Source organism: Aestuariibaculum sp. YM273, from assembly GCF_030908365.1.
GTDB lineage: Bacteria > Bacteroidota > Bacteroidia > Flavobacteriales > Flavobacteriaceae > Aestuariibaculum > Aestuariibaculum marinum.
The window spans coordinates 2,784,388-3,015,073 of sequence record NZ_CP133090.1 but is presented as its reverse complement, the minus strand read 5'-3'; the positions used below and the strand labels follow the sequence as shown (position 1 = coordinate 3,015,073).

193 protein-coding genes and 3 tRNA genes (2 of these 196 running past the window's edge) are annotated in these 230,686 nt (G+C 34.9%); 104 read left to right on the top strand and 92 right to left on the bottom strand.

What is annotated here, in order from left to right; translation table 11 throughout:
• The 6 genes from RBH94_RS12975 to dnaK form a co-directional block, all read right to left on the bottom strand.
• Positions 1–10,843, bottom strand: the 5' portion of a protein-coding gene (locus tag RBH94_RS12975; RefSeq protein ID WP_307881287.1) for a T9SS type B sorting domain-containing protein. The gene continues 2,969 nt to the left of window position 1, outside the view; the window shows 10,843 of its 13,812 coding nt (coding positions 1–10,843); its start codon is at positions 10,841–10,843; its stop codon lies off the left edge, out of view.
• Between the two features lie 73 nt (positions 10,844–10,916).
• Positions 10,917–13,520 (bottom strand): PorP/SprF family type IX secretion system membrane protein, encoded by a 2,604-nt coding sequence (locus RBH94_RS12970; RefSeq protein WP_307881286.1) that lies wholly within the window; start codon positions 13,518–13,520, stop codon positions 10,917–10,919.
• A gap of 1 nt (position 13,521) precedes the next feature.
• The gene (locus tag RBH94_RS12965) at positions 13,522–14,961 is read right to left on the bottom strand and encodes a gliding motility-associated C-terminal domain-containing protein (protein WP_307881285.1); all 1,440 of its coding nucleotides are present in this window, start codon (positions 14,959–14,961) and stop codon (positions 13,522–13,524) included.
• A 203-nt stretch (positions 14,962–15,164) separates the two neighbouring features.
• On the bottom strand, positions 15,165–16,475 hold the full coding sequence (locus RBH94_RS12960) for a hypothetical protein (protein WP_307881284.1): 1,311 nt from the start codon (positions 16,473–16,475) through the stop codon (positions 15,165–15,167).
• Between the two features lie 343 nt (positions 16,476–16,818).
• Positions 16,819–17,268 (bottom strand): hypothetical protein, encoded by a 450-nt coding sequence (locus RBH94_RS12955; RefSeq protein ID WP_307881283.1) that lies wholly within the window; start codon positions 17,266–17,268, stop codon positions 16,819–16,821.
• A 273-nt stretch (positions 17,269–17,541) separates the two neighbouring features.
• On the bottom strand, positions 17,542–19,449 hold the full coding sequence (gene dnaK, locus RBH94_RS12950; RefSeq protein ID WP_307881282.1) for a molecular chaperone DnaK: 1,908 nt from the start codon (positions 19,447–19,449) through the stop codon (positions 17,542–17,544).
• Between the two features lie 298 nt (positions 19,450–19,747).
• On the opposite strand from dnaK, the gene RBH94_RS12945 reads away from it, so the two are divergent.
• The 3 genes from RBH94_RS12945 (at position 19,748) to RBH94_RS12935 (ending at position 22,829) form a co-directional block, all read left to right on the top strand.
• Positions 19,748–20,740 carry a BamA/TamA family outer membrane protein gene (locus RBH94_RS12945; RefSeq protein ID WP_307881281.1) on the top strand — a complete coding sequence of 331 codons (993 nt, stop codon included), beginning with the start codon at positions 19,748–19,750 and terminating at the stop codon, positions 20,738–20,740.
• A gap of 44 nt (positions 20,741–20,784) precedes the next feature.
• Positions 20,785–21,282, top strand: coding sequence for a hypothetical protein (locus RBH94_RS12940; RefSeq protein ID WP_307881280.1), 498 nt, complete (start codon positions 20,785–20,787; stop codon positions 21,280–21,282).
• 125 nt (positions 21,283–21,407) lie between these two features.
• Positions 21,408–22,829, top strand: coding sequence for an L-serine ammonia-lyase (locus RBH94_RS12935; RefSeq protein ID WP_307881279.1), 1,422 nt, complete (start codon positions 21,408–21,410; stop codon positions 22,827–22,829).
• Position 22,830: 1 nt separating this feature from the next.
• Here the strand turns inward: RBH94_RS12935 and RBH94_RS12930 are convergent, their stop codons facing one another.
• A complete protein-coding gene (locus tag RBH94_RS12930) occupies positions 22,831–23,292 on the bottom strand; it encodes a nuclear transport factor 2 family protein (protein WP_307881278.1) in 462 nt (153 codons plus the stop codon).
• 154 nt (positions 23,293–23,446) lie between these two features.
• Between RBH94_RS12930 and RBH94_RS12925 the strand changes: the two genes are divergently transcribed.
• Genes RBH94_RS12925 through RBH94_RS12910 form a run of 4 tightly spaced genes read left to right on the top strand, consistent with a single transcriptional unit; the run spans position 23,447 to position 27,684 of the window.
• Positions 23,447–24,802 (top strand): glycoside hydrolase family 28 protein, encoded by a 1,356-nt coding sequence (locus RBH94_RS12925; RefSeq protein WP_307881277.1) that lies wholly within the window; start codon positions 23,447–23,449, stop codon positions 24,800–24,802.
• A 6-nt stretch (positions 24,803–24,808) separates the two neighbouring features.
• Entirely contained in the window at positions 24,809–26,107 is a 1,299-nt protein-coding gene (locus RBH94_RS12920) for an acetylxylan esterase (protein ID WP_307881276.1), read from the top strand.
• A gap of 41 nt (positions 26,108–26,148) precedes the next feature.
• Positions 26,149–26,967 (top strand): 3-methyl-2-oxobutanoate hydroxymethyltransferase, encoded by an 819-nt coding sequence (gene panB, locus RBH94_RS12915; RefSeq protein ID WP_188221854.1) that lies wholly within the window; start codon positions 26,149–26,151, stop codon positions 26,965–26,967.
• Between the two features lie 21 nt (positions 26,968–26,988).
• Complete coding sequence (locus tag RBH94_RS12910; RefSeq protein WP_307881275.1) at positions 26,989–27,684, top strand: RluA family pseudouridine synthase; 696 nt, start codon at positions 26,989–26,991, stop codon at positions 27,682–27,684.
• Here the strand turns inward: RBH94_RS12910 and RBH94_RS12905 are convergent.
• The 5 genes from RBH94_RS12905 to RBH94_RS12885 form a co-directional block, all read right to left on the bottom strand.
• Positions 27,681–28,481 (bottom strand): sensor histidine kinase, encoded by an 801-nt coding sequence (locus tag RBH94_RS12905; RefSeq protein WP_307881274.1) that lies wholly within the window; start codon positions 28,479–28,481, stop codon positions 27,681–27,683. The genes RBH94_RS12910 and RBH94_RS12905 overlap by 4 nt on opposite strands.
• 24 nt (positions 28,482–28,505) lie before the next feature.
• Positions 28,506–29,219, bottom strand: coding sequence for a hypothetical protein (locus tag RBH94_RS12900; RefSeq protein WP_307881273.1), 714 nt, complete (start codon positions 29,217–29,219; stop codon positions 28,506–28,508).
• A 13-nt stretch (positions 29,220–29,232) separates the two neighbouring features.
• Positions 29,233–29,955 (bottom strand): hypothetical protein, encoded by a 723-nt coding sequence (locus RBH94_RS12895; protein WP_307881272.1) that lies wholly within the window; start codon positions 29,953–29,955, stop codon positions 29,233–29,235.
• Between the two features lie 13 nt (positions 29,956–29,968).
• The gene (locus RBH94_RS12890) at positions 29,969–30,475 is read right to left on the bottom strand and encodes a hypothetical protein (RefSeq protein WP_307881271.1); all 507 of its coding nucleotides are present in this window, start codon (positions 30,473–30,475) and stop codon (positions 29,969–29,971) included.
• A 95-nt stretch (positions 30,476–30,570) separates the two neighbouring features.
• Positions 30,571–31,032: an Lrp/AsnC family transcriptional regulator gene (locus RBH94_RS12885; protein WP_307881270.1), complete on the bottom strand. Its 462-nt coding sequence runs from the start codon at positions 31,030–31,032 to the stop codon at positions 30,571–30,573.
• A 159-nt stretch (positions 31,033–31,191) separates the two neighbouring features.
• Between RBH94_RS12885 and RBH94_RS12880 the strand changes: the two genes are divergently transcribed.
• The 12 genes from RBH94_RS12880 to RBH94_RS12825 all read left to right on the top strand — a co-directional run bounded on the left by RBH94_RS12880 (position 31,192) and on the right by RBH94_RS12825 (position 42,676).
• The gene (locus RBH94_RS12880; protein ID WP_307881269.1) at positions 31,192–32,406 is read left to right on the top strand and encodes an aminotransferase class I/II-fold pyridoxal phosphate-dependent enzyme; all 1,215 of its coding nucleotides are present in this window, start codon (positions 31,192–31,194) and stop codon (positions 32,404–32,406) included.
• 225 nt (positions 32,407–32,631) lie between these two features.
• Positions 32,632–34,101 carry a Na+/H+ antiporter NhaC gene (nhaC, locus tag RBH94_RS12875; protein WP_374047669.1) on the top strand — a complete coding sequence of 490 codons (1,470 nt, stop codon included), beginning with the start codon at positions 32,632–32,634 and terminating at the stop codon, positions 34,099–34,101.
• A gap of 139 nt (positions 34,102–34,240) precedes the next feature.
• Positions 34,241–34,882 (top strand): peroxiredoxin, encoded by a 642-nt coding sequence (locus tag RBH94_RS12870; protein WP_188221846.1) that lies wholly within the window; start codon positions 34,241–34,243, stop codon positions 34,880–34,882.
• A gap of 7 nt (positions 34,883–34,889) precedes the next feature.
• On the top strand, positions 34,890–35,204 hold the full coding sequence (locus RBH94_RS12865) for a co-chaperone YbbN (protein ID WP_188221845.1): 315 nt from the start codon (positions 34,890–34,892) through the stop codon (positions 35,202–35,204).
• Positions 35,185–35,442, top strand: a complete 258-nt coding sequence (locus RBH94_RS12860) for a hypothetical protein (RefSeq protein WP_188221844.1) — start codon at positions 35,185–35,187, stop codon at positions 35,440–35,442. The genes RBH94_RS12865 and RBH94_RS12860 overlap by 20 nt, the downstream gene beginning before the upstream one ends.
• Before the next feature lie 196 nt (positions 35,443–35,638).
• Positions 35,639–36,457: an AraC family transcriptional regulator gene (locus tag RBH94_RS12855; RefSeq protein WP_307881267.1), complete on the top strand. Its 819-nt coding sequence runs from the start codon at positions 35,639–35,641 to the stop codon at positions 36,455–36,457.
• 82 nt (positions 36,458–36,539) lie between these two features.
• Entirely contained in the window at positions 36,540–39,014 is a 2,475-nt protein-coding gene (locus RBH94_RS12850; protein ID WP_307881266.1) for a TonB-dependent receptor domain-containing protein, read from the top strand.
• Between the two features lie 262 nt (positions 39,015–39,276).
• Positions 39,277–39,723 (top strand): SRPBCC family protein, encoded by a 447-nt coding sequence (locus RBH94_RS12845; protein ID WP_307881265.1) that lies wholly within the window; start codon positions 39,277–39,279, stop codon positions 39,721–39,723.
• 64 nt (positions 39,724–39,787) lie between these two features.
• Positions 39,788–40,162 (top strand): hypothetical protein, encoded by a 375-nt coding sequence (locus RBH94_RS12840; protein ID WP_307881264.1) that lies wholly within the window; start codon positions 39,788–39,790, stop codon positions 40,160–40,162.
• 175 nt (positions 40,163–40,337) lie between these two features.
• Positions 40,338–40,760, top strand: a complete 423-nt coding sequence (locus tag RBH94_RS12835) for a sulfur reduction protein DsrE (RefSeq protein WP_307881263.1) — start codon at positions 40,338–40,340, stop codon at positions 40,758–40,760.
• 14 nt (positions 40,761–40,774) lie between these two features.
• Entirely contained in the window at positions 40,775–41,794 is a 1,020-nt protein-coding gene (locus RBH94_RS12830; protein WP_307881262.1) for a TQO small subunit DoxD, read from the top strand.
• Between the two features lie 87 nt (positions 41,795–41,881).
• Positions 41,882–42,676 (top strand): cation transporter, encoded by a 795-nt coding sequence (locus tag RBH94_RS12825; protein ID WP_307881261.1) that lies wholly within the window; start codon positions 41,882–41,884, stop codon positions 42,674–42,676.
• 5 nt (positions 42,677–42,681) lie between these two features.
• On the opposite strand, the gene RBH94_RS12820 is transcribed toward RBH94_RS12825, so the two are convergent.
• Positions 42,682–43,134: an Lrp/AsnC family transcriptional regulator gene (locus tag RBH94_RS12820; protein WP_307881260.1), complete on the bottom strand. Its 453-nt coding sequence runs from the start codon at positions 43,132–43,134 to the stop codon at positions 42,682–42,684.
• A gap of 182 nt (positions 43,135–43,316) precedes the next feature.
• On the opposite strand from RBH94_RS12820, the gene RBH94_RS12815 reads away from it, so the two are divergent.
• Both RBH94_RS12815 and RBH94_RS12810 read left to right on the top strand, forming a co-directional pair.
• On the top strand, positions 43,317–44,438 hold the full coding sequence (locus RBH94_RS12815) for a histidine decarboxylase (protein ID WP_307881259.1): 1,122 nt from the start codon (positions 43,317–43,319) through the stop codon (positions 44,436–44,438).
• Between the two features lie 63 nt (positions 44,439–44,501).
• A complete protein-coding gene (locus RBH94_RS12810) occupies positions 44,502–44,957 on the top strand; it encodes a hypothetical protein (protein WP_307881258.1) in 456 nt (151 codons plus the stop codon).
• A 58-nt stretch (positions 44,958–45,015) separates the two neighbouring features.
• Here the strand turns inward: RBH94_RS12810 and katG are convergent, their stop codons facing one another.
• A complete protein-coding gene (katG, locus tag RBH94_RS12805; protein ID WP_307881257.1) occupies positions 45,016–47,190 on the bottom strand; it encodes a catalase/peroxidase HPI in 2,175 nt (724 codons plus the stop codon).
• 281 nt (positions 47,191–47,471) lie between these two features.
• Here katG and tpx point away from each other — a divergent pair, with 281 nt between their 5' ends.
• The 6 genes from tpx (at position 47,472) to ribB (ending at position 54,658) form a co-directional block, all read left to right on the top strand.
• Positions 47,472–47,972, top strand: coding sequence for a thiol peroxidase (gene tpx / locus RBH94_RS12800; RefSeq protein ID WP_307881256.1), 501 nt, complete (start codon positions 47,472–47,474; stop codon positions 47,970–47,972).
• 16 nt (positions 47,973–47,988) lie between these two features.
• On the top strand, positions 47,989–48,357 hold the full coding sequence (locus RBH94_RS12795; RefSeq protein ID WP_307881255.1) for a diacylglycerol kinase family protein: 369 nt from the start codon (positions 47,989–47,991) through the stop codon (positions 48,355–48,357).
• Between the two features lie 64 nt (positions 48,358–48,421).
• On the top strand, positions 48,422–50,854 hold the full coding sequence (locus RBH94_RS12790; RefSeq protein ID WP_307881254.1) for a DNA translocase FtsK: 2,433 nt from the start codon (positions 48,422–48,424) through the stop codon (positions 50,852–50,854).
• 13 nt (positions 50,855–50,867) lie between these two features.
• Complete coding sequence (locus tag RBH94_RS12785) at positions 50,868–51,503, top strand: outer membrane lipoprotein carrier protein LolA (RefSeq protein WP_307881253.1); 636 nt, start codon at positions 50,868–50,870, stop codon at positions 51,501–51,503.
• A gap of 11 nt (positions 51,504–51,514) precedes the next feature.
• Positions 51,515–53,482, top strand: coding sequence for an LptF/LptG family permease (locus RBH94_RS12780; protein WP_307881252.1), 1,968 nt, complete (start codon positions 51,515–51,517; stop codon positions 53,480–53,482).
• Positions 53,483–53,512: 30 nt separating this feature from the next.
• A complete protein-coding gene (ribB, locus tag RBH94_RS12775; protein ID WP_307881251.1) occupies positions 53,513–54,658 on the top strand; it encodes a 3,4-dihydroxy-2-butanone-4-phosphate synthase in 1,146 nt (381 codons plus the stop codon).
• Here the strand turns inward: ribB and RBH94_RS12770 are convergent.
• The 3 genes from RBH94_RS12770 to RBH94_RS12760 form a co-directional block, all read right to left on the bottom strand.
• On the bottom strand, positions 54,655–55,620 hold the full coding sequence (locus RBH94_RS12770) for a hypothetical protein (protein WP_307881250.1): 966 nt from the start codon (positions 55,618–55,620) through the stop codon (positions 54,655–54,657). The genes ribB and RBH94_RS12770 overlap by 4 nt on opposite strands.
• A gap of 123 nt (positions 55,621–55,743) precedes the next feature.
• Complete coding sequence (locus RBH94_RS12765) at positions 55,744–56,940, bottom strand: DegT/DnrJ/EryC1/StrS aminotransferase family protein (RefSeq protein WP_307881249.1); 1,197 nt, start codon at positions 56,938–56,940, stop codon at positions 55,744–55,746.
• Positions 56,941–57,054: 114 nt separating this feature from the next.
• On the bottom strand, positions 57,055–57,684 hold the full coding sequence (locus RBH94_RS12760; protein ID WP_307881248.1) for an NAD(P)H-dependent oxidoreductase: 630 nt from the start codon (positions 57,682–57,684) through the stop codon (positions 57,055–57,057).
• Between the two features lie 194 nt (positions 57,685–57,878).
• Between RBH94_RS12760 and RBH94_RS12755 the strand changes: the two genes are divergently transcribed.
• The 5 genes from RBH94_RS12755 (at position 57,879) to RBH94_RS12735 (ending at position 63,584) form a co-directional block, all read left to right on the top strand.
• Positions 57,879–57,963, top strand: a tRNA-Ser gene (locus RBH94_RS12755).
• 465 nt (positions 57,964–58,428) lie between these two features.
• Positions 58,429–59,109, top strand: coding sequence for a TetR/AcrR family transcriptional regulator (locus RBH94_RS12750; protein ID WP_307881247.1), 681 nt, complete (start codon positions 58,429–58,431; stop codon positions 59,107–59,109).
• Positions 59,099–60,763, top strand: coding sequence for a peptidase domain-containing ABC transporter (locus tag RBH94_RS12745; protein ID WP_307881246.1), 1,665 nt, complete (start codon positions 59,099–59,101; stop codon positions 60,761–60,763). Before RBH94_RS12750 ends, RBH94_RS12745 begins: the two co-directional genes overlap by 11 nt.
• Positions 60,764–60,768: 5 nt before the next feature.
• Positions 60,769–62,127 (top strand): HlyD family secretion protein, encoded by a 1,359-nt coding sequence (locus tag RBH94_RS12740; protein ID WP_307881245.1) that lies wholly within the window; start codon positions 60,769–60,771, stop codon positions 62,125–62,127.
• Between the two features lie 41 nt (positions 62,128–62,168).
• Complete coding sequence (locus RBH94_RS12735) at positions 62,169–63,584, top strand: TolC family protein (RefSeq protein ID WP_307881244.1); 1,416 nt, start codon at positions 62,169–62,171, stop codon at positions 63,582–63,584.
• 63 nt (positions 63,585–63,647) lie between these two features.
• Here RBH94_RS12735 and bglX read toward each other — a convergent pair whose 3' ends face one another.
• The 13 genes from bglX to RBH94_RS12670 all read right to left on the bottom strand — a co-directional run bounded on the left by bglX (position 63,648) and on the right by RBH94_RS12670 (position 84,037).
• Positions 63,648–65,927 carry a beta-glucosidase BglX gene (gene bglX, locus RBH94_RS12730; RefSeq protein ID WP_307881243.1) on the bottom strand — a complete coding sequence of 760 codons (2,280 nt, stop codon included), beginning with the start codon at positions 65,925–65,927 and terminating at the stop codon, positions 63,648–63,650.
• A gap of 1 nt (position 65,928) precedes the next feature.
• Complete coding sequence (locus RBH94_RS12725) at positions 65,929–67,038, bottom strand: glycoside hydrolase family 16 protein (protein WP_307881242.1); 1,110 nt, start codon at positions 67,036–67,038, stop codon at positions 65,929–65,931.
• 68 nt (positions 67,039–67,106) lie between these two features.
• A complete protein-coding gene (locus RBH94_RS12720) occupies positions 67,107–68,063 on the bottom strand; it encodes a hypothetical protein (RefSeq protein WP_307881241.1) in 957 nt (318 codons plus the stop codon).
• Between the two features lie 18 nt (positions 68,064–68,081).
• Positions 68,082–70,217: a hypothetical protein gene (locus tag RBH94_RS12715; protein ID WP_307881240.1), complete on the bottom strand. Its 2,136-nt coding sequence runs from the start codon at positions 70,215–70,217 to the stop codon at positions 68,082–68,084.
• A gap of 11 nt (positions 70,218–70,228) precedes the next feature.
• Entirely contained in the window at positions 70,229–71,689 is a 1,461-nt protein-coding gene (locus RBH94_RS12710) for a RagB/SusD family nutrient uptake outer membrane protein (RefSeq protein WP_307881239.1), read from the bottom strand.
• 7 nt (positions 71,690–71,696) lie between these two features.
• Complete coding sequence (locus tag RBH94_RS12705) at positions 71,697–74,705, bottom strand: TonB-dependent receptor (RefSeq protein WP_307881238.1); 3,009 nt, start codon at positions 74,703–74,705, stop codon at positions 71,697–71,699.
• Positions 74,706–74,936: 231 nt separating this feature from the next.
• Complete coding sequence (locus RBH94_RS12700; protein WP_307881237.1) at positions 74,937–77,708, bottom strand: triple tyrosine motif-containing protein; 2,772 nt, start codon at positions 77,706–77,708, stop codon at positions 74,937–74,939.
• A gap of 160 nt (positions 77,709–77,868) precedes the next feature.
• A complete protein-coding gene (mnmE, locus tag RBH94_RS12695) occupies positions 77,869–79,266 on the bottom strand; it encodes a tRNA uridine-5-carboxymethylaminomethyl(34) synthesis GTPase MnmE (RefSeq protein ID WP_258227286.1) in 1,398 nt (465 codons plus the stop codon).
• A gap of 5 nt (positions 79,267–79,271) precedes the next feature.
• Positions 79,272–80,102 carry a S1 RNA-binding domain-containing protein gene (locus RBH94_RS12690; protein ID WP_307881236.1) on the bottom strand — a complete coding sequence of 277 codons (831 nt, stop codon included), beginning with the start codon at positions 80,100–80,102 and terminating at the stop codon, positions 79,272–79,274.
• A gap of 108 nt (positions 80,103–80,210) precedes the next feature.
• A complete protein-coding gene (locus RBH94_RS12685; protein ID WP_307881235.1) occupies positions 80,211–80,549 on the bottom strand; it encodes a DUF2853 family protein in 339 nt (112 codons plus the stop codon).
• A gap of 129 nt (positions 80,550–80,678) precedes the next feature.
• Positions 80,679–82,439 (bottom strand): 2-succinyl-5-enolpyruvyl-6-hydroxy-3-cyclohexene-1-carboxylate synthase, encoded by a 1,761-nt coding sequence (menD, locus tag RBH94_RS12680; protein WP_307881234.1) that lies wholly within the window; start codon positions 82,437–82,439, stop codon positions 80,679–80,681.
• Positions 82,440–82,489: 50 nt separating this feature from the next.
• Positions 82,490–83,608 (bottom strand): chorismate-binding protein, encoded by a 1,119-nt coding sequence (locus RBH94_RS12675; RefSeq protein WP_307881233.1) that lies wholly within the window; start codon positions 83,606–83,608, stop codon positions 82,490–82,492.
• Positions 83,609–83,611: 3 nt separating this feature from the next.
• Positions 83,612–84,037, bottom strand: coding sequence for a PaaI family thioesterase (locus RBH94_RS12670; protein ID WP_188221809.1), 426 nt, complete (start codon positions 84,035–84,037; stop codon positions 83,612–83,614).
• Between the two features lie 99 nt (positions 84,038–84,136).
• Here RBH94_RS12670 and RBH94_RS12665 point away from each other — a divergent pair, with 99 nt between their 5' ends.
• The gene (locus RBH94_RS12665; RefSeq protein WP_307881232.1) at positions 84,137–84,709 is read left to right on the top strand and encodes a GNAT family N-acetyltransferase; all 573 of its coding nucleotides are present in this window, start codon (positions 84,137–84,139) and stop codon (positions 84,707–84,709) included.
• Here RBH94_RS12665 and RBH94_RS12660 read toward each other — a convergent pair.
• From RBH94_RS12660 to RBH94_RS12625, 8 genes are all read right to left on the bottom strand, one after another.
• A complete protein-coding gene (locus tag RBH94_RS12660) occupies positions 84,686–85,294 on the bottom strand; it encodes a Pr6Pr family membrane protein (RefSeq protein ID WP_307881231.1) in 609 nt (202 codons plus the stop codon). The genes RBH94_RS12665 and RBH94_RS12660 overlap by 24 nt on opposite strands.
• 17 nt (positions 85,295–85,311) lie before the next feature.
• Positions 85,312–85,755 (bottom strand): hypothetical protein, encoded by a 444-nt coding sequence (locus RBH94_RS12655; RefSeq protein WP_307881230.1) that lies wholly within the window; start codon positions 85,753–85,755, stop codon positions 85,312–85,314.
• 12 nt (positions 85,756–85,767) lie between these two features.
• On the bottom strand, positions 85,768–86,118 hold the full coding sequence (locus RBH94_RS12650) for a hypothetical protein (protein WP_307881229.1): 351 nt from the start codon (positions 86,116–86,118) through the stop codon (positions 85,768–85,770).
• A 2-nt stretch (positions 86,119–86,120) separates the two neighbouring features.
• Complete coding sequence (locus tag RBH94_RS12645) at positions 86,121–86,549, bottom strand: META domain-containing protein (RefSeq protein ID WP_307881228.1); 429 nt, start codon at positions 86,547–86,549, stop codon at positions 86,121–86,123.
• Between the two features lie 149 nt (positions 86,550–86,698).
• Complete coding sequence (locus tag RBH94_RS12640) at positions 86,699–87,700, bottom strand: aldo/keto reductase (protein ID WP_307881227.1); 1,002 nt, start codon at positions 87,698–87,700, stop codon at positions 86,699–86,701.
• A 61-nt stretch (positions 87,701–87,761) separates the two neighbouring features.
• Positions 87,762–88,709: a nitronate monooxygenase family protein gene (locus tag RBH94_RS12635; RefSeq protein WP_307881226.1), complete on the bottom strand. Its 948-nt coding sequence runs from the start codon at positions 88,707–88,709 to the stop codon at positions 87,762–87,764.
• A 69-nt stretch (positions 88,710–88,778) separates the two neighbouring features.
• On the bottom strand, positions 88,779–89,564 hold the full coding sequence (locus tag RBH94_RS12630; RefSeq protein ID WP_307881225.1) for an SDR family oxidoreductase: 786 nt from the start codon (positions 89,562–89,564) through the stop codon (positions 88,779–88,781).
• Between the two features lie 142 nt (positions 89,565–89,706).
• Positions 89,707–90,930 carry a class I SAM-dependent rRNA methyltransferase gene (locus RBH94_RS12625; protein ID WP_307881224.1) on the bottom strand — a complete coding sequence of 408 codons (1,224 nt, stop codon included), beginning with the start codon at positions 90,928–90,930 and terminating at the stop codon, positions 89,707–89,709.
• 168 nt (positions 90,931–91,098) lie between these two features.
• On the opposite strand from RBH94_RS12625, the gene RBH94_RS12620 reads away from it, so the two are divergent.
• Positions 91,099–91,794: a Crp/Fnr family transcriptional regulator gene (locus RBH94_RS12620; protein ID WP_307881223.1), complete on the top strand. Its 696-nt coding sequence runs from the start codon at positions 91,099–91,101 to the stop codon at positions 91,792–91,794.
• A 143-nt stretch (positions 91,795–91,937) separates the two neighbouring features.
• Positions 91,938–92,675 (top strand): hypothetical protein, encoded by a 738-nt coding sequence (locus tag RBH94_RS12615; protein ID WP_307881222.1) that lies wholly within the window; start codon positions 91,938–91,940, stop codon positions 92,673–92,675.
• Between the two features lie 67 nt (positions 92,676–92,742).
• Here the strand turns inward: RBH94_RS12615 and RBH94_RS12610 are convergent, their stop codons facing one another.
• Positions 92,743–94,776 carry an adenylate/guanylate cyclase domain-containing protein gene (locus tag RBH94_RS12610; RefSeq protein WP_307881221.1) on the bottom strand — a complete coding sequence of 678 codons (2,034 nt, stop codon included), beginning with the start codon at positions 94,774–94,776 and terminating at the stop codon, positions 92,743–92,745.
• Positions 94,777–94,916: 140 nt separating this feature from the next.
• Between RBH94_RS12610 and RBH94_RS12605 the strand changes: the two genes are divergently transcribed.
• The 8 genes from RBH94_RS12605 to RBH94_RS12570 all read left to right on the top strand — a co-directional run bounded on the left by RBH94_RS12605 (position 94,917) and on the right by RBH94_RS12570 (position 105,053).
• Complete coding sequence (locus tag RBH94_RS12605; RefSeq protein ID WP_307881220.1) at positions 94,917–96,761, top strand: sigma 54-interacting transcriptional regulator; 1,845 nt, start codon at positions 94,917–94,919, stop codon at positions 96,759–96,761.
• 186 nt (positions 96,762–96,947) lie between these two features.
• Positions 96,948–97,502 (top strand): OsmC family protein, encoded by a 555-nt coding sequence (locus tag RBH94_RS12600; RefSeq protein ID WP_188221797.1) that lies wholly within the window; start codon positions 96,948–96,950, stop codon positions 97,500–97,502.
• 70 nt (positions 97,503–97,572) lie between these two features.
• Complete coding sequence (locus tag RBH94_RS12595) at positions 97,573–101,022, top strand: 4Fe-4S binding protein (protein ID WP_307881219.1); 3,450 nt, start codon at positions 97,573–97,575, stop codon at positions 101,020–101,022.
• Positions 101,023–101,180: 158 nt separating this feature from the next.
• On the top strand, positions 101,181–102,209 hold the full coding sequence (locus RBH94_RS12590) for a c-type cytochrome (RefSeq protein WP_307881218.1): 1,029 nt from the start codon (positions 101,181–101,183) through the stop codon (positions 102,207–102,209).
• 2 nt (positions 102,210–102,211) lie between these two features.
• The gene (locus RBH94_RS12585; RefSeq protein ID WP_307881217.1) at positions 102,212–102,886 is read left to right on the top strand and encodes a twin-arginine translocation signal domain-containing protein; all 675 of its coding nucleotides are present in this window, start codon (positions 102,212–102,214) and stop codon (positions 102,884–102,886) included.
• Positions 102,887–102,904: 18 nt separating this feature from the next.
• Entirely contained in the window at positions 102,905–103,318 is a 414-nt protein-coding gene (locus RBH94_RS12580; RefSeq protein WP_307881216.1) for a DsrE family protein, read from the top strand.
• Positions 103,319–103,436: 118 nt separating this feature from the next.
• On the top strand, positions 103,437–103,928 hold the full coding sequence (locus tag RBH94_RS12575; RefSeq protein WP_307881215.1) for a DUF4395 family protein: 492 nt from the start codon (positions 103,437–103,439) through the stop codon (positions 103,926–103,928).
• A 159-nt stretch (positions 103,929–104,087) separates the two neighbouring features.
• The gene (locus tag RBH94_RS12570; RefSeq protein ID WP_307881214.1) at positions 104,088–105,053 is read left to right on the top strand and encodes a hypothetical protein; all 966 of its coding nucleotides are present in this window, start codon (positions 104,088–104,090) and stop codon (positions 105,051–105,053) included.
• Positions 105,054–105,074: 21 nt separating this feature from the next.
• Here RBH94_RS12570 and RBH94_RS12565 read toward each other — a convergent pair whose 3' ends face one another.
• The 7 genes from RBH94_RS12565 to RBH94_RS12535 all read right to left on the bottom strand — a co-directional run bounded on the left by RBH94_RS12565 (position 105,075) and on the right by RBH94_RS12535 (position 115,901).
• Positions 105,075–108,488 carry a tetratricopeptide repeat protein gene (locus tag RBH94_RS12565; RefSeq protein ID WP_307881213.1) on the bottom strand — a complete coding sequence of 1,138 codons (3,414 nt, stop codon included), beginning with the start codon at positions 108,486–108,488 and terminating at the stop codon, positions 105,075–105,077.
• A gap of 155 nt (positions 108,489–108,643) precedes the next feature.
• Complete coding sequence (locus tag RBH94_RS12560; RefSeq protein ID WP_188221788.1) at positions 108,644–108,829, bottom strand: DUF2892 domain-containing protein; 186 nt, start codon at positions 108,827–108,829, stop codon at positions 108,644–108,646.
• A gap of 18 nt (positions 108,830–108,847) precedes the next feature.
• Positions 108,848–109,153 (bottom strand): hypothetical protein, encoded by a 306-nt coding sequence (locus tag RBH94_RS12555; protein WP_188221787.1) that lies wholly within the window; start codon positions 109,151–109,153, stop codon positions 108,848–108,850.
• A 36-nt stretch (positions 109,154–109,189) separates the two neighbouring features.
• On the bottom strand, positions 109,190–112,384 hold the full coding sequence (locus tag RBH94_RS12550) for an efflux RND transporter permease subunit (protein WP_307881212.1): 3,195 nt from the start codon (positions 112,382–112,384) through the stop codon (positions 109,190–109,192).
• Positions 112,385–112,520: 136 nt separating this feature from the next.
• On the bottom strand, positions 112,521–113,597 hold the full coding sequence (locus RBH94_RS12545; RefSeq protein WP_307881211.1) for an efflux RND transporter periplasmic adaptor subunit: 1,077 nt from the start codon (positions 113,595–113,597) through the stop codon (positions 112,521–112,523).
• Between the two features lie 9 nt (positions 113,598–113,606).
• On the bottom strand, positions 113,607–114,917 hold the full coding sequence (locus RBH94_RS12540) for a TolC family protein (protein ID WP_307881210.1): 1,311 nt from the start codon (positions 114,915–114,917) through the stop codon (positions 113,607–113,609).
• Positions 114,918–115,058: 141 nt separating this feature from the next.
• Positions 115,059–115,901 (bottom strand): universal stress protein, encoded by an 843-nt coding sequence (locus tag RBH94_RS12535; protein WP_307881209.1) that lies wholly within the window; start codon positions 115,899–115,901, stop codon positions 115,059–115,061.
• 225 nt (positions 115,902–116,126) lie between these two features.
• On the opposite strand from RBH94_RS12535, the gene RBH94_RS12530 reads away from it, so the two are divergent.
• The 6 genes from RBH94_RS12530 to RBH94_RS12505 all read left to right on the top strand — a co-directional run bounded on the left by RBH94_RS12530 (position 116,127) and on the right by RBH94_RS12505 (position 120,289).
• On the top strand, positions 116,127–116,894 hold the full coding sequence (locus tag RBH94_RS12530) for a DUF3108 domain-containing protein (protein ID WP_307881208.1): 768 nt from the start codon (positions 116,127–116,129) through the stop codon (positions 116,892–116,894).
• 6 nt (positions 116,895–116,900) lie between these two features.
• Positions 116,901–117,413: an FUSC family protein gene (locus RBH94_RS12525; RefSeq protein WP_307881207.1), complete on the top strand. Its 513-nt coding sequence runs from the start codon at positions 116,901–116,903 to the stop codon at positions 117,411–117,413.
• Positions 117,414–117,533: 120 nt separating this feature from the next.
• The gene (locus tag RBH94_RS12520; protein WP_307881206.1) at positions 117,534–118,589 is read left to right on the top strand and encodes a M28 family peptidase; all 1,056 of its coding nucleotides are present in this window, start codon (positions 117,534–117,536) and stop codon (positions 118,587–118,589) included.
• A 64-nt stretch (positions 118,590–118,653) separates the two neighbouring features.
• On the top strand, positions 118,654–119,664 hold the full coding sequence (locus RBH94_RS12515; protein ID WP_307881205.1) for a M28 family metallopeptidase: 1,011 nt from the start codon (positions 118,654–118,656) through the stop codon (positions 119,662–119,664).
• Positions 119,665–119,831: 167 nt separating this feature from the next.
• Positions 119,832–120,014: a hypothetical protein gene (locus tag RBH94_RS12510; RefSeq protein WP_307881204.1), complete on the top strand. Its 183-nt coding sequence runs from the start codon at positions 119,832–119,834 to the stop codon at positions 120,012–120,014.
• 190 nt (positions 120,015–120,204) lie between these two features.
• Positions 120,205–120,289: transfer RNA gene (locus tag RBH94_RS12505), tRNA-Ser, on the top strand.
• A gap of 613 nt (positions 120,290–120,902) precedes the next feature.
• On the opposite strand, the gene RBH94_RS12500 is transcribed toward RBH94_RS12505, so the two are convergent.
• Positions 120,903–120,978: transfer RNA gene (locus RBH94_RS12500), tRNA-His, on the bottom strand.
• Between the two features lie 153 nt (positions 120,979–121,131).
• On the bottom strand, positions 121,132–121,851 hold the full coding sequence (bshB1, locus tag RBH94_RS12495; protein WP_307881203.1) for a bacillithiol biosynthesis deacetylase BshB1: 720 nt from the start codon (positions 121,849–121,851) through the stop codon (positions 121,132–121,134).
• A 366-nt stretch (positions 121,852–122,217) separates the two neighbouring features.
• On the opposite strand from bshB1, the gene RBH94_RS12490 reads away from it, so the two are divergent.
• Entirely contained in the window at positions 122,218–124,047 is a 1,830-nt protein-coding gene (locus RBH94_RS12490; protein ID WP_188221775.1) for an SLC13 family permease, read from the top strand.
• Positions 124,048–124,072: 25 nt separating this feature from the next.
• The gene (gene pckA, locus RBH94_RS12485; protein ID WP_307881202.1) at positions 124,073–125,704 is read left to right on the top strand and encodes a phosphoenolpyruvate carboxykinase (ATP); all 1,632 of its coding nucleotides are present in this window, start codon (positions 124,073–124,075) and stop codon (positions 125,702–125,704) included.
• A 59-nt stretch (positions 125,705–125,763) separates the two neighbouring features.
• On the opposite strand, the gene RBH94_RS12480 is transcribed toward pckA, so the two are convergent.
• Genes RBH94_RS12480 through RBH94_RS12465 form a run of 4 tightly spaced genes read right to left on the bottom strand, consistent with a single transcriptional unit; the run spans position 125,764 to position 130,382 of the window.
• Positions 125,764–127,044, bottom strand: coding sequence for a bile acid:sodium symporter family protein (locus RBH94_RS12480; RefSeq protein WP_307881201.1), 1,281 nt, complete (start codon positions 127,042–127,044; stop codon positions 125,764–125,766).
• Complete coding sequence (locus RBH94_RS12475; RefSeq protein WP_307881200.1) at positions 127,044–127,706, bottom strand: aspartate/glutamate racemase family protein; 663 nt, start codon at positions 127,704–127,706, stop codon at positions 127,044–127,046. The genes RBH94_RS12480 and RBH94_RS12475 overlap by 1 nt, the downstream gene beginning before the upstream one ends.
• A 26-nt stretch (positions 127,707–127,732) precedes the next feature.
• Positions 127,733–129,130: a four-carbon acid sugar kinase family protein gene (locus RBH94_RS12470; protein ID WP_307881199.1), complete on the bottom strand. Its 1,398-nt coding sequence runs from the start codon at positions 129,128–129,130 to the stop codon at positions 127,733–127,735.
• Positions 129,120–130,382: a ribulose-bisphosphate carboxylase large subunit family protein gene (locus RBH94_RS12465; protein WP_307881198.1), complete on the bottom strand. Its 1,263-nt coding sequence runs from the start codon at positions 130,380–130,382 to the stop codon at positions 129,120–129,122. Before RBH94_RS12465 ends, RBH94_RS12470 begins: the two co-directional genes overlap by 11 nt.
• A gap of 175 nt (positions 130,383–130,557) precedes the next feature.
• On the opposite strand from RBH94_RS12465, the gene RBH94_RS12460 reads away from it, so the two are divergent.
• Positions 130,558–131,214 carry an HAD family phosphatase gene (locus tag RBH94_RS12460; protein WP_307881197.1) on the top strand — a complete coding sequence of 219 codons (657 nt, stop codon included), beginning with the start codon at positions 130,558–130,560 and terminating at the stop codon, positions 131,212–131,214.
• On the opposite strand, the gene RBH94_RS12455 is transcribed toward RBH94_RS12460, so the two are convergent.
• The 5 genes from RBH94_RS12455 to RBH94_RS12435 form a co-directional block, all read right to left on the bottom strand.
• Entirely contained in the window at positions 131,206–131,628 is a 423-nt protein-coding gene (locus RBH94_RS12455) for a DM13 domain-containing protein (protein WP_307881196.1), read from the bottom strand. The two genes, RBH94_RS12460 and RBH94_RS12455, sit on opposite strands and share 9 nt — an antisense overlap.
• Before the next feature lie 60 nt (positions 131,629–131,688).
• The gene (locus RBH94_RS12450) at positions 131,689–131,850 is read right to left on the bottom strand and encodes a hypothetical protein (protein ID WP_307881195.1); all 162 of its coding nucleotides are present in this window, start codon (positions 131,848–131,850) and stop codon (positions 131,689–131,691) included.
• 2 nt (positions 131,851–131,852) lie between these two features.
• Positions 131,853–132,299, bottom strand: coding sequence for a large conductance mechanosensitive channel protein MscL (mscL, locus tag RBH94_RS12445; protein ID WP_307881194.1), 447 nt, complete (start codon positions 132,297–132,299; stop codon positions 131,853–131,855).
• Positions 132,300–132,403: 104 nt separating this feature from the next.
• Positions 132,404–135,583, bottom strand: coding sequence for a cytochrome c biogenesis protein CcsA (gene ccsA, locus RBH94_RS12440; protein WP_307881193.1), 3,180 nt, complete (start codon positions 135,581–135,583; stop codon positions 132,404–132,406).
• Between the two features lie 130 nt (positions 135,584–135,713).
• Positions 135,714–136,106 (bottom strand): group III truncated hemoglobin, encoded by a 393-nt coding sequence (locus RBH94_RS12435; RefSeq protein ID WP_307881192.1) that lies wholly within the window; start codon positions 136,104–136,106, stop codon positions 135,714–135,716.
• A gap of 154 nt (positions 136,107–136,260) precedes the next feature.
• On the opposite strand from RBH94_RS12435, the gene RBH94_RS12430 reads away from it, so the two are divergent.
• The 10 genes from RBH94_RS12430 to RBH94_RS12385 all read left to right on the top strand — a co-directional run bounded on the left by RBH94_RS12430 (position 136,261) and on the right by RBH94_RS12385 (position 146,538).
• Positions 136,261–137,028, top strand: coding sequence for a Rossmann-like and DUF2520 domain-containing protein (locus RBH94_RS12430; protein WP_307881191.1), 768 nt, complete (start codon positions 136,261–136,263; stop codon positions 137,026–137,028).
• Positions 137,009–137,518, top strand: coding sequence for an HAD family hydrolase (locus tag RBH94_RS12425; protein ID WP_188221765.1), 510 nt, complete (start codon positions 137,009–137,011; stop codon positions 137,516–137,518). Before RBH94_RS12430 ends, RBH94_RS12425 begins: the two co-directional genes overlap by 20 nt.
• Positions 137,519–137,538: 20 nt before the next feature.
• Positions 137,539–137,856 carry a hypothetical protein gene (locus tag RBH94_RS12420; RefSeq protein ID WP_307881190.1) on the top strand — a complete coding sequence of 106 codons (318 nt, stop codon included), beginning with the start codon at positions 137,539–137,541 and terminating at the stop codon, positions 137,854–137,856.
• 14 nt (positions 137,857–137,870) lie between these two features.
• Positions 137,871–138,785: a geranylgeranylglycerol-phosphate geranylgeranyltransferase gene (locus RBH94_RS12415; RefSeq protein WP_307881189.1), complete on the top strand. Its 915-nt coding sequence runs from the start codon at positions 137,871–137,873 to the stop codon at positions 138,783–138,785.
• Positions 138,785–139,378, top strand: a complete 594-nt coding sequence (locus tag RBH94_RS12410) for a Maf-like protein (RefSeq protein ID WP_307881188.1) — start codon at positions 138,785–138,787, stop codon at positions 139,376–139,378. Before RBH94_RS12415 ends, RBH94_RS12410 begins: the two co-directional genes overlap by 1 nt.
• A 49-nt stretch (positions 139,379–139,427) precedes the next feature.
• Positions 139,428–139,967, top strand: coding sequence for a mechanosensitive ion channel domain-containing protein (locus tag RBH94_RS12405; protein WP_188221761.1), 540 nt, complete (start codon positions 139,428–139,430; stop codon positions 139,965–139,967).
• Positions 139,968–139,987: 20 nt separating this feature from the next.
• Complete coding sequence (gene corA / locus RBH94_RS12400) at positions 139,988–141,055, top strand: magnesium/cobalt transporter CorA (protein ID WP_307881187.1); 1,068 nt, start codon at positions 139,988–139,990, stop codon at positions 141,053–141,055.
• 89 nt (positions 141,056–141,144) lie between these two features.
• Positions 141,145–143,670: a PIG-L family deacetylase gene (locus RBH94_RS12395; protein ID WP_307881186.1), complete on the top strand. Its 2,526-nt coding sequence runs from the start codon at positions 141,145–141,147 to the stop codon at positions 143,668–143,670.
• Positions 143,671–143,785: 115 nt separating this feature from the next.
• Positions 143,786–145,546, top strand: coding sequence for a sodium:solute symporter (locus RBH94_RS12390; protein WP_307881185.1), 1,761 nt, complete (start codon positions 143,786–143,788; stop codon positions 145,544–145,546).
• Positions 145,547–145,551: 5 nt separating this feature from the next.
• Positions 145,552–146,538 (top strand): Gfo/Idh/MocA family protein, encoded by a 987-nt coding sequence (locus RBH94_RS12385; protein ID WP_307881184.1) that lies wholly within the window; start codon positions 145,552–145,554, stop codon positions 146,536–146,538.
• Positions 146,539–146,592: 54 nt separating this feature from the next.
• On the opposite strand, the gene RBH94_RS12380 is transcribed toward RBH94_RS12385, so the two are convergent.
• Complete coding sequence (locus RBH94_RS12380) at positions 146,593–147,027, bottom strand: hypothetical protein (RefSeq protein WP_307881183.1); 435 nt, start codon at positions 147,025–147,027, stop codon at positions 146,593–146,595.
• A 378-nt stretch (positions 147,028–147,405) separates the two neighbouring features.
• Here RBH94_RS12380 and RBH94_RS12375 point away from each other — a divergent pair, with 378 nt between their 5' ends.
• From RBH94_RS12375 to RBH94_RS12365, 3 genes are read left to right on the top strand one after another with little or no spacing between them, the layout of a single operon-like run.
• Complete coding sequence (locus RBH94_RS12375; RefSeq protein ID WP_307881182.1) at positions 147,406–147,882, top strand: hypothetical protein; 477 nt, start codon at positions 147,406–147,408, stop codon at positions 147,880–147,882.
• Positions 147,872–148,072 carry a helix-turn-helix transcriptional regulator gene (locus RBH94_RS12370; protein ID WP_307881181.1) on the top strand — a complete coding sequence of 67 codons (201 nt, stop codon included), beginning with the start codon at positions 147,872–147,874 and terminating at the stop codon, positions 148,070–148,072. The genes RBH94_RS12375 and RBH94_RS12370 overlap by 11 nt, the downstream gene beginning before the upstream one ends.
• 55 nt (positions 148,073–148,127) lie before the next feature.
• On the top strand, positions 148,128–148,823 hold the full coding sequence (locus tag RBH94_RS12365) for a DsbA family protein (RefSeq protein ID WP_307881180.1): 696 nt from the start codon (positions 148,128–148,130) through the stop codon (positions 148,821–148,823).
• A 49-nt stretch (positions 148,824–148,872) separates the two neighbouring features.
• Here RBH94_RS12365 and RBH94_RS12360 read toward each other — a convergent pair whose 3' ends face one another.
• Positions 148,873–149,721, bottom strand: a complete 849-nt coding sequence (locus RBH94_RS12360) for a DUF2911 domain-containing protein (RefSeq protein ID WP_307881179.1) — start codon at positions 149,719–149,721, stop codon at positions 148,873–148,875.
• Positions 149,722–149,936: 215 nt separating this feature from the next.
• On the opposite strand from RBH94_RS12360, the gene RBH94_RS12355 reads away from it, so the two are divergent.
• The 18 genes from RBH94_RS12355 to RBH94_RS12270 all read left to right on the top strand — a co-directional run bounded on the left by RBH94_RS12355 (position 149,937) and on the right by RBH94_RS12270 (position 166,308).
• Positions 149,937–150,593, top strand: coding sequence for a TetR family transcriptional regulator C-terminal domain-containing protein (locus tag RBH94_RS12355; protein WP_307881178.1), 657 nt, complete (start codon positions 149,937–149,939; stop codon positions 150,591–150,593).
• Positions 150,594–150,602: 9 nt separating this feature from the next.
• On the top strand, positions 150,603–151,916 hold the full coding sequence (locus RBH94_RS12350; RefSeq protein ID WP_307881177.1) for an AarF/ABC1/UbiB kinase family protein: 1,314 nt from the start codon (positions 150,603–150,605) through the stop codon (positions 151,914–151,916).
• Positions 151,916–152,542 (top strand): flavin reductase family protein, encoded by a 627-nt coding sequence (locus RBH94_RS12345; protein ID WP_307881176.1) that lies wholly within the window; start codon positions 151,916–151,918, stop codon positions 152,540–152,542. Before RBH94_RS12350 ends, RBH94_RS12345 begins: the two co-directional genes overlap by 1 nt.
• A gap of 8 nt (positions 152,543–152,550) precedes the next feature.
• Positions 152,551–153,975 carry an SDR family oxidoreductase gene (locus RBH94_RS12340; RefSeq protein ID WP_307881175.1) on the top strand — a complete coding sequence of 475 codons (1,425 nt, stop codon included), beginning with the start codon at positions 152,551–152,553 and terminating at the stop codon, positions 153,973–153,975.
• Positions 153,976–153,991: 16 nt separating this feature from the next.
• Positions 153,992–154,126 (top strand): DUF2256 domain-containing protein, encoded by a 135-nt coding sequence (locus RBH94_RS12335; RefSeq protein ID WP_307883165.1) that lies wholly within the window; start codon positions 153,992–153,994, stop codon positions 154,124–154,126.
• Entirely contained in the window at positions 154,102–155,415 is a 1,314-nt protein-coding gene (locus tag RBH94_RS12330; protein ID WP_307881174.1) for a DASH family cryptochrome, read from the top strand. Before RBH94_RS12335 ends, RBH94_RS12330 begins: the two co-directional genes overlap by 25 nt.
• Before the next feature lie 4 nt (positions 155,416–155,419).
• The gene (locus RBH94_RS12325; protein WP_307881173.1) at positions 155,420–156,952 is read left to right on the top strand and encodes a cryptochrome/photolyase family protein; all 1,533 of its coding nucleotides are present in this window, start codon (positions 155,420–155,422) and stop codon (positions 156,950–156,952) included.
• Between the two features lie 5 nt (positions 156,953–156,957).
• Positions 156,958–158,442, top strand: a complete 1,485-nt coding sequence (locus RBH94_RS12320) for a cryptochrome/deoxyribodipyrimidine photo-lyase family protein (protein ID WP_307881172.1) — start codon at positions 156,958–156,960, stop codon at positions 158,440–158,442.
• A gap of 84 nt (positions 158,443–158,526) precedes the next feature.
• Positions 158,527–158,955 carry a hypothetical protein gene (locus tag RBH94_RS12315; protein WP_307881171.1) on the top strand — a complete coding sequence of 143 codons (429 nt, stop codon included), beginning with the start codon at positions 158,527–158,529 and terminating at the stop codon, positions 158,953–158,955.
• Positions 158,952–159,233: a TIGR03643 family protein gene (locus RBH94_RS12310; RefSeq protein ID WP_374047668.1), complete on the top strand. Its 282-nt coding sequence runs from the start codon at positions 158,952–158,954 to the stop codon at positions 159,231–159,233. The genes RBH94_RS12315 and RBH94_RS12310 overlap by 4 nt, the downstream gene beginning before the upstream one ends.
• Positions 159,234–159,272: 39 nt before the next feature.
• Positions 159,273–159,482: a hypothetical protein gene (locus tag RBH94_RS12305; RefSeq protein WP_307881170.1), complete on the top strand. Its 210-nt coding sequence runs from the start codon at positions 159,273–159,275 to the stop codon at positions 159,480–159,482.
• Between the two features lie 30 nt (positions 159,483–159,512).
• Positions 159,513–160,196: an SDR family NAD(P)-dependent oxidoreductase gene (locus tag RBH94_RS12300; RefSeq protein WP_307881169.1), complete on the top strand. Its 684-nt coding sequence runs from the start codon at positions 159,513–159,515 to the stop codon at positions 160,194–160,196.
• A 48-nt stretch (positions 160,197–160,244) separates the two neighbouring features.
• Positions 160,245–160,760: a glutathione peroxidase gene (locus tag RBH94_RS12295; protein WP_307883163.1), complete on the top strand. Its 516-nt coding sequence runs from the start codon at positions 160,245–160,247 to the stop codon at positions 160,758–160,760.
• Complete coding sequence (locus tag RBH94_RS12290; RefSeq protein ID WP_307881168.1) at positions 160,757–161,218, top strand: TspO/MBR family protein; 462 nt, start codon at positions 160,757–160,759, stop codon at positions 161,216–161,218. Before RBH94_RS12295 ends, RBH94_RS12290 begins: the two co-directional genes overlap by 4 nt.
• Positions 161,219–161,221: 3 nt before the next feature.
• Positions 161,222–161,683: an SRPBCC family protein gene (locus RBH94_RS12285; protein WP_307881167.1), complete on the top strand. Its 462-nt coding sequence runs from the start codon at positions 161,222–161,224 to the stop codon at positions 161,681–161,683.
• Entirely contained in the window at positions 161,684–162,991 is a 1,308-nt protein-coding gene (locus tag RBH94_RS12280) for a deoxyribodipyrimidine photo-lyase (RefSeq protein ID WP_307881166.1), read from the top strand.
• 81 nt (positions 162,992–163,072) lie between these two features.
• Positions 163,073–164,740: a formate--tetrahydrofolate ligase gene (locus RBH94_RS12275; protein ID WP_307881165.1), complete on the top strand. Its 1,668-nt coding sequence runs from the start codon at positions 163,073–163,075 to the stop codon at positions 164,738–164,740.
• Positions 164,741–164,889: 149 nt separating this feature from the next.
• A complete protein-coding gene (locus tag RBH94_RS12270) occupies positions 164,890–166,308 on the top strand; it encodes a hypothetical protein (RefSeq protein WP_307881164.1) in 1,419 nt (472 codons plus the stop codon).
• 236 nt (positions 166,309–166,544) lie between these two features.
• Here RBH94_RS12270 and RBH94_RS12265 read toward each other — a convergent pair whose 3' ends face one another.
• Positions 166,545–167,411 carry a hypothetical protein gene (locus RBH94_RS12265; protein ID WP_307881163.1) on the bottom strand — a complete coding sequence of 289 codons (867 nt, stop codon included), beginning with the start codon at positions 167,409–167,411 and terminating at the stop codon, positions 166,545–166,547.
• A gap of 308 nt (positions 167,412–167,719) precedes the next feature.
• Here RBH94_RS12265 and RBH94_RS12260 point away from each other — a divergent pair, with 308 nt between their 5' ends.
• Positions 167,720–170,356 carry a glycoside hydrolase family 3 C-terminal domain-containing protein gene (locus tag RBH94_RS12260; RefSeq protein ID WP_307881162.1) on the top strand — a complete coding sequence of 879 codons (2,637 nt, stop codon included), beginning with the start codon at positions 167,720–167,722 and terminating at the stop codon, positions 170,354–170,356.
• Positions 170,357–170,365: 9 nt separating this feature from the next.
• Complete coding sequence (locus RBH94_RS12255; RefSeq protein ID WP_307881161.1) at positions 170,366–171,457, top strand: hypothetical protein; 1,092 nt, start codon at positions 170,366–170,368, stop codon at positions 171,455–171,457.
• A 61-nt stretch (positions 171,458–171,518) separates the two neighbouring features.
• Here RBH94_RS12255 and RBH94_RS12250 read toward each other — a convergent pair whose 3' ends face one another.
• The 13 genes from RBH94_RS12250 to RBH94_RS12190 form a co-directional block, all read right to left on the bottom strand.
• On the bottom strand, positions 171,519–172,562 hold the full coding sequence (locus RBH94_RS12250; protein ID WP_307881160.1) for an NAD(P)-dependent alcohol dehydrogenase: 1,044 nt from the start codon (positions 172,560–172,562) through the stop codon (positions 171,519–171,521).
• A gap of 24 nt (positions 172,563–172,586) precedes the next feature.
• Positions 172,587–173,516, bottom strand: a complete 930-nt coding sequence (locus RBH94_RS12245) for a DMT family transporter (RefSeq protein ID WP_307881159.1) — start codon at positions 173,514–173,516, stop codon at positions 172,587–172,589.
• A gap of 3 nt (positions 173,517–173,519) precedes the next feature.
• Entirely contained in the window at positions 173,520–173,891 is a 372-nt protein-coding gene (locus tag RBH94_RS12240) for a DUF2255 family protein (protein ID WP_307881158.1), read from the bottom strand.
• A gap of 229 nt (positions 173,892–174,120) precedes the next feature.
• Positions 174,121–174,519: a cupin domain-containing protein gene (locus RBH94_RS12235; RefSeq protein ID WP_307881157.1), complete on the bottom strand. Its 399-nt coding sequence runs from the start codon at positions 174,517–174,519 to the stop codon at positions 174,121–174,123.
• A 22-nt stretch (positions 174,520–174,541) separates the two neighbouring features.
• Complete coding sequence (locus RBH94_RS12230) at positions 174,542–175,762, bottom strand: NAD(P)-dependent alcohol dehydrogenase (protein ID WP_307881156.1); 1,221 nt, start codon at positions 175,760–175,762, stop codon at positions 174,542–174,544.
• Between the two features lie 11 nt (positions 175,763–175,773).
• Positions 175,774–176,295: a cupin domain-containing protein gene (locus tag RBH94_RS12225; RefSeq protein ID WP_307881155.1), complete on the bottom strand. Its 522-nt coding sequence runs from the start codon at positions 176,293–176,295 to the stop codon at positions 175,774–175,776.
• A 170-nt stretch (positions 176,296–176,465) separates the two neighbouring features.
• Entirely contained in the window at positions 176,466–176,918 is a 453-nt protein-coding gene (locus tag RBH94_RS12220; protein ID WP_307881154.1) for a cyclophilin-like fold protein, read from the bottom strand.
• Between the two features lie 85 nt (positions 176,919–177,003).
• Positions 177,004–177,963 carry an alpha/beta hydrolase gene (locus RBH94_RS12215; protein ID WP_307881153.1) on the bottom strand — a complete coding sequence of 320 codons (960 nt, stop codon included), beginning with the start codon at positions 177,961–177,963 and terminating at the stop codon, positions 177,004–177,006.
• A gap of 95 nt (positions 177,964–178,058) precedes the next feature.
• Entirely contained in the window at positions 178,059–178,640 is a 582-nt protein-coding gene (locus tag RBH94_RS12210) for a sugar O-acetyltransferase (protein ID WP_307881152.1), read from the bottom strand.
• An 84-nt stretch (positions 178,641–178,724) separates the two neighbouring features.
• Positions 178,725–179,603 carry an AraC family transcriptional regulator gene (locus RBH94_RS12205; protein WP_307881151.1) on the bottom strand — a complete coding sequence of 293 codons (879 nt, stop codon included), beginning with the start codon at positions 179,601–179,603 and terminating at the stop codon, positions 178,725–178,727.
• Positions 179,604–179,644: 41 nt separating this feature from the next.
• Positions 179,645–180,691, bottom strand: coding sequence for an MBL fold metallo-hydrolase (locus tag RBH94_RS12200; RefSeq protein WP_307881150.1), 1,047 nt, complete (start codon positions 180,689–180,691; stop codon positions 179,645–179,647).
• Between the two features lie 165 nt (positions 180,692–180,856).
• Positions 180,857–181,363, bottom strand: a complete 507-nt coding sequence (locus RBH94_RS12195) for a DUF2480 family protein (protein ID WP_307881149.1) — start codon at positions 181,361–181,363, stop codon at positions 180,857–180,859.
• Between the two features lie 59 nt (positions 181,364–181,422).
• Entirely contained in the window at positions 181,423–182,046 is a 624-nt protein-coding gene (locus tag RBH94_RS12190) for a superoxide dismutase (RefSeq protein WP_374047667.1), read from the bottom strand.
• Positions 182,047–182,208: 162 nt separating this feature from the next.
• Here RBH94_RS12190 and RBH94_RS12185 point away from each other — a divergent pair, with 162 nt between their 5' ends.
• Positions 182,209–182,841, top strand: coding sequence for a metalloregulator ArsR/SmtB family transcription factor (locus RBH94_RS12185; RefSeq protein WP_307881148.1), 633 nt, complete (start codon positions 182,209–182,211; stop codon positions 182,839–182,841).
• 57 nt (positions 182,842–182,898) lie between these two features.
• Here the strand turns inward: RBH94_RS12185 and RBH94_RS12180 are convergent, their stop codons facing one another.
• The 12 genes from RBH94_RS12180 to RBH94_RS12125 all read right to left on the bottom strand — a co-directional run bounded on the left by RBH94_RS12180 (position 182,899) and on the right by RBH94_RS12125 (position 198,036).
• The gene (locus RBH94_RS12180) at positions 182,899–183,756 is read right to left on the bottom strand and encodes an HAEPLYID family protein (protein ID WP_307881147.1); all 858 of its coding nucleotides are present in this window, start codon (positions 183,754–183,756) and stop codon (positions 182,899–182,901) included.
• Between the two features lie 75 nt (positions 183,757–183,831).
• Positions 183,832–184,218: a hypothetical protein gene (locus RBH94_RS12175; RefSeq protein WP_307881146.1), complete on the bottom strand. Its 387-nt coding sequence runs from the start codon at positions 184,216–184,218 to the stop codon at positions 183,832–183,834.
• A 167-nt stretch (positions 184,219–184,385) separates the two neighbouring features.
• Positions 184,386–185,537: an iron-containing alcohol dehydrogenase gene (locus RBH94_RS12170; RefSeq protein ID WP_307881145.1), complete on the bottom strand. Its 1,152-nt coding sequence runs from the start codon at positions 185,535–185,537 to the stop codon at positions 184,386–184,388.
• Positions 185,538–185,603: 66 nt separating this feature from the next.
• A complete protein-coding gene (locus RBH94_RS12165) occupies positions 185,604–186,479 on the bottom strand; it encodes a helix-turn-helix domain-containing protein (protein WP_307881144.1) in 876 nt (291 codons plus the stop codon).
• 504 nt (positions 186,480–186,983) lie between these two features.
• Complete coding sequence (locus RBH94_RS12160; RefSeq protein ID WP_307881143.1) at positions 186,984–188,411, bottom strand: T9SS type A sorting domain-containing protein; 1,428 nt, start codon at positions 188,409–188,411, stop codon at positions 186,984–186,986.
• Positions 188,412–188,444: 33 nt separating this feature from the next.
• Positions 188,445–189,593 (bottom strand): cytochrome-c peroxidase, encoded by a 1,149-nt coding sequence (locus RBH94_RS12155; RefSeq protein WP_307881142.1) that lies wholly within the window; start codon positions 189,591–189,593, stop codon positions 188,445–188,447.
• Positions 189,594–189,597: 4 nt separating this feature from the next.
• Complete coding sequence (locus RBH94_RS12150; protein ID WP_307881141.1) at positions 189,598–191,073, bottom strand: hypothetical protein; 1,476 nt, start codon at positions 191,071–191,073, stop codon at positions 189,598–189,600.
• Complete coding sequence (locus RBH94_RS12145; protein WP_307881140.1) at positions 191,060–192,505, bottom strand: RagB/SusD family nutrient uptake outer membrane protein; 1,446 nt, start codon at positions 192,503–192,505, stop codon at positions 191,060–191,062. The genes RBH94_RS12150 and RBH94_RS12145 overlap by 14 nt, the downstream gene beginning before the upstream one ends.
• Before the next feature lie 2 nt (positions 192,506–192,507).
• Positions 192,508–195,786, bottom strand: a complete 3,279-nt coding sequence (locus tag RBH94_RS12140; RefSeq protein ID WP_307881139.1) for a SusC/RagA family TonB-linked outer membrane protein — start codon at positions 195,784–195,786, stop codon at positions 192,508–192,510.
• A gap of 18 nt (positions 195,787–195,804) precedes the next feature.
• The gene (locus RBH94_RS12135) at positions 195,805–196,905 is read right to left on the bottom strand and encodes a FecR family protein (RefSeq protein WP_307881138.1); all 1,101 of its coding nucleotides are present in this window, start codon (positions 196,903–196,905) and stop codon (positions 195,805–195,807) included.
• On the bottom strand, positions 196,898–197,335 hold the full coding sequence (locus tag RBH94_RS12130) for a doxx family protein (RefSeq protein ID WP_307881137.1): 438 nt from the start codon (positions 197,333–197,335) through the stop codon (positions 196,898–196,900). Before RBH94_RS12130 ends, RBH94_RS12135 begins: the two co-directional genes overlap by 8 nt.
• A 92-nt stretch (positions 197,336–197,427) precedes the next feature.
• On the bottom strand, positions 197,428–198,036 hold the full coding sequence (locus RBH94_RS12125; protein WP_307881136.1) for an RNA polymerase sigma-70 factor: 609 nt from the start codon (positions 198,034–198,036) through the stop codon (positions 197,428–197,430).
• A gap of 159 nt (positions 198,037–198,195) precedes the next feature.
• Between RBH94_RS12125 and RBH94_RS12120 the strand changes: the two genes are divergently transcribed.
• The 7 genes from RBH94_RS12120 (at position 198,196) to RBH94_RS12090 (ending at position 212,319) form a co-directional block, all read left to right on the top strand.
• Positions 198,196–200,949: a substrate-binding domain-containing protein gene (locus tag RBH94_RS12120; RefSeq protein ID WP_307881135.1), complete on the top strand. Its 2,754-nt coding sequence runs from the start codon at positions 198,196–198,198 to the stop codon at positions 200,947–200,949.
• Between the two features lie 317 nt (positions 200,950–201,266).
• Positions 201,267–202,583, top strand: coding sequence for a sugar porter family MFS transporter (locus tag RBH94_RS12115; RefSeq protein ID WP_307881134.1), 1,317 nt, complete (start codon positions 201,267–201,269; stop codon positions 202,581–202,583).
• An 8-nt stretch (positions 202,584–202,591) separates the two neighbouring features.
• Positions 202,592–204,202, top strand: coding sequence for a glycoside hydrolase family 32 protein (locus tag RBH94_RS12110; RefSeq protein WP_307881133.1), 1,611 nt, complete (start codon positions 202,592–202,594; stop codon positions 204,200–204,202).
• Between the two features lie 11 nt (positions 204,203–204,213).
• Positions 204,214–207,369, top strand: coding sequence for a TonB-dependent receptor (locus RBH94_RS12105; RefSeq protein WP_307881132.1), 3,156 nt, complete (start codon positions 204,214–204,216; stop codon positions 207,367–207,369).
• Positions 207,370–207,380: 11 nt separating this feature from the next.
• A complete protein-coding gene (locus tag RBH94_RS12100; protein WP_307881131.1) occupies positions 207,381–209,129 on the top strand; it encodes a RagB/SusD family nutrient uptake outer membrane protein in 1,749 nt (582 codons plus the stop codon).
• 108 nt (positions 209,130–209,237) lie between these two features.
• The gene (locus RBH94_RS12095) at positions 209,238–211,430 is read left to right on the top strand and encodes an alpha-galactosidase (RefSeq protein WP_307881130.1); all 2,193 of its coding nucleotides are present in this window, start codon (positions 209,238–209,240) and stop codon (positions 211,428–211,430) included.
• Between the two features lie 7 nt (positions 211,431–211,437).
• Positions 211,438–212,319 (top strand): carbohydrate kinase, encoded by an 882-nt coding sequence (locus RBH94_RS12090; protein ID WP_307881129.1) that lies wholly within the window; start codon positions 211,438–211,440, stop codon positions 212,317–212,319.
• Between the two features lie 488 nt (positions 212,320–212,807).
• Here RBH94_RS12090 and RBH94_RS12085 read toward each other — a convergent pair whose 3' ends face one another.
• Positions 212,808–213,182 carry a hypothetical protein gene (locus tag RBH94_RS12085; protein ID WP_188231537.1) on the bottom strand — a complete coding sequence of 125 codons (375 nt, stop codon included), beginning with the start codon at positions 213,180–213,182 and terminating at the stop codon, positions 212,808–212,810.
• 89 nt (positions 213,183–213,271) lie between these two features.
• On the opposite strand from RBH94_RS12085, the gene xerA reads away from it, so the two are divergent.
• From xerA to RBH94_RS12030, 11 genes are all read left to right on the top strand, one after another.
• Positions 213,272–214,402, top strand: coding sequence for a site-specific tyrosine recombinase/integron integrase (xerA, locus tag RBH94_RS12080; RefSeq protein ID WP_307881128.1), 1,131 nt, complete (start codon positions 213,272–213,274; stop codon positions 214,400–214,402).
• A 96-nt stretch (positions 214,403–214,498) separates the two neighbouring features.
• The gene (locus tag RBH94_RS12075) at positions 214,499–214,918 is read left to right on the top strand and encodes a DUF3592 domain-containing protein (protein WP_307881127.1); all 420 of its coding nucleotides are present in this window, start codon (positions 214,499–214,501) and stop codon (positions 214,916–214,918) included.
• Positions 214,919–216,139: 1,221 nt separating this feature from the next.
• Entirely contained in the window at positions 216,140–216,793 is a 654-nt protein-coding gene (locus RBH94_RS12070; protein ID WP_307881126.1) for a hypothetical protein, read from the top strand.
• Positions 216,794–216,977: 184 nt separating this feature from the next.
• Positions 216,978–217,745 (top strand): DUF4304 domain-containing protein, encoded by a 768-nt coding sequence (locus RBH94_RS12065; RefSeq protein ID WP_307881125.1) that lies wholly within the window; start codon positions 216,978–216,980, stop codon positions 217,743–217,745.
• 125 nt (positions 217,746–217,870) lie between these two features.
• Positions 217,871–218,335, top strand: coding sequence for a hypothetical protein (locus tag RBH94_RS12060; protein WP_307881124.1), 465 nt, complete (start codon positions 217,871–217,873; stop codon positions 218,333–218,335).
• A 219-nt stretch (positions 218,336–218,554) separates the two neighbouring features.
• Complete coding sequence (locus RBH94_RS12055; protein WP_307881123.1) at positions 218,555–219,007, top strand: hypothetical protein; 453 nt, start codon at positions 218,555–218,557, stop codon at positions 219,005–219,007.
• Between the two features lie 153 nt (positions 219,008–219,160).
• On the top strand, positions 219,161–219,451 hold the full coding sequence (locus tag RBH94_RS12050; RefSeq protein WP_307881122.1) for a hypothetical protein: 291 nt from the start codon (positions 219,161–219,163) through the stop codon (positions 219,449–219,451).
• Between the two features lie 9 nt (positions 219,452–219,460).
• A complete protein-coding gene (locus RBH94_RS12045) occupies positions 219,461–219,892 on the top strand; it encodes a hypothetical protein (protein ID WP_307881121.1) in 432 nt (143 codons plus the stop codon).
• 206 nt (positions 219,893–220,098) lie between these two features.
• The gene (locus RBH94_RS12040; protein WP_307881120.1) at positions 220,099–220,596 is read left to right on the top strand and encodes a hypothetical protein; all 498 of its coding nucleotides are present in this window, start codon (positions 220,099–220,101) and stop codon (positions 220,594–220,596) included.
• A 150-nt stretch (positions 220,597–220,746) separates the two neighbouring features.
• Entirely contained in the window at positions 220,747–221,478 is a 732-nt protein-coding gene (locus RBH94_RS12035) for a hypothetical protein (protein WP_307881119.1), read from the top strand.
• 157 nt (positions 221,479–221,635) lie between these two features.
• Positions 221,636–222,349, top strand: coding sequence for a hypothetical protein (locus RBH94_RS12030; RefSeq protein ID WP_307881118.1), 714 nt, complete (start codon positions 221,636–221,638; stop codon positions 222,347–222,349).
• Between the two features lie 350 nt (positions 222,350–222,699).
• Here the strand turns inward: RBH94_RS12030 and RBH94_RS12025 are convergent, their stop codons facing one another.
• From RBH94_RS12025 to RBH94_RS12000, 6 genes are all read right to left on the bottom strand, one after another.
• Positions 222,700–223,254 (bottom strand): hypothetical protein, encoded by a 555-nt coding sequence (locus tag RBH94_RS12025; protein ID WP_307881117.1) that lies wholly within the window; start codon positions 223,252–223,254, stop codon positions 222,700–222,702.
• 69 nt (positions 223,255–223,323) lie between these two features.
• Positions 223,324–224,046, bottom strand: coding sequence for a hypothetical protein (locus RBH94_RS12020; RefSeq protein WP_307881116.1), 723 nt, complete (start codon positions 224,044–224,046; stop codon positions 223,324–223,326).
• A 6-nt stretch (positions 224,047–224,052) separates the two neighbouring features.
• Positions 224,053–225,384 carry a tyrosine-type recombinase/integrase gene (locus RBH94_RS12015; RefSeq protein WP_307881115.1) on the bottom strand — a complete coding sequence of 444 codons (1,332 nt, stop codon included), beginning with the start codon at positions 225,382–225,384 and terminating at the stop codon, positions 224,053–224,055.
• Between the two features lie 245 nt (positions 225,385–225,629).
• Entirely contained in the window at positions 225,630–226,715 is a 1,086-nt protein-coding gene (locus tag RBH94_RS12010; protein WP_307881114.1) for a S9 family peptidase, read from the bottom strand.
• A 23-nt stretch (positions 226,716–226,738) separates the two neighbouring features.
• Complete coding sequence (locus RBH94_RS12005) at positions 226,739–229,909, bottom strand: M1 family aminopeptidase (RefSeq protein WP_307881113.1); 3,171 nt, start codon at positions 229,907–229,909, stop codon at positions 226,739–226,741.
• A 2-nt stretch (positions 229,910–229,911) separates the two neighbouring features.
• Positions 229,912–230,686, bottom strand: partial view of an ABC transporter ATP-binding protein gene (locus tag RBH94_RS12000; RefSeq protein ID WP_307881112.1) — the 3' portion only. It continues 98 nt past the right edge of the window; only the last 775 of its 873 coding nucleotides appear in the window; its start codon lies off the right edge, out of view — the gene reads right to left on this strand; it ends in the stop codon at positions 229,912–229,914.

Here is a 230,686-nt window from a genome sequence, read left to right as displayed (position 1 = left end):
CTGTAACACCCGAAACTGTAATTGAAGCAAAGTTTGCTGCATTTGTATCTGGAGCACAAGTATACTCTACAACTGTAGGATTTGGTACTACAATAGCATCTGGTTCACCAATAACGACATCTTGTTCAGCAATACAATTTCTTCCTGAAGTTACACGAACAGTATAAGTTTCTGGTGCCAATCCTGTAAATACATTTGAAGTTTGAGGTGCAACCGTAATCGGAGCTATAATCTCGTATGTATAGATCGGGTTATCGTTAGTTGATGGTAAATCAACTGTAATCATTCCATCACTACCTCCGTTACAGGTTACATCGGTTGGTATTGGTGTAAAGGTTACTGGTGTCGGCGCATCTAACGTAATAGGTGCTGTATTAGTACATCCCGTATCAATATCAGTTATTGTCACGGTATACGAACCTGAAGGAATACCTGAAATTTCATTTCCAGAAACAGTCGCTCCTGCATAATCGATAGCATAGCTATAGTTTCCTGAACCACCTGTTCCTGTTACAGTAATCACTCCATCTGCAGTATCACAACTTGGTAATGTCGTTACAGCGACATTTAAATCTAAAGTTGGATAAATTTCAATTGGTGTTGTTTCTGTATACGTACATCCGTTTCCATCTTTAATAGTTACATAGTACGTACCCGGTGTAGATACGGTAAACGTTGGACTGGTTTGGAATCCGGCTCCGATAGAATAACTAAATGGCGCTATTCCTGTTGGATTAGTTACAGTAAATGTAAACGGATCTCCATTTAAATTACACTGATTATCTGAAATAGTTGGCACTGTCACTGTTGGTAGCGGGTCGGTTGTAATGGTTACATCAATCATATCTGTACACCCATTCGCATCTCTTACCCATACATCCCAATCTGCACTTGCTGTAGAATCTAAAACTGCAAACGCACTATTGCTATAGTTTGCATCAATTGGAGCAGAACCATTAATAATAAATGCATACTCGTAAGGAGCTGTTCCTCCAGTTGCTTCAACCGTTACTTGCGCACCGAAATTACAATTTGCATTAATATTATCTATTTCAGCTAAGGTCACAGGTGTTGGGTCGCTGACTACAATAGTAGCTTCGTCTGTACACCCTGTTACTGTATCGGTAACTTCAAGAGTATAAGTGCCAGCTGCCAGATTAGTTAAAGCTACTGTATCCCCCGACTGATTAATTGTTCCTGTTCCAGATAACAAGGCTACTGTATACCCTGCAGAATAATTTGCTATTGTAAACTCAACGGTTCCATTAGAGTCTCCAGAACATAACGCATCATTTATTAACTGACCTGAAACTGTAATATTCGTTACAGGGTTAATTGTATAAGCTTCGGTGTAATAACATCCGTTTTCATCTGTTACAGTAAACGTATAGGTTCCTGGTGCTAAGCCAGTAAATACATTTGAAGCCTGAGGACCAACCGCTACCGGAGAAATAATCTCATAAGATAAAGTTCCCACACCATCTGTTGCTGTTAAAGTCACATCTGTTGTTGGATTATCACAGGTTACCGGATTGGCAGTAAAATCTAAATCTGACGGCACACTTAAATCTGGAATAACAACATCTATCGCTGCATCAATGATACATCCGTTAGCATCTTTAACCCAAGCCTGAACGGTTCCCGCATTATAAGTTGCATAGGTATTAGTTGAAGTGTAATTAATTCCATCAAAACTATAAGTATATGGTGCTGTACCTCCACTTCCTGTAATAGTTACAAGAGCAGGTTGCATTGCATTTCCAGCTCCACAGGTTAAACCTTGAGTAAGTTCTCCTGTACCACCTACCAATGTCGGTTCACCAACATCTGTTAGAGTAACATTAGATAAACACCCTTTACTGTCTCTTACTATAATATCGTAAGTTCCTAAAGCTAGTCCATCAAATACATTTGACGATTGCCAAGTTGTTCCTCCATCATGACTGTACTCATAAGGCGCAATACCGTCAGCCGCGGTTACTATAATACTTCCATCAGCCCCACCATTACACGTCACATCAATTACCTGGGTGGTTAATGTTGGTGTTGTATTAGGTGTTACCTCTACTGGATTTGACGCTGGCGATTCACAAACCTGATCATCTGAAACTTTAAATATATACGTACCGGCAGTGGTTACTGTAAACACATCACTTGCCATTGGGTTCCAAAGCATTCCTCCATCAGTACTATACTGGTATGTATAGTTTCCTGTACCTCCAGAAGCTGTTAATGTAATTTGAGCATCGTTAGTTAAACAGGTTAAGTCGTAGTCTAAATTGGCATCCAATAAAATTGGAGGATTAACAATATATGTTGTAGAATCTATACATCCGTTTGCATCTCTAATACTTACTGTATAGGTTCCAGCAGAACTTATGCTGAACGTATCACTTGTTTGATATACTCCACCAATACTGTAAGTTGCTGTTCCATCGAATGTAGTGCCTGATACCGTAATATTAAATGCCGTTCCATCGAAACACTCTTGAGTAACAGGATTTATTATTGGTGCCGCATCTAAAACAACCGAAGCATCTGCTTCTTTTATACATCCATAAGCATCTTTTACATAAACCGTATAATCACCAGCTGCTGCAGTAAATGTATTGTTTGTAACCCATCCTGAATCTGTTGCTACAGGTGCTAAAGCCGACTCTAACAATAACATATACTCGTAAGGAGCTGTTCCATTACTTGCTATTGCTGTAATTAGTCCTAACTCATTACAATTTTCATTTCTTGTTGAAGAAGCCGTTAACTCTAATTCTATTGCCGACTCAGTAATATTAAATGGTTCTGAAACCATGCTACATCCTGCGTTAGTTGCACCAGCCTGTTCCGTGATTACTATAACATAATTACCAAAATCAAGGGTTCCTAAATTCGTTATAGATAATGTTCCGTTTGCCGGAATAGTTCCCGAACCTGTAATTCCGGTTGTAGCTAAAGTTTGAGAATTATATATTTCATAATCAACATCTGTAGTTGTGCCATAAGTACTATTAATATCAAAACTTACACTACCATCTGCACTTCCTACACAAGTAATATTATTAGGTATTAACGAACTTACCGTTAAAGTAGAGTTTGTAGGGATTGCAGTTTCAGCTGTTTCATAATAATAACAACCTGTTGACTCATCATGAACGATAAACGTATATGTTGCACCTGGTATTAAATTTGTAAACGTTGTCTTTTTACTTCCAGAAGCATCTTCATCCTGCCAAGGAGCTGTTGTTGGTGACGTATAAGTCATTCCCGGCCCGGTATAAATAGCAAAATGGAAAGGCCCTGTACTTGACAAACTAGTTCCTATAGAAACTTCAGCCGAACCACCCGTAGAACAATCTGCTGGTGGAGAAGTTACTGTAATATCTAAATCATCTGGTGGTGATGCTACCAAAATATTTTGCTCTAAATATCTACACCCATTGGCATCGGTTATCAATACTTCATATAAACCGAAATCAACGACTTCAAAATGCACAGTTGAACCATCCTGATTGGTTACTTCCTGATCATATCCATTAACACCTGTTACATGATAGGTGTAATTAGGCGTACCTCCACTAACAGAGTTAATAATTATTTCTCCTAAAGATGTGCCACTACTAGTATCGCAAGTAATAGGTGTCACATCATAATCTAATACTATAACATTAGGCTCATCAATAGTAATTGTTTCTGTATCACTACACCCTCTTGAATCAGTAACAGTAACGGTATAATCACCAGCAGGTAATCCAGAAGTCTGTGTTCCATAATCTGTTCCTGTCGTATCATTAAATACATTGATAACAAATGGAGGGAAACCATAACTCATGTCAATATTAACATCGATAGCTGCAGTTGATTCTCCGTTACAAGAGATATCCTGAGTTGGTGTTACATTTAAAATTACTGGATCTACAGTATCAGTTACTGTAATTATTGCTGTTTGTTCTGTACACCCATTTGCATCTGTGATTTCAAACTGGTAATCTCCTGCTGTAGCTGTAGAGAATGTAAATGTATTTCCTGAAACTACAGGCACTGTTCCTGTTCCTTGAATCAACACCACAGTATATGGCGCATTTCCACCTAAAATAGTTCCTTCTATTGTGGCTTCCACTGGAGCCGAACAGGTTAAATCTTTAGTTAATAACGCATCAACCGTAATTGGCTCAAAAACATCTGTAGTTGTACTAGCTGTTGCGGTACATCCGTTAGCATCTCTAACCATAACCGTATAACTTCCAGCTGTATTAACCGTGAAAATCGGACTCGATTGATATGAAGCTCCTCCGTTAATGCTATATGATAAAGGTGCTATTCCTGTTGCATTAACTTCAAAAGTAAATCCAGAACTTGCTGTACATTGATTGTCTACTGTTGGCGCTGTTACCGTTGGTAATGGATCTTCATCAATAGTTACTGAGGTTTGCGCAATACAACCATTAGCGTCTTTTACATAAACATCCCATACTAAATTTGCTCCACTGTTCGTATCAACAGTTATAACATTACTACTTCCATAATCAAAATCTGTTGGAGCAGGTGAACCTGCTATCACAGCCGCATATGTATAACCTGGCGTTCCGCCTGTAACTGAAACCGTTATCTGAGATTCAAAATTATTACAATGTACATTTGTTGCTGTAGCTGTTGCACTAACAGCAGCTGTTGGTTCATTAATAGTTACACTTTCGGTAGCTGTACATCCCGTGTCGGTGTCTGTCACTGTAACAGTATACGTTCCTGCTGTTAAATCTGCCAAATTAATTACAGACCCTGTAACGGTATCCGTTCCACCAGTTACTGTATACGTGAAATTCGTCGCATTAAATATTTCAAATTGTGCTGCTCCGTCATTGCCTCCAAAACATAAGACATCACTTAATTTCAGAGCAGTCATAGCTATCGGCGTTACCGGATCGATATCAAACGATTCTGTATAATAACATCCGTTTTCATCGGTTACTCTAAATACATAAGTATCTGGCGCTAACCCTGAGAAAACATTTGATGTTTGAGGAGCAACCACCACCGGAGAAATAATTTCATAATTTAAAGTACCTACCCCACCAGTCGCTATTACTGTTACAGTAGATGTGGTATTATCACAAGTTACTACTGTCGCTGAAAAATCTAAATCTGTTGGTGGATTTAACGCTGAAATGGTTAATGAACCATCAGCGGTACATCCGTTTGCATCCTGAACAGAATATGTTATGGTTTGGTCTGAACCATTATCATTCACTTCTAATGTATTTGAAGCACTATATCCTGAACCGTTAAAACTATACGTATAAGGTGCCGTTCCTGTTGTTGGCACATCAATTGTCACTGTTGAAGATTGTGCGGTATTATCTGCCGCACAACTAAGAGCCGTTGCCGAAGCAGTTACCTCCAAAGTTGTAGGTTCTATAATCGTTACTGTTCCATCAAAAATACATTCGTTAGCATCCTGAACCTGATAATTGTATGTTCCTGCTGCTAATCCTGTATATAAAGACGTTGATGAAAAACTACTTCCGTTGAAACTATATAAATATGGTCCTACACCGCCTGAAGGTACAATTTGGACTGAACCATCACTACTACCATTACATAAGGCATTAACTACTGTTGCTGTGGCTGTTGGATTTTCAATAGGGTTTACTGTAATCACATTCGATACGGCAGTACATCCGTTAGCATCAGTAACCTGGAATTGGTAAGTACCATCAACATCTGTAGTTAAAGTAAAGGTATCTCCTGTTAAGTTTACAGTACCAGAACCTTGAATTAAAGTTACTATATATGGAGCATAACCCTCAGAAATAGTTCCTGAGATTACCGCGTCTGGTGACGCTGTACAATCTAATTCTTTAGTTAAAGTCACATCAATAGTAACCTGATCTGCAATTGTTTCAGCTGGTAATTCAAATTCACAACCGTAAGCATCTCTTACCGTAATTATATAATCTCCAGGAGTTAAATTGCTGAAAACTGGACTTGACTGAAAAGCACCGCCATTAACACTATACTCATATGGTGTTTGACCTCCTGAAGCAGACACTTCTAAAGTCGCTCCATTAGCGGCATCGTAACAATAATCAGTATTAACAATTGACGCTGTTGGTGCAGTTGGTGCCGTTAAACTAATTGTTGTAGTCGCCGTACATCCGTTAGCATCTGTTGCTCTAATCGTATAATCGCCTGCAGCAATATTGGTTAAAATACCATTCGCCGGGAAGGTATTTACAACAGTTGAACTCGCATCTAATAATTCATAAGTATATGCCGGAGTTCCTCCTATTGCTGTCGCTGTTACTGTTGAACCATCTAAACAAGTTACCGGTGTAGTTGTAGCGGATACGCTTAATGGTGATGGCGCTGTTATTAAAGCTTGTAATGTTGCATCACAAAGTCCATCTGAAGCTGCATCATAACGCACTACAATATCGTAAGTACCTTCAGATAAGTTAGAAATAGTTAAAGGAGATGTTGTGGTGGTGTTCCAAGTGGATCCGCCATCAATAGAATACTGAAAGCCATTAGTTGTGTCGAAATTTTGAGCCGCAATAGTAATACTTCCATCGGCTGCACTTGAACAGGTTACATCGCTTGTTGAAACAATATCAGCAGAGAATGCCTGTCCTGATTCAATAATGAATGGGAAATCCTCCTGAGTGATACAGGTTACTGGTAACTGATATACCTCTATATCATCTACTGCAAAATCGATTCCATTAACCTGAGCAATTTCTAATCGTAATACAAAATCTAAAGCTGTATTATTTCCTGGATCTATAGTTTCGTTGAACTCTACCCAACCGTTTGTTTTAGGTATACCTCCTATTGATTGCGACGATAGAGCCACACCATTGCTATCCTGTAATTCCACAGTAAGAGAGGCATCTGGTTGTGTATTTCCAACCTTTAATAAGTTAGTCGCAAAGAAACGTACCTGAATTGGTTGATTCGGAATGATATCTGTAATCGGTTTTCTATATACCACCGCATTATCTGGAATAGCAAAACCAGCATCTACTGCTAAGAATCTTCCTGGAATACTTCCCGTAGTATGGTCTCTTGGACTCCACCATCCGCTATACGGATTGTTTCTTAATTCGTTTGTAACCGTATATTCCCCATTACCAAATAGTCTGTCACCATTACATTTTGTTGCTTCAACCTGTCTCTCAAAACAGAAATTCGTATTAATACCCGGTGAAGTTACATCGCCACCTGAACCAAAGCTTTCAAACAATAAGTTACTATATGTTGGTACAGTTTCCAATTTATAAGTCACACTAATGGTATGACTACCTTCGGATACATTTAAGAAGGTTTGAGGATCTGCTAAATTCGGATTTTCAACTCCATCCAATAAATAGCCGTATGAATACGAATCTGATCCTGTATTGTTAACTACAACGGTTGTATTACCCGTTCCATCACAGTTATAATCCACATCTGAAATACTAATTGACGGTGGTACTGGTTCCGGATCGATAATAATACCAGGCATTGCATAAATACAGCCATTAGCATCACGCATATAAATGGTATAGGTTCCCGGAGCTACCCAGGCTTCATTATCTGAAGTCCAAGATGCTTGGTTATCGAAACTATACTCGTAAGGCGGTGTTCCTCCTGTTGGATTTGTAACACGCACACGGCCTTCACCATTTGGTCCACAACCTGCTAATTGAGACACCCCTGCCGAAGCACTTAAAGGATAATCTGTTTCTGTAATGACAATATCTTCAGCCACACTAAAACACTCTTCTCCATCTAAGGTATACTCGATAAGCGTTTGATAGGTCCCAGCTGTAAGGTTGTAAAATTCCGGATTTGATGTAAAAGTATTTCCATTATCAATGCTATAACTAATACTGTAACCATTCGCATTAGTCACGCTAAAGGTTATACTTCCTGAATTTTCGCCATTACATAAAATATTGGTTTGTTCCACTGTAAATTCAGGTGGTAATATACCTTCTATAGTTTGCGTTGTTGAAGCCGAACACCCATTAAAATCAATTACTGTAATATCGTATGTTCCTGGTGTTGGTGCAGCAATCACTGGAGAATCCTGAGAAATGGTATTACCATTTACATAATACTGATAAGGCGGTGTTCCTCCAACTGGATATACTGTAATTTCACCATCAGTACAAGTTAAAGCCTTAGTTATGGCAGAAGTAACTGTTAATACTGGTGGATTTATTATTTCAATATCACCGGTAAAAGTACATCCATCATCTGTTGTAATATTATAGGTATAAGTTCCTGAATTAAGATTATCGAAGGTATAATCACTATCCATAATCGGACCTACGCTATTAATCACTGTTCCATTTAAGGATAAGCTATATGAATATTGAGGCAACGCATCGTTAACCGCAAGCTTTATGGTTCCTTTATCTCCGTTACAGGTAGGTTGCGTGACAAATTCAGTTACATCTGCCTCTCGGTTACGTACATAAATACTTGGTGTCTGGAAAATACAAGGATTAGTTTCTACTTCCACCTGACGGATATAAACTGTATAATAATCTGGTGTATTTATTTCAAAAACATTAGACGATTGCCATGGCCCGTTTGGATCTAAACTGTACTCATATCCAGACGGTACACCGCCAACAGTCACCTCTCCGGGAGTTGTACAAATAATATCTTTGGCCGTAATAGTTGGATCTAATAGGTTCTGATACACATTGAAATAAAAAATACTAAAACATCCACCTGGGTAGTTAATCACAATTCTGAATTGACCAGCATCGTCTACAAGGAAATCAGGTCCAGAGCCTACTTCATTCCAGGTACAAGATTCATTTTCATTAGCACAGTCATCTACTAACATTTCATCACAACTGGATTCATCTAACTGTTGCCAGCTAATTGATACCGCATCACTAATTCCTGTTTGAATATTACGGACATCGTTAGCCCCACATAAGAAAATATACGGTAGTACCTTACCATCATTAGGACAGATAGGTAATAAATCTGCATAAGGGATAATTGGGTTTGTTATGGTGTTTCCGTAAGGAATAACATTAATGGTTTCCTGAATTGAAATACAGGTAGAAGATGTTGTATTTTGTACATAATATGTACCTGTTCCAGTAGCAGTATATGTTTGTCCTGTACCTACAACCGGAGTTCCTGATGGATCTGTAGACCATGAATAGCTATCATAACCATCGGCTGCTGTTAATACAACACTTTCACCACATAAAATCTCTGTTTTTTCAAAGGTACAATTAGAAATATCAACTAAAAAGTTGGTTGAACCAGGTACACCTAAACATTCCTCGGTAGCAAAACTACCTTCATTTTGGATAAAAATACCACTAATTTCACCTGTATAAGTACCAAAAGCCTGATTCTGAATTTCATTAGAACACGCCTGACTTAAATCGTAACAATTAGGTACAATTTGTACGGGTATACGAATGGTAAATACAGGATCATCAACTTCTACAGAACTATTAGGAATTGCAAAAATAATAGTTCTTGTATCCGGGTCGTACGATTGAATAGTCGCACCACCTGCATTTGTTAAATCTACATCATTAGGATCGAAAACAATATTATCTGGTAGTACATCTTTAATTGTAAAGTCTATAACATTATCATTCCCTGTACTTTGGTATGTAATTTCGTAAAACAACTGCTGACCTAAATACACATCGGCACCATCAATATCCTCACCACTAGTATCTTCAACTGTTTTAATTAATTCTATATCAGGAGAGATTACATCAACGGCAAAGGCACTAAAAAATGCAAATACCGGATCGGCTTGCCCCCTTGCTACCTGTAATCTAAAATCTGCTGAAGTATCATTGTTTTTAATAAACTCAGGTTCGGCATTTAAAATTTCTAAAAATCCGGTATCATACCCTAGCGTGTTTTCACTATTTGGAACTCTTGGATTTAATACACTCGGAGGATTTGGCGTATGTCCATATCCAATATTTTCAATTACAGAACCGAAGAATTTATTCGCACTACGTTCGTCTGTTGTAACTTCCTTACCATTAATTTCTAATTTGGTTGCACGCTTTGTTCTGTCTCCATCTAAAGCACCATATGCAAACTGTAAATCTACATTACCTACCGGCGGCGTTCTAAACCCTGTAACAGGAATGGTTTCCTGATGTCCATCGAAAATATGACTAAATCCATCAAAAAGCGTAAAGGATTTGGTGTGTAATTCTGGGTCTTCATAGATAATGATCAAAGACCAACCGGCACTTAAACCTGTTGAGTTATTAAACCCTTCGCTCGACACAACGTTAGCCATAGTATAGGTTCCTTCGATATCTGTTAAAGAAGATACAATATCAGTTACATCTGCATAACAGGCATAAGGTGTATTTCCAGGCTCATTAGTTTCTGATATAATGGGTGTCGAAATAGCATCGTATATTAATTCTCCTGAAATATCTGTATAAGTTGAACTGCCAGGAATTTTAAATTTGACATTTTCAATATTAGATCTATCCTCCTCACTTTTAAGTACTGCACTCCAATATAGTCCTGCGAAAGCCACACGGTAACAATCGGTCGTACTCCCATCTTCATGAATTGGCATAACAATATCAGCACTACTCGAACTAAAGGTAGAGGCATCACCATCGATATCAATATATTGCATATCGATATCCTGATTATCTTTAGAATTATCGTTAAAATCTAGATTATCCTGTCCTAAAATACTATTACCTATTACAAGCATACTACCTCTAACATCGACCTTTTCCCTAACGGAAAACTCCTTGTATGTTTGGGCTATACCGCAATAGGACAGCAATAAGAATAAAACAACCAAGGTTGTTTTTAAATAAGTAGTTTTTTTCATGGCGGTTAGTTTTTTATCATCTATAACACCTAATTGGGGCACAGTGTTATATATGTTGGGCTTATTTTATTTACTAATTATTTTCAATTTTTACCATTGACATTTTACTGTTTAATGGTTCAGGTCCTTTGTTATCTAATGCTCTTTTTGCCATTTCAACGCTATCAAATTTATCATAATAAATATAATATTTACTTGTATTCACATCGAAGAAAAAGTCAATATTAGTTTCTCCTGCTTCTATGGCTCTTTGTAAGAACTGGTCTCTTTTTGCAACATCAGTATGAACTGCGACAACAAGATAATAACCACTCTCAACATGTTTAACATCTTTAACAATTCTAATATTACCAGTTAACTCTTCGCCATAATCAAAATCTTTTTCTGATAAAGGTAACTGACTTGGCTTAGTAAACTTCTTGATAGAACTTAATGCTGTACGATCTTTATTATACCTGTCTTCCTCATTATCATACAACGCGCGTTTAATTCTACGCTTACGTTCTATTTCTGTTGCTACTCTCACACTTTCAAACTTATCAAGTACATTTTCTCTAGCTCGAATCGTTTGAAATTGATTTTCTTTTAAAGCCTTAATTGTTCTTGAATAGAACATATTTGTTTCGTCACGCTGATCTCTAACCTCTTTAAGTCTCGTACTGTAAAGGGCTTCAAGCTCAACAATTTTTTCATCTTGAGATTTAATCTCATTATCTAATTGTAATTTGATAGATTCTAATCTTGCATTTTCAGCGCTTAAACTTTTAAACGGTTTTGGTGCACTAACAATACCCTGCTCGCTTAAATCGTTTTCTTTCTTTAAATCTTTTAAATCTTTTTCCTTAATAATTAAAACTTCATTTAACTGAATCATTAATTGCTTTTGAACATTTTGATTCTCTAAAGCCAATTTTGTAACCGTTAATAACTCATCTGTATTAGAATCTTCCGGTTCCGGGAAAACAATACCTGTTTCTGTTACTTCTGAAACTTTTTCTGCAGCGACTCTTTGCTGTTCTTCCTGCTCTGCTTTCAATCTTGCTGCTTCAGCTAATCTCGCTTGCTCTTCCTGCTCTGCTTTCAACCTTGCTGCTTCAGCTAATATTGCTTGTTCTTCTTGTTCTGCTTTCAACCTTGCTGCTTCAGCTAATCGCGCTTGCTCTTCTTGCTCTGCTTTCAACCTTGCTGCTTCAGCTAATCGCGCTTGCTCTTCTTGCTCTGCTTTCAACCTTGCTGCTTCAGCTAATCGCGCTTGCTCTTCTTGCTCTGCTTTCAACCTTGCTGCTTCAGCTAATCGCGCTTGCTCTTCTTGCTCTGCTTTCAACCTTGCTGCTTCAGCTAATCGCGCTTGCTCTTCCTTTTCTGCTTTCAACCTTGCTGCTTCAGCTAATCGCGCTTGCTCTTCTTGCTCTGCTTTCAACCTTGCTGCTTCTTCAGCCTCCTTATCTTCCTTATTTGCTATAACTTCAGTTGCTATTACAGCTTGTGCTATATTAGCTCCGTTAGTAGCGTTATTAGCTCGTTTTCTTTCCTCTATTCGCTCTGCTGCAGCAGCTTTTTGTTTTGCTCGTAATTCTATTTTTGCCTGTGCAATAGAATCTAATCTGGCCTGAGCCAATGCTCTTTCCTCTGCACGTTTTGCTGCCAATGCTTCTCGATCTACTTTAGTTGTAGCTGCATTAGCTTTACGTCTTGCCGCGATTTGTCTGGTACGCTTGTCTTGAATTAAAAGCGCCTCTTCCTGCTCTTCATCACTATAATTATATCGGTATCGCTTTTTAAACTTGTAAGCAATAGTGAACTCGTGAGAATTTCCGAAAGTGGACAAATCGCCCGTAGCTTTTTCATAATTATATTCAATTGCGATCTGATTGCTAATATTAATCCCTAGTCCAACCGACATACCATATAATGTATTATAACCGGCCTGAGCCCAAATTCCTTTAGGAACCGCAATCATAACTAAACCTGATAAAATGGTTTTGTCTTTTTTAAACTCAGATCGTATTAACGTACTGAACTTACTTTCATCAAAAAAACCGCGACTATCCATAAAACCAGTATACATCACATGCGCTTGCAAACCTTGTTCAGGGTTTTCTTCTAAAAGACTAGATGATTTTAAGTTGTAGGCAACAATATTATTGATGGCTAATCCGAAATCTAAAAATGTTGTTCCGTAGTTAATTCCTGGGTTTAAGGTTAAAATAGAATTATTTGGGATGTTTTGTAAGGCAGGATCGGAATAGTTTGAAACCACACGACCTTCATTAATACCACTTTGGTAAAATCCTAAATTAGCCCCAAAGGTTAAGTTACTATCGCGATCTAAAACCACATTGTAAGCATAGTTTACAATACCTCCAAAAGTTGTTAAAACTCCATAGTCTTGCTGAAACAAACCGATTCCCATTCCTCTATTTTCGGCAAATCTTCCAGAATAACTGAATAAATAGGTTTGAGGAGCATCATTAAACTGCACCCATTCTCTTTTATTAGTAAACGTAATGTATTTATTCTGCTCGCGAACAAAACTAAACGTAGGGTTTATTGCATATTTATTAAACTTTAAAGATGTCCTTACTGGTAATACCAAGGCAACAACTCCATTTTCCTGAGCATAGAAAAATTGTGTTGTCGCTAAAAATAAAATGATATGTAATAAATATTTACTCATATTACTTTACTACCGTAATGGAACCTTTTTTTACAGCGTTACTTGCTGTAGTTATAATGTAATAGTACACTGGATTTATTTCGTTAAAATCTATCTGGCTTTCAGGCCAATTGTTTAAATAATTATTGCTTTGATGAACTATTTTTCCTTGAGCGCTCATAATCACCACTTCGGTATCTGAGCCACTGGTATACTCTACAGGGATTACCCAGGTATCATTAATACCATCTCCATTTGGACTGATGATATTTGGAATATTAGACACATCTGGGAATGGTTCTGTCACAACAAGAGAAAACAAAAATTCTTCAGAAGCCGCACAGCCACTGGTTTGTGTAACAACCACCTTATAATCTCCGGTTTCGGAAGCAGCATAGCTACTTCCTGAAGCTCCTGAGATTAAAACATCATTTAAATACCACTGAAATGTTGGGCTATTTGCCGTGGTCGTTACAGTAGCCATTAAAGTTTCGCCTTCCTGAATAGAGTTCGTTTCATCGACATCAATACTACTTGTAAAACCTGAAGTTTCCAGTGTAATAGATGCGGTTGTAGAGCATTGTCCTAAATCGATACTCACAGAATAGGTACCCGATTCATCTGTTACATAAGTCTGACTTGTAGCTCCATCAATTTTTTTATCATCCTTATACCATTGGTATGCATCTGCATTTATGGTACTTAAAGTTGTTGCTCCTTCAGCAGAACAATATGGGTTTCCTAAACTTGAACTGATTTCTGAAGTTGTTCCTGAAGAAGCTTCGGAAATAGTAACACGATTAGAATATGAATCTGAAGTACACGATCCATAATTGGTTTCACAGAAATAAGTACCCGCCGATGTTACAGCGAAAGTTTCTCCTGTTCCCACTAATTCTGATGTTGTTGCACTTGTTTCTCTATACCAGTTAAAGGTTAAAGAAGGATACTGTAAAGGTGAATCATTATCGCCAGATCCGGGATTGTCAATGGTTAACAAATAACTACCTCCAGAACAAAACGCAGCTGAACCAATTAAGTTATTAATAGTAAAGGGGCTATCCTGAATTTTATAATATGCAGGAAATGAATTTGAACCAACACTTGTTGCTGATGGAGCACTACTTTTTATTCTAATTTTATAGGATTCTCCCGCTGTATTTGTTGGTAAGGAAAACTGAACAGTAGCAGGTGACGATGTGTATTCTCCAGCATTTGTTGTTAAAATAACTTGTCCGTTAGCAAAACTACCGGAAGCATCGGAGAGCTCGATAGTAAATTGGTTACTTGAGCTTGCCGCTATATCGGCTGAAAAACTAAATGTTGTATAATATGTATTGAATGAGGGACTGGCACAAGCCTGGGTAAACCCTAAACTTGGCGTACTAATCGTTTGAGCGTTTGAAGACAAAACAACCCCAACAAGAAAAACGATAAAGCCTATAAAAGTAAAGTTCCTCATTACTATTCGTTTTTAAATAAAACTCCAAGAAAGAATATCACCTTATTTTATAAGCTATTACCAAAAAATTCTTTGCTCTTTGGATTTATATAAAACCGCTGAGCAAAAGAATTTTTTATTTATATTAATAGTAAAATGGGGATTAAAAGACCTAGAGCTATAATATTCTTATTAAATTTTAATCAAATTACACCTAACTATTTCTAGTCATTTTCGTTTGACGCTATAATTTTATTAATTCGCAATCTAAAATCTGGACGTCTTTCGTTTTTCAAGTCAATAAATGTTTCAGAATTCTGACTTTTCGAGTAAACATTAAAAAACGCACTGTTTCCGTACCAGTTTTCAAGATCTTCATTATTTGAATTATTCTCTACAAATATGTTTCCGTTACAGTTATTGAAGTACATATCTGTAAACTTAATTTTTTCTAAATTTTCCTGGTTGATTACAATTTTATCTTCGAAAATTACAGCAGGATTAAATCCGGAAATTACACTTTTATTCATATCTAACGAAGCACTTTGCGCGACATATACAGCCTCTTTCACTAAACCTTTTTCTATGTCTGCTTTCAAATCATCACTATTATTTAGTAGCGTTAGATTTTTAGCAACCACACTTGTTTGAGGTTTTGTAAAGTCTACGTCTTCAATATCATCAAAAGAAGAAACATATAAACATCTCGTACCTGCACTACTTGAAGAAATATAAGGCGATCTTACTGCTAATGAATTATTTAACTGCGATTGAGTTCCGAAATTAAACTTAAAATCATTGTTATTTGCTCGATAAGACACCATTTTAGTCATATTAACTTGTCCTCCCCATACTTCAAAAGAATTTCCAGCTGCATGAGATATCATAATACTCTCTAAAACGGTTTCACTACCTACGTTAGCTAATAACAAACCATTTAGGTGATTACCGTTTCTTAATTTTTTTCCAGCATATTCAATTCTAACATACTTTAAAATACCAGAATTGCTATTTGGATTTTCACCTCCATAATTAATGTAAGGATAAGACGAAGAATTTAAATTATGATAGTAAGACACCACAGATCCTTTACCAAACTTGTTTGAAGATGCATCTCCTAAAATCATAATACCCCCCCAGTCTCCTGCTCTTTTTAAACTTCTGTTTGAAGTAAAAATAATAGGATCGGTTTCTGTGCCTTCTGCTATTATAGCAGAACCTTTAGAAACGGTTAAGGTCGCTTTGGAGTCGTAGTCTCCTAAAATAACGGTACCTGGTTCGATAGTTAAGGTTGCATTATTAGTAACGAACACATTACCTAATAACAAATAAACATCGCGTTTACTTAACTTAGTATCTTCTGAAATGTTTCCTGCTAATATTTGGGTAGGTTCTCCGTAATCAGCTGTGTTGGATTTAAAATCTGTCCATCCATACAACCAATTATCTGTACCTATAATTCCTTTTTCCTGCTGAGCAAATAAGCTCCCAAATGCAAGAAGGAATATCCATATTGAGTGAGTAAAGTTTTTCATAGTTACGGTTTTATGATTAAAACTAATAAGATTTTACTTCAAATATAATATCAAAAATATAAAAATATCCCATGAAATACCTTTTTTTTCGTTAAAATACACTTTTTAACAAAATTTTAAGATAATTCATATCGTTAAACAGCATAGTTTTGTAATATATTTTTGATTTTATTAACTTTTTCTATTCTTGTCTGCCTTTAAAACATTAAAAAACGATTCAAATCCCTTCCCTAAACTTCCTTTAATTCTTCTATTTTTCTTAAAAAAACATAAATCGTTTTCAAAAAAAATCTCCAAGCTTGTAAACAAACTCGAAGACCTTATTTATATAAATATGCAAATATTAATTATACTCGCTATACTCGTGTAACGATTTCATTATATCTTCATAAAAAATGATTGCCGAAATTAATCTATTCGTATCTGAATATGGCAAAAACCTTTTGTTAAATTCCTCTGTATTTTCTAAATACTCATCAGTAGATTTAAATTGATCCTCTAATGCGTGCTTATTATCTTTATCATTAGGTATTCCTAAAGATTCGATAGTAACTCCTGGTTTTGTTGCGAAAGCGATATACGGTAACATTTTTACCAAACTTTCGATACGCTCTGTATAAAGTCCCAGTAATTCACCTTTCGGCATTCTATCTAACTCGTCTTTACTGTGATACTTTTTAATCGCCACGTTTGCACTGATAATATTTTGTGCTTCATCTTTCTTTTTTTGGGCATGACCTATGCCTACTGCTAAGAAAAAACTAAAACTGAATAAAATAATTTTAACTTTCATGGTTAACATTTAGGGATTGAATATCACAAAAATATGCAATTAATCGTTAAAAACAAGCTTTTTATCGATATTTTTAAAATTAACAGCAAAATATCACAAATAATCGACTCCTCCAAAAGCTAAGAATCCATTTACACTAGAGAAAGACAATTGCTCACGACTGAATATTAAATATTTATTAATTATCTCGTTTCTTACCACCACTCCAAAAATTACAAATAAAAAAAGGCAGGTAAATACCTGCCTTTAAAATATAAATGATAACTAATGCTGTTATTTCACTTCTTCGAAATCTACATCTTCCACATCACTAGACTCATCACCTGCTTGTCCGTTTTGACTAGCATCTGGTCCTGGTTGAGCACCACCTTGAGCTTCTGCTTGTGCTTTGTACATTTCTTCACTTGCTGCTTTCCATGCTTCATTAATTTTTTCTAAAGCTGGATCGATTACTGCGATATCTTTAGTTTCGAAAGCTTTTTTCAATTCTTCTAAAGCATCTTCGATTGGTTTCTTCTTATCATCAGATAATTTATCACCAAATTCTTTAAGTTGACTTTCAGTTTGGAAAATCATAGCATCAGCTGCGTTTAATTTTTCAGCTTTTTCTTTTGCTTCTTTATCAGCTTCAGCATTTGCTTCAGCTTCTTGCTTCATTTTTTGAATTTCTTCTTCTGTTAATCCAGAAGATGCCTCGATACGGATATCTTGAGTTTTGTTTGTTGCTTTATCTGTAGCAGTAACGTGAATAATACCGTTAGCATCGATATCGAAAGTTACTTCAATTTGAGGTGTTCCTCTTTTTGCTGGTGGAATACCATCTAAGTGGAAACGCCCAATCGTTTTATTATCTGCTGCCATTGCACGCTCACCTTGCAACACATGGATTTCTACTGATGGCTGATTATCTGCCGCTGTAGAGAACACTTGTGATTTTTTAGTAGGTATAGTCGTGTTAGCTTCGATAAGCTTAGTCATAACATTACCCATAGTTTCGATACCTAATGATAATGGCGTTACGTCTAATAATAATACGTCTTTAACATCTCCTGTTAATACACCACCTTGGATACCTGCTCCTAATGATACTACCTCGTCTGGGTTAACACCTTTACTTGGCGCTTTACCAAAGAATTTCTCAACAGCCGCTTGAACTGCAGGAATACGCGTAGAACCACCTACTAAGATAACTTCGTCAATATCATTTTTACTTAAACCAGCCGCTTTTAATGCAGACTCACACGGTGCAATAGTACGTTTTACTAAATCGTCGATTAATTGCTCGAATTTAGAGCGTGTTAATGTACGTACTAAGTGTTTTGGTCCTGAAGCTGTAGCTGTAATATATGGTAAGTTGATTTCTGTTTGAGCAGAAGATGATAATTCAATCTTAGCTTTTTCAGCTGCTTCTTTCAAACGTTGTAAAGACATAGCATCTTTACGTAAATCCATACCTTCTTCAGCATTAAACTCATCTGCTAACCAGTTGATGATTTTCTCATCTACATCATCACCACCTAGGTGCGTATCTCCATCTGTAGATAATACTTCAAATACACCGTCTCCTAACTCTAAAATAGAAACGTCATGTGTACCTCCACCAAAATCGAATACTACGATTTTTTGGTCTGTACCTTTTTTATCTAAGCCGTAAGCTAATGCTGCTGCCGTAGGTTCGTTAATAATACGACGTACTTTTAAACCTGCAATCTCACCTGCTTCTTTTGTAGCCTGACGTTGTGAATCGTTAAAGTAAGCTGGCACAGTAATTACTGCTTCACTTACATCCTGACCTAAGTAATCTTCAGCAGTTTTCTTCATTTTTTGAAGAATCATAGCTGATAATTCTTGTGGTGTATATAAACGACCGTCAATATCTACACGTGGTGTATCGTTATCTCCTTTTACTACTTTATATGGTACGCGTTCTGCTTCTTTTTGTGATTCAGAATATTTATTCCCCATAAAACGCTTAATAGAATAAACAGTTTTATTTGGGTTAGTTACTGCTTGACGTTTTGCAGGATCTCCAACTTTAATTTCTCCTCCTTCAACAAAAGCGATAACCGATGGTGTAGTACGCTTTCCTTCTGCGTTTGGGATTACAACAGGTTCGTTACCTTCCATTACAGAAACGCAAGAGTTAGTTGTACCTAAATCGATTCCAATAATTTTACTCATAATATTTTTTATTAATTGTGTTGAATGTTCATTTTTAAATTCGATAAATAAAAGTCAATGATTATGCCATTTCAAAAAAACTGACATGATGTCACTATGGCAAATTAACACCTGAAAACTTTATTCTTTTATTAAAGACTATTATGTTGTTGTACTTTTTTAATTACAAAATTGGTAGTATATTAGAACTAAACTTATTGACTATCTTATAATGATTAAGAAACTACTCCTTTTATCTATTTTATCCCTGAGCTTCACTATTGTTAATGCCCAAAGTGACAGCTCTAATTCTAAAAAAATGAAAGACTCAACGAAAGAAAAAAAAGTTGAGTTAAAAATTATGCCCTACTTAAGCTACAACCGAAACCTAAAAGTTATGCTTGGCGTCATTCCTATGGCAAACTATCGGTTAAATGCTAATGACAGTATATCTCCTAAGTCAATGTCTGGAATTGCCGGAGTGTATACAACTAACGGTTCTTACTTTGCAGCTGTATTTAACAGGTGGTTTTTTAACGAGAATAAATGGCGTTTTGCTTTTTTTGCAGCTACAGGTAATCATATGTCGCAATTTTTTATGGAAGATGTTGATGTTAGTGGTTTTTATGATTACGACACAAATACCACAATGGTGAGCGCTGCTGTAAAAAGAAAAATCACAGAATCTTTTTATGGCGGAATAACCTATACGTATTCATTTTTTGATACGGTTTATGAAGACGATGTTCAACCGGCGTCTAAAACAAAAACCAATGCTGTAGAATTAAATATGCTTTACGACTCGAGAAATTCTCAATATTATCCAACCAAAGGAATCAACACACAAATTCGATTAATAACCTATCCGGAATGGTTTGGTAACGAAAATAGCGCCAATAAATTCATTTCTAACTATAATACCTACTTCCCTATGCGTCAAAATAACGATGTGCTTGCTGCGCGATTCTCAGGTCAGTTTGGTTTAGGTGATGTACCATTTGAACAACAGGAAACCATTGGTGGTAAAGACATTCGTGGCTATTCAGAAGGGAAATACCGCGGTGATGGCTTAATTTCTCTTCAAGGAGAATATCGCTATAACTTCAACAGAAAAATGGGACTGGTAGGTTTTGCCGGTATCGCTACCATTTACGGCTCAACCAATGAGGATTTTGACTGGGATGCCTATCCAGGTTTTGGGGTGGGTTACCGCTACAATGTCTTCGACGGCATGAAATTTAATATAGGCTTAGATGCTGCAGTAGGTAAAGGTGATTGGGGCATTTATTTCAGAATTGGCGAGGCATTTTAATTGAAAAAGTATTTGTAATTTTAATACAACTTAAAAATTTTGCTATGAAAAAACTTATTTCACTATTCACGTTAATTTTATTTATATCCGCCTGTGAAGGTCCTCAAGGCCCTCCGGGACGCGATGGCTATGATGGCATAGATGGCGGATTAATTGTATCCAGCGCTTTCGAAATTGTAGTTAACTTTAACGCAAGTAATAATTATGAGTATATTGAAAACTACGGTTTCGATGTCTACCCTTCCGATGTCGTTATGGTTTATATTTCCTGGGAAACAGATAACGGTCAGGATATCTGGCGCGCCTTACCACAAACTACATACTTCAACGAAGGCTCCTTAATTTACAATTTCGATTTTACTCAAGATGATGTTCGCTTTTTCTTAGATGGAGATATCGACTTTAGTATACTCGGTAGCGAATGGACCCAAAACCAAGTTTTTAGAGTTGTAGTTATTCCTGCAGACAATGTAGATAGCGTTGATATTAACGATTATAATAATGTAATTGAAACGCTAAACATTCAATCTTTTAAGAAATAACAGAACAAAACATAAGTGTCGAAAAACCCCTTATTTAAAAGGGGTTTTTACATTTTTTTAAACTTTTTTTAACTAATAACCGACACCAAGTTCTTGTATATTTGCGAGGATTCAAATTTTACTACATGGAATGTATTTCGGTTTTTGATATGCTTAAAATTGGCATTGGCCCATCAAGTTCTCACACCCTTGGTCCATGGCGTGCCGCTGAGCAATGGATTAACGAATTAAAACAAAAAAAATGTTTTGATGCCGTTGAAAGCATATCAGTAGATCTTTATGGTTCGTTAAGTTTAACCGGTAAAGGGCATGCCACAGATTACGCAGTTATGCTTGGGTTAAGCGGTGCCGACCCAGAAACTATGCCAACTGAGAATATTCAAACCATTATTGACGATATCAAAGCTTCGAAAACCATTAAATTTAACAATGAAAAGATCTTAGCTTTTGATCCATCTATAAATATCAAATTCAACAAAAAGTTTTTACCATTCCATGCCAACGCTCTGGTATTTACTGCTAAAATAAACGGCAAAAACAAAAAATCGACCTTCTATTCCATTGGTGGTGGATTTGTGGTTAAAGAAGAACGTAAAAACGCGAAAAGAAACAAGGAAATATTAAAAACCTTTCCATATCCTGTAAGATTAGGCACAGAACTTTTAGAGTTTTGTAAAAACTTAAACTTACCTATTTCAGATATTGTTTTAGAAAATGAAAAATCATTACGAACAGAAACTGAAATTGATTACGAATTACATCGTATATGGAACACCATGCTGGAATGCATGTATATTGGTTGTCACACCGAAGGCAACTTACCTGGAGGTTTAAATGTAAGGCGTCGTGCCCACGATTCACATGAAAAATTAAAAGGCAATTTACCCTACAACACTCCTCAGGAATGGCTGGAAACTATTCGTAAAACAGAAGTAAAATTCCGTGCTATCCTCAAATGGGTAATCTGTTTTGCTTTAAGTGTAAATGAAGTCAACGCCTCGTTAGGCCGTGTCGTTACAGCACCTACTAATGGAAGCGCAGGCGTTATTCCTGCCGTATTAATGTACTATATGGTTATTGAAAACCATCAGGCTGATTTTAGTCATATTAAAAAGTTTTTACTTGTCGCAGGTGAAATTGGAAGCATCTTTAAAAAAGGAGCGACCATTTCTGCTGCTATGGGTGGATGTCAGGCTGAAATCGGTGTGTCCTCTGCTATGGCTGCCGGGGCTCTAACCGAATTGCTTGGCGGAACACCCGAACAGGTTTTAATTGCTGCCGAAATTGCCATGGAACATCACCTGGGACTAACTTGCGACCCAATTGGAGGTTTGGTACAGGTTCCTTGTATTGAGCGTAATTCAATGGGAGCTATAAAAGCCATCAATGCCGCCGAATTAGCATTAGATACCGATCCTGAAAACACCAAAGTACCTTTAGATAAAGTGGTTTCAACCATGTGGGAAACCGCAAAAGACATGAATTCTAAATACAAAGAAACGTCTGAAGGAGGTCTGGCTATTGGGGTGAATTTAGTAGATTGTTAATTTAATTTTCCTTACAGCCTTGACGACGACGCGTGTCAATTAAGTAAATGATTTTCCAATCACCATTATCTTTAAACAGTTGGAAATTATTAACCCCACAATGACTAAACGTGTCATTATACCAAAATTCATAGGGCGTCCAGACATTAGCCATGGTTCCGTCTACCTGAATATTATAATCTAACAAACGTTCATCCCATTTTTGATCACTCGTTCTTGTAGCAATCGCCTTTAGGAGTTTTTCCGGTTTATCGGTAACTAAAACAGCGTTTCCTTCCTTGTTGGTAAATGTGGTTTGCAAAATAACCTTGTCCATCATAACCGACTTCATTAAAGTCGTATCACCTTTATGAAAGCCTTTAAAAAATGTATCAACTGCATATTTCGCCTTCATTTTATCGTCTTCTTGCCCGTAGAGCATAGACGTAATCAATAAAACGAGATAAAAAATAAAGCGTGTCATAAGATTGGTTTTCACTAAAATTAAATCAAAACGCTCAGGTATTCATTCCTTTAAAGAAAAGTTTAACAGAACCTTCTAATTTTATTACATTTACGTTTTGCTTGAAAAGTTTAAAATCCAACTGAAAAACCTTACTAAATATAAAGACTTAAAAATGAAGAAAATTAGTTTACTAATTATTACATTATTACTGCTTTCATGTAATCAACAAACCAAAACAGCACATGCTGAAATTGCAGAAACAACAAACCAAGAAGACCTGTTTCCTGACGGTACTCCAATTCCTGATTGGTTTAAAGACCACTCTAAGATAAATCCTTCTGATTTAGGTCAATTTTATTCTATAACTGATTACGGTTGTGTAATCGATAGCACTAAACTCCAAACCGAGGCAATTCAACATACTATCGATGAAGCTTACCGTAATGGTGGCGGTGTTGTTGTTATTCCTAAAGGCACATTTTTAAGTGGCGCCCTGTTCTTTAAGCCTAACACCCATTTACACGTTGAAGAAGGCGGTTTTCTAAAAGGATCTGACAATATAGAGGACTATCCTTTTATAGCTTCCAGAATTGAAGGACAAAGTATTGAATATTTTGCTGCTTTAGTAAACGCTAAAGCAGTTGACGGTTTTACCATAACCGGAACTGGAACTATTGATGGTAACGGATTAAACTACTGGAAAGCCTTCTGGCAACGTCGAAAAGAAAATCCTAAATGCACCAATCTGGAAGTGTCCAGACCCCGTTTAGTGTTTATTTGGAAGTGTAATAATGTGCAACTGCAGGATGTTAAACTTCGCAACTCAGGATTTTGGTCCAGCCATTATTACCAGTGTAAAAATGTAAAGATTCTTGATTTACGCATTACATCGCCACATGAACCAATTAAAGCGCCAAGTACCGATGCCATTGATATTGATGTTTGTAACAATGTATTAGTAAAAGGCTGCTATATGGCTGTAAACGATGATGCCATTGCTTTAAAAGGCGGAAAGGGTCCTTGGGCTGATAAAGACGCTAGCAACGGAGAAAACACTAATATCATTATTGAAGATTGTGAATTTGGTTTCTGTCATGCAGCATTAACCAACGGAAGTGAAGCCATTCACAACAAAAATATTATCATGCGCAATTGTAAAGTTACCGACGCTAAACGTTTATTATGGCTTAAAATGCGCCCGGACACTGCCCAACATTACGAATATATTACCGTTGAAAACATTACCGGTCAGGCACATAGTTTCATTTACATTAAACCCTGGACGCAATTTTTCGACTTAAAAGGTCGTGAGGATGTACCATTGTCATATTCTGATCATATCACCATGAAAAACATCGATTTAGATTGTGACATCTTTTACGATATGAAGATTACCGAGTATGACAAACTTTCAAATTTCACTTTTGAAAACATCAAAGTAAATGCTAAAAATGGTAACTACGATAAATCGATCATTGAAAATGTAACCTTCAACAATGTTGAAATTAATGGCGAATTAATTCAGTAAAAATCTATGAAAATTTTAAAACTGCTATTACTAACATGCATCGTTTTTAATAGTAACTTTTCATTCACACAAAATTCACCTGCACCAATAAAATTGGTGCAGTTTGTTTTATCACCAAATCATAGCGATTGGAATTATAACTTGAAAGAAGAAGCCTTAGTTAAAATTACGGTTCTAAAATACGGTATACCCATCCCGAATACTGAAATTACTTATGAATTTGGAAACGACCAGATGGTTCCAGATAAAAGCGGAACTCTAACTTTAAAATCTGGCATCGGAGAAATTAATATCGGTAGCCTAAAACAACCTGGTTTCAAACAGCTTAAAGTAAAGACTACTATTGATGGTCATACATATAAAGATCAGGTAAAAGTTGGGTTTTCGCCCTTTAATATTAAACCTACAGTAAAAAATCCGAAAGATTTTGATGACTTTTGGAAACAGGCTATAGAAACAAATAAATCAATTCCTTCGGAGCCTGTAATTACTCATAAACCAGAATATTCCACACCAACGGTAGATGTGTATTTAGTACGATTACAGAATTACAAAAAGGGAAAGTATATTTATGGTTATTTAAGTAAACCCAAAGACCATAAAAAACACCCGGTCCTCTTCCATCCACCGGGAGCAGGCGTAAAAAAGATTCATCCTGTAACAGCGTTTGCCGATCAAGGTTTTATCAGTTTTACAACTGAAATTCATGGCATAAACCCAGAATTAACCGTGAAGGACTATAAAAACATAAGTAATGCCATTGGAGATTACTGGAGCATTAATCTAGATGATAAAGACCAGTATTACTACAAAAGTGTGTATTTGGGTTGTTTAAGAGCCATTGATTTCCTAACCAGTCTTCCTGAATTTGATGGTAAAAACGTGGTAGTTACCGGAGGTAGTCAAGGTGGTGCTTTAAGTATGGTTACTGCGGCATTAGACACGCGTGTAACTGCAGTTTCGGCTTTCTATCCGGCGTTATGTGATAATTCAGGATATGTAAACCATCGTGCCGGTGGATGGCCACATATGTTCAGTTCAAAATATCAACTAACAACTCCTAAAAAACTAAATACTATGCAGTATTACGATGTGGTAAACTTCGCTAAACGGATTCGTATCCCGGGTTTTTATTCTACTGGGTATAATGATAATACCTGTGCTCCTAGTTCGGTTCTATCGGCGTTTAATAGTATCAATGCTAAAAAAGAAATCGTTATCACACCCATTTCCGGACACTGGCGTTTTTCAGAAACCAACGAAAAGTCTATAAAATGGCTAAAACAAACCTGTGGTATCGACTAACATTTTAGTATTTTTGCACTCTATCTTAAAAAATTAATACAATGTCTACTGCAAAAAAAGAATATAAGCGCGTCACTGTCAAAACTTTAGTTGATATGAAAGCTAACGGTGAAAAAATATCCATGCTTACGGCATACGATTATACCATGGCTAAAATTGTTGACGGGGCCGGTACAGATGTCATTCTTGTAGGAGATTCTGCCAGTAATGTTATGGCAGGTCATGAAACCACTTTACCTATTACACTCGATCAAATGATTTATCATGCATCGTCTGTAATCCGTGCTGTAGAACGCGCCTTGGTTGTTGTAGATTTACCCTTTGGTTCTTACCAGAGTGACCCGAAAGAAGCGTTGCGTTCTGCTATTAGAATCATGAAAGAAAGTGGCGGACACGCTGTTAAACTTGAAGGTGGTAAAGAAATTAAAGAATCTATAAAACGTATATTGCATGCGGGTATTCCGGTTATGGGACACCTTGGTTTAACACCACAATCGATTTATAAATTCGGAACCTATACGGTTCGTGCTAAAGAGGAAGAAGAAGCAGCTCGCCTAATCTCTGATGCTAAAATGCTAGAAAAGATAGGTTGTTTTGCTATTGTTCTGGAAAAGATTCCTGCGGCATTAGCTAAGCAGGTTGCCGAAAGCGTTAGCATCCCGATTATTGGTATTGGTGCCGGAAATGGCGTTGACGGACAAGTATTGGTGGTACACGATATGTTAGGAATGACTCACGAATTCCACCCCCGTTTTTTACGTCGCTATATGAATTTATACGAAGGCATGACTTCAGCAATTTCTCAATATGTTGATGATGTAAAAGCTGAAGACTTCCCAAGCGACAAGGAGCAATATTAATATCTTATAGAGCTCTAGACAATGTCTAAAATACTATCTAATAAAGACAATCTTCAGGTTTTATATGAAGACAATCACATTATCGCAGTTAATAAACGTGCGGGTGATATTGTACAGGGTGATAAGACCGGTGACAAACCGCTTAGCGACGTTGTAAAAGCATACATAAAAGACAAGTATAACAAACCCGGCAATGTGTATTTAGGCGTGGTACATCGCTTAGACAGACCCACTACCGGGCTTGTGTTATTTGCAAAAACAAGTAAAGCATTGCCTCGATTAAATGCGTTGTTTGTGTCTAAAGACATTCATAAAACCTATTGGGCCATTGTTAAAAATCAGCCACCAAAACCGGCAGATACCTTAATAAACTGGTTAAGAAAAAACCCTAAAAACAATAAATCTACAGCTTTTCCGAAGGAAGTAAAAGATAGCAAAAAGGCCATTCTTCATTATGAAACTTTAAAGCAACTTGATAATTATTTCTTGCTTGAAGTGAACCTGGAAACAGGAAGACATCATCAGATTCGGTCGCAATTATCAAATATTGGTTGTCCGATTAAAGGGGATTTAAAATATGGTTTCGACCGCAGTAATAAAGACGCCAGTATTCATTTGCATGCCAGACATATTACCTTTGAACACCCTGTAAAAAAAGAGCCTATCAGCATTACCGCACCATTACCAAACGATCCTATCTGGAACGCCTGTAATTAATTAAGCGGATAATTTAAAACGAGCTGTACACCTTCACCTTGTTTAGATTGTAAATCTATCTCAGCATTAATTAAAGAAGCACGACTACGCATATTAATTAACCCGGAACCTTTTTCGGCTTCATCGACATCAAATCCCTTTCCATCATCTTGTAGGGTTACGACTAAATTTGTGGGTTGGTAATTAAGTTTAACCATTATGTTATCGGCTTCGGAATATTTTACGGAATTCGATAAAAACTCCTGAATAATCCTAAAAATAATAATTTCGTGCTTTCGGTTTTTAAACTCAGTTTTATTTCCAATGATCTCCAGTTCTGCCGATTTAAATTTCATTTTCTTCAGTCGACTTAACTCGTTGGTAATCGACTTTTCAAATCCTTGGTTAAGCACCACTTCATTATTCAAGGTTTTAGACAGCGCGCGGACTTCAGCCAAACTTTCCTTTAAAGCTTCGGTAGTATCTTTAAACTTTTCTTTGGTCTCATTATCTACCTGCATTTTTAAAATACTGAGCTGCATATTGGCAAACGACAGTAATTGCCCGATATTATCGTGCAGCTCCCACCCTACGTTTTTAAGGGTTTGTTCCTGCGTTTCGGTTTGCGCCTGAACAATCTCGGCTTCAAAAGCCTGTTCCTGCTCCAATTTCTCCAACATCAGTTTGTTTTTTCGTTTTAAAAACACGACAAAAAATATAACCACCAAAGCGGTAACGATAAATAATACCGACACGGAATAAATTAATAAATATCGTTCTGAAGCCGTACTGGCTAATCGTTCTGTGGTTTGTAGCATATTAAAAAACGTTTTAAACATAAATTAAACTTCTGTTTCACTCTCCGGTCTACACCAGATTAAAGCAAAAGTAATGGTTAAATACATAACCATATTCGCGATTAAATATATTAGGCTTTGTAAATTTCTAAATACTATGTCTCCGCCTCCAAAATAAATTCCATAAAACACAAAAGGCGTTGTAATAATCCACCAAATAAAAAACGAGAAACTGATGTAAAAATTTAATGACTTATAAAAGTTTAAAATTTTATCACTCAGCAACACTTCAATAAAATAAAACATGATACACATGAACACAATAAAAGCACCATTTACACTAATAGCAGGAAAAAACATTTTGAAGAATGCATCCCAATGGGTAAAAATCCATATAAACGACATTAACACAAAAATATAAGTCGCATATTTAATTGTTTTTTTAAATACGGTATGAATTAAAATTTTTCGAAAATAAAAAGACACAAAAAGAATAGCTCCAATATGCCAATACAAGGTCCCAAACCAATAATTGTTTATAAAAACAGTGCCTTCTAAAAAACTAAAAATCCCTTCGTTTTTAATACATCGCGTGTAATTACTGGCAAAATCGCAGATGGACAAATACCATAAAAACCATATAAAATATTTAGCAGCTGTATGTTTATACTTTTTATAAAGTATTAAACCAGTTACAGCTGCCGAATATTCCACAATAGTGGTTAATAAGAAATAATTTTTAAGTAAAAAATCTTGCAAAAGCTATTTAAATTTAAACTAATGAAACTTCTGTTTTTTTCTCCGGTCTACACCAGATTAAAGCAAACGTAAAGGTTAGATACATGGCGACATTAGCTGTTAAAAATATTAGTCTTTGCACGTCTATATACAATTGATCTTTACTTCCGTTATAAATATCAAAAAACACTATTGGCGTTATAATTATCCACCAAATAAAAAAAGCAAAACTGATGTAAAAATTTAATGACTTATAAAAATTTAAAATTTTATCATTTAATAAAACTTCAATAAAATAGAATATCACGCACATAAACACAATTGCCGCTCCAAAAATACTTATAGGAGGAAAAAACATTTTAAAATAAGCTTGAAAATGCGTTAATATGTAAATAATTGAAAATATAAAAAAAATGAAACCACTAATTTTTATTATTATTTTGAAAACAATATTTGATAAAATTTTGTGATAATAAAAAGCAACAAAAAGTACAGCTCCAATTTCCCAATATAAAGTAGTCCACCAAAAGTTACCAGTTAAAGGTGTGCCTTCTAAAAAATTAAAAACGCCTTCATTTTTTATATAATGCACATAATTACCCGCAAAATCGCCAAAAGATAGGTACACCAAAAACCATATAAAAAATTTGGCGGCTGTAGGTTTGTATCTATTATAAAGGATTAAACCGGTTACAGCTGCCGAAATCTCTACTGAATGTGTTATCAGTTCATAATTTTGTAACAAAACATCTTTCACAAAACTATTTTAATTATGGATAATCATTTTGTCCCCCTGTACCTCTATTTAATGGGTCTACAGGAAGGTCTTCATCATCATCAACTCTTAAATTAAGACTACTAGCTTGTGCTTTGTTCACTTTACCAATAGGTGCAATAAACATGGTCGTTAAGTCTTTTTTGGCTTGCCCCGCATTTTTGCCATACACCCCAAGGTATACGCGAATACCTGTCATCTTATAATTAAAAGTATCGGCTTCTTTTTTTGCCCAGGCTAAATAGTCTTCTATTTCCTTTAAAGACCACTCCACAGAACGCGTGTCATCTTTATCTGCTCCCTGCGCCTTTGCTGCCGAATCGACGACTTTTTTCCGGTACTTAGTCCAGTTGTCATTAAGCATCATTGCTTCTGCCTGAGTAATAACTCCTTTTGGCTTAATTACTACCGGTACCGCTTCCTTAACAGGTTTAGGGGTTAAAAAGAAGGTGAGCAACCCTCCTATAACGATACCAAGAAATACATAACTTAATTTTTTCATATTTAATTGGTTTGTGAGTTTTTAAGTGTAATAAAAGTATAAAAAAGATTTCACTAAATAGGTATTTATTGATTACTCGAGTAATCCTTTTCATATTATTCGAAGTTTATAGCGGTACTGTATTTTACTTCATTAATCACAAACATGCTGTGTGTGCTGCCTATATGATTAATGCTGGTGAGCTTTCTTACCATAAATTCTCTGAAGGCGGTCATGTCTTCAACCATTACTTTAAGCAGGTAATCGTACTCCCCACTAATATGATGACACTCCAGAACCTCGTTTAGTTTAGCTACTTCTTTTTCAAATTTAATAACCACATCCTGTGCATGCTTATCCAGTTTAATATGACAAAACGCCACAAAGGCTTTATTTACCTGATGCTTATTCACCAGTGCCACATACTTGCTAATAAAGCCTTCCTTTTCAAGTTTTTTAATGCGTTCGTAAACGGCAGTAACCGACAAGTTTAATTTATTAGCCAGTTCTTTATTGGTTTGCTTGCTGTCGGCTTGTAGAAACTCCAAAAGCTTTTTATCCGTATTATCAAAAATCATAATTGAAAATTTTTCGTTTAGAGTGGATCAAAATCCTTAGATACTAAAAATTAATCTATTAAATATACAATTTACAGATTTAAAATCTAATAAAAATACAAAGTGTTGTGATTCATTCTAAGTTATTGTAGTTTAAAGTCTACTTTAAAACAACACACTATGGCATTTAAACCAGCAAATAACATTCAGGATTTACAGTATTTTGGTGAGTTTGGAGGTGTAAACCCATCCATTTCCGATTCATCAACCTATACGTTTTTATCGGCAAAAACCATGTTCGACACTTTTGAAGGCAATGCCGATGGTTGCTATTTATATTCTCGCCATTCCTCACCTTCCAATTTATATTTGGGAGAAGCTCTGGCTGCCATGGAAGGCACCGAAACCGCCTGTGTAACGGCCTCTGGTATGGGCGCCATTACATCGGCACTATTACAATTATGCGAAAGCGGCGATCATGTAGTTTCCAGCCGCACCATCTACGGCGGAACCTATGCCTTTCTAAAAAACTTTATACCACGATTTAATATCCCCACATCGTTTGTAGACATTACTAATTTAGAAACCGTAGAACAGGCCATTACCGATAAAACCAAAGTTATTTATTGTGAGACGGTAAGTAATCCATTATTAGAAGTTGCGGATATTGAAGGGTTATCTAAAATTGCCAAAGCTCATAATTTAAAACTGGTGGCCGATAATACCTTTTCTCCACTATCCATTTCTCCTAAAACCTTAGGTGCCGATGTGGTCATTCATAGTTTAACAAAATTCATAAACGGTGCGAGCGATACCGTTGGCGGCGTGGTTTGTGGCACACAGGATTTTATTAATGATTTACGTAATGTAAATACCGGCGCGGCAATGTTATTAGGGCCTACCATCGATAGCCTTCGTGCGGCATCAATTTTAAAAAACTTAAGAACGCTGCATATCCGTATGCAGCAACATAGCAAAAACGCACTGTATTTAGCTGAAAAATTTGAAGCCGATGGTTTAAAAACCGTGTATCCAGGGTTAGCATCACACCCTTCGCATAATTTATTCAAAAGCATGATGAATGAAACTTACGGCTTTGGCGGCATGCTAACGATTGATGTTGGTAATTTGGATACAGCCAACGCCTTAATGGAACTCATGCAACATAAAAACCTTGGTTACTTAGCGGTTAGTTTAGGCTTTTATAAAACCTTATTTTCGGCTCCGGGAACCTCGACATCATCTGAAATTCCTTTGGAAGAACAACATGCTATGGGTCTAAGCGATGGATTAATTCGCTTCTCCATTGGTCTTGATGCCGATATAGAACGTACCTATAAAACCATGCGAAAATGCATGGAAGAATTAGGTATTCTTGAACCCACAATGGTTTAGGATTACTGAACTACGATAACTAGAAGTCTAAAACTCGTTATAATTTGGTTTGTCAAGTTGAGCCTATCGAAACTGATAATGATATAAGTACGATAAAAATATTTCGACAAGTTCAGTATGACATCGAACCTACTTTTTAACCCCTCTTCTTTTATAGTACCTTGTAAAAATTGGATTTGCGTAACTTCTTTCAAAATTGTAACATTACATTCTAATTTCTTTACAATGCAAGACAACAACAATATCTCTGAATTTGAAGCCGGTAACATACATGTCATTAAAAATAAAGAATTAAGTATCTGGGAAGCCTTAATCCCGGTGGTACTCTTAATTTGCTTGCTTGTTTATAACATAGGTTTTGTTGACGATCAGGAGTGGTTTGGCACCTATACCAATCAGATAATTTTATTGTTAGGTGGCGCTATTGCTGCTATTGTTGGTCTTTTGAATAAAGTTAGTATTCAAATTATGCTAAAAGAAATATGGGAAAACTTAAAGAGTGTATTTATTCCTATCATAATTTTATTTTTAGTAGGCGCTTTAGCCGGAACCTGGCTTATTAGCGGTGTGATTCCCGCCATGGTGTACTACGGATTACAAGTACTTAACCCTTCTATATTTTTACCTGCATCGGTTATTATTTGTGCCATCATCTCGATTGCAACGGGAAGCTCGTGGACTACCTCGGCGACCGTTGGTATAGCTTTAGTGGGTATAGGAACCGCTTTAGGCATCGACACTGGTATGATTGCCGGAGCTGTAATTTCCGGAGCATACTTTGGTGATAAAATGTCCCCTTTAAGCGATACAACTAACCTCGCCCCTGCTATGGCTGGAACCGACTTGTTTACACACATCCGTTATATGAGTATGACAACTGTACCGACGTTAGTGGTTACTCTTGTATTTTTTACGGTATTAAGTTTAAATGTAGAAACCTCAGGAAAAGCCGATTTAGGTGATTTGCTTAGCACGATTGCTTCTACTTTTAATATTACACCAACACTTTTTGTTGTACCTGTAGTCGTTATTGTTTTAATTCTATTTAAAACCAAACCCGTTCTTGCATTAACCATCGGTGTATTGTTAGCTGCTCTTTTTGCTTTTATTTTTCAAACGTCTGTATTAGACATTTTATCGGGCTCTGGGTATGAGGCTATAGTAAATGCGATTTTTACCGAAACTCAAATCACCACCGAAAATGAAACATTAAACGAATTATTTTCTTCAGGTGGTATGGAAGGTATGATCTGGACCATACTATTAATTATCTCTGCAATGGTATTTGGAGGTATTATGGACGGCATTGGAGCTCTAGCACGTATTACCAAATCCCTGCTTAAATTATTCCATACTACATTTGGTTTATTCGCCAGTACGGTGGCTAGCTGTTTAGCCATTAATTTCTCTGCCAGCGATCAATATTTAGCTATTGTGGTTCCCGGAAAAATGTATGCCAAAGCGTTTAGAGAAAAAGGACTTGCGCCTGAAAATTTAAGTCGTACCCTTGAAGATTCCGGAACCGTAACCTCTGTGTTAATCCCATGGAATACCTGTGGCGCCTATCAAAGTGGCGTTTTAGGGGTCGATACATTACACTATGCTGGTTATGCTATTTTCAATTGGCTGAGTCCGTTTACAACTTTATTATTTGCCGCATTATCTATTAAAATCAGGCAACTTACTGATAAATAAGAGTGTACTATACTTTAAATAAGTTTCCATAATTAAAACTTATCATCCAATAGATTTTTAAGATTTTATTAATCCAAATAATCGTGTCTCGTTTCTATATTTGCAGTGTTAAAATTAATAACCTATAAATAAAAAACACATGGCATTAGTAGGAAAAAAATTCCCAAATTTAAATGTTGACGCAATGAACGATTTAGGCGATACTTTTAAAGTAAACGTTCTAGAAGAAGCGATTAACAACAAGAAAAAAGTACTTTTATTCTGGTACCCAAAAGATTTTACTTTTGTATGTCCTACAGAATTACATGCTTTTCAAGCAGCTTTAGGTGAGTTCGAAAAACGTAACACGATTGTAATTGGTGCGTCTTGTGATACTCCTGAAGTACACTTTGCTTGGTTAAGCACAGCTAAAAACAACGGTGGTATCGAAGGTGTTACGTACCCGTTATTAGCAGATAGCAACAGAAACTTATCTAGCATTTTAGGTATTTTAGATATTACTAAAGAAACTTACGACGAAGAAACTGGTACAGTTCAAGTTGAAGGCGATAACGTAACTTACAGAGCTACTTACCTAATCGATGAAGACGGATTAGTACAACACGAGAGCATCAACAACATGCCATTAGGAAGAAACGTTAACGAATACTTACGTTTAATCGATGCTTTAACTCACGTACAAGAAAAAGGTGAAGTTTGTCCTGCAAACTGGGAAGAAGGTAAAGATGCAATGCAAGCTAACGCTAAAGGAACTGCAGAGTACTTAGCTCAATTAAACTAATCTACCCATGATTAAAGAATTAGAACAAGATAATTTAACAGAACTTGTATCGCAAAACGATACTGTAGTTGTGCAGTTTTCAGCAACATGGTGTGGTAACTGCCGCATTATGAAACCTAAATTCAAAAAATTAGCAACAGAAAACGAAAACGTTACGTTTGTAATGGCCGATGCCGAAAAGTTTCCTGAGTCTAGAAAATTAGCAACCGTAGATAACTTACCTACATTTGCGACTTTCAAAGGTGGAGCTTTTGTTAATCAAGTTCAAACAAACAAATTCGATGTTTTAAAAGATCTAGTAAATGAAGTTACCAGTAATTAAGCATTTAACGCAATTTATTGAGGAAAATGATGAAGATTTCGTAATCGAAACCATCGAGACCCTTGAAGCGTTAACCGAAGTTCCTTCGTTGAAAGATGAAGAATTAGATGTTATTGGAGAATTAATCTCTAATATGTACGGTGCTGTTGAGGTTAATAAAATGATTAAGGACGGTACACCTAAAAAAGAAGCCCTGAATAACTTTATGGGTCGCGTTTTAGGTTCAATTGATAAATAAACTTTATCACATTTCTAGCTCGATTATCGAGTAACGTAGAAATTATTTAGTACTAAAAAAGCCATGATTCTTTATTGAATTGTGGCTTTTTTATATGTTATATCCCCGAAAGACAATTATTAAACCATAATTGACAAAAAAATAACTCCATCCTACTCCTACTTCCTGTTAAATTTGCACTTCAAATACATGTGCTATGCAGACGACAGATATTCGCATAAAAGACAAAATACCAGCATCCGATTTTTTAAAGATTGAAGTTTTCGATGTCAATAAACGCTACACAAAACCTCACAAGCATAACAAATATTTAGAACTCGTATATTTTACTGAAGGTAGCGGGTTTCATTATCTCGACACGACGCCTTTCGAAATTCAACCACCAGTGGCCTTTCTAATCCATCAAAACCAGGTACACCATTGGCATATCAACACCATACCTAAAGGTTATGTTATTATCATAAAAGAACGGTTTTTAGAAACTGTTTTAGATGCCTCAATTCCTTTGTTGCTAAGCAAACTATCGTCTTTTGATGACATATCTCTACCTCAAAACCCTATTATTGATGCGTTATTTCAGGCCTTATGTTTAGAGATGAAAAACCAAATCCCTGAAAACGATGTGATTGAAGGCGGACTAAAAGCTTTGTTTTCGAAACTCCTGTCCTATACCAATCAACATGTAAAAACTGCTGCAGATGGTATTGAAACAAAATTCATTCAATTGCTTTCTGAAACCTTACGAAACAATGTAGGACACTATGCTGTAGCGCTTAATACTAGCGCGCAAAACCTTAATAACATCTGCCAAAAAGCTTTTCAAAAGTCTGCTTCAGATATTATTGCTGACCATTTAATTAAAGAGATTAAACGGCAATTATTATATACTTCAAAAAACATTAGTGATATTGCTTACAGTCTGGAGTTTAAAGACACATCTAACTTTACCAAATTTTTTAAAAGACATACAGGTTCAACACCGCTTCAATTCAGAAAACAAGAGGTTATTGTTTAATATGTACCATTAATTTTTCATTTAGACCAAAATCAATCCCTTTAATAATGTAGCTTGCACCGCTTAATTCAAACCTAAATTTATGCTTAAACCGAATACGTTTTTATTCCTATTCACCTTCTTTTTCGCTTACCAATTTGGATTTTCTCAAATAACTGGCCGTATCTTGGATGAAACCAACTCGCCTTTAGAATATGCTACAGCGGTGATCTATCGTCAAAACAACAATGAAATGGTTACTGGTGTGGTAACAGACTCCAATGGTTACTTCGAAATTAAAAACTTTAAAAAAGGAGAGTATTATTTAAAAGCTTCTTTTATTGGCTACCAAACAAAATCAATTAACGGTATCACGCTTCAGCATACAAACCAAACTATCGATTTAGGTAATATACAATTAGCTTTAGGAAACACCTTAAATGAAGTTGTTGTAAAGAGTAAACAAGCTACCGTAACCAATAAAATTGACCGACAAGTATTTAATGCAAACGAGTTTAAAAGCGCTCAAGGAGGTTCAGGAATTGATGTGATTCGTAACCTGCCATCAGTAAGTATAGATGCCCAGGGAGACATTAGCGTTCGTGGATCTTCAGGTTTTGTTGTTTTATTAAATGGTAAACCTGTACAGGGTAATGCCAATGCCTTAATTGCTCAACTACCTGCCAATGCTATAGAACGTGTAGAAGTTATTACGGCGCCTTCAGCAAAATATGATCCCGAAGGAAAAGCTGGTTTACTTAACATCATTACCAAAAAAGGTGCTGCCAATGGTGCTTTCGGACAAATTAATGTAAAAGGCGGACTTCCTTCTATTGAAACGTATGATAACGATAAAGTACACCAGCGTTACGCTGTAGATGCGACGTATAACCTTAGAAACGATTTTTGGAACGTCTCATTGGGGGCGAGCTATCAACGAAACGACTTAGGTGGTCGTCGTGAAGGTGATGTATATACGATTATTAATGATGAAAAAACACAGTTTCCTTCTACAGGAGAACGCAGTTTTGATGAAATTAATTACAGCGGACGTTTTACTGTGGAATACACGCCGGATACAACAAATACATTCTCGTTAGGTGTTTTTGCCGGTAAACGTGATAAAGACCGACTAGCCGATATTGTGTACTACGATAACCACGCGGTATCGCCTGCTGACAGTGATAACCGATTGTATACCTTCCAATATTACAATCACAATTTAAGAAATCGTACAAGTGATTTTGCTTTAGGAAGTTTTGACTACGATCATATCTTTAAAAACACCTCTAAATTATCGACTTCTGTTTTATACGAATACACACTTTTAGGAGGCCCAACCGCAAATCAGAATTTGGGATATCCTGATACTTCGGTACTATACCAAGATGAATACAACACCAACGACAACCCGTTACATGGTATTCGTGCGCAAATAGACTATAGTTTTAAACCTTTCGATTTCGGACAACTGGAGATTGGTTATCAATACCGTAATCTGGACCATACCGGAGATTTTATTTATGAACGACGTACAGATTTTAATGATGATTTCACCTTGGTACCAGAATTTTCAAGTGAGGTAAATTTAACCCGTAACATCAATTCATTTTATTCACAGATATCTGGTAAAAAAGGCAACTGGGATTATTCGGCAGGTGCTCGATTGGAAGTCATGGATCGTGTTTTAACTTTAAAAGATAAAGCCAACACCATTAATGACACCTACAATTACGACTTTACCAAGTTGTACCCTTCCGCATCACTTCAATACGCTATAAACGACAAAACCAACATAAAAGCAGCCTACAGTAAGCGTGTAGAACGTACCACGACTTTTAAAATGAATCCGTTTCCCGAACGCGAACACTCTGAAACTTTAGAACAGGGAGACCCGGAATTAAAACCAGAATTTATTGATTTAGTAGAATTAGGCGTTAACAAAAAAATGAAAGGTGGTAACACCATTTTTGCTACGGCTTATTACAGAAACACACAAAACCTTGTTAATCGCGTAAATACCATCTATAACGATACAATTTTAAACCGTATATACTCTAACGTAGGAAAAGCGAAAGCTATCGGAATTGAATTAGGCGCTGAACTAAAACCCAGTAAGAACTGGACTAATTTTATAGGTGCCAATATTTATAATTATGCTATTGATGGTCGTTTTGATAACAGACCTGTAGATTCTGAATCCACTCAGTACTCTGTAAACCTGAATTCCACTTATACGTTCTGGCAAAATGCGTCACTACAATTTACATTTAACTATCTGTCTGAGCGTGTTACAGCCCAAGGTGAAGACTCCAGGTTTTATTCTCCGAATTTAACCTTTCAAAAATCATTTTTTAATGATGCCCTAACTGCTACCCTGCAATGGCAGAATATCGATATGGGATTATTAAGCACTAACGAGCAGCGTATAACTACGTACAGACCAGGTGAATTTTATACCACAACCAACTACATTTACGAGGTAGACATGGTATTTATCAACTTATCATACACCTTTAAAAACGGAAAAAACAAATCGAAGTTTATAGAAAGTGAATTCGGTAAACGCGAGTTTTAACGGAGTATAATCCTCAAAAACTTTTATTAAAACGCCACGATTCTTTATTGAATTGTGGCGTTTTATTTTGGGTTTCATTCGATATTCCTTCGGGATTTGTTCGAGTTTTCTTCGTAAATACTGGCTTTTACCGAAGGATTCCCGAAGGAATATCGAACATGACTCGAAGGAAACCCCTAAAACCCCTAGCTAAACTAACTAATTATAAAACTAAAATTTTCACTATTTTTAATAAGAATACGTTTTTTAATTCTCTTTCATCATGGCAACAAACAAAGTCACACTACATCGGATTCTTAAAAGCACTCCCGAAAAAATTTTTAGAGCCTTTACCGACCCCAATGCTTTAGCAGCATGGAGTCCGCCGTATGTTTTTTTATGTACCGTACATGAGTTTGATGCTACTTTGGGTGGTAAATACAGAATGTCGTTTACAAATTTCTCGACAGGTAACAGTCATTCTTTTGGTGGTGAATTTCTTGAACTGGAACCTAATAGTTTTATAAAACATACCGATGGTTTTGATGATCCTAACCTGCCAAATGTCATGATTACCAGTGTTTGGATTAAAGAAGTGTCCTGTGGCACGGAATTAAAAATTGTACAGGAAAATATTCCTGAAGTCATTCCTGTAGACATGTGCTATCTGGGCTGGCAGGAATCTTTAGATAAACTTACCAAATTGGTGGAACCCAATATTCCCGATTAATTCTTAATATTTATTAAGAAAACTATAACATGGTAAGCCTAAAGCTTTTTATATATTTGTTTTTATGCTCGAAAAATCTAACCTAAAAACCGTATCTAAAGCACTTGCATTACTGGGGCTAACCCTGGCATTAGTGATTTCACCGTGCAAGGTTAGAAACTTCATTCAAGATGAATTAGGGGTTCCACAAACTGAAATCTCTAATAAGAATAAAACCACTTTCAGTGAAAGCTGTAGTGATTTCGAACTTTCATTAAAACACTTAGACCTTGAAAATAATACAGTTTCAAATGTTTTCGGTGTTCTAAATTATCTTGATTTTTCGTTTAATACTTTAGCGGTTAAGCGATCTTGTTTACTTCCTGAAAGCTATGACGCCCATACAGTTTCGTCAATACCCTTTTACATTCTATACCAGAATTTTAAAGACTACCTGTAATAACAGCACCGCTACTTCTTACATTTTGTTATTCATTCTCTGAAATAACATTATAACAATTTTTCAAAATACAACTCTAATGTCGTTTACAATTAAGTATAAATGGCAGTAAACTTCTGCGCGTATTACTTGATTAAAAGGCTTTGTTGTATTTAATATTTAACATTCAAACATTATGAAAACCCCAATACATTATATTTCAATTTTGGGCTTGGCGTTGTTGAGTACAATAACATTACATGCACAGCACGTTAACCCTGAAAAGCATAATTACTTCATTCTTTCTAAAAACATTCAACAACTTAAACCCATAACTATTACGGCTCATGCTTTAGCTGAAGAAGATTCAAAAAATCATGGTGAATTACATGTCGTATTCTGCGGAAAAACGGTTCGGGATATACCTGGCAGTGTTATGTTTAACAAACTTCTTGAGGATAGCAAATCAGCACCTATTAAAATATTTGTTTGTGGCCTGAGTCTGAAAAAATTTAACGTTACCCTTGATAATCTACCAGAAAACATCAAGGTTATTGACAATGGTATACTCTACGCTTTACAGATGAAAAAACAAGGATTTATAAGTCTAACCATTTAATAACCTCACTTAAAATGAATACATTTAAAATAAAAAACGATGCAAGACTTTTAACGCTTGCTTTAAGACTGGTTGTTGGTTGGACCTATTTTTCGGCTTTCTGGAGACGTACTATTTTAACTAATAAATTAGATCCGGACACCGCCAGTTATATCGGTGAAAAGTTTAATCACTTTCTCCCAAATGCCTTAGGTATAAAACCGCTAATTCAATATATGGTTGAAAACCCAGATATCCTTTGGTGGAACATGGTTTTATTTACCATTATTGAAGGGGTTGTCGGCCTTTTTATTATGTTGGGTTTTTTTACGCGCCTATCAAGTATTGGAGTTTTTGGCTTAGCCATGGGAATACTCTTAGGTTCTGGCTGGATTGGCACGACATGTTTAGATGAATGGCAAATTGGCGTACTTGGTATCGCTACCGGATTTGTTCTATTCTTAAGTGGTAGTAGTACGTATTCTCTAGATAATTATTTCTCCAAAAAACAATACTCCTTTACAACAAAGAATTGGTTTAAATGGTTAGGCTCCGGTGAATTACCAATCAACACCCATAGGTTTCCCAAATTAGTTTTGATTGGTTCTTTAGTTATTCTAGTAATTACATTATCAACCAATCAAATATTTCACGGTGGTATATGGGGTACACTTCATAACAAATCTGTAAAACCTAAACTAGAGATTACCAACGGAACAATACAAAACAACACACTTTCGTTTGATGTTTTTAGAACGGAAGGTGTCGATGTTTATGGTTCCTGGACCATTACAATTGAGTTGTTTAACGATAAAAATCAATATGTTTTGAAATACAATCAAGATGATTTGGCTGCGTTATCAAATGAAAACATTCTAAACTATTACATTACCAAAATTAAACCCGGAATGCATAGTTTGGTTATTCCTTTGGGAGCCAAAGCTAAATTAACGTTTAAAAGTCCGGAGTTAACACATCTGTCTAAAGGCAAATACACCCTTAAAATCACCGATATTAGTGGACATTTCTGGGAACATATCATCGTTATTCCTTAAATATTATAAGTTCAAAACGGTTTAGACAATACATCTAAACCGTTTTATTTAAATTTGTTACTAGTATTGAAAACCGAACTTTTTAAGATGAACAAAACCACTTTTGAAATTACCAAAATGGATTGCCCTTCTGAAGAAAACCTGATTCGAATGAAACTGGAAGGTCTTAGCAATATTAACCATTTAGATTTCGATATACCCAACCGAAAATTATTTGTTTTTCACTCAGAATCATCAGAAGCCATAGATTCAGCCTTAAAAGAGCTAAATTTAGGAAGTCAGAGATTGTCATCTGAAGTTACAGAGGTAGTCCATTTTGAAGAGCAAAGCAACCAAAAAAAGCTTCTATGGGCGGTTCTTGCCATTAATTTCGGATTCTTTGTTATTGAAATGATAACCGGCCTATTTTCAAAATCCATGGGCCTAGTTGCTGACAGTTTAGATATGCTCGCTGATAGTTTTGTTTACGGCATTAGTTTATTTGCTGTTGGAGGTACCATCATTAGAAAAAAACGCATTGCTAAAATTGCAGGTTATTTTCAGATTACCCTTGCCTTAATTGGCTTTACAGAAGTCCTTCGACGTTTTTTTGGAGCAGAACAACTCCCAAATTTCTCGACTATGATTACAGTGTCTATTTTTGCACTTATCGCAAATGGTATATGCCTTTATATTTTACAAAAATCAAAAAGTAAAGAAGAGGCACACATGAAAGCAAGTATGATTTTTACATCTAACGATGTTATCATTAACCTTGGTGTTATTATAGCGGGGCTTTTAGTGAATTGGTTGCATTCAAGTAAACCCGATTTAATTATTGGTACTATAGTGTTTGTTTTAGTAGTTCAAGGCGCCTTCAGAATTTTAAAACTGAGTAAATAACCCCTCTACAATTCATAAACTGTAGTATCTTTAACCGACTCCATAACAAACGAACTGTTAATGGTCGATATACTATCTAACAGCGACAACTTGTCTGTAATAAATTGTTGATATTGGGTGATATCATCAACAACAATCTTTAATAAAAAGTCGAAATTTCCCGAGATGTGATGGCATTCCATAATCTCAGGAAAATTTAGGGTGTATGCTTTAAAATCATCTATCAACCCCTTATGATGTCTAATCAACGTAATCTGACAATACGCTACAAACTTCTTCCCTATTACCTCTCTATCCAGTAAGGCGACATAAGATTTAATAATCTTAGCCTGCTCCAACTTCTTTACACGCTCGTAAGTAGGTGTTACACTTAGTCCAACCTTACCTGCAATTTCCTTAACATTTTGCTTCGCGTTAATCTGAAGTTGTTTCAGTATGCTTTTATCTATTTTATCCATTGTAGATTATATTTCTAAATTTCATCAACACTTTACACCATATCAGTATATAATATCTGCAAAAATAACATATAAAGATTTATTTTCTAAATAATTTATATTAACAAAAATACAGAATTATAAAACATAATTTTGAAGTGTTTAAATTCTTTAAAACAAACAAAACAAAGACATCATAACATATGAATATACAAGCCCAACTACAACACACTTTAAAAAACATTAAAAAAGCCAGCAACTTGTTTTTAGGATATCCCATTTCCAAAGATTTTGATTATGCACCATTATTCGAATTCTTAAAATACCCGATAAACAATGTGGGAGACCCCTTTATTAATAGCACTTATAAAGTACAAACCCATGAGATGGAACGTGAGGTTATCGAGTTTTTTGCTGATTTATTCAGAGCTAACGCTAATGATTATTGGGGGTATATTACCAATGGTGGATCGGAAAGTAACCTTTATGGATTATACATTGCTCGTGAATTATACCCAAAAGCTATGGTCTACTATTCTGAATCGACACATTACAGCGTTAAGAAAAATATCCATTTACTTAATATCCCAGGTATTGTGATTCGTTCGCAGGAAAATGGTGAAATAGATTATGAAGATTTACAGAATACGCTTCAGTATAATCGACATAAACCAGCTATCATCTTATCGAATTTCGGGACCACAATGAAAGAGGCTAAAGATGATATTTCCAAAATAAAAGGCATTTTAAGAAAATTAGCTATTCAAGATCATTACATTCATTGCGATGGCGCATTATCAGGAACTTACGGTGCATTTTTAAATGATAGAATTCCTTATGATATTACCGATGGCTCCGATAGCATTTCAATAAGCGGTCATAAATTTATAGGATCGCCAATACCTTGTGGTGTAATCATTACAAAACGTTCCTTGAGAGATCGTGTCTCAAAAGGCGTAAGTTATATCGGCTCTTTAGATACTACCATTACTGGCTCTAGAAACGGACATAGTGTTTTATTCTTGTGGTACGCTATTAAACATATGGGAGTCGACGGATTAAAAGCACGCTACAAGCATAGCTTAGAAGTCGCTGAATATTGTAAGGCCAGATTGTGCGAACACGGTATTAAAGCCTGGAGTAACAACGGGTCGATTACAGTGGTATTGCCAAAAACTTCAGAAGCCATAAAAAATAAATGGCAATTAGCAACCGAAGACGATGTAACCCATCTCATTTGCATGCCTAACGTTACCAAAAAACATATTGATGTATTTGTTGAAGATTTGATTAAAGAGAAAGAAGCTGAAACCGTGTTAGTATAAATATCCAGATAAAAGTATATTCTATTTTCCTACATTTGCGATTCAAATTTTCAAACATAACCAATGACAACTAAACACCTTTTAATCGTTTTACTTCTAATTATAGTTTCCTGTGGCCAGGAACAAAACCCTAAGCAACCTGAGCCTTTACCAATTGTAGGAACATGGAAACTAATTTCCGCGACAACCATCAAAGAAGACAGCACCATAGAAAGCGATTTATCTAATAAAAGCATGATTAAAATTATTAATAATTCACATTTTTCTTTTCTAAATCACGACATTCATAAAGGAAAGGACTCTTTAGCTTTTTTTGCTTCCGGTGGAGGAAAATATAAGCTAACAGGACATAAATACACTGAATTTTTAGAGTATTGCAATTTTAGAAATTGGGAAGACAACACGTTTGAATTTACGGTTGAAGTTCGTGGCGACACTTTAATACAAAGCGGAATAGAAAAAGTAGATGAAGCCGGTGTTGATCATAAAATTATTGAAACATACATACGCTTTAAGTAATTCAAAATAAAAAGCCACTTCAGACTGAAGTGGCTTTTTATTTATAAAGTTTCAATGATTAAGCTAAATCAAAACGATCGGCATTCATCACTTTTACCCATGCATTAACAAAGTCGGCAACAAACTTTTCTTTACTATCATCTTGTGCATATACTTCAGCATAAGATCTTAATATAGAATTCGAACCGAAAACTAGGTCAATGCGAGTTGCTGTCCATTTTACAGCACCTGACTTACGGTCTACAATTTCGTAAACTCCGTTACTAATTGGTTTCCATTTGTAGGCCATATCAGTTAGATTCACAAAGAAATCGTTCGTTAAAGCACCTACATTATTAGTGAATACTCCGTGTTTAGTTCCGCCATAGTTGGTTCCCATCGCACGCATACCTCCAATTAAAACAGTCATTTCAGGCGCCGTTAGTCCCATTAACTGAGCGCGATCTAACAACATTTCTTCTGGACTAACCACATAATCTTTCTTCTGCCAGTTTCTAAATCCATCTGCTAATGGTTCAAGCGGTGCAAAAGAATCGACATCAGTCATCTCTTGTGAAGCATCGCCACGACCTGGAGAGAAAGGTACAGAAACATCCATTCCTGCATTCTTTATTGCTTTTTCAACACCCACATTACCAGCTAAAACAATAGTATCGGCAATGCTAATACCAAATTCAGAAGCTATAGGCTCTAAAACAGAAAGTACTTTTGATAACTTTTCAGGTTCATTACCTGCCCAGTCTTTTTGTGGTGCCAAACGAATACGTGCGCCATTCGCGCCTCCTCTAAAATCTGACCCTCTGAACGTTCGGGCACTATCCCAAGCTGTAGAAACCAACTCTGAAATGGTTAATCCTGAATCTGCTATTTTAGCTTTTACAGCATCCACATCATAATCTGATGTTCCTTTTGGAACAGGGTCTTGCCAGATTAAATCTTCGCTAGGTACATCTGGACCAAACCAACGATCTTTTGGTCCCATATCACGGTGGGTTAGCTTAAACCATGCCCTTGCAAAAGCATCTGAAAAGGCATCGAAATCATCTTTAAATTTTAATGAAATTTCCTTGTAAATTGGATCTACACGCATGGCCATATCGGCATCAGTCATCATTGGGTTATGTCTGGTTGTCATATCTTCAACATCCACAGGCATATCTTCTTCCTTAATACTCACAGGCTCCCATTGGTGCGCTCCTGCAGGACTTTTTCTTAATTCCCATTCATGATTAAATAACATTTCAAAATAGCCGTTATCCCATTTGGTAGGGTAAGTTGTCCATGCTCCTTCAAGTCCACTGGTTACCGTGTCTTTCCCTACACCTGATCGCGTTGGGTTAGACCATCCGAAACCTTGTTCTTCAACTGCAGCTGATTCTGGATCCGGCCCCAAAATACTGGCATCACCATTACCGTGTGTTTTACCAACGGTATGTCCCCCGGCAGTTAGTGCTACTGTCTCTTCATCATTCATGGCCATACGCTTAAAGGTCTCACGCACCTGCGCACCAGTTTTTAATGGGTCTGGATTTCCGTTAACTCCTTCCGGGTTCACATAGATTAATCCCATTTGTACAGCAGCTAAGGGATTTTCCATGGTTTCTGGTTTAGAAACGTCATCATAACGGCCATCACTTGGTGCTAACCATTCCTTTTCTGCTCCCCAATAGGTATCTTTTTCAGGTGCCCAGATATCTTCGCGACCAAACGCAAATCCGTAGGTTTTTAATCCCATACTTTCATAAGCAATGGTTCCTGCCAAAATAATTAAATCGGCCCAACTAACTTTATTTCCATATTTTTTCTTGATTGGCCAAAGTAAACGTCTGGCTTTATCTAAACTCACATTATCAGGCCAGGAATTAAGCGGAGCGAAACGCTGATTACCCGTTCCTCCTCCTCCTCTACCATCAGAGATTCGGTAAGACCCGGCAGCATGCCATGCCATACGAATCATTAATCCACCATAGTGCCCCCAATCGGCAGGCCACCAATCTTGAGAATCGGTCATTAAATCGGTTACATCTTTCTTTAAAGCTTCAACATCTAATGATTTTAGGGCTTCCTGATAGTTAAATTGTTCTCCCAGAGGATTAACTTTAGTATCATGCTGACTTAAAATGTCTAAGTTTAAAGCATTAGGCCACCAATCCATTACCGATTGATTTGTTTCGGTGTTTGCGCCGTGCATAAACGGACATTTTCCGCCGGATGAATTTGAATTTCCTTCCATATTTTGAGATTTAAAATTTTATAGGTTATTTCTTTCCCTTAAAGTTAAGAAATAGTAATTAGAAAACCATAAATCTATATTTCTATTAACTATTTAATAATCGATAAAATTTATTGAAGTATTCACAACACTTAATAATATTAGGATTTGCTCTATTTTAGATAACAGCATCATAATTTAGTAACCGACAAAGACGTTAAAGATTTGTAAAACCGAAAGCCCTTTTCTTTATTATTCTTATTTAATTACTACTTTTAATGAAATTTAAAACAATAAAAAAAATGGCAACAGTAACGTTAAAAGGAAATGCAATACATACATCGGGTGAACTTCCAAAAACAGGAACAAAAGCACCAGACTTTAAATTAACTAATACCGATTTAGAAACCGTTAGCTTAAGTGATTTTTCTGGAAGCAAAGTGGTTTTAAATATTTTCCCTAGTGTAGATACAGGAACTTGTGCTGCCTCGGTAAGAGCATTTAACAAAGAAGCTAGTACTCTGGAGAACACTAAAGTGCTTTGTATTTCTCACGATTTACCTTTTGCTATGGCACGTTTTTGTGGAGCTGAAGGTTTAGATAATGTGGTTAACCTATCGGATTATAAAGATGGAAGCTTTGGTAAAACTTATGGTTTAGACTTTACCGATGGTCCTTTAGAAACTTTACACTCCAGATGTGTTGTGGTTTTAGACGAAACAGGAAATGTGGTCTACACAGAACAGGTACCTGAAATTGTTGATGAGCCTAACTATCAAGCTGCATTAGAAGCTTTAAAATAACATCCCGCATATATACGTGACAAAAAAAGAATCCTTCTTCATTAACCGGTTAAAAAGTGTGGGCTATGCTTTTAAAGGTGCTGTCCTACTTTTAAAGAAAGAGGCCAGTATAAAAATTCAGTTTGTAATCGCTTTATGTGTTTGTGCAGCAGGATTCTTTTTTAATATCTCTCCTACCGAATGGATTTTGCAATTGCTTGCTATTGGTTTAGTAATGAGTATTGAAGGTATTAATACCGCTATCGAAGAAATTGCAAACTTTGTTCACCCAGAACATCATCATAAAATAGGTTATATTAAAGATATAGCTGCCGGAGCTGTTTTTATAGCTTCCATTTTCGCCTCAATTATAGGATTCATAATATATCTCCCTAAGATTTTTTAAAATAATATATCGTTAGGATAAACGTTAGTAATTTGTATTTTTGTTTTAACCTAAACGTGCATGAATGGCGAAGAAAAAAACCAAAACTAAAACCTCTACCAAGAAAAAATTTAAACTACCTAGCTTTCAATTATCAAGCCAACAAAAACTGGTTTTCGGAAGCTTTTTGGTTATTTTCGGTATCGTGCTTTGTATTGCATTTGTATCCTTTCTATTTACTGGTGAAGCGGACCAGAGTACCCTTTCTGATTTTGCTTCCAGAGATGTAAAACCCAAAAACTGGTTGAGCAAAACCGGTGCGTGGTTAAGTGATTTATTCATTCAACGTGGTTTTGGTATTGCTTCATTTATTTTTTCGGGGCTTTGTTGCTTATCGGGTGTCTATATTTTAACCGAAAGTAATAAAACCAAATTGAGAAAGCATTGGTTTTGGGGCACCTTAATCATTATTTGGCTTTCGGTTTTTTTCGGTTTTTTTGGAGCTAAAACAGATATCCTTGGCGGTACTATTGGTTATGAAGTCAATTCGTATTTACAGGATTATATTGGTAAAATTGGCGTATCTCTTTTATTATTATTTGGCGTAATTACCTATTTAGCCATCCGATTCCGACTAACGTTCCAAAATTTTGCAAACGTATTTTATTCGGCAAAAAAGGATATTAAAGATGAATTTACAACCGCAAACGAAGATATTGTTGTTGGTGTGGACAATAACCTAACAGATGAAGCCGAGGCTTTTAAATCAGCTTTTGATATTGATGATGATAAATCTAAAGGAAACAGTAATCCTGATGACGACATTTTAGGTGAAAAAATTACGCTAAGCACAACCCAGCCAGAAGAAAAACCTATATCCAACATTACATCTCTTGAAGTCAATATAGCTGAGGAAGAAATTGAAGAAGATTTAGATATAGAAGTAGAACAAGTTGCAGAAGAACAATCTGAAACCGATAATCTTTCAGATAAACTGGTTGCCGATTTCGGACAGTTCGATCCAACTCTGGAATTAGCGAAATACCAATTTCCTACACTAGATTTACTTAAAAAATACGATTCCGAAGGTATCACCATTAATCAGGAGGAATTAGAAGAAAATAAAAATCGAATTGTAGACACCCTAAAAAACTACAATATTGGTATTTCGAATATTAAAGCCACCATTGGACCAACCGTTACGCTTTATGAAATTGTTCCTGAGGCTGGTATTCGTATTTCAAAAATTAAAAACTTAGAAGACGATATTGCCCTATCGCTTTCCGCATTAGGTATTCGTATAATCGCACCTATTCCAGGGAAAGGTACTATCGGTATCGAGGTACCAAACAAAAATTCAACTATCGTATCGATGCGTTCGGTAATTGCCTCTAAAAAGTTCCAGAGTTCCGATATGCAATTACCAATTGCTTTGGGTAAAACCATTAGCAATGAAACTTTTGTGGTCGATCTTGCTAAAATGCCTCACATGCTTATGGCTGGTGCTACGGGACAAGGTAAATCGGTTGGATTAAATGCAGTTTTAACATCCTTATTATACAAAAAACACCCTGCCGAAGTAAAATTCGTGTTGGTCGATCCGAAAAAAGTAGAGTTGACTTTATTCAATAAGATTGAGCGACACTATCTGGCAAAATTACCTGACAGTGAAGATGCCATTATTACAGACAATACTAAAGTGATTAATACTTTAAACTCTTTGTGTATTGAAATGGACAATCGCTATGAATTGCTTAAGTCGGCCATGTGTAGAAACATAGCCGAATATAATGCCAAATTTAAAGCGCGTAAATTAAACCCTAATGACGGACATCAGTTCTTACCATATATCGTTTTGGTCGTTGATGAGTTTGCTGATTTAATTATGACAGCTGGTAAGGAAGTAGAAACTCCTATTGCGCGTTTAGCCCAGTTGGCACGTGCTATTGGTATTCATTTAATTATCGCAACTCAACGTCCGTCGGTTAATGTTATTACTGGTATCATTAAAGCGAACTTCCCGGCACGTATTGCCTTTAGAGTAACCTCTAAAATTGACTCCAGAACTATTTTAGATGGTGCAGGTGCCGATCAGCTTATTGGTCGTGGAGATATGCTTTATACCCAAGGAAATGATTTAATTCGTGTACAATGTGCTTTTGTTGACACTCCTGAAGTAGAAAGAATAACCGACTTTATCGGCTCACAAAAAGCTTACCCTGAAGCTTATATGTTACCTGAATTTGTTGGTGAAGAAAGTGGCACAAGTCTTGATGTAGACATATCAGATCGAGATAAACTATTTAAAGATGCAGCAATTGTTATTGTTACAGCACAACAAGGGTCGGCATCTTTATTACAACGAAAATTAAAATTAGGTTACAACAGAGCGGGGCGTTTAATCGATCAATTGGAAGCCGCAGGTATTGTTGGTCCGTTTGAAGGTAGTAAAGCCAGACAAGTTTTAATACCGGATTTAACGGCTTTGGATAACCATTTAGAAAACGAAATACAATAATTAAAAAATGAAAATGAAGAAGATTATCACTGTTTTACTATTAACTTTATCTGTTAGTGCTTTTGCTCAAAATAATGCAAAAAGCCTTTTGAATGAGGTGTCTGCCAAAGTTAAAAGTTATAACAACATTTCTATTACCTTTAAATATGTATTAGAAAACACAGCTGAAAACATCAAGCAACAAACAAAAGGTGATGTGGTGATGGAAGGTGAAAAATACAGATTAAACATCTTAGGTGTAACCCGCCTTTTTGATGGTAAAAAACTATACAGTATAAGTTTAGAGGATGAAGAAGTAACCGTTTCTTCTGAAGGTGATAATGAAGAAGATTCTGTTACCCCTAGTAAAATGTTATCGTTTTACGAAGACGGCTACACCTATGCCATGGATATTGAACAAAACATTAACGGTAGAAAAATTCAATATGTGAAGTTAACACCTATCGATTCAAATTCAGAAATTAAGAATATTTTGTTAGGTATCGACAAACAGACCAAACACATTTATAACCTAATTCAGGTTGGCAAAAACGGTACGAAAACAACGCTTACTGTTAATTCTTTTAAAACAAACGAGCCTTTATCAAAAAGCTTATTTACCTTTGACGCCAATAAATACAAAGATTTTTACATCAACAATCTAGATTAAGCTACCTACACTTGAAAATACTAGACCGATATATCCTAACGTCTTACCTAAAGACTTTTTTGAGCGTGTTTATTATACTCATGCTCATTTTTGTATTACAAACCATTTGGTTATACATTAAAGAACTTGCAGGGAAAGACCTAGACATAGAAGTAATTTTTAAATTCCTATTTTATTTCACACCTAAGTTAATTCCGTTAGTATTACCCTTAACTATTCTACTAGCCTCTATTATGGTTTTTGGAAGTTTTGCTGAAAACTACGAGTTCGCGGCAATGAAATCCACAGGAATATCCTTACAACGCGCCATGTCGGGACTTAGTATTTTTATAGTTATTTTAGGAATCACCACCTTCTTCTTTTCGAACAATGTGATACCTTGGGCTGAATTAAAGTCGTATAACTTACGTCGAAATATAGCCAAGTTAAAACCTGCCATGGTATTGGCAGAAGGACAATTTAACCCTGTTGGAACTTATAATATTAAGTTTGATAAAAAGCATGGAGAGCGTGGTCAGTATTTAGATAGCGTTACCATTCATATAAAAGGAAACGATGGTCGTAAAAACGCGACGGTTATCCGCTCTAAAACGGGTGAACTTGCCAGTCGAGAAGATTCGAATGTTATAAAATTGATTTTAAAGGATGGGAACTATTACAGTGATATCTATTCAAAAGATCCTAAAAAACGTAACAAGAAACCTTTCGCTAAAAGTACATTCGAGACCTATACTATAAATATCGATATCTCTCAGATTAATGATGTAGATATGGATGAAGAATCGCAAACCGATAAGTACAGCATGCTGGATGTGGTCGATTTAAACAAAGCCATAGACTCGCTTGAAATCAAACGTAAAGATGACCACGAAACGTTTTCAAAAAGTATTTTTCAGCGTACAAGTATTATGGCTAATAACCATAGAATATCGAAAGTTAAAGAACGAGATTCAGTTAATTTAGGTCCTCTGTTAGATAGTCTTGATTTAAAACGCCAAGTTGAACTTGTTGATATGGCTCAGAAAACTATGGGAAGTGCTAAACAACTTATAGTTTCGAGGGAAACCCCAATTAAAGCAGCTGAATCTATGATTAACAGGCATTATATTTCGCTACACGAAAAATTTGCCTTAGGTCTGGCCTGTATTGTCTTGTTTTTCGTTGGTGCCCCCTTAGGAGCTTTAATTAGAAAAGGAGGTATTGGCTTACCAATGGTGGTTGCCATTTTATTATTCTTAACCTATCATTTTATTGGAATTTTCGCAACCAATAGTGCTAAAAACGGTGGTTTTAATCCTATACTGGCTAGTTGGTTTTCTACCCTTGTTATGTTGCCTCTTGGTGTCTTCTTAACGAAACGTGCTACAGCCGACAAAGGACTATTTGAATTCGATCATTTAATTGAACCTATCAAGAAAGCCCTTAAAATAAAGGATAAGGATACTGTAGATTATACGTTTATGCATTCTTATAAAAACGATAGAATCCTAGATGTTATTGCTAACTATGAAGCTTTGGGTCATGATGAAAACACACGTTACGAAGCTTTAAAACTTCTAAATTTCAGAGGCTATTCAACCCGATCTTTACGAAGTCAAGGTTTAGAAATTGATCCTGCATTTGATACTTCAGAAGACATCTATAAAGATTATAAAGATCATAGTACATTTGCGATTACCTTATACACGATTGGCGCCATTTTACTCATTTTACACTTTGTTTTTGCCAATAATAAGTTACCCTCTGTTGCAACAGCATCGATACAATTAAGTATCGTATCCTTTGCGATGTACATTATATACTACTTAAAAACTATTTTCAATATCAATCAGTTTTACAAGCATATTAATAAAACTGAAAAGAAACCCCATATTATACTAATCATTATAAGCTTACCACTTTATTTTATTGGATACGTTTTTCTGAATTCTAAAATGAAAGAAGACTTAAAGCAAAATTGTTTAAATTCCTTAAAATAGCAATATCTTTGCATCATGATAACTGAGACAATGACAAATAATACAACTTCTAAAATAAAACTTAACACAATACAAGAAGCCATTGAGGACATTAGACATGGTAAAGTAATTATTGTGGTAGATGATGAAAACCGTGAAAATGAAGGTGATTTCTTAGCTGCTGCAGACAAAGTTACACCTGAAATGATAAACTTTATGGCTACTGAAGGTCGAGGACTTATTTGTGCTCCACTTACAGAAAATCGCTGTAAAGAATTGGAGTTAAATATGATGGTTGCCAATAATACCGATCATATGGAAACTGCTTTCACCGTATCTGTAGATTTAAGAGGAAAAGGAGTCTCAACAGGTATTTCGGCTAGTGACAGAGCTAAAACAGTTAAATCGTTGGTGGACCCTTCTACCAAACCATTTGAATTAGCAAGGCCAGGACATATTTTCCCACTTGTTGCTAAAGAAGGCGGCGTTTTAAGGCGTACCGGGCATACCGAGGCTGCCATTGATTTTGCGCGTTTGGCAGGATTACAGCCTGCCGGAGTAATCGTTGAAATCATGAACGAAGACGGTACTATGGCGCGTTTACCACAACTTATGGAAGTAGCCAAAAGACTGGATGTCAAAATCGTTTCTATTGAAGATTTAGTGGCTTACAGAATGCAGCACGACTCTTTAATTGAAAAGAAAGAAGATTTTGAAATTGAAACGCGTTTTGGAAGTTTTAGATTAAGAGCTTACAAACAAACAACTAATAATCAAATACATTTAGCTCTAACTAAGGGCGTTTGGAACGAAAATGATGCTGTGCTTACCAGAATCAATTCTACTTTAATAAATAACGATATCCTGGGAACATTAACCAATAATGTTGATGAGCAATTAGAAAATATGTTTAAGGTAATCAACGATGAAGGTAAAGGTGCTATAATCTTTATCAATCAGGAAGTACAGTCTATGGATATTTTGAGTAGATTGAGTTTCTTGAAAGAGCATCAGCAACCTAATGCAGTATCTAAGGCTCCAAGAATTAATATGGATGCGAGAGACTTTGGTATTGGAGCCCAAATACTACACGACTTAGATATTCATAAAATGCGCTTAATTTCGAACAGTGCTCAAACTAAGCGCATTGGTATGGTTGGTTACGGTTTAGAAATCGTAGATTACGTAAATTATTAGTCTGATATATTAAATTCTTTAAGTAAGTTTTTGCTTTTCGTTGCAGGAACTTCTGAGATTAAAACATAACGACCAGGTCTCAAGTCAGCCGTAAAATATCCATGTTTTCCGGCTGGCATTTCCTGAACGCCTCCTAAAAATTTCACACCATCCGGTACTGGGGTTATTAAACCTTTAGGGTTCGCCCAATTCATCCAAGCTTCAAGTGAGTCTAGATTAGCTTCATTAGAAAGTTCTGCCAGATGGATATCGGTTTGCACAAAATTCTCATGTAATTTTTGATCTTTAAACGTCACTTTAAATACCGTTTGACCTTTCGGTAAACTATCTGCAATAACAATACCATCTTCATTAGAAATTGTTATTTCAACATCGTCTTCAGGTTCAGCTTCACCAGAAACTTTATCTGTTACAATAAGTTCTTTTACCATCCCCATAGCGTTATGGAATTTACCATTTGGCATTTTTACATAACATTCCATGACGTAATAACCGGGATCTAAATAAAGTGTGCTTATGCTCGTTTGTCCGCCAGCAATTAATCCTGAACCTCCTGTAAAGACAATTTGAGGAAACCATTCGGGAAGTTTTCCAAATTCGGCAAAACCGGCCTCTGCATTCCCTTCATTAATTAAATCCATGCCTTTATCAAAAACAGGGATAATCTCCTTTTCTCCATCTTCAATAGTTTTACCATCAGGGTATTTATCGAACAGTATAAAATGCGTTTCATTGGCCCTATTCATGTATTTAAATGTATTCCATCCAGATGAAATGGTATCCGGACCAATAAACTCCATAGACAAGGTTTTAAAAACTATAGCATCTTTATAAGTCTTATAAGGCTTAACCGGTGTTTTTTCTTCTACTGTAATTTCTGTTTCAGATTTGGTTTTTGATTTACAGGATTGAAAAAGGAAAATAAAAAGTAGTAAACTTGAATATGTAAAAAATCTCTTCATAACTGACACCTTAAAAGATTGTTGATTAATAGCTTAATCAAAGTTAAAGTTTCAACCATGAAGAGAATATAAAATATGTAACAAATGATAAAAGATATATAACACAAAATTGTGTTATCTCCTTTATTTCAGTATGTCTTGAATGATTTGAACCATTTTAGAAGCTCTGGCTTTCACCTCTTCTTCAGTCCACGATAATTTAATTAAACTGGAAATATTTCGCCCAATATAGTGGTCAGATTCAGCAAATTCAGCATCCTTTAAATAAGCCATTCCATTCTTAACTTCATCTGAAATCGGATACAAGGACTTTAATTCTTTTAAATGCTCCCACTTACGAACGTAGTGCCAGTTATTATCGTAGTAATGAAAACAGGCATCGACTCCATTTTCTTTGAAAGCTTCAGACACTTTACGAGCGGTTTCTAAATTTGGCAAAAAGAAATTTAAAAAGCCGTAACTTTCCTCACCTCCTTTAGGTACCGTTCTAAACGTCACTTCAGGAATAACTGATAAAGCTTCTCGTATTATGGTAAAATTCTTCTTTTGAACGGCTATAATCTCAGGTAAGCGTTTTAACTGCCCTAAACCAACCGCTGCATGCAACTCTGAAATTCTGAAATTATAACCTAAAAAAGGATGTGATTCTGCGCCTCTGTCGTTTCCAACATGGTCATGACCATGATCGCTGTAGTGATCGGAGTGTAAATAATAGTTTTCATTATTTGTAATTACCGCACCACCTTCACCACAGGTTATGGTTTTAACAAAGTCGAACGAAAAACAACCTAAATCACCAATACTCCCTAAAGCTTTTCCATTGTAAGTTCCGCCGATGGCCTGACAAGCATCTTCTAACAAGATTAAATTATGTTGATCACAAATAGATTGTAAAGCATTCATATCGCCCATACTTCCACACATATGAACCACCATCACGGCTTTAGTTTTAGAGGTAACTGCTGCTTCTACGGCATTTGGACTAAGCGTTAAAGTATCGTCTATATCCACTAAAACAGGCGTCGCCCCCAGCATCATTACGGCTTCAAAACTTGCTACAAAGGTAAATGTTGGTAAAATGACTTCGTCTCCTGCTCCGACTCCTGCAGCAGCCAAAGCCACAGAAATGGCGGCCGTTCCACTAGAAACCAACTGAGCATGACTTGCTTTAAATGTATTTTCTAATTCTTTTTCTAATTCTTTGGCTTTCCAGTGTCCGTTACGCATACCATCGAAACCGTAGCGCATAAGCACACCGCTATCTAAAACGTCGTTTACTTCTTTACGTTCTTTATCTCCAAATAATTCAAATCCAGGCATATTTTTATGTTTTGTTTTGCGTTAGGGATTAAGGTATTGTTGAAGCTCCTCGCAGAGAGCGACTACCGAAAGCCCGACCCAAAAGCCATTTTGGGTAACGCCATTAATTTTATTTTATAGTTCTATAATTGCTTCTTCTAAGGGTTTTCTAACCTTAGCGAAGTCTGAAAACATATCGTCTTCTGAACGGTAACCTACCGGAAGTAACAATACCGATTTTAAGCCCTTTTCCTGAAGATTTAAAATTCTGTCGTACTCTGACGCTTTAAATCCTTCCATAGGACAAGAATCGATATTCTCCACAGCACAAACAGTCATTAAATTACCCAAAGCAATGTAGGCTTGATGTTTTGACCATTGTTGACGCTCTTCGACAGACATCTTGTTCATCATTTTAATTAAGTCCTCACGATACGGCTTTAAAATATCTTCAGATGTTTTTCGTATGTCTTTAATGTTTTCGTAATAATTAACCACATCGTGTTCTAATACGTCTTCCTGTATACATATAACCAATAAATGAGAAGCATCGGTAACCTGGCGCTGATTATAGGCATGGGGCAACAACGACTGACGTATACTCTCTGTTTCTACAATAAGTAGTTTTATGGTTTGTAAACCGAATGAGGTTGCTGTAAGGTTAAACGCTTGCTTTAAAGTGTCAAGCTTTTTAGATGATAGTTTCTTATTTGAATCAAACTTTTTAGTTGCATAACGCCACTTGAGCTGTTTTATGATATCCATTTTTTAGTATTGCTTTACACAAAAGTAAGGTTTGCATTTTTAATTTTCATCACTAATTTTTAAAAACATTAGGAATGAGAGAGTTAAAAATTAAATTTAAAAAAGTCGAAAAAAAGCTCGAAAAACTTTGATAGAATTGAAAAAGGATTCTATATTTGCACCCGCATTCAGGGAATACCTGATGAGACACTCAAGGAGAAATGGCAGAGTGGTCGAATGCGGCGGTCTTGAAAACCGTTGAGGGTCACACCTCCGGGGGTTCGAATCCCTCTTTCTCCGCAACAAAAGCTCGTAACAGTAATGTTTACGGGCTTTTTTATTTTTGGCTGACAATATAGTTGACAATACTTTTTTTTGAAGTGATACAATTTCATCTCTAAAAGCATAATTCTATTCCATATAATCCTGCCACTGAATTAAAATATATTTCTCTGTATTATGTCGTTTCTTTTCCAAAAAATCATAATGATAATAAAAAAACAAACATGCATTTTCTGGTTTTTCTAATAGCACATAAATAATTTAGAATTAAATCCTTCTTCACTTGAAACAAAACTACCTGCTCCCAACAAACAAATTGGGAAATCTACTTCATTCAGTATCAATTTATTCTTAATTTAGGTATCTCATAGTTTTCTCTATTAGAATTATCAATATCTCAAAAACATTCACAAATTTTTAATATATAATAACACTATTTTAAAAGTATTACTATTAAATTTGTGAGGTACACATTTAAAAAGTATGATCAACCTTTTACAAAGCTTTAAAATAGAAGTCCCGAAAGGCATTTTTATTAAAGACCCGGAAACATCAGATTTAGGAAAGCGCATCATTAAGCATAGTATTTTATTAATTGATGAACTAGGCTTTGAGCAGTTTACTTTTAAAAAACTAGGACAAGCTATAAGCTCCAATGAAAGTTCTATTTACAGATATTTTGAGAGTAAACACCATTTATTAATGTACCTCACTTCCTGGTATTGGGTTTGGATAGAATATCAGCTGGTCTTAGAAACCTTTGCTTTAAAAAACACCGAAGAAAAGCTTAAAAGTGCTATTAAAGTCCTGACTAGAACTACCGAAGAGGATAGTAATTTCGAACATATTAACGAGGTTATTCTAAACAAAATAATCATAAGTGAAAATGCTAAAGCTTACCTCACTTGCGATGTGGACACAGAAAATGAAGAAGGATTCTTTAAGCCTTTCAAGCGAGTAGTAACGCGTTTTTCTGAAATAATTTTAGAATTCAGCAAAACCTATAAACACCCTTTAAGTTTAGCTAGTTCTACCATTGAAGGTGCTTTGCACCAACATTTTTTTCAACAGCACATAAAAAACATAACAAACTGCAATGAATATCATTCAGTTACCGAATTTTATACCAACTTAATCCTAAACACCCTGAAGCATGAAGAATAACAGCGTTTTATCACCTTGGAAACGTTTTTTAGGCCTCGTTCAACTTGAAAAGAAAGACATTTTTAGAGTTGCCTACTTTGCTATATTCGAAGGAATTTTAGCATTAACCCTCCCCTTGGGAATACAAGCCATCATAACGCTTTTACAAGGCGGACAGGTATCTACATCCTGGATTGTTTTGGTTGTTCTGGTTACTTCTGGTGTTGCTTTCACAGGTATTTTAAAATTGATACAAATTCGTATTATTGAAAGTATTCAGCAACGTATTTTTGCAAGAGCCTCGTTCGATTTAGCTTATAGGTTTCCTAAAATTAAAATGAACGAAATGCGTAATTATTATTTGCCGGAATTAGCCAACCGCTTTTTCGATACTCTAACTATCCAAAAAGGGTTATCAAAAATTTTAATTGATATTCCTTCGGCTTTCCTACAAGTTATTTTTGCACTCATCTTACTTTCATTCTATCACCCCTTCTTTATCTTTTTCGGACTCTTATTACTAGGTCTCATATTTGTTGTTTTTAAGTATACAGCTAAAAAAGGGTTAGATACCAGCTTAAAAGAATCAAAATATAAATACCGAATGGCCCATTGGCTTGAGGAAATAGCAAGAACGGTTATTAGTTTTAAACTATCTGGAAAAACCAGTTTAGCCATCGATAAAACCGATGATTTAGTACTGGACTATGTAAACGGAAGAGAAAAACATTTTAAAATTTTAATGCTCCAGTTTAAGCAAATGATCAGCTTTAAGGTTATTGTTACAGCAGGTCTGCTGCTTGTTGGGGGATATTTGGTACTGGAACAACAAATGAATATCGGACAATTTGTAGCGGCCGAAATCATTATCATCTTAATAATCGCTTCTGTTGAAAAACTAATTTTAAGTCTGGAATCATTTTACGATGTATTAACCTCTATCGAAAAGCTAGGACAGGTTGTAGACAAGTCTATTGAAAACCAATATGGCGAAGAAGTTTCTAAAGCAAGACCCTTTACTATAGAATTAAAAAATGCTGGGTATCGAGTTGCTAACAGAAAAAAACCAATTTTAGAGGATATCTCATTAAAAATTGAACCTACCGATCGTGTTTTAATTCAAGGAGAGAGTGGAGCTGGAAAATCAAGCCTGTTACAGCTTATTTCTGGTGTGGTTGCTCCTACCGACGGTTTCATTTACATAGATAATCTTTCTATTGAAAGTTTACAAATTAACAAATACCGATCGCTTTTAGGGATGGTCCTTTCTGAAGAATCTCCTTTTGAGGGTACGATAAGAGAGAATGTCACCTTTGGGAATAAAGATATTACCGACGAAGAAATCTTTGAAGTATTTGAAAAAGTTGGCTTAAGTACGTTCCTGAAACGTCAATCTGAAGGGCTTAATACCTTATTAAAACCTGAAGGAAAACAAATTCCATACTTTATTTCGGCTAAGCTATTGTTGTCAAGAGCCATTTTAAAGAAACCAAAGGTGCTCATTTTAGAAGAACCCTTGAAACAATTTAATGATAAAGAATCTGAAAAAATATTCGAGTACCTATGTGATAAATCTAACCCTTGGAGTGTTGTAGTGGTTAGCAATCTTAATTTCTGGAAACGTATGTGTAATAAGCACATCATTTTAGAGGAAGGTCACATAATTAATTCGTAAAAAACATGCTAAATATATCTAATAATAAAGTTTCAGAACTCCTGGATTTAAACAAGTTTAAATCAGGAAAAGCTACACAACATACCAATCAGCATAATTTATTTAGACGTGTGCTTTTAGTTAGTAGTATATTGGTAATCATTATCTTGTTTTTACCATGGACACAAAATGTAACTAGTAAAGGATTGGTAACCACTTTAAAACCAAACCAACGTCCGCAAACCTTGCAGTCTCCTATTCCGGGGCGCATTGATCGTTGGTTTGTTCAGGAAGGTGATTTTGTAAAAAAAGGCGATACCATTCTTAAAATTTCAGAAATTAAAAGCGAATATTTCGACGACTTACTTACCGAGCGCACTGGCGATCAAATAAAAGCGAAATCAGCTTCGGTTACAGCCTATCGCTCTAAAGTTCAAGCTTTAAAAAATCAATACGCTGCCTTACAACAGGAACAACAACTTAAAATAGAACAGGCAAAAAACAAGTACCTGCAATCTAAATTAAAAGTAGAATCGGATAGTATAGATTTAGAAGCAGCTAAAACGAAAGCTAAAATTGCCGAAACCCAGTTTGCTCGTACGGTATCATTACAAGAACAAGGGCTTAAAGCGGTTAAAGATGTTGAAGAATACCGAAACAAATTACAGGAAGCGAATGCTAAATATGTATCTCAGGAAAACAAATGGCTAGCCTCTAAAAATGAAGTGATAAATGCTAAATTAAACATTTCAACCATCAAGGCAACTTACGGTGATAAACTTTCGAAAGCGCAAAGCGATTTGTATTCAGCTGAATCTAGTGCATTAGATACAGAGGCACAAGTCTCTAAGCTAGAGAACAGTTTAGCAAACTATGAAAAGCGAAACAGCTTATTATACATCACTTCTCCGCAAGACGGATACATTAATAAGGCTATTAAATCCGGTATTGGAGAGACTTTTAAAGAAGGAGAACCTTTAGTAGGTATTATGCCGGCTAATTACGAATTGGCTGTTGAAATGTGGGTAAGACCTATTGATTTACCGCTTCTTCATAAAGGTGAACACGTTCAGGTAGAATTCGAAGGCTGGCCTGCTATTGTCTTTAGTGGATGGCCAAATGTATCGTATGGAACCTACGGTGCAATCATTGTAGCTATTGAAAATTTTGCCAGTAAAAATGGTCAGTATCGTGTTTTAATTACCAGAGATCCTGAGTACGGACCATGGCCTGAAGCCCTTCGTGTTGGCTCTGGAGCAAAAACCATAGCGCTTTTAGAAGATGTCCCTATTTGGTTTGAGATATGGAGGCAGATCAACAGCTTCCCTCCTAACTTCTATGTTCCGGATAACGCAGATACTTCTGAAAAAAGTAAAGAAAAGTAATAAGACAAATCATTCAATTATACATAATGGTTTTAAATCATATGCATTTTACAAAACTTAAATTAACAACACTATTACTGTTTATTTTGTGTTTCAATTTTAATACACAAGCACAATCGGTATCTGATAGTATTTTTACTCTTGAGGAATATTTAGGTTATGTAAAACAATATCACCCCATTGTAAAGCAAGCACGCCTTATTGCTTCAGAAGGAGAAATAAAACTTCTTAAAGCTCGTGGTGCCTTCGACCCTAAAATAGAAGTCGATTACAATAAAAAGAAGTTTACAGGAACTGAATATTACGATAAATTAAATGCCGCTTTTAAAATTCCAACATGGTACGGTATTGAACTAAAAGCAAATTATGAAAATAATGAAGGATATTATTTAAATCCTGAATCTACAGTTCCTGAAGATGGCTTGTATAGTGCAGGAGTTTCCATGTCTTTAGCAAAAGGCTTTTTAGCTAATGAGCGCATGGCTACTTTAAAACAAGCTAAACTTTATAAAGATATAAGTTTAAATAAGCAAAGTCTTGCGGTAAACGACGTCCTTTATAAAGCCATAGAGACCTATTTTAACTGGCTAAAAAGCTATCAAGAATACAAGGTTTATAACGATTATCAAAACAATGCCGATGTGCGTTTACGTCAGGTAAAATCTAGTTTTGAAGCTGGAGATAAACCTGCAGTAGATACTTTAGAAGCGAGCATTAATTACAAAAACAGAGCGTTAGATGTTGAGAAATCTAGAATAAAATACATTAAATCGCAATTGGAATTATCGAATTATTTATGGTTGGAAGATAATACCCCTGTGGAGTTGGATTATAGTTTAATTCCTGATGTGAATTCGTCTTTTGTTGCAGATCGGGTTTTAAATAGTAGCATTCTGGAAATTAATGATGAACTTTTAGAGAATCACCCAAAAATTCAATCGCTATCCTTACAAAGACAACAATTAGTTTTAGAAAAGCGATTAAACAACAATAACCTGTTACCTAAAATAGATGTTCAGTACAATTTTCTAACCAGTGATTATGAAAACCTGAACACACTAAACACGAAAAACTACAAAGCCGGATTAAATATTAGTATGCCCCTGTTTTTAAGAAAAGCTCGTGCAGATTTAAAATTAACTAAACTGAAATTACAAGATATTGATTTCAATTTATCGTCAACTAAAGTTAGTTTACTTAATAAAATAAATGCGGTTCAACAAGAAATCGACTCCTATGAAAAGCAAAGTGACATTGTACAAAATCTGGTAAACGACTACAAAAAACTGGTTGTAGCCGAGGAGAAAAAATTTGAACTTGGTGAAGGTTCTTTATTTTTAATTAATTACCGGGAAGCGAAGCTGATTGAAACCGAATTAAAAAACATAGAAGTCACCAACAAGGTTTTAACAACAAAAGCCAATTTTGCTCAAATATTAAACACGTTAGAAGATTAGTGTTTTTTAAAATAAAAAAGCCTTTCATTTAAACTGAAAGGCTTTTTACCAACTAAACTAGACTCAAAGTTTAACATTCTGCTCCAAAACAGTTTCAGAACTTCCACCAACAAAAACTTTAAAGTCACCTGACTCGAAAACAAATACTCCTGAATTATTAAAGAAACCTAATTCATTTTTAGTCAGAACAAAGCTTACCTTTTTTTTCTCATCAGGATTTAAAGCTATTAATTCGAATCCTTTTAACTCTTTTACCGGCCTTGTAATACTTCCCACTAAATCTCGGACATACAACTGAACCACTTCCTTACCTTGAACATCACCAATATTTTTCACATCCACCTTAACTTTAACCTCATCATTATTTAATTTACTTATCTGAAGATTAGAATACTCGAAGGACGTATAACTTAATCCATGCCCAAATGGATATAATGGTTTGTTGCTTTCATCTGTATAATGTGACCAAAACACTTCATTTGGAGCCGGAATAACTGGCCTTCCGGTATTTTTATAATTATAATAAATAGGTACCTGCCCTACGCTTCTTGGAAATGTCATCGGTAACTTTCCACTCGGATTATAATCCCCATACAAAACCTGCGCTATAGCATGACCGCTTTGCGTTCCTAATTGCCATGCTTCCACTATGGCTGGAATATGCTCATCGGCCCAGGTTATAGTTAATGGTCTGCCATTGTTTAACACCAAAACAATATTTTGGTTTACCGCAAAAACAGCTTCTAATAGCTCCTGTTGCACTCCTGGTAAATCCAAATTAACTCTACTTCTCGCCTCACCACTTTGAAAACCATGTTCTCCTAAAACCATGACCACAACATCTGCATTTTTAGCTATTGAAACAGCTTCTGAAAACTCACTTTTATCTGAAATATTAATATCTAACTCTTTAGCGAAAGTCGTTTCTCCGTAAGTTAAATCAGCTCCTTTAGCATAAGTCAACCTATTTTCTGAATACTGCTGCATCCCTTCTAAAACAGATACTGCAGTACTGTCTTTAGCTGCAATACGCCAACTACCTAATGGACTTGTTTTATCAGCTGCCAAAGCTCCTATTAAAGCTATATTCTGACCACTTTTCTTTAATGGTAATAACTGATTTTCATTCTTTAAAAGCACAATTGATTTCTTAGCCACATCTAAAACAGCATCATTAATTTCTTTACTACCGATCACTTTCTTCTCGGTTTCGCTGTCGCAATACTTAAAAGGATCTTCAAACAGTCCCAATTCAAACTTTACTCTTAAAATGCGCTTTACCGCATCGTCAATTAAAGCTTCATCTACATGTCCTTCTCTCACAAGGTTTGCTAATTCATCAACATAGGCGTACGATTCCATATCCATATCAGACCCAGCGGTTACTGCCAATTTTGCGGCAGCTTTTTTATCTTCTGCAAAACCATGCGCCATCATTTCGTTAATAGATCCCCAATCGGAAACGACAAAACCTTCATAATTCCATTGTCCTTTTAAAATATCCCTTTGTAAAAAGGTGTTTCCTGTTGCTGGAATACCGTTTAACTCGTTAAAGGAGTTCATGAAAGTCTTTACGCCCGCATCAGCAGCGGCTTTAAACGGTGGAAATATGCTATTATTTAAAGTAGAGGTCCCTACATCAACTGTATTATAATCTCTTCCTGATTCGGCAAAACCATAACCTGCCCAATGCTTAGCACAAGCAGCAATGGTTTCGGGCGACGATAGATCTTCACCTTGAAATCCTTCTACTCGAGCTACGGCTATTTTACTCCCCAAAAACGGATCTTCTCCTGCTCCTTCCATAACACGACCCCAACGGGCATCTCTGGAAATATCGACCATTGGTGCAAAGGTCCAGTTAATTCCTGCTGCGGCTGCCTCTTTAGCTGCTACCTCAGCAGATTTTTTAATGGCTTCTAAATCCCAACTGGCAGCTTCAGCCAATGGTATGGGGCTCAAGGTTTCGTAGCCATGAATAACATCGAACCCAATAATTAACGGAATACCTAAACGGGTTTCTTCGACCGCTATTTTTTGAACCGCTTTAACCTCTTCAACGCCTCGTACATTTAGCATTGAACCTACGTAACCTTTCTTTAAATGCTCGTACTTTTTGGCGGCATCTCCTGAAGATGGTGTAGGCCCTGTTACATCCCAAAATCCGTTGTATTGATTCATCTGACCGATTTTTTCTTCCAATGTCATTTTGGAAAGTAAATCGGATACGTTCTGTTCAATACTATTTGTATTATCTCTGGTATAACCTGTTTCATTTTCTTTACAAGAACTATTGAAAATGACAAGCAGAATCAAAATAATATATATGTGATTTGTCTTCATACTATTGGTATACTTTTACATAATCAATTTCCATTACAACTTCTGAAAAGTTCGGATCTATAGTAAACCAACTTCCGCCCAGTGCTACATTTAAAATCAAAAACTGTGGTTTATCATACGGCCAGGTAGTCACATTTTTAGTAGCAGGATTGTAAGTATATTTTAAATCACCATCAATTAAAAACTGTAGTTCATCTTCATTCCAAACCAATGAATACACATGAAATTCTAACGCATAATCGGTTACAACAGTCTCACCAACTTTGGTGTTTTCACAACCTCCAGAACAGGCCAACGTATGAGTAGCACTGGAAACAACGGTTGCATTATGCCCCCAGTGTTCCATAATATCTATTTCACCGCACTCAGGCCAACCAACCTCATCAATGTTGGCTCCTAGCATCCAGATGGCAGGCCATGTACCCTGTCCGCTAGGTAACTTAGCTCTTACGTCTACACGACCATAAGTGAATTCATATTTATCTTTAGTTAATAATCTAGCTGAAGTATACTCAGATCCTTGGTAGTTTTCTTTTTTAGCAATGATTTTCAACATTCCATTTTCTACCTTCACATTATCTGAACGATTGGTGTAATACTGTTTTTCGCCATTACCCCAGCCACAAATATCGGGACAACCATTACCTATATCGTACCCCCATTTTGAGCTATCAGGAGCACCATCGGTTTCAAATTCATCAGACCAAACCAACTGTAAATCGTTTGAAGCCACATAAACTGTTACCTTTTTAAAAGTACTAATCTCATTTCCTGTACTTGAATACGCAAAAGCCGTAATAACATACTCATGAGTACCATCCTCTGTAAACGTATATTCAAAAACACCAGTTGTGTTTTTAACTTCTGGTTCTGATTCTAGTTTATAACCATACGAATTAGCATTATCAGCATTAATTGTAACCGTTATATAACCAGAACCATCACCATTTGGGTTATTCGTATCAGCTCCCTGAAGGTCAACATCTAGAGTTATATTTGTAGGTAAAATATCTTCGGGGGTTTCTGGTGGACTTACATCGTCGCTACCACCTGAACAAGACAATAACAACCACAAGCCTATATTTAAAACATAAAGCATCTTCTTTATCATTATTTAAAGTTTGAAATTTTTATATGAGGAAGATTAATGGCTTAACCTCCCTCATTAGCTAAATCAGATTATGGTTGAACCGGTTTTTCTGTTTGAAATACACAATACCAAGCATAACCGGGTTCGGTTACTCGAACTTCTAAAGTACTATCTGTAATTTCTATAATTTCGAAACTACTGCTTCCTACATACCAACTCATAAAACCACCACCTGAAAAATTAATGGTCGTACCGCGATAAGGTTCATTATCAGGGTCATTCTGATCTATAGTTGCTATAGACGTTGAAGGCACCAACTGTACATTTTTAACGCCGACTAAGGATGGTACGACATCTGCCCCATGACACGTATCACCATCAACCCCTAAATTACCAGCATAAGTACCAGGAATGTAAGCATTGCCAACCGTTTGTTCATATGTTAAAGCTCCATCTGCAGACTGTGTAAACACCATCTCGGCATCGTACATACACAATTTATCTGAATGCCATGCGTTAGACTGGAACCAAGCCGGGAATCTGTGTTCTCCGCTACTTGATACTTCATCAGGACCTAACCCAATATTTACAGGTTTATCTGCTGCCCAATACCAAGTCTTGCTCGTTCCTGGACCACCGCTTAAGAAGTCTTTCGCTTCCTGATCTTCAAAGGAACTATAAACTTCAACAACCATAGACTTGGAGCTTTGAGCTCCTCCAGTCCCTGAGGCAATTACTGTAACAGTATACGAATTGACGCCTACCTGAGTGAAACGATGCATCGTCTCTCCTGTTGAAACTACATTGTCGGTATCATCGCCAAAATTGTAGATATAGGTAATCGCGTTATCGGCTTCAGCTGAAAATTTTACGAAGCCTGTACCGTCTCCGTTAGGATTATTAGCATCTACTCCAATAATCTCGACATTTATTTGAATGTTTGTTGGGGTCGTAATATCACCAATATCCAAATCTTCATCCTGACAGCTCACCATAAAGAATAAAACTGCACAAAATGGAATTAATATATATTTTAATGTTTTCATTGTTCTGTTTTTTTATTCTTAATTATGGAAATAAATATTGTCTACATACACTGTTGCACTGCCTCCTGATGTATCCCATATTAATTGGGTAATATTTGAAAAATCAAGATTATATTTTGATAACGGAATGGTTACACTAACCCATGTTCCGGTAATAATTTTAGGTAGAAATACAATGTCCTCCATAACCTGGTCTAAAGCTGTATTTACAATTTTAAACCCTAAAGTTGTGGCATCGGGTGTATAATAATCAAAATGCAGGTATTTTACCCCCGTTAAATCGGTAGGATTACCATAATCGGTTACAATTCCTGAGTAATTTAATGATTGATACAACCAGATATTATCTCCATTTACACTAAAATCTGACAAGCTCGTTGTTTGCCCCCAATCCGGGTTTACTTCATTTAAAGTTACGCCTGTATATGCATCGCTGTAAATTGAAATCACATCGGCCTGAGCAATTGTAGGCACAGGGGCTGTTACCTCCGGCTGCGTAGAACTATCTGAATAAAAATAAAGGTTATCTATATATACCTTAGCACTTCCACCTGCGGTATCAAATAACAGTTGTGTTACGGCCGAAGGATCTATATTAAATTCAGACATTGGAATAGTCACACTTACCCAGGTGCCACGTACAATTTCATCAACGAATACAATATCTTCCTGATTCACTACAGTATTTACTAATTTTAATCCTAAAGCTTCTGCATCAGGCGTAAAATAATCGAAATGCACATAATCCATGCTTGCCAGATTGGTTGGATTACCATAATCGGTAACGATGCCCGTATAATTTAATGCTTCATACAACCAAATATTATTTCCGTTAAGGTTCACTTCTGTTAAGGTCGTGGTTTGTCCCCAATTCGGATTTAACTCACTTATACCAACGCTAGTGTAGGCATCACTGTAGATAGACACCACATTTGAAGCATTTTGAGTTGGTGTTAGCGCATTATATTCCGGCGTTTCTGCTACCGTTGAGGGTTTATAGAAATAGATATTATCAATAAACACTGTGCCTGCTGCCCACGGTTCTCCAACAAACTTCATTTGGAAAATTTCAGTTACTGTAAGTCCTTGATCTGTGAATTCTGAAATTGGAATATCCAAACTAGTCCATTCTCCTGAGGTTAAATCGCGCCAAACTGGTTTTTCTGTTACTGTTCCGGAAGCATTATTGATTAAAGAGGTCTCTATTTTTAAGCCTTCTGAAGCCGTCCAAACATCAAGGTGTAAGTATTTCATTCCTGAAACATCAACCGTTGTTCCGTCGGCCAAGGCAATTCCCTGATAACTTAGATTAATGTATTGTAACATTTCATCGCCGTTTAAATCGAAAGTTGCCCAGCCACTTCCCTGACCAGCTTGTCCCCAATCTGGAAAATAATTAGTCCCTGCCACATCGTTATATTTAGCACTGTAAATAGAAATCACATCCTGCTCATCTCTATTTGGTGGTGAAGGAGCAGATTCTATAGGCTGTAAGATTTCGGTAACCTCAAAATCAAAAGTACATTCTGTTGTTTGTGATGACGCACTCATAACAACAATTTTAATACTATAAGTTCCGGGTTCCTGATAAATATAAGATACCGGGTCACCGATATTCGCCGCCATCGGCTCATCATTTCCGTCCTCTCCAAAATACACTTCATAACTCAATCCGTATTTTGCGCTCACCTGAACATCAACTTGTTTCGAAATGGCTTCATTATTTGAGATTTTAATATCTGAACCATTAACAATATCACAACTCAATTCAGGAGCTTTAAATACAACTTCCAGATTTTCGGTTGCCGTAGTTTTTAATCCTGATAACCCTACAGCTTCAATTGTTACTGTATAAAATTCACCTTCAGGTTTTTCAGCATATTTATGGACTACACTTTCCCCCTGCATCACCTTAGCTTTTTCTGAAGTACCATCACCAAAATCGATATTATAGGATGATGCTCCTACTGCATTTGGTGTAATAGTTATCAATCCTAGATCTCCGTTAGCTTCATCTAAGACCGGAAGAAAGGTTGCTGTAACACCCGAAGGCGCCACGATATCGTCTAAATACTCGAAGTTTTCGTCGTCGCTACAATTAAAAACTATTAGTAGCATTAGACATAAACTGTATATATATTTTACTGTTTTCATAATGTCGTTTTTTAGTATCCTGGGTTTTGGTTCCATCTGCCTCCAGATAATTCAATCTCTTCAACGGGTATTGGAAATAGCTCATGCTTACCAGAAACAAAACCATCAATTTCCTGAGCTGCTCGTCCTGTTCTTACTAAATCGAAGAAACGATGCCCTTCTCCCACCAATTCTACACGACGTTCTTTGTAAATGGCATTGGTTAAATTAGACCCTGATACATTTACAGGAGCCAATGTCGCTCTGGTTCTCACCATGTTTAAATATTCGGCTGCACGCGTATCACTAATGCTTCCTCTGTTTAAAGCTTCAGCAGCCATAAGTAAAACATCAGCAAAACGAATGGATCTGTAATTATTAGGATTGGTTAAAGCGGCATCAGGCTGATTTAAATCTCCCTTTCTGGCGATATATTTTAAATTGAAATATCCCGTATGCTCGTAACCTGTTGCGTAAGTTGCTCCTGTTTCTTCTGCCCAGGATTCGATATCTAAAATAGAATACCCTAATCGGATATCTCCTTCTTCGAAAGCATCGACAACCTCTTGAGTTGGCACATTAAAACTATATCCAAAGTCGTAAAGCGGTCCATCATAACTTCTTACACCATTAAATCCAACAGCATAATTTCCTTCCAAACATTGGAAACAATCATAACTACCACCATCGACATCTGAGTATTGAATTTCAAATACCGATTCAATGTTATTTTCATATTCATTTTCAAACATTAACGGCGCTTCTTCGGAAGATAGTAATCTATGCGGTCCGTTATTTATTAAATCTTCTAAAACCGTTGCTGCTTCAGAAAACTTATTTTGATACAAATATGCCTTACCTAATAATGCCTGAGCTGCGCCTTTCGTTACTCGCCCTGTTTGACTTTGTGTATATGGTAAATTACCAGCTGCAAAGATTAAATCCTGCTCAATTAATGCATAAACATCAGATGCCGGGGCACGATCAATATCAAATTGTTCTCCAAACTGAATACGTTTATCGATGGCTAAAGGCACATCTCCAAACCATTTTACGAGCTCGAAATAGTAATAGGCTCTTAAAAATCGAGTTTGAGCAATAACGCTGGTTTTACTTGGAAAATCATATTTATCCTGAAATTCCATTATATAATTGGCACGATTCACCCCGGTATACATCCAAGTCCAGATTTCTCTTAAATTGGCATTAATTGGCGTATGAATCATATCGTCTATTTCCTGAAAGCCGATAACATCTGTAGCACTTTCACCTCCACACAACGTATTATCTGAAGCTATTTCTCCTAACTGAACATTTCTAGCTGTAGCCTGCAAATAATCGTAAGCAGCAACCAAAGCATCCTGATAATCTTTTTCAGAATTAAAAAAGTCCTCCGAGTTTGTATCCTGCGAAGCCACATCCACAAAGTCATCACTACACGACCATGCTATTAGCGCCATCAACAAGATTATATTTAGTTTTATATTTTTCATGATGAGATTAGAATTTTAAGTTAACACCGAATAAATAGGTTCTCGCACTTGGATAGAACCCTTGATCGATTCCTCCGCCAATAGGAGCACCACTAGATGCCGTTGGGTCGTAACCCGAGTATTTAGTCAATGTAAATAAGTTATTTGCAGACACATACAAGCGAAGTTTATTTATTTCGGAACCGCCAAAAACTTTATCTCCAAAGGTGTAACCCAATTGTATATTTTGCAGTCTTACAAATGAACCGTCTTCCACATAAAAATCTGAAAATAATATATTTGATGTCGCTCCTGTAGTGACTCTCGGCGTTGAATTAGTAGAGCCTTCGCCTGTCCAGCGGTCCAGATAATACACCGTTTTATTGGTTAAAGCCTGATTACGCTCAAAATTTCTAACAATTTCATTTCCTAACGAAGCAAAAGCGTAAGCTGAAAAATCAAAGTTTTTGAAATCTATCGACAAATTAAGTCCCATATTTGCATCTGGAATCGGGTCGCCAATATTGGTCTTATCGGCATCATCAATAACACCATCATTATTAATATCTACAAATTTTAAATCACCCGGTTGTACACGATTATCGATTGTTGGATAATTGGCTACTTCTTCTGCGTTTTGGAAAATACCATCCGTTTTATAGCCTCTGAAATATCCAATTGGATACCCTGCTTCCATTCTTGAAGGAGTTGGCTGACCAATACCAAAGGAACCTCCTGTTAAGAAATCACCATCGGTATTTACAGATATCACTTCATTTTTTAGTGCCGTTAAATTATACTTAACACTTAATTTAAAATCATCGCTAAAGTTATCGGAATACCCTATGGCAAATTCAAATCCTGAATTTTCGATTATTCCACCATTAATAACTGGTGCTCCACCTGTTCCTAACAATCCTGACACCTGTGGGATGACGAGTAAATCTTCGGTACGTTTCTTAAAATAATCGGCTGTGATATCAATTTTATTATCTGCAAAGCGCATATCGACACCAATATCTAAGGTTTTTTGCTTTTCCCATTTAATTCCTGGGTTTGAAATAGCTCCACTAGCCACACCGAACACTTCCTGGTCGTTAAATATATAAGTTCCTTCCCCATTTAAAAGTGACACAAAGCGATAATCTGGAATTCTGTCGTTACCTAAAATACCGTATGAAGCTCTGAATTTTAGCAAATCGAAAAACTTACTATCTGAAAGAAATGGCTCATCTGAGGTCACCCAACCTATTGATCCTGAAGGGAAAAATCCGAATTTATTTTCGGGGCCAAATTTTGTTGAACCGTCACGGCGCAAAACTGCCGAAAACAAATACTTTCCTTTATAATCGTATTGTAACCTTGTAAAATAAGACAGTAGTCTAGAATCGAATCTTGGGTTTCTACCTTGCGCTTCGTAGCGATCTTCTATATCGGAAGCCACATCCAGAGAAGGGTTCGCAATCGTTACATCATACCCTGTAAGTCCTGAAAACTCACCAGTAGTTTTAAATACCGAAGTTCCTAACAGTACATTGATATTATGCGTTTCATTAATGTTATTCTGATACTTAACAAAAGCATCAAACGTATAATCTCTATAATGATCTAAAGTTGTTACAATGGAGCTTCTATCTACATTACTGTTTTTACCACTACCGAAATAAGCGACCGGATTAAAGATATTAGAACTTACTTCGGAATAATTCCACTGAATATTGGTTTGAGCCGTAAAATGGTCTAAAAAATTATATGATAAACCGGCATTACCACTAAGCTTTAATACTTTCCCTCTATCGAAAGTATCATCTATTTGAGCCAGCGGGTTTATAACTTCTCCTCCCAATCCTTCAGCCAAAGTATAATCACCGTCTTCATCTCTAACCGAAAATGTAGGCGCCATATTTAAGGCATTAAATAATACGGAAGAATTAGAATTCTCAGGTAGGTTCCGCTTATTAGTTCTTATAAGCATCAATCCTGAAGTAAATTTGAAATTCTTCAGAAAATCAACATTATAACTAATATTATTTGTAAAACGTGTAAAGTTTGATCTCGAACCTCCAACAATACCATCCTGCGTTAAAAACGATCCACTATAAGAATAATAAGAGTTTTTTGTTCCGCCTTTAAACAAAATGTTATGATTAGTTATAAAAGCATTTTTAAATACTTTGTCCTGCCAATCGGTTCCTGACCCCAAATTAGAAACATCCGGAAACGGAATTGCACTTCCACCAGCTGCATGCGCTTCATTAACTATTAATGCATACTCTGTAGCATTTAAAACAGGAATTTTTCTAGTGGTTTGTTGAAACCCTCCATAAGCATTATACTCAACCTGAAGCGGCATTTCCTTTCGTCCCGTTTTAGTTTTAATTAAAATAACACCGTTAGCCGCTCTAACCCCATAAATACCAGCAGTCGCGTCTTTAAGGATGTTTATACTTTCAATATCGTTCGGGTTAATAACACTAAGGTCTTCTATAACATTACCATCTACTAATATTAATGGTCTGCTATCTCCATTTGTAGAGACCCCACGAATGTTGATGGTCGCTCCGGCCCCTGGTGATCCCGACTGTGAAGTAATATTAACCCCGGCAACCTGACCTTGAAGTGCTTGTTCTATTCGAGTTGGCTTCAACTCTTCAATAGTTTCTGCTCCCAATACACTTACGGCACCAGTAATTTCCTTTTTAGTTTGTGTACCATATCCAATAACCACCACTTCGTCTAATTTGGCGAGGTCTTCCTGTAATTGAATTTCTAAAAAGGCATCATTTTCAACAACAACATCCTGAGTTATAAAACCTATATAACTTAAGGTTAGTGTTGATCCTATTTCAATATTAGAAATGGTAAAGTTTCCATCAAAATCAGAAACTGTTCCATTTGCTGTATTCTTTTGCAAGATGTTAACTCCGGGAATAGGCACACCGGAACCATCTTTCACATTACCTTTTATTTCAATGCTTTGAGCACTAGCATAGGAAACAAAGAATAATGTTAAAATCTTAAAGAGATAATGTCTCATGTGAATTTAGTTTATTTTAGTTTCCATAAAATTATATTTACATATTGATGTATTCTAATTTTTTACCACTACAAAAAACATACATCATAATAATGAACAATAAAAACTAACAAAACATCAATATTACTTGGTTTTATTAAGAATTTATAAAAGCTATAGAATTTACTTAATATCTATAAAATCAGCAAATGTTGTGGTGTTGTATAGGTGAAAAAGTTAAATGTTGTGTCGTTATATTTTCAAAATATAATCTGTTAAGCTCGCATCGTGAGGTAAATCAATTTTTTTTCGTAATCGGTAACGTTTAACTTCTACACTTCTTGGAGATATATTTAATAGAGGAGCTATTTCCTTTGAGGATAAATTCAACCTCAAATACGTACATAAACGTAAGTCGTTTGAGGTTAGCGACGGATGTAATGTTTTTATCTTTTTAAGAAAATCTTTATCTGCATTATTAAAGGCTTCTTCAAACGTTTGCCAGTCATCAGTATTATTAAGATTTTTATCAATGATTTTAACTACATTGTTTAAATTCTTGTCGTCCGGAATCTTTTTCAGCTCCTTTTTAAGATTATTTAAAAACTCATTCTTCTTAATTAAATTCATGGTAGACAAACTCAACTCCCTGTTTTTACTTTCTATATCCTGCTTAAGCTTTTCATTATTATGACGCATGATTTGCTCTTTGTTCTCTAATTCTTTGAGTTCTAATTCACGCTGTGTTTTATAAAGGAGTTTTTCACGTTGCCTTTTATAGTAACGCTTGTAGGCATGATGCATAAATATTGAAAATAACGCCACAGCAATCATATACCCTATAATAGCAGTATTCGACAAATACCAAGGTCTTGCAATAGAAAAACTATAACCTTCTATATTCTCTGAAATTTCGTTACCTAACCGCGACCTTACAGAAAATTTATAATCGCCGAATGGTAAGTTTTCAAAAAACACTTCCGATTTAGTGGACCATTGACTCCAATCATCATAAATACCTTCGAGCTTATATTGGTATTCTGGTGCTGAAAATTTTTCATATACAGGAACACTAAAATGAAACTCTAAATTATTATCGTTGTTTTTAAACTGCCCTACTTCATTTACCTTAACAAAAACATTCTCTTGACTGCCCTTAAGATTTCTATTAGATACTAAATTTAAATGAACTTTATGGGGTTTGTTTTGTAAGACATTTAAATCTATTACAATGTATCCAGTAGTGGTACCATACAGGTATTTATTATTTTCCAGATAAGTTATATTTTCATAGCCAGAAACATCATTTCTTACATAACCAGGTAACGCAATGGTATGCAAATCCAATGTATTACTTAGTTTTCCAGGAGATAAATAACTGAGCCCTTGTTGTGAAAACCCCCAAAGCTTATTAGTTTGCTTCGTATAAACCAGTTTTCCCGAGGTATAATCTTCAGCATGAAACAATTTACTCTTTATTGTGTCCTTTAAAAATTTCTCTGTTTTTAAATCATACTTAAAAACACCTTTACTTTGTGTATAAAGTATATCTCCTCCAAATTTTATAAGACTCGTCTTCACATCTTTATCCACCGAGCGATCTTGCTCCACATTTATTACCTTGTTGTAATCTTGATCTAACTTAACTTTAAAAACCCCCTTGTATTCATGGCTTACAAAAAGTTCTGATGTATTTATCATTTCAAAATACCGACTGGAAATATCAAAATTTTCAATAGTATTTCGCCATAACCATGAGTCATTCTTTTTCTCTAAAATATTTAAACCACTATAATTACCTTGAATAAGCAAGTTCTCATGATTTTTAACAGACTTAATATCCCAGGTTCCTAAAACATCGGCTATTAAAGTTGCTCTGTCGTCTTGAATAATGAATGTCCCTGAATTATGACCGCAAAACAAAGTGTTATCTATATTTTTTAAGCACCAAACGGCACCTTGCGTACCAGCAATAAACTGGAAGTTATGATTACTTTTAAATTCTTTATAAAACAAGCCTTGATTAGTCCCGATATACAACTTGTCTCCATAGACAATGGAAGTGTTTACCGAACCAATCTCACCTTTTTCGTCATTATAGATTCTAAAAGGTGATTTAATATTGACACAATTAATTCCGTTTTCAAGTCCCAACCAAATGTTATTGTCAACATCCTCAAAAACTGATAACACCGTATTATTACTTAAACCGTTATTCTGATTGATTTGATAATTAATCTCTCCAGAAGCTGTAATATGGATAATTCCGTTAGAAATACTACCCAAAATAAAACTATCATCCTCTAGCTTAATACTGCTATAAATTCTATCGTTTAAAAGCGTTTTATTAGCAGGAATTTCCCATTGAATTAAATCATTACCTTTCAGCTCAAAAAAGCCTTTATCCTCTGTTTGAAAGAGGGTTTTATTTTGATGGTTGAAAATATTAACCAAAAGATTATTTTTTAAAATATTGTCTGATGTGACTAGTTTTGCCTGGCCATTTACAATTTCGAAAACACCCTCTTTAGGCTTTTGAAAATAAACCCCTTCCTTAATCTTGAAAATTTTATAAATTCCTGAATTTGATTCGATAATGTTTACTGAATTCTTTGTTTTATTGAAAACATAAATTCTTTTTAACGTTTGAAATAAAATAAAATCTTCCACGTCCAGAATATTCCAAACCTCTTCGTCTTCTAAAAAATCAATTTTAAGCTGTGAAGCTAATGAGGTGTATTCTAATACACCCTTTTCAGACCTATTCCAATAACCAAACTCTCTGTAGCTCCCTGTATAGATATAATCATCAATTACCTTAACCGACCTTACAATAGTTTTATTTGGAGATTCGTAAACCGTCCATTTCGCACCGTTAAATTCAAGAAGCCCTTTATTATTGGCTACATAAATATATTTATCTTGAGATTGAGAAATAGACCAGTTTTGATTCTCTGCTCCATAATCGGTTGGCGTATAAATTTGAATAGGTGGATGCTCTTGTGCTGTTAATACAAAGCACATAAACATTATAAAAAATTGCGGTAGAGATTTAGTTGGTATCAAAATACAATGCTTTACTTACTAATGTAATAAAATTAATAGTAATCAAGCAACTATATAGAAAAACAACAGCCTCTTTGATACCAAAGAGGCTGTTGTTGAAATATTATGTTTTGTGTGGCTATTTGCCGATACAGAAATTAGCAAAAATATTACCCAGTAACTCATCGTTCGTAACCTGACCAGTAATTTCACCGAAGTAATACAAGGCCTGACGAATATCGATAGCCAATAAATCTCCAGACAAACCAGAATCTAAACCGTAGCGCACTTTTTCAATCTCTTCTAAAGCTTTTAATAACGAATCGTAGTGTCTTGTATTTGTTACAATGGTATCGTTATTTCTTAAAGCTCCGGTATTTACAAAACTTAGCAATTTATCCTTTAATTCTTCGACACCAAATCCAGTTTTTGCCGATAATAGATGTAAATCTGAAATCTGAATTTTAATGTTTTCTATCTCGGTTTCTGAAAGCTTATCGATTTTATTAGCAATTATTACGATTGGCTTTTGAGGATATTTGTTCTTAATTTTTTCAATTTCAATCTTAAACGATCTAATGAAACCGTCTTCTTTAAGATTGGTGCTATCTGCTAAGAAAATCACAACCTGAGCTTGCTCTATCTTCTCAAACGTCTTTTTAATACCGATGCTTTCAACCACATCCTGAGTTTCTCGAATACCTGCGGTATCTATAAACCGGAAACCAATTCCTCCTATTGAAATTTCGTCTTCAATGGTATCGCGAGTGGTTCCTGCAATATCTGAAACAATAGCGCGTTCCTCATTTAAAAGCGCATTTAACAAGGTAGATTTACCAACGTTTGGTTCTCCTACAATAGCTACAGGAATTCCGTTTTTAATAACGTTACCTACAGCAAACGAATCGATTAAACGCTTTAATACCACACTAATGCGATCTACTAAATCTTTAAACTGAGATCTGTCTGCAAACTCGACATCTTCTTCTGCGAAATCTAATTCTAGTTCAATTAAGGAAGCAAAATTCAATAACTCTTCACGAAGTTTAGCGATTTCAGATGAAAATCCACCGCGCATTTGTTGCATGGCGATTTGATGAGACGCCTCATTATCACTGGCAATTAAATCGGCTACAGCTTCCGCCTGACTTAAATCTAATTTTCCATTTAAAAACGCACGAAGCGTAAATTCACCCGGTGTTGCTGTTCTACAGCCTTTTCTAAGAAACAACTGAATAATTTCCTGTTGAATATAATTAGAACCATGACAAGACACCTCAACCACATCTTCACCGGTATAGGAGTTCGGGTTTTTAAAAACCGAAACTAAAACTTCATCAATAGTTTTTGGTCCATCGACAATATGTCCTAAATGTATGGTATGGGTTTTCTGTTTGGTAAGCGATTTATTATTTACAACCGACCTAAAACAACTATCGGCAATAGTAATAGCATCTTTACCTGATAAACGAATAACAGCAATGGCACCCGCTCCTGAAGGTGTTGCCAAGGCAACTATGGTATCTTGATTAATCATAAGGTTTAAACTAAATAAATGCCGTCTGGTTTAATCTCAATTTTCTTGTCTTTGTATAATGAACCTACTGCTTTTTTAAAGTTCTTTTTACTCATTTGAAGCAGATCCTTAATATCTTCAGGGTTCGATTTATCGGTTAAGTCTAAATAACCGCCATTATCTTCTAATTCCTTTAAAATACGCTCTGCATTGGGTTCAATATTTCTATAACCTATCTGTCCTAAAACAATATCCAGTTTATTACCAGGACGAATCTTCTTAACGATTCCTTTTAATTTATCACCTACGCTAAGTTCTGTAAAGATTTGATCGTTATAAATTAAACCGGTATGTTTTTTATTCACAATAACGTTCATACCAATTTCTGAAGGATGTGAGACAATTAAATCGACTTCATCAAACTGCTTAACGGTAAGTTCTTTATTACTTAAAAAACGATTGGTTTTACTTGAGGCCACCAATCTTTCGGTCTTCTCATCCATATAACAATGCACCAAGTACCACCCTTTAGGTTTCATTTTAAAAGCTTGCTCTTTAAACGGACAAAATAATTCCTTAACCAGTCCCCAGTCTAAAAAAGCACCATAATCGTTCACCTGACTACAACGTAATAAGGCAAATTCACCTAGTTTTATATAAGGCATATCGGTAGTGGCTACCGGACGTTCTTCGTTATCTAAATACACAAAAACATCTAGCTTATCCCAAATTCTAAAGCTTTCCGGAACATACCTGTTTGGTAGTAAAACCTCATTATTATCTTCATCTACCAAGTAAATACCATGATCGGTTTCACGTAGAATTTCTAATGTATTAATTTGCCCTATATTTATCATGCTGCAAAGGTAATAATATTAACAAGAGTTTTTCTAATAAATATATGACATAAAAAAGCGCTGCAATACATAATTACAACGCTTTTCATTTATATAATTAAGTGTATTCTAATAAACAGATTCTTTACCAAAATGCTTAGTTAGCAAATAATAAACTACAGCTCGGTATTTATTACGGTTAGATTTACCGTATTGTTCCATAACTGCTTCAATACCTGCATCTAAATCCGGACCATCGGTTAAACCTAATTTTTTAATTAAAAAGTTGTTTTTTACCGTTGCTACCTCGGTTTCATCAGATCCGGAAACTGTTGCTGCATCTGCATTATAAATTGCAGGTCCGCACCCAATAGTTACTTTCTTTAACAAATCCATATCTGCATCTACACCACATTTTTCTTTTAAATCGGCAGCATATTTTGCAATAAGCTCATCTCTTTTACTCATAATTAGGTCTTTTATAAATTAATAAATTAGTAGTTCTAAATATACTTAATTTTAAGACACTATAAAAATTGAAAAGTCACATATAACACAGACTTTACAATGAAAGTAATTGTTAACGGATGAGACGACTTATTTTAAAAACTCAAAATAGTTTAATAGAACTTTATCGTTAACCTGCTTTGGCGTAAACACTTCCAGTAATTTAGGCTTTTCACTTTTCTCATAAAACCCTTGTAAAGCATATTCTAAAGAGGTTTCTTCATTAGCTGTAACATAATCTAAACCATACATATCGCAAAGATGTTTTGCCGTAAGATTATGATTAGTCTCAAAATAGGTGTCGAAGTTTTCTGTATCCTTATGCCCTGGAAGAATTCTAAAAATACCACCACCCGTATTATTCACTACTATTATTCTGAAATTAGCGGGTATATAGTTATTCCAAAGCGCATTACTGTCGTAAAAAAAGCTTAAATCTCCCGTTATAAATGTAGTCTGTTTTTCATTAGCTACTGCACAACCCACCGCTGTAGAGGTACTGCCATCAATTCCACTGGTTCCTCGATTACAATACACTTCTAGTGTTTTATTTAACGTAAAGAGCTGCGCATAACGAATAGCAGAACTGTTCCCTATTTGCAATACCGTATGATTAGGAATGGCTTTAAATAAATAATTGAATGCTTTAAAATCACTGAACGGAATTTGTTCTAAGTATTGCTGATGTTTTTCCAAACGGAGTTCTCTTACCTTCATCCAATCGGAATGGTAATGACTCTTAACATAGTGCGTTAATTTTGGTAAAAACGTCTCAAAAAACTGATTTGGAGTTACCTCTAAATGATTGGTTAGACAGAAGAATGTATCATTTGCATCTTTCTTCCCTATGTGCCAATGCTCTCTTGGTTGATACTTGCGTAGAAAAGCTTTAATTTTTTTTGATACAATCAATCCTCCAAAAGTAACCAAAATATCCGGCTGCAATTCTTGCTCTTCTTCAGCTGTTAATGGCGCAATCATTTGATCGATACTCGGAAAAAAGCTATCGTGGTTCAAATTTGAAGTGGTTTCTGTAAACACTATAACGCTATCGTCTTCAGCCAGCTCATCAAGCCATTTTTTTTCAATGGCATTAGGCTGATTTACACCCACCAAAACCATCTTTTTGGTAGCAGCATTCCAGTCTTCCAAACACTTCTGCAGTGTATAACTTTCAATAGTTTTTTGCTTAATTGAAAATTCTGTTACTTTCGGCGCTACACTTAACTTATCTACCGTTTGATACAAGGGTTCATCAAAAGGAATATTAATGTGAACTGGCCCTTGTTTTATGATTGAATGATTTATTGCTACCTGAATTTCCTCTTCGTTGAACGATTGAATATCTTTTTGAAGTCCTAAAAAACGTTCTAATCGGTCTTCCAAATTTTTGAAAATCGGTAAATCTTCATTTCCCGGAAGGTTATTCTCATCCTTCAAATCCAGTTTCAAGTTTGCTGAATAGAGAATATGGTTATCAAAAACATTCTTCTGATTTATAGTTTGTCCGTCACCGATACCAATTAAATGTTTTGGACGATCGGCTGATAACACGACCAACGGAATATTACTGTAAAACGCTTCGGCTACCGCTGGATAATAATTTAAAAGTGCACTACCCGAGGTACATACTACTGCTGTTGGCTTTTGTATTTGTTGCGCAATACCCATAGCAAAAAAAGCAGCACAACGCTCATCTACAACACTGTAACATTTAAAGTATGGGTTATTGGAAAAACCAAGCGTTAAAGGTGCATTTCTACTTCCTGGAGATATTACAATATGTTGAATACCTTTAGCTTTACACAACTCGATTACAGTTTGAGCAAGAGGAATATTTGGGTAAATCATAGCTTTTTAATGAGTATGTAAAAGTAATAATAGCGTAGCAAATACCCTAATTACAGTACATTTTTCATCACCTTAGATTTTGAAACAGTTTCATCCCATTCACTTTCAGCATTTGAATGCGAAGTTATACCACCTCCAACATAGATTATTGCCGTATTATTCTTGATTTGCATACAACGCAAATTCACATACAACTGCGTACTTTTTTTAGGAATGGCATACGCTCTATTTTCTATATTTCTACGTCCAGAACGTGGTTTAACAACAGTTTCTAAATTAAGTTCACCTAAAAATCCTGTGTAGAATTCTCGATTATAGTTTTCGTTTTTTAAGATGAAATCCTTCGAAGCTTGTTTTGGTAAACCGCAAACCGCTGGTGTTGGATGAATAATAGAAATCACATCTTTTAATGCTGAATTTGAATCTAACCGGGCAGAAATTAAAGTACGTAAATGCACCAAGTTACCTGCTTTTACAGTTTCCGTATCAGAAACTTTTAAATAATCTACCGATGGTTTTATACTGTCTACAATAAAATCGGTAACAAACTTTTGTTCTTCTTTTTCTTTATCCTGCCAAGTTACATCAAGTGTTCCGTTGTATTCCTGAGTCCCTGCTAAAGACATGATAGAAAACTGATGCCCTTCAATTTTTATTAAGGTTTCCGGTGTGGCACCAAGCCATAAACCAACTTTAGGATGATACCAACAATACACAAAAGCTAAAGAATAATGATTTAGAAGACTTTTAAAAATTTCTATTGGATTTTGCTCGTGAATTTCTACGGCTTCCTGTCTTGATAAAACCACCTTTTTAAAAGCTGAATCCTTTATTGCTTCAACGCCCTTATTCACCAAATTAATGTGAAACACTTTTTGCTCATCGGTTACCACCGATAGCGGTTTACCGTTAAGTTGCGTTGGAATCACCTCATAATCTGAACATACAATTTTTGAGGCATAATCTATTGGTAATAAAACAGCATCTGAAGCATCATCAAAAGGCGCAAAAACAAAGCCTTTTTCGGTAAAATCTTTAGTTATATGTAAGGCATTGTCTTTTTGTAACAGTCCGGAAATGGAAGCTTCTCCGGGTTTCCGATAAGCAACAAAAGGCAACTTGTCGTTGTATTGGGTTTCAATACAGTTAAAAAAATTAAATAGGGTCATTAACTATCCTTGTTTTGGCAACGAAATGGTAGATAATTTGCAAACAGAAATTAAGTTGTTATCCTCGTCGGTTACTTTGATGTCGAGCAACTGTGTTGTTCTTCCTTTATGAACAAATGTCGCCTTGGCATAAACAAAGCCTTCTCGAATACTTTTTAAATGGTTTGCAGAAATTTCTATACCTCGTACAAAAAACGTTTCAGTATCTATAAATATATGCGAAGCAAAACTCCCTACACTTTCAGCTAAAGCAGCTGTAGCGCCACCATGCAAAACACCATCAGGCTGATGTACGCGAGAGTTTACTGGCATTCGCGCTACTAAAAAATCATCGCCAAAATCTACAACCTCTATTTCTAAGGTTTCCATTAAAGTATTTTTACAAGCCGCATTGGCTTGGGCTATTACATTTTCTTTAGATAATGGCATTTAATATTGTATTTTTATTAGCGCAGGTAAAAATACAAAATGCTAAGGAAAGGCATCAAAAATTAACCTTTAATTAAAATTTTGAATCCTAACACTATTATGAAAGCTCCTTCTCTCGAAAATCATCGTGTAAAACTCTCCTTGTTGGATTTGAGCAATTACAAACATCTTTTAGATATCGCGCAACAACCGAACCTTGTTCAATATTCGCCAAGTAAAATTGATACCCCTGAGGATTTAAAAGATTATGTGCAGACCGCGGTCGATGCCTATTACCATAAATCAGCATTACCCTTTATTATTTTTGACAAACAGACAAATACCTATGCCGGAAGCACGCGATTTGCACTAATAAACTGGCAAAACAAACTTTTACATATTGGCTGGACATGGATTGGAAAAGAATTTCAAGGCAGCGGACTCAATTTGCATATGAAATATTTAATGCTGGAATATGCTTTTGAAACCTTAAAGTTTGATAAAGTTTGTTTTACAGTAGACGAGCGCAACACAAGATCAAGAAAAGCCGTTGAAAAAATAGGTGCTTCGTTAGAAGGTATTTTAAGAAAAGATGTATTAATGCTCGACGGTTTTAAACGAAGTACTTGCTATTATGGAATTTTAAAAGAAGAGTGGCCAGAGATAAAATCAGTTATAATAGCCCAACTTTAAACGTTGTCCTAAACCAATAAACATCGAAAACAACATTAAAAACAACAAACACATTAAGGCGCTATTGATTAGTGTTTGTTGCCAGCCAATTTCCAGAACATTGATAAACGGATACGGGTAAAAACCAGAAAACATACCTCGAACTAAAATATAGATTAAATACACCAACGGATAAACTAACCATTTGGGAATTAACGACCAAACCACATGCTTAGCACCGTCATATAAAAACCAATATAACACCGTTAAAACAGGGATTATACTATGCAATAATTCATCTATTACAATTTGAAACCCTTCGGGTGACCAAACGGGCCTTAATAATATCTGATATACCAAAAAGACTACTGTAATATACACAGCTATAGGTGTTAACCAAGTTTTAAAATCTACCTTTTGTAAGTTTAAATTTTTAGTGGTAAAAAATAAAGCAACTATGGTATTGGTTAGAATCGTGAAATAACTAAAAAACCGAACTATCGTTTCGGTTGAAGACATAGTTTTATTCATCAGCATCAAAACAAACTGCATCAATACAGCAAACCAGCCTAATATCGCAATACTATAAGCTAACCTTGTTTTCATAAGAGGTTAAATAAATATTATTTACAATCCGTAGTTGCTAATGGGGTCTTAGATGTATACTGAATACTATCTCTAAACTTAAACGCAGTACCAGCCTCATTTAGTGCACCAACCCCTTCAATTAAGGTATCTTGCTTTACCAAAAAGGCCACTTCTCGAATACTTTCAATACCTTCTGACATAAATGTGAATGTTCCGAACAGCCTATCACGATACAATCTTCCTCTAAAATTACCGGTACTTTCATCCTTTTCATGATAGCTATATTTTAATCTGCCGAAAACCTCATCACTTACATCTGTAATTTTAAACATTACTGAATTGTCATTATCATTGTAAGCATAACAACCGGTTTTTAACGTTGTTGTATAGTAACCACACCCTTGAAAAGTATGTTCTGTTTCCAGTCCCGTAAATTTATAATTTATCGTTACAGAATAGGGAAACTCCTCTCCCGACATTGCATTAATACACTAACGCTTTGAAATCTGGATAGTTAAATTCACGGCTTCCGTTTCAACTCTATAACGCTTAACATTAGCATCCATCGCACGAACAGGGGCTACATGAGGTGTTGTTATCGTGTCACTCATCATTTTAAATTCAATTTTATTATCTGCTATAGACAATCCCCAAAATGGCTCCGTTCCTGCAGCTATAAAATACGAACCAGACTTAATCGCTTCTGAATTTTCTTCTTTTACTTGAATATCAGCAACATCTATTGCTTCAACCTCTAACGCTTCGGAAGGTTTTGTTTTTTGATTTTTACATGAAAAACATAAGATGACAAAAACTGGAAAATAACACATCAATCTACGCATAACTAAGGTGTTATTTTTTTAAAACGCATCATTGGTAAATCTCCCATCATTAAGTTCAATTTACCATCTGCATCTATGCTGTAGGCTTCAATTTTTTTCATGGTTTTTAAAAACACTGCTTCTCCTCCACCTTCACAAAACATTAAAGTCGATGGTCCGGGCTCTCCAAAAGATAATTTATTACCTTCTAAAGTATAATCGGCTGAATATCCATTACAACCGTTATTCCCCATGACTTTACCGTCTTCTTTATTGAATGTAATTTGAGGTTTTTTATTCGGATAAAGCGCCTCAAAAACTATTCTGGGTCCGGTAACATATTCTAATTCCCATTGTGTATCGAACAATGCTTCGCTGGTAGATTGTGATGTTTTACAAGAAAAAAATAACAGCAGTGAAGCTATACAGAAAGTTAAGGTTAAGTGTTTCATAAGAAAAATAAAATTAATACGTTTCTTACGAAATTAGTTTATTAAACTCTGAATATCAAACGTTTTAACGTATCAAAACATCTTTTAACATAAAAAAACATCGCAGAAATAAACTTGCTACGATGTTTTAGTGTGTTTGAATAGGGTTTTTAATATCCCCCACGAATATAATCGTGAACTTTTTCTTTATATAATTGAGTTAATGACTGATGTAATTCAGGAGATAAGGCATTTAAATTTGATACCTGAGCATTACCAATAACCTGTTGTTTTGAACTCGCTCCAGGAATAATTGTACTTACCGCTTTGTGATCTAAAATCCATCGTAAAGCCAGTTGTACCATAGTCAATTCATCTGGAAGGATATTATCTTTAATAGCATCAACTAATTCCAATCCTTTCTCATAAGGCAATCCTGCAAAAGTCTCCCCTACATTAAAGGCTTGTCCGTCGCGATTAAAATTTCTGTGATCGTCTTCAGCAAAAGTAGTGTTTGCATTAAATTTTCCGGTTAGCAAACCGCTTGCCAATGGTAATCTTACAATTATACCAACACCTTTTTCTTGTGCCTGGGGTAATAATTCGCTTACCAACTTTTGGCGAAATACATTAAAAATAACTTGTAGTGATAATAAACCTTCCTGTTCTAAACAAATCAATCCTTCTTCAACCGTTTCAACGCTTGCTCCAAAATGTTGTATTAAACCTTCTGCTTTTAATTCTCGTAACCATTCAAAAATTTCTCCTTCTTTTAAATATTCCGTTGGGATACAATGTAATTGAAGCAAATCTAAACTATCTACTCCTAATCGTTCCAGGGATTCTTGAACCGTTTTTCGCAATACATCTTTAGTATATTTATCTGGATAAGTATTGGCTGCTCTACCAAACTTAGTAGCTACTCTAATTGGTGTATTACAGGTTTTTAAAAACTCACCGATTAACGCTTCACTTTTTCCATTACCGTAAACATCGGCAGTATCAAAAAAAGTGATGCCGTTTTTTACGGCTTCGTTTAAAATTTCGAACGCAGTTTCTTTTGACAAATCTTGGCCCCAATCGGCTCCCAATTGCCAGCATCCTAATCCAACTTCGCTAACTTCAAAACCATTTTGGCCTAAATAATTTTGGCCTAAATATCTATGTTTCATTATTGTTTAATTTCTAAATTTCTACAAACAAAGTTATAATAAACAATTCAGAAAAAAGACCTTATTCAATTAAGCGTTTTATAATAGATGAAACCGGCAATATTTCATTAGTGTGTGCAATGCTTGGACCTGCAACCCAAACAGTCTTATACGTCGCTTTTGTAGCTGCATTTTTTGTAGCATTCATACCTATTGAAAACCGAATCATTTTCACCCATTTCTTAAGTTTTTTATGTCGATTTAAAACAGCCTCCAACCATGTTGTTTTAGTTCCAATTTTTTTAACATAAGGGGTGTTTATCACAGTACATGGTGTCCCAGAGATACGTTCGGTCATAACAATATCATCTGCCCCATAATCTACACAAGCCTGTTTATATTCGTCCGTAACGTTAGCTTCCTTAGAGGCTATAAACGGACTCCCTACAGATACTCCGGCTGCACCATAACTTAACATCCTGTCTACATCAGCTTTACAACCAACGCCTCCTGCTGAAATCACAGGGATTTTGCATTGCGCCGTTAATAATTTTATAAGGGTTTCAGGCGATAAATCGCCTCGATGGCCCCCTGCTTCGTTATTTACAGCAATAACGGCATCGGCTCCCAAGGCTTCAACTTTCCTGGCGTACTTTAAATCAACCACATCACAAAACACTTTAATTCCTGCTTTATGCGCTTCGGTAATCGTTTCTTCGGGATTACCGAGGGAGGTAATAATAAAGTCACACCCTTCTTCACAAAGCACCTGTAACTGATCTTTGTATTTAATATTCGATTTGTTAACGATTAAATTAAAACCAAAAGAACCTCCTTCTACCTTAGCTTCCTTTAATTCCTTAATAGCTAACCTTAATTCTTCTAAGGTTCGGTAATTAAGTGCAGGAATACATCCTGCAATCCCTTCTTTCATGGCAGCCTTAACCATTGCAGTATTCGACACCAAAAACATGGGTGCTAAAATAATAGGGTGTTTAATATTGAGAAGTTTAGTAAGTTTAGTTGACATTTACTGTTGGTTTTATACAAACATACGAAATATTATGCACGCATAATATTTCGTATGTTAAAACTATAATTATTCAGCGTTACCGTACATATTGGATTCTCCGCCATCAATAGCAATGGTTTGCCCACTTACATAACCATTATCCTCACTAATAAGAAAGGCTACCAACTTACCTACGTCTTGTGGATCACCAAGTGATCTTGTTGGATTACGTTTAGCATATTCTGTTTCGGCTGCCTTTGGGTCTTCTGGATTAACTTGTTTAAAAGCCTCTGCTACCATAGGTGTTAATATGGCACCAGGTGCAATGGCATTAGTTAAAATACCATATTTTCCATATTCTACAGCCGCCTGTTTAGACATTCCTGATACTGCATGTTTACTGGCTACATAAGGCGTTTGATTTAAAACACCACGAATACCTCCAACAGATGCCACATTAACAATACGCCCATAATTTTGTTTTTTCATTACAGGTATTACATAACGTAAGCCATAATAAACTCCCATTAAATTAATATCGATAACTTTTTTAAATACATTTAAATCGTATTCTGTCAATGGTGCTTGTCTTCCCTCGATACCTGCATTATTATACAATCCATCAATTCGTCCAAACTCTTTAACTGCAACATCTACATAGTTTTTAACCTGCTCCTCTTTAGAAACATCGGCTATGACAGATAGAATTTTAATATCGGGGTGTTGATTTTTTAAGCTTTCTACAGTTTCATTTAACTGATTTTCATTAAAATCAACCAAAACCAGATTTGCTTTTCTTTCTGCTAATACTTTTGCAGCAGCTAATCCGAGTCCCATAGCTGCTCCGGTAATAATAATAACTTTGTCTTTCATAATATATTTTTTTCTTCTATAAAATTAGAAAAACAAAGACAAGACTTAAGTTAACATAATACTAAATCCCACCATAAAAAACACTAATTTTAATGCATTTTTTAACGCTACTTTAGTATAGTTTCTGTTTTTAAATTATTATTTAGAATTGATAATATCCACATTTTAAATAAGCGCCTTCTTCAAATCCAATAGGGTGATCGGTATCGTGGTAGGTTTTTAATTTTAAATTATACGGACGATTTACTTTGCTTAAAACTTGCTGATTGATATCGAAAAAAGCTTGCGACGTTACTCGTGATGAACAAGACGCCAAAACCAAAAGCCCTTGTTTTGCAGTCAGTTGTTCTCCTAACTGAGCCAACTGGGCATACTTTTTCTTTGCTAAGTCTATTTCTGAGGCTTGTTTCGCAAAACTCGGTGGATCGATAACCACGACATCAAATGTTACCTTGTTGTCTATAAGTTTTTGAAGTTCCTCAAAAGCATCGCCTGCTATAATTTTATGCTCTCCAGGATAATCGTTAAGCTTTCCGTTTTCGACTGCTATATCTAAAGCCTGCCTACTAATATCTAAACTCGTTACTGAGGTTGCTCCATTGTACAATGCATGAACCGAGAATCCGCCTGCATAACTAAAGACATCTAAAACTGTTTTGCCCTTACTACACTCTCCCACTTGCTTTCTATTAGCACGATGATCTAAGAAATAACCCGTTTTATGTCCTTTAATAACGTTAGCTGAAAACTTTACATTATGTTCTACAAATTCAACCACTTCATTTTCGAGCTTCCCAAAAACTACTTCTCCATTTTCTAAATCATGCAGCTTAGATTGTTCTAAACTTCGGCTTAAACGAATAACAACCGTTTTGGCTTCCGATATTTTTTGAAGACTTGGCACAATACTTTCTAAATAAGGTAACCAGATTTCTGAATAGATCTTCACCACTAAAACTGTATTGTACACATCAGCAATTAGTCCTGGAAAACCATCATTTTCTCCAAACAATAAACGATAACTATTGGTGTTGGTTTGAAGTAATTCGTAACGTTTAGCGAACGCTTCGTTAATTCTATTCTGAAAAAATTCAGCATTTATTTCAGCCTTTTCAAACCCGCTATGCAGCATTTTTATACGTATTGGCGAGTTGCCATCGTAAAGCCCTAAACCAATAACTCTATTTTTACTTTTATCAAAAACAATAGCTAAATCACCCGACTTAGCATCGTCTTTTATCTTTGTTATGTTGTTTGAAAACACCCAAGGGTGCCCTTTTAAAACAAACTGCTCACCTTTTGTATTAAGTTTTACGGCTAATCTGTTTGGCGAATAAGTTGATTTTATTTTTTTTGAAAAGGACATTTGTGTAGTGTATAATTTTCAGACTTCAAAAGTATTTCTTTTAACAATGGGAATAAAACAATTCTAATTAAAAATTGAGATTACTAACCTAAAATTGATTAAATTTGGAATACCCTGAGGTTTTAGCACCTCCCTGATAATCTTTATTAGCATTAACTGTTCACTAACATGGCAAAAGAAAATAAAGATTATATCATCCCTATCCTGAAAGAAAACTCTTTATTCAATGAGATTTCTGATGAACAATTACATGCCTACACGAAAATTTCCACAGTAAAACAATGGCCTAAAAACACCTGTCTGTTAGATGGAGATGGTACGCTATATAACTTTTACATTATTATATCGGGGAAACTAAAACTTTACTATTACAACAAATCTAAAGATCGTAAAATCACTCTTTTTTTATTAGTTAAACATGATGCTTTTGATGTATCGCAACTGTTGAATTTTTCTCACCACAAAGTATACTATGAGACTTTAACAAATGCGAACATACTAACAACAAACTCACTCTTACTAAAACGGTGGATGGCTGATAATCCTGAATTTTATAAATCCTTACTGCAATATACACTTTGTAAACTTAAAGATTTAGAAGCCTATGTTTCCAGTGCTTCTATTGACGATACGTCTACAAAATTGGCAAGGCTTCTTATAAATAACGTCAACCATTCTTCAAATCAAATTGAAAACATAAACAATCTACCTCATAAAGAACTCGCTCAACTTATAGGTACAACCAGAGCCGTTTTAAACCGTCAGATTCAAGTCTTTAAAAAAGAAGGTATCATTGATATTAAAAAGAAAACGATAGAAATAACGAATATGAATCTTCTCCTAGACAAGCTAAACAACCACTGATTTTCAAAACGTTAAACATTTCTTAAATTATGTTAAAATGCTACTTAGGTAGCAAACGACATTGCATAATCGGACTAGTTTTACAGTATAAAATTTTTCTCCCTGAATAATAGTAATAGCAAATTGTTTAATTAAAATCTATTATGATGAAAAATTTTTTACTGGCTTTAACCCTCTTAGGATTAGCCAACCTAAGTTATTCGCAAATCGAGGATCAACGACATACGCTCTATCAAGAGACTAACATGGAAACGCTTTTAATAGGATCTTCTGAGGTTGTATGGAATGAAGCAAATGTTCCAAATACAGGAAGAGAAAGAGAGCCTAATTTTGCAACATCTAGTAAAATTTCAAGTTTTAAAGATAACCTATTAGCTATTTTAAATGATGACTTTATGGTTGATGACAACTATATTGTGGAATCAATAAAAGGGAAATCTTCAATTGCAGAAACAACAAAAAATCATTTAAACGATGAATACCATGAAGCCGTTTCATTATCATCGGATTGTGACCGCATTAGTGTATTAGAAACAATGGTTGCTAATTTTGATATTACGCAACATGAATCTTACAGCGAAAAACCAGATACATTTGAAATAGCCTTTAAAGAAGGTGACGATAAAAACGGTCAAATTAATGCGGTATTTGATTCGGAGGGAAACCTTCTAAGATCGTATGAACGCTTTAAAGATATCAGACTTCCTCGTATTGTGTTAGATGCTATTAATGATGAATATCCTGGTGCTGTTATTAAAACCAACACCTATATAGTTACATACAATGAACAAGCTGGAACAAACAAAATTTACAAGGTAAAAATAGATGCAAACGGTAATAAAAAATCTTTGAAGTTAGATAGTAATGGTAAGTTTATTTAATATTTTATTTGAATTAGTCACCTAAAAGCGTAATCGATATTGTAAATTGCGCTTTTAATTTTTAAAACTATTTTACTTTACTCAACAAAGCCTGAAATCTTGGTTCTTCCCTTAAAGGTTTAAACCTTATATCCTGCTTCAATCCCCAAAAGAAAAGTCCTTGTCCTCCTACTTCATAATCTTTTTCTAACCAGGTTAAAGCATTCTCAACATCTCCTAACCCCATATAAATGGTTGCAATCATAAAAGGTGGCACATAAACCATTTTGTTTTTGTTCAGCTGGTATTCTAAAATGTCTTGGGCTTTTTTGCGTTCGCCAATCATACCATAAGCGTATCCTAACATCCAATTGGTATTAGAAGCAACACTTCTGGATGTATAAAGCTCTATAGCTTCATGATATTTTCCTAAACCGGTTAAATTTGTGGCCTTCATCCATACCAGCATATTATTATTTGGAAACATTTTTAAGGATTCATCCATTTTATCAATCGCTTTTTGATATTCACCAAGATAATAATAGTGCTGTCCCATATCGCCTATATATTTGGAGGACAAAGGGTCTAATTTAATTACCTTATTAAAGTTCTCCTCCATCAATTTCAGATTTCCTTCAAACGCATAAATCCATGCCAATTTATCATAAGCGTTTACATAACTTGGGTTAATTTCAATCGCCTTTTTCAAGTAAAGTATCGCTGTTTCTCTTTGGTATTTGTAATAACTAATGGCTCCCAAGGCCCCGAAAGTCCCTCCATCATTTGAATTAATTGCTAAAGCCTTTAACGCAGGTATAGATGCCTGTTCCAACATTTTTTTTGGAGATTCTCTTCCCCAGAAAATATATTCAAGATAGGTTTCTGCCAAACCAACATAGGCTCGACAAAAATTAGGATCAATCTCTGTGGCACGCTTAAATAGTTGCTCTGCTTTTTTAAGCTCCTCGACTTTCCCTCCTCCTCTGTGTAAATACATTTGACCTTCTTTAAACACACTGTAGGCTTCGGGATTATTTGTGGGTAAACTATTTAAACGAGATTCCTCAGTTTCACTCAATCTAATTTTAAGCGCATTAGCTATATCTTTTGAAACATCAGTCTGCAACTTAAATATTTGCACCATCGTATTATCGTAATTATTGGCCCATAAATTTTTATTACTGGCGGCATCTACCAAATTGGCATTGATACGGACCTGATTATCATTAACACGTACACTTCCTTCGAGAATATAATTTACATCTAATTCCTTTGCTATTTGTTGAATAGACTTTTCGGTTCCTTTGTAGTGCATAGCCGATGCTCTAGAAATAACTTGTAAATGCTGGATTTTAGAAAGGTGGGTTATTATATCATCGGTAACACCATCGGTAAAAGACTCGGAATTATTATCTAAATTCACACTGTTAAATGGTAGTACAGCAATTGTTAATTCATTTAATTGATGACCGTTACTGGTTTGCTGTCTGGTTATTAATAATGTGGCAATAAAAGCCAACAACACAAAAAGTAAAACAGCTGCTTTTCTCTTAAAACTTTTGAAGGATTTCCCTATACGCTCTTCGGTTTTTCCATTTATTTCAGATAAATTCGGCACAACAATCCCTTCATTTGCTATTGCAAAAACCGGCATGGTTTGATTCACATTTTTAAATTCGAAAACATCAAGATATTTAGTTTCAAATTCACTTTGGTTTCTTAAATCATCGTTAATCTTACCTGAAACCAAGATGCTTCCTGCAACAGCCAAAGATTCAATTCTTGACGCCACATTTACGGCATCTCCAATAATATCAGTTTCCGTTTTAATAATATCTCCAAGATGAATTCCTATACGAACCGGAATAACAGGGCTTTGCTGAAAATACTGCTGCATTTTAATAGCACAGTTAACTGCCGCTATCGAACTTTTAAAAACACTTAATGTGCCATCTCCGTAATACTGAATTAATTCACCTTCACACTCTTTGGTCGACATATTAAACACTTCACGGTGCTTTTGACGTATGTGCACAGCTTGTTTTTCATCCTTCTGCATTAAGGCTGTATACCCTTCAATATCGGTAAACATTATTGCTACAAGTTGTCTTGACTGTGCCATTTTATCGTAATAGATAAAAGTTTAATACACTAATTTAAAACTTTATCTTTTAAAATAATACATTTCACATAATTAACTCATAAACAGAATTGTATATTGATAATTATTTATATTTATAGTTATAGAACAATATCATCTTAATGCCGGACACTTTTAAAAATAACGTTTCTGAATTCCTAACCGGTGTTCCTTTTTTTACAGAGGTTTCCAGACCTTCACTAGACAACCTCTGCAAATCATCAAAAACAGAAACCTATTTAAAAAATGAAAGCATTTTAACCAAAGGGGATGTTGGTGACTCTATGTATGTTATTCTTGAAGGACATGTTAAAGTACATGAAGGCAGCCATATTTATTGTTTTCTTAAAGCTGGAGAATGTTTTGGTGAATATGCTTTAATAGACGACCAAAGGCGTTCTGCTTCGGTTACCACGGTTGAAAAAACAAACGTTTTAATAATAGACCGAAAAAACTTCGTTAACCTAATAAAAATAGACACCGGTTTTGCCAACGGTATTTTATCGGTTTTAATTAAACGCCATCGTGAATTAGACATCATCCAAGAACGTTTAGCCAGCTCTAAAAAAGACATTGAAATCGCTCATTCTAAAATGAGTGGCCTTATTAATGGTGCTATGGATGCCATTATTATGTTTAATCAGAATTTTAAAATCATTTTAACCAATCCCTCAGCTAACAAAATGCTGGAAAACGACGATGTATTACAACGAAATGTCCTGTTTTTTTTCGACGACGATAGCGCCGATTTAATTGAAACCATAGTTAGCAATGAAATTGATAATAATACCATAAACCAATTCCTGCCACAGATTATTAAAGTCATTGGATCAAATGATACCGAAACTTTAAATGAAGGCACCATAAGTAAGTATGGTGTTGAAAACGAGTATTATTACACTTTAATTTTAAGAAATACCGAAGACCGCATTCGAGCTGAAAACAAAATCAATCAGCTCACTAATCAAACGCAATATTTAGAAGAAGAAATACAAGAACTTACCAGTGGTTATGGCATTATAGCCGAAGACCAAAGTATGAAAACAGTTTTAAACCTTATTCATCAGGTTGCAAAAACTAATGCCACAGTATTAATTCATGGTGAAACAGGAACAGGAAAAGAACTTGTTGCCAGGGCGATACATAAAGAAAGTGACCGAAGCGATAAACCACTCATTAAAATTAATTGCGGTGCTATTCCTGCTAATCTTATAGAAAGTGAATTGTTTGGTCATGAAAAAGGTGCTTTTACGGGAGCAACAGCCAGTAGGAAAGGACGTTTCTTATTGGCTGACAAAGGCACTATATTTTTAGATGAAATAGGAGAAATGCCTTTAGAACTTCAACCCAAACTTTTAAGGGTTATACAAGAAGGAGAATTTGATCCGGTTGGCAGCTCTGAAACCATTAAAGTTGACGTACGCATAATTGCGGCAACTCATCGAAACCTGAAAACTTTTGCCAAAGAAGGTAAGTTTAGAGAAGATTTATATTATCGCCTAAATGTTTTTCCTATTGAAGTTCCAGCTTTAAGAAGCCGTGGCGCGGATGTTGTGTTAATAGCACAGGAGATGGCTAACCAGTTTTCAAAAAAAATGGGAAAACTACCTATGACCTTATCTGAAGCCGATAAATCCTTACTTATTAGTTACAATTGGCCCGGGAATGTTCGTGAACTTCAAAACCTGATAGAACGTGCGGTTATTGTGTCTAAAAACAAAATCCTTAATCTACAGAGTATTATTCCTCTTCAAATTAATGAAGAAACTAAAGCAACAAAAACCATTCAGGATAAAATTTATACCGCTGAGGAATTATCAGCATTGGAAAAATCAAATATTCTTAAAGCCCTTAAACAAACCAGATGGAAAATATCTGGTGAAAACGGTGCTGCATCTCTTTTAAAAATCCCTCCTACCACTCTGGCATCAAAAATTAAAGCTTTTGGCATAGAACGACCTGTGTAAATTAACGAAATATCGTAAATATACTAACGAAATATCGTAAATACACGATTTTCAGTTAGTTAACCTCGAATCACAAAAGTATATAAATCATTGATTTTCAATATTTTAAATAGTTTGGCACGCCAAATGCATTTACTATGGCAACGAAACAATTATTCAAATTAATCAATTTAAAATTTAGAAAACATGATTACAACAGCAAATGTAAAAAACGGAGTAAACGTAGATCAATTAGTAGAAACTATTGGAGCAGTTCAACAAAATCCGGAATTAGCAAAATTCCAGTTCCGATCTAAAAACAACTGGATTGATGGCGGGCACTGTGTGTCAAGCATCAAAGAATTTTATGGTGTCGGACAAGAAGATACCACGCGTCAAGAAACTTTCACTATGGAATGTGATCACCCTAATGTCTTATTAGGTAACGATACAGCGGCTACCCCACCAGAAGTTGTATTACACGCTTTAGGATCGTGTTTAACAGGCGCTATGGTTTACCATGCTGCTGCAAATGGTATTACCATTGAAGGAGCCGAATCGTCTTTAAAAGGAGATATTGATTTACACGGGTTTTTAGGATTAGATCCTGAAGTTAGAACTGGATTCGACGGCATCACCTTTACTTTAAAAGTAAAGTCTGATGCTACGGCTGAACAATTAGAAAACCTTGCCAAATTCTCTCCAGTATTCGACATGATTACTAACCCTACGCCTGTTAAAATAGAAATTGTAAAACAATAGTCTATTAAAAAAATGGCTACTAAAAACTAACCGGTAGCCATTTTTTATCACTTAATTTTTTAACAACACCATGACCACTTCAAAATTTAATATTGTAAATGCCAATCAAGCTGTGGCAAGGATCGCGTTTAAAACCAACTACGTAATGCCCATTTATCCAATTACTCCTGCATCAGAAATGAGCGAATTGGTTGAACAGTGGGCAGCCGAAGGCCAAACAAATTATCACGACATTACTCCAAGTGTATATCAAATGCAAAGTGAGGCCGGAGTTGCCGGAGCCATGCATGGTGCCTTAATAACCGGAGCTATATCATCAACCTTTACTGCCTCACAAGGTTTACTATTAATGCTTCCAAATCTTTATAAAATTGCCGGAGAACTTACCTCAAATGTTATTCATGTTGCTACCCGAAGTATCGCCACCCATGCGTTATCAGTCTTTGGCGATCATAGCGATGTTATGGCCGTTAGACAATCTGGATATGCTATGTTGGCTAGTGCTTCTGTTCAGGAAGCTCAGGACTTTGCTCTTATTGCTCAGGTAGCTAGTCTGAAAAGCAGAATTCCTTTTATTCACTTTTTTGATGGTTTCAGAACGTCTCATGAAATTTCAAAAATTGAAACGATTACTGATGAAGCCATTCAATTATTGATGCCTTCCCAGGAAATTGAAAACCACAGCAATCGTGCTTTAAACCCTAACCAACCGACCATTAAAGGCACTTCACAGAGAGCAGATGTCTTTTTTCAAAGTCGAGAAGCCACAAACTCAATTTATAATAATTGCCCGGATATTGTTCAATCTACTATGGATTCTTTTCAAAAATTAACCGGGAGACATTACAAACTTTTCGATTATATAGGACACCCTGAGGCTGAATCTATAATCATATCCATGGCCTCTTCAACTGAAACCATTGAAGAAACTATTCAGCATTTAAACCTGAAAGGCGAAAAACTTGGCTTGATTAAAGTGAAATTGTACAGACCATTTAGCAGCAAACATCTCCTTGAAGCCTTACCCAAAACTTGCAAATCCGTAGCCGTATTAGACCGAACCAAAGAACCTGGCACCAACGGCGAACCTTTATATTTAGATGTATTACAAACATTAACAGAAGCCTATCAAACTAACCAAATAACACATTTACCTAAAATATATGGCGGACGTTACGGCTTATCTTCAAAAGAATTTACTCCCAGAATGGTTCTGGCTATTTTCGAAAACCTTAAAACAGACAACCCTAAAAATCATTTCACTGTGGGTATCGAAGATGATATAACTCGCTTAAGCTTAGATGTAAATAACAATTTAGACATCAATCAATCCTATCAAGCGGTATTCTACGAAACAAAACACAAATTACTTACTGAACAATTTAAACACACCTTAGAGCTCATCGGCTCTAAAAAACAGACTTTCATACAAGGGTATATCGAGTGTGATTATAAAAAATCGAATTCCAGAAGCGTATCACATTTACGAATAGACAACAAACCTATAAAAGCTCCATACTTAATTAACAAGGCTGATTTTACCCTTACAGACCATGTAAACTTCATCGAAAACGATTCAGTTTTAGAAAGCATGAAACCTGGAGGCATATTACTAGTTCACACAAATTTGACAACTCATAGCTTTTGGAATACATTATCAGAAAGAGTACAAGCACTAATAATAAAAAAATCAATTACTCTAAAAATCGTAAATACTTTAGCTCTTAAAAACATAAATACCCTAAGTAAACTTAAAATTTCAGCCTTACAAGCTTGCTTTTTAACCCAAACTAATCAGTGCTTGGATGAAAAGGTCAAACAACAGATAAATCAATATATCCATGTAGTAGATACTTCAAAGGTGACATCTGATACCGAAAGCACCAATCCCTTCCCAAATACATTATTAGGTAAATTACTAAATAACCGGGGGCATTCAATTCCCGTTAGTGCTATTCCTGTAGATGGTACCTACCCTACTAATACCTCACAACACAACCAAACTGAAGCTACATCTTTTATTCCTGATTGGGACACTACTTTATGCACACAGTGTGGTATTTGCAGCATGGCTTGCCCTCAAGGGGCATTACGCATTAAAGTTTTTGATGATGATTACTTAAATAAAGCTCCTGAGAGTTTTAAAACCCTAAAAGCAACCGATCCGGAATGGGAAATTGACCTTTTAAATTACTCCATTCAAATCAATCCAAATCAATGTAATGGATGTAATAACTGTGTGGATGCCTGTGATACCAAAGCTTTAAAGCTTGTAGATAAAAAGGGAAGAAACAATAACGAGCACTGGGATTTTTTCAAATCTATACCCGAAATTGAACGAAATCAAATCGATGTAACAAAGGTATCCCAACAGCAATTACAAGAACCTTTATTTAAATACCCCATGGGAGTTAAAGGATGTGGCGAAACGCCTTACCTAAAACTATTATCTCAACTTTATGGAAACCGATTATTAATTGCGAATGCCACTGGAGCCAGCTCTATCTTTGGAGGCGCTTTACCAACTACTCCATGGAGCACCAATAACAAAGGGCAAGGTCCTGCCTGGGCTAACTCTTTATTTGAAGATAATGCTGAATTTGGTTTAGGTTATCGGTTAACTATAGATCAACAAGAACGACAAGCGAGACAACTTTTAAAGCAATTGTCTCCAGAATTACCATTAACATTGGTTTATGATGTTCTAAACAACAAACAATCCTCTGAAAGTGAGATTCATTTTCAACAAACTAAAATTAATCAACTAAAAACACTAATAAAACCATTTAAAACAAACAAACACGAGCTTCTCTATAATCTTGCAGATGCATTAGTCAAAAAAAGTATTTGGATTGTTGGAGGCGATGGTTGGGCTTACGACATTGGTTTTGGAGGTATCGACCATGTGCTGGCTTCGGGTAAAAATGTTAATATTTTAGTTCTCGACAATGAGGTTTATGACAACACAGGAGGTCAAGCTTCTAAAGCAACACCTTTCGGTGCTCAGGCGAAATTCACCCATAACGGTAATAAAAAGCAGAAAAAGGATTTAGGACTTATGGCTATGAATTACAACAATGTTTATGTCGCTTCAGTTGCCATGGGAGCAAATCCATCACAAACTTTAAAAGCGTTTAACGACGCCGAAAGTTTTAATGGTCCTTCAATAATTATAGCCTACTGCCACAGTGAATCTCACGGTATTGATATGACCCAACCTAGTCAATATCATAAAGCCGCCGTAAATTCCGGACAATGGATATTGTATCGTCATGATCCAAGACGCATCAGAAAAGGCCAATCAGCTTTACAATTAGATTCTGATGCACCAAGTATTGAGGTATCAGAGTATTTAAAATTAGAACAACGGTTTTCAAAACTTTTTCAAAATCATAATGATTCAGTTAAAAATACGATCGACACCTATCAATATCAAATAAATAATAAATTTAAAACATACCTAAACCTAACCAACCACAACAATTTGATTAACAACAAACTAACTCATATTAACAACTAATATTATTTTTTCGTAATTTTAAGTAAGATTTTACCCTAACCCCTAATTTACAAATCACAAAAAGCAATTACTTTCAATTTTTTGTGTGCTTTTTTCCTTACTTATTTAATTGCCCAGGCTACCTGTAACCTCACCTATTATCAATTAAAAACCTAACAATGCGTAACCAACCAAATAACATATTAGGAAAGATGGGGCTATTAATTATCATCTGTTTTAGCGCCATTGTAATGCTATCTGTTGTACTTATACTGGTGGTTTTCGATATCATCACCCTGAATCCCACCAAAAGAATGCCGAATATTTATTATATGAATTATGATGTTGCTACGCTTGATGATTCAGAAAACAATAAAATTATCAAATATGGCTACGAGCTCTTTAACGAAACACCAAAATACATTGGCCCGGATAATGGAAGGCCAGAAATGAATTATCAGGGTAATCGCTTGGCTTGTAAAAATTGTCACCTCAATTCAGGCACCAAACCTTATTCAGCACCTTTAATAGGTATCATTCAACGGTTCCCCCAGTTTAGAGGACGGGAAAATAAAATTGGTACTATTGAAGAACGCATCAACGGTTGCATGGAGCGCAGTATGAATGGTAATATGTTACCTGCTGATAGTAAAGAAATGAAAGCGATTGTAAAATATCTTGAATATCTCAGTCGATATGCTCCAAAAGATGGCAACATTGAAGGTCAGGGCTTTGTTAAACTGAATATACCAGAACGGCCGGTAAATTTATCACACGGAAAGATTGTTTTTGAAAACAACTGTACCGTATGCCACACCAGTAGCGGTTTAGGTGTGAAAGACAATAACGGCTATACTTACGAATATCCACCACTTTGGGGTGACGATTCCTTTAATCATGGTGCCGGTATGGCCAGAGTTATTACCTCTGCTCAATTTATAAAAGCCAATATGCCTTTCGGAACCACTTATGATGCGCCTGTTCTGACCGATGAGGAAGCATACGATGTAGCAGGCTATATTAATCAGCAGCAACGCCCATTAAAACCAAATCCCGAAAAAGATTTCCCTGATTTAAAAAAGAAACCTGTTTCTACGCCTTACCCTCCTTATGCAGATGATTTTTCAACAGAACAGCACCAGATAGGTCCGTTTCAACCTATTATGGAATACTACAAAAAAACATACAACATTACCAAAACCAAATAATTATGAAAACAACAAACAACACCAGAAGACAATTTTTAGGAGCACTAGCATTAGGAGCAACCGCAAGTACCATTTCGGTATTAACGAACCCTATGTATGCGAATACAACCGTATTTGACGATTCAAAAATGGATGAAACCTATGATTGGTTTGACCAAATTAAAGGAACACATCGTGTAGTTTATGATGGATCTACACCGCATTACGGACTTCCTATTCTATGGAATTGGGCATTTTATTTAACCAATAATGAAACCGGCTCACCTGACACCGATATTACAGCCATGAGCGTTTTACGCCATAGTGGTCTTTGTTTAGCACTAAACGATGACATCTGGAAAAAATATAAACTAGGTGAAGTATTTAATGTTAAAGATCACACAAAAGAATTTGCTCTTAGAAATCCATTTTACGAGCCACAAGATGGCGATTACCCAATAAACGGACCCGGTGGATTAAAAAGTTTAGATGAGCGCGGTGCCATGTTTTGCGCCTGCGATTTAGCAACTAAAGTTTATAGTAACAAAGTTGCCGAGAAAATGGGCTTAGACCCAACAAAAGTATATCAGGAATGGGTGAATGGTATGCTTCCGAATGTTAAACTGGTTCCTTCTGGTGTATGGGCTTTGGAGAGAGCTCAAGCACATAAGTGTGCCTATATTTTTGCAGGTGAATAAAATTAAAACCGAATTAAAATGAAAACAGTAATTAACTGTATATGGGCATGCTTATTTTCTATAATTGTCATGGCTCAGGAACAACCAGTAAAAATAGTATTTGATGTAACTAGCGCCAATACCAAAGTACATCAATCTACTGTTAGACATGTAAAAGCAATGTCTGAAGCCTATCCGAATTCACAATTTGAGGTCGTTATGTATAGCGGTGCAATGGATATGGTTTTAAAAGACAAATCGGTAGTTGCTGAGGATATTAGTAAGCTGGTTCAAAAAGACAACATAGATTTTGTGATTTGTCAGGGCACTATGAAACGTCATAAAACAAAAGACAGCGACCTCATTAAGGGGGTAAAACAGGTACCCGACGGTATTCTGGAAATTGTATCGAAGCAAAACCAGGGATGGGGTTATATAAAAGAAGGACAATAATCTTCTAGGTACTCCATAATTTAAAAAACCGCTTTGAATGAGCGGTTTTTTAAAATTCCAATGAGAAAATTTTCTCAAGAGTACATAAATCCATTTAAACGTTACTAAAATAATTTTTATGACTACAAATTCAAACAATCTTTCAAAAACAAGGATAAACCGTCTAAAAGCTCAAGGATATTTAAATCAATCCGACCAAGAAATTTGTGAATTAGCCTTTGGTAATAGATTTGCCTTTATTACTTGCAGTATTTTAGTTGGTTTAGGAGTTGCTACAGCTAATATTCTTATTTTGTCTACCATGACTTTAATAGCATTTTTAGGAATTGTTCTCCCCTACCATCCCTTTGATTATATTTATAATTATTGGATTAGAAATCTACTTAACAAACCTAGATTACCTCAACGTTCCCAACAATTAAAATTCGCTTGCATTATTGCTACGATTTGGCTTTCGACTACTGTATTTTTGTTTTACTCACAGCTATACATTGCAGGTTATATTGCTGGAACATTATTATTTCTAGTAGCCTTAATAGTTAGCACAACGGATTTTTGTATTCCTTCTTCAATATATAACTACATTTTTAAAATTAAAATCAATAAATAAAACTAGCTCTTTACTCATCAAACAAATAATACAACCTTATACCATTACTAAATGAAAAAATCGTACATTTAAAATGTAGTTCTTCCTAGCAAGAATATCAATATTTCCCTGATTTATAATAGCGTAACTGTTTTTTCTAACCAATAACAACACACTATTATGATTTTTAATGTCAATTTCTCAAATCATTTCATTTTAATTTTCCTTGCTGCTATTTTTATTACATCCTGCAAAAATGACAAGGATAAGAATACAATCCCGACTAAGGATACTGACTTAGAATCTTTGGATAACAACATTGTAGAAGTCACTACAAACCTAATGGATTTTGTTATGCCTGATACTTTACGTTCTGGATGGAACACCTTTAGGTACGTTAATAAATCTAGTGAAACACATTTTTTTATTCTTGAAAAGCTACCTGACGGAGTTACCCTGGAAACTTATAAAAATGAATTAGTACCTCCCTTTAAAGCTGCTTTTACATATTTAAATAAAGGAGACTTTGAAGCAGCCATGAAAGAACTTGAAAAAACACCTAAATGGTGGTATGACGTCACCATTGCTGGCGGCGTTGGTTTAATATCACCAAAAAGTCAAGCAGAAACAACAATACACCTAAAACCAGGAACCTATGCTATGGAATGCTATGTTAGAATGCCAGATGGTATGCCACATGCCTTTTATGGTATGCTTAAAGAAATAACAGTTACTGAAGAAGAAAGTAAAGCTTCAATGCCGGAAGCTGATTATAATATCACTGTATCAGCCGAAACAGGAATAACTTTTAAAGATTCCCTGAAAGCCGGAAATTATCAATTTGGTGTTCATTTTAAAGATCAAAAAAAGTACGAGAGCTTTCTTGGCCATGATGTAAATCTGGTTAAAATTGATAATGATACACTAATAACCACTCTTAGTAAATGGGTTAACAGTGCAGATATAACATCTTTAAGATCTCCTGCACCGTCCGGATTAACTTTTCTAGGTGGTGTTGAAGATTTAGAGGCTGGAGAAACAGGATTTTTTAAAGTGTTTTTAGACCAAGGAAACTATGTGTTAATTTCCGAAATACCTAAAGCTATGGAGCGCGGTATGATTAAACAATTCAAAGTATACAATTAGTATAAACAAAAAGTATAAAATCTATTTCATTGGAATTGTATTAACCTGATCCCAATCATCGGGAGCACCTGAAATGGTATATTCCGCCGACTTGGTTAAGAAATATTTTGCAACTAAGTCGGAGGGATTTAAAGACAGAATAGCATCAAAAGCTACAGAGGCTTTTGGAAATTCTTTAGCAAAAAAGTGAGTCATTCCTTTCTCAAACTGATTCAAGGTCTGTTGTTTTAGTGTTATATTTTCACTATCATCTCCATCAAAACATTCATATATACCCATGGTTTTATATTTCCCTTTTACTCTTACCTTACCTAAATACCTAAAATTAAAATCTTCTTTATTATCTATAGTTGCCAGACTACTATCACTAATAATAATTTTTGCTCCATAATATTTAGTTACACCTTCCATTCTAGAAGCCGTATTCACTGTATCTGCAATAATAGCTGTATCATTTCGGTAAACATCACCTATAATTCCCATAACCAACTCTCCGGTATGTAACCCCATCCCTACTGAAATGGGTCTAAATCCTTCAGAAACTCTTCGATTATTGTATTCTATGATTACCTTTTGCATATCGATGGTTGCTTGTAAAGCATGAGATGCTTTTTCGGGAAAAAGCGCCATGATACCATCTCCCAAATACTGATTTACAAAACCTTTATTCTTTTTTATTAAAGGTCCCATGCGCCCTACATAAGCATTTACAAATTTAAAGTTTTGTTCGGGTGTCATGCTCTCTGATAAACTAGTATAGTCTCGAATATCGGTAAATAAAACAGTAACGTGCTTTTCTATATGATCGCCCAAAACGACATCGGTAATTGCTTCTCGACCAACAGATTTTAAAAACTCGGCTGGTACAAATCGGCTGGTCGCTTTATGAATGCCGTTTAAATTAACATGGGTTTTTATTCGGCTAAGCAATTCATTTTTAGAAAATGGTTTCGTTAAATAATCGTTAGCCCCGACATTAAAACCAGCAACCAAATCACTTACCCTGTTTTTTGCCGTAAGCAAAACAATAGGTAATTCGCTAGCTGAATAATCTTTTCTAATCATTTCACAAACCTCATACCCGGAAAGATTTGGCATCATGATATCTAGAAGAATCAAATTAAAATTTTCAGTTTTCATTAAATTTAAAGTTTCTTGACCACTACCTGCTTCTACAACCGAGTACCCTGCAACCGTTAAATGATTTTCCAAAACCCGACGATTTATAGGTTCATCATCTACCACTAAAATCTTAATATCTTTATTTTCTGAATTAACAACTTCTATTTTATCATCTTCAGAATCTACTTTAATTTTCTGAACCTCATCCTTTGTCGCTATTATTTTAATTCTTGCTATATCCTTTCTATTTGTTTCACTTAAAGGTAAAGTAAACATAAACGTTGACCCTTCCCTAACTTTAGATTCCACATGAATAGTTCCACCATGCAACTCTACCAACTGCTTTGTCACCGACAAGCCTAAGCCCGTGCCTCCATAGGCACGCTCTACCGATCCATCAACCTGCTCGAATGACTTAAAAATGCTTTCAAACTTATCTACTGGAATACCAATACCGGTATCGGAAACAGAAATCCTTATTTTGTTTTCTTCGAGTTGAGCCTTTACCTGAACAGTGCCTTTTTCGGTAAATTTGATGGCATTCCCTATTAAATTGTAAAGTATTTGCTGAAGTCGGTTTTCGTCTGCTTCAACTAAATGAATGTCCTTTGGAACAGAATTAATAAGCTGAAGGGATTTTCCTTTTATTAAACTTTCGGACACCTTCAAAACCAAATCTGTAATAGCATATAAATCAACAGGATGAATGGACAATTGAAGATCATTGTTCTTTAACTTTGAAAAATCTAAAATATCGTTTACCAGATTCGATAGACGTTTACCACTATTAACAATCATATCGAGATTCTCGATAGCTTTTAACGACAACGGACCGGCAGCACCATCTTTTAAAGATTCTGATAAACCGATAATCCCATTCAAAGGCGTACGCAGTTCGTGTGAGGTATTGGCTAAAAACTGATCTTTTAAATGATCTATTTTTTCAAGCTGTGCTACACGTTGTTTTTCAAACTCTGTTTTTTGCTGTTCCTCTTCTATTTGTCTACGCCGTTCAATAAGCTCCAATCTTACGCGTTGTTTATATTTATAGCGTCTTATCAGTAAAAAAGTTAACAAGGCTCCCACTAGAATTATGGCTATAAATATATTTCGGAAAACCGTTTGACGCTTCAGCTTTAAATTTTGAATCTCTGCATCCTGCTCTAAAGCCAGAATAGCAGCTTCCTTTTTTTCGGTATTAAATCGTTCCTGAAGTTCTTCGATTTGTTTAGACTTCGTTTCGTTAAACAAACTATCTTTTACTGCTATTAGTTTTTCTTTAAAGTTTAATGCCTTTTGGTAGTCTTCAGTTTCACCATATAACTCTGACAAACCTGAATAAACATTCACTAATTCGGTTGTAGCTCCAACTTCTTCAGCCAGATCCAAGGCTTTTAAAAAGTATTCTTCTGCCTGTTTGTTTTGTTTAAGTTTTATATAGTCCTGCCCTATTTGCACATAAATTGCGGATAGTTCTCTTTTTTGATTTAATCCCTGCCTAATTTCCAGTGTTTTTAAATGTACATCTAAAGCCTTTCGATAATCTCCTTGAAGCTTATACACCTCTCCTATAGCTTCATAATCATAAGCCATTCCCCAAAGACTTCCTATGTCTTCATCTAATAGTAACGCTTTGTTAAGGTAGGCTAAAGCTTTTGAATAATTCTTTTGAAGTTGGTACGTCGTACCTATGTTATACAAACAATTAGCAATATCAGCCTTTGCTTGTAAACGTGTAAAAATAGATAACGCCTGATTATAATTCTCTAAAGCTTCTTCAATACGATTTGAACGCTTTAAAATCTCCCCAAGGCTATTTAAAATATTTGCAGCACTGTATTCATCACCAGCGTTTTGGTATATCTCATAAATTTTATGATAGATTTCGAGACTTTTATCGTACTGACCTCGATAGTCGTGAATTATGGCCTGTTGATATTGTGTGTTTGCTATTTGAATACTATCATTATTTTTTTTAGCAAACTCTAAATAAACATTAAAATGATTTAAAGCGATATCATAATTACCCTTCTGACGTTCTAAAACACCATATTGATACCTGGCCAGATATTGCCCCCATTCAATACCTGATTGGCTACTTAACCTTGCAAAACTGTCAATATATTTTTTTGCCAAAGGAATATTTGAACGATTATTTAAATACTCCCACGAAATGTCTTTTAATATTTTTACCCGTACAGAATCTTTAGTTACAAGTTGTAAAGCCTGTTTTAAGCTATCTAGTTTTGTCGATTGACCAAAAGAAACAGCAAAATAAAGAAATAATACAATTCTAAAAAACTTGCATATCATTGAAATTTAAGGTTTGGCTGATCACCCTATAAAGTTAACAGTTAATCACTTACAATAAAAATATTATCAATAAGAAATAACCTTAACACATTAATAACTTAAACAACATCAATTTTGAGTGTCAACCAAACCCTGTAAATTTCAATTTAAAAACCTTAATCTTTAACCCCTAATTTTTCTAAAATGGTATCCATTAAACACCATTTAGTTAAAGAAGATTGTAATAAATTAGCGCCTACAAAAGCAGTAAACCATAACCAGTTTTGGTTTACATAAATGGCTAATATTAAACTTACCAGAATAAAAGTTCCGGCAATACCGCGTACTATTCTATTTTTCATTTCTATTAATTTTTAATTTTATATAAATCGTTCTATAGGGAGTACAATCGCCTTTACTGGATTGTTGGTTTCCAAATGTGTATTAAACTCTTTAATCAGTTTAAATAAATCATCAATGCGATCTTCCTCTGTAAAAGAGAAAAACATATTAGACTCGTTTCCTCTAGATTCTCCAGCAAACCAGTTTGAAGCTACTATTAAAGGATTTGATGTTTTATAGCCATCAATATCTGACTCACTAAAATTTTCTATTTGTGCTTTTCTGAACAGTTTTATAATCTCGTTATGATACTCTTCAACCGCTGTTACTATTACTAATTTCATGATCCTTAATTTTTAAATTAACTATCCTTTAATAGACTATTTATGATTTTTACGTTCAATCATGTAATACACCAACGGCACTACTAATAGAGTTAATACGGTAGATACGATGGTACCTCCCATGAGTGAAATCGCTAATCCTTGGAAAATAGGATCGAATAGAATAACGAAGGCCCCGATAACCACCGTTCCAGCAGTTAGTAAAATAGGTGTTGTTCTTACCGCTCCTGCCTCGATTGCTGCTTGTTTTAATGGTACACCTTCTTCTAATCGTAGATTTATAAAATCAATTAATAATACCGAATTCCTAACCATGATACCTGCTAAAGCAATCATTCCAATAAATGAGGTTGCAGTAAAAAAGGCTCCCATCATCCAGTGTCCTAAAATAATACCGATTAACGATAATGGAATAGCCACCATCATAACTACTGGTGCTTTAAAGTTCTGGAACCAGCCAACAATTAAAATATAAATCAAGATGATAGCACCCAGGAAGGCTATTCCTAAATCACGGAACACCTCTAAGGTAATCTGCCATTCACCATCCCATTTTACAGTATAATCGTCTTCATAATCTGGTTGTCCCAAATACATTTCGTTCATCTCGTAGCCTTGAGGTAAATCAATCGCTTTAAGTTTTTCTTCCATACCTAAAATCGCATACGCCGGACTTTCCAGTTCACCAGCCATATCGGCCATCACGTAAACAACACGTTTCTGATTTTTTCTATAGATACTTTTAGCGCTTGTCGTTTCAACAATATCAACTAAATCTGCGATTGGCACTAAATTCCCTTGTTGTGATTTCACTTTTAATTGCGAAATATCCTGAATGGTCGATTTTTCCTTTTCATCTAAACTCAACACCACACCAACCTGATTCACTGCATCTTCGTCGTATAAGGTTGTTATAGGACGATTCGCCAGAGCCATATTCATCGTGTACGCAATCTGTTTTGGAGCCACACCGTAAAGCATTGCTTTTTCTTTATCGATTGTAAACTGATACTCGGTTTGATCGGCTTCTACCATCCAGTCGATATCTACAACATCTTCGGTGTTATGTAATATACTTTGAATGCTATCGGCAATCTGCATTTGCTTATCGTAATCTGGGCCATAAACCTCAGCAACAATCGTTGATAATACCGGAGGTCCTGGCGGAACTTCTACAATCTTCACATTGGCATTGTATTTTGAAGCAATCTTTTGAATATCTGGCCTTAATAACTTGGCAATATCATGACTTTGTGCCGAACGCGCTTCTTTATCTAAAAGATTCACCTGAATATCAGCCATATTACTACCGCCACGTAAATCGTAATGACGTACCAATCCGTTAAAGGTAATTGGTGCCGATGTTCCGATATAATTCTGATAGTTCACTACCTCTGGACGTGTCGACAGATATTGTGAAATCTCCTGAGCCACCAACGCTGTGCGTTCTAAAGTGGTGCCTTCCGGCATATCAATTACCACCTGAAATTCATTCTTATTATCGAATGGCAACATTTTTACCGCAACCGATTTGGTAAAGAACATCGTCATCGTACCTAGCAATAAGGCAAACGTTCCTCCTAAAAAGATCCAGCGTTTTGTTTTGTTTTCCATTAACGGACGCTCGAACTTATTGTAGAACTTATAAATTACCGTTTCCTCTAACGGTTTTTTCGGTTTCTCTTCAACGCCTTTCTTATCTTTTTCTCTTAAGAAAATATACCCCAAATACGGTGTAATGGTTAAGGCTACGAATAACGATAAAATCATCGCGATAGATGCCCCGATTGGCATTGGCGCCATATATGGCCCCATTAACCCCGATACAAACGCCATTGGTAATACTGAAGCAATTACGGTGAACGTGGCTAAAATAGTTGGATTCCCTACTTCGTTAATGGCGTATAAAGCGGCTTGTTTAAATGGCAGACGCTTCATCTTAAAGTGCCTGTGCATATTCTCGGCGATAATAATGGAATCGTCGACCACAATACCTGTAACAAATACTAACGCAAATAAGGTAATACGGTTAAGCGTATAATCTAACATATAATAACTTAACAGCGTTAAAGCGAAGGTAATGGGTACCGATAAAAATACCACTAAACCACCGCGCCAACCCATGGCTAACATTACCACAAACGTTACGGCAATAATCGATCCGATAAGGTGTAATAATAATTCCGACACTTTATGCGATGCGGTTTCACCATAGTTTCTGGTAATTTCAACATGCACATCGTCCGGAATTAAATTTTGCCTTAAATGCTCTACTTTATCAATAATCACATCAGCGATTTTCATCGCATCGGCCCCTTTACGTTTCGCTACCGAAATAGTCACTGCCGGATACTCCGAATGAAATTCTGATGCCTTTTCACTACCCTGACCAAAACCTAAACTCACGTAATTTTGTGGCACTTCTGGCCCGTCGATAATCGATGCTACTTGTTTTAAGTAAATCGGCTGATTTTGTTGCACGCCAACCACTAAATTCTCCACATCGGTAACGCTTTCTAAAAACTTTCCAGTGTTGACAACAAACTCGGTATCATTCTTATCGAACGTTCCCGAATTTAACTGCGTGTTATTGGCTTTAATCATTTCAGAAACCGATAAGAAATCCAGACCACTAGCGGCTAACTTATCTTTATCTAAAACCACACCAAGCTGGCGACTTCTTCCACCTATTTTATGAGTTATGGCAACATCATTCACCTTTTTAATTTCGGCTTCCAACTCCTGGGCCATTAACCCTAACTGATAATCGTCGTAATTCTCACTCCATAGTGTTAAACCTAACATCGGCACATCATCAATAGCACGGGTTTTTACCAACGGAAAGGTAACCCCTTCTGGCATTTGATCCATGTGCTTATTAATTTCATTGTACAGTTTTACAAACGAGCGCTCGATATCTTCACCCACATAAAACTGAACAATCACCATGGCTTGTTCTTTCATCGACGTAGAATACACATATTCTACCCCTTTTATATTCGAAATTAATTGCTCTAACGGCTTTACCACACGCGACTCTACCTCTGTCGGGCTGGCTCCCGGATACCCCACAAAAATATCGGCCATAGGCACATCAATTTGCGGTTCTTCCTCACGCGGAATTAAAAACGAACTATACACTCCAATAACCATAAAAACGATCATTAAAAGCACAGTAAGCTTAGAGCCTATAAAAAGCTTGGCTATTTTTCCTGCTAAACCTTCTTTCATTGTTTTAATTTTTTGGGCGTTTTAACGGGCTGTTCGCTGTATCTTTTTACGTGTTCTCGACACAAATTTGCTCTTGCAAATTCACTCGAACTGACGTAAAAAGGATGCCGCTGCCATCCCTAACGCAGATTTATAGTTATTGAATTGAAATTTTTACTCCGTTATATAATTTACCTTCAGCCGAAACGATATACGATTCATCTGCCGATAAACCCGATAATACTTCCACCTGGTCGCCATACGTTCTTCCTAAACGCAACCAACGTAAAATTGCCGTATTACTTTGGCTCACGGTATACACTCCAGACAACTGACCATTAGTAATCACCGCTTCTGTTGGTATTAAAACCATTGCGGTTTTAGCTTTGCGTTCCACCGGAAATTGTACGGTTGTAAACATACCTGATAAGATATTTGCATCGGTTTTCTCTAAAACCACTTTCACTAAAAATTGTCCGCCAGTCTGACTCGCCGATGTACTTACTTCAGTCACTTTACCTTTCAAACTCTGGTTGATGGATTTCACTAAAACCGTCGCTTCTGTTCCTTTTTTAATCGCTGAAATCTCAGTTTCCGGAACCATAGCAATCACTTCGTAACTTCCTGGAGCTTCAACGGTAATAAGTGGCTGACCTGGATTGGCCATATCCCCTTTTTCTGCCATTTTACTCGTTACAACACCACTAAACGGTGCTGTAATATTAGTATAAGCAAATTGCGCATTCACTTCATTTTCCATTTGCTTAGCAGCCTCTAAACGGGCTTTAGCCATTTGGTAACGCGCGGTCATATCGTCGAATTCTTTTTGTGAAGCACTGTTATTATCGTATAAACTTTTAAAACGATTATAATCTTTTTCGGCGTTATTAAAAGCTGCGGTTGCTTCGGTAATACCGGCATTAACCTGCGCTTTTTTAGCTTGTAAATCGGTATTATTAATGGCAACTAATAGCTGTCCTTTTTTAACGTTGTCGCCAACATTTACCAATACATTATTAATGTACCCCATCGTTCTGGTGCTTAAGGTAGCGCTGTTCTCCGCTTTAATTTTTCCACTTACGGCCAAAAATGGTGAGTTTCCATTCTCTGAAACCTGATTTACGGTAACCGCAATTGCAGGTCTGTTATCTGCAACGGTCTTCTTGTCCTCACTTCCACAACTAGCGAATAAAACAGCTAGTGATAGTATTGTTAATGTGTATATTTTTTTCATGTCTTGCTCTTATTCTTTAGTTAAAAATTCTAAGTATGCCTGCGCATAATTATATTCAAAAATGGTTTGATAATATTCTAATTGTTTTTGTGAAAACTGGGTTTCAGCCATCAATAAGTCTGAAGTTTTTTCTAAGCCTTCTTTAAACCGGTTTGTTCTTATTCTTAAAGATTCTTCAGATTGATCTAAGGCCAATTTTGTTAAATTCAGTTTGTTTTCTGCATCTTGTAACATACGTTTGGCTTTGTTAAGCTCCAGTTTACTCTGCGATACATACTGATTGTATTCTAACTTCGATTTTTCGTATTCCGCTTTACTTTTCTGTGCTTTACCAAAACGTTTTGAACCTTGAAAAATATCCCAGCTTAATTGCGCTCCTACCACATAGCCACTGGCATCAGCTCTGAAAATTTTATCGTCATACAATTCATAACTTCCAAAAGCATTTAATCGAGGTAGGAAAGTCATTTTATCCGCTTTACTCATATCTTTATAAGCCTCACTTGCCAATTCCATGGCTTTGATATCACTACGGTTTTCTGAAATTCCTGAATTTTGAAAATCTAAGGTTTCAACCACCAAATCCTCACTTGGTTTATAAACCACGTAAGTCTCGTCATTCATTAAAAATGATAAGTAATTTGACGCATTCTGAACGTTACTTTTTGCGTTTTGCAACTGTGCCTGAACTTCACTTACACGTACTTCAACGTTAAGCACATCGGCACGTTGTAAATACCCTTGCTTAAAACTATTTTCAGCTAAAGTTTTATTGGCATTGGCGGCTTCAAGAGCTTTGTCTAAAACATCAACCGCTTTGTAGGCCAACTGTAGTTGCATATACGCTTTATCGACTTCCAATGCAAGATAATCTGAAGTACGCTGTATTTGTAACGACATCGCCTCCATTTTTGTTTTAGCAGCTTTACGCTGATAAATACCATCGGCATTTATTAAAGGTTGCTGCACCTCAATTTTAGTTGCGAAGTTTTGAGTTTTTGACGGATCGTTTAACAAGGCCGGATCGAAATCTGAAGCCGTTAAAATCTCCTGGTTTAATTTAGAACCAAAAGCCATAAGCGGATTTGTTGTAGAAATTCCGGTATGGCTTGCGGTTATATTTGGTAAGAATACAGCATTGGTCTGCCTGAAATCGGCTTTTGCTGAATTATATTCTTCCTCCGATATTTTTATCGATGTGTTTTCTTCCTGAACTCTGCTTAACGCTTCTGCCTTAGATAACAGAACGGTTTCCTGTGCCTGAGACGCAAAAGCAAGACTAAGAAAACTAAATATTAATACACCTATTTTATCTTTCATAATTATTTAAATTAATAATTCAAAAGTAGGCTGATAGATATTTATTTTCAGTAACTTATGTTACTTCAATGTGTAACAAAGGTTACATTCTTCTATTATCTGGAAGAGACATCAATCTAATTTTTAAAATGTGTTATATTTCTATTCTCGTTTTGGTAAAACTAATAAAGGGATGTTTACATTATATGCGAATGTTTCGGCTTGATGATGCACAAATAAACTTTCAAAAAACGAATGTTTCTTATTAATCATAGCTATTAATTTCACGTCGTTATTTGTTATGTAGCCTTGAATGGAGTTAAAAATATCCTGAACATTGGTTTCAATCATTTTATATGACACCTCTTCGAAATGTTCATTAAAAAAGTCAATATCCTGAAAGAGTTCTTTAGGGTCTTCATTTTCTAAGACTACATGAAGCACACTAAGCTTGCTTTTATTTTTTACTATAATTTCATCCAGCAATCTCAATTCTGTCATATTATATAAGGATTGAAAACTCGTTGTGAAAGCTACATCCTGCAACCCTGAAAATTCACATTCATCAGGAATCACCAATACCGGCACGTCGCTATGCTGTAATACTTTAACGGTGTTACTTCCAAAAATCTTCTTGCTTAATCCTGATGCGCCCTTGGTGCCCATTATAATCAAGTCTACATGATGCTTTAAAACAGCCTGATTAATGGCATCGGTAAAATTATCGTAATCTACCAGCGAAATAAATTCGTGCTTTTCATTATGATAGTCTTTAACCAATCTGGCAATTAATTTATCTATAGACACTTTTGCAGCTTCAACAACCGTATCGTAAAGTACTCCGGTTGGGTTAGACATCATCAAATCGTCTGTTATATACGAACCAACACGCTGAATATTTATAATATAAAAGTTACAGGTTTGATTCTTAAACATCTTCATTGCATAATGAATCGCATTTAATGAATTATCTGAAAAGTCTGTAGGTAATAAAATCGTTTTCATAATTAAATTTTTTTCTTGTCACTCGTATTTCATCACTGAATATTAAATAATTAAAATTCAGATGTATAAATTTACAAATACTTGTTCTTATAAATCATGACAATTATCAGTGTTCCTACATTACAACTTACAAACGAATAAAAATTAGTATAATCAATTAAAGCATTGTATTTTCGGCACAATAAATGATAACCTAGACGTTATAAATTATAATCTACAATAATTATGAAGCGCATCCCATTTCTTTTCATGCTATTATTAGCATTCTTAACTACTAATGCCCAAAACACAGCCATTGGTTACAAGGAAAAACTTACCTATACAGCCTCTTACAATATGTCTGGGGTATTAAACGATATCGCCCAGGTTACCATGGAAACCAGCCCGGTAAAAACCTCTAAGGCAACTTTACTCCGATTAAAATGTACCGCGGTGACGTATAGCAAATGGGATAATTTTTTTAAGATTAGAGATTTATACGAAAGTTATGTAAACCCTAAAACCCTTACGCCTTATCTATATTCTCGTGATATTAACGAAGGTGGTTATTACAAATACATGAAATACACCTTTAGCCACAGTAAAGGAACCGTTAAATCGTTAATGAAAAAGAAAAACAATTACGAGGAAAACAAAACCGTAAAAATTAATGCAGGCACAAAGGATATTGTTTCTACCATATACAACTTAAGGTTAATAGATTTTAGTACAATGAAAGTGGGATCTAAAAAAAGTTTTACCATTATCTTTGATCGCGAAGAAACCAAAGGTCAGGTGACATACTTAGGAAAAGAAACCATTAACACTGCTATCGGCAAGAAAGAATGTTACAAATTAGCCGTTGGTTCCAGTGACAATGTTTTACAAGGAACCAATAGTAACCTAATTTGGTTGACAGCCGATGCGAATAAGGTTTTGGTTTACGGTAAATTTAAAATTCCTGTTGGTAACGGTGAGCTAAAAATTAAATCGGCTACAGGATTAAAAAATTAATTAATAATGAGAAAGACTTTAACCATATTAGCTGTAGTAGCTTCTGTTTTTGCTATAATATTTTCGGTATTGCCAATATCTAATCTTGCTATTTTCCCTGCAATCGCAGCCCTGCTCTTTGCCGGTGGTGCGTTTTATTTGGGAAAGAAAACAGGTGAGATAAAAAAATTAGTTCAGTTTTCTTTTTTATTAACCATTATGGCTTTAGCCGTTACAACATATAAAGCTGCTTTTACGGTTACCGAAGTAGAAAACACAGAAGCACTTGAAGCAAAGGAAGAAGAATTTGAAGAAGCTGCCATAGAAGAATTAGAAGGTTTGGAAATTGATATCGACGAATCGGAATTAGGCGGTTTAGAAATCGATGATTCTGAAATAGAAACTCTAGAAATAGACGATTCTCAAGTAGAATCTTTAGAAATTGATGAAGAAGAATTAGAAAATATTGAAATTCAAGCTGATGAAATTATAGAATCTGAAATAGATGCTTCAGAACTAGAAAACATAGAAATTGAATAGTAAGTAATTTCTTTGTTTTTTCTATATTTGGTTTAGGAACAAAAAATGAAACTCACAGGTTCAACATTTTTCTGCCCCAGAGAATGATGGTCGTAAGTTTCATGTGACAAACTTAAACACATGAAAATCTTCTGCATGCTCTCTGCACTTACCCTAGTTGGTACATGTGCAACACCTAAGTATACCACAAAAATTGAAAACATTAAAAATAGTATTCAATTAGTTGACCAACCTTGGGTTACTAAATATGCAAGTACAATTACTTCAGAAGAACTAAAAGAACAACTTTATAAGTTTGCTTCTTCAGAATTTAACGGTAGACGTGTTGGTGAGCCCGGACAAAAAAAAGCTGCTCATTTTTTAAAATCTTACTATCAAAGCGAAGGTATTATTTCGCCGCTCGGTGATACAATCAACTATTATCAATCCATACCCAAAGACTTTTTCCTAAAAGACATAAAACCAACAGAGAATGTTCTGGCCTTTATAAAAGGGAGTGAATCCCCTGATGAAATTATTATTATCTCTGCCCACTTAGACCATTTAGGCGTTAATAACAAAAATGAAATCTATTTTGGAGCCGATGATGACGCCTCTGGAACAGTCGCTTTAATGGAAATGGCCCAGGCTTTTAAACAAGCTAAGAATGAAGGTCACAGACCAAAACGCAGTATCTTATTCCTGCATTTAACTGCCGAAGAAATTGGTAAAAAAGGTTCAGAATATTATACCCTACATCCAGTATTTCCACTTGAAAACACGGTAACAAATTTGAATATTGACATGATTGGTCGTGTAGACGATATTCATAAAAACAATCCTAATTATCTGTATTTAATAGGCGCAGACCGTATAAGCAAAGAACTGCATTATATTTCAGAAAAAGTTAACAACACCTATTTTCATATGGATTTAGATTACCGCTACAATGCCGAAGGTGATCGCAATCAATATTACACAAGGTCTGATCATTATAATTTTGCGGATAAAGGCATTCCTGTAATCTTCTATTTTAATGGCGAACACAGCGATTATCACCAACCTACAGATACACCAGATAAAATAGACTTCGACCTTTTAGAGCAACGTACTCGATTTATTTTTGCAACTGCATGGCAAATCGCCAATCAAAGTCACCGTTTACTTACCGACGAAAACAACCATTTGTTAAATTAATTTCAAAATCGCGTTACCTATAAATTCATTTTTGTAATATTAGAGTCTAATTAAATTTAATTTCATGAAACGACTAAGTGTCTTTTTATGTACCGCATTATTAATTACATCGTGTGGTACTTCGCAAAACAATAAACAACAAGACAACGAGGGGTTACCGGTTACTTATGCCAAAACCATTACGTCCGACGAACTAAAAGAAGCGCTGTACACCTATGCTTCCGATGAATTTGAAGGCAGAAAAACTGGTGAGCCAGGCCAAAAGAAGGCCGTTAATTTTATAAAAGAACATTACGAAAGTTTAGGTGTCGAATCCCCTATTGCTAAAGGTGATTATTTTCAAGATATTCCTGAATCCTTCTTTTCAAATAAAGCTAAAGCTTCAGAAAATGTTGTAGCCTACATTAAAGGAACTGAAAAACCAGATGAAATTATTGTAATTTCTGCACACTTAGACCACATAGGAGTTAATGGTAACGGAAAAATTAACAACGGTGCCGACGACGATGGTTCTGGAACAGTTGCCATATTGGAAATCGCTGAAGCCTTTAAAGCCGCTGCTAACGAAGGCCATGGGCCAAAACGCAGTATTTTGTTTTTACATGTTACCGGAGAAGAAATCGGATTGTTTGGTTCAAAATACTATACTGATTTAGATCCAATTTTCCCATTAGAAAATACAGTAGCCGATTTAAATATTGATATGATTGGTCGTGTTGATAAAAAACATGAAGATAACAGAAACTATGTTTACCTTATTGGTTCAGATAAATTAAGTACAGAATTACATAACCTTTCCGAGGAGGTTAATAAAAAGTACATTAACATGGACTTTGACTACAAATATAACGACGATAACGATCCGAACCGCTTTTATTACCGTAGCGACCATTACAACTTTGCAAAAAATAACATTCCTGTAATTTTCTATTTTAACGGTACTCATGAAGATTATCACAGACCATCTGATACACCAGATAAAATTCAATACGATTTATTAGAAACTCGTGCACGCTTGGTATTCCACACAGCATGGGAACTTGCTAACCGTGACGAAAGAATAAAGTTAGACTAGAAGTTCTTAATAAAATCGCTTTTAAAACCTAACTTTTTTACAAAATACATAGAGATATAAAGGCTTCTTTTAAATGAAAGAAGCCTTTTTCTATTTATACCGCAAATTAACACCTTGAAAACACCGCTAGGCTTTCATACAACGACTGAATTAATTAGTTTTACGCCATGGAATACATTAATTTAAAAGACAAGTTACCTGAAGACGAAGGTAAATACCAAGTAAATATTAGAACTGCGCATGGCCATCGTGAAAGCAATGCCATTTGGACGCCTCACGTTGGTTTTGTATTAATAGACGATAGTTTAGTAGATGACGAATTTATTGAAGGATGGCTATCATCTAACTAGTCTAAAACAACCATAGTCTATTTATTTTTAGTGATACTTAAAAAAAATCAACGCTTAATTTATTAAGGGACAACACCTTTAGAAAGGTCTCCAATGATTAAAAGACTAAATCGATAAAAATATTTGATATAATAACAAAAGGTTACTATATTTGCACCCGCATTCAGGGAATACCTGATGAGGCACTCAAGGAGAAATGGCAGAGTGGTCGAATGCGGCGGTCTTGAAAACCGTTGAGGGTCACACCTCCGGGGGTTCGAATCCCTCTTTCTCCGCAACAAAAGCTCGTAACAGTAATGTTTACGGGCTTTTTTAGTTTTGGTTGACAATATAGTTGACAGTACTTTAAAATTGGAGTTTTATTTATTCCTAATGAAACTATGGCTTTTAGCGCTTTTCCCCATACAGCCCAATACAGGGTAACCTCTACTCTTATTCACTAATTACCTGAATCCGGCGATACAATGCTTCATCTGATCGTAAGTAAAAGTTACTAATCTTAGAGGTACATGTTTCGGATAAAGGTGGGCCTTTAAAATATGATCAAGCATATGCTAATCAAAACGATTTTAGATTTATCATACGCCCTGCTCTGCTGGTAGTCATTTAGATGAGATCGCGAATGTATTACCTTCTGGAGAAGTACCCTTTACCATGTCACTTTCAAATAATGGTACTGTCTTCATTTCTTCCGCCAGAAAGAATGTACAAATATATTGTTATTCTTTAAATGGTGAGAGTACTAAAAAGTATAACGTATTTATACCTTTAAGAAATAGTGGAAGCATTAGAGCATAGTTTAAAGACAATAAATATTCTGAAATTACGATAACCTGAATTTAAACCACAAAAAAAGCCTTTCAATTAAATTGAAAGGCTTTGTCTTTTGGGTGGAAGATCGGTCTCGAACCGACGACCTCCTGAACCACAATCAGGCGCTCTAACCAACTGAGCTACAACCACCGTGTAATGCATTTCGTAATGCGAGTGCAAATGTAAACGTTTTAAGCGTTACTGCAAAAGTTTTTGATGAAATTTTTCAAGTATTTTTTCAAAAAACCTCACATTAAAAACTAACTAATTCATTTGCTTTAACTTAATAAAAAATATTTTTTTACTAAATCAAATCAAACAAACTATCAACTCCAACGTAGCGCTCTACAGTAAAGCCTTCGGCATACTCTACCCCTATTAATCGCCCCAAATCTCTAGCTCTGTAAATAACACTGTCGGTAAAGTTTTTACTTGAGATTGGTGTTTCAGGCTCTTTACTATCTTCATCAAAAAATTGCGTTTTATAAGCCATTACCGATTTCATCTTAACATCAATAAAACCAGTAACGTCTACCGCCAAATCTGGCTCAATATTTTTCCACTGAATAAAATGATATACATGTTTTGGTCGCCATGGCTTTTGAGTTTCTCCTGTTTCATCTACTGTTTCAATTTTAAGTAACCCACTTAAAAAACAAGCATCACTGGCTAATTTACTACCTTTTCCATGATCTATATGCCTATCGTCTATAGCATTGCAGATGACTATTTCTGGTTGATACTTTCTTATTTTGGCAATTAAGGCCAACTGATGGGCTTTATCATTTACAAAAAAACCATCGGCAAATCTCATATTTTCTCGAACAGATACGTTTAATATATCTGCGGCATCTTTAGCTTCTTCATCACGCGTTTCTGCCGTTCCTCGCGTACCCAATTCTCCGCGAGTTAAATCGATAATCCCTACTTTTTTTCCGTTCGCTACTTCTTTTGCTAATGTTGCGCCACAACCTAATTCTACATCATCAGGATGTGCTCCAATAGCAAGTATATCTAATTTCATATGTAATAATTTATATTAAAATTACTCCGCTTTACATTACTAATTAATCACTTATTTATGACTTATCTTCAATATTTTTTTAAAAAAATCTAAATTAAACCTTCTATTATTTACCAAATCATTTAAAATCCGAAAAAAAGCCAACTACGAATACGTTTTCGCTTACATTTTTAATATATTTTAATAGTTAAAATCAACAATAATTGAAAAAGCACCCTTTATTAAAAAGTATGACTTTAGTCATAATTAATAGAGGCGTTGTATAGTAATTTTAACAAAGAATTAAGAACCAAACCAGACAAGGCCTTCCGTTCAAGACACTGGTCATTGTAAAATTAACAAACAAAATTAGATATGGTCTATTTAATGCTCTTCATTTTAGTAATAACAATTGGTCTCTTTATCTGGGGAAAATTTACACCAGATATTGTTGCCCTAATTTCAATGCTAAGTTTATTTTTAACAGGTATTTTAGATGCTACTGAAACACTCAGTGGTTTTAGTAACCCCACCGTTATTATGATTGCTGCCCTCTTTATTATAGGTGAAGGGATTGCCCAAACCGGTTGGACGGCGATGGCAGGTAAAAAGTTTGTTGAATGGGCTGGTAAAAGTGTCCCTAAGTTATTAGTTATAATTACACTAGGTGCCGGAGTACTTTCAGGGTTTGTGAGTAATACCGGAACAGTAGCTACACTAACTCCTTTAAGTATTTCTTCTGCTTGGAGTATTGGAACGTTACCATCTAAAATGCTTATGCCTGTGGCTTTCGGATCGAACACTGGAGGATTACTAACCTTAACAGGTACACCGCCTAATATTATTACCAGTAATGCTTTAATTGAATCGGGCTACGAAGGCTTTTCATTCTTTGAATTTGGATTAATCGGTTTGCCGTTACTAATTATAACCTTAGTTTATTTTAGATATGTAGGTTACAAACTATTACCTAGCAATAAAACTAACAATAAACCTGTAGACATTGAATCTACTTTCCACAACTGGATTGAAGCCTACAAAGTAGATGATGACTACTATAGATTACGTATACGTTCGGTATCTCCGCTTATCAATACCAAAATGGAGGACTGGCATTTCGAAAAAGATTATAATGTAAATATTATTCGTATAAAACGTAGACACCCAAATGTACTGAAAGGGATTAATAATTTTATTGAATTTCCAAATCCTCAAACTGAACTATACTATCACGATATTATTACGGTTAAAGGAAGTACAGAAGCCATCAACAAATTAATGATTACATTTAGACTTGGACTTTTACCGCTTGAACCAATAACTGATGAGTTAAAACACAACTTAATTAACCAAGAGGTCGGTATGACCGAGGTTATTGTAAACCCTAATTCTATGCTTGTTGGCCGAAAATACAAATTAGGTGATTACTTTAAAAGATTTGGTATTCAGCTATTAGCAGCATCAAGAAACAACAAGCCTTTAAAAGACAAAGACATTACAGTAAAAGCAGGAGATGCCTTTTTATTAAGAGGAACCTGGCAGGCTATTGAAGATTTAAAAAAACAACACGAGCATTTAGTTATTATTGGTAGTCCTGAAGGAATGGCTAAAAATGTTGAAAGTTTAAACTTCAAATCTTATATCGCCTTAGGAACTTTAATACTTATGATTCTATTAATGGTATTTAAAATAGTTCCTGGATCTATTGCGGCTTTAATTTGCGCAGGTATCGTATTACTAACAGGTTGTGTACCTATCTCTAAAGCTTATAAAGGTATTAGCTGGACCAGTGTGGTAATGATTGCCGCCATGATTCCTATGGGTATCGCTTTACAAAAAACAGGAACAGCACAACTAATTGCCAATGGATTAGTAGAACATTTAGGAGGCATACATCCTATTGTACTTTTAGGAGGTATCTTTTTATTGACCACAACATTTAGTCAGGTTATTAATAACTCAGCAACAGCCGTTTTAATGGCGCCTATTGCTATGCTTGCAGCGAGTTCGTTAAATTTAGATCCACACCCATTTATGATAGTAATAGCCATTAGTGCATCAACAGCGTTCTTGACACCAATAGGAACAACAACAAACGCTATGGTTATGACCGCCGGAGGATATAAGTTCATGGATTACTTTAAAGTAGGTGCGCCCCTTTTAGTTTTGCTTTTTATACTAACATTATTACTCGTGCCAATAATATGGCCACTATAATAGGAAAACATTTAAATCAATTAAAATGGAAGATTTAGCAACTATGGAAGCACATGCTAGCTTGGAGCAGTATGGCTTAAAAAATGTCACTGTACATTGGAACCTATCTCCCGAAAAACTTCAGCAAATCACCGTTGAAAACAACATGGGAAAAGAAACTGCTAATGGTACTCTTGCCATTAATACTGGAAAATTTACCGGACGTTCTCCTCAAGATCGTTTTATTGTAAAAGACAGCTACACCGAAAAAAAAGTATGGTGGGGCAAAACTAACAAACCTATTTCTACCGAAAACTTTAACAAATTAAAACATGAAGTAAACCAATATCTTTCAGGGAAAGAACTTTATGCCAGAGATGCATTTGCTTGTGCAGAACCTGAGTTTAAAACAAAAATTCGCGCTATTACCGAACTCCCTTGGTCTAACTTATTCGTATATAATATGTTCTTGAGACCAAGTGAAAAAGAACTACAAAACTTTGAAGAGGACTGGTTAATTTTGTGTGCTCCGGGTTATGTTTGTCCAAATCCTGAAGCTTATGGTATTCGCCAAGGTAATTTTTCAATCATTAACTTTAGTCAAAGAATAGCACTTATTGGTGGTTCTGCTTATACAGGAGAAATGAAAAAGGGCATTTTTTCAGCTCTTAATTTAATTTTACCTGTAGAACGAAATGTATTACCAATGCACTGCTCTGCAAACGTTGGAAAAAAAGGAGATACTGCTATTTTCTTTGGATTATCCGGAACAGGAAAAACGACACTCTCTGCCGATCCTGAAAGAAAATTAATTGGTGACGATGAACATGGTTGGACAGATGACAATGTCATTTTTAACTTTGAAGGCGGATGCTATGCAAAAGTTATCGATTTAAGTGAAGAAAAAGAACCTGATATCTTTAGAGCTGTAAGACCTGGCGCTATGCTCGAAAATGTAGTTTTTAAAGATAATGGCGAAGTGGATTACTTAGATAGCACAATAACACAAAACACACGTGTAAGCTACCCCATTTACCACATCGATAATATACAAGAGACACTTTACGCTAACAACCCCAAAAACATCTTTTTCTTAACCTGTGATGCTTTTGGTGTATTACCACCAGTATCTAAATTAACACCTGGACAGGCGGCCTATCATTTCATTTCTGGTTACACCGCAAAAGTAGCAGGTACTGAAGCAGGAATTACAGAACCTGTTCCTTCGTTTTCAGCGTGTTTTGGTGAACCATTTATGCCATTACACCCAACAATATATGGTGAAATGTTAAGCAAAAAAATGCAGGAAGCAGGAGTTAACGTATGGTTAATTAATACAGGCTGGAGCGCAGGACCTTATGGCGTAGGATCTCGTATTAAATTGAAATATACCAGATCTATGATTACGGCCATTCTTAATGGGGATTTAGATGAGGTGGATTATGAACAAAACCCAATCTTCGGATTGTTTATGCCTAAATACTGTCCTGGTGTACCATCTGAAATTTTAGACCCAATGAATACCTGGTTACAAAAAGGAGCATACATTGGAAAAGCTATTCAATTAGCACACTCATTCCACTTAAACTTTGAAAAATTTACAAATCAGGCTTCACAACAAATTATGGAAGGTGGTCCCTTAATTGACGAACACCACCATTTAGAAGAACATATTTAATAGTTGTTTTGATTATGCTGTACAGGTAACTTATTCTAGTGGTTTCCTGTACAGCTTTTTTATACTTTTTGAAGAACCTCTTTACGCTTCCTCCAATAATTCGCTAAAATAGAACCGGATATATTCATCCAAGGACTAAAAACGGCTGCTGCCAACCCAACTGTTGCCAGCTTTCCCATTGAACCTGCTAAACCAGATGCCATTCCTCCATTCTGCAAACCAACTTCTAACGCTACCGTTCTACAAGAGTTTTTGTCTAACCCTAAAATTCGACTTATCCAATATCCAAAGGTATAACCCAATGCATTATGCATCATAGAAGCTAATAAAATAAAAGCACCTATAGTCATGATGTTATCACGACTTGCTGCAGTAGTAACCGTTGTAAAATAAACAATTCCGAACATAGATAGTATTGGCATAAACCCATGAACTTTTGAATTGAAATTGACTAGATGATAATATAATTTTCCAACAACTACAGCGCCTAGTAAAAAGTTTAAAAGAGCCATGACTTGCATTATCGTTTCTGAAGAATTGATTTCTAAAAACTTCCAGAAGCCCAATAACATAATTAGTAACCAACTTACAGATATATAAGAATAAATATCAATTCGTCTTCTAGCCTTACGTGAACTTTGCGAATATACATCGTAGAGCAAAGCTGCTCCAATAGGAACTATTACTATTTTTACAATTTGTACACACATAGAAAGAAAATCTATTTCCACATAAGTACCAGCTAACAGCTTCATCATTAAAGGTGTCATTATAGGAGCTAACAAGGTCGCCACCGCCGTTAAAGTAACCGAAAGTGTTAAATTAGCTTTGGCTATAAAAACCATAACATTAGAAGCTAACCCACTAGAACACGAACCAATAAGAATAACCCCCGCAGCTATTTCCGGCTCGAATTCAAATATTCTGGTAAGCATATAACCTACAATCGGCATGATTGTAAACTGACAAATCACACCTACCAACACCCCTTTACCCATGGTTTTTATACCATAAAAATCCTTGAAACTCATTTGAGTTCCCATCCCAAACATTACAACTTGAACAACAATTAGAATTAACCATTTGTTTCTTAAATCGAAGTTTCCCCATTGTAAAAATGCTGAAGGATAAAACATGCCGCACACAATAGCCACTAAAATCCATGCAGTATACTGATAACTCTTTAACGACCTAACCGATCGCATACCTATCGCTAAAGTCACTGCAGTAATCACAGCCAGAGGTGCAAACATTCTGTCCCAACGTGCTATAACAGCAACCCCTAAAATGATTAATGAAATGATGCCTAACGATAGTAGATATCGCTGAAACTTTGCCATTACAGCACCTCTGCTAAGTACTCCATAGCAATTTCGGGACTCGCTAAAATAGGTACTTTTTTATCAGCGTCAGATAATTGACCAACCACTCGAGCCATAGAAGCCTGAGCTAATAATATTACATCAACATTTTCTGCAAGCTCCATCAAAGCACGTGCTACCATGGTATCATGTACCTCTGGCTTTCCTCCCATTAACGCCTCAAAAGCACCTTCACACAGTTTTGAAGTAATTTCTACATCTCGTCCTAAAGCTATAGCACGCCTTCTTACCAAATCGCTTGTTGGTGTTAATGTTGTTGGTAATGTTGCTATTACACCTACTCTTTTTCCATATTGCACAGCTTTATCAGCCATTGGTTGATCAACTCTTAATACGGGAACCTTTGTTAATGGCGCAGAACTTTCTACCGCATCACCTATAGATGAACAAGTTACCATAATGTAATCGGCACCGGCTTCTTCAGCTGACCCCACATAGTTTACAACGCGTCTAGACGTATCTGGGGTAACAGCACCCCGTTCAATAGTATTCTTAATCAAGCTATCATCTACTATGTTGAAAACCTTAAGATCTTTACCTTTTAAATATGTATCGACTAATTCTTGAAAAATCGGCACTAAAGTGGCCGATGTATGTATTAATGCTAATGTTTTTGGCATAATTAGTTTCTTATTTTAGTTTAGTTTTAATTTGTTATTTTCCCGCGTTGCAAAGCCACAAAATAGGTTTCATCACCTACCTGTCCACCTTTTAAATTAACCTCAATTTGGTCTACCGGTGAATCTGGAGCAAAAGCCTTGCACAGTGGTGCTCCGGTAAACACAGGTGCTATCATTTCAACAGCTTTAATTCCCAGTACCCTTGCCACATAACTAGACGTGTCTCCACCAGCAATAACCAAACGTTTTACAGGCACTTCTTTTAAAGCTCCTAATGCCGACTGGCCCAAAATTTTTCCAAAACGCTTTGCGGTTTGAGATCGAATGGTTAACTCGTCTAATCCAATATTTTGAAAAAATGCTTTTGTTTTTTCTACACGATTGTCCTCAGGTCCGTTTGCCGTATGCAGAATTACGCTTTTTCCGGCTTTTAAATAATTAATTATACGTGTTTGGTATTTTTCTATGAACTCCTGCTCTACTTCAGGATTCTCCAAAGCATCTGCTGTTACCTCAACCTGCTCAAATCCCTCCGCCAAAGCATATTTAATTTGATTAGCCGTAATTGGAGACACACTTCCCGACAAAACCAGAATAGGGTGACTTTCTTCTAAATCTCTCCAATTGGTTCTTTTGCTCAATAAACCTTGTTTTTCCCAAAAATCACCAAGCGCCTTTTCAATACCCGATGAACCTACAGAGAATAACGATTCTCCTTCTACAACCCTATTATCAATAACTTCTCCTATAATCTGCATTTGCTCTTCATACATCGCATCAAAAAATACAATAGGATGTTCCTTTATTTCTGCCTGCAGTTTGCTTTTTATTTCATCAACAGGCTTACCTAAATCTATTAAGTCTATCAACCCCATCGATTGATTTGTTTGTTTCGATAAATGCACTCTTAAATCACTTTCATTAACTGGGGTAATTGGATGCTTACTCATCGAGGGATGTCTGTCTAACCGATAAATATCCCCCTGACTTCCAATCCCCATTTTTGCATATAAATTACCGAATGCAGAATAACGCCCCAAGTTTGGCATAGCAACTAAAACAGGTGTGAACTGATTTTTAAATATCTGAATACCGCAATCTATAGCTGTCCCTATATTCCCTATTTCAGGTGAAGAATCAAAAGTAGAACAGACTTTATAATGTACATGTTTCGGATTTAAAGTTTTTAAAGTTTCAAAGGCCTGCAATAACTCTTCTGTCATTTCATCAGGAGTCATTGATCTAGTCATACCTGCAACACCGACGGCTTCCAGACCGGAAAATTGTCCCAACATCTCAGGCGTCGGCAATTCTAAAAACAATACTGTTTTTATCCCTGCCCGACTTAGAAACTCTAAAGCATCTGTAGAACCTGTAAAATCATCGCCGTAATAAGCCAGCAATATTTTATTATTATTCTGCATTCACTTCCTTTCTTCCAAATTTCAATACAGATTCACCGAACTCCTTATATTCCTGAGCAGCCTGCTCCAAAGTCATACCGTTTACAGCTGACTTCCATGCCTGACGTAAAGCTCGAACACCACCTGCAGGACCTGATGGATGCGCCATAATACCTCCACCTGCCATGTACAATAGATCTGTAGTATTGGTACGGTTATAAGTTTCGAATGCTTGCCCGCCCCATTGTCCGGAAGAGACAACCGGTAGCACAGCCTCACTATTTAAAAATGGCTTATGGCAGGACTTGATAGAACGTACAACCGAATCATCAGACTCCCAAAATTTATTATCTATACCATTTACATGCATTTGATCTACTCCTGCTAATCGCCAAATTTTATCATATGCAGGAAAATTAATTCCTAGAAAAGGGTGCCTATTAAGCATGCCCCACCCATTTCTGTGTGCATGTATAGACAGGCCTCCCCAATTACAAATCTGTTTTGTTGAAGACCAGCCAACACTATTTATACTAACCATTGCACAAGTACCTCCTGCATTTACAACCGTCTCATAATTGGTTTGCATAGTTCTGCAATCGCCAGTAATATTAAAGGCATACATAATTTTTTTTCCAGTCTTATCGGCATGTTGATTAATCACCCGCATTACCTTTTCAACCCGCTCGGCAAATGGCGAATTTCCTGATGACGTTAAAAGCTCATCATCCTTTATGAAATCAATACCTGCTTCAGCTAATGTTTTTACTAATTCAGCAGTATAATCAGGTGTTAGTCCAACACTAGGTTTTATTATGGTCCCAATCATAGGGCGCTTTGGGCTTACTCCTGCAAGTTCCTTCGTGCCACGCATTCCAAATTTAGGGCCTCTAAAATGCTCTCTGTAAGAGTTAGGTAATTCAAAATCATCTAACTTTAAACCTGTAAATTGTCTAAGCTCATATAAATTACCCTGTAACGTAGAAATTAAAGCTGGTATATTGTACCCAAAATTATCTACCGACCAAGACACAACGACTTTTGCTTGCTTATAAACTTTACCCTGGATAAAATCACCTGGCATACTTGGCTTATAAACCTCATCTAAAATTTCTATATGCTCTACTCGAGCAGCAAAACGTGTTTTAAGTTCATCGGTTTCTCCTGGAACAGAGACAAAAGTTCCACTTGACTGTTCGCCGGCTAAAACTGCGGCTGCTTGTTCTACCTCATAGGGTGTTTCTATAAGGTAAGTTGCATAAATTCTTTCCATTTAAATAATTAGCTATCAATTAATTTAATTAGGTTGTAGGTAAAATTGGCATAAATTTTTGTTAATACTATCCTGCTGTAACCTGTTGCAAAATCGGTCGTTAGCGAATTCTATAAAAGATACGGATTTTTAAGCATCTATCACACTATATTTTTATATTAGCGCAAAAAAGAAGATGTTAAAGGCCGTGATTTTCGATATGGATGGAGTTATTATTGATAGTGAACCCTTACACTACAAGGCCTACCATAAAATGTTTGAAGATGTAAACGTGGAAGTTTCCCCCGAACTGTATGAATCATTTACAGGGAAATCTACTCTAAATGTATGTAAACAAGTTTGCGATGCTTTTAACCTCAATGAGGCTCCAGAAACTTTAGTAAACATTAAAAGAAAACATTACGAATATATTTTCGATAACGATAAAGACTTCGATTTAATCGATGGCGTTTTAGACCTTATTAAAGATTATCATAAGAATGGACTAACTTTAGTTTTAGGGTCTTCGGCATCCATGCCAAACATAGAACGCATTTTTAAACGCTTTGATTTAAATCCATATTTTAAAGCTAAGCTTAGTGGTGCCGATTTAAAAGCCTCAAAACCGCACCCTGAAATTTTTATTAAAGCAACCGAAGCATCAGGTTACCAAGCTCATGAATGTATGGTAATAGAAGATTCTACCAACGGCATTGAAGCAGCAAAAGGCGCTGGTATTTTCTGTACAGGTTACGATAGTAAACACTCTAAAAACCAGGATTACAGTAAAGCCGATTTAGTCGTAAAATGTTTTAGTGAAATCCCTTATGAAAGTGTTAAAGGATTAGTTTAACACAGCATAACCAAAATTTACGGAAAATGGGACACACCATACGATAACATGAGTATACACTTCATAATCAATATCGCTTGGTAAATTATACTCATATTTCCCTTCAGTCCCTTTTAAAGAACCTAATGAAACATAGCTGGATGCAGAGGTATCTGTAGCTAGGTACACTTCCAAATTAGGACCATCATCGGTTTTAAAATTAGTAAAAGTTAATATTTCGAGAGCCTTGTCAATAGACACTTTTCCTGTAGTTGGATGCGCGCTTGAAACAAAATCTCCTGAATAAGCGACCTCTCCAGGATTCATATCTTCCATTTCCATATTTTCTTCTAAAGACATTTCAGAATCAACGGAATTAGAACAAGACAGATTGAATATCATTAAAGAAAAAACAAATAAATATACAGTTCTCATAAGTTATAGTTTAATTAGTTCTTCCATTGGTCGATTTCTAAACTAAAACTTTACATACCCCTACTTTTCGTTTTCTTTATTTTCTTTAATTTTTTGTTTCAAGGCGGTTAAACGTTCTTTTCGTAAATCGGCTTCTTTACGTTTTTTGTTCTTTTTTTGATCAACCAATCTGGAATGTTTCGCTTTATTTTTCGTGTTTTTATCACGACCTGTCTTTGCCATACTTATTTATTGGTTTTCATTAAATTGTTTTGCTCTTCCATCAACTTTGTAAGCTTAGTTAATAACTCGATATCTTTTGGTGTTGCTACAGTTTCATCTTGTACATCCTGTGATTTGTTTCGCAAGCGATTCATAAATTTCACTACCATGAATATAGTAAATGAGACAATTAAAAAATCAATCATTGTTTCTCCCAAAATACCATAACCAATAGCAACTTCATCTGTAATCACTTTTCCTGAAGTATCTAGTACAGCTTCTTTTAAAATGATGCGCTTATCGTGAAAATTAACGCCATTGGTTAAAAGCGATAACGGTGGTAAAAATACCTGTTTTACTAAAACATCGATGATTTTATTAAAAGCAGCCCCGATAATAATTCCGACAGCCATATCCATCATATTGCCTTTTACAGCAAACTCTTTAAATTCTACAAATAACTTCTTCATAAGTTCACATTTTAAATATTACGTTCCCTTTAAAACTAAAAAATCTTGCTAACATAAAATAACGTTAGCAAGATTTATAATTTATCATTTGGTCTTAACAACCTCTATTTCTTGTAATATTTACTGTAACCTCTGTAAGCGAAGAAGCCTAAAATTGCAACAATTGCACAAGCTATTCCAATGAATTTTAAGCTTACAATCTGATCTCCACTAGCGTAACTATGAAGTCCTGCTAAATAGAAATTCACTCCAAAATAGGTCATCATAATACTTGCAAACGCTATGATAGACATTAAGTTATAAAACCAACGACCACGTAATCCCGGCACTAAACGCATGTGAATAACAAAGGCATATACCATAATACTAATTAAGGCCCAGGTTTCTTTAGGATCCCAGCCCCAGTAACGTCCCCAACTTTCGTTAGCCCACATACCTCCTAAAAAGTTTCCTATGGTAAGCATGGTTAAACCAACTGTTAAAGCCATTTCGTTAATTATAGTAAGCTCCTGAATATTTAAATCCAGTTTCTTTTTATTCTTTTCGTTAGTGAAAATCATTAATAGCAACGAGACCACACCTAAAATCATTCCTAAGGTAAACGGACCGTAACTCGCCACGATAACCGCCACGTGAATCATTAACCAGTAACTATTTAATACCGGCTGAAGGTTGGCAATTGCCGGATCCATCCAGTTCCAGTGTGCCACCATTAAAATCATTGACGTTACAAAAGCAGTCGCTGCAATAGTTAAATCACTTTTTCTTCCAAAGGCTAGACCAAAAAATGCAGTTGCCCAAGCAACATAAATCATAGATTCGTAAGCATCACTCCAAGGGGCGTGCCCCGATATATACCAACGCGCTATTAATCCTGCCGTATGCAAGACAAAAAGACCAAGAATTGTTATTTTGAAAACCGTTACCGATACGTTTAAGGCTTTACTTTTTTCTTTAAAAATCTGAACAATTAATAATACAAAAAGTAACGTTCCGGCATACATATACCAGCTGAATAACTTTTTGAAAATATCGTATTTGTTGTATAATATTTCGGTTTTTATCTTTTTATCGCTCAACATAACCGAACCACCATACTGATGCTGCGTTTTCTTAAACGCCTCTAATAATTTGGATACTTCTGAAAAATCGCCTGACTGCTTGGCCTGATTTAATGTAAACAAATAGGCTCTGAAACCATTTCTAACAAAATTAGAATATAGCGAATCCTGAATTTTATAATTTCCGAACTTATAATCATAAGCTGAAACCCATTTATTATTTAGATCGTCTGGTATCGGGAATATTTTTAATGAAGCCCCTTCAATTGTGTTGAATAACAAACGAACGCGCTCATCTGTTTCTTTTATTTTTTTCTGGTAACCATTTGGTACAGTTGCACTGTAAGCATCATCTAAATAAGGATCTAACTTATAAGTTCCATCGTCATTTAAAAAATCTACTAATGCAAAATGTTTCCCTTCTTTACTTACACCGATAATACTTCGTAATGAATCGGTTTCCATAGGACGTAAGTAAATAACAGGTACATTATACCAAAGTGTAGGGCTTTCCTGAATGGATAAAAACACCTGATTCGCATCAAAACCTTCATAGGCATCATTCTTACTCAGCTTACGTAACATTTCGGAAGCATAGGTGTTTACCGGCATCATACGCCCTCCGACATCCTGAATCACTAAATGTCCAAATTCTTCAGCAACCTCTTTAGGGGCCATGTTTGCTGTTAATATTGAATCTATTTGATGTTTAGAAGGTTTGCTATGACCACTATGATTAGAATGTGTTTGTGCAAAAGACGTCATCCCTAAAAACAAAAGCAACACACTAAGCATTTTCACTTTTTTAGCTTTCACTTTTTCTAGCATGACTTTCAACTCTCCAAAACGAGAACCTTTTACAAATAATATTGCCAATAACCCAGCATATAACAGGAAGTAGCCAATGTAAGTTAGTAGTGTTCCCCAATAATCATGATTTACAGAAAGTATGGTACCCTTCTCATCTGGGTCGAAACTTGACTGGAAGAAACGATAACCGCGATGATCTAAAATATTATTCATGAAAATTTTATAATCGAAATTACCTTCCTGCTCATCAATAACTGTCACTTTACTAGAAAATGCCGAATACCCCTTTTCCGTTCCCGGATAACGTTCAGCTTCAAAATCATTCAATTTTATTGAAAATGGTAATTCAAGAACTTTAGAACCATATTTAAAAGCAAAGTCTAATCCACCAACTTTTACTTGTTTAAAAGGATTATTCATACCCATACCGCCTAACAATCCCACGCGTTTGGTTTCTCCCCCTGTCGTAACTTTTAAAACCACGCCATCTGAATCGTTTTTCAGCATTTGTGATTTCTGAACAATATCGAATTCTCCTTTCACTACAGGCTTAGGGAAAACCATTTGCATATCGCCAATAACGTAACGCGAACGCAACATTAAAGGCTGAAGACTATCCTTAACCAATTTACCCTGTGCCATGGTAGACATTACCATATATTCCCCTTCAAACGGTGACTCTATATTTAATTTCCCGTCTTTATAGGTAATATTTATAGCTCCAGGTGTAGGTTTATTTAAAGCAAATAATATGCTGTGAATACTTTGAATTTCACCAACTTTTAAAAAGTGGTTATGTGGTGCACCTCCTCCGGCTTCAACAATTTTTAAATATTCTTCACCATCTTCGGTTGGTACAATATCCTCTTCAGCGCCTTTTACAAACTTCTCTAATTCTATAGTTACCGGCTGCTGGTCGTATCTGGTTTCAATTTTAAAATCGTTGTCTAATCGACTTGAAAAATCTACTTTATTTTCCAGAGGTAAACGCTGTGCCACACCATCAATTTCGTAATCACCATCGATATAAGTCGTAATATAGGTTTCTCTAGACAAGAATGTATTTTCGGTAGCTCCTTCACGAATAGCCATCATCCCCTCGAAACTAATGTAGCGCGTAATACCAGCTCCAACAATAATAAAGATGAACGCTAAATGCAATAACAACGTGGCCCACTTTTCTTTTTTATGTAAGCGGTATCTAAAAATATTACCAAAGAAATTGATAACAAAAAGCACCATAATACCTTCGAACCACCAAGTGTTATAAATTAAATTTCTGGTATATGCCGTTGGCGATGTTTCCTGTCCTGCATCTAAAAATGTACCAATCGCCATAGCTGCAGCAAAAGCAATAAATAAAATAGATGTTAAGCGTGTTGAAAAAAGAATTTTGGAGAGTTTATTTTGCATAGTCGAACCCTTTTTTGAGGTCGTGCAAATTTAAGTATTTCAATTAACTTAGAATTGTTAAAATTGGAAAGAATTGTTAATCAAATCCTAATGTTTAAAAAGTCTAAAATATATGATATACATTGAAAAATCACTTTGGTTGACGGGCTTTAAAAATTTCCATGTATAAAAATGTTCCCATTTTCCGAGCACGTCGTTTCGCATTTTCGGCATAATCGCCTTCAAATAATTCATTTATAGTTTGAAACCATAGGTTTAACCACAGTCCAAAATGTTCGTTGGTAACACCGTGGTTATTCTCTTGATCTACTTTTACATGTACCTCTAAAGGATTACCTAAATACTTCGTTTTTAAAAACAAACTTGACTCCCAAAAAGTGGTTAACTTTTCAATGTGCGCATCCCAATCAGTAATGACCTTATTAAAAAAGGGCCCTAAAACATCATCCTGCCTAACCTTGTCGTAAAACGAAGATACCAGTAAATGAACATCTTCCCGAGTAGTAATATCATTTTTTGTCATGGTAAACCACCTTTAAACTATCTCACAAGATCTTTTCAAGAAACAAAAGTTAAATTTCGAAATAAGCTTCATGTTATTTTAATATCGATTATCAAGTAAACAAAGATAACCGATTCGGTTTTTATATCGGGTAATATTCTCTATTTTTGCAATCATGATTTCAGTAGTAATTCTTGGCGCTGGCAATGTTGCCACGCACCTATACAAAGCCTTTAAAACCACAGAAAACGTTAACATTTTACAATGGTACAACCGTAGTATTGAGGCTATCAGCTCTTTTAAAAATGAAGTTGATATAACCGACAATCTATCCCAATTAGCTAAGGCTGATGTCTATATTGTTTCGGTTAGCGATGATGCCGTAAAAGGCCTAACAAAAAAACTACCGTTTGAAAACCGTTTAGTGGTTCATACTTCGGGCACAGTAAAAATTAGTGATATCGACAAAAAACATCGCAAAGGGGTGTTTTATCCATTACAAAGTTTTAGCAAATCGGCCAAATTAGATTTCGCTAATGTACCTATTTGTATTGAAGCCATTACAAGTGAAGATTACCATCTTCTAAAAGATATGGCGATCGCTATAGGAAGTCCAACTAAAAAAGTTAATACCGATCAGCGTAAAGTATTGCACTTAGCAGCTGTTTTCGTTAATAATTTTACAAATCAGCTTTACAGAGTGGCTCATGAAATTACCGAAAGTGAAGGCGCAGAATTCGACTTATTAAAACCGTTAATTTTAGAAACTGCTAAAAAAGTTCAGGATTTATCGCCATATATGGCGCAAACAGGACCTGCGAAACGTGATGACAAAAAAACGCTTGATAAACACACAAAACTTTTAACCAATCCGCATCATAAAGACATTTATGATTTGCTAACAAAATCGATTCAACATACCCATGGAAGAAAAAAGCTATAAAGAGTATTTACAACATATTACTACCTTCATTTTTGACGTTGATGGTGTCTTAACCGATGGTTCATTAAACGTAACAACCTCAGGAGAATTATTACGCACTATGAGTGTTCGCGATGGCTTTGCACTTAAATTTGCTGTTAACGCTGGTTTTAATGTGGCTATTATTTCGGCAGGACAAAACGAAGGTGTTAAAGTACGATTAGAAGGTTTAGGAGTAAATCCCGTATATCTTGGAGCTAGTAATAAAGCCGAGCAATTTAAAACCTACACTCAGGAAAACAACATTAAACCTGAAAACGTACTTTATATGGGTGATGATATTCCCGATCACGCTGTAATGCAATTGGTAGGTTTACCGGCTTGTCCTCAGGATGCTGTACCTGAAATAAAAAGTGTTTCAAAATACATCTCACATAAAAAAGGTGGTGAAGGCGCCGTGCGTGATGTTATAGAGCAAGTGCTTAAAGTTCAAGGAAAATGGGTATTTTAGTCCCTTTAAATATTTAGACTTTGAAAAGAATTAGTAGACGGATTGCCAATAATTTTGGTTACATAGGTTTTGGAAACAGCCAAAATGTATTTAATCAAAAATCGGCAATGCCGTTTTCTACGTTAAAAGACAAACTTCACAGCACCTCACTAGACCATCACCAACTCAACTATCTTCATCACAGGCTTACAAAAGCTGAAAAAGAACTCATAAAAGAAAAAATTAGAAGCGAAGCCAAACAACAGAATAAAAAGGTTTTGGCTATTTTCATTATTCTTTTCACCTTAGTACTTTATTTTATCAAAACCCTAATTGATAGTTTAATGTCTAACATTTAACCCAATCTGTTTTTTTGAAGTACTTAAACCTGATTCGCTGGAAAAATCTACTCATGATTGCCTTAGTGCAATTACTTATTAAATTTGCACTTTTAGAATCCTTTCATGTTTCCACAAGTTTGAATGGTTTAGGATTTCTACTTTTAATACTGGCAACAATTTGTATTGCCGCCGCCGGAAATGTAATTAATGACATTTGTGATATCAACACCGATTTTATAAACAAACCAGACAAGCTTATTGTAAGCAAAAGCATTTCAGAACAAACAGCTTATAATCTATTCATTGCTTTTAATGTTATTGGTGTTGGCTTAGGGTATTACCTGTCGTTTAGTATTGGTAAAAGTGGTTTTTTTGCCGTTTTCGTCATCATTTCAGTATTACTATATATCTATGCCACTCATCTCAAACAATTGTTTTTAATTGGAAATATAATAGTTTCTGTTCTCGTTGCCTGTAGTATTTTAATAGTTGGCTTATTCGATATTTTGCCCGCCATTACAGCCACCAACCAATCGACACAGTTGTTCTTTTTCAAAATCCTATTCAATTACGCCCTTTTTGCTTTCGTCATTAATCTTCTTAGAGAAATCGCTAAAGAAATAGAAGATTTAGAAGGTGATAAAAAAACAGGTATGTACACGCTTCCAATCGTTATGGGACAGCAAACCACTACCTATATTCTATTTGGATTAACCATCACCTCTACAATAGTATTCTTTTTTTACATACTCGACAGTTTATACAAAAACAGCTTTGTTAGCCTCTACTTTATTACGCTAATAATTGGTCCTATGCTATATACTTCAATTAAAATCTTTATGGCAAAAAGCAAAAAGGATTTTAGACACATCAGTAACCTTTTTAAAATAATTATGCTTTTCGGAATGCTTTCATTACTTTTATACAAGTATATTTTAATTAAATAATGCTGAACGAAACACTTAAAAACCATCATATTATATTAGCCTCAGGTTCACCAAGACGACAAGATTTTTTTAAAAATCTAGGCTTAGATTTCGAAATTAGATTAAAACCGGTAAAAGAAGACTACCCTTCTCGCCTCACCCATTTTGAAATCAGTAATTATTTGGCGCAATTAAAAGCCTTACCTTATAAAGAAGAGCTAAACGCGCAAGACATTCTAATTACTAGCGACACCATTGTTTGGAATAATAATGAAGCTTTAGGGAAACCGCAAGATGATACAGAAGCTTACAACATGTTAAAATCGTTGAGTAATAAAACTCATCAGGTGATTACATCGGTTTGTTTTACAACACACGATTTTGAAAAAACATTGCATAGTATTACCGATGTAACATTTAAAGCTTTAACCGACGATGAAATTTGGTATTACATACAAACCTGTAAACCTTTTGACAAAGCTGGAGCTTATGGCATTCAGGAATGGATTGGTCAAATTGGTGTTACCGAAATAAAAGGCTCTTACTTTAATGTTATGGGCCTACCAACACACTTAGTTTATAAGACGTTAAACAGTATTGCTGAAACTTTTTAAGCGCTTGCTTTAAAAGTAGAACTCATGTTTAATCTTAAAAATTAATATTATGGTATTAGATTTTTTACAAGACAACAAAACGGAACTTATTTTTTCGGTTATTATTGTAACCATCCTACTTGTTATTCATTATACGTTAAACTTTGCAGTGACTAAAATTGCAAAAAAAAGCGGATTTAATGATGCCCGAATACGATTGATTAGACGCTATATTCATGTCTCCTTATTCTTTATCGGTTTTTTAGCTTTAGCTTATATATTTGGCACCGACTTTAAGGATTTAGCCGTTATTTTCTCATCTGTATTTGCGGTTATTGGTATTGGTTTTGTGGCTGTTTGGTCTATTTTAAGCAACATTACCTCTGGAGTCATTATGTTTTTCAACTTTCCTCATAAAGTCGGAGACAAAATTAAAATTCACGATAGCGATTTTCCTATGGAGGGTATTATTGAAGATATTACCGCTTTTCAACTTCACCTTAGGTTAGACAATGGTGATTTAGTGACTTATCCAAACAATTTAATGCTTCAAAAACCGGTTACTTTAATAAAAAAAGATGCTATTGCCAGTGATGCCGAAGCTGTATAAATATTCTATATATTTATATCATGGCTAAGAAAAGAACAAAAAAACACAATAAAAAATCCGGACTAGCTCCGGGAAGCGTTATTTACACAGGCGACAAGTCTGATAAAAATCTGTTTATTGAAGTCTTCGATTATAACAAAGACCAGTGTATAGAAAAAGAACTACACAGTATCGAAGAGGCATTCGACTTTAAACTAACGGATTGTGTGTCATGGATAAATATAAATGGCTTAAACCATGTCGACGCTATTGAGAGATTAGGCACACATTTCAGTTTACACCCCTTGGTGATTGAAGATTTGGTAAGCATTTCTCAGCGACCTAAAATAGACGAGTACGAAGATTACCTGTTTGTCGTGCTAAAAATGCTGCATCTGGATGCTGAAGAAAAAGTTAACTACGAACAGGTTAGTTTCATTCTAGGCCCTAATTATGTGTTATCATTTCAGGAATCTGAAGGTGATGTTTTTGGGTCTGTACGGGAACGTATTCGCCTTGGAAAAGGACGCGTACGCACCATGCAGTCTGATTATTTACTTTACATCCTTATGGATGCTATTGTTGATGAATATTTTAGTGTTATTGAAACCTTAGGGGACAAAATTGAAGATTTAGAAACAGATATCTTTGAAGGCAGTATTGAAGAATCGGCCACTAAAGTTATTCAGGAGTTAAAAAAGGAAGTATTAAAAGTAAGACGCTCTATTTTCCCGCTTCGCGAGGTTATTAATCGCATTGAAAAACACGAAAGCGAACTTATTCAACAACGTACTAAAACGTATTACCGAGATATATACGATCATTTAATTCAGGTTACTGAAAATATAGATATCTACCGTGAAATGATCTGGAGTTTAATGGATATGTATATGACTACCATTAGCAATAAAATGAATGAAGTCATGAAAGTGCTTACCATAATGGCTTCTATATTTATTCCTTTAACCTTTATTGCCGGTATTTACGGCATGAATTTCGAATACATCCCAGAGCTGCATTACAAGTACTCATACTTCATTTTATGGGGTGTAATGATTGTACTTTTTATAGCGATGCTTATTTATTTTAAACGCAGAAAATGGCTGTAATCAAAGCATTTTTAACGTTAAAGAAATTTTAAACCCACAGGTTAGCGACATTAACTTTGGTATATTTGAATTTAGCTAACAACTCAACCATGCGAAAAACTACCCTATTCTCATTTGTTTTATTCTTAACCTTTTCATTTTCTCAGGCTCAAAAACCAAAAGTGCCGGCTTCAGCCGAAATTTTTGAATCCATTCAAAAACTAAACTTTTTAGGATCGGTATTATACATCGCTGCGCATCCTGACGACGAAAACACAAGACTTATTTCCTACATGTCCAATCATGTAAAAGCAAGAACTGCTTACTTATCACTTACACGTGGTGATGGCGGACAAAATCTTATTGGGCCTGAGATTAGAGAACTATTAGGAGTCATTAGAACACAGGAATTATTAGCCGCTCGTCGTGTAGATGGAGGTGAACAACTATTTTCCAGAGCAAACGATTTTGGGTATTCAAAGCACCCTGATGAAACCTTAGACATCTGGGACGAAGATGAAGTTTTAAGCGATGTTGTGCTAGCTATTCGCGAATTTCAACCAGATATTATTATCAATAGGTTCGATCACAGAACCCCTGGTACAACCCACGGGCATCACACGAGTTCTGCAATGTTAAGTTTTAAAGCATTCGATCTGGCAAACGATACATCAGGGTATCCTGAACAATTACAAACAACTGAAGCGTGGCAACCAAAACGGCTATTTTTTAATACAAACTGGTGGTTTTATGGAAGTCAATCGGAATTTAACAAAGCCGACAAAAGTAAAATGCTAAGCTTCGATATTGGTGTTTATTATCCACTAAAAGGCTTGTCAAACAACGAAATTGCTTCAATAGCCAGTAGCCAGCATCTGTGCCAAGGGTTTGGTCGATTAAATCAGCGAGGCTCACAAAAAGAATATGTTGAATTTTTAAAAGGGGAACCTGTATCAGATAAAACTAATATTTTCTCAGGAATTGATACCTCTTGGAATCGTATTGCAGGCGGTAAAGCTATTGGGAATATCTTATATAATGTGGAGAAGAATTTCAATTTCAATAATCCTTCAGTTCATATCCCTGACCTTTTAAAAGCCTATAATTTATTACAAAACGTAAAAAACGAACACTGGAAAACTCAAAAAACGAAAGAGTTAAAAGCTATCATTGAAATGTGTACTGGATTGTATTTAGAAGCTTCCGCTGAAACACCGACAAGCACACCAAATACATCTGTTAAAATTAACATTGAAGCCTTAAACCGAAGCAATCAGACAATTGTTTTAGAGAGCATCACTCAAGCCGATGGCAAAACAATTCAAAAAGATCTTGCTTTGCAAAACAACAATTCAGAAAAATTTGAAACTGAATATAACTTATCAGAAGACACAAACTACACCACACCATATTGGTTAAAAAAGAAAGGGGCTTTAGGTATGTACACCGTTGAAGACAAAAGCCTAATTGGAAAGCCGGAAACGCCAAGAAGCACTATTATAAACTTCAATTTAAAAATCAACAATACGCCTATCACATTTAGCAAACCGGTTATTTATCGCTACTCAAAACCTGATAAAGGTGAATTATACCGCCCATTTGAAATCATCCCGGAAGCCTCGGCTAAAATCAGTGAAAAGGTTATTATTTTCGATAATGGTAACGAACATACCATTTCACTAATTGTAAAAGCCGGACATGACAACTTAAAAGGCTCTGCCGAAATTTGCCATCCTGAAAACTGGAGTGTTTTTCCTGAAAAACAAGAGATAAACATCGCTAACAAAGGAGAAGAACAGATTCTTACATTCACCATTATTCCTCCTAAACATCAGGATGAAGGCTACATTAGTCCTATTATTCATATTGGAGACAAAACGTACACCAAAGAACTTATTGAAATCAATTACGAACATATTCCTTACCAAACTGTTCTACTTCCAAGTGAAAGTAAAGTGGTTCGATTAGATATTAAAAAACATGGTGAAAATATCGCATATATCGCAGGTGCAGGTGATGTTGTTCCTGAAAGTCTGGAACAAATTGGTTATAATGTCCGCCTTATAAATCCGGAAAATATAACAGATGAAACCTTAAAACGTTTTGATGCTGTAGTAATTGGCATAAGAGCTTATAACACAATAGACGAATTAAAATTTAAACAACAAATACTATTCGATTTTGTAAAAGCTGGTGGTAATATGATTGTACAATACAACACCAATCGCGGATTAAAAACCGACCATTTAGCTCCTTATAATTTAACGCTTTCTCGAGATCGTGTTACCGACGAAAATGCCAAAGTCGAGATTTTACATCCTGAACATCCGTTATTAAATACACCAAATAAAATAACACAAAAGGATTTTGAGGGCTGGACACAGGAACGTGGTTTATATTTCCCAAACAAATGGGATCAAGCCTTCACTCCTATCCTATCTATGCATGATAAAGATGAATCGGCTAAAGAAGGAAGTTTATTGGTCGCTAAATACGGAAAAGGCTATTATATTTATACAGGATTAAGCTTTTTTAGAGAATTCCCTGAAGGCGTTTCAGGAGCGTATCGCTTATTCGCCAATATGCTTTCCATAGGTAAAGACCATTTACAACCCAATCAAAAACTAAACGACTAATTTATGGAAACTAACGACCAACCCAAGCCCAAATGGTTAAAATTATATTCATTGGTATTAATTGCCAATGCCATCTATTTTTTCATATTCTATTTAATTACCAAGGCTTTTTAAGATGCAGACATTAAACTGGATAGATTGGGTAGTGCTTTCATTAACGCTCTTTGCTATTGTCGCATATGGCACATGGCAAACACGAGGAAGCAAGAATGTAAAAGATTACTTAAAGGGAGGCAGCGCTTCGCATTGGTGGACTATAGGCCTTTCTGTTATGGCAACACAAGCCAGTGCCATTACATTTTTATCAACCCCCGGCCAAGCATTTAATGAAGGTATGGGCTTCGTGCAATTTTATTTTGGTTTACCTATTGCCATGATAGTTATTTGCATGGTGTTTATTCCTTTATATCACAGATTAAAAGTTTACACCGCCTACGAATTTCTTGAAAATCGTTTCGATCTAAAAACCAGAACACTTACCGCCATCTTATTCTTAATTCAACGGGGCTTGGCCGCTGGAATTACAATTTTTGCTCCGGCAATTGTCCTTTCGGTAGTCCTAGGTTGGGATCTACTAACACTTAACATCATTATTGGTGTAATCGTAATAATTTACACAGTTTCTGGAGGAACACGTGCCGTGAATGTAACACAAAAGCACCAAATGGTTGTTATTTTTATTGGTATGCTAGTCGCTTTCTTTTTAATTGTTAGTGATCTTCCGCAAGATATTACGTTTAGTGAAGCGGTGGACATTGCTGGTGCTAGCGGAAAAATGGAAGCTTTAGATTTCTCTTTTAACCTTAATAACCGATATACGTTTTGGAGTGGTATTATAGGTGGCACCTTTTTAATGCTTTCCTATTTCGGTACAGACCAAAGTCAGGTACAGCGCTACCTTTCCGGTAAATCGGTTAAAGAAATGCAACTTGGTTTAATTTTTAACGGACTTTTAAAAGTACCAATGCAGTTCTTTATTCTGTTTATTGGCGTAATGGTTTTTGTGTTTTATCAGTTTAATGAAGCACCAATTAATTTCAATCCAACAGCAACAGAATTGGTCTTAAATTCTGAATATTCTGAAGACTACCAAACACTTCAAAACCAACAAAAACATATCTTTAAAGAAAAAAAAGACCTCATTTATTCTTTTGTAAATCAAGACAATCAGCAAGCTAAAGAACAACTGATTGAGATTAACGAAAAATCAAATAAACTAAAACAACAAGCAAAATTGCTAATAGAGCAAGCCGGTGAAAAACAACAGATTAAAGTTGAGAGTAACGATGAAGACTATGTGTTTATTCATTTCATTTTAAACAATCTCCCCAGAGGTTTAATAGGCTTGCTTCTAGCCGTAATTTTAAGTGCAGCCATGTCAAGTACTGCCAGTGAATTAAATGCGTTAGGCTCAACAACCACTATTGATTTATACAAAAGAAATGTAGGTGAAAAGACCGAAGAACAAATGGTTTCGGCTTCAAAATGGTTCACTTTACTTTGGGGTATCATCGCCATAGCTGTAGCCTGTGTTGGCGAACTTGCTGAAAATTTAATTCAGTTAGTCAACATTATTGGATCCATTTTTTACGGTAATGTTCTTGGAATATTTTTAGTCGCTTTTTTCTTTAAAAGCGTTAAAGGAAACGCCGTTTTTATTAGTGGTATTATAACCCAGATAATCATTATCGGATTATACTTTTTAAACCTTTATGAGTTTATCAACCTACCATTTCTTTGGCTAAATTTTGTAGGCTGTATTGTTGTTATCATTTTAAGTTTACTAATTGACTTCAACAAAACAACACATATAGACAAAGGTATTTTAGCCGCCCTTATTGGTATACTATCTTATTTTGGCTCACTAATTATTTAAAATTTATGAAAACATCATTTCAAAATAAAAAAATTCGCTGGGGTATAATAGGCTTAGGTAAAATCGCAGATAAATTCGCCACCGATTTAGCTACCATTCCTGATGCAGAATTATATGCTGTTGCCTCAAGACAGCAGGCCAAAGCCGACGAGTTTTCAAAAAAACACAATGCTAAAATAGCTTATGGTAGTTACGAAGCATTAACCATCGACTCTAATATTGATGCGGTATACATTGCTACACCGCATACCTTGCACAAAGAAAACACGATTATGTGCTTAAAAAAAGGAATTGCTGTATTATGTGAAAAGCCATTTGCTATGAATTCCGAGGAGGTAGAAGAAATGATTTCTGTAGCCAAGGCAAACAAAACTTTGCTCATGGAAGCGCTATGGACCTACTTTTTACCACATTATCAATACGTTTTAAAACTTTTAAAGGACAAAACGTACGGAAAAGTACAATCGCTGTCGGCTGATTTCGGATTTCAACGACCTTACGATACTAACACCAGACTTTTCGACAAAGCCTTAGGTGGTGGCAGTTTATTAGATATTGGCATTTACCCTATTTTTGCAAGTTTATCAACTTTAGGACTTCCTAAAAGTATTTCTGCCAACGCTACTTTTTTTGAAAACGGTGCCGACTCTACGTGTAACATGACTTTTACTTATCCTAATAACCAACAAGCAGAATTAAAAAGTTCACTCATTGAAGAACTGCCTACACAGGCTATTTTTGAATGCGAAAAAGCAACCATTAAAATCAACACTCAATTTCATGCTCCTGCAACGGTCTCAATAATTAAGGACGGAAAAGAAGAATTAAAAGATTTTAACTACAATACCATAGGCTATAATTACGAAACTATACATTTTAATAATCTACTTCGTGAAGATAAAACCGAGAGCGATATTATGACATTTGATTTCAGCAGAAAACTAATAAAAACTTTAGACGATGTTAGAAATAAGATTGAATTAAATTATTAAATAAAAAAATCCCTAATGAGGGATTTTTTTAACCTTTATCAATTACACACACTATTAACTCTTACTTCTTCCATTAGCATCTAATTTTAACTTTTTAGACTCTTTTCCTTTCTTTAATAACAACTTATAAGTCATTTCTGTTGCTTTATCCTTATCATAAAGTACTACATACGATGTCTGATCTACCATCCAATCAGGATATTCATTTAAAAGAGAGTTTTCAATATGCTCTGGAAGAGTTATATTTTTATACTTTTCTGAAGTACTTAAAATAACACCTTCTCTATCATAGTATGCATCAATAAATCCTTCAGACCCTGTAAAACGTGTTCTAAATTCCTCATCTCTGCCATCATACAAAGGAGAGTTTAACACATTATGCCTCGATGCTGCGAGTTCCAATCTTCTCAACCTATTATCAACATCTGTAGATTGTACTTTAGCTAGATAATCTTTATTAATATTAACTAAGACAACATCTTCTAGCACCACCGCCTGAACTTCAGTATGATTTTAGGAAAACCCTAGGTTAAGAAAACCTAAAACAAAAAAACCAATTAATAAATTTTTCATAATATCAGATTTAAGTTAAACAAATACCATTGCTATCCTCTAGGGAGAAAAATTTATTATTCTAAAAGTAGTTAATTGAAACGTGATAATCTGCTACCCTAGTAGCATACAAAGCTATTTCTTTTAAAATATTAACATTTACATATAAAACATCTCTGAAAGTTTTAAAAACTTTAGATGATGTTATAAATCTCATTAAATTAGAATATAAAGTAAATTTTATTTGTCTTTATGTAAAGTTTATTTTACCTTTAATGCATCAATCATTTTTATCAATCTTAAAACGAACAGTTTATGAAAACAAATTATCTTTTACCTCACAAGTACAAAAAAATCGGTTGGGTTTTATTTTTATCAGGCATTCTCTTTTGGTTATCAAAAATTATTTTCGATTATGATACCATTTTTTTTGAAACTAACGTCTTATCTATTTTCAATTCAGGTAAAGAATTTAACGGAAATACCGTTCCATTTTTTAGGTTAGAGAAAAATGATATTTCTGATGAAATCATGTCTTTTTTAATTATTATTGGCGGGTTGCTAATTGGCTTTAGTAAAGAAAAAATTGAGGATGAATTCATCCATAAGCTTAGGCATGAATCCTTAGTTTGGGCTATAATTTTTAATTACATAGTATTACTATTAACAATAGTATTTCTTTATGACATGAACTTTCTAAATGTAATGATATATAATATGTTCACGCCTTTACTATTCTTCATTATTCGTTTTAATTTTTTAAAATATAAATCGAACAGTCATGAAGAATAATATTAAAGTACAACGTGCTATTCATAATTTAACACAGGCCGATTTAGCCAATAAAATTGGTGTAAGCCGGCAAACTATCAATGCCATGGAAAAAAACAAGTATGTTCCTTCCACGGTATTAGCATTAAAAATTGCTAAACTTTTTAAATTACCTGTTGAACAAATTTTCTTTTTAGAAACTGATGATTAACTATTGAAAGCTTTAAAAACCATTTACGTCTAAACCCCAAAACAAAGAAAAAATTATGCACATAAAAATATGGTCCGATATACGTTGTCCCTTTTGTTATATTGGAAAAAGACATTTTGAAGCTGCATTGAACAGTTTCCCTGACAAAGAAAAAATAACTGTAGAATGGAAAAGTTTTGAGTTAGATCCTAATTTGCAAACAACCACAACAACGGACGCATTAACACATTTTGTAGAGAATAAAGGTATAGACCGTGAGCGTGCTAAACACATGTTTAATAATGTAACAGCAATGGCAGCAAATGCGGGCTTAGAGTTTAACTTAGAACAATCTATCCCGGCAAATTCATTAAAAGCGCATCGTCTTTTACATTTTGCAAAGCAGGAAGGTGCCGCTTACAAAACTAAAGAAGCTTTACTAAAAGCGCATCTTACGGAAGGTAAAAACATAGATGATATAGACGTACTTACCGAAATCGCCAATTCGATTGGTTTAGATGACTACAAAGTGAAACAAATGTTAGAATCTGATGCATTTGCTTATGAAGTAAGACAGGACGAAATGGAAGCCAGAAACCTAGGTATTAACTCTGTTCCTTTCTTTGTTTTAGATAATAAATATGGCATCTCAGGAGCTCAACCTGTTGAAGTCTTTACTCAGGCGATTCAGGATGCCTGGGAAAAACATCAGGATAAATTAACTATAGTCGCAAATGATAACACTTGCGACATTAACGGAAATTGTAATTAAAAAAAAAGCGCCTGGTCAGGCGCTTTTTTTATTATGTGTTAAAATATCCCTACAGAGCTCCCCACTCTTTTAAAGAATCTTTATTCATTTTTACATAATCGGCATTTCCTGCAGCCTCTGCACCAGCTAACGATTTCTTAGCAGCGGCAATAGCACCTTTTTTATCACCTGCTTTAGCATAAATTAAAGACTGTTGTCTTAGTTGCCAAAATGGAGCTTTATCTCCTGACATCGCTATCGATTTATCAATCCATTCTTTTGCCTGATCAATATCTTTACCTTCTTGTAAGTAATAAACAGCAGCAGAGTAATAGTCACCAGCTCCTGGTCCACTCATAGCTCTGTCAATCGATGCCGAAACAATAGATTCTGTTGGCACATCAATTTTCACACCTACATAAACATCTTCCCACAAAATACCCAGAACAGCTGAGTTGTTTGTTAAATCATCAAAAGTCATGGTAAACGTTTCTATTTTAACCGGCATTTTATATACTTCAGCCTTCGCTTTAGCCACTACTTTAGAATCATCCCATTTTTGCGGTGTTCCCCAGTTTGATGTATCACTGTAAAATACAACCTCCCATGAAGACGTTCCAGGTGTTGCAAAAATAGCGTACTCCCCTGCTTTAACCTTAGTACCTCCAATAGTCACGTCTGTCGTAAAGCTAATTTTAGTATTAGAATTTGCTCCCAAACGCCAAAGTTTATCGTAGGGAACTAAATCACCAAATATAGCTCTACCTCTCATGCTTGGGCGACTATATTCCAAGGTCATATTTGTTAATCCTACCATTTGTTCCAATTTAGAAGTTGGACTGGGTTGCGGTGTCTTAATCTGTGAAAAACCAGTTAGAGAAACTGCTACGAATAAAACTGAAGCGATAATTTTTTTCATATTGATATAGTTGTTTAGTTATAGATTTTTAAAATTAGTAAAACAAGTTGTTTTTATTTGTTAATAAATGCTTAAATAAAAATTCCTTTTGCCTACTTAAAAATAATCAAAAACCATAAAACATCAGGTCACTAAAATTAATTGAAGTATTTTTGTTTAACTTTAACAATTAAAGGTTAAACATTTTGTATCTTTACAAATAAATACTTGTAATTATGGCTAAAAACAAATCATTTTCGAAAACAGACTTTGTCTCTCATTATATGAATTATGTTCTTGAACAGAATGAGCGACCAAAGACCATTTTTTCATTCTGTAAAGCCATAAAAACAGATGAAGCTTCATTTTACGACTATTTTGGTTCTTTTGAAGGCTTAGAAAAACATATTTTCAATGCGTTCTTTTTAAATACCCATAACCTTTTGAAAAATGACGAAAATTTCACAACCTTCGATTCCAGAAACAAACTATTAAGTTTCTACTATACATTCTTCGAAATACTAACGGCTAATAGAAGTTTTGTTGTTTTTATGCTGGATGGATTTAAAACAGATCTAAAACGCCTTAAAGTACTATCGTCACTGAGGCAAAGCTATATTGAATTCATTAATAGTCTTGACATAGAAACTATCGAAACCAAACAAAAAGATATCGATAAATTCCAACAAAAAACGCTTGCAGAAACGGCTTGGCTTCAGTTATTAATCACCATAGAATTCTGGATGAAAGACACTTCTGCTAAATTTGAAAAAACCGACATTTTCATTGAAAAATCGGTAAACACAAGTTTTGATATTATCAATACAACACCTATTAAAAGCATTATTGACCTTGGTAAGTTTTTGTTCAAAGAAAAAGTACAAATGTCATAAGTATAAACCATGAAAACCATCGATCACATACCAACGTCTAAAATTCAAAGAGCCACGAAACTTGTTTCTACAGGGGCTAAGGTTGGTGTTAACTATTTAAAGTACTACGGAGATAAAATTACCAAAACGGAAGCTGAGGCTCTGGAAGTACTTAATAAAAATAATGCCGAGGACATATACAACAGTTTAAAACAACTAAAAGGCAGCGCTTTAAAAGTAGCACAAATGCTTAGTATGGAAAAGAATATTTTGCCAACAGCTTACGTTGAAAAATTTTCCTTATCACAGTTTTCTGTACCACCATTATCAGCGCCTTTAGTGCTTAAAACATTCAAAACAAACTTAGGAAAATTACCAAGCCAGATTTACGACTCTTTTAACCTCGAATCTGTTAATGCCGCTAGTATTGGACAAGTGCATGAGGCAGAAAAGGACGGGAAAAAACTTGCTGTGAAAATACAATACCCCGGAGTGGCTAACAGTATTGCTAGCGATTTGGCTTTGGTAAAACCTATTGCAATTAAAATGTTTAATATTCGAGGAAAAGACTCTGATAAATATTTTAAAGAAGTTGAACACAAACTCATTGAAGAAACTAACTATATTTTAGAAGTTGAACAAAGTAAGTTCATTGCAGAAAGCTGCAAACATATCCCTAACTTAAAGTTCCCCAATTATTACGAAGACTTGTCATCCGAACGTATTATTACCATGGATTGGATGCATGGTGAGCACCTTTCTGAATTCACCGCCTATAATTCTGATGAACAAAAAGCGCAACAGCTTGGTCAGGCACTGTGGGATTTTTATATGTATCAAATGCATATTTTGAAAAAAGTGCATGCCGATCCGCATCCTGGAAATTTTTTAGTTTCAGAAAACGGAGAATTAATTGTTCTCGATTTTGGATGTATAAAAACCGTACCCGAGAGCTTCTATAAACCCTATTTCGAATTAGCTAAAAAAGAAAATATCAATAACCCTGAGGTTTTTAAAGCAAAAATGTTTGAATTAGAAATATTGAGAGACGACGATACTAAAGAAGAATTGGAGTTTTTCTCGTCCATGTTTTTCGATATGCTTAGTTTATTTACGCAACCATTTCATTCTGAAACTTTTGATTTTTCAGACACTAAATTTTTCAAAGCGATTTCAGAAATGGGACAACGCTACAGTAAAAGTACCGAACTGAAACAAATGAACGGAAATCGTGGTTCGAAGCACTTTATTTATATTAACAGAACCTTTTTCGGCTTATATAATCTTATGTTCGATTTGAAAGCCAAAGACATTAAAATCAATAATTTTAAAACCCTAACCTAATGCATTTTAGTAGAAAGGATATTGACGAGATGCATCACCTATACCGCATCAACTTAATCAATAGTTGTTCGGGGTTCAAAAGTGCCAATTTAATTGGTAGCAAATCTAAAAATGGTATTGAAAATGTAGCGGTATTTAGTTCGGTAACCCATTTAGGAAGCCACCCACCCCTTCTAGGTTTTATACTAAGACCTACAACGGTACCAAGAAATACCTACGAAAACATCAAAGAAACCGGAGTATACACTATAAACCATATTTACAAAACCATCATTGAAGACGCACATCATACCTCTGCCAAGTATGACAAGGATGTTTCGGAGTTCGATGTAACCAAGTTACATTCCGAATATAAAAATGATTGTTTTGCTCCTTTCGTTAAGGGTGCTCCTGTGCAATTACACATGAAATACGTTTCAGAATATTACATTAAAGAAAATGATACTATTTTACTCATTGGAGAAATTGAAGGATTGTTTTTAAAAGATGACTTACTGGAAAATGACGGATTCATTAATCTGTCGAAAGCAGAAATTGCCTCCATCAATGGTTTAGATGCTTATACTATTCCTAAACTTAAAAAACGTTTGGAATATCAACGACCAAAACAATTATTAGAAAAATAAATAAAAACATGAAAGTTCTAATTACAGGAGCAACCGGCTACATAGGCAAACGCCTTATCCCCCTTCTTTTAAACGAAGGGCATACTGTGGTTTGCGCTGTTCGTGGTAAACTTAGAACGGAACAAAAATATTTTGACGAAGATGCTATTGAGATTGTTGAAGCTGATTTTCTAAAACCTGAAACTCTAACAAATATCCCTAAAGATATTGATGCCGCTTACTATCTGATTCATTCCATGTCTACTTCTGTAGATCAATTTCATAAAATGGAAGAATCATGTGCCGTAAACTTTAAAAACTACATTGAAACTACCAAAGCAAAACAAGTCATTTATCTAAGTGGTATTACCAACGACACGAAGCTGTCAAAACATTTGCTGTCTCGAAAAAACGTAGAAAACACACTAAAATCAAATGTTTACGCCTTAACTGTTTTTAAGGCAGGGATTATCGTTGGCTCAGGAAGTGCCAGTTTTGAAATTATTAGAGATTTAGTTGAAAAACTACCGGTTATGGTTACTCCTAAATGGCTGAACACCAAAACACAACCTATTGGTATTCGCGATGTTTTAAGTTTTTTAATAAAGGCATTGGGAAAAAACGAACTCCACAATACATCCCACGACATTTTCGGACCTGAAATTTTAACTTACAAAACTATGTTGTTACAATTTGCCGAAATCCGAAAATTAAAACGCTATATCATCACGCTTCCTGTCATGACTCCAAAGTTATCCAGTTACTGGCTCTACTTTGTTACTTCTACATCATACAAATTAGCAAGAAGTCTGGTAAATAGTATGGGAATTGAAATTATTGGAAAACCAAGTAATATCAACTCTCTACTGAATATTAACCCCATGACATACAAAACTGCTGTTGAATTAGCTTTTGAAAAAATTGAAAGCAACCATATTGCTTCCAGCTGGAAAGATGCCCTTATTAATAGCCGACACAAAAAACGTGCCTCTAGTAAATATTTGAAGGTACCTAAATTCGGTTGTTTTAAAGACGTTAAAGAACAAACAGTCTTAGATGAACAACGTACTTTAGATAAAATCTGGGCCATTGGTGGCGAAAACGGTTGGTATTATGGTAATTTTTTATGGCAAATTAGAGGGGTTCTCGACAAACTAGTTGGTGGTATTGGTTTACGTCGTGGCCGAACCAATAAAACAGAAATCCACACGGGTGATGCCCTAGACTTTTGGCGTGTACTTGTAGCTGACAGAACTCAAAAGCGTCTAATACTTTTTGCAGAAATGAAACTACCGGGTGAAGCCTGGCTCGAGTTTAAAGTTAATAAAGGCAAAGTCTACCAACGTGCAACATTCAGGCCTCGTGGTTTAGCTGGCAGACTCTATTGGTATAGCGTATTACCTTTTCACGGTTTTATATTTAAAGGCATGATTAATCAATTAGCTAAAGCATAACCTTTTGCCTAAAACAATAAAAAAAGAACATCTTCCCTCTAAAATATGCCCTGTGTGTAACCGCCCCTTTTCATGGCGAAAAAAATGGAAGCATCATTGGGACGAAGTAAAATACTGTAGTGAAAAATGCAAACGCAGCAAAACAAAATAAGTCTGATCTGGTTTAAAAATAATTTAAGGATTCACGATAACCCTTCAATAACAAAGGCCATTAATAATAGTCGCAAAGTGATTGCTGTTTATTGTTTTGATCCCAGGTATTTTCAAATTAATCACTTCGGGTTCAAAAGAACCGAAAAATTCCGAGCTAAATTTTTAATAGAATCAATTATCGATTTAAAAGCGAATTTGGAAAAGCACCATATTCCCTTATTTATCTATCAGAAAAAACTAGAACACTGCATTCCTAAAATTGTAGCAGACCATCAGGTAACAGATATTTTTCTTCAAACCGAATGGACACACGAAGAAACACTCATATTGAAAGGTGTTAAAAGGCATCTCCCTGAAAATATAAGGTTCACCGAATCATTTGAGCAATTTTTGTTTCACCCAGAAGATGTTCCTTTTGCTATTGAACACCTACCTAAGGTATTCACAGATTTCCGAAAAATTATTGAAAAACAAGTTATTGTTAGACCTCTAAGCCAAAATGCACTCATAAATTTTAAACAACCAGCAATTAATAACCCGACCAAAATTCCTTCGTTAAGTGATTTAGGTTTTGAGTATTTCGATACACATCCTAATAGTGCATTCCCATTTAAAGGCGGTGAAACCCATGCCTTAACACACGTAGAACACTATATATTTAAAACTAAAAAACTAGGGGTTTATAAAAAAACACGAAATGGGTTAATTGGCACAAACTACAGCTCTAAGTTATCCCCCTGGCTTGCGAATGGATCGCTTTCTCCTAAACTTGTCTATTACGAAGTTAAACGATTTGAAAACGAACATTTCAGTAATCAATCAACTTACTGGCTTATATTCGAGCTCCTCTGGAGAGATTATTTCAAATACATTTCTATAAAATATGGTAACCAAATCTTTAAAGTAAAAGGGATCCTTAATAAAAACTATACCTGGCTCAATAATAAAGACACCATTGAGCAATGGATAGACGGTAAAACCCCTGAACCTTTTGTAAATGCCAACATGATTGAGCTTAAAAAAACAGGTTGGATGAGTAATCGCGGTAGACAAAATGTGGCAAGCTACTTTGCTAAACACTTAACATTAGATTGGCGCATTGGCGCCAGTTATTTCGAAAGTTTACTTCTTGATTACGATGTGCACAGCAATTACGGCAACTGGATGTATGTTGCAGGGGTAGGCAACGACCCGAGAGACAGAAAATTCAATATAAAATCGCAAGCTGAACGTTATGATCCTAATGGTTCATATCAACGTTTATGGCTTCAAAATACATTATTTTAATCGTTTGAAAACCTTAAGACTCATACTTGGCGATCAATTAAATTATAAACACAGCTGGTACAAAACACAGCAAGATAATTATGTGTATTGCATGTTCGAGATGCGTCAGGAAACTGATTATGTTACACATCATATTCAAAAAATTATTGGCTTTTTTGCTGCCATGCGAGACTTTTCAAACGTATTAAAATCCGAAGGACATCACCTTGAGTATTTTAAATTAAACGATAAAAGAAACACTCAAAATCTTATCGAAAATCTGAAGATAATTATTCAGGAACATAACATTGAAAAATTTGAATACCAGCTACCCGGCGAATACAGGCTAGACCAACAATTATTGATCTTTACAAAAGATTTGAAGATACCTACACAAGCATTTTCTACCGAACACTTTTACACAAATCGTTACGAATTAAAAAACTTTTTTAAGAACAAAAAGCAATTCCTTATGGAGACGTTTTACCGGCAAATGCGTAAAACGCATAACATTCTTATTATTGATAATCAACCTGAAGGTGGTAAATGGAATTTCGACAAAAGCAATAGAAACAAATGGAAAGACGCACACCATATTCCTCCTTTTAAAAAATTCAATAATGATGTTACAGACATTGTTGAACTGCTAAAAAATGAAAACATAAAATCCATTGGTTCGTTTAAATCTAACACTTTTGAATACCCCATTAACCGAGTACAGGCTTTAGAGCAACTGAAATATTTCTGCGAAAACTTATTAATTCATTTCGGTGATTACCAGGATGCTATGCACACAAAACAAGTGAATTTATTTCACTCGCGTTTATCTTTTGCCTTGAATTTAAAACTCATTTCACCTAAAAATGTGGTCGATACGGTTTTAAATTATTGGTATAAATACGGTAAAGACATTAGTATTTCTCAAGTAGAAGGGTTTATTAGACAAATTATAGGTTGGCGTGAATACATGAGGGGTATGTACTGGGCATTAATGCCTGAATATAGCAATCTAAACGCTTTAAATAACACCCATTCACTTCCCGGTTTTTACTGGACAGGAAACACAAAAATGAACTGTTTAAAGCATGCCATCACCAATAGTCTGGAAAACGGTTACGCACACCATATTCAACGATTAATGGTTACCGGAAACTTTGCTTTGTTAGCTCAAATTCACCCCGATGCAGTCGACAAATGGTATCTAGGAATTTATGTCGATGCCATAGAATGGGTACAATTACCCAATACACGTGGCATGAGTCAATTTGCTGATGGGGGAAAAATTGCCACAAAACCATATGTTTCAAGTGCCAGTTACATTAACAAAATGAGTAATTATTGCGAAAGCTGTTACTACAATAAAAATGAAAAATTAGGTGATGATGCCTGCCCGTTCAATAGTCTATACTGGAACTTTTTAGATGATAAACGCAAAGCTCTGAGCAATAACCACCGCATGGGCATGATGTTTAGCCTACTTGATAAAATGGATAAAACTCAACTTGTAAAAATTAAGGAGCGTGCTAAAACTATAATGGAATCTCCTGACAATTTTTAAAGAATATGAAACAAAATTTAAGCGTGGCCTGGTTAAAAAGAGATCTTCGGTTATATGACAACGAAGCAATTAGTAACGCTCTATCTACAAATCATCGTGTGCTTCTAGTCTATGTTTTTGAAGATTTTTTAATTCAAGACCAACATTACAGCGAGCGGCATTGGAATTTTGTAAAACAATCGCTGGCAGATCTTAACGACATCCTTTCTGCTCACAATTCTAAAGTTTTAACCATTAATGGATCCATTGAAAACACCTTAAAAACCTTACGGAACAAGTTTAACGTACAACAAATATTTTCGCATCAGGAAACCGGAATATTTTCAACATACAAAAGAGATATCGCTTTCGCGGAATTTTGCAAAAACCAATCTGTTATATGGAAAGAAAATATAAATAATGGTGTACAACGTGGTATTACAAACCGATCGACCTGGTTTGAAGATTGGAACCATATCATGACAATACCAGAATTTCAATTCAACCCAAAACAACAACAATTACTTACTGTAAAAGAAGTTGAGAACATAGAGCTCCTTTTTAATACTGTAAAACTCCACAACCCGCTCAATAAGAGATTTCAAAAAGGCGGAACAACCACAGCTTTAAAATACATGACTTCGTTTTTTGATAAACGCTACAAAAACTATATGTTCGACATATCGAAACCTTTACAAGCACGAACAGCTTGCAGTCGCTTATCGCCATACATAGCCTGGGGAAACCTATCGATAAAACAAGTTTTAAACATGGCGCATGATACCTACCAAAGCTCAAAACATAAAAGACATTTAAACGCCTTCACATCACGTTTACGGTGGCAAGCTCATTTTATTCAGAAGTTTGAAATGGAGCACGAAATGGAATTTAAAAGTGTCAATAAAGGTTATCACACCCTTAATAAACCCATAAACAAAACATACCAAGAAACCTGGAGATCCGGCAATACAGGTTTCCCTTTGGTAGATGCTTGTATGCGTTGCCTAAAAGAAACCGGTTATTTAAATTTTAGAATGCGCGCTTTGGTAGTCTCCTTTTTCACACATAATTTATGGCAGCCCTGGGAAGATTTAAGTACCCACCTTGCCAGTTTATTTTTAGACTTCGAACCCGGTATTCATTATCCGCAAATTCAAATGCAAGCCGGTGAAACAGGTATTAATACGTTACGGATTTACAATCCGTTGAAAAATAGCCTGGAACTCGATCCTGAGGGCACATTCATTAAACAATGGGTCCCTGAACTAGCTCATTTAGAAAGGCCTTTTGTTCACAACCCAAACAGCATGACCTATTTTGACCAACAGCTATCTGGATTTAAAATAGGCAGAGATTATCCCCTACCTATTATAGATGAACAAAAAACACGAAAACACGCTAGTCATATTTTATGGGGAATGAAAGACGATACCCTAGTTAAAAAAGAAAGTTATCGTATTTTAAAACGTCATACTCTAAACGATAGAAGCAGAATGTTAAGAAACAATTAATACCAAGAAGCTAACTTGTTAATTTTTGTTTAACTTTATTTAAAAAAAGATAAACATTTTGTATTTTTGAATAAATAAACAGATTTGCTTTTTAAAACAACATATAGAGACAAAGAAATAACCAAACAAATTAACCATTTGGTTGGAAACTCTTTCTCGTTGTGGAAAATCTTGAAATTAAAAGGGATAGGATCTAAACGTCTTATTATCGATGAAACCAGCCCTAACCTTAATTCCATACTAAATAAAGTAGGAGACATTAATTATGGTAACATTGAACTTAGACCAAAAGGTATTCTTATTCATATAACAAAAGGCCTAGAACGCTTTGTTTGGGGTATTCCTTACTTTAAGTTGGTTATTTATAAAACAAATGGTTTAAGTATTCATGCTGATGGTATGTTTATTTATTTTAGGAAAAATAAAACCTTCAACGAAAGCAAACCTTTTTTCAATAAGCTTTTAGAACAAAAAATAAAATTTGATGAACAATATAACTTTCATGCATTTTGATAAATAACATTTTTTCTGAACAAGAGCTTGACCGAATTATTGAAATGGCCTGGGAAGACCGAACTCCTTTTGAAGCCATACAATTTCAATTTCAGCTTAAAGAGCAAGACGTTATTGAAATTATGAGGCGAGAACTAAAATCCAGCAGTTTTAAACTTTGGCGCAAACGCGTTCAAAGCCGTAAAACCAAACATCAAAAATTACGCGATTTCGAAAAAGGACGGTTTAAATGCAGTAGACAAAAACAAATTACCGGGAATAAAATATCGAAAAGATAAATGAAGTAAATTTTTAAAATAACATTTAATTTAAAAGCCATGAGTACAATTGAACAAGCCTTAGAATTTGAACAAACAAGTTTAAAATCACTATCTACAAGTGATCGCATTAAATTGTCCAGACAGGCGAAATCCTTAATTTTAGATCTAAACCAAATTTATAAGAGAAAGAAAGATCAAAACATTATGGATTTAATGAAACGATTAACAACCATTAAACGTAAAGTAGAAAAGCGTTTAAAGGTTTAAATCACAAGCATACGCTTAACAACATATAAAATGAAAACAGTAATTATTATTGGAGGTAGTAAAGGTATTGGAAACGCTATTCTAGAACAACTTTTAGAGACCCACAAGATTATAAACCTAAGTAGAACAGCTCCGGACCAGGCACACCCAAATTTACAACATATAACTTACAATGTTTTAAACGATGAATTACCGGAAATTCAAACAGCCGATGCTTTAATATATTGTCCGGGTAGTATTAATTTAAAGCCCATAACTAGATTATCTCTTGACGAATTTAGACAAGATTTTGAAATTAACGTTTTGGGAGCTATTAAAGTTATTCAACACTATTTACCTGTTTTAAAACAAAGTAAGCAACCCTCAATTTTACTTTTCAGTACAGTAGCAACCAAATTAGGCATGCCTTTTCATGCCAGCGTTGCAACCTCGAAATCTGGAATTGAAGGCTTAGTTAAGTCTCTAGGTGCCGAGTTTGCTCCTAACATTAGAATTAATGCCATTGCGCCATCGGTGACAGATACCGACCTAGCGTCTAAATTACTAAGAAACGATAAAATGGTAGAGACCATCACAGCGCGTCATCCGTTAAAAAAAATATTAAAACCAGAAGAAGTTGCGGAAATGGCTGTATTTTTAATATCCGATAAGTCAGCTTCCATGTCCGGTCAAATTTTCCCAATGGACAGCGGTATCGTTACATTCAAACTTTAAAAAACTAAAATTCAATCAATGAAAAATTCAATTTTAATCCTAGTTACTATGTTTTCATTTTTTACAAAATCCAATGCACAGGCTACTCCTATAGAATCTATTTACGACATAGAAATAAACAGCCTTGAAGGTGAACCTATAGATTTATCGACTTTTAAAGGCAAGAATATATTGTTTGTTAACGTGGCTTCTAAATGTGGATTTACTGGTCAATATGAAGATTTACAGAAACTTTACGACATGCACCAAGACAACCTTATGATTATAGGCGTACCGTGTAATCAGTTTGGCAGTCAGGAACCTGGAACAGCTGACGAAATTCAAACCTTTTGTGAGAGAAACTATGGAGTTACGTTTTTAATGACTGAAAAAGTTGATGTAAAGGGAGACAACCAACATCCTTTATACCAATGGCTAACCCAAAAGTCTAAAAACGGAAATATGGATACTTCTGTAAAATGGAATTTCCAAAAATATCTAGTGAACGGCAACGGACAACTTGTTGATTACTACCTGTCGGCAACCAAACCGTTAAGTGATAAGATTACGAAACATTTACTATGAAAATTCTGAAGTACTTTTTAGTCTTTCTTATCATTAATTTTGGTGCTTTGGCTTTAGGAGTCTGGCTTATGCAAAACGGACCTCAATCATCATGGTACCTTCATTTAAACAAAGCCCCATGGACACCTCCTGGGTGGCTATTTGGTGCTGCATGGAGTTCAATTATGCTATGCTTTTCAATATACATGGCTTTTTTGTGGCATAAAAATTTAACCGAAAAGGTAAAAGCATTGTTCGTACTTCAGTTTATATTAAATGTAGGCTGGAATTTAGTGTTTTTTAATCTGTATCTAATAGGTTTAGGTCTTCTGGTAATTCTATTATTAACTGCTATAATATGCATTTTCCAATACGATTACCGAAAGGTATTAGGTTTAAAATCGCTACTTATAACCCCGTATATGCTTTGGCTATTTATCGCTAATTCACTTAACTTATATATTTGGCTTTACAACTAAATCATGAAAATATACACCCTACATAGAAAGCAAAATCTCCCGATAAGCGTTGACGAGGCCTGGGCCTTTTTCTCTAACCCCAAAAACCTCAAAACCATAACACCAGACTATATGAGTTTTGATATTCTTTCTGGAGGCAATCGCCCTATGTTTGCAGGTCAGATTATTCAGTATATCGTCACCCCTATTTTGGGCATAAAAACCAAATGGGTTACTGAAATCACTCATGTAGAAAATAAACACTATTTTGTAGATGAACAACGCTTCGGTCCTTACAGTTTATGGCATCATAAGCATTTTATAAAACCAATTGAAGGTGGTGTTGAAATGGAAGATATTGTAGACTACAAACTCCCGTTAGGTTTTATCGGACAACTCGCTCACCCTTTTATTGTTAAGCCTAAACTAGAGGAAATTTTCAATTACAGAACAAAAAAATTAGAGGCCCTTTTCGGAATACTATAAATGAAAAAAACAATCAATATATTCTGGTTTCGTCGCGATTTAAGACTTCATGATAATCATGGGTTATATAAAGCATTATCTGGCAAACTCCCCGTTTTACCTATTTTTATTTTTGATACTGAAATTCTGGATAAACTTCCAAACGATGATGCCAGGGTAAGCTTTATTTTCGATACGCTTCAGGACATAAATTCAACACTCAAAGAACAACATAACAAATCTTTAGCTATTTATTATGGGAAACCGGAAGAGGTGTATAAAACCATCTGTGAAAATTATACTTTAAACACGGTATTTACCAATCATGATTATGAGCCATATGCTATGGATCGTGACTCTAAAATTGAGGCTTTTTTAAATACAAAAGGTATTCATTTTAAAACGTTTAAAGATCAGGTTATTTTTGAGCGTAACGAGATTACAAAAGTCGATGGTTCGCCTTACGTAGTGTATACACCCTACATGAAAGTTTGGAAGTCCACATTCAAAACTCAAAAGACAGAACCGTATCCAAGCGAAGACCTATTAAGTAATCTAATTGAAAATAACGACCTGCCAAATATCGATTTAAACTCGATGGGGTTTATTCGTTCCTCTCAAAAAATTGAAGATTACACTGTAACTCCAGAAACCATTGCTTCTTATGAAGATACAAGAAATTTTCCTGCAAAAGACGCAACGTCTAAATTAGGCCCTCACCTGCGTTTCGGAACTGTAAGTGTAAGAAATATGGTCAATAAAGCTAACCAGTCTAAAAACGAAGTGTTTCTTCAGGAATTGATTTGGCGTGAGTTTTTCATGCAAATTTTATGGCATTTCCCGCATACAGTAACAGAAAGTTTCAAACCGAAATACGACCGTATTGTTTGGAGAAATAACGAAGAAGAATTTAAGTTATGGTGTGAAGGAAAAACAGGTTATCCGTTAGTTGATGCCGGCATGAGACAACTCAATCAAACCGGATTTATGCATAACCGTGTAAGAATGCTTGTTGGCAGCTTTTTGTGTAAACATCTATTAATTGATTGGCGTTGGGGAGAAGCCTATTTTGCCGAAAAACTCCACGATTATGAAATGGCTAGCAATATTGGGAACTGGCAATGGGTTGCTGGAAGTGGTGTTGATGCCGCTCCCTATTTCAGAATATTTAATCCTACCACACAAATAGAAAAGTTCGACAAAAATTTAGAGTATATTAAACAATGGGTTCCCGAATTTGAGGAGCTCACCTACCCTAACCCTATAGTTGATCATAAATTTGCTCGCGAACGTTGCTTAAAAGTTTATAAAGAAGCTTTAAACAATTAAGAAGTAAGTATAAAATGACAAAAATCACGATATAAATAGTCTTTATTTTTTAACTTTAAAAGAACTAAAACTAATAAGATTATGACTGATTTAGATATAGCCAAAACGGTTACCTTAAAGCCTATTTCTGAAATTGCCAAAAAGTTTGGTGTAAATACTGAGGACATTGAAATGTACGGAAAGTATAAGGCCAAACTACCTTTAAAATATATCGATAAAGAAAACGCCTCAAAAAGCCATTTAATATTAGTTTCTGCTATATCACCAACTCCGGCCGGAGAAGGAAAAACCACGATGTCTATTGGCCTTTCTGAAGGCTTAAACAGGTTAGGTAAAAAAACGACAGTGGTTTTAAGAGAACCCTCATTAGGACCAGTTTTTGGCATAAAGGGAGGTGCCACCGGTGGCGGATACTCACAGGTATTACCTATGGAAGATATCAATCTTCATTTTACCGGAGATTTTTCGGCAATTGAAAAAGCACATAACCTCTTATCTGCGATTATTGATAATAATATTCAAAGTAAAACCAATTCCTTACAATTAGATCCCAGAACCATTAGCTGGAAGCGCGTGGTAGATTTAAACGACCGAGCTTTAAGACGTGTTATTGTAGGTTTAGGAGGCACAACGTCGGGTATTCCAAGAGAGACGGGTTTCGATATAACGGCGGCTTCCGAAATTATGGCTATTCTTTGTTTAGCACAAAACATTACTGATTTAAAAACACGATTAGGAAATATTTTTATCGGCTATACCTTTAATAAAACCCCAATATATGCTAAAGATTTAAAAGCTGAAGGCGCTATGGCCGCCTTATTAAAAGACGCTATAAAACCAAATTTAGTTCAAACTATTGAGGGGAATCCTGCAATTATTCATGGTGGGCCCTTTGCTAATATTGCTCAAGGAACCAACTCGGTAATTGCCACACTAATGGGGATGTCGCATTCGGAATATACGGTAACTGAAGCTGGTTTTGGATTCGATTTAGGCGCCGAAAAATTCTTTGATATTAAATGTCAAAGTGCCGGATTAACGCCTAAAGCCGTAGTATTAACTACAACTATTCGCGCTTTAAAATACCACGGCGGAGCTGAGTTAAATTCATTAACAACAGAAAATCTTGAAGCTTTAAAAAAAGGACTTCCTAATCTTGAAAAACACCTTGAAAATATTACAAAATTTAAAGTACCGGCTATTATTGCAATCAATAAATTCTCCAGTGATACAGATACTGAAATTGATATTATAAAAGAATTTGCTACCTCAAAAGGGGTGAAAATTGCATTAGCCGATATCTGGGCAAAAGGTGGCGAAGGCGCTATAAACTTAGCTAAACAAGTTATTGAGGTTGTGAAATCAAATACATCGGATTTTAAACCTTTATACCATTGGAAATCTTCTGTTAAAGATAAGATTGAAACCATTGCTAAAGAAATTTACGGTGCCGAGCATGTAGATTACACAACGAAAGCGAAAGCCCACCTGAGAAAAATTACAGACTTAGGTTTAGATGGATTACCTGTGTGCATTGCAAAAACTCAAAAATCCTTATCTGATAATCCCAAATTATTGGGGCGCCCAAAAGATTTTATTATCACTGTTCGCGAAATTGAAATTGCTTCAGGAGCCGGCTTTTTAATTCCGATTACCGGCGATATTATGCGCATGCCCGGACTTCCTGCCCACCCTGCTTCAGAACATATTGATATTAATGATGAAGGTGAAATTACCGGCTTGTTTTAATTCTAGCCTAGAACACACAATAAGATTTTCAGTTCAACACCAAAGCGCATACATTCAATAAAAGTCCTTTTATTTCTATATTGATGTATTTATTTTAATTTAGACCTTTTTCAAACGCAACCTTAACCTATCATTTGCTTTCTTTTGTTATGAATAAACTAAGAAACTACGTTTTTCTTTTAATTTGCTTTAATACTTTACTTCTAGAGGCGCAACACTATAAAAACCAATTCTCAACAGACATAATACAAGCCAAGGATTTGGTTGAAGTTATCGACTGGAGTCGTTTTCACAATATGTCCAAGACTTCTCCTCAACAACTAATGATGGGAGAAATATTGCTAAACACCAATAAATATGCTTTATCATCTTGGTGGGAAAAACGTGGTTTTTCAAATACACCATTGGACAATTATTTGAACTTAAAAGGAGTCTCTGAACATTATATTCGACCTGTAGCAGCCGAAGCTGAAGCATTGGCAGCATCATTAAAAATGGGGCTCTACAACAGTTCAGTTACAGGGGTATCCAAAGAAATAGCTCAGGCTAAAACCATTCAATTAATTAAAAGCTTAGTTCATACGCACCTTTCTAACTCTACCGAAGGTTGGGGAAGAAAATGGCAATCTGCGTTGTGGGCTGGTTATACAAGTTTTGCATCATGGATAATGTGGGACAAATTAGATGAACTCACCCAACTGGAAACATTAGCAATGATTTACAACGAATGTGATTGGATCATAAAAGACAAAGACTTACCAACCATAAAAACCTACCAAGACCTCGATGGAGCCTTTATTAGTCCTGGTGATACTGGTGCCGAGGAAAATGCCTGGGATAGCCTGATATTAAGCGTAGCCTGTGCCATGATGCCTGAGAATCCTAAATTTAATGAATGGATGAACAAAACCATTTTCTTAAATATTAATGCCCTTGCCTGTCCCAGCGATTTAGATATTAACAAAAAATACAACGGTAAACCTTTAAAAGAATGGTTAGTTGGCACTAATATTAATGACGATGGCACCATTGTAAATCATCATTTTATCCATCCAGATTATATGACTTCACCATTTGAGTTTAATGCTGTAAGGTTTTTTGAATTAGCAAAATCACCAACACCTAAGGCCTTAAGAAGACACTTGAATTTAGTATATAAAGCATTTACCGAATTACATTTTAAAGAAGGAGATTCTATTACGGGTGGCATTGTAAAGTCTCCGGGGGGTACAATTTTTAAAACCAAATCGGATGCCATCTTTTACCCTTTAGGAACTGATTGGGGCGAAGGCCGACGCATGAATTTTGTCTCCTTTTGCAGCACGGTATCCGCTTTCTCGAATAACAAATCAATACGTAAAGAAGCTTCAAAATGGGTTTTAAAATATGGACAAGTTGTACTAGACATGCAAAACCGTTTTGACGATAAACATACTTATTTAGATAAAAGTGAGGATAGCTATCCGTCTCGTGAAGAATGGGTGGCAGATAAGGCTTTAACAGCATATCTAACAGAAACACTTAAATTACTTGGTAAACCTAAATTTACAAATAAGAAATTCGAATAAGTGAACAATTAATGATTTTTGAGTCTAAATAAGAACCTTTAAAAGTTCGTCTGATTCCGATAATAGTGATATTAAGAAAACTCAATAAATATTAGAACTCTGAAAACATACACAATATTAATTCAGGTAATAATAACACTTTAGATCTATTGTAAAAAAGTGATATTCACATCAATTTCATACAACTATGAAACCATAAAAAAAAGCTCTGATTATAGAGCTCTTTTTTTACTTTTTTACACAACAACTTCATTCAGGTTTTTATTTACAAAAGCTTGAAATTGTTCATTATTTCGAAGCTTTTCAAAATGCTTTTCGTTGAGAATTTCTTCGTTTAGGGTGTCTGATAATGAAATTGCCTTTTGAATATCTTTAATAGCTTCAGCTTGTCTATCTAACTGCGCATATGCGCAAGCCCGTTGCCAGTAAGCTAGAGAATATTCATCATCATGCTCAATAGCTATATTTGAAAGGTTTAAAGCCCAGCGTACTTCTCCTATTTCTAATAAAGCATCCGCCTTATAGGTCATAGCTTCAATATCGTTTGGGTTAATCTCTAAAATTTCATCATAAATGGAAATTTTATCTTCTTCACTTTTTTCTAATCCTGCACGCATCCATAAAGAATGTATAGAATTGGTATTAGTAATTTCCTGTTGCGTATTGATAATTATTTTAGAGCGCTCGACCATTTTATTTTCAATCTGTTGCAACCTTTTTTCATAATCACCTGTTAATGTTTGTATCTTTTTAGCTGTATCAATTTTAATACTCTTTTTTATATCATTTAACGAACGCCATCCCAAAAGCACAAGTAATGACGCTGCCGCAGTTATGATATAAAAGATATTATTTACCGTACTTGTGGTATATTGAATGGCTCTATCTGATGAATCTAATCTGGCTTCAGCTATTTGCTTAGCTAGTTCTCCCTTTAAACGTTGATTATCCTGCCTTAAACTCTTTATCTCGTCAAGAATGTAACGCTCAATTAAAGGTTTATATAGAGGTGTCTCAATGGTGTTGCTCAAGGTGTCTTGAGTGTTAGCAAAAGAAACAAATGATAAACTGCATATAGATATGACTAACAAGGCTCTAAGCATGACTTAATACGCTATTTTATAGATTTTTATATTTTTTGCAAACTTCAAATAATTTATCGAATTGACAAGTTATATCTTCGTTAAATTTTAAATAAGTATAAGCTGTTTTGCATCATATCGGTCTTATTTCTTTGAAGGTTTGTTTTATTATAACAAACTAATCTGAAAAAAGGTGTATTTGAATGTACAACCTACTCTATCATTTAAACCTTATTTAAAAGGAAATTATCTAAATAATCTTGCAAAATGTAATCGATTTCATTAATATTGAACTAACTAAAAAAATGTTTTAACCAACACCAAACTAAATGAATATTAAACCAAACGCTTTAAAAAAGTGCTTCATTGCCTTTTTTCTATTTTTAAGTTATTTAGGCATTGCTCAAAACACCGAAATTGACTTTTCTTATTTAAATACTAATTTATCCTTTGAAAAACGAGTTGACATTTTGGTTAACCAGATGACCAATGAAGAAAAAATTAGTCAACTTGTTAATGATGCTGACGCTATTCCTAGATTAAAGGTCCCTCAATATAATTGGTGGAACGAATGTTTACACGGTGTTGCTAGAGCCGGTTATGCTACGGTATTTCCTCAATCGATTTCTGTAGCAGCTTCGTTTAATAAGTCACTTTTAAAAGAAATTGGCGATGTGATATCCGATGAAGCCAGAGCCAAACATCACGAATTTGTTAGAAACAATAAAAGAGGAATCTACACGGGCCTCGATTTTTGGTCACCCAATATCAATATATTTCGTGACCCTCGTTGGGGACGCGGACATGAAACCTATGGAGAGGATCCTTTTCTAACAGGAGAGTTAGCTTCTCAGTTTATTTTAGGACTTCAAGGTGAAGATTCTAAATATTTAAAAACAATCGCTACTTCAAAGCATTTTGCGGTTCACTCGGGCCCTGAAGCATTAAGACACTCTTTTGATGTGGATGTAAGTGACAGAGATTTATATGAAACGTATCTACCAGCTTTTAGAAAAACAGTTATTGATGCTAAGGTATACTCCATCATGGGGGCTTACAACCGATTTAGAGGTGAATCGTGTAGCGGTAGTGATTTCTTATTAAACAAGATATTAAGAGACGATTGGGGCTTTGATGGTTATGTTGTCTCCGATTGTGGTGCTATTCGAGATATTCATACAGGCCACCATATAGCAAAAACCGAAGCCGAAGCTGCTTCCATTGGACTAAAAGGAGGTTGTGACCTAAACTGCGGTAGTTACTACAACTATTTAACTGAAGCTCTAGAACAAGGTTTGGTAAGTGAGGGTGATATAGATTTGGCAGTAAAACGTACCTTGTTAGCGCGATTTAAACTGGGGATGTTTGATAGTGAAAATGACGTTGAATTTTCAAAAATCCCATATAGCATTGTTTGTTCCGATGCGAACAACAGTTTAGCTAAAAAAGCGGCGCTGGAAAGTATTATCCTTTTAAAAAACAGCGATAATTTATTGCCGTTAGACAAAAATAAACTTAACAAAATTGCCATTATTGGTCCGAATGCAGACAATTGGGAATCACTTTTAGGTAACTACCATGGTACTCCTAAAAATCCGGTTACCTTTTTAACAGGCTTAAAAAATAAAGTGGAGCCTGTTATTGAAATATCATATGCTGAAGGCTGTCACCTTTCGGAAGAAAAATTAAACTTGAAGCCCATTCCTTCTGTGTTTTTTGAAACTCTTGACGGTAAACAAGGTTTAGAGGCTTCATATTTTAATAATGTTAAATGGGATGGCTCACCAGTTTTACAACGTATAGATGATAATATTGATTTTTCATGGCAAAACGATCCGATCTCTGTTGAATTAGACGATAACTTCTCGGTACTTTGGAAAGGTTACTTGGTGCCACAAACATCAGGTTCTTATGAACTAGCAATTTTATCAAAACGAGGGATGTCCTTAAAAATTGAAGGACAAGATATTACTAATGGTAAAGGTTCTGCGCATCACCCTAAATACGCCACAAGCATTTTAAACCTAAAAGCAGGAAAAAAATATGAAATTGAGGTTAGATATTCTAGTGATGAAACCAATGCTTTGGCACAAATGCTTTGGGCCAGAACAGATACGAATAAAATTCAAGAAGCCGTTGAAATAGCTAACAATGCAGATCTTTCTGTTGTCGTATTAGGATTATCACAGCGTTTGGAAGGCGAAGGTGGTGATAAAAAAGACTTAGATTTACCACAACAACAAACCGAACTACTTAAAGCCATAAAAGCCACTGGTAAGCCCGTAATTTTAGTTATTAATGCGGGAAGCGCACTGGCTATTAATTGGGCAAAGGAACATGTAGATGCCATTATTAATGTGGGATATCCTGGTGAAGAAGGCGGAAATGCGCTGGCAGATGTCATTTTTGGAGATTATAACCCTGCTGGAAGATTACCCATTACCTATTACAATTCACTAGGTGATTTACCACCTTTTGAAGATTACAACATGAAAGGGAGAACCTATCGCTATTTTGAAGGCGAGCCGCTTTATCCTTTCGGATATGGCTTAAGTTATACGACGTTTAAATATTCTGACTTAATATTTCCAAAGCAAATCAAAGCTGGAGCAAATCTTGACGTATCTGTTAAAGTTACAAATTCAGGAAACCGCTCTGGCGATGAAGTTATTCAAGTGTATTTAACCGACGAGAAAGCATCAACTCCAAGACCAATTAGACAGCTTGTAGCATTCGACCGTATCCACTTAAAACCAAACGAATCTAAATCCATTAATTTTACAATTACTCCAAGACAGCTTTCATTAATTAATAAGCAAACAAAACGGGTTATTGAGTCTGGTAATTTCACCCTTTTTGTTGGTGGTGAACAACCAGGTTTTAAAGGAAATAACAACGCAACGTCTACCGAAGTTATTTCAGGAGCATTTAAGGTTAAAGGTACTTTAGAAGTAGAAGGACTTTAATACTATACGATGAAATATTATAAAAGCCCAATATTAATTTTATTAGGAATTGTCATGCTTTCATGCAGTTCAATTTCTCTAAATACGAAAAAGAAGAATACTAATGTTTCTATTAAAAAAGACGCGTTTTATATAAACAATCAAATCACTTATAAAAACAGATATTGGAACCATAACAAAATTGAAGGACTACTCTTTAATTCCAGAATGGTTCAAGGTATATTCGATGATTTAAACCCGGTTACCAGACAAAATTTCATTTACCCTGACACCAAAATCTGGGATGCGGAAAGAAATACCAACGAATTTGTAAAGGCCATGCCCACATGGAAATCCCATGGGCTACTAGCCTTTACATTAAACTTACAAGGAGGAAGCCCTACCGGCTATGGCAACAAAGATTGGGAAAACTCAGCCTTTGATCATAAGGGGAATTTAAGACACAAATACATGCACCGATTGGAAAAAATATTAGATACAGCGGATCGCTTAAATATGTTAGTAATTCTTGGATACTTCTACTTTGGGCAAGATCAGTTTCTAACTAATGAGGAAGCCATTATCAATGCGGTTGACAATATTACAGTTTGGATTTTGAAAAAAGGTTATAAAAACATATTGGTTGAAATTAATAACGAATGTGATATACATTACGATCATGATATATTAAAACCTAAACGTGTTCCAGAACTTATAAAACGCGTTAAAAACCTTAGCAAAAATGAATTGCTGGTAAGTACCAGTTATCGTGGGAATCGTGTGCCTTCAGATTCTATTATAAAACATTCTGATTTTATTCTTCTTCACGGAAACGGAGCCAACCCCGAAGAAATAAAAAAACTGGTAAATAAGGTTAAATCTTCTGAATCCTACACCACAAAACCTATTGTTTTCAATGAAGATGATCATTATGATTTTAATAAGGAATCTAACAATTTACAATCTGCCATCGAATCGTATGCGTCATGGGGTTATTTTGATTTTAGACGTGACGGCGAAAGTTTTAATGAGGGATTCCAAAGTGTTCCTGTAGATTGGGGAATTAATTCGGCCCGAAAAAAATCATTTTTTAAAAAACTTAAAGATATAACCAACAAATAAAAAGGCGCAGATAATATCTGCGCCTTAAAATGCTCCTAATATTTGCGCTATTAATCAGTTCTTAGGAGTTCATATCAATCACAAAACGATACTTAACATCGCCTTTTTCTAATCGGTCAAGAGCTTCATTAATTTCAGAAGTATTTATTAATTCTATGTCTGCGGTAATATTATGCGTTTTACAAAACTCTAACATTTCCTGTGTTTCTGCTATTCCACCAATATTAGATCCGGAAAAACTCTTACGACCATTTACTACGTTAAAAGCTCCTACTTCTAAAGGTTCGTTTGGTAAGCCTACTAATACCAAGCTACCATCTACAGCTAACACATTTAAATAAGCATTCACATCGTGCTTTGCCGAAACCGTATCTAGTACCATATTGAAACCCGATTGCGCTTTCATTTGCTCTGGGTCTTTAGACAAGACAGCTTCGTCTGCTCCTAAACGTTTTGCATCGTCCATTTTATCTTGTGATGTTGTAAACACCGTAACATGCGCGCCCATAGCTTTGGCTATTTTAACCGCCATATGCCCAAGACCTCCTATACCTACTATACCCACTTTTTTACCAGGTCCTACTTGCCAATGTTTTAAAGGCGAGTATACGGTTATACCTGCACACAATAATGGTGCTGCAGCTGCCAAATCATCAAATGTAGGCATTTTTAAAACATAATCTGCATCACAAACAATTGTTTGTGAAAACCCGCCATAAGTTACTCCCCCAATATGTTTATCTGGTGCATTAAATACTAAGGTCCAGCCTTCTTCACAAAACTGCTCTTCTCCATGATTACATTGCGTACAATGCCCACAACTATCTACAATACATCCAATAGCTGCAAGATCACCTATCTTAAATTTAGAAACCTTCTCTCCTATTTTAGTGACTTTACCAACAATCTCATGTCCTGGAACAATTGGGTAAACAGTTGCTCCCCAGTCGTTGTGTAGTGCATGTAAATCTGAATGACATATACCGCAATATAAAATCTCTATTTCAACATCATTTTCTAGTACGGTTCGTCGCTTAATATTCATGTCTTGGATAGGAGCATCTGCTGATTCTGTTCCATACGCTTTTGTTTCTAGTGTTTCCATAATTTTTAAGTTTTATAGTTTTACTTAGCTTTTTACTTTAACTAACGCCATTCTTAATTTTGAATTTTTCCAATTCATAGTTACTAAACACACCCCTGTAATAACCATAATTGTCGCCACTGGTTTATCCCAAGTTAAAACATCTTGACCTACTATAATCGCTACAAAAGAAGCCACTATGGGTTGTAAATTCATAAAAATACTTACTGTGCTTGCTTCTAGCCTTTTTAACGCAAAAGGCATAAGAAAAAATGCCAATGTTGTTGAAAAAAGCAGTGCAAATATTAAATAACCATAGGTTTGCAAAGTCGCATTTTCAGAATATATTGCCTGATTTTGTAAACTACTACCACTAAATGGTAAAGCTACAAGAGCAGATACTAAAAACATCCATTTAGCGATAGTAATCGGTTTATATTTTACCGAAATAGTTCTAGTCAATACCAAATACCCCGCATAGCAACACACACATAACACAGCAAATAAAATACCTAGCGTATTATTACTCCCTGCACTTTCTTGTGTAGCATTTAAGAGAATAATTAATGCCGCTCCTGAAATACTAATGATAATACCTAATATTTTTATTTTAGAAACAAACTCATTAAGAAACAACTTTGAAAGCCCTAAAACTACTACCGGTGTTAGTGCCATTAGCAAAGAAAAAATTACAGGTGAGGTGTATTTAAGTGACTGAGAAAATAAAAACTGGGTTCCTATAAACCCAATTAAACCACCTATAATTAAAATCGGAAGATCTCGCTTTTCAACTTTACTATCTTTTACAACTGTTCCCAATAACCAAAATAAGATGGCTCCAAAAAACATTCTTGTTGTTGTATAGCCCATTGGTGTCATCCATTGCTCCATAAGCGCCTTAGTTACGGGTATGTTAAGACCAAAAATGGTATTAGCTGATATGATAGCCAAAAGCCCTTGTTGTCTTTCTTCCATACATTACTTTACTATTTTAATTGTAGCTGCTTTTGCTCGATCGCTAATCATAGAATTTAAATAAGGACTCGTGGCATATTTAACCTTATAAGCTTCATCGATTTGATTATTAATTTCTCCTGAAATAGGTTCATAGTGTACAGCATACTCCTTACCTGCCGCTTTTATTTTTCCTGCTTTTTGTTTTAAAGCCGCATCATACCATCGAGATGCTGTACCGTTATATGCTCTAACATAAAGGTCCCCATCAACTTCTACAACCCAAATCCATGTAAGGGTTCCATAAGTTTTCCCATCTTCACGAAAGGGTGCGATATGAAAATCGTTGCGTTGGGCTATTTCCTGAATATCTTCTTTTGTTAATTTACTACTCATAATTTCTTTTACATGTTATACCCTGGTATAGTTTCATTACCCATAATATCGTCTGGATATATCTTTTCTTTCCACGATTGCAATGAGAAATCCTCAATGCTCACCGAATATGATTCTTCACCAAAACCAAAAAACCTTCTGAGCTGCTTCTATTAGCGCTTTTGTTAATTCCTGTTTTTGGGCTTCGCTTTTTCCTTCAAGTAATTTAACCTGAATATGTGGCATGATTTTATTTTGAATATTGTTCGTCTGATACTTTCTCCATCCAGGTAACCACTTCGCCATTCACTTCTTCCTGAATCGCAATATGACTCATGGCTTTGGTTGCCGATGCGCCATGCCAGTGTTTCTCATTAGGCTCAAAGTATACAATATCTCCAGGACGAATTTCTTCTACGGGACCGCCTTCCTTTTGAATCCAACCTAAACCTGATTGCACAATTAATGTTTGCCCAGCAGGATGTGTATGCCAAGCCGTTCTTGCGCCAGGCGCAAAGGTTACAAGCGCTGCAGCACCTTTAGTGACATTTTCAATATTTTGATATAATGGATCTACAATTACATCGCCCGTAAACCATTCTTCTGGTCCTTTCATTGAAGGAATTGTTCCGTTTTTATATATTTTCATTTGATTTTTATTTTATTATCTATTAAAATGTAGCCGCATCAATCACATAACGGTAGCGTGCCTTTTTGTTATACACATCGTCCCATGCTTGATTGATTTGATTTGCTTTTATTATTTTTATTTCTGGTTTAATACCGTTATCGGCACAGAAATGAACGACTTCCTGAGTTTCGGGAATTCCTCCAATTAGCGAGCTATTGTAGTTCACTCTATTAAACATCATATTGAAGTTATTGACCGTGTATTGCCCCCCTATTGGAACTCCTACCTGAGTAAAAAATCCGTTAGGCTTCACACAATCCATATAAGACGACATTTCGTAAGCATAAGGAATGGTAGATATCATATAATCCATCTTTCCTCTCCAAGGTTGTAACTTGTCTAAGGAGTCTACCACAATCGCTTCTTTAGCTCCCCAAGATTTTATATCCGAAACTTTATCTGCGGACGTAGTAAAGGCATATACTTCAGCACCTTTAGCCACAGCAAGTTTTACAGCCATGTGCCCTAAACCTCCAATACCTGCAACACCTACTTTATCTCCTATTTTGAAATTCGCTTTCATTAAAGGGGAATACGTTGTAATACCAGCACACAATAATGGGGCAGCTTCTTCAAAACTAATATGTTCTGGAATATGAACCGCAAAATGATCTCGAACTACAATCTTATCTGAATAACCTCCCTGAGAAATCCCTGTTGGTTCGGCATTCGTAGGATATCCGTAAGTGAATAAGGTTTGTCCGTTTTGGCAATAATGTTCTTCGCCGTGGGTACAGTTGTCACATTCCATACAGCTGTCCACCATACAACCAACACCCGCTCTGTCTCCAACCTTAAACTTGGTAACATTTTTACCAACGGCAGCAACAATACCTACGATTTCGTGACCAGGTACCTGTGGATATTTTTGAGGTCCCCAATGCCCTTTCATTTGATGAATATCGGAATGACAAATACTCGCAAATTTAATATCGATTAAAACATCATCATCGCCTACAGGTCTGCGCTCAAATTCCCATGGGCTTAGCTTACCAGACTCATCAAAAGCAGCATAACTTTTAGTTTTAATATTCTTACTTATATCTATCATATTTTCTTGTTCCAGCTTACTATTTGTACTTGAATGTCCTTCAAACGGGGTCGCACCCATTAGCATCATACCTGCGCCTAGAGTTCCAGACTGCTTAATAAAACTTCTCCTTGAGTTTAGCTCTTCCTGTGGTTTAGCATGCTTTTTCATTTATTTAGAATTTACAAGTTATTATACTGTTCATCGGTTACAGCTTCCATCCAATTAACAATGCCTTTTTCGGTATTAGGTACGATATACATTTGCTGCAACCCTTGGTTTGGGCTTGCTCCGTGCCAATGCCTTTTGTTTGGAGGACACTTAACCACATCTCCTTTTTTCATAATTTGAATAGGTTCTCCCTCCAGTTGATGGTAGCCTACACCATCCGTAATAATCAATATTTGTCCTCCTGGGTGGGTATGCCAGTTACTACGGGCACCAGGCTCGAAATAGACATTCCCAACCAAGGTTGTATAGGTTGAATCCATAGCCACCAACCCCGTGTTATAAGCATTTCCTGTAAAAAATTTATCAGGTCCTTTTTGGCCTTTAGGGAAGATAAAATCTAAGTTGCTACTTTCTTTCTCTACAACTTGATTTTGTTTTTCATTTGAAGTTGTTTCTGCTTTTTGCTTACAACTTTGAAATAATCCTAATGTAGAAATTATTAATACTAAAATGGTACGACTTAAATATTTCATTTATACTAACTATTTAAATATTTCCTGTTTCGACTTTCTTACACTTTATTTTAAGCGCTAAACATCAACATATTAACCCCTAAAAAAGTCTCACTAATTTACAATTTTAATCCCTGCTTTATTTAAACTATTCAATCTAATCCTTATAAAATTCAAACAATTACTCTTCTCTAATCTTGAACTAATTCAAAAGTTACAGAGACTCCACCAACGTCTTTAAGTTTCTCGATACCATTATTATCAATCATCCCCAAACTTATTAATCCATTTGCATGGCCAAAATCCTTATAGAATATCGCCACATCGCCCCAAGGGGCATAATACGTAATATCTCCTTTTGATGGCTTGTAACCGCTAGGAGCACCTTCTGACGTCAACTTTCTTTCCGGATAGAAGATCTTCTCATTTCTTGCATAATCCTCTAATTCTGTCGTTATAGGCAATAAAGCAATAAAGTCTCTTGTTGTTGCATTATCATAAATAACTGCTGTAAGCTCTGTATCTTCAAAAGTGATTTTTAGTTTCATATTTTCCATGATGTTTTGTTGATTAACCTCCGTACTATTTACTTCCCAATTTACAGAGAAGAAACCTATAAATCCGCATAATGAAAGTAGTAACAAGGTTTTCATTTTTATCAGAATATTAAATTAGAAAAACTTCTAAAGAAAAAATATGACCCTGTAAAAGGGCCATATGTTAAATTCATTATTTAAGATTCTCAGTAAAGAATGTTTCTAATTTATCAAATGGAATAACATCCAATTGATCGTATAAATCGGTATGCACTTTACCAGGAATAATTATTAATTCTTTAGGCTCGTTTGCTTCTTTGTAAGCGTCTTCACTAAAATAGCGTGAGTGTGCATTTTCTCCCGCTATAATTAAGATTGGTCTTGGTGAAATCTCTTTAATGTATGTTAAAATTGGCATATTCATTAGAGATAATGGCGTTGTTACTGTCCAAGAGCTGTTTGAATTAATTGATCTTGGGTGGAATCCGCGTTCTGTTTTATAGTAGTTAAAATACCCTTGAACAAACTCAGGTTCCCCTCCTTCTAATTTTTCTGGTAATCCTAATCCTGATAAGGCCGATGTTCCATTTTCAGCATCTACCCAACGCTTTGCACTTAGTTGCTCTAACATTTCTGTACGCTGTTCAGGTGTCATAGAATCGAAATACCCTTGTGCGGTTACTCTAGACATATCGTACATACTGGTTGTAGCTACGGCTTTTACACGTTTATCTACTGCTGTAGCATTAAGCGCAAATCCTCCAAATCCACAAATTCCTATAATCCCTAATTTTTCTCTATCTACATTATCTTGTAATCCAAGAAAATCGATCGCTGCGCTAAAATCCTCAGTATTGATATCTGGTGAAGATACATGACGTGGTTCTCCGCCACTTTCTCCTGTGTAAGACGGATCGAAAGCTAACACCATAAATCCACGTTCTGCCATTTGATTCGCATATAACCCTGAAGCTTGTTCTTTTACTGCACCATAAGGTCCGCTAATAGCTAGTGCTGCCAATTTTCCTTCTTTATTTTTAGGTGTGTATAGATCACCTGCTAATGTAATTCCGTAACGATTTTTAAACGATACCTTTTCTCTATTTACTTTATCGCTTAATTTAAACGTATAATGTTCTGCTGTTGTACTCATGTTTTTTAAATTTTTATTTGACTTTGTTTGACCAAATACTACCGCACCTATTAATAGTACAGCGAGTAATACTTTATGTTTCATTTAGTTTAGTATTAAATTGATTTCATAATTTTTGCTGGAACTCCAGCTACTACAGCGCGATCGGGAACATCTTTAGAAACAACAGCTCCTGCTGCAACCACCGAATGCTTTCCTACAGTTACTCCCGGGAGAATAGTTGCGCCAGCTCCTATCCAGGCATGTTGTTTAATATGTATTGGTTTACCTATAAGCGCCTCTCTTAGATCAGGTTCTATAGGATGGGTTTCTGATAATAAATTTACGCGAGGGCCAATCATCACATCATCTTCAATGATTATACCACCCAAGTCTAACATTTGACAATTTTGATTGATAAAAATGTTCCTGCCTAATTTTAGATTCCTACCATAATTAATACTGAAGGGTGTGTAAATTGTAGTAGAAATATCTACTTCTTGTTCTGTGATACGACTTAAATGTGTTCTAATATCCTCAAGTGATTTTGAAGCATTCAAGTCTACCAACAAACCAATAGCACGTTCGGACTGCTCTGCAAGTTGATAAAAGTCGGGGTCGTTAAAAGACACGACTTCTCCAGACAATATTCTATCAAAAATATTTGGGGTTTTTGTATGTTCCTTTTCTGCACTCATAATCTTTGCTTAAAAATTATAGTACAAAATTACACCCAAAGTCGACCTAGGTGTTAACGAAAATCAAACCAAAAATTAAGAAATTCAAACAGCCTCCATTCTAAAGGTCTTAGGATTGGTTCCTGTCTGCTTTTTAAAGAAGTTATTAAAGTATGTAGGATAATCGAAACCTAAGGCATAAGCAATCTCACTAATATTCCAATTGGTATGATGCAATAAAGCTTTAGCCTCTTGAGCAATTCTTTCGGAAATATGTGCTGATGTAGGCTTACCCGTCACCTCTTTTACTGCTCTGTTTAAGGAATTAGAATGCACAGAAAGATTATCAGCAAAATGCTTGGCTGTTTTTAAACCTAAGGGTTTATCGGCACTTTCAACAGGGAACTGTCGTTCCAGTAATTCTAAAAACACGGTGGTTAAACGCTCTGAAGCATTCATGTGTTGTTCAAAATTCTCTGAAGGTTCCATCTTCAAAGCCTCATGTATTATAAGTTGTATATAATTTCGAATCAAATCATCTTTATGTGCATAGTCAGATGACTGTTCTTCAATCATTTTTTCGAAAATACGATTTAAAAACTCACGTTGCTCCTTTGAAATCTTTAGGATGGGTGTTCCTCCAAATTTAAATAATGGGGATTGTAGAATACTCTCAGAACGATCGGATAATTTTAAAAATTCTTCTGAAAACAAACAGGTATACCCCACGTAAGTCGTTGATAATGTTTCCCATGAATATGGCACATGCGGATTCCCGAAGAACAAAATCGTATCATCGGCCTCATAACTTTTATCGGAATAGTGAATGATGCTTTTCCCCGTTGTTAAACAGATTTTATAGAAATCTTTACGACTATACACCTTAGTAGCGTTGCCGTCTTTTTCAATTTGAAAAATGTTGAATCCTTTTAATTTAAGTTCATTATTGAACTCTGAAACCGATCTTTCTTTTAATTCTGCCATAATGCAAAGTTAAGAAATTCAAACTTTACTTTTACATTTCTCTATTTTAAGTTTTTCCACCAAGTTGAAAAGGTTTGTGTAGTATCCTGAAAGTTTACAACTTCTCCTATTATTGGTGTAATCAAAGATATTTCTTTGGCTTTATTTTTAGAAGCTTCATCTAAAGGCTCATACCAAGAGTGGCTGGAAAGTGCAAATTTTGAATTATGCACAGGAAACACTTTTGAGGTATTTAACTCTTCTGCTACTTGAAACAACTGTTTAGGTAATAAATGAATCTGGCTCCAATCTTCGCTATACTGGCCTTGTTCAATTATTGCTAAATCAAACGGTCCATATGTCTCTCCGATTTCTTTATAAATCGCATCGTAACCACTATCGCCCCCTATATAGAAATTGTAATTTTCGGTTTTCAAAACATACGATGCCCATAAGGTTTTATTACGGCGTAACCCTCGTCCTGAAAAGTGACGCGCTGGTGTTGCCGTAAGACTAACATTGCTGAAAGTAGCTGCTTCAAACCAATCTAATTCTTTAATCTTAGAAACATCGTATCCCCAATATTCCAAATGTTGCCCTACACCTAAAGCACAAACCACCTGATTTACTTTAGGTTTTAATTTAACCACAGTTTCATGATCTAGATGATCCCAATGGTCATGCGAAATAATCAAATAATCAATTTCAGGCAGGTCATCTACGTCATAACTATTTGCTCCTTGATAGGCTTTGTTCATAAAAGAGAATGGTCCTGCATAACCACAAAATACCGGATCGACTAAAAACGCTATACCATCCAATCTCATAAAATATGACGAATGACCAAACCATATCAATACATCTTCTTTATCATTTAATGCCTTGATATTAGTTTCAACGTAAGGCAATATATCTTGAGGGTTTACATCTACTTTTTTAGAAAACATAAAATCCCACATCACCCGAAACGAACCTTTATCAGACGTCATAACATTGGTTTCACTTAAATTTTTAAAAGCTCCGTCTTGATAGTTAGGTGATTTTTTAATGCGCTCTAAACGCTCTCCCATTGGTAATTGACCAAATTTGGATTGATTAAGTATGATCATAGTTGTGAGAAAAAGTAATAAAATTAAGCCTAATAAGACTTTAAATATGCGCTTCATGCGGTTCTAAATTAAATAGCTTTTAGTGTTATAAAAATTACACTTTGCCTTAGACGATGAAGTTTTAAAGATATTACAAGAATTTTTATTAAATTTTACATGTCATATCTAATTTTTGCTTTTAAAAATCACCTTGGGCAATCCTGCTTCACCATACATTAATGTTTTAACTAAAGGTTTTAATTTATTTGTAATGGCTATGTACAACTCTGCTGGGACATGTTGACTTTGCCTAATAACCACTTTTTGATTGGTAAGATGTGTAAAATCTTCAGATAGAATATTTTGTTTCCAAAGCATAATATCCAATTGCTCTGTTGTACCAAAATCTATTATTGAAGCAACCTCACTTAGCTTTTCGGCAACAAGCATATAAGCCCAAGTGGGCACAATGGCTTCAGAAGTACAACCAATAGCTACCGGTTTGTTTTTATAGATTTTCCAATCCACTTCAGATAAAAATGCTTTAAACTCCTTTTCCTTCAAGAGCATTTCCATGTATAAGCCATCTTTTATATCAAAAAACAAACTTTTATCAAGAGGTCTGTAATCTTCTAAATCTACCGTTACAATACCATTACTTCGGACTTTATTTTTAAATATATCTTCTTCCATAATAAAAAAAGGCAAGGCAACCCAAAGTTACCTTGCCAGCAGCATTAAGATTTAAGATACTATAAAGTTGCTGCAAGTACGTCTTCATATTTCTTTTCAACGGCAGACCAATCTAAAACAGACCAAAAAGCCTCTAAATAATCTGCTCTTTTATTTTGGTATTTTAAGTAATAAGCATGTTCCCATACATCTACCCCTAAAATTGGAAACCCTTGATCTGTGATATTTGTATCCATTAATGGGTTATCCTGATTTGCTGTTCCTGAAACAGCAAGCGTACCATTATGCTTAACATACAACCAAGCCCAACCTGAACCAAACTGTTTTAAACCAGCCTGACTTAATTGTTCTTTCAATCCATCTAAACTTCCAAAAACCTTATTAATATCTTCTGCTAATTTCCCTTCAGGTGCTGTTTTTGGTGATGGCGATAATATACTCCAGAATAATGAGTGATTATAGTGACCTCCTCCATTATTTCTAACCGCCGTACTGTATTTACTAACGTTACGCAAAAGACTCTCTAAACTTTCACCTTCTAGACCACCATCAATAACAGCCTGATTTAGGTTGTTTACGTATCCTTGGTGGTGACGTTGGTGATGAATGGTCATTGTTTCTTTATCAAAATAGTTATCTAAAGCATCATATGCATATGGTAACTCTGGTAGTGTAAAACTCATAATTTTCAATTTTTTTGAATTATTAATATCACAAAGGTATAAGGAACGCAACAATAAAACAAGTAAAAACTTGTTTTATTGTTGCCAAACATACTAAAATGTCAATTTAATTATTATTTAATACCTTTACATTATAAATAAAACAATCATTTTGTTGTAAAAATGAAGAAAACAGCGGCAGAAAACATTTTAATGATTCTAAAAATGCAAGGCGAAACCACTTTAAACGCCTTAGCTACAGAATTAGGGATAACTAAAGAAGGTGCGCGTTTACATCTAGTTAAACTAATCAAGAAAAATTTAGTAATAACAACCTCAAAAAGTGAAGGTGTTGGAAGACCTGTCACCTATTATTCACTAAGTAAACAAAGTGCTTCTGAATTCCCTGATGCTCATGCTCAGGTTACAGTAGAATTACTACAATCTGTAAAAAAGCTTTTAGGAAATAACGCCTTAGAACTACTCATAAACGACCGTGAATCTAAAGTATTTGATATTTACAACACAGCTCTTAAGAACAGTAATACGCTTGAAGACCGCTTAGATAAATTAAGTAAAATACGTTCTAAAGAAGGCTATCTGGCTGAATGGAAAAAGGAAAACAACGACTATTTTTTAATTGAAAACCACTGCCCTATTTGTGCGGCAGCTACCGAATGTCAAGGGTTTTGTAAAAGTGAATTAAACAACTTTAAACAACTATTAGGCGATGAATTTATTGTTGAACGCATGGAACATATTGTGTCTGGAGGACAACGATGCACCTATAGAATAAGGACAAAACAGGAAATTTAATTCTATAATCTAAAAGAAGTTGCTGAAAAGGCAACTTCTTTTAGTCAGACAACTTAATTACCCTTTATGTTTGGGTTCCCAGATTAGTCTTAAAAAAGAACTCAAACGTTCATTTTCTCTGTTTACAGGAATTCCAGCAATAATACCAATTAACAAATTATCTATGACTCCAACACGCATTTGTGGACGAATCGTCATATCAAAATCCTCATTATCGAATGTTTTGTTAAACTCTACACCTATAAAATTACGCGTACCTGCAATCATGTAGTGAAAACTTGTATTTATATCATAGGTGGTATGAAATTCTTTGGTTTCAAAATGCTGAGCAATCATTGGTCCAGTATAAATTAACGAATGAAATTGGCTCCCCCAACGCTTTGCTACAACCAAGAAAGGATTATAAACATTTCCCGTTATCAAAGGAGAACCAAAGCTTTTAAAATCCGATAACTCAAATTCATTAATGTAGCCGATAGCCATTGATGTGGCCATTTTTTCATTCACAAGAAAAGACCATTGCGTCGCTATTTTTATACTATTTAAACGGTTTGAAGGTATAGCACTATTTTGCGACCCGCTACCCGGTGCATAAAACGTAAAAGGAAATTCGACTTCCAATCCTAATCGGTTTATTGGGGCCCATTCGTATTCAACAAGAGCCTCATAGGTATCGAAACTTAAATTATCGGTCATTCCCAAACCTAAGTTCCATTCCCGTTCGCCTTTTCGAGCACCAAGATCACGTATTAAATCGATAAATAAAGGTTCGGCGTGTTCTATCTTAACGAGTAAATCTGATGATGCTTCCGAAGTTTCTAAATCTGTATTTAAAATCGTTTTTTTATGTTGTGCAAAGGCACTAATTGATAATGCCAATGTTACCATTAGCATACATTTTTTATTTAAATTCATATTAAATTTGCTTTTAAAAATTAGTAAGATGTTCACACCTTATTTAAGGCATGGTTTAATATCTATTAAAACAAATTAAACTTTAGGTGGCGGAGTATCTATATCGAAGACGCCCATGGTCAATCCCGACTTATAATGGAAAAAAATTTGATGTGTAGCAGTTGTATAAAACAATTCATATGATTTATCTTCTGAAAAAACCATCCCTAAATCAATCTTTAAGGGTTTAGCATGATTGTGTTCTTCAGTATCCGGATCGTCATATTCCTCAAAAGCATCCTCGTAACCAAACACTTTTTCTACAACAATTTCAATTATACTCTCCTGATCATTAAAAGATAAATCTTCAGGGATATAATCTGGTTGAATATCGGCTGGATCTACGCTTATATTCAATAAATATAAAGCCATACACCCCCAAAAAGCAACTACAATTCTACTATGTCTTATCTCCTTAAACACGATTGTAAAGTAACTCTTTATTTTAGAGAACTAAGACATGTTACGTTATAAATTGATGTTAATTTTTGAAAATACACGTCATAGTTATTGCTACATTTAAAAGTCACGTAACAAAAAAATCCAGCTCAATTGAACTGGATTTCCTACCTACTAATCTAACTTCTATTTTAGAAATTAACTACTTCTCCATTATAACATGCGTTATAAATCTCTTTTAATTCCTCTACGGTTGGTTTTCTTGGATTAAAACCTGTACAAGGATCTAAGAAAGCATTGTTTGCTATATAATCTAAATTCTTTTCCCAATCTTCCTTAGAAATTCCGAATTCTTTAATTGTCGCTTGGTTATTTACATCTGCTCTTAAAGTTTCTACCGCTACAGCTAAATCTTCTGCTGTTTCCTTACCAATTACTTTTGCTAAATCTGGGAAACGCTCAGATACTTTAGCATTAAAACGAATAACGTTTGGTAGAAAAATAGCGTTCGATGCACCGTGAGGAATACCGTAAAGCGCACCTACTTGGTGAGATAATGAGTGTACAATACCTAACCATGCATTGTTAAAAGCCAACCCACCCATAAATGACGCATCATGCATGTTTTGACGTGCTTTTAAGTTTTCAGGATTGTTTACAGCTTCTTTTAGGTTATTAAATACAATCTCTAAGCCTCCTTTTGATAAAGCATCTGCATAGTTATCATCAATATTTGAAACGTAAGCTTCAACACAGTGTGTTAAGGCATCTAAGCCAGTGTTTGATGTTACGTGAGCTGGCATTGTTGAACAAATTTCACCATCAACAATAGCAATATCTGGAGTTAATTCGTAAGAAACGATTGGGTATTTAACACCTTTTTCACGATCTGTAATTACAGCTAATCCTGTAGTTTCAGTTCCTGTTCCACTTGTAGAAGGAATAGCTACGAATTTAGCTTTAGTTCTTAGAGTTGGAACCGAAAACGGTTTGGTCATAGCATCGAAATCTGCATCTGGATATTCATAAAACACCCACATCATTTTTGCTGCATCGATAGCTGAACACCCTCCAATACCAACAATCCAATCTGGCTGAAATGCTTGCATTACCTCAGCTCCTTTTAAACATGTTGCTGACGACGGATCTTCTTCAACGCCTTCAAAAACTTTAGTTTCAATGCCTGCTTCATTTAAATAGGCAACAGCTTTGTCTAAAGCACCGCTTTTTTTCATTGAACTTCCTCCGGTTACAAGAACCGCTTTCTGTCCTTTAATATTCTTTAATTCTTCCAAAGTACCAACACCATGGAAAACTTCACTTGCTATAAATAATTTACTCATCTTGTATATTTTTTTGATGAGGCAAAATTAAATTAGGCAAGAAGGCTTTTGATTATAAAAACTGTACTAATACTTATAAATTTGAGACAACGATTCTTTAAGTTCGCTTGGCGTTTCTTTAAGTTTAGCATAAACAAACTTATTTAAAGCCGAGGGGGAATCGAAACCTAACTCGTATGCAATTTCTTTATGATTTTTACCAGAGAATATAAGTAATCGTTTTATTTCGGTAAGAATACGCTCGTGAATAATGGTTAACGCTGTGTTTCCTGTTTTACTCTTACAAATTTCATTTAACTTCTTAGAGGTAATTTGAAGCTCGTCTTTGTAATACGTTACTGTGCGCTTTGATTTGTAATTTGCTTCGATTAAAGTTTTAAATCGTGCAAAATAATCTAATTGATCTGGGGCTTGAAAACCTTTATAATTTTGATGTGCAGCCTCAATAATCTCAAGAAGCATGATTTTTATATAAAATCGAATTTGTTCCTTTTTTATAGGAGACAGATTTTTAAACAAATCTAGAATTTGAACAGCATAATGATTTATTTTCGAAAAGGTATCACCCTCTAAAACCACATGATTTAATTTATTCATTAAATCGTTGCTGTATGAAATTAGCTCATTTTTTAATAAGTCGGAACAAAACAACACTTCATCAAACTGAACCACAATACCGTTTACATTTTCATCTAACTCAAAAGCATTGATTTGATGCGGAAACACTACTGAAATCTGATTGTTTAATAATTGAAAACTTTCATGTTCGATATGTTGACTTATTTCTCCCTCCTGCAATAAAATGACTTGAAAATAATCACTTCTGTGTAATTTTTCATCTTTTTTTACAGCGGGATCATTTAAGCTGTAAACATTAAAAGAAAGGCAAGGCGACTTTTTTTGATCAAAATATTCCTTTAGGGTATAATTAGCAATTTCCATGTTCAACACATAATTTGAGCCTGCAAAGTTATTAAGAAATAACGGGTAATCTTTAAAAGTTACTAAATATAATAATCATTAAAAACAGGACCTCTACTGTATTCTTATGGGTCTTAATCTCGTATCTGTTTCCCAAGGATTATTTACAAAACTCGAGTTTCTTGCTACAATCCCTTTGGTATAATAAATACCTGCTGATTTGGATGAATAATGGTATGAACTGTAGCCCATCCTCTAAATCATTACCTAAAGCCCCGGTAATTAATTTTTCTCCTCTGATATCAATTTAAAAGTTACTAGATTAGCAGACTTACTGTAATTTAAAACTTTAATAATTGGTCTATATATAATAATAATAATAATAATAATAATAGGAAAACGTATAAACCATCTTTACAGAGAGCAGTACCCGAGCAGCAATAATTACAAAGTCTTTATGAAAAACAAAAATCACCTAAAAATATATTTTAGGTGATTTTTAATACTAAGAATTATAGATCTTTATTATTCTACTAAAAGTTTTTTAGTAAGAATGCTGATATCTGTTTTTATCTTTAAAAGATATAAACCTGAATTTAAGTTGAACTTAATTTCGTTTGAAGAAATCAACCCTTTTTTTACAATTTGCCCATTTACACTGTAAATAGCGTATTCTGAATTTTTAAGATTTTCAGGTACTTTTATAAAGTCTGTCGCTGGATTTGGATAAACCTGAATAATTTCAGCGATAGCATCAGAGCTCGATAGTGTAGAGGTATCAAGACTGTATAATTCGTTGCCTGTTGTTCCGTTATCCCCCTCAAAATAAATAACACCATTTAAAACAGCTAAATCATCTATATCAATAATAGAGTTATCTAGCCTAGTCGTTGTTACACCATCTGTTCTAAACAAGTACTTTGATGAATTATCAGATACTTTTCCTGCATAATACAAATAATCACCATAGATAGTGTAGTCTGATGGATCGTGATTATCTCCATCAACTTCAATGCTTCCGTTTAGGTTACTTATGTTTACAAGGGATTTACTTGTCGGGTCATAACTCCATAATTGATCTTCAGAAGTTCCATTATCACCTTCAAAATATAATTTGCCATTCCAAGCAAATAAACTTGTGATTCCCGCTAATGCTGTGGTTTCTGTTACTGCAATAGTTCCAGATTCTGTTCCATCTGTTTTCCACAAGGTATCTTCAGCTTCAAAATACAATTCATCTCCTAAAATTGTAAAGTTACTTATGCCTGAATTAGTATCATCTCCTGTAATATCTTTAATCAGTGTAAAATTTTCTGATGTAGGATCGTATGCATAAAGTTCTCTTCCTATTGAAGCTTCATCTTCTGAATAGTCCATATAACAATAAATTTTGTTTTTAAAAGAAACTATTGTAGCGCCTATAACAGCTTCTACTCCTGTTCCTGAATTAGTTACAGGAATAGCACTGGAACCATCAAATTGATAAAGTTTATTCGAATCTGTAGTCAAAACAAAATAAATCATACCGTTCATTTCAGTTTGGTTAAAAATGAAAGGATAATTGGTTTGAGTGGTTCCTGATTCTGTTCCATCTGTTGTAAAAAGTACATTACCAGATCCAGTGTTGGCAGAAAAATACAGGGTATTATTGAATTCGAAAAAGAAATTTGGATTAGAACTTGAAGAACCAGACCTTAAATCTTTAACAAAACTAGTTCCGTCTTCTGAGCCATCAGTTATCCACAGTTCCTTCCCTAAATCAATTCCGCCTGGCGTGTTAGATCCATTAGAATCATCAGCTGCAAAATATATTTTTTCATTAAAGACGGTTAAATTAGCGGGAAAGGAACTTGAAGATCCACTGTTATTAATATCTTTTATTTCGGCTATTTGTGCATTTACAATAAAGCTTAATAATAAAAGGAAACAAGTTGTGCGTAATTGTTTTTTCATAGTTGAAAGTTTGTTTGAGAGTTTAATAATTAATTATTGTGGCAATTCAGGGATTAGAATTCTTCCCCTTGAAGAGCTTAAAGTTTCCAGAAAAGCCAGTAAGGCATCAATTTCTGTTTTATTTAAATCTAATTTTTTAAGGATTGGTGAAATTTCTGGAATAAGCGTATCGCGTTCCGTACCCAAGTACCTTTTTTGTATTGGTGCCGGATTCCCTAAATTGTATAATTCAACAACATCTAATAAACTAGGGAAATGTCCATGATGCATCCATGGTCCGGTTCTGGAAACTTCGCGAAGTGTAGGCGTTCTGAATTTTCCAATATCTTCGATATTCTTTGTCACATTGTATCGCCCGAAATCTTCAAACTTAGTTCCAAAAAGGGTTTGTCCATCGTTATGAAATTGATTGTCGCTAAAATATGGGGTATTATGGCAATTAATACAACGCGCCTTTGTTCTGAATATATGAAGCCCTAAAACCTCCTGATTACTTAATTTTGTAGAGTCGCCCTCCACAAATTTATCGAATCGGGTTTTGTAACTTGTTACCGTTCTTTCAAAAGTAGCAATGGCATATTGAATACGTTTAAGCGAAACTGAATCGTTACCAAAAGCGGCTTGAAACAATGGTTTGTAACCTTTAATTTCTGCAATTTTATCTACTGCAATATTCAGTTCTTCATTCATTTCTAACGGATCCTTAATAGGAAACCTGGCCTGATCTTCAAGACTTGTTGCACGACCATCCCAAAATAGACTATGAGCAAACCCTGAATTAAAAATAGTCATAGAGTTTCTGGCTCCGGTTTGACGATTATGACCAAAAGAACGTGTGGAATTGTCTGTCCATGCCAACTCCGGATTATGACACGATGCACAGGCTATTTGTCCGCTAACAGAAAGTCTAGGGTCGAAAAACAGGGTTTTCCCTAGTTTCTCTTTTTCTTTCGAATACGGATTATCGTCTGGAAATTTCACTTTACCTAAGGCTCCAATATCTTCAAATTCACTTTTGCTCACTGTACTATCTAAATTAGGCTCAGGCCATTTAGATGTGTCTCCACTTGAATAAACAGATTTTAAGTATGTAATATTAGTATAGTCTTCTTTACCTGGATTATGTTTACAAGAAGTCGATATCGTTAAAACTAAAATTAGTAATGATAAGTGTGTTCTCATAGCGTTATAGTGCATATTCTTTTAAGCAATTGGTTGTTGTTAAATCCTCAGGATCAGTATAACTTCTGCTATTATATAAACGATATTCAGCAGTTACAGTGCCTCCTAGAACATCATCGTTTGAAAGATGTAATTGAAATTTTATTTCGAACAAACCTGCAGATATTTCTTCATAGGTTCCTTCACCAGAAATGGCAAACACATGGCTATTACCTTCTCTGCTCTCCAAGGTGAGATATTGAGGAATAACCAAAACTGTTCCATTGGTTTTACTTGTTCCATCAGTTGGAAAGAATTCTAATGCCGGACTAATATTAAACCCTGGCGAATTTGCAGAGGAACTTGACTCATTTGAAAACCATCTTTTTAAGTTGAAAGAATTGGTTGTCGAGGTTGAAATCGTGCTATTGAATCCTATTTTAAAGGCGTCATGATAAATATCGTCTGATGTATCTGCTGTACCTAAATCATCATATAGAATAGCATTGGGATTATTAGCATCTACAATAACCGGATAAGTGAAAGCGTTAAAATTAGACCATTGACAAATACCATCATCATTAAAATCATTCCAGGTTTCACCATAAGTTCTATAATATTGATCTGAAAGATCATAGAAATGTGAGGCTGGGTTAGCATTAACGTCTCTTTCAGACTGAATAGGTTTCACAATCTGTAAAACGGAATTTCCTGAAGGCACATAACCATTGTATTCTTCTAAACTAATAACGGTCTGATAATAAACGTCATCATTATTTATGGCTTCATTTAAAATTATTTTAAACGTCATGCTATTCGCATCTTGAGACGTTTTTGATATGCTGTAATCAAAACCATTTAAAAAACTAAAGATTTCAGTTTCATCAATATCATTGCTAAAATATCCTAAAGGGAAATTTACTTTTACCTCAATTTCTTCAGAGGGTTCTCCGGTAATTTCAATTCTATTGATATCAAAGCCATATTGAAAAGAAGGTTCATTAAAACTCACAATCAACTCATCATTTGATTCCAGTGTATTAGGCATACCTATCTGGATGTCCGAATTGCTAACCTCTGTTAAACTAAGTTTTAGTTGGGGTGTTTGAGAAAAATCCCATCGTTTATTAATAGTTACTGAAATGGTATCTACCAGTTTGGTTGGCGAAAACCTAAGAGTCTGTGCCGGCTCGATACCCAAATCTATATCACCATCAATAAAAGTGGTAAATGTTGCTGTTGTACTTTCTGTAATTTCAGTAGACGTTAGAGCCACCGGAATTTTTAAGGTTTTTATATCCTCCTTATTATATTCTGATACTGCCGAAAGTGATCCATTACCGTTTGGGTATTCTAAGGCATTATTATTGGAATCTACCAATAGAAAAAAACGAATAAACTGCGCATCATCACCATTTAGCAATTTATTGGATTCATCGCTACTACAGGCGAATAACAATGAAACACATAATATACTGTATACTATTTTAGTAACTTTCATTTTGAATAATATTTTCATTTAAATCTGTACTTGAAGATGGTATTGGCAAAATGTATTTGCCAGAGGGGTAACTTAATCCGCATACCGTGCTAATACAACCTAAATTTCGATTAACATCCTTTTTAAAGCGAGCCAAATCGAATAGCAAATGTCCTTCGAATGCTAGTTCTTTTCGTCGCTCTGTAAAAATATTCTCTAAAAGGTCTGAAGTCTCTGTTAGTGCAGTAAGATTAGCACGTGTTCTAATGGTATTTAAATCTGTTAATGCGTCATCTAACAGGTTTTGCCTAGCATTAGCTTCAGCTCTAATCAAGTACATTTCTGAAAGTCTGATAAATGTTGTACCGCTATTTCCCTGAAACTTTTTAGTAAAATAATAGGATTCATCTGTTAGAATGTTGTTTGTATTTGTTGGCAAACTCACCTCTAAAAACATATTTCTTCTAATATCTTGACTATCATAAAGGCTTACTAAATCTCCCGAAGCCACATATCTTCCATAGTTGGTATTAGAGTTATAAATAAAATGAGCCGATATACTTGACGACACTTGTCCTTCAGTAGTTCTTGGTGCAGAAAACTCAAGGATAATCTCATTGACCGGCACTTCATCGGCTTCCCATTCAGTAATGTAATTTTCCATAGTTGTTAAGGAAACTCCAGAGGTTCCTATAACAGCATCAGACATAGAGAAAGCCGTTTCAAAATCGTTCATTTGCAAAGCGATACGTGCATACAAAGCTTTGGTAGTGTTTGCATTAAAATAAGAATATCCTGGACCAGTTAACGACTGGTTTTCTGTATACAAATCAAGTGCTTCATTTAAATCTGATTTTATGTAATTATAAGTTTCAAACATGGTTAATCTGGACGGAAAGTCTTCTCCAATAGTTAGAGGAGCCGTGTTATAAACAATCCCTAAATGGGAAGCATCATTTGTGAAACCATAATTCTGAGCGTAATGAATACTAATTTGATAATGTGCAAAAGCTCTAACCGTTAGTAATTCTGCTTCCAACTGATTACGTTCATCGTTGGTTAAAAATGTGAAATCCGACAAATAAAACAATAGGATGTTAGCCTGATTTACAATATCATAAAATGTTGCATAAAACTCTGAGTAATTAGATTCATCCTCTAGATCTGAAAAATTATAACTGTTTTCTATTGTAGACGGAATTTCAACCAGGTTTGTAACAGTACTTGGTGTAAATGTTATGTTGCCTCCTTGAACATCAGCATAAATAATATGACGAGAAGACAATATATCTTCAATGTCTTTATAAATTCCATTTAAAGCTGCTAACACCCCATTTTTATTGGACAGCTGTTCTTCTATTGAAATTTGTTCTCCTGGTACCTGATCTAGGAAATCACTACAAGTAAAAAGTGTTACACTTATAAACAGGATATATATGATTTTCTTTTTCATAATTAAAATGTTGTGTTAATTCCTAATGTGAATGTTCGCATTTCGGGATAAGTGTTTCTAAATTCAGCTACACCATTTTTTCCTTTAGAACTTTTATCTTTAAACCAATAATGTAGGTTAGAGCCATTAACAAAGAAGCTTAAAGTTTTAAGTGGTAATTTGTAATTATTTACAGGGAAATTGTAGGTTAGGTTTACCGATTTTAGTTTAATGTGAGATGTATCGAACAGGTACTTTGTAGAATTTGATATTATTCTATTATTACTTGATATAATAGGATAAATCGCCTGATCGCCTTGATTTTGCCAAGCATCTTCATAAACATTGGCGTTTATATTTCTGTTAACTAAAATTCTGTAGTTGTCATAAACATTTCTTTCAACCAACATATCAGCACCATAGGTATAAGACATTATAACTCTTAGAGTAAAATTGTTTAGTTTAAGGCTATTATTTAAACCGCCATAAAAGTCAGGCTGAGAATCCCCGATAGGTACCCAGTTAGTATTATCAAATTGACTGGCAACCGTAGAAGAATCGAATATATTACCATCAATATTGTACAGTTCCCTTCCCGTTGCCGGATCTATACCGATAAAATTATATCCCCAAATTGCTGAAGTTGGATAACCAATGGTTTGAGATCTTGCAACTTCAGCCGTTGAAAATGCAGAACCTAAACCAACTAAATCGGTAATTCTGTTTTTAATTTTTGTAAAATTGAAATTGGTATCCCAAGAAAAACTCTTATTTCTAAACCAATCAGCATTTAAACTAAATTCAATCCCCTGATTGTACATGCTAGCTCCATTAATTTGGGCACTTGAAAATCCAGATTCGATTATAATATCACGTGATGTGATTTGTTGTTCTATGTTATCTCTAAAGAAATCTGTTGTTATTTTAAATTTCTGAAGAAAGTTAAAATCGAATCCAACGTTGAATTTTTTATTGACCTCCCAACCTAAATTCGGATTAGGAGCAGACGATAAATTAGCATAATCTAAACCATTATAACCATTGTTCTGTCTGGTATATAAACCTAAAGCTCTATAGGAACCAATACGAGAATTTCCGGTTCTACCGTAACTTGTTCTTAAACGAAGAAAATCTACAAACTTACTTTTCTTAAGAAATTCTTCATTACTTATGTTCCAGCTAGCACCTAAACCTCCGTTTAATGCTGTATCATTATCGTCTCCAAAAGCAGAACTTTGGTCTACTCTAAAATTGGCTAAAAAGAAATATTTCTTTGCATAATTATAGTTTACCTGAGCAAATCCCGATCGTCCAGCATATTCTGTATAATCACTTTCAAAATCTTGTTGGTCGGCAGTAATAATGGGTTGAGGAGAATCATAAATAGCAAATCCACGACCTATTTGATATGAAAAATCAACTTTTTCACTTCTTGCCTCAATACCTAATAGAACATCAAATGAATGGTTTTCTGCAAATTGGGTATTATAAGCTAAGGATGCATTCCAGTTCCATTTTCTCGTATCACGAGCTCTAATCATTCGTCTCCCCCTAGAACCATCATTAAAATTACCCGAACCGTTTAAACCCGAAAAGAACTTATCTTCATCTTTATTTGAAGCATCAATACCAAAGAGTGTAGACAATTTTAAATTATGAAGAACATCGTAATCTAGTTTTAAACTTCCTAAAACTGCAAATGTTTTGGAGTCTGAAATATTCTGTTTGGAAACAGCAACTGGGTTTCCGTAGGTCTCGAAATATGTGTAATCACCATTAACATCGTAAGGAGATAATGTTGGAGGCAATGCATAAGCATAAAGCGAATTCGGGTTTTCTTTATTCGTTAACGAAGGTGATAAACGTAAACTTAAACCAAATTTATCTTTTTTATAATCGGCCGAAAACGACGTGTTTAATTTTTCATAACTATTTTCCTTTTGTGTTTCATTGGTATGTTGGTAGCCTACATTAGCTCTGTAGTTCCAATGTCCCTTACCTCCTGATACACCAAAATTTAACCGACTAAAAATCCCTGTAGTATTTAATAAATCAAACCAATCTGTATTTATGCCATTCCATGGTTGTACACTAGACGGATTTCCGCTATTGGTGTAATAAGCATTTAATACTGTTTGGTATTCTTCACCACTTAGGTATTTAAGACCATTAAACGCAGTATTAACACCTGTTTGCGCTGAAGCCGTATATCTTAACTTCCCTTTTTTACCCGATTTTGTGGTAATTATTATTACTCCATTAGCTGCATCGGCACCGTATAATCCAACAGCAGCAGCATCTTTTAAAATATTGAAACTTTCAATATCTTCAATACCTACTCGGGCAAGAGGATTTAATATATTCTCGGAAAGAATGCCGTCACCTAAATCAAAAAAACTATTGCCATCAATTCCGGTTTCTTCCGACATGATAATACCATCAACTATTATTAACGGTTGTGTAGAGGTACCCACGGCATTATTGTTAAGCGGGGTTAAAGACCCTTGTCCTCGAATATCAATTTTAGCTGCTTCTCCTAATTGAGGATTAACTTCAACCAATACTCCGGCAACCTGTCCTTCTAATAGTTCATCGAAAGTTACTGCGGGTTGCTCTTTAGATATGTTGTTGGGATCTACTGTAGAAATACTACCTACAACTTCTTCTTTTAGCTTTTTTGTTCCGTATGAAGACGTAATAACAACTTCTGTTAATTCACTAATATCTTCTTCCAGATGAAATATAAATTCAGAAGCACTCCCAATGGTTTTAATCTGAGATTTCATTCCCAGATATGAAGCTTCCAGTTCTACATTATTGATATTTTCCCCTTTAATGGTGTAAATAAAGTTACCATCGATGTCTGTCATAGCACCAATACTTTTTCCTTTTATTACAACCATAGCGCCACTAAGGGGAAATTGATCAGCAGCGCTCAGAACCTTTCCCTTAATTAAACGGCTATTGGTGGTTTCCTTTTCCTTCTTATCCGTTAATAATATCTGGCTATTAATTAAAGCGTAAGCAATATCAGAATCTTTTAAAAGCATGCTTAAAGCGTCTTCCAATTTAGAATCTGTAACATTTAAAGTGAAGCGTTTTGTAACATCTACTTTATTAGAATTATAGATGATGCGATATCCGGTTTGTTGTTCTATAGATTTTATAATAGTACTTAAAGGAGTATTTGTAGCCGTTATATTTACGGTTTTATTTTGAGCAAAACCAACGGTACTGAAAAGCCAAAAACATAAAACACAGAGTGTCCTTTTTAGTTTAGCATTTTTTTTGTAGTTAATCATTGTTGAGAGATAAGAATTTTAGTCGTTAATTATTATGATGTTATTTTTAATTGAATATTCGAAAGGTGTATCTATTTGTAATAGTTTAAATAAAGTTTCAATGTCGGATTCATCAATTTTAATGGATCCTGAAAACTCTTGATTTTCAAGTATTTTATTGTCATTAATTATTGCCACATTATATGCGCGCTCCAATTTTTTACATAAGGCACTAAACGGCATATCCTTAAAAAGTATTTCTCCATTTACCCAGGCTATATGATCGGTGGTATTAACATCTTTAATATCGAATGTATTTTGCTTTTCTAACCAAATAGCTTGTTGGTTTGGTTCTAGAATAGAATATTTAGAAGCATCGCTTACAGCAGAAATTTTAACAGATCCTTCTAAAAGTTCACTGTGTGAATTGGTATCGTTTGGATAAGAACTCACATTGAATTTTGTTCCTAAAACCTGAATGTTAACCTTATCAGAATGCACAATAAACGGACTTTGTTCATTTTTTGTTACTTCAAAAAAGGCCTCACCTGTTAAAAACACATCTCGGTTTGTCGAGGCTATAAAGTTTTCTGGAAACCTAAAGGTTGTTCCTGCATTTAAATGCACAATAGTACTATCGGAAAGAACCACTTTAAATCGTTTTCCGTAAGGAATCTTAATAGTGTTATACTTTAACTCTTCACTTTTTACATTGGTATTATAAACAATCTCATGATCTGTCTGTTTTCCTATAACAATACCGTCTTTATTTATTAATACATTCTCTTGGTTGTCATTAATATGTTTAACAACGCCATTACTTAATTCTAAAATAACATCGTTATTATTTTCGGTTCTGGTGTTGTTATAAATAGCCCGTCCAACACCCAAAGCAATTACCAAAATAGCGGCATACTTCCAGTAATTGAAAACTTTACGCTCTTTCTTTATGGTTTCCTCTTTTAATGTTCTAATCGTTTCTAAAGTTGAAGCATTTGGTGATTCTGTAAGTGCCCAGGCTGTTTTCAATGCTATAAACTGCTTTTTGTTTTCTTTAGACGCATCTATCCAATCGAATAGCTCTGCAATTTCCTCTTCCGAAGCCTTCTGATCCAAATATTTATAAATCAACTTAATCATTGCTTGTTGTTTTTTGAGTTAATAAGCTTATTAATACACTTAAAATGATGATATTTTTAACAATATATTGCCCCAGCAAGGTGAACGAAAATGGGCTTTTATTAAACGATAGTTCAGGAAAAATAAAAAATGTTGAAAAAGTGAATATTAAATGAATGAGCGCCAAAATTGTTGCCGATTTTCTCTGGTAATTAAAAATAAACATCAACCCTATAGACGTTTCCCAAATCGCTAAAAGCAGATAAGAAATGTTCGTAGGCACAAAGCCAATTACCAATACATCGATAGTTCTTTTGGCAATATCTTCGGCAGGACTGTAATTTGGAAAAAATTTTAGAACGCCAAAAACGAAAAAAATAAGACCAATAGACAACGTTATTAAACGCTGGCTTATAAATTCTCGAGATAATAATATCTGAGGTTTTTTCATGTTATAGAGGTTAGTTGTCGCTTATTAAACAGGAAAAATTCTCTGCTATATAAGTTTGTACCCCTATGTCTTAAAAAACCCTACGCTTTTTTTTAATTTTTTTTAGTAGAGAGAATAATTGATATTAAAATAGTTGGAAAATAAGGTGCTAATTGCTCTTTTAGAGCCTTTAAAGCCTTGGTTATGTGAGATTCGACGGTTTTTAAACTAATTTCTAATTCATCGGCAATTTCCCGATTCTTTTTATTTTCGAATCGCTTCTTTAAAAAAATTGCTTTTGTTTTTTCCGGAAGGTTTTCAATAGATTTATAAATAATTTGTTCTAATTCAGAGAAGTCCATAGAATCAAAATTTAAGGAATCTAAAACCTCTTGATTTAAAAGCTCTTCCCTTTTATTTAACGTCTCATTCTTATATTTTTCTTTAACCTTTTTACTTCTTATCAAGTTCAAACATTTAGATTTTGTGTAAGTGTAAAGAAAGGATTTAATACCTGTTGGCAAGTCTATTTTGTTTTTGTTAGACCATAAATTAATGAAAGCTTCCTGAGCAATATTTTTAGCTTCTTCCTCATCATAAACAAACTGTACACCAAAACCAACGATACTATTGTAGTATTTGTTAAAGAAATACTCAAAAGCAACTTCATTACCTTTTTTAAAGGCTTCAAACTGTAATTGCTCGTTTGGTTGTGTGTTCATTTATTTAAAAACCGTATTTGTGAGAAATTTAACTTAACATCTAATTTTGAGTAGAAAATAAACTTAAATGCGCCTAAAAGTACATTTTTTATGTTAATTCTAAATTTTTATTAAAATTTATTATCTTACCTTATACCACTAAACTCTTCCTTAAAATTAATGAAACTACGTTTTAATGTTTTACTTAGGCTTATTCTAATTTTTAACTTATTGTTTCTAGCCGCCTGCAAGCCTAACAACGAGCAGCATATTTACAAAATAGGATTCTCTCAAACTGGTTTTGCCGACGATTGGCGTAAAGCCATGAATCAATCCATGCAAATTCAAGCTGCATTTAATCCCAACACTGATTTAAAAATTCTTAATGGTGAGGATAACGTGGAAAAGCAAATTAAAGATATTGAACAACTAATTAAGGAAAAAGTAGATGTTTTAATAGTCTCTCCAGTAAAATCTAAACCCATTACTCCTATTGTAGAGAAAGCTTATAAAGCTGGCATATCTGTTTTAATTGTCGACCGTAAAATTGAAGGTAATAATTATACAGCCTACATAGGAGCCGATAATTATCAAGTGGGTGCAGATGCCGCCAATTACTTAGCCTCTGTTGCAAACACCAAAAGTAATATACTTGAAATAAAAGGATTGTCGGGATCATCGCCTGCCTTAGAAAGAAGTTTAGGTTTTAATAATGTTATAAATAAATCTGAAAATTTAAATGTTGTCACTTCTTTAAATAGTAATTGGGAAAGTTACTCTATAAAAGATTCTCTAAGATATTTTCTAAAAATAAATAATGATATAAATTACATTTTTGCTCATAACGACAGATTAGCACTTGGCGCTTGGGAAGTTGTAAAAGAGGTTGGATTACAACAGGATTTAAAAATTATTGGAGTTGACGGTTTACCTGGGCCCAATGGAGGTATTCAGCTGGTTCAAGAAAACATACTTATGGCGACTATGCTATACCCTACCGGAGGGGACGAAACTATGAAGTTGGTTTCCATGATTTTAAACAATCAAAAGGTACCCAAAAATAACGTTCTTAAAACCATTGTTATTGATTCTAGAAATGCTGAAATAATGAAAAACCAATACGATAAAATTGCTCAGCATCAGTTAGACATTGAAAACCAGCAAAAGCGCATAAGTAAACAGGAACGTATCTATTCAACCCAAAAAAATGTGTTAAGAATTGTTTTAATTTTATTGTTCACCAGCATTTTACTTGGCGCTTATAGCATTTACTCCGGATATAAAATAAAAAAGAGTAAACGCGAATTGGAAATTCAAAATAACAAAATTACCGTTCAAAGAAATCAAATAAAAAAAATAGCCGAAGAGGTAAAAATAAGTAACGAAGCAAAAGTTAATTTTTTTACAGGTTTATCACATGAGTTTAAAACACCGCTAACCTTAATTTTATCTTCCATCGAATCCCTATCAGAAAGCAAAACAATTAAAGACAGTAAAATGCTAAGTGAAGTGGGATTGATTTTTAATAATTCTAAAAGATTGTTACGACTTATTAATCAACTGTTGGATTTCAGAAAAATAGAAGATCGGAAATTTATTTTGAAAGCCTCTGAAACCAATCTGTTTGAATTTTCAAAAATGGTTTTTAAAGACTTTGAAAAAGAAGCTCAAAAAAGAGATATTAAATTTTCTCTGGCTTGTAACAACGAAGCATTGAAAGTATTTTTAGACCGAAATTTAATGGATAAAGTATACTTCAATCTCCTTTCAAATGCTTTCAAATTTACACCTAATAACGGGACTGTTAAGATTAACATTGAAGATGATGCCGAAAGCAATTTTGTTAAAATCCATTTTAAAGATTCCGGCATTGGTATTCCTGAAAATGAATTAAAAAACGTATTCAAACCATTTTATCAGGGTTCAAATAATAATCAGCCCAGCTCTGGAATTGGGCTTCATATTTCAAAAGAATTTATAGAGTTACACAAAGGTACTATTGAAGTGTTCTCGAAACATGGCACCGAATTTATCATCAGTCTATATAAAGGGAAAGCACATTTAAATCCTGAGGAAATTATTTTTGAACCTGACGTAATAGATGATTCAATTATAAAATTTGAAAACGATTATGAAGACGACACGTTCAATCAACAAAATACAGAATCACCTGACGAACATTACTCCATTTTAATAGTTGAAGACAATCCGGATTTACTAAAGTATTTAAAAGGAAAATTAAATTCAGAATATAAAGTCTACACCTCTGAAGGTAGCGATGCCATTGAAAAAGCACTCGAAATAGTTCCAGATATTCTAATCTGTGATGTCAATCTACCCGATAAAAACGGATTTGAAATTTGTAAACTACTTAAACAGGATTTAAGAACATCTCATATTCCAACCATTATTTTAACCGCTTTAAACGATAAAGATTCGTACATAAAAGGATTGCAAAGCGGTGCCGATTTATTTTTAACCAAACCCTTTAGTTTCGGAATTTTGTTTCAGTCTATTAAAACCTTATTATTCAATCGCGAAAAGCTACGCTATTATTATGTTAATAATATGCACAAAATAGAAAGCGACCAAAACTTCGGATTGTTTGAGCAAAACTTCATTACCAGTATCAATAAATTAATCGAAAACAATTTAGATAATTCTAAATTTTCTGTTGAACAATTAGCTGAAGGTCTAAACATTTCAAGAGTTCAGCTTTACAGAAAACTCAAAGCTATTCTAGGTGTTAACATAAGTGATTACATTCTAAACATTCGATTGGAACGCGCCAAAGTTTTACTTGAAACGTCCCCACTAACAGTTTCCGAAATCGCCTATGCAACTGGTTTTTCTACACCAAACTATTTTTCAACAACCTTTAAAAACAAATACAACGTTTCTCCTAAAACGCATAGAACTGAATTTTTAAAATAATAAATTGCTAAATATTGATAATTTTTAATGTTTAAACTCAATAAAATATATAATTAACAATATAGCTTATCGTATTTTAATATATTGCTATTTTCAACAACTTCAAAAACCGTAACAAATTCAAACTTTTATGTAACAATTTTGTATTAACACTTCTTTATTCAAAAAACATCAATCTCTATAAACCCCAGCTAAAACAAGGTGCAACAAACATTTTAAACCCCTATTAACAAATTTGTAACATATTGAAACATTAGAAAAAGAGGAAACTGCCCTTTTGATATAATTTGCGTTCAACTAAACTAATTACCACCACAATGAATCGCAAGATATTAATATGGTCTGTTACGGCAGCATTAGCAGGTTTTCTATTCGGATTTGATACCGTTGTTATATCTGGAGCAGAAAAAAAGCTACAATTATTATGGAACTCATCTGATATGTTTCATGGCGTTGTAGTTATAGGAATGGCCTTATGGGGTACTGTAATAGGAGCTCTTTTAGGCGGAATACCTACCAATAAAATTGGTCGTAAAAAAACCTTGGTATGGATTGGCATACTTTATACCATTTCTGCTATCGGATCGGCTTTTGCCAGTGACCCTATAACATTTGCGGTATTCCGGTTTTTAGGTGGTCTTGGCGTTGGTGCTTCCACTATTGCTGCTCCTGCCTATATTTCTGAAATTGCACCAGCAAAAGACAGAGGTAAGCTTGTTGGACTTTACCAATTTAACATTGTGTTTGGTATTTTAATGGCTTTCTTTTCTAATTATCTTTTAAATGATATTGGAGAAAATGCCTGGAGATGGATGGTTGGTATCGAAGCTTTTCCGGCTGCCTTGTATACTATTTTTGCATTAAGTATCCCTAAAAGCCCAAGATGGTTACTTACTAAGTTAAGAATTTCGGAAGCTAAAAATGTACTTCAAATTATAAATCCCGATCTCGATCCCGAAAAACTTATGATGGAGATTCGTGAAGAAATGGATAATACCATCCCAAATGAAAATATCTTCCTTAAAAAATTCAGATTTCCTTTAATACTGGCCTTTTTAATTGCTTTTTTCAATCAGTTGTCTGGTATTAATGCCTTATTATATTATGCGCCAAGAATTTTAACCGAGGCTGGTTTAGAAGAAAGTTCGGCATTATTAAGCAGTATTGGTGTTGGAGTTACTAACTTAATTTTTACACTTTTAGGTGTAATTCTCATCGACAAGTTAGGAAGAAAGCAACTTATGTACATTTGTTCATTTGGATACATTGTTTCTCTCTCTTTAGTATCTATAGCTTTCTTTTTTAATTGGGAAGGTAGTGCCGTACCTATTTTCCTCTTCCTATTTATTGCCTCTCATGCCATTGGTCAAGGAACGGTAATATGGGTTTTTATTTCCGAAATTTTCCCGAACCATTTAAGGGGTTCCGGACAAGCTTTTGGAAGTTCGGTACATTGGATTCTGGCTGCCGTTGTTCCATCGTTAATTCCTGTATTGTTTTCAACTGTAGGTGCTGGAATGGTATTTCTATTTTTCACCATTATGATGGTATTTCAACTGCTTTTTGTTGCCCTTATGATGCCAGAAACCAAAGGAATTTCTCTTGAAGAATTAAGCAAAACACTAACTAAATAAGATTATAAATGAAAACTATTAAACACCTGGTTGCAATTCTGTTTGCAATGGTTTTCCTATTGTCCTGCAAGGATAAAAGTGAAACCAACAACCAAGACGCACAACTACAAAATGAAGTAGTTACGCTTTCAGAAGAAACGCTATATCGACCTAATTACCACTTTACACCAAAGAAAAACTGGATGAACGATCCTAATGGTATGTTTTATTATAACGGGTATTACCATCTATATTTCCAGTACCACCCAGATAGTAACGTCTGGGGACCAATGCACTGGGGACATGCCATAAGCACAGATATGATTACCTGGAGAGAATTGCCAATTGCTTTATATCCTGACGAATTAGGAACCATATTTTCAGGTAGTGCTGTAGTTGATATCGGCAACACTTCTGGCTTCGGAAAAGTAGATAACTCGGCACCAGTTGTAGCAATGTATACAAGTTCTAAACAAATAGAAGGTACAGATAACTGGAAACAAACGCAAAGTATAGCCTTTAGTAATGATGAAGGTAAAACCTATACCAAATATGAAAACAATCCAGTTATTGATAATAACGAACTAAAAGATTTCCGAGACCCTAAAGTATCATGGGACGGAGAAAGAAACCGTTGGATGATGGTTTTAGCTGCAGGCGATCGCATAATGTTTTACGAATCGAAGGACTTAAAAGATTGGAACTATCTATCAGATTTCGGCCAGGGTATTGGCGGTCACGGCGGTGTTTGGGAATGTCCAGACTTTTTCAAACTTCCTGTTAACGGAACCGATGAAACTAAATGGGTTCTTTTTGTGAGCATAAATCCTGGAGGTCCTAATGGAGGATCTGCTACACAATACTTTATCGGTGATTTTGATGGCACTCAGTTTGCTATGGATGCCGAATTTTCTAAAGCCTTAAATGAAGAACATAACTACTGGATAGACTTCGGAAAAGACAACTATGCCGGTGTATCGTGGTCTAACGCAAGCACAAAAGATGGCAGCAAACTAATGATTGGTTGGATGTCTAATTGGCAATACGCCCAAGCAGTACCCACAGAAACCTGGAGAAGCGCCATGACGGTTGCCAGAAAAGTACAGCTTCAACAAAATGATCAAGGTTACAGATTAGTTTCTAATCCTGTGCGAGAAATTGAAAATTACAGAGGGAAAAAAGTTAAAAAAGAAAACATCTTAATTGCTGAAGAAACTAAAATTATAGATTCAAAAACTATTGATTTAACCAGTGCTGAAATAACATTTAATATTTCAGATTTAAACCCAGAAAGTAGTTACACTTTTAAACTATCTAATAAATCAGGAGATGAATTGCTTTTTGGTTACGACCATATAAAAAACAACTTTTTTATAAACCGAAGTAAATCTGGAAAAGTAGATTTTTCAAAAGATTTTGCAAGTAAAATAACAGTAGCACCAAGAACCTCTACTAATAAAAATTTATCAGGAAAAATTCTTTTAGACAAAACATCTATCGAATTATTTTTTGATGGTGGAGAATCTGTTCTAACTGAGATTTTCTTTCCTAATGCACCATACGAACAACTAAGCTTAAAACCAACTAATCAAGAATTTAACCTTGATACTATAGAAGTAAATCAACTAAACTTTAACTAAACTAATTAATTATGAAATGTAAAAAACTTTTACTGCTATCGCTATTTGCGTTATTGAGTCATTATGCTCAGGCGCAAATTAGCGGAACTGTTACAGCTAAAGAAGACGGTATGCCTTTACCGGGAGTTTCTGTAATTGTTTTCGGGACAACGCAAGGAACGGCCACCGATTTTGATGGAGACTATATCCTTGAAAATGTGAGCGGCGATGCCATATTGGTGTTTAGCTATATTGGGTATAAGACTCAGGAAATTCAAGTCAACGGGCAAACGGTAATTAATGTTGTTTTAGAAGCCGATGCCAGCGAACTTGAAGAAATTGTAGTTACAGGATATTCCAAAGAACGAAAAGTAGATGTTACTGGAGCAATTACAGTGGTTGAACTCGGCCCTACCGAAGGTGTTAGCTTAAGTTCTGGTAGTGCTGTTCAAGGTCTGCAGGGGCAAGTTCCAGGATTATTTATTGAAAAAAACGGAGATCCAACAGGAACCAGTAACAATGTGTTAATTCGTGGAGCAACTACTTTAGGAAACAATAACCCTTTGTATGTTATTGATGGTGTTCCTACAGTTAGACAGGAAGTCTTTGCAGGTATAAACCCTAGTACAATAGAATCTGTGCAAGTACTTAAAGATGCATCTGCATCATCACTCTATGGAGCAAGAGCAGGAAATGGGGTTATTATCGTTACTACAAAAAATAGTGCCAAGGCCGCCGGAGGTGAAAAGTTTAAGGTCAGCATAAACTCAAATGTTTCAATGCTTTCTGAAAAACAGCAACGTTATGATATGCTAAATGCACAACAAAGAGGTCAAGTGCTGTGGCAAGCCTCGGTTAACGACGGAGCAGATCCGAATGCGGGTTATGGTGAAATTTATAATTTCGATTGGAATGGTGATTATAACAACCCTGTATTAAATAGTGTTTCAGTTCAGCCTTATGTTGGAGGCGATACAAGTGTTCCGGTTGGAGATACAGATTGGCAAGATGTGATGTATGAGAAAGGTTTTGTTTATAACAACGAAATCTCAGTTTCAGGAGGAACAGATAACTCGTTTCACCTAATTAATATAGGGCATTTAAAAAATACAGGGATTTTAAAATATACCGGATACGAAAGAATTAACGGAAAATTAAATTCTAATTTCAAATTATTCAACAACAAAGTTAGAATAGGTATTAATACGCAGTTATCAACTTCCGATGAAACTCTGGCCTCACAGGATGTTGGAAGTGCCAGAATTCCAAGTTTATCGGTTACTATGGCTCCAACTATCCCGGTTTACGATGAAAACGGAAATTTTGCAGGACCCCTCGGAGCTGGATATTCAGATAGAAACAACCCGCTTTTAATGCAATACATTAACCGTTGGGATAATACTGAAAGAACAACCATTTTTGGTAATATTTATGCTGAATTAGATATCATTAAAAACTTAACCTTTAGAACAAGTTTAGGACTAGATTATAGCGATTATCGCAGAAAAGATATAGAACCAAGAGTATATAATGGTTTTATTACGCGAGCTAATAACAGACTTATTTTAGACACGAACAAGTTTACCAGTTTAGTATTTACCAATACTTTAAATTATCAATTAGAATTAGGCGACAAACATAAATTTGGAGTTTTATTAGGAACTGAATCTATAAAAGACGACTTAGATAGACTATATGCGCAGGCTGATGGTTTTGCTGTTGAAACAGAATCCTTTTTTCAATTAGGAGCAGCTACAGGAGCCAGAACAAACAACGGAAGTTCTACCGGAAGCCGGTTATTATCGCAATTCGGAAAAATTAATTATGCCTTTGAAGACCGATATTTAGCATCATTCACATTACGTCGTGATGGTTCTTCACGATTTGGTGCCGAAAACAGATACGGGGTATTCCCAGCAGGTACTTTAGGATGGAAAATTAGTAATGAAGAATTCTGGAAAGAAAATGACATTTTAAACTCATTAAAATTAAGAGCAGGTTACGGAGAAGTTGGGAACCAATCTATTGGTGATGTTGCGCGTTTTGGACTTTATGAATCAAGATATGGTTTAAATCAATCTCAATTAGCAGGGGGCTTTTTCGAAATTTACTATAACGTCGGAACAGCTTACGATTTAAATGGTGCCGATACTGGTAATTTACCATCCGGTTTCGTTTCTATTCAAGCGGCGAATCCAGGGTTAAAATGGGAAACAACAAAAGAGTTTAACTACGGGGTTGATTTCACCATGTTTAACAATAATTTGGTAGGATCGTTTGATTATTTCACCAGAGAAACTAGCGATATATTAACAACTCCTCCAATTGCTTCAGCAATTGGCGAAGGTCAGCAACGTGTTCTTAACGGAGCAACAACCGAAACTAAAGGATGGGAATTAGCGCTTTCATATTCCAAAACCTTAAATAACGGATTAAAATTTACTGTAGCTACTAATTTTGGTGCCTTTAAAGATGAAATTACGGAATTACCAGAAGAAGTCGTTTCATCTTATCCTGGAACGGTTGAAAACTCTATTATCGGTCATTCACAATTTTCAATTTTTGGATACAAAACCGCTGGATTATTTCAAAGTCAAGCCGATATAGATGCCAGTCCTACTCAGGTAGGTGCGCGCCCAGGAGGTATTAAATTTCAGGATTTAGATGGTAATGGTAGTATAGGGCCTGAAGACAGAGATTTTCTTGGAACGACACTCCCAGATTTGGAATACGGTATCAGAATTAATTTAGAATATAAAAACTTCGACTTATCCTTATTTGGCTCTGGAGTTACCGGTAGAATTGGTCAGGATCCTTACATTTTCTGGAACAACTTTGTCCAAGGTAGAGAAAATGCCGGATTAGGCGTGTTAAATGCCTGGACGCCTAACAATACGAGAACAGATATCCCTTCTTTATCTTTAGCTTTTAACGACCAAAGAATTTCAGATTACTTGTACAGAAAGAACTCTTACTTTAAGTTAAGAAACCTTCAAGTTGGTTATTCATTCCCTGAAGAATTAATTAACAAATGGGCTGGAATGACAGGTTTAAGAATGTATTTACAAGGAGAAAATTTATTCTGGTTTACACCTAATAATTATATAGGCGCAGACCCTGAAAGAACCAATGTGGAAAATATTCCTAATCCGACAATACTTTCAATAGGACTTAATGTAAACTTTTAAAAATGACAACAATGAAAAATATAAAAACAATATGGTTAGGAATATTAGCGGCATTTTTACTGGTTGCATGTTCCAATGATTTCCTTGAATACGAACCTGAAGGTGTATTGTCTAATGAAAATGTAGCAACAGCAGAAAATGCTGAAGCCTTAGTGGTTGCGGCTTACGCTGGGATAGGAAATGATGAAATGATTGGCCCTTTAACCCACATGTGGGTATATGGTAGTGTACGCTCTGATGATGCTTACAAAGGCGGTGGCGGTCGTAGCGATGTTGATATTATAGACCGTTACGAACAATATAACTTGACCATTGCAGACGACCCCCTAGATTGGATGGGACCAAGAACCTGGACTAACTATTACAAAGCCATTTCGCGAGCAAATTTTGCATTAGAAGTTATTAATGATATTCCTGATGTCGATTATGCGAACAAGACTTTAAGACAAGCAGAGCTTCGTTTTTTAAGAGCACACTCGCATTTTATCTTAAAGTTACTATTCAAAAAAATACCTTATATCACAGAAGGTCTATCACAGGAGGAGATTCTTCAGGTATCTAACGATGTAGATAACGACGCCCTTTGGAATACTATTGCAGATGATTTCTTGTTCGCTTACAACAATTTGCCGCAAGCACAGGATCAAGTAGGTAGAGCCGATAAAAATGCGGCCGCAGCCTATTTAGCTAAATTAAGATTATATCAGGCTTACGAACAAAACGATAATCATCAGGTAACCAACATTAACACGGCGCGTTTACAGGAAGTTATCGATTATGCTAACGATGTAACCGGAGCTTTAGAACCTGATTACGGTAACAACTTTTTAAATGGTTTTGATAACGGCCCTGAGTCTATTTGGGCAGTACAGTTTTCTATAAACGACGGAACAACGGTAAGCAGAGTAAGCTTTGTAACAGGTTTAAACTCGCCACATGGCACAGGATTATATGGATGTTGTGGTTTCCATTTGGCCAGTCATAATATGGTAAATGCATTTAAAACCAATGCCGATGGATTACCTCTAATAGACACCTTTAACGATAGTAATATTTTTAATGTTGTCGATGCTAATGGAAAAACGCCTTTGGCAGCAGGCATTACTTTAGACCCTAGAATAGATCACACCGTAGGTATACCTGGACGTCCGTTTAAATACAGAAATACAGTGAACCAATCGGGAGATATGATTTACAATTTTAGTTGGGCTAGAGATCCTGGAGTGTATGGGTATTTTGGTAATATGAAAGAACAACAAGCTCCTGATTGCTCATGCTATGTAAAAGAAGGCCCTTTTGTTGGAACCTCTAAAAACATTGACTTTATAAGATATGCCGATGTACTTTTATTCAAGGCCGAAGCTTTAATTCAATTAGGACAAGTTGATCAAGGTGTTACTCTAATTAATGAAATAAGAACGCGCGCAGCCAATAGTACGCAACGTCCTATTGATGCCGGAGCAAGCGATGTTTATAATATTGGAATGTATCCTATGGGTATGTCTAAAGAAGATGCCTTTAAAGCCTTAATGTTTGAAAGACGTTTAGAATTTGGAATGGAAGGCCCAAGATTTTTCGACCTGGTAAGATGGGGAATTGCAGAACCTGTTTTAAATGCCTATTTAAATGTTGAAAAAACTAGAAAAGATTTCTTATCCAGCGCAAAATTTACAGCCGGACGCGACGAATACTACCCAATTCCTCAAAGAGAAATTGACTTTACTGGAGGTGATTTGTACAAACAAAATCCAGGGTATTAAACAGATTAAGAATTTGGTTTGATTTAGTAGTTTTTAATTCGAGTGGGCATCATCTAATGTGTCCACTTGAATTTTTAAGTAAAAACGAATGCTTTTAAATTTTAAATTATGAAATTAAAATATGCCATCCTATTACTAACGTTGGTAGCCTTCTTTAATGGAAGATCCCAACAAGTAATCCCAATTGAAACTAAAGATTTTTCTATGGTATTTAAAACAGACCAAAACAAAAGATTATGGAATGTTTACTTCGGAAAAAAACTTTCAAACCTGTCTGATTATAATCAAATAGCTGATCAATATGAGTTCCCAAATTCCAACGCTGGAATTTACAATGCCGCTTACACACCTTCGGGAACTTGGAGCTTGTCAGAACCTGCAATACAGGTAACTCACGCCGATGGCAATCAAGCTACAGATTTAATATTTGAAGAAGTTATCACTACAGAAGTCGATGAAGCTTCTCTTACTAAAATAAAATTAGTTGACCCGATTTATAATTTAAACATAATTTTAAACTTTAAAGTTTGGAAAGATCTAAATGTAATCGAACAATGGACCCAAATTAATAATAACGAAGACGGTTCTATAGATCTAAAAAAATATGCATCAGCAAATTTATATTTTACCAATAAAGATTTTTTTCTCACGCATTATCAAGGTGAATATCTTCGAGAATTACAACCTGTAGAAGAAAAACTTTCGCAAGGTACTAAGGTTATCGAGTCTAAATTAGGAACCCGGGCTATGTTACTTGGAAGCCCTAATTTTATGCTTTCTTTTGAAACACCTTCACAAGAAGACAGCGGTTTAGTCGTTCTGGGGCAATTAGCATGGAGTGGTAATTATAAGCTGGAATTTGATATTGATTCTCATCAAAACTTAAGGCTACTTGCAGGAATAAATCCTTACGAATCCACCTATACGTTAAACAAAGGCGAAAGCTTTAAAACCCCCTCACTTATTTACACCGTTTCAGACAAAGGAGCTGGAAATGCCTCAAGACAAATACATTCATGGGCTAAAAACTATAGAGTTCTTGATGGCAACGGCGACCGTTTAACTCTTTTAAATAATTGGGAAGCTACGTATTTTGATTTCAATGAAAGCAAATTATCAAAACTCATAGAAAACACAAGTCATTTAGGTTTAGATTTATTTTTATTGGATGACGGTTGGTTTGGAAATAACCATCCGAGAAATAATGATGATGCCGGTTTGGGTGACTGGAAAGAAAACAAAAAAAAATTACCAAACGGCCTGAGATATCTCGTAAAACAAGCTAAAAAAAATGATATAAAATTCGGGATCTGGATTGAACCGGAAATGGTTAATCCCGAAAGTGATTTATTCAAAACGCATCCGGAATGGGTTATTAAACAACCCGAGCGTCCTGCCAAACTGTACCGGAATCAAATGGTTTTAGATTTAACAAATCCAGAAGTACAAGATTTTGTTTATGGTATAGTTGACCACCTATTTACCGAAAATCCTGAAATAGCTTTTATAAAATGGGATTGTAATGCTGTTATTTATAACGCGTATTCAAACTATTTAAACGAAAACAAAGTTTCGCAAAATCACCTTTATATAGATTATGTTCATGGTTTATACGATGTTTTAAAACGCATTCGTGAGAAATACCCAAAAGTACCAATGATGCTTTGTTCTGGCGGTGGCGGTAGAGCCGATTACGGATTTCTAAAATATTTTACCGAATTCTGGCCAAGTGATAACACCGAACCTATTGAGCGTATTTTTCTTCAGTGGAACTATTCCTTTTTTTTTCCTGCTGTAACTATGGATTGCCATGTAACCCATTGGGGAAAACAACCTTTAAAATTCAAAGTAGATGTGGCTAGCATGGGTAAATTAGGTTTCGATATCGATTTAAGCCACATGAGTCAAGAAGACATTCAATTCGCAAAACAATCTATTCAAAATTATAACGGGTTTAAAAATGTAGTCTTACATGGCGAGCAATATCGCTTAGCCAGTCCTTATAAAAATCCATTCGCTTCACTCATGTACGTCAATAATGATAAATCTCAGGCTATTATGTTCAATTTTTTAAGCTCTAATAGATTCATGGAAATTATGACTAAAAGGCCAATTAAATTAAAAGGCTTAAATCCCGATAAGCATTATAAAGTAAAAGAAATCAACTTATACAACAATACAAAAACTACTATAAATGAGTCAGCTGTTTATTCCGGTGATTTTTTAATGACGGTTGGTATAAACCCAAATATAACAGGGAACCGAACGAGCGTGATTCTAAAATTTGAAGAAGTAAATTAAAGAATATATGTCAAAAATTGTATGTTTCGGAGAAGTACTTTGGGATATTTTTCCAACACATAAAAAAATAGGTGGAGCACCTCTAAACGTAGCTTGTAGATTAAAATCGTTTAATCATGATGTTGTTATGATGAGTGCTGTAGGAGAAGATGAAAATCGTTATGAGCTTATTGAACACCTGCAAGAACAAAGTGTAGATACTAAACATATCCAACAAAACACCGAATATAAAACCGGAGAAGTTAATGTAATGCTTAATGAAAAAGGTATCGCATCTTACGACATAGCATATCCAAGAGCATGGGATGAAATTAAACTCACCGAAAGTAACAAAAAGGCTGTCTCTGATGCCGATGTTTTTGTCTTTGGAAGTCTTGTGGCCAGAGATGAAAGGTCTAGAAACACATTATATCAGTTATTAGATCTTGCTAAATATAAAGTTTTCGATTTGAATCTTAGACCGCCTTACTATACTGAAAATGTTTTGCTTCATTTGTTAAATAAGGCTGATTTTATAAAGTTTAATGATGAAGAACTATACGAAGTAGCAGGGTTTTTAGGCTCTAAATACAATTCATTAGAACAAAACTTAATGTTTATAGCTGAAAACACAAATACCAGACATATTTGTGTTACGAAGGGAGAACATGGGGCTGTATTGTTATACAACGAAAAACTATATTATAATAGTGGCTACCTTATAAAGTTGGTCGATACTGTTGGTGCCGGCGATTCGTTTTTAGGCTCACTAATTAGCCAATTACTAAAAAATGTAAATCCACAGCAAGCAATCGATTTTGCCTGTGCAGTTGGGGCTTTAGTTGCACAAAGAGAAGGTGCAAATCCAATGATAGAATTAGATGTAGTAAATCAATTTATTAATCCTTAAGGTGTAGCTTTAAATGGCTAGTGTTATAAAAAAAAAGAGACATTTTTTAGAATTAGATTTATACATACCAGATTAGCATAACATATTTTTTATAATTTCATGAAAATTAAATATTCCCTAATCTATTTCCTATACGACTCAACTCAAAAAAGTAAAAGATTTAGAACGTAAGTATATCGTAAAAATGGATCAGTCTCAAAAGGTGTGTTCACTTTTGAAATCAAATGTAAGAAATTCATTTAGATAGAACATAAAAAACGGTTTAAAGCGAACTAATCCGTTTCATTTCAAAACTTTACGTTTTGTAGCAAGAGCGGGCCACGATCCCGCGACCTCCGGGTTATGAACTTGAAGCCATAACCTTTCAAAAACCATTTTACTGGGGCTTTCAGCAGTATGTTTTACAAAAACGTATTCGTTTCCGTATTCAAATCGTATTCAGTTTGATGTCTTGATTAGACATTTAATTTTTAATAAAAATAATACAATTAATTCATATAATCTTGCCACTGGATTAGAATATATTTTTCAAGGTTTTGCTCTTTCTTCTTCAAAAAACCATATTCATAAACAAATAAATAAACATCTCCTTTTTGGTTCTTCCAATAGTGAGTGAAAAATTTAGAATTGAACCCTTGTTCTTTTAAAACATTAGCTCTTACAGTGGCTTTTCCTGCCTTATTAAAACTCTTCAAAATTTTACGGTTGAGTTTTAATTGATTATCCACCTGATTATAAAATCTTGGGGCCTCTTCTAAAGATCGGCGATAGTGATACGAGCTCTTACAGTGTAAATCACAAAACACTTTATCCGATCTTCCTGTTAATTCCTTTCCGCAAGATTTACACCCATTTCTTTTCATTTTTATTATTTAATCGAATGTTACACGAATACTATTCGTATAAGATACTCTTTTTTAAAAGATTATAAGTAAATTCAACAAAAAATGTCATGGCTTTAAACCTTCATATCACCTTAAAACACCTTTTAATAGATGATGTACCGCAAATTGGTCTTAAATTTTATGCCAACTCAACCATAGAAATTCTAATTAAAGAATTAGAAGATGTGAAATGGAGTAAAGAGTTTACTATGTTCTATGTTCGAAACACAAAAGCTAACCTTGACGCTATTTTTAAATTATTTAAAGGTGTTGCATGGATTGACACCAAGTATTTTTTTGAAAAAACAAGAGCTAAAAACCTTGATGAAACCTTTGATGCCAGTTGGGTTTACAAGAGAAATAGACATGAAAATTATAAATTTTGTCCAGATAGCTATCTGCAAAAATTAGAACTCAAAAAATATGCGAATAATACCGTAAAAACCTATGTATCCTGCTTTGAAAGCTTTATAAATTACTATAACGATCAAGACATTAACACACTAGATGAAAATGATATTAGAAATTATTTAGAATATTTAATAAAAACAGAACGGTCTGATAGCTACATAAACCAAGCTGTTAACAGTATTAAATTCTACTATGAAACTGTATTAGGATTACCAAACAGGTTTTATAGTATTGAGCGTCCTAGAAAATCAAAGAAACTACCCGTTGTACTTTCAAAACCTGAAGTTTTATCTATTATATCTAATGCCAATAACTTAAAACACAAATGCATTATATCCCTACTCTATTCTGCTGGACTTAGACGATCTGAACTCTTAAATTTAAAGCTAACCGACATAGAAAGTAAACGAATGCTTATCAAGGTGAGAGATGCGAAAGGAAATAAAGACAGATACACTATATTATCTGAAAAAGTACTAAAAGATTTAAGGGAATATTACAAACAATATAGACCAACAAATTATTTGTTCGAAGGACAAAACAAAGACCAGTACAGTGCTAACAGTGTAGGTAAAGTGGTATCTAACACGGCTAAACAAGCTGGTGTTAAAATACCTGTAACAGCTCACACCCTACGCCATAGTTTTGCTACACATCTATTAGAAGCCGGAACAGATATTAGATATATTCAACTTTTACTAGGACATAACTCTACGAAAACCACTGAAATATATACTCATGTTGCAAAAAACAGTTTTAGTTCTATAAAAAATCCGTTAGACTTGTAAGTATTTATGTATATTTGGGTGTATATATAATAAAAATAAACACACCAGTGTGTTTATACACATGTTGTAGGTAATTTTGACAACCCAAGAAACTGAATGGAAAACTTAATTGGAGCAATTGTCTTTTTAATAGTTGGAGGTGGATTTTTATACGCTGGATTTTACGTTCGGAATTCAAATCGTAGAATACAAACAAGCGGAATTAAAACAAGAGCTAAAATAATTGACTTTATAGAGGAACGTAGCAAAGACGCTGACGGAGATTCACAAATCTATCACTTTCCTGTTGTTCGATTTACGGACAAAAACGGAATTGAAACAACCCAAAAGTTGGACTCAAGCGCAAATCCAAAACGGATAAATCAACCGATTGATATAATTTACTTGAAAAAGGATAATGAGTACGAGATAATAATAAACAGTGAGTTCTGGAAAACATATTTTCCAATGATTTTTATAGTCAGTGGATTTTTATTTTCTGGAATTGGAATTGTGTGGTTGATTAATAAAATATGAATGAATAAAAAACTACCTACAACAATGTATAACAACAATCGCGGCTTTGTGTCCTGCGGACACAACCGCGCAAGCATAAAAGTCGGGAATTTTAGCTATCTTAGTTTCTAAACAATCCGCAACTGATTGTTATACAAGACCGTTGTGGTGCATATAAAATGAAAGAAAAAAAGGAGCATATAGAATTAATAAGTTTAATAATCCTAATTGTTTTTACAGCCATATCATGGGGTGGAACATTTTTTAAAATTAATAACTCCCCTCTTGGGCTAATAATAAATTTGGTTTCAATGCTATTTATCTGGTTAAGTTTAACTGGTCTTTTTTGGGTGAAATTACGACCTGGCAGATTCGAATTTTTAATTGGATTAATATGCCTACTACTAATGATTACATCAGTAATATTCTCCACTAACCATTACCCATATTCAAAGTATTTAACAGTTCTCTCTACAGTTGTAACAATTCCCTTCGCTGTTTACTTGAAATGGTTTAGAAAAAAATGACAGTTAAGAAGTTGATATCAAGAATTTTGAATGGAATTTTCATTCTAACAATTCTACTTTTCATCCTTGACGGACTAACTTCATTTGAAATTAAAAGTCAAGCGATAAAGTCATTCACTTATTTCGGGTTGATGGTTTTAACACCTATAATTTTAGTGTGGAATCTATGGACTTTAAAAACGAGAAAAAGGAAAATAATAGGTTCGATTCTTTCAATTATAACATTAAGTGGAATCATGTTAATTGGACCTATGAAAATCATGTTTTCCTCAGGTAGTTGGAAAACTCAAACTGTATTATATCAAAACGGACATTTGACTTTTAAAAAAAATAGAATTTCAAATGCAAGATGTTGGAGCATTAGGTTATAATAAACGGACAGTTGAAGTGATTTACCTTACGAGCTTGTTTATGATTGTGAGGCCTATAGAAAAGGATATAAAGGAAAGAGTTGAATGGATAAAAGTTGATAAAGAGATAAATGAACTTAGGCTGAAATTTCCATAAAAACGACACCACAACACGGTATATAGCCAATAGGGCGTTCGGTGGTTTAAGAAAATCCTGTGGTTATTTGAAACACCGCCAAATCGTTGATTTGGCTTTTAAGAATGAATAAATTAAAAACAAAATACAACGATTTGGCTCAGTGCAAACCCGAAAGTTTATCGCTTTCTACTGCCCTACTTGCCATATACTAAACGTTGTACTGCATTTGAGAAAAAAATACGAAATAGAATTAAACGGAGTAAAAATTGGGACAACTGATTTTGAATATGCGGACACGCCAATGGGAGTTGTTCACGGAAAAATCGATTTCGAAAATGTAGAATCGCCTTATGAACTAATTAGAAATCATTGTAAAAAATTTAAAGTTCAAATAAACCAGGATGAACCGAAACATAAGATTATAGATACAGTTGTAATTCCTGAACTGAAAGTCTATCTCGAAAACGGAATTGAACTAATTGGTTGGGGCGGAGCAATTACAGGAATGGATAATGAGGAATATGAAATTCAGTTCGGTGGTGTTGATTACAGATTAATGCAAACAGAATTTGCTCATCATTATTACGAATATTTTAAAGATGAGTGCGACTTAATTAAAATAAAAATTGACCAAGAATTTATAGAAATCTGTAAAAAAATAATCTCAAAAAATCTAACTGAAAATGAATGGGCTGAAATTGAAAGCTCAGACGAATTCCAGACAGAAAGTTATTCCGGAGGGTTTGATGCGACAGAGATGGAATTTTGTTTTAGTTTTTATGATAATAATCAAGAATATTGGTTTCAATTAAGTTTGACTGACATAAAAAGAATTAAAAATGGAGAAACAGAATATTTATATCCAAGAAAAGCGGACTAAAAACGCAGTACAACAATGTATAACCGCAATTACGGCGGATTCGACTACGTCCGAATCCACTCGGAATTGCTAACGTCAGTCCTTAACCGAAAGTTAGTAACTTTAAACCCGTAACTGACGGTTATACGAGACCGTTAGCTATAACCAAATGAATTCCAAAAATCTACCAAAAAGATTCCTAAAAATGGAGGAATGGAATAGTCATGAAGAATACATGAATTATTTTAATTTCATCCGACCATTTCATTTAAAAACTAGTGAATTTAAGAAGATAATAACCAAAAATCTTTCTCCTAAAATTAGAAAATTGGGCTTTAGTGGTTCAGGATTTAAATTTATCAAAAAAATTGACAATGGATATGTCCATATTTTTGAACTAACTGCTACAAAATATGGCGGTGGATGTGAAATATTTGTAGGTGTTCATCTTGATTTTTTACCTGCATCATACTGGTTAAAAAAGAATATTAACAAAATGAATATACATGATTGTTTTCTTGTAAAAAGAATAACACTTCCGAATGACAACCCTATTTTTTATTATGGCAATACTGAAAATGAAGCAATAGAAACAACTGAATATATCTTACAAGCTTTTAACAATCATGGTTTAACTTTTCTAAATAATTTTACAAATTTCCCATTACCCTTCGATAAAATCAACTTGGAAAAAATAATGAATAAGTCAGTTGACTTTCTAAACCAAGAAAATATTTTAGATGGGCAACATGAGCTATCAATTGTTAGAATATTACAAAAAATAAATCAAACAGATGAAGCTAAAAAAATTGTCAATTACTTATTTGAAAACAATAAAAAGCTAAAAGATAATTTTGCATTTAAACCTTTGTTTGATAGGATATTAAATGATAATATTGATTTTTTCTATAATGAAAATGAAATAGAAGAATTGACCTCAAAAATTAAAAAGGCTATAGCTAACATCGTATAAAAATAATGCGTAGTTTAGTACAAAATCAAAAATTAGTACGTATTTGGTCACTCTGATTTTCCTACGGAAAATCCTCGGACACAAAACCGCACTATTCTTATACAAACCGTTAGCACCAATGTAAAATGACAAACGCAGATTCATATTTCGAGATTAAAGGAATAAACGAAAATGACTTTATCCGAATTGATGTTAACGGACTGAAATTTCCATTTGCCGAACTAGATTGGGACAAAAATGTGCTGAATTTAGTCGTTAAATTAAATGTCGGTGCTTTTTCTGCAAATTTATCAACTGATATAATGACGACGGATTTTGAAGTTTTTAAACGAGAGCTTAAATATTTGTATGATAATTTAAAAGCGACAGCAACTCTAGAGGGAATTGAGGCAGATTTGTCAATACACATTTATGGAGACGGAATTGGACATTTAAATGCAAAATGTTACTTGACGGATTTCTATCCAGATGGAAACGAATTGAAATGCGAAATCGGATTTGACCAAACTCAAATTCCTGAACTGATTAAACAACTGGAAAAAATAACAACAGAATTTCCAACGACTGGAAAATTAAAAATACCAAATTGAAAAAAACACTGGTGCTAACACAGTGTATAATTCATTGCTTCCGATTTTCCTCACGGAAAATCCTCGCAACTTTACTATCTTAGTTTCTTAACCCGAAAATCCTGCGGATTTTCACGCAACGAAACTATACACAAACCGTTGTAGAGCATTTGAAAAATGAGAAAAACGACATTAATTTTACTTCTAATTTCGACTCTATTTTTAAGTTGTAAAACTCAAATGGAGAAAATAAAAACCAATGACAAAACCTTAATTGTCGTAAATAATGAATGGGTTCTAACTAATCCAACTGAATTTATTTCTGAACGTAAAAAAAATAAATCAATAGAAGTAGTTGAAAAGCCTTTATCAGAAATCAAATACGCAACGAATTACCAAAAAATAATCGGACTTAATAATGTTTCGGACTTTAATCCTGAATTAGGAATTGATTATGAGTTTGTGAAAAATATTGACCCAAAAAAAGAAATCTTTTATTTGGTGGACGGAATGCCAACTCACGATTACAGATATGTTTATCAACGTTTAATTTCAAAAAAAGTAAAAGAAATAAATAACTTAGGAATTAATCAAGCTATTGCGATTTGGGGAAAACGAGAGGGAAAAAATGGAGCGATTCAAATTAAAACTTTTAACAAAGACGATGTTGTGATTCCTATAATAATAAATTAAAAAACGCACTACAACACCATGTATAATTCATTGCTTCCGATTTTCCTCACGGAAAATCCTCGCAATTTTGCTATCTTGGTTTCTTAACACGAAAATCCTGCGGATTTTCACGCAACGAAACTATACACAAACCGTTAGGTGCAATTACGAATAATGAAAGTCACTGATAAAGAAGATAGATTTTGGTTTTTCCTTGAGGATGGAATAGACTTTTACATTGATGTGTACTGTAATGTATCAGCATTCGGATTCTCAATGCTAATAAAGTTGAATAAAGAAGAATCTGAGAGTTATAGAATATCAGGACATGAATTTTTAAAAGAGCTAGCTCGTGATATTCAATACTATTCTCAATCCAAATATAAAGACCGCCACACCTCGGGCGAAATCGGAAAAATTGCACATGATGCAATAGTGGCTTTTAATAAAAAAAATAGACCCTGATATTCATTAATGAGAGAGGAAATATTCAATTACATTAAAGAAGGAATTGAGCTTCAAAACGGAACCAAAATCCATTGGAACACTCTGCTTACCGATTTAATCCCAAAATCAGAATCTCATAATATAACAGAGGATTACCTAACTATGAGTTTTGGCGTAGTTGAAATTGCTAAAGGATTAAAAATAAAACTTACTGCAACCTACTCCCCATTTGAAAACAAGACCCTTGATTATCTCAAAGGAAGTGTCAAAGATGAAAATGAAGCATTAGCTTTAGTAACTCAACTAAAAGAAAATCTTGGAAATCCTGATAGTGATGAAATTGGTAAGTGGGGTATTTGGATTCATTGGGAAAATGAAAAACATAAAATAGGAATCAGAACACGAGACCATCACGGAGGTAGTTGGTTCGAATATTATATAGAATTAAAAAGCACCTAACACGGTATATAGCAAATAGGGCGTTCAGTGGTTTACGAAAGCTCTGTGGTTATTTGAAACACCGCCAAATCGTTGATTTGGCTTTTAAGAATGAATAAATTAAAAACAAAATACAACGCTTTGGCTCAGTGCAAACTTGAAAGCTTATTGCTTTCTAATGCCCTACTTGCCATATACTAACCGTTGTGCACAAGTTTGACAAAAAAATGAAACTGACCGAACTAATTCTCATTTTATTAATATCCCATTTGAGTTTTGGACAAAAAGAATATATCGGAATTTATAAAAGCCATTTTTCCGAAAGTATTGAATTAAAAACTGACTCAACTTTCATACATAAATGGCAGTTTGACCTTTCCTCAAGTTGGACAACTGGAAAGTGGAAAGTGGAAAAGGACACAATCTATCTGACAACTGATCTTATAATGGACACTTTGTCGATTCGAAATTCGGCCAATAAAATAATTAAAGATTCATTGGTTTTGTCATCTGACTTAAAACCTAAACGAATTGAATCAAATGAACATATAATTTCACAAATATCAAGCGGAGGACAAAACAGAGAAAAACCACCGAAAATACTATTCTGGCAAAAAGATAAACTTTATCGGATTAAAGAAAATGGGAATCTTGATTTGAAAAAAATAAAACAATTTTGGACTAACAAAAAATATAAAACCTATTTCAGAAAGGAAACCGAATGAAAAAAAAACCTGTGCACAACACCGTGTATAATTCATTGCTTCCGATTTTCCATACGGAAAATCCTCGCAACTTTACTATCTTAGTTTCTTAACCTGAAAATCCTGCGGATTTTCACGCAACGAAACTATACACAAACCGTTGGGCACAATATGAAAATGACCGATAAAACAAGTAACATTCTATATTACAGTGGACTGATTTTACTCGCAATCGGAGCATTTGGTCTGACTTTCGCAGCATTCTTCGCAATAATCGGATTGCCAATTTTCATAGTTGGAATTATATTGGTTTTAGTTTCTAAAAAAAATTGGAAACAAAAATTAATACCTATTGGACTTTTCATAATCGGAATAGTTGCATTTTGGCCAATTTGGAGAAACATTAATACTGTTGGACCAGAAACTTTCTTAATACCAGACAACTACAGAGGGAGAGTTAATATAATTTACAAAAAAGATTGCGGAATCTTACTCGAAAAAACGGAAAACGGACTGATTTATGAAATCCCAAATGATGGAATTTTATTGTTGAGTAATGACCAAAAATATGGTTTTATCGACCATAAATATTACTTAATTGACAATAACGGAAAGAAAACTAAATTGCCGAAAATGGATGTCAGAGATTTTAATGAAGAATGGACAACCGAAAAAAATCCTAATGAGCCACCAAGAGACAAACTCGGAGTTTTTCATTGGGGACGAACAGGAAGCACAGGAATTATAAGAGACGAGAATGGAATTATGACAAATGAAGATGAACAATATTCATTTACGGAATTTTATGTCTCAACATATACTGATTTGACCGAAAAATTTAATTTTAAATATGAACGAAAATTTGACTCGATAAGAGACATTAAAGTGAAAAAATGCAAATAAATACTGTACCCAACACCGTATAAAATTAATTGCTAGTGCAAGCCTACTTACGAAAATCCTCGCGGATTTTCTATTCGGTTTGTATTTGCTAAATTAGTTGCTTAAAACACGCAACTAATCTTATACAAACACGTTGGCGTAAATACTGAAAAACCAAATGATAAGATTTCTAGCCCTACCCTTTTTTTTGTTTTTTCTTTGTTGCAAAAATGAAACTAAAATATCACCGAATAATTTCGACCATTTAAAAAAGTACTATTTCCCGAATGGATTTTTAAAATCAGAAGGAATGACCTTTAGCAATAACCAGCCAATCGGAACATGGAAATATTATGATTCTACTGGAGTTCTAACAAGAACGGCAGAATATATAAAAATAAACAACCAAGCATATATAAACCAAGATTGGTATTTTAACCAAAATGGTGATACATTAGAAAATAAGGGCAGTCACTTTAACATAGTATATGAAAAGGATACTATAAAATTAAATGAGCCAATCAAAGCGAAAATTGATTTGGTTTCCCCTCTTTTTAGAAACAAAAACTCAAATATTTTAGTAATTATACCAAAGGATTATTCTGCTAATTTTAATGAAGATTTTTCCAATATTAATCAGGTAAGTTTAGACACAACCTTTAATCTAAATTTGGAAAAAGAAATGAAAAAAACTCTTGGACTGACAACTGATTTTGGAAAAAGTGTAGTCTTTGGCCGATATTTTAATTCTACAGGAAAAAAGAAGTTTAGAGGAATATTAGTTGAGTATTTTTATAAAGACTCACTTACTTCTGACTCAATTAAAATAAATCGCTTTGAAAATAAAAAGTATTTTGAAAAAGACATTTTTGTATTGGACAGTTTAAATTAAAGTACTTACGCCAACACTGTATAAATTTTATTGCTTCGGATTTTCCTAATAAAAAAATAAGTTGTTTAAGTGAATTTTTGGTCTAATAAGGGATCCACCGATTCCTACTTCGAAATTTTTATAAATTTCTTCGAAACGGAATCATAAATTTCCAAAAATATATCCATTTGTATCACAAAACACAAAACACCACAATAATGTGTGCAACTACCTAACACCACTAAAAACCTATTAAAAATGGCGTTTTTTGACTACAATTGTCATCTACACCACCCCCAATTTTATTTTGTGATAATTTTTTATCACAAATGTATCACAAAAAATATCACAAATATTTATAAGCTAAATTTCTACAATTTAAAGGTGGAAAATTTAGGTTTATATGATTTCAAAAAGACATATCGACTTAGTGCATCGTCATTTAAAAGAAACTCCTGAAGAAGATTAAAATTAAATTTTTCCTTTTCAGAATATGCATCTATAAAAGTGTAAGAAGGTGGCAAATATTTGTTTTCATCATTTCTAACTTTTATAATATCCTGCAATATTTTATCAAACTCCCTAACTAAATTGTCTGGCATATGGCCTTCTACCTTCTTTAATGTCGAAATATATCTATTCAACTCTTCATTAGATTCCGTTTTCTTTTTATCAGCCTTCTTAGTATACATCCATACAATCAACTGCATAAAGTCCTGTGAAAACAAAAAAGTTTCTACTTTTTCACCAACAACTTCCTTTTTACAGTAATCACCACTATAAATATTTTCAAGCAATTCTCTTAAGTATTTGGAAACGGTTAAATTTTTCTTAGCTGCTTCGGTTTGTATGGTATCTTTTAATTCCTGAGGTAATCTTAGGTTTACTGATGGGGCGCTGTTTTTTTCTGTATGTTTTTTATCCATGTGATGTTTGGGCGTTTTATAGATTTATTTAAAATGTGGTTATTTAAAATATTGCTTCCATGGTTAACTTTAAATGGTCTCCAGGGGTACATTAAACACTTGTGTTAAAAGCACAAATTCTGCTTCGCTTCTAGCCTGCTCTTTTAGTTCTTCAATATGCTGTTTTCTTGCATCCTGAGCTTTAGACGTCTTAGTTTCTTTCAACTTAAATTCTAATTTCTCAGAGGCCTCGCTAACATTCGGAATTAAAACCCGTTTTACTTCTTCCAGTGTTTCCTCCAGGGCTTTATTTTCTGAAACAGACACCTGTTTTACTTCCGATTTATTTTTTGCTTTTTTATCAAACCGTTCTTTAAGCTCTTCTAAATGCTGCTTTGTGATGTTTAATTGTTGTACAAATCCATTATACTGATCCTTACTCACATCAGGTATATCCATTTTTACATACTCTACATAATAATTATAAATATGAACAAACCCTTGAACATAGGTTGTATAGCGATCGATTAAAAACTCAACCTTTGACTTAGGCTCAGTATCTATCAGTTCTAAGAGGGTGTATATGTTATTATCTAAAAGGAATGATTTAGGGAATACATGAACACTAACCGGTTGTTGGTCTACTAAATAATTATGTCCGTTTTTCTCAAAAAGCAACATCCTATTAGCATGATTTAACAACACTGGTGTGGTTTCGCCAGCCATCTCTAATAAGCCTAAAGGCAAGTAATACACCGAAGCACAAAACAAATTACTTAGAAGCTCTAATTGTATATCTTCATATGATTTCATAAGGGGCTAACTTTTTAGTAATTCTGAAAAATCTTTTGGCAATTCAGCATCAATGTCTCTTAAGTATTTCTCTAAAGCATCCATGGTATTGTGACCTGTAATTTGCATCAATTTACTTTTAGCTTCATTGGGTGATGATTCTTTTACCAAAGCTCTATATAACTTCGTTATAAAAGTATGTCTGAAACTATACATGCTATGCTCTGAATCCAGATTAAAGGTTTCCTTGACAACCCTTTTAAAGCGTTTTGAAAAATAGTTGCGTTTACCATTATCACTCATATGCCACTCTCCCCCTATTCCATAAGGCGTAAACAAACTATGTTTTTTATTCAGTTTACTTAAATCCGGTAATTCTTTAAACAAGATCTCTGGAATAATTTTAGTCTTTAAGGCTTTATTCTTGGCTTCAAAAGTGACTGTTTTTTGCTTTAAATCTATATCACCGACCTTCAAACGACAAATCTCAATTGGTCTTAACAAGCCATAGGACACAAACTTTACAAACAACAAAAGCATTGGATCCTGCTCTTCCATATGCTTAAAAATGTTTTCTTGAAGTTCTTTACTGTAGGTTTTATTGCGTTTAGGTTGCGTTTTTAGCGCTTTGATATTCTTAACAAAGTTCTGATTGACTATTTCGTTTTCTTCTAAGGTTTGAAATAAATTACTCAAACTAATTCTATAATTATTCCTGTTTCTTGCTGAGGATTTTGTTAATGTATAGTCTAAAAACTCCATCACTAACTTTTTATCAATCTCTCGTATGAATTTAATCTTTGGGTGATTATTTTTTAACCATTCACTAAAAACATTAATATGACTTTTGTAGGATCTCAAACTGTTTTCCCGAAGCGAACGCTTTTTTAAAGTCATATATAAATCAAAAGCCTCTTCAATAAGCTTTCCTTTGTCAACTACTTCTTCTGGTTGTTCTGACTTTAGCTCAACTTTAGGTGGTATTTTAATTTCAGGAGTTTCCGTTGTGTTATCTGCACTCTGTTTTGCCGTATTCTTTTTAAAAAGTTCGATATTATCAGCATAGGGATTATACCCTCGTTTAAGTAATTTAAATAGAATTTGACTGTAAACAGTCAAAATAGCCATACGCTCTTCTTTGGTTTTATACCGGTTAGCATTGGCATAGATTGGAGATTGGCGTTTTAAGGTATTCGTCTTTGGATCCCGATAAGAAAAATAGACGTACCAGCGTTGTTTTAAATTACCACTGGCTGTGTAGATTTTGGGCTTAGAAAATTGTTTTTGCACAGATAAATCGTATTCGTTTCCGTATTCACTTTCGTATTCACCTTGCAATATATCAGAAATATTAGACATAAAAAAAAACGGTTTGGTGACACCAAACCGTTGATTTTACTAGCATTCTGCTTTGTAGCGAGAGCGGGGCACGATCCCGCGACCTCCGGGTTATGAACTCAGCATAAGCATTTTTCAAAACGCATTTACTAGGGTTCCCAAGCTATATTTTTATAAAATCGTATGCAAAACCGTATGCAGATTTAACCTCTGGGTTAATAAAATAATTTTAAGGCAATTTAATAAAAAAATTAGATCCTAAACTATCAAAAATGAAGAATCCATTCTGAAATTTGATTTAAAAAATTGGAAGTAAAACTCTTTTCAATAGTTGCATATTCTTCGCGTTTGCCTGTTCCGGCCACTTGAAAGTAATGATTAGCATTGTTAAAGGTTTTTAACTCATATTGTGTTCCCGATTTAAGAAGCGCATTTTCCATTCTATCCTTATTTTGGTCAATAGGAACTTGGAAATCTAATCCGCCAAAAAGACTTAAAACCGGAACATTTAATTGTTCCAAATCTTTGAAAGGATCATAATAAAGAAATGATGCTAAAGAAGGTAAGCCATAAATAATTTTATATTCATTGGCTTTATCTGTAGCTTTTTGTTCTATTTGTAGAGCATCCACTTCTAAATCCAAACTCATTTTATATAAAATAGATTCGGTTGTTTTTCTAAATAAGTTATATGCTTCATCAATTTTCTTATCATCTTCAATTGCTCTCATCAATTTGTTATGAGCCGAAACATCGGCTTCAATCAACGATTTAGGAATCTCCAACCCTTTATATTCCTGTCGAACCTGATAGGTTACCACTTCAATCAAAGGAACTGAAGGTACAGCCATTAAAACTACTTTTTTAACTGACTCATTTGCTACAGCAACTTTAGCCGCTAGAATACCTCCTTGGCTATGCCCAAACAAAATAAAACTACTAAAAGAATGTCCTTTTGTGGTCTTAAAATAATCCATAATGCCTTGTAAGTCTTTAGAATGATCATCTAAAGTACTATTAACAAAGTCACCTGTACTTGCGCCTACACCTCTATCATCATACCTAAATGAAGCAATACCTTTAGAGGCCAAATGTTCAGCAATAACCTTAAAAATCTTAAACCCTTCTAAAGTTTCATCTCTATCTTGAGGACCACTACCTGAACTCATAATGACTAAAGATGACATTTTAAAGGTTTCTGGCAAAGCAAGCGTACCTCCAATTTTAATCTTATCAGCTTGTATTATTAATTCAACCTCGATTAAATTTTGAGAATTATCACCAATATTTTGGGCTATTATGTTCTGATTCCACAGAAAACTAATTATCGCTAAAGCAACTAATTTCTTCATTTTTAATTATCCAGTATTTTTTATCATATTGTCTTAAATAGCTTCTCGATTTCCGATTTAGCGCCTTCATTTGGTGCGACATTGTAAAATTCTTCAAGTAAGTCTAAAGACGTTGGCTTTTTTGGATATTTGTTATTCATTAAAAAATTCTTAAGCGCTTCATTTACTTTATCTTCACCTATTAATTCAGATAATTCTACCATTGCCATGGCTCCTTTTGAGTAAGCTATATGTGTAGCACCATAAGGCACTTTGTATAAAGGCGGATCTCCGTAAAGTCCTTTTTCGCTATCATAAATCTGCTCATGTATTCTGACACGTTCCTTCATTCGTTCAGTCCCATACATCTTTTTATAAATCATCATTTCTGTATACATGGCCAAGGTTTCAGTTAGCATGGACGCTCCTTCTTTTTCATCTGGATTTATTTGACTATTTCCCCACCAAATATGTGCTAATTCATGACCTGCCAATTCGTTTATAACATCCTTGTTTGGGTCACTATCTATATTAGTATGGAAAATCATGTTTTCGGTCATAAAAATAGTGGCTGGATATGCCGTAGCTGCAAATCCGCTTGTAAAAGAAGACACCTCAACAAAGCTTATTTTTTCAAATGGATAAGCATTAAAATTATCGATACAATAGTCTAAACTTAAAACCACATTGTTTAGTAATCTATCTACATTCTCAAAATGCTTGTCATGATAAAGGACTTCAATCTCTATATTACGATGCGTTATAGATTGCTTTTGGTACTTAGCAGATGCTACTGCAAATCGAAATGGAATACTATCGGCTTTGTATTGTGTAAATGCCCTATCGTTTTCAGTCCAAGTTTTAACTACATTGCCAATTCCCATAGGCGTCTGATTGTTTTCTGTGGACACTATCATATCTAAATTAATAAAGTCATTTTTAAAAACTTCTGGTGCTTCAAGTTTCTTTAAAGTTGTTGGATTACCAAGTTCGTAGGCTTCTCGTTTTTGCTCATCCTCTATCTCTTTATCTGGCTGATATCCCAATGAAGGATAATAATTACTAATACGCATAAACGAACCATCATTAACGATAGCATTAAACGATTGATGTCCATTGACAGCATACCATTTATATGATAAATTAAATTCTAAAGTCGCTGTGTTATTTGTCAATAAAGGTTTATTAAGTTTGATTTCTGACACATGCTTATCGATTGAAATCTCTCCATTCTGTAATTGAAGTGTTGCGTTCTTTAATTTTAAATCAGCGTGAAAATTTAATAGAATCTTATGTATCGGCTCATGTGACAGATTTTGAAGTCTATACTTGCCTTGAATCTCATAAGCATTTTCAGAAGGATGCAAATCTATTTTTGTGTCTACATCTGTAATTGTAGGTTGAGTTATATTTTGATAATGACGGTAATTCTTTTCATAAGTAACAGCTTCCATTAGTTGAGCATCTTCGTTTTTTGGTGCATAACCCTTCATAAAATTGAAACCTGTAAAAACACTCAGTCCTAAGAAAACAATGACAATAAATGATTTGATTCTAGTCCATTGGTTTGATTTCAAATACGAATTAAAAATCCACAATAATCCTAAAAGACAAATTCCAAAAAGCAATCGGTTTGAAAAAGCTGATAGGTAAGCACCATAACCATTTAGGTCACTAAACACACCCTTAAATCCTGAAAAAACGTGTAATAATGGATAAGGCAACAACATCTTTATTAATGGTGTTGTAAACACTACAACTGCTAAGATTGAAACGCCTAAGGCTACATATTTGCTATTGATGATACTATTGATGAGAAGTAGCAATGTACCAAAAAGGAAAAGCGGAATTGTATTGAACATGATAACTCCAAAATAAGCCAACCAATCCATTCGGGTATATCCATAACCTATTTGAAATGCTAATGCTAGTACTATAAGTAGCGTTGTTAAGAATACTATCAATACGGCCAATGACATTAAGTGGCCTTTCAGTTTTGCTTTTGAAAAAAATGCACTGTCTTCAATTAAGTAAAAATTTGCTGAACTACTTCGCCAATACATGTCATTAATAAAATACACTAAAACGAATGCACCTAACAAATGGAAACTTTGAGAAATAGCAGTCGCCAAAAGTCCTGAACTGGCATAATAATTTGGCAAACGTATGCCTTTATCAATATCTGAATACATTTCCATACCAACGAAGAATACCAACAGTATGGAAACGGCAACTATCGTTACACTTTTAAACAGGTAAATTAAATCAACCTTTGCAAAGGAAATAATTGAATTTATCTCTGACTTAAAACCAAAATTAAGAACAGGAGATTTTACTTTTGTTAATCCTACTATTGCTGCTTTAATTTTCTGTTGATTAGGTTTCAATTCTTTTTTACTTGTAGCTTTATTGACCCCATAAAAACAATAAGAAATAGCCAAAAACAACATTGACAATACCATATAAACAATACGGTTGATAGTTAAAAAGCCATTTAATGGCACGATGAACTGATTTTTTTCAGTAACACTTAAATCTCTAGCTTCAAAGAAATAGGCTGATGTTCCAAAAGGGTCTAATAATGATGATAGTTGCTGTGCTTCTATAGATTGCGGAATACTTCCAGCCATAAATGGCGAATTAGAAAACACCAATAACACCATGTAAAGCACATACAATAGTAAACCAGCAATAACCACCAATAACTTTTTTCGAGTTGTGTAGGCAATCATAAACAAGACGCTACAGATAAAAAAGCAGTTTAAAACTCCGAAAATTAAAAAGGGATAGAGATACCGCCAAACACTAAACCCTAACTGCATTTCGCTGCCTGTTCGTAAGTTTTGACCAATAACAAAACCAATAATTAAGATTAAAAAGCTTAAAAAAGTTTTTAAAGTAAATCCCGAAAACTTCCCTATTAAGTAGGTTTTAAGAGAAATTGAATATGAAAATAATAGTATATCAAATTTTGCATGCCATTCCTTAAACAAAATCTCTAAGGCAAATAAAATTCCCAAAAATATCATGGATAGACTCAACAAAGCCATCATAAAACCAATAGTGTATGGCGAATTAAGATAAATACCTTCACCCGCAGTTAGGTTAAATTTATAACCACAAAACCATCCTATAAATAGTAATACAACGCTTGTTAAACCTAAGACATAACGATTACCGCTATGCTTTAATTGAAATTGAAGTATAGCATTCATAATTAACTTTTTTGAGAAAGCACATTAAAGTAAACGTGCTCTAGTATTGGATCAACTGATGAAAATCCTTCTGGTTGTGTAGTTGAAAATACTGTAATTTGAAGTTGACGCTCTATAAGTTGTTGACTGATAACATTGAGATTTGATTGGTAAATTTCCAACTCATCATTATCGATAAATTTTGACCAGATTTTACCTTCTAATTCTTTGATTAATTCTTTAGGCTTTCCCGTTTTAAGAATTCGCCCCCTATCCATTACAGTCATTTCAGAACACAAGTTTTTCACGTCCTCAACTAAGTGGGTAGATAAAATCACAACAACTTCACTACTAATATCACTTAGAAGCGTATTAAACCGATTACGTTCTTCTGGATCCAGTCCTGCTGTCGGCTCGTCTACAATTATGATTTTTGGATCACCAAGTAAAGCTTGGGCAACACCAAAGCGCTGTTTCATCCCACCTGAAAACGTGTGGACCTCTTTATCTCTAAAATCCCAAAGATTTACTTTTTCTAACAAGTATTGAATCTGTTTTTGACGTTCAGCTTTGTTATTAATACCTTTTAAAATGGCTATATGATTTAATAAATCGTAAGCATTTACTTTTGGGTACACCCCAAAATCTTGTGGTAAAAACCCTAGATTCTTTTTAATATAATCAGTTTGCTCAACGACATCTATATCATTAAATTCTATAGTCCCAGAAGATGGTTTCTGTAACCCAACAATAGTTTTCATTAATGATGATTTTCCAGCACCATTTGGACCCAATAAA

Coding starts and splice junctions, on each gene's coding strand:
- RBH94_RS12450 (WP_307881195.1), bottom strand. CDS start 131,850: ATGGCAAAGACAGGTCGTGATAAAAACACGAAAAATAAAGCGAAACAT.
- RBH94_RS12665 (WP_307881232.1), top strand. CDS start 84,137: ATGAAAGCTCCTTCTCTCGAAAATCATCGTGTAAAACTCTCCTTGTTG.
- RBH94_RS12810 (WP_307881258.1), top strand. CDS start 44,502: ATGACAACTAAACACCTTTTAATCGTTTTACTTCTAATTATAGTTTCC.
- katG (WP_307881257.1), bottom strand. CDS start 47,190: ATGGAAGGAAATTCAAATTCATCCGGCGGAAAATGTCCGTTTATGCAC.
- RBH94_RS12640 (WP_307881227.1), bottom strand. CDS start 87,700: ATGAAACATAGATATTTAGGCCAAAATTATTTAGGCCAAAATGGTTTT.
- RBH94_RS12275 (WP_307881165.1), top strand. CDS start 163,073: ATGACTGATTTAGATATAGCCAAAACGGTTACCTTAAAGCCTATTTCT.
- RBH94_RS12520 (WP_307881206.1), top strand. CDS start 117,534: ATGAAAATCTTCTGCATGCTCTCTGCACTTACCCTAGTTGGTACATGT.
- RBH94_RS12610 (WP_307881221.1), bottom strand. CDS start 94,776: ATGGCACAGTCAAGACAACTTGTAGCAATAATGTTTACCGATATTGAA.
- RBH94_RS12110 (WP_307881133.1), top strand. CDS start 202,592: ATGAAAACTATTAAACACCTGGTTGCAATTCTGTTTGCAATGGTTTTC.
- RBH94_RS12625 (WP_307881224.1), bottom strand. CDS start 90,930: ATGTCCTTTTCAAAAAAAATAAAATCAACTTATTCGCCAAACAGATTA.
- pckA (WP_307881202.1), top strand. CDS start 124,073: ATGGAAGATTTAGCAACTATGGAAGCACATGCTAGCTTGGAGCAGTAT.
- RBH94_RS12120 (WP_307881135.1), top strand. CDS start 198,196: ATGAAACTACGTTTTAATGTTTTACTTAGGCTTATTCTAATTTTTAAC.
- RBH94_RS12545 (WP_307881211.1), bottom strand. CDS start 113,597: ATGAAAAAAATATACACATTAACAATACTATCACTAGCTGTTTTATTC.
- RBH94_RS12405 (WP_188221761.1), top strand. CDS start 139,428: ATGGTATTAGATTTTTTACAAGACAACAAAACGGAACTTATTTTTTCG.
- RBH94_RS12770 (WP_307881250.1), bottom strand. CDS start 55,620: ATGAAGAGATTTTTTACATATTCAAGTTTACTACTTTTTATTTTCCTT.
- RBH94_RS12570 (WP_307881214.1), top strand. CDS start 104,088: ATGATTTTTAATGTCAATTTCTCAAATCATTTCATTTTAATTTTCCTT.
- RBH94_RS12360 (WP_307881179.1), bottom strand. CDS start 149,721: ATGAAAAAAATTATCGCTTCAGTTTTATTCGTAGCAGTTTCTCTAACT.
- RBH94_RS12920 (WP_307881276.1), top strand. CDS start 24,809: ATGAAAATTTTAAAACTGCTATTACTAACATGCATCGTTTTTAATAGT.
- RBH94_RS12535 (WP_307881209.1), bottom strand. CDS start 115,901: ATGAAAACGATTTTATTACCTACAGACTTTTCAGATAATTCATTAAAT.
- RBH94_RS12530 (WP_307881208.1), top strand. CDS start 116,127: ATGAAGCGCATCCCATTTCTTTTCATGCTATTATTAGCATTCTTAACT.
- dnaK (WP_307881282.1), bottom strand. CDS start 19,449: ATGAGTAAAATTATTGGAATCGATTTAGGTACAACTAACTCTTGCGTT.
- RBH94_RS12825 (WP_307881261.1), top strand. CDS start 41,882: ATGAACAAAACCACTTTTGAAATTACCAAAATGGATTGCCCTTCTGAA.
- RBH94_RS12410 (WP_307881188.1), top strand. CDS start 138,785: ATGCTGAACGAAACACTTAAAAACCATCATATTATATTAGCCTCAGGT.
- RBH94_RS12605 (WP_307881220.1), top strand. CDS start 94,917: ATGCCGGACACTTTTAAAAATAACGTTTCTGAATTCCTAACCGGTGTT.
- RBH94_RS12675 (WP_307881233.1), bottom strand. CDS start 83,608: ATGACCCTATTTAATTTTTTTAACTGTATTGAAACCCAATACAACGAC.
- RBH94_RS12215 (WP_307881153.1), bottom strand. CDS start 177,963: ATGAGTACAACAGCAGAACATTATACGTTTAAATTAAGCGATAAAGTA.
- RBH94_RS12395 (WP_307881186.1), top strand. CDS start 141,145: ATGCGAAAAACTACCCTATTCTCATTTGTTTTATTCTTAACCTTTTCA.
- RBH94_RS12760 (WP_307881248.1), bottom strand. CDS start 57,684: ATGGATATCATAAAACAGCTCAAGTGGCGTTATGCAACTAAAAAGTTT.
- RBH94_RS12560 (WP_188221788.1), bottom strand. CDS start 108,829: ATGAAAAATAGAATAGTACGCGGTATTGCCGGAACTTTTATTCTGGTA.
- RBH94_RS12145 (WP_307881140.1), bottom strand. CDS start 192,505: ATGAAAAAGAAAATCATATATATCCTGTTTATAAGTGTAACACTTTTT.
- RBH94_RS12195 (WP_307881149.1), bottom strand. CDS start 181,363: ATGGAAGAAGATATATTTAAAAATAAAGTCCGAAGTAATGGTATTGTA.
- RBH94_RS12540 (WP_307881210.1), bottom strand. CDS start 114,917: ATGAAAGATAAAATAGGTGTATTAATATTTAGTTTTCTTAGTCTTGCT.
- RBH94_RS12265 (WP_307881163.1), bottom strand. CDS start 167,411: ATGCTTAGAGCCTTGTTAGTCATATCTATATGCAGTTTATCATTTGTT.
- RBH94_RS12735 (WP_307881244.1), top strand. CDS start 62,169: ATGCATTTTACAAAACTTAAATTAACAACACTATTACTGTTTATTTTG.
- RBH94_RS12705 (WP_307881238.1), bottom strand. CDS start 74,705: ATGAGACATTATCTCTTTAAGATTTTAACATTATTCTTTGTTTCCTAT.
- RBH94_RS12720 (WP_307881241.1), bottom strand. CDS start 68,063: ATGAAAACATTAAAATATATATTAATTCCATTTTGTGCAGTTTTATTC.
- RBH94_RS12230 (WP_307881156.1), bottom strand. CDS start 175,762: ATGAAAAAGCATGCTAAACCACAGGAAGAGCTAAACTCAAGGAGAAGT.
- RBH94_RS12045 (WP_307881121.1), top strand. CDS start 219,461: ATGAGAGAGGAAATATTCAATTACATTAAAGAAGGAATTGAGCTTCAA.
- RBH94_RS12690 (WP_307881236.1), bottom strand. CDS start 80,102: ATGATAAATATAGGGCAAATTAATACATTAGAAATTCTACGTGAAACC.
- RBH94_RS12830 (WP_307881262.1), top strand. CDS start 40,775: ATGAATACATTTAAAATAAAAAACGATGCAAGACTTTTAACGCTTGCT.
- RBH94_RS12345 (WP_307881176.1), top strand. CDS start 151,916: ATGCATTTTAGTAGAAAGGATATTGACGAGATGCATCACCTATACCGC.
- RBH94_RS12820 (WP_307881260.1), bottom strand. CDS start 43,134: ATGGATAAAATAGATAAAAGCATACTGAAACAACTTCAGATTAACGCG.
- RBH94_RS12270 (WP_307881164.1), top strand. CDS start 164,890: ATGAATAAACTAAGAAACTACGTTTTTCTTTTAATTTGCTTTAATACT.
- RBH94_RS12460 (WP_307881197.1), top strand. CDS start 130,558: ATGTTAAAGGCCGTGATTTTCGATATGGATGGAGTTATTATTGATAGT.
- RBH94_RS12205 (WP_307881151.1), bottom strand. CDS start 179,603: ATGGCAGAATTAAAAGAAAGATCGGTTTCAGAGTTCAATAATGAACTT.
- xerA (WP_307881128.1), top strand. CDS start 213,272: ATGGCTTTAAACCTTCATATCACCTTAAAACACCTTTTAATAGATGAT.
- RBH94_RS12040 (WP_307881120.1), top strand. CDS start 220,099: ATGAAACTGACCGAACTAATTCTCATTTTATTAATATCCCATTTGAGT.
- RBH94_RS12685 (WP_307881235.1), bottom strand. CDS start 80,549: ATGAGTAAAAGAGATGAGCTTATTGCAAAATATGCTGCCGATTTAAAA.
- RBH94_RS12225 (WP_307881155.1), bottom strand. CDS start 176,295: ATGAAATATTTAAGTCGTACCATTTTAGTATTAATAATTTCTACATTA.
- RBH94_RS12710 (WP_307881239.1), bottom strand. CDS start 71,689: ATGAAAAATATAAAACTAAATATAATCTTGTTGATGGCGCTAATAGCA.
- RBH94_RS12350 (WP_307881177.1), top strand. CDS start 150,603: ATGAAAACCATCGATCACATACCAACGTCTAAAATTCAAAGAGCCACG.
- RBH94_RS12480 (WP_307881201.1), bottom strand. CDS start 127,044: ATGGCAAAGTTTCAGCGATATCTACTATCGTTAGGCATCATTTCATTA.
- RBH94_RS12725 (WP_307881242.1), bottom strand. CDS start 67,038: ATGATAAAGAAGATGCTTTATGTTTTAAATATAGGCTTGTGGTTGTTA.
- RBH94_RS12370 (WP_307881181.1), top strand. CDS start 147,872: ATGAAGAATAATATTAAAGTACAACGTGCTATTCATAATTTAACACAG.
- RBH94_RS12295 (WP_307883163.1), top strand. CDS start 160,245: ATGTTTTCATTTTTTACAAAATCCAATGCACAGGCTACTCCTATAGAA.
- RBH94_RS12945 (WP_307881281.1), top strand. CDS start 19,748: ATGAAAGACTCAACGAAAGAAAAAAAAGTTGAGTTAAAAATTATGCCC.
- RBH94_RS12025 (WP_307881117.1), bottom strand. CDS start 223,254: ATGGATAAAAAACATACAGAAAAAAACAGCGCCCCATCAGTAAACCTA.
- RBH94_RS12740 (WP_307881245.1), top strand. CDS start 60,769: ATGCTAAATATATCTAATAATAAAGTTTCAGAACTCCTGGATTTAAAC.
- RBH94_RS12470 (WP_307881199.1), bottom strand. CDS start 129,130: ATGCAGAATAATAATAAAATATTGCTGGCTTATTACGGCGATGATTTT.
- RBH94_RS12245 (WP_307881159.1), bottom strand. CDS start 173,516: ATGGAAGAAAGACAACAAGGGCTTTTGGCTATCATATCAGCTAATACC.
- RBH94_RS12890 (WP_307881271.1), bottom strand. CDS start 30,475: ATGAAAAAATTAAGTTATGTATTTCTTGGTATCGTTATAGGAGGGTTG.
- corA (WP_307881187.1), top strand. CDS start 139,988: ATGGCTAAGAAAAGAACAAAAAAACACAATAAAAAATCCGGACTAGCT.
- RBH94_RS12575 (WP_307881215.1), top strand. CDS start 103,437: ATGACTACAAATTCAAACAATCTTTCAAAAACAAGGATAAACCGTCTA.
- RBH94_RS12115 (WP_307881134.1), top strand. CDS start 201,267: ATGAATCGCAAGATATTAATATGGTCTGTTACGGCAGCATTAGCAGGT.
- RBH94_RS12185 (WP_307881148.1), top strand. CDS start 182,209: ATGAAGAAAACAGCGGCAGAAAACATTTTAATGATTCTAAAAATGCAA.
- RBH94_RS12885 (WP_307881270.1), bottom strand. CDS start 31,032: ATGATTTTTGATAATACGGATAAAAAGCTTTTGGAGTTTCTACAAGCC.
- RBH94_RS12165 (WP_307881144.1), bottom strand. CDS start 186,479: ATGGAAATTGCTAATTATACCCTAAAGGAATATTTTGATCAAAAAAAG.
- RBH94_RS12210 (WP_307881152.1), bottom strand. CDS start 178,640: ATGAGTGCAGAAAAGGAACATACAAAAACCCCAAATATTTTTGATAGA.
- RBH94_RS12180 (WP_307881147.1), bottom strand. CDS start 183,756: ATGAATTTAAATAAAAAATGTATGCTAATGGTAACATTGGCATTATCA.
- RBH94_RS12715 (WP_307881240.1), bottom strand. CDS start 70,217: ATGAAAACAGTAAAATATATATACAGTTTATGTCTAATGCTACTAATA.
- RBH94_RS12745 (WP_307881246.1), top strand. CDS start 59,099: ATGAAGAATAACAGCGTTTTATCACCTTGGAAACGTTTTTTAGGCCTC.
- RBH94_RS12790 (WP_307881254.1), top strand. CDS start 48,422: ATGGCGAAGAAAAAAACCAAAACTAAAACCTCTACCAAGAAAAAATTT.
- RBH94_RS12330 (WP_307881174.1), top strand. CDS start 154,102: ATGCAAACGCAGCAAAACAAAATAAGTCTGATCTGGTTTAAAAATAAT.
- RBH94_RS12510 (WP_307881204.1), top strand. CDS start 119,832: ATGGAATACATTAATTTAAAAGACAAGTTACCTGAAGACGAAGGTAAA.
- RBH94_RS12320 (WP_307881172.1), top strand. CDS start 156,958: ATGAAACAAAATTTAAGCGTGGCCTGGTTAAAAAGAGATCTTCGGTTA.
- RBH94_RS12910 (WP_307881275.1), top strand. CDS start 26,989: ATGTCTAAAATACTATCTAATAAAGACAATCTTCAGGTTTTATATGAA.
- RBH94_RS12965 (WP_307881285.1), bottom strand. CDS start 14,961: ATGAGGAACTTTACTTTTATAGGCTTTATCGTTTTTCTTGTTGGGGTT.
- RBH94_RS12600 (WP_188221797.1), top strand. CDS start 96,948: ATGATTACAACAGCAAATGTAAAAAACGGAGTAAACGTAGATCAATTA.
- ccsA (WP_307881193.1), bottom strand. CDS start 135,583: ATGCAAAATAAACTCTCCAAAATTCTTTTTTCAACACGCTTAACATCT.
- RBH94_RS12285 (WP_307881167.1), top strand. CDS start 161,222: ATGAAAATATACACCCTACATAGAAAGCAAAATCTCCCGATAAGCGTT.
- RBH94_RS12290 (WP_307881168.1), top strand. CDS start 160,757: ATGAAAATTCTGAAGTACTTTTTAGTCTTTCTTATCATTAATTTTGGT.
- RBH94_RS12580 (WP_307881216.1), top strand. CDS start 102,905: ATGAAAACAGTAATTAACTGTATATGGGCATGCTTATTTTCTATAATT.
- RBH94_RS12550 (WP_307881212.1), bottom strand. CDS start 112,384: ATGAAAGAAGGTTTAGCAGGAAAAATAGCCAAGCTTTTTATAGGCTCT.
- RBH94_RS12595 (WP_307881219.1), top strand. CDS start 97,573: ATGACCACTTCAAAATTTAATATTGTAAATGCCAATCAAGCTGTGGCA.
- RBH94_RS12425 (WP_188221765.1), top strand. CDS start 137,009: ATGGAAGAAAAAAGCTATAAAGAGTATTTACAACATATTACTACCTTC.
- RBH94_RS12565 (WP_307881213.1), bottom strand. CDS start 108,488: ATGATATGCAAGTTTTTTAGAATTGTATTATTTCTTTATTTTGCTGTT.
- RBH94_RS12250 (WP_307881160.1), bottom strand. CDS start 172,562: ATGGAAACACTAGAAACAAAAGCGTATGGAACAGAATCAGCAGATGCT.
- RBH94_RS12845 (WP_307881265.1), top strand. CDS start 39,277: ATGGCAACAAACAAAGTCACACTACATCGGATTCTTAAAAGCACTCCC.
- RBH94_RS12585 (WP_307881217.1), top strand. CDS start 102,212: ATGAAAACAACAAACAACACCAGAAGACAATTTTTAGGAGCACTAGCA.
- RBH94_RS12955 (WP_307881283.1), bottom strand. CDS start 17,268: ATGAAAGTTAAAATTATTTTATTCAGTTTTAGTTTTTTCTTAGCAGTA.
- RBH94_RS12815 (WP_307881259.1), top strand. CDS start 43,317: ATGAATATACAAGCCCAACTACAACACACTTTAAAAAACATTAAAAAA.
- RBH94_RS12860 (WP_188221844.1), top strand. CDS start 35,185: ATGAAGTTACCAGTAATTAAGCATTTAACGCAATTTATTGAGGAAAAT.
- RBH94_RS12635 (WP_307881226.1), bottom strand. CDS start 88,709: ATGTCAACTAAACTTACTAAACTTCTCAATATTAAACACCCTATTATT.
- RBH94_RS12010 (WP_307881114.1), bottom strand. CDS start 226,715: ATGAAGAAATTAGTTGCTTTAGCGATAATTAGTTTTCTGTGGAATCAG.
- RBH94_RS12030 (WP_307881118.1), top strand. CDS start 221,636: ATGATAAGATTTCTAGCCCTACCCTTTTTTTTGTTTTTTCTTTGTTGC.
- RBH94_RS12300 (WP_307881169.1), top strand. CDS start 159,513: ATGAAAACAGTAATTATTATTGGAGGTAGTAAAGGTATTGGAAACGCT.
- menD (WP_307881234.1), bottom strand. CDS start 82,439: ATGATTTACCCAAATATTCCTCTTGCTCAAACTGTAATCGAGTTGTGT.
- RBH94_RS12970 (WP_307881286.1), bottom strand. CDS start 13,520: ATGAGTAAATATTTATTACATATCATTTTATTTTTAGCGACAACACAA.
- RBH94_RS12880 (WP_307881269.1), top strand. CDS start 31,192: ATGGCATTTAAACCAGCAAATAACATTCAGGATTTACAGTATTTTGGT.
- tpx (WP_307881256.1), top strand. CDS start 47,472: ATGGCAACAGTAACGTTAAAAGGAAATGCAATACATACATCGGGTGAA.
- RBH94_RS12620 (WP_307881223.1), top strand. CDS start 91,099: ATGGCAAAAGAAAATAAAGATTATATCATCCCTATCCTGAAAGAAAAC.
- RBH94_RS12385 (WP_307881184.1), top strand. CDS start 145,552: ATGAAAACATCATTTCAAAATAAAAAAATTCGCTGGGGTATAATAGGC.
- RBH94_RS12155 (WP_307881142.1), bottom strand. CDS start 189,593: ATGAGAACACACTTATCATTACTAATTTTAGTTTTAACGATATCGACT.
- RBH94_RS12035 (WP_307881119.1), top strand. CDS start 220,747: ATGAAAATGACCGATAAAACAAGTAACATTCTATATTACAGTGGACTG.
- RBH94_RS12150 (WP_307881141.1), bottom strand. CDS start 191,073: ATGAAAGTTACTAAAATAGTATACAGTATATTATGTGTTTCATTGTTA.
- RBH94_RS12650 (WP_307881229.1), bottom strand. CDS start 86,118: ATGCGTAGATTGATGTGTTATTTTCCAGTTTTTGTCATCTTATGTTTT.
- RBH94_RS12940 (WP_307881280.1), top strand. CDS start 20,785: ATGAAAAAACTTATTTCACTATTCACGTTAATTTTATTTATATCCGCC.
- RBH94_RS12190 (WP_374047667.1), bottom strand. CDS start 182,046: ATGAGTTTTACACTACCAGAGTTACCATATGCATATGATGCTTTAGAT.
- RBH94_RS12135 (WP_307881138.1), bottom strand. CDS start 196,905: ATGATTAAGTTGATTTATAAATATTTGGATCAGAAGGCTTCGGAAGAG.
- RBH94_RS12235 (WP_307881157.1), bottom strand. CDS start 174,519: ATGAAAATATATAAAAACGGAACAATTCCTTCAATGAAAGGACCAGAA.
- ribB (WP_307881251.1), top strand. CDS start 53,513: ATGACAAATAATACAACTTCTAAAATAAAACTTAACACAATACAAGAA.
- RBH94_RS12020 (WP_307881116.1), bottom strand. CDS start 224,046: ATGAAATCATATGAAGATATACAATTAGAGCTTCTAAGTAATTTGTTT.
- RBH94_RS12435 (WP_307881192.1), bottom strand. CDS start 136,106: ATGACAAAAAATGATATTACTACTCGGGAAGATGTTCATTTACTGGTA.
- RBH94_RS12090 (WP_307881129.1), top strand. CDS start 211,438: ATGTCAAAAATTGTATGTTTCGGAGAAGTACTTTGGGATATTTTTCCA.
- RBH94_RS12170 (WP_307881145.1), bottom strand. CDS start 185,537: ATGAGTAAATTATTTATAGCAAGTGAAGTTTTCCATGGTGTTGGTACT.
- RBH94_RS12925 (WP_307881277.1), top strand. CDS start 23,447: ATGAAGAAAATTAGTTTACTAATTATTACATTATTACTGCTTTCATGT.
- RBH94_RS12615 (WP_307881222.1), top strand. CDS start 91,938: ATGATGAAAAATTTTTTACTGGCTTTAACCCTCTTAGGATTAGCCAAC.
- mnmE (WP_258227286.1), bottom strand. CDS start 79,266: ATGATTAATCAAGATACCATAGTTGCCTTGGCAACACCTTCAGGAGCG.
- RBH94_RS12280 (WP_307881166.1), top strand. CDS start 161,684: ATGAAAAAAACAATCAATATATTCTGGTTTCGTCGCGATTTAAGACTT.
- bglX (WP_307881243.1), bottom strand. CDS start 65,927: ATGAAGACAAATCACATATATATTATTTTGATTCTGCTTGTCATTTTC.
- RBH94_RS12130 (WP_307881137.1), bottom strand. CDS start 197,335: ATGAAAAAACCTCAGATATTATTATCTCGAGAATTTATAAGCCAGCGT.
- RBH94_RS12750 (WP_307881247.1), top strand. CDS start 58,429: ATGATCAACCTTTTACAAAGCTTTAAAATAGAAGTCCCGAAAGGCATT.
- RBH94_RS12850 (WP_307881266.1), top strand. CDS start 36,540: ATGCTTAAACCGAATACGTTTTTATTCCTATTCACCTTCTTTTTCGCT.
- RBH94_RS12785 (WP_307881253.1), top strand. CDS start 50,868: ATGAAGAAGATTATCACTGTTTTACTATTAACTTTATCTGTTAGTGCT.
- RBH94_RS12525 (WP_307881207.1), top strand. CDS start 116,901: ATGAGAAAGACTTTAACCATATTAGCTGTAGTAGCTTCTGTTTTTGCT.
- RBH94_RS12390 (WP_307881185.1), top strand. CDS start 143,786: ATGCAGACATTAAACTGGATAGATTGGGTAGTGCTTTCATTAACGCTC.
- RBH94_RS12490 (WP_188221775.1), top strand. CDS start 122,218: ATGCTCTTCATTTTAGTAATAACAATTGGTCTCTTTATCTGGGGAAAA.
- RBH94_RS12660 (WP_307881231.1), bottom strand. CDS start 85,294: ATGAAAACAAGGTTAGCTTATAGTATTGCGATATTAGGCTGGTTTGCT.
- RBH94_RS12100 (WP_307881131.1), top strand. CDS start 207,381: ATGAAAAATATAAAAACAATATGGTTAGGAATATTAGCGGCATTTTTA.
- RBH94_RS12140 (WP_307881139.1), bottom strand. CDS start 195,786: ATGATTAACTACAAAAAAAATGCTAAACTAAAAAGGACACTCTGTGTT.
- RBH94_RS12375 (WP_307881182.1), top strand. CDS start 147,406: ATGAAAACAAATTATCTTTTACCTCACAAGTACAAAAAAATCGGTTGG.
- RBH94_RS12160 (WP_307881143.1), bottom strand. CDS start 188,411: ATGAAAAAACAATTACGCACAACTTGTTTCCTTTTATTATTAAGCTTT.
- RBH94_RS12555 (WP_188221787.1), bottom strand. CDS start 109,153: ATGAAATTAGTAATAGTAACAGCGGTTGAAGAGTATCATAACGAGATT.
- panB (WP_188221854.1), top strand. CDS start 26,149: ATGTCTACTGCAAAAAAAGAATATAAGCGCGTCACTGTCAAAACTTTA.
- RBH94_RS12340 (WP_307881175.1), top strand. CDS start 152,551: ATGAAAGTTCTAATTACAGGAGCAACCGGCTACATAGGCAAACGCCTT.
- RBH94_RS12840 (WP_307881264.1), top strand. CDS start 39,788: ATGCTCGAAAAATCTAACCTAAAAACCGTATCTAAAGCACTTGCATTA.
- bshB1 (WP_307881203.1), bottom strand. CDS start 121,851: ATGAAATTAGATATACTTGCTATTGGAGCACATCCTGATGATGTAGAA.
- RBH94_RS12765 (WP_307881249.1), bottom strand. CDS start 56,940: ATGCCTGGATTTGAATTATTTGGAGATAAAGAACGTAAAGAAGTAAAC.
- RBH94_RS12465 (WP_307881198.1), bottom strand. CDS start 130,382: ATGGAAAGAATTTATGCAACTTACCTTATAGAAACACCCTATGAGGTA.
- RBH94_RS12475 (WP_307881200.1), bottom strand. CDS start 127,706: ATGCCAAAAACATTAGCATTAATACATACATCGGCCACTTTAGTGCCG.
- RBH94_RS12255 (WP_307881161.1), top strand. CDS start 170,366: ATGAAATATTATAAAAGCCCAATATTAATTTTATTAGGAATTGTCATG.
- RBH94_RS12700 (WP_307881237.1), bottom strand. CDS start 77,708: ATGTGCTTTGTATTAACAGCACAAGAGCATCCACCTATTCAAATTTAT.
- RBH94_RS12065 (WP_307881125.1), top strand. CDS start 216,978: ATGGAGGAATGGAATAGTCATGAAGAATACATGAATTATTTTAATTTC.
- RBH94_RS12835 (WP_307881263.1), top strand. CDS start 40,338: ATGAAAACCCCAATACATTATATTTCAATTTTGGGCTTGGCGTTGTTG.
- RBH94_RS12590 (WP_307881218.1), top strand. CDS start 101,181: ATGCGTAACCAACCAAATAACATATTAGGAAAGATGGGGCTATTAATT.
- RBH94_RS12125 (WP_307881136.1), bottom strand. CDS start 198,036: ATGAACACACAACCAAACGAGCAATTACAGTTTGAAGCCTTTAAAAAA.
- RBH94_RS12670 (WP_188221809.1), bottom strand. CDS start 84,037: ATGCCATTATCTAAAGAAAATGTAATAGCCCAAGCCAATGCGGCTTGT.
- RBH94_RS12960 (WP_307881284.1), bottom strand. CDS start 16,475: ATGAAAAACTTTACTCACTCAATATGGATATTCCTTCTTGCATTTGGG.
- mscL (WP_307881194.1), bottom strand. CDS start 132,299: ATGAAGAAGTTATTTGTAGAATTTAAAGAGTTTGCTGTAAAAGGCAAT.
- nhaC (WP_374047669.1), top strand. CDS start 32,632: ATGCAAGACAACAACAATATCTCTGAATTTGAAGCCGGTAACATACAT.
- RBH94_RS12870 (WP_188221846.1), top strand. CDS start 34,241: ATGGCATTAGTAGGAAAAAAATTCCCAAATTTAAATGTTGACGCAATG.
- RBH94_RS12865 (WP_188221845.1), top strand. CDS start 34,890: ATGATTAAAGAATTAGAACAAGATAATTTAACAGAACTTGTATCGCAA.
- RBH94_RS12305 (WP_307881170.1), top strand. CDS start 159,273: ATGAGTACAATTGAACAAGCCTTAGAATTTGAACAAACAAGTTTAAAA.
- RBH94_RS12200 (WP_307881150.1), bottom strand. CDS start 180,691: ATGATCATACTTAATCAATCCAAATTTGGTCAATTACCAATGGGAGAG.
- RBH94_RS12630 (WP_307881225.1), bottom strand. CDS start 89,564: ATGAAAGACAAAGTTATTATTATTACCGGAGCAGCTATGGGACTCGGA.
- RBH94_RS12930 (WP_307881278.1), bottom strand. CDS start 23,292: ATGACACGCTTTATTTTTTATCTCGTTTTATTGATTACGTCTATGCTC.
- RBH94_RS12455 (WP_307881196.1), bottom strand. CDS start 131,628: ATGAGAACTGTATATTTATTTGTTTTTTCTTTAATGATATTCAATCTG.
- RBH94_RS12905 (WP_307881274.1), bottom strand. CDS start 28,481: ATGCTACAAACCACAGAACGATTAGCCAGTACGGCTTCAGAACGATAT.
- RBH94_RS12095 (WP_307881130.1), top strand. CDS start 209,238: ATGAAATTAAAATATGCCATCCTATTACTAACGTTGGTAGCCTTCTTT.
- RBH94_RS12050 (WP_307881122.1), top strand. CDS start 219,161: ATGAAAGTCACTGATAAAGAAGATAGATTTTGGTTTTTCCTTGAGGAT.
- RBH94_RS12515 (WP_307881205.1), top strand. CDS start 118,654: ATGAAACGACTAAGTGTCTTTTTATGTACCGCATTATTAATTACATCG.
- RBH94_RS12055 (WP_307881123.1), top strand. CDS start 218,555: ATGGAGAAAATAAAAACCAATGACAAAACCTTAATTGTCGTAAATAAT.
- RBH94_RS12365 (WP_307881180.1), top strand. CDS start 148,128: ATGCACATAAAAATATGGTCCGATATACGTTGTCCCTTTTGTTATATT.
- RBH94_RS12015 (WP_307881115.1), bottom strand. CDS start 225,384: ATGTCTAATATTTCTGATATATTGCAAGGTGAATACGAAAGTGAATAC.
- RBH94_RS12105 (WP_307881132.1), top strand. CDS start 204,214: ATGAAATGTAAAAAACTTTTACTGCTATCGCTATTTGCGTTATTGAGT.
- RBH94_RS12005 (WP_307881113.1), bottom strand. CDS start 229,909: ATGAATGCTATACTTCAATTTCAATTAAAGCATAGCGGTAATCGTTAT.
- RBH94_RS12355 (WP_307881178.1), top strand. CDS start 149,937: ATGGCTAAAAACAAATCATTTTCGAAAACAGACTTTGTCTCTCATTAT.
- RBH94_RS12855 (WP_307881267.1), top strand. CDS start 35,639: ATGCAGACGACAGATATTCGCATAAAAGACAAAATACCAGCATCCGAT.
- RBH94_RS12085 (WP_188231537.1), bottom strand. CDS start 213,182: ATGAAAAGAAATGGGTGTAAATCTTGCGGAAAGGAATTAACAGGAAGA.
- RBH94_RS12645 (WP_307881228.1), bottom strand. CDS start 86,549: ATGAAACACTTAACCTTAACTTTCTGTATAGCTTCACTGCTGTTATTT.
- RBH94_RS12075 (WP_307881127.1), top strand. CDS start 214,499: ATGGAAAACTTAATTGGAGCAATTGTCTTTTTAATAGTTGGAGGTGGA.
- RBH94_RS12260 (WP_307881162.1), top strand. CDS start 167,720: ATGAATATTAAACCAAACGCTTTAAAAAAGTGCTTCATTGCCTTTTTT.
- RBH94_RS12935 (WP_307881279.1), top strand. CDS start 21,408: ATGGAATGTATTTCGGTTTTTGATATGCTTAAAATTGGCATTGGCCCA.
- RBH94_RS12430 (WP_307881191.1), top strand. CDS start 136,261: ATGATTTCAGTAGTAATTCTTGGCGCTGGCAATGTTGCCACGCACCTA.
- RBH94_RS12060 (WP_307881124.1), top strand. CDS start 217,871: ATGACAAACGCAGATTCATATTTCGAGATTAAAGGAATAAACGAAAAT.
- RBH94_RS12240 (WP_307881158.1), bottom strand. CDS start 173,891: ATGAGTAGTAAATTAACAAAAGAAGATATTCAGGAAATAGCCCAACGC.
- RBH94_RS12655 (WP_307881230.1), bottom strand. CDS start 85,755: ATGTCGGGAGAGGAGTTTCCCTATTCTGTAACGATAAATTATAAATTT.